Raw genomic sequence first — 230,686 nt, 5'->3', positions numbered from 1 at the left:
GTTACACCCGCTTCCACATCAACCATAAAAATAATAGCATCTGCCTCTTCAATGGCAAGTTCTACCTGCTTATCTATTTCGGCTTCAAAAACGTCATCACTTCCCACAACATATCCACCGGTATCAATGACAGAAAAATTTCTTCCATTCCAGTCCGTTTTACCGTAATGACGGTCCCGGGTTACCCCGCTTACAGAATCCACAATGGCTTCCCTTCGCTGAATCAACCTGTTAAAAAATGTTGATTTCCCTACATTTGGCCTTCCTACAATGGCAACAATGCTACTCATATTCCTTTACTTAAATTACGGCGCAAAATTAGGCTTTTTTAATTTAAGATATAAGGCTTGAGATGTGAGACTTAAAATGATTTTATTTATGCTGAAATCGGTCGTGGATAATCCTCGTAATAGAGATCCAAAAATGGCATTTTCTATCCTATTTTCGGAATCTTCTTCTCTAAGCCTTGCGGTCGTTATAGCCAAACCTTCTTAACTGTCGCGAATCACTGCGCCAGTTCTTGTTGACTTTTACATACAGTTCCAGGTGCACCTGTTTTCCGAAGAATTTTTCAAGATCGCCACGGGCTTCCACTCCCACTCTTTTTAAAGCGGCACCTTTGTGCCCAATAATGATCCCCTTCTGGGTTTCCCGCTCTACCATGATCACACTTCGCATCCTTATGATCTCTTCTTCCTCAAAAAATTCTTCAGTTTCGATTTCTACACTGTAAGGAATTTCCTTCTTGTAGTGCATCAGGATCTTTTCGCGAATGATCTCGTTCACAAAGAAACGTTCGGGCTTATCGGTCAGCGTGTCCTTGGGATAAAAAGCAGGAGATTCTGGCAAAAGTTCTACAATACGGCTAAAAACTTCGGAAACATTAAAACCTTCCAAAGCAGAAACCGGATAAATTTCGGCATTGGGAACTTTATCCTTCCACAGCTGCACCTGCTCTTCAAGCTGTTCCTGATGAGATTTGTCGATCTTGTTCAGCAGTAAAAGAACCGGTATTTCAGAATGTATGATCTTATTAAAAAACGCCTCGTCTTTTAAGGCTTTTTCACCAATTTCTACCATATAGACCAGCACATCTGCATCTTCAAAAGCAGATTTTACGAAGTCCATCATCGATTCCTGCAGCTGGTAGGCCGGTTTGATGATTCCCGGCGTATCACTTAAGATCACCTGGAAATCGTCCCCGTTCACAATTCCTAAAATTCTATGACGGGTAGTTTGTGCTTTGGAAGTGATAATGGAAAGTTTCTCTCCCACAAAAGCATTCATAAGGGTGGATTTCCCCACATTGGGATTCCCAATAATGTTTACAAAACCGGCTTTATGCGACATAATCTCATTTTTTACAAAGATATTCCATTTAAAAAGGCTCTCCTAAACCTTTTCGAAATTAATATTGTTTTTAATCTTTTTGAAATACCCACTGATACATTACCTTCAATTTCCTAATTTGAACCAAATTTTACGCATGATAGAAAGCTGCCCCCTATGCAACGGATTGGCTCAACATTTCTTTTCTACGAAAAACCGGGAATTCCTGGAATGTGAAATCTGCAAAGGCATTTTTGTACCTACAGCATTTTTGCCCCCTCCCAAAAAGGAACTGGCGAGATATAAACTTCATCATAATGATGTAAATGATAAAAGTTACCAAAGATTTGTCTCCCCTCTTGTAAATGCTGTTGCAAAAGATTTTAAGGGCAAAAAACCTTCAGGGCTTGATTATGGTGCCGGTCCCGGCCCAGTAATCACAAAAATGTTACGAGAGAGAAATTTTAATATTTCACCGTATGATCCCTTTTTTAAGAATGATGAAAATCTTCTTGAGCAGCAGTATGATTTTATAGTTTGTTGCGAGGTGATTGAACATTTTCACCATCCTCGGCAGGAATTTGAGAAGTTGAAAGACCTGCTTCTACCCAACGGAAAGATTTATTGCATGACAAATCTCTATTCCCCCGAACTTGACTTCGCAAAATGGAATTACAAAAATGATCTCACGCACGTTTTTTTCTACAAAGTGGAAACCCTGGAATACATTGTTCGAAAAATGGGTTTTTCAGGTATGTTTCTAAAAAACAGGCTTATCGTACTATCTTCAGAAGAAAAAAACTGAGCGCAAAAATAGATTATTGAAGTTTCTATTTGAGCTGAAAAATATTAAATAAGATCAGCTTTATTCTGAAAAGGAATCCACAGGTTTTAAAAATATTTTTATACTTTTGCCCGCTCTTATGAAGCACGGAAGCAATATATTATCATCTTTGATTACTCCGCCCTGAAAGTCCGGCTGCTTCCCTTACCCAAATTTCCCAATAACCGTTTAATATCAACTGAAGACAGGTCACCTCTGTTCTCACACATTTTATAATAACTCAAAAAGATGAAAAAGTATTTAAACCTTTTCGATTTCTCTCAAAAAGTAGATTACAAGCTGGAAATCATGGCCGGGCTTACCGTGGCACTCGCTTTAATTCCCGAAGCTGTCGCTTTTGCAATGATCGCAGGTCTTTCTCCACTTACAGGCCTATATGCTGCTTTTGTAATGGGGCTTGTAACCTCTATTTTAGGAGGACGGCCGGGAATGATCTCGGGCGCAACAGGAGCCGTTGCTGTCGTCATTGTTGGCTTATCAATTTCACATGGCCCTGAGTATATTTTCGCCACCGTCATCCTGGCTGGGTTAATCCAGTTACTGGCCGGCGTACTGCGGCTGGGAAAATTAATACGGCTGGTACCACATTCGGTGATCTTTGGATTTGTAAATGGTTTGGCTATCATCATTTTTATGTCTCAGCTCGATCAGTTTAAGACCACCAATGCTGCCGGCGAACTGGTATGGATGACGGGAGAACCGCTTTACATTCTACTTGGGTTAGTAGCGATCACCATTGTTATTATTGTTGGGCTTCCTAGATTAACCAAAGCAGTTCCCGCAAATTTAGTTGCCATACTTACAGTATTCGCACTGGTAGCTTTTTTAGGAATAGATACCAAATCTGTAGGCGATATGGCCTCTATAAAGGGAGGCTTTCCTCCATTCCACATTCCCATGGTTCCAGTAAGCTGGGAAACGCTGGCACTCATTTTTCCCTATGCAGCCATTATGGCCGGAGTTGGATTGATAGAAAGTTTGCTTACGCTTAATATTGTTGATGAAATCACTGAATCTCGCGGGCGAGGCAATAAAGAATGTGTCGCTCAGGGAACTGCAAATGTGCTTTCGGGCTTCTTTTCGGGAATGGGTGGTTGCGCCATGCTGGGACAAAGTTTGATCAATGTTTCTTCGGGAGCACGGGCAAGACTTTCGGGCATTGTAGCGGCCGTTATGCTCCTGGTATTTATCATGTTTGCTGCAGATGTTATTGAACTTTTACCAATGGCCGCACTTACCGGTGTTATGATCATGGTTGCCGTAGGAACCTTTGAGTGGGCGAGTCTAAAAACCTTCCGAAGAATGCCAAAGTCCGATGTACTGGTAATGGTACTCGTGACCCTGGTAACGATCTTCCTTCACAATCTTGCATTGGCAGTATTGGTTGGGGTGATCATTTCGGCGCTGGTATTCGCCTGGGACAATGCAAAAAGAATTCGTGCGCGTAAAAACTTAGATGCAGACGGAATAAAACATTATGAAATGTACGGGCCGCTCTTCTTCGGAAGTGTACAGGCCTTCAATGACAAATTTGATGTCCTTAACGATCCAGATGAAGTAATCATCGATTTTTCTGAAAGCCGTATCGTAGACATGTCTGGCATTGAAGCGGTAAACAAATTGACAGAACGCTACGCCAAACAAGGTAAAAAACTACATTTAAGACACTTAAGTGAAGATTGCCGAAGATTGTTAAGCAAAGCCGACGCTATTATTGAAGTAAACATTTTAGAGGATCCAAGCTACAAAGTCGCGGTAGATAAGCTGTAAGTTTTTAACTTTACATTTCTAACAACAAACCCCTTTTATGCCTAGAAACTTACATGGAGACCAGGATTTTGACACCACTCCTTCCATTAAAAATAAAGCACTTCGAATAAACCTTAATGAAAGTATTTACGGCACCTTTGCCGAGATAGGCGCAGGACAGGAAACGGTTCGGAATTTTTTTCGTGCCGGAGGAGCTTCAGGCACCATTGCTAAAACTCTGAGCGCTTACGACAAGGACTTCAGTGACGCGATTTACGGCCTGGAACCACAGGGAAGATACGTTACCGAAGCACGATTGCTTAGCATGCTTTCTACTGAAACCCGCCTGATAGAAGAAAGGCTAAAACGAGATAAACATCCCGATAAATTATTTTTTAGCTATGCCAATACTGTAGCCACCATAGATTTCGCCAAGAAGTACAAAGGTCACGGCTGGCTGGGCATAAGATTCCAGGTACACCCAGAACAGGAATACAGTGAAATCCTGCTCCATATTCAGTTTCATGAAAATTCGGCTGCCCAGCAGCAGGACACACTGGGAAAACTGGGAGTAAACCTCATTTATGAGGCCTTTTACAATTACGATAACCCAAAGCAGCTGCTAAGGAATCTTTACGACCACATCAATCATGATGATCTTGAAATAGATACCATCAACTTTACCGGTCCTCTTTTCGAAAAGGTAGACAACAGGCTCATGAGCCTGCAACTAGTGAAAAATGGCATGACCGAAGCTGTAATGTTCGCACCAGATGGCAATAACGTACTGCCGGCCAGTGTACTTTACAAGAAAAATATACTCACTCTACGCGGAAGCTTTCGGCCGGTAACCAAGGTGAACATGAGCATGTATAAAAAGTCTCTGGAACTTTTCCTGAATGAAAGAAAAGTTGAAAAAGACAGAACAGTGGTGATTTTCGAGATTACGCTTTCAAATCTTAAAGCGGAAGGTGAAATTGATGAAAAAGATTTCCTTGACCGCGCAGATCTTTTAGGTTCTTTGGGGCAAACTGTCATGATCTCCAACTTCCAGGAATATTATAAGGTAGTTGAATATTTCTCGCAGCACACCAAGGAGCGAATGGGACTCACCATGGGAGTGAACACTTTTATTGACATTTTTGATGAAAAATACTACCGACACCTGAGCGGCGGAATTTTGGAAGCTTTTGGGAAACTGTTCTTCAAGAGTCTTAAAATTTATCTGTACCCGCTCAAAAACCCTGACACAGGAGAAATAACCACCAGCGATAATCTTAAAGTTCATCCAAGGATGAAAGAACTCTTTCAGTATTTTAAAGATAACGGGCGCGTGGTAGACATTACAGATTTTGATCCCGAGATCCTGGACATCTATTCAAGAGAGGTCCATCAAATGATCGTGGAAGGAAAATCGGGCTGGGAAAATATGCTTCCGGAGACCACCACGGCCATGATCAAGGAAAAGCAACTTTTTCGGAATTAAAAAAATATTTACAAAAAAAAGGGAGCCAAAAATGACATTTTTGGCTCCCTTCTTATTTTCACTTTCTGATTTTTTTAATCCTGATACTGGGAATTTGGCCAGGAATCATTAGAGAAATTTACATCGGGAAGGATTTTTTCAGGATCCATCTCTACGCTTTGCACCTGCTTATCGGTTCTTAGTAAATGATGCCAGGTATCTCCACGCTGCCATATCTCTACCGGAAGTCTTAACGTTTCCTGAGAGCCATCGTCATAAGTAACTTCCAGCACCACCGGCATAGGCATATCTCCATTATTCGTGACGCTTATCACATAATTGCCCTGGTACGGCTGCACGTTATCTACAGAAATGTCAATATTTCCTGTTCCGTAGAACCAGCCCTGCCAGAACCATGACAGGTTTTCTCCTCCCACATTTTCCATGTGATTGAAGAAATCTTTTGGTTGCGGGTGTTTAAAAGCCCATGTGGCAATATAACTTCGGAAAGCATTATCAAATCGCTCCTCCCCAAGAATATATTCGCGCAGTAAGAACAAACCTACAGCAGGCTTATAATACGCTACCATTCCTAAATTGCGAAGGTTGGTAACATCGGGATATGTATTTATCCCTTCACGGCTTGGATTTTCATACCAGGTATTCATCCTTCTGGTCTCGTTCAAACGGGAAGGATATTCTCCATTATTGAAATCTAAGGTACTGTAATGATTAATAAAGGTATTAAAACCTTCATCCATCCAGGCGTAGCGACGCTCATTGCTGCCCACGATCATTGGAAACCAGTTGTGCCCAAATTCATGATCTGTCACGCCCCATAGGCCTTCACCTGTACTTTTCCAGGAGCAAAAGTTGAGCCCCGGGTATTCCATTCCACCTATTTCCGCAGCGACATTCACCGCAGAAGGCCAGGGATATTCAAACCATTTTTCTGAATAATATTCTATAGATGCCTTTGAATACTCTGTAGACCTGCCCCAGGCGCTATCACCATCACTTTCCTTTGGATAAGCAGATTGCGCTATGGCTTTTTTACCGCTGGGAAGGTCAATCTTTGCAGCATCCCAGATAAATGCACTGGAAGAACCGAAAGCAACGTCTCTTGAATTTTCTATTTTATAATGCCAGGTAAGGGTTCCCTCCTGTTTCGCCCGAATGGAAGGATCATTTACCTCTTCTGGCTTAATAAGATAAACTGTAGTATCGCTTTTTGAAGCCATTTCCATTCGCTCACGGACTTTACTGGAAAGCACCTGCCGAGGATTCTGCAACTCTCCAGATCCTACCACGATATGATCCCATGGCGCAGTGACTTTATAATCAAACGTTCCATAGTCATAGTAAAACTCGCCGGCTCCCAGGTAAGGCTCCACATTCCAGCCTTCCACGTCATCAAAAACAGCTACCTGCGGAAACCATTGTGCCATGGCATAAATAGTTCCATCTTCCACCTCCAGGCGGCCCATGCGATCCATTCCTTCTACCGGAATTTTATAGGTAAAATCCATAGAAACGCTTGCTTTTCCTCCCTTTGCAGGAATAGGTCTGTCAAAAAAGACCTGCATGCGCGTATCGCTTATTAAATATTTTGAAGAAGTACTGCGCTTTACCTTGGCCTGTAAATTCGAGATTTCATATCCGCCATCAATATCACCATTGTAACGGTTTCCTCCAATAGGTGTGGTGAGCGTTCCGCGGGAAGTTTCGGTAAAGCGGTTTTGCTCGAGATACATCCAGATGAATTCAAGTTCTTGGGGAGAATTGTTGGTGTATTCCACCGTGATGCTACCGGTAATGGTGTGCGCCTCATCATCCAGAGTCACCTCAATATCATAATCGGCTTCGTTTTGCCAGTATGCGGGACCTGGTTTTCCAGATGCAGCCCTGTACATGTTTCCGCTGCGATCCATGAATTCGGAAAAATCCTGTTGATTGTTTTGTGTTACCTCCTGTGCGTTTACTTTGGGAGAAATTATTCCCACAAGCAATAATGCAAAGAGTACTTTTGAAATTTGAGTCATAGGTTGTCGTTTTAGGATCGCTAATTTAAATAATCTGTTTAAAATTTCCTGAAGCGACTCAATTACTTTAATTCCGTGTCTATTTTTATCAAAAAGATATAGTTCATCCTGGTTTTTGGATCTTTAGATTTAAATGAATTCGAAAGTTTTGCGCACAAAAAAAGGTGACATAAAGCCACCTTTTTTAAAATCTTATATCAGGATCTTTCTTATCCCTGGAAAATTGCTTTTAGTCTTTCCTGAAGTTCGGGGTCATTTTGTAGTCCCATAGCAATTTGCTCATATCTTTGAAGCGTTAAATCCTGCTCTTCGATCACCTCCTGCATTTGCTCCTGGTATCCCATTTGCATATCTTCAAGCTCTGCAGCTATTTCTTTATGTTTTGCTTTTTCTTCAGAAGTCGCCTCCACTGTTGTTTCCGGATTCATGGAAGCCTGCTGAATTTTGTTGAATTTTTCCACATTCATCCCACTTTTCTGCACAACTGTCATCATTTCCTGTTGCGCTTGTTGCGTGATCATTCTAATTCCCTGAAAAGCATTTGCAAACTTCTCTAATTCACCGTCGCTTACTTCAACCTTTTGTTGCTGCTGTGGCTGTGGCTGCGAGATTTGCGCCGAAGCTGCAACAGTTCCTAAAATGGTGAAAAATAGTAGAAAACTTGCGAATTTTTTCATCTTAAGCATAATAGTCTTTTTATTGTTAGTCTATACCCGGACAAACACCTTGCCACAAATCTCGAATCAGAAAAAGCATGGAAAATGTCCTTTTTCGACAGGCAGCGGGAAAATTTCAAGCCCAAATTCGATTTTATAATAACTAAGAAATTAAGATTTACCGATAAACCGGTATTTTAGGAGTGCAATATTTCCAGAAAGATCAAATAAGTAACTCTTGAAGTCATTTTTCGAACTTCTGAAGAGAGAAAACCTGGGAAATTATGTATTCTAGGTTTTATTCTTTAGAAAGTCGTGCTAAAATGTCATTTTTGAATACTTACTTCAGAAATACTTTCAGAAGAACCTGAAAAAGCAGTTAAAAACTCATTTCTGAAATCTCTACCACAGCACTTCCTTCTACCATCACATTTATAATCAAATGGCTTTGTGCAGGAAGGATCTCATCAATTCTGAAAGTGTTTAAGTGCCCCGAAAGAAGAACCGCATCTGCCACTTGTAACCGGTTAGCCAGTTTATTATTTACCTGTTCCAGCTGCTTGCTAATAAGTGGGTCAAAATCAAAATTCATCTTTTTCTTTAGCTTTTCGTATAAAAAAGTATTCGCTAAAGCCTGCAGTGATTTGTTGATAAACCAGTTTTTACCGGTGCCTTCCAGTTTATAATCTATTATCTCAATTGCCTGCTCTTTTCTATCAAAACCAATAATGAGATAGACCAGGAAACTGCTTTTTTTATTCTTAAAGAGCGAAGTGAGGGTTTTAAATTCTACGTTGAGAACCAAATCATAATTTTCATCCTGAGATCTTCCCAAGGAAGCTCCTAAAATCTCGGCATAATTGGTAACATCGCCAGCTTTATCCGCGGTCTTGATCTTTTCGCCAACAAGCTTCTCCTGAAGGTATTTTTGAAGCACTTCATACCTAATTCTTACAGGAACTTTTAGCAACACATTGTTCTGTGGTGATTTTTTCCCTTTTTCCATAACCGGCTGTTTTGTTCTTTAAAGTAAGAAAAAATTGGGAACCTTTACTCATAATCTAATTCCGATCAACTTACTTTCACATTCAGGCTCTCTATAATTTTGTAGTATATTGTTTCCTGGAGCCCTCAACCCCTCCTGGTAAGATCAACCTTTTTCATTTGGAAGGGAAACAGTGAAAGTGGTTCCTTTCCCCACTTCACTTTCCACATGCACAGAACCGTTCATGGCTTCTATTTGATTTTTACTTATAAATAGTCCTATTCCCCGAGAATCTTTATGTTTATGGAAGGTTTTATACATTTGAAATAATCCTTTCCCATGACGCTGCAAATCGATTCCCAATCCATTATCCTCAAATTTGAGGATGGTCAACTTCCCTTTTCTGGCCCCGGTTATTTTTACAAAGCTTGTACTGTGCGGGGAGCGATATTTTATGCCGTTCGTAACGAAATTAAGAATAATACTTTCCAGATAAGATCGCACTCCCATGATTTTTAGATCTGGCTCAAGATCAATTTTAACAGAGGTCTCATTGGCCCCCGCGAGGGCGTAAACACTTTCAATGGTATTTTCTACAACCGGCCCTACTTCTATCTCACGTAACTGGACGCTTTCTGATAAATTAACTTCAACAACTTCATTTAAATCGTCAATTGTAGCATTTAGATTTTGCGTGGCATTTTGCAGGTGTTTAAAAGTTTCATTGTCTTGAAGAGAGGCATTTTCCTCTTCTAAAAAGTTTACCAGCATCCCAATCGCACCGGAATGGGACCTGAGGTTGTGAGAAACGATATGAGCAAAATTCTTCAGGCGTTCATTTTGCCCATTGGTTACACTTAAAAGTTCTTCAATTCGTTTAAGTCTCTTAGTTTTAATTTGTTCATCCTTTTTTCGTTCAGAAATATCTTCTATAAAGCTCCATATCTTTTTATTTCCGTCTATATCTTTTACTAATATTCCGCTGAGAACCACAGGATATCTTTCCCCGTTCTTTTTCACATATTCCTTCTCATAAGGTCCATATGAGCCAGTTTCATTAAGTGATTCAATTTGTTCCGCTTCTTCTACCTCATAATCTTTTGGAGTGACATCCCAGTAACTAAGGCTTAAAAATTCCTCCCTGGTATAACCTGTAGGTTCCAACAGCTTTTCATTTACCTCAAGGAAAGCTCCTGTTTCAAAATCATTGAGCGAAATTCCTATTGGGGATAGTTCATAAAGAGCATCCAGAAGCTTTTTTCTATACAAAATTTCATACTCCTTCTTTTTAGTATCGGTTATTTCCTGAAGGATTCCATACATACGCGTAGATTTTTGATTCTCCTCGGGTAAGGAAAACCTTCCTCTAACATTGATCCATATATAGTGGCCTTTAAAATGTCTTAGCCGAAATTGAAATTTAAATCGTTTTCTGTTTTCAAAATTCTGCGCCAGACTTTTGTACAGTTTCTCAAGATCCTCTTTGTGCACCCGTTTTTTCCAGAATTGGATGTCTTCCTCCTCCTCGCCGTTTCCTGAATATCCGGTGATATTCCACCATTCCTTGTTAAAACTGATAGAATTACTGAGCGTGTCCCATTCAAAAATTCCGGTTTCTGTTCCTGCAGTCACATATTGGAACCTGTTATTAATACGATTAAGGCTTTTGTTGGTATCCTCCAAAGATTTAGTTTTCCGGCGCAGCTCAAGCAGCTTTATCACCTGCCTGGCCAGCAGTTGAAGTTTATTTTCCTGCTCCTTATTTAATTGTTTAGGCTTGCTGTCTATGGCACAAATAGTACCCAGGGCATATCCATTACTGTTAACTAAAGGAACTCCCGAATAAAATATAACGGGATCTTCAGCCGTGACAAAAGGATTATGTTTAAAACGTTCATCATTCCTGGCATCCGGAACTACTGTAACTTCCTGCGGATTATTTATGGTGTGGGCACAAAAGGTGAATTCCCTCGGGAACTCCCGCACCTCTAATTTCATTCCATAAGAAGATTTAATCCATTGTTTTTCTTTAGCAATGAGAGTAATTAATGCACTGTTGGTATTGCAGATTTCTGCCGCCATGGCACTCAAAAAATCAAGATCTGATTCTTCTAAGGTGTTATCAGAATCATATTTATAGACTTCATGAATACGCTCCAGATCGTTTTCAGGAATAGGTGGTTTTTTCATGGTAATGAGGGGGTTTGAATGCAAAGTACTATCAAATTTTAGCTTTGACAAGTTTTGGTAATTCAAATAAGAAGAGGCTCTGAAAAATATAGCATTTGCGCCACAGCCATCATAAAATAAAAAAGGCTTCACATTTCTGTGAAGCCTTGTCTTTGCTAGTAGCGGGTACTTTTATGATATCGAACCAATTCTTAGAGGATATAAATACGATAGCTAATCTTACAAGTGAGATATAAAGGACTGATATACAACGAATAAATATCCTGATGGATAGATTTACAAAAAAAACACTAATTTTTTTTAGTGGGTAATATATTGTTACTCAGGTATTTATGCTTAAAAAAACTCATTTTTTCATTGTCTGTTATAAGAAGATGTAACATATTTGAATAAATAAAATTATAAAATATGTTTAATTTAAAGATAGGAATATGGTGGATTGAGGACGGGTTAATCCGCTGCGTAAAAGATAAAAATGTTGACCGTTACATTAATGGCACTGATGTGAATGAGAAGAGGACTATAAGTAATACTACCTTCTGGGCATTACCCATTCATCTTGCTTTGAAAGAATGGACCACCTTAGATGAAATGAAGGATTTATTACAGATTATGGCAATTATGAGATGTAACCTTAATCTTCCACAGAACCACACCATGGATTTACAAACTTGGACTATTGTTCAGGCTATTATCCTAAACAAAGAGAAAGGGCTTGTTTAAATCTAAGGATACTTACAATCTATACAGTAAGGTCAGCAGATGCTGGCTTTGCTGTATATCTTAAAAATTTACTTGGAAATGTATTCTCTTTTCTCCAATACTTTCTTCACCTTGGCTATGGTGGCTGTACTTTTCCCCGTAATACCTGATATTTCCCTATAGGAAAGACCCTTTTTTAATTTCTGAACAATTATAGGATGCCGTTCAAGGAGGCGTTTTTCACTTTGTTGTGACCCTGGTTTTCTTCCCTTGAACTTACCCTTAGCTTTAGCTATTTCAATCCCTTCTTTTGTACGTTCTTTAATCCTATTTCTCTCCATCTCCGCAATAGAACCCATTACACTTACTACCACCTTCGCAATAGGATTCTCTTTACCACCAATAAGAGTTTGAAAGCCTTCCTTTAGAGATTGAATGTTGATATTGTTCTCAGTGAACCTCTCAATTGTATGGAGTACATCGATTAAATTCCTTCCCAGCCTATCGATACTATCAATAACGACCGTAATTTCTTCCTCACCTTGGCGGGTCGTTACCAAGTCAAATAGCTTTTGGGCCTCAGGTCTCTCCAGAAATGGAACGTTCCCCTGCACCTTATCAATATATACCGCTCCAGAATCATATCCTGGAACCTTTTTAAAATTATTTAACTGCCTATTAGCACTTTGGGTCACTGATGAAATGCGGGAATAAAAAAATAGTTTCATTGTCTTTAAGAGTTATAAGACAAATATAATGTTTTATTTTTAGGGTCTTGTTTATTTTAAAACATTACCACGGAAAATGGGGGCTTTGGGGACCTCATATACGATTTAATAATTAAGTATACCCTAAAAGTAAAACATGATTACATGTTTTAGAGGATGGGAAATGTTTCATCAATTTATGCTGCGGATAGTAATCTGAGATTCTCCTCAGTATTTCGCTCGGTCCACAAAATATATTCGGCATCTCTTGAAGTCAGTGCATCCAAAAACTCCTTTTTAACTTCCTTTGCAACATCATTTATAAAGGCAATGGCCTTTACCTCTTTTTTCGTAACCTTTTCTCTAACGGGTTTTATGTCATCCCAAGAGAAAAGAAAGTTGGGTAAATTGGACTTGTTAATTGTATTAAATGATTTAATCACAACCTCTTTATTCCTTTGAGCGATTTGAAAGTCAAAAGTAAACTCCAAACCTGTAGTACCCTTGGAGATAAAATCAGGAGTGTAAATCAATCCATTTTTATCAAGGAAGGCACGAACATCTTCTTTAAAGATTCCCGCAACGTTATGCTGCGATAAAACGTACAAATCATTGATTTCAATAATGGCATTTAGGAAGTTATGTTTCGACTGGGAGAAGTTATCGAAATGGGTTTCCAACAGTAATTCATCCTCGACTAATTTAACACCATGGTTAACCAAAATAGAATCCAAAATACTTCTTCTTTTTTTGGAGCCTTGGAAATGAAGGCCTTGAAGCTCTAAATTATTAAGAGTTTCCCCATTATCGCTCAAAGTAATGTATGCACCGTTTTTTTTAGCGTAAATCTCTATCGTATCATTGAAAGCACCAAGGAAAGGGGTATCAATTAGAACCCATTCAGAATAATCACCCTCCTGAATTACGGTTTTCTGACGTAACCAGCGATAGTACTCATCGACATATGTATTTACCCAGTTCACAGTATTGCTTGTTGTATAAACAGCTCAGAAGTTAAATTTATTTCTTTAGCGAAATTACGTATTAAATCACATATGTCAGACATTTCTTTGATTTCCTGAATCCCAAAATTAGTTTCACTAAGAGGAACCGCCCAGGCCAAGTCGGAATAATCTTCAACGAATACGTGCATATGAGGTTCATCAATATCAAACCATTTGCCTCTAAAACGTTTCAACTTTTCAGGTAAAGTATCGAGTACTTCTTCTGGGTTTTTATGCCTACCACGAAAGTCAATCCGCATAAGCCCCAAATAGGAATTGGTTTCAAAATGATGAATAGTAGCCTTCAGTACTATTTTTGGATTAGTAGTGATGTCCATTCTGAATTTATGGTCCCTATCTTGTATGGAAATTAGTTCCAAACGATTCCTTTTCTGGCTTAAATCAACAAGTATATTCGGGTCCTCTAATACTTTATTCAGTTTTAAAAAATAGTGTACTTCTTCACTTGATAACATAAGGCCAATGAGATTACTATGGAATTAAATAATTGTTCTCTTCTTAAAATTCTCTGCCTGTTCAAAGATTTCCTGGTACACCTCATCACGGTCCACAGGCGGGTAATCATGTTCTGCCAATAGCATTATCAAATCTACTTTTAGCTCTGCTTTGATGTCGGCTCTTTTACTCCAATCTGTATACTTGGTAAGGTCATCAACCACGTCCTTGACGGCTTTAGATAAGGTAATTAATCTATCTTCAGGATATTTGAAGTCATACTTATTTGCAAGGGACTTTAGGATATCGTAGAAGGCTTTTTCCTCGAAATCTATACCCAAACCTTTAAATGATTGTTGCTCCTCTCTTAGGGCGTTATATAGCGCTAAAATTTCATCAGTAAATTCGTCCAACACTTCGCTTCTCAACACATCATCTTCCTTACGTTCGTTGTATCTATCCACCAACGATTTGAACTTATTTGAGAAATCTACTCCCTGGGCTTTGTTCACTTTACCAAAATCGTCAATGGCTTTCTTGAGTAACTTCTGAAGTAGTTTTATCCTGGTATTTGGGAGTTTAATCTTCTCCACCTTTGCCAGATAATCCTCATCAAAAATATTCACCTGGTCTTTCTCACCCATAGCGTAGATTTCCTCTACTCCATCACTATCAAGAGCCTCCTGAATCATCTCACGAACCTTGGCATTCATTTGTGCAGTATCGGGTGCATCGCCTTTGGTAAGCTTATGAACAATGGATTTAACAGCCAGATAAAAATGAATCTCATCCCGTTCCTTGGTGCCGAATTCATCGCTTGCACAACATATATCATAGGCTGCTTTAAGACGTTTCACAATATTCATAAACCGTCTTTCCAGGTCTTGGGTAATCTGAACGAATTCCACAGCCTGGTTAAGACACTCCAGCTGCTCAGCAGAAGTACCTATAAAATACTTGGTAGAATCAAACTTGTAGAAGATTTTAGATAGCAAGTTTAGATTATCTTTAACCACAGTGATGCTTTGGTCAATATCTTCAAACTTGTCACGGTCTATAGCAGAATACTGCTTTAAAGCAAGGTTCATCTGCTTCTTTATCCCGATATAATCAACCACTAAACCTTTATCCTTACCCTTAAAGTTTCGGTTAACTCTTGAAATAGTTTGGATTAAATTATGCTTTTGAAGTGGCTTATCTATATATATTGAATCAAGAAACGGCACATCAAAACCAGTAAGCCACATATCCACCACAATGGCTATTTTAAAATTAGATTTCTCATTCTTGAACTGCCTGTCGAGTTCCTTACGGTCTTCTTTTGTTCCTAAGGCATTATACATTTCTTCATGGTCATCCTTCCCACGGGTCATTACCATCTCAATCATTTTGGTAGGCTTTAATTCCCGCTTATCCTTATCTGAAAGTTTGGCTCCTGGTTCGTGTTTTCTTTCTTCAGCCCAATGGGGTCTTATATCTGTAATATTCGTATAAAGTTGAAACGCTATCGGTCTACTTGAAGCAACAAACATGGCTTTTCCCTTCACTGTAGCCCCTTCAGTGACTCTTTTCTCATAGTGATAAACGAAGTCTTCAGCAATTGCCTTAATGCGATGAGGGTCTCCTAAAATGGCATTCATGTTAGCCATTTGTTTCTTACTTTCCTCTACCTGGTATTCATTAGCACCTTCATCTGCAACCCTCGAATAATATTCTTCAATTTCTTCCAGCTTTCGGTTATCGAGTATTACTTTTGCTGCTCTACCTTCATAAACTATCTTCTTTGTAATACCATCCTTCTCACTTTCAGTCATGGTGTATGAGTCTACCACATCACCAAAAACATCCAAAGTGGCATCTACAGGCGTTCCTGTGAATCCAACATAAGTTGCATTAGGTAAAGAATCATGGAGGTATTTAGCAAAACCATAGGTTTTCTTCACACCATCCTTAGTAATTTTTATTTTCTGGTCCAGGTTTATCTGGGAACGGTGAGCTTCATCACTAATACAAATTACATTTGTACGGTTGGTGAGTAAATCTGTATCTTCAGTGAACTTATGGATAGTGGTTAAAAATACACCTCCACTATTTCTGTTTTTAAGCAATTCTTTAAGTTGCTCCCTGCTCTCTACACTTTTAATCTCATTATCCCCCACATACTGCTTCGCGTTGGTAAACTGCTCCGATAACTGGTCATCTAAATCGGTACGGTCGGTAATTAAAATAATGGTGGGACTGGAGAAATGAACCGATTTCATCAACAGCCTTGTGAGAAATAACATTGTGAAGCTCTTACCACAACCTGTCGCTCCAAAATAGGTTCCACCCTTACCATCTCCATTGGGTTTTTGATGTTCTTTGATATTATCAAACAACTTACGGGTAGCATAGTATTGTGGGTACCTACAAACAATCTTTTCATCTTTCTTGGATGAATCTGGTAAATAAATGAAATTGTGCACCACATCACGAAGACGTTTACGGTTAAGCATGCCTTTTACCATAGTGTATAAAGAACTTATACCATCTACTTCTCGTTTATCCTCTGGTCCTACTTTACGCCAGGAATAATAATATTCGTATCCAGCAAAAAAAGAACCTGCACGGGTGTTCACTCCATCACTGATGATACAGAATGCATTATACTTGAATAACTCTGGGATATCTCGATTATATCGGACAGTTAATTGGGTGAACGCATTATGAACTGTTGTGTTCTCCTGAATAGCAGTTTTAAATTCCAACACCACCAGGGGAATCCCATTAACGTAAATAATTCCATCGGGTATACGTTTTTGATATCCAACAATCTCCAATTGGTTTACTACTTTGTAAATGTTGCTATCAATGGGAGAATAATCTATGAGTTGAATATATAGGTCTTTCTCGTTACGGTCTTCTCGTTTAAGTAAAAATCCATCACTGATTAACCTGGAAATAGCTTTATTGGATTCATATAAATCTGAAGCTGGATACATCTCAAGTTTACGAATAACTGACTCCACTTCGTTTCGGGTAATATCATTACCCTCGTATTGACTAAAAAGAAAAGCTTTGAGGTCATCCTTTAATAACACCTGAGATTCTTCTCGTTGTATATCTTTTCCAGAAACATACGTGTACCTCTCTTCCTTAAGATGAGTTATAAAAGCCTGTTCCAAGTTTTCTTCAGTGAATTTCATTAGCCATGATAGATTTGGATACGGTAGACATCTTACCTAAGATAACCTCTCGAAGTTGAACCAGACATTTTATTTCATCTGAATATGATTTTATACTATCAAATAGTGGTGCTACTAAGTTTTCGAATTTACTCATTTCACCTCCTTCCACTTTGCTCACTTTGAAGGACTTGAGATAGTCTGTATGAACTCTCTGACGACCAGAGGTACCTGTCATACTACTAATCGCATAATCTCTAAAGTTTATATTGCGAGCTAAACAATATACCCAAAATTTACTTGTTCCAATTTTGGGTCTCATAACAATAAATTCCGTTGAACCAAAAGCTATCTCATCCCTGGGTAAAATTTGGACGAAGCCAGTCTTACCATTCTCTAAGCAAGGAGTAATTCGTGCAAACAAAGTATCCCCATTCTGAAATTTAGTACCAGATTTATAGGGACGATATCTATATGAATCAATGGACATATGAGTTTCGTTGAGAACGCTCATTTCGATATACGGAGCTTTTCGACCTTTAGGGATAGTTTCTTTTGGATTGAATTGGATATATTTACTGAGGTCAACTGGAATCGAAGAATTTTCCTCACCAACACCAAACCACCTGGAAAATAATGTATGGGCAGTTTCTTCAAGTTTTAGATTAAGTTCTTCATTAAGTTTGATTCGGTTTACCACCGTGTTATATTCATTAACTATTTCACGTTGTTTTGCTGGGGATGGGATAGGGAGTACTACCTCACATAACTCATCCCAGCCAAATCCTCCACGAATAGCACTATCGCATTTAAAATCAGCATACCTATCAAACTCTGACCTCCTAAACCACATCATTAAATATTCAGGTATCAGTTCATTCTCATCAATCACTTCAAATACAGTATAGGCTGGAGAAACTATTACAGCATTTTCTTCGGTGTTTAATACAACTGGTAACTTATGGACTCGAATAACTGACATAAAATCACAGGCAAACTTTCCTGGTTCAACAATCTTATAACGTGACATATCAGTTCCTACAATATTCGAGGTGGATTTACGGAACTCTTTAGTCATACTAAGTCCCCTCAAGTCATCAACCTGCAAGTTCCTATTTCGTATATCAACCTTCTGAATATAAGAACCAAGCGTTTTAGAATTTGACCTCATATCCCAGCTCCTTAAATACGTTCAACAAAGCGGCTTTAGATTTTTCTTCTTTTTTAAGTAAGTCAGAAAATTCAGTTTTCAACTCGGTCATTTTCTCATCAAAATCTATAGATTCATCTCTGTTAATGAATTCGATATATTTACTGGGAACCAAAGAATAGTCTTTTTTTCTTACCTCCTGAATATCTGCTGAATAACAGAATTCAGCCACATCTTGATAATCGGTTTCATGTCGTGCTTCCTGCCAGGCATGGTAAGTATCAGTGATATTTTTTATATCATCTTCAGAGAACTGGATATACTTTTTTTCAAATGGAATACCACGCTGGCGGAGGTCCATAAACAGTATTTCATCCCTACGATTTCGGTAATATCTTTGCGTATCACCTTTGTCAACTGTTCGTTCGGTTTTATTATTATTTAAAATCCATAAGGTAACACTAATATCAGTGGTATAGAACATATTACGAGGGAGAATAATAATAGCTTCAACTAATCTGTTCTCAATTAGTTTCTTTCTAATCTTGTACTCTTCACCACCGCCAGATATAGCACCATTGGCAAGAATAAACCCAGCTACACCATTATGCGATAACTTGGATACCATATTTAGAATCCAGGCATAATTAGCATTACTTACTGGTGGCACTTCGTAACCAGCCCAGCGTGGGTCATCTATTAATTCGTTCTCCGCACGCCATTTAGATTGGTTAAATGGTGGGTTGGCCATAATAAAATCAGCTTTTAGGTCTGGGTGTTGGTCACGGGCAAAGGTATCGGCTGGAACATCACCAAGATTAGCAGATATACCTCGTATAGCCAGATTCATCTTTGCAAGCTTATAAGTGGTCGAGGTATATTCCTGACCATAGATACTCACCTCTTTTTTGTCTCCATGGTGAGATTCAATGAATTTAACGGATTGTACGAACATACCACCAGAACCACATGCAGGGTCATATATCTTTCCCTGGTAAGGTTCTATCATTTCGGTAATAAGATTAACTATACTTTTTGGGGTATAATACTCACCCTTACCCTTTCCTTCCTTTAAAGCGAATTTAGACAAGAAATACTCATAAACTCGTCCAACAATGTCTTCAGACTTGTCCTTTTGTGTGTCAATGTTGTTGATGGTATCAATAAGAGAACTAAGCTTACTCACATCCATATTAAGACGGGAGAAATAATTATCTGGTAACGCACCTTTGAGAGATGGGTTATTCTTCTCAATAGTAAACAAAGCAGTATCAATCTTAATAGCGATATCATCCTGCTTACTATTGTCTTTGATATAACTCCAACGAGAATCTGGAGGAAGATAAAATACGTTCTTCATGGTGTAGAACTCCGTCATATCCACAAATTTCTCCTTACCCTCACTGATAAGCTCCTGCTTTCGATTTTCGAATTTATCGCTTGCGAACTTCAGGAAGATTAATCCAAGTACTACGTGTTTGTATTCTGAAGACTCTACAGTTCCCCTTAAACTGTTGGCTGAATCCCATAAGGATTCCTCCATGCTCTTTTCTTTTTTGGCCTTAGCTTTTTTAGCCATAAATATATGGTTGGTTCGATAATTAATAATAAGTTGTTAAATATAAAAAACTTTACTGACTACAAACTACGGTTAACCTTATCAAAAGTGATTATATTTCATGTACTATTTCCTCTTACTATGACAAGTAAAAGGGTATATATTTTTAAGGTTTTAATTTTGACTAAAGAGTTGAAAACACCCATGAATGCTGGTTTAGACACCCTTTATTAACTATCCTCAATATCCATATTAAGGCCTTCAGGTTACTTCCCATTCAAAGTCAATAACATTAGGACACTCTATTTCTTTTACAAGCACACCCCTCTCCCCCCTGGGGTATCATCAAACCAATAACGACCCACCCTACATTGCATGAAAAATTTTTAATCAAAATATCTGGTGGGGGCATGTAAGTGCCTCAAAAATGACACAATATTTTTTTTTACCTGAATGAGGCTAAAACTATTCACTTTGCTCAAAAGTGAAGTATATATAAAGTAGTTAGAGGGTTATTCGCCCTTTAAATCCTTTATGTATGTATAAGATATATAGGATTCAAATAACAATGAAAAGAGAATTAGTATGGATGAAGTATTACACAATGAATGAATTTATAGTTAAAGTAAAATCAAGTAGAAGCACAATTCAGCGATTTTATAAAAAACACAAAACAATTGGAAAAGAGCGTAAACAGGAAGGCCGAAATAAAGTAATACCTGAATCCCACATTAAGTATTTCTCATTAGAATCTATGATAGAGAACGAGATTAGGCTTCAGCGGAAATTGGAACAGATGAGTAAGCTATTAGAGTGCATAAGGAAGGGAGATGATATGCAGAACTTTCTTTGGGGAATGGAATGGGATATCTTTGGAACAGTTTCTTATCGAAGCATAATGGGTGCAATTACCTGTTTTGATAAGATGACAAAACTATATGACACCCTTAAGGCTTTGACTGGTGATGCTGAAATCAAGTTTTATTTCACTACGGAATCCTATGATGTAAGGGATGGGCACCATAACCATTTTGTGTGTTTTTGTAGTGATAAAAGCTTACTCCCACAGATACGGCTGTTTATTAAGAAATTTTTCAAATCTGACCAATTAGACTTACAGGAATATGACCCAACTGATACGGGTGTGTTCTACATTAGCAAGCAAGGAATCCAAGGAACAGACTGGGATTTACTTCTGTAAATCCAATATCCCTTATTGTGTTTTAACCTCTACGATAATAGAGGTTTTTTTTTATATAAAAACTTCAGCTGCAAGTATTCTTCATTTGAGAAAAGTCCATCCCCCTATTGTCGATTACCAATAAATGTAACATATTTGAAAGAGTCGAAGGTAGCCACCAATTGAAATTTGCTCCATCGATTGGTCTTACCGAAGGCAGACCTTAAAGAAATAACCCCCACCGAGGGGACGATTTCTCTCTCCGCCAAGGAAAAAATAAATAGAGAAGATAATAGCGGAGAAGATTTTAATGCCGAATTCCAAATTTGAAGACAATCATCCCTACAGATTGTCATTAGAGGAACTAAGAAAATTACCATCATACAACTCCGTTAATGATGAAGAAGGCGAAGCCATTATAGATGATGCTCTTGCCTTGGCCAGAATGATTCTGGAAATAATAGATTAACCACCAAACACAAGAAGGAAATGAATTTAAATAAGTTTAATAAATATAAGAAAGCTGGAAAGACTCAAGAGATTATTAAGAAAAGTAAAGAGCTATGGATGTATACCAGGGTAAGCAGTAAAGAACAAACCAAAAAAAAGTATAGCATCGATGGCCAAATAAGCAGTATAAAATCCTACGCTAAAGAACATGGCTATACCATAACTAAAGAGCATGGGGGAACCTATGAAAGTGCTAAAGGAGATTTAACCAGAAAAGAATTCTTGAAGCTTCTGGAAAGCGTTAAAAAGGCAAAACGCAAACCTTATGCTATAGCAATAAAGTTCATAAGCCGATTCTCTCGCTCTGGTGGAGGTGCCATTGGGCTTGTTGAAGAGCTGGTCAATAATGTGGGTGTGCATCTTATTGAAACCAGCACTGGATTGTCAACCGAAGATGAAAAGGACCGCCTGGAAATATATGACAAGTTACTTGATTCCAGACGTGAAAATATGGTTCGTTTAGAACGGACTTTACCTGCATTAAAAGAATTCTTAGACGAAGGAAATTGGCTGGGCCGTCCACCCAAAGGGTATACCATGTATGGGGAAAGGGTTTCTAATTTCGGCAATCGAATAGAAGGTCAAAAAATAGTAATTAACAAAGAAGGAAAATTACTTCGTAAAGCATGGCACTGGAAAGCAGAAGGCATGACCGATGCCGATATAAGATACAAGCTATTGGACAAATACCATTATAAAATAAGCAAACAGAATTTATCCGCTATGTGGAGGAGGCCATTTTATGTAGGCGTTAATACGAACGCAATGCTTGATGCTCCAGTAAAGGGTAACTGGCCACCCCTTATAAGTGAAAAGATATGGGATGCGGTCCAAATGAGATTGGATAAGGCTACACGCAAATCAGGTTATGACATTGCTCCTGTAAGCGAACATAGACCTCTGACAGGTTTCATTTATTGCTCCCAATGTGGTTCAGCCATCACAAGTTACATAGCCAAGAAAAAGCAGGTTCACTACTACAAATGTCAGCATGGAAAAGGAGGAAATATGAATGCTTATACTACTCCTCGAAGTTTAAAGCCTGGGGTGAATGATTCATTCATTAAGTTCCTTTCCAAGTTTGAATTAAATGACTGCAATAGAAGGCTTATCCAGTTACAAATTGAACAGCTGACACAAGAACACCATGAGGAGAAAAAAAGGAGCAGAGACACTCTTAAAAAGGAGAAGAGAAAGCTTCAAAAACAATTGGAGAAGGTAAATGAAAAGTTCTTATTGAATGACAGTGTGGATGAAACCAGCTACAACAATGTTAAAGGTAAGCTTGAAGAGGAAATAAGACAAATCGAAGACCAAGTGAGAAGTACTCCTGAAAAATTATCGAACCAAGAAAATTTGTTGGAAAGAGCTTTATCTTTTTGTCAGAACATGAGTAACCACTGGGCTTCTGGAGACATCCATCAAAAACTTAAGATTCAAAAAACCCTTTTTCCTGATGGTTTAGTAATAAATCCAGAAACAAGAGAATATCGAACCAAAAAAATGAATTCATTATTGACTGCAATTGCAGATATATCAAGGGATTCGAAAGAGAAAAGCAATAAAAAAAGCCACCGAAATGGTGGCTTGTCTTCTTTAGTAGCGGGAACAGGACTCGAACCTGTGACCTTCGGGTTATGAGCTTGACACTTAACATCATCAAACTTGACCAAAAGCCATTATAATCAACTGTTTTCAAGGTCATTAATATTTTTGGAAATCAAATAATATCATCTAAAATAAAATTATTCTGTACTTATTCTGTACTAGTTTTTATTATCTTTATACTCTCCTAATAAGATGGTTATGGCAAGTATCAAAATTGTATTGCGCAAAAATATGATGAAAAAGGACGGCACTATTCCTTTGGCTCTTAGAATTAGCGAAAATTATAAGACAAATTACAAGTGGCTGGGTCAATATATTTCCGAAAAGGACTGGGATAAAGTTGCAGGAAAAGCCAAGAGAACCTATCCTAATCATAAAAAGCTGAACAACTTTTTGATGAAGAAGTTGACAGAGGCAAATGATCTTTACTTTGATTCTAAAGATGAAAACATGACACCAAAACAGGCTAAACAAAAATTGAAAGGACCAGGTGGCTCTAAGTCATTCTTTGCAGTTGCAGCAGAACGAATTAAGAGTAAACATGATCGTGGAACTTTTTCGGTTGCTAAATCAGAGCTTTCCATTTTATATAATATTGAAGAGTTTCTTACTCTTAAATCCTCGTCCTCCAAAAATGATGTAATTAAAGCTATAAAACAAAGAAGAAAGGATAGGGTGAGTAAAGCACGGAAATCTCAATACTCTTTTATGGATGGCATAGATCATTTTAAGAAAAATAAGACTTTGAAGTTCCGGGATATCGATCAAGCATTTATAGAGAGATATAAAACTTTCTGTTCTACCTACTTGAATCAGAAAACACGTACTATATCAAATCAACTAATTTTCATTAGAACGCTTTTTAATATTGCTATTAAAGATGGAACTGTAGCTTCGAAATTTTATCCATTTGCGGGAGAAAAGGAAAAGATACGAATCGGTTCGGGTAACAAAATTGGCCTTACAACTAAGGAAGTTGAAAAAATAGAATCCCTACAATTTGAGCCTCAATCATCAATCTGGCATACGCACAACGTATGGTTGATTGCCTTTTACTTTGCTGGCATACGTATTTCAGATGTGGTCAAATTAAAATGGGCTAATTTTAAGGATAACCGACTTTATTATGTTATGAATAAAAACGAAAAACCCTTAAGTCTTAAAATTCCTGATAAAGCTAATGTCATATTGAATTTTTACAGAAAAAATCAAAAAGAAAATAATGGGTATGTATTTCCCTTTCTAAAGGATTCAAAGAGTGACAACGCAGAGGATATTTTTATAAAAACTAGAAATTCAACAAAACTGTTTAATAAATATTTGAAACGAATTGCCAGCCAATGTGAAATTGATAAGAATTTATCAAATCATATTGCACGTCATAGTTTCGGGAATATAGCTGGGGATAAAATACATCCTTTAATGCTTCAGAAATTATATCGACATAGTGACTTAAAAACAACTTTGAACTATCAGGCAAATTTTATTCATAAAGATGCCGATGATGCTTTAGACAAAGTTATTAATTTCTCCGTTAACGGGTAAATACAAAGCGAGCGCCGTTTCTGCAATAGGGATACTTTGGTCGTTTTGAAGTACGGAAATAGAAAAATTTTTGGATTTCATCTGTTGCTGCCATGGTTTTTCAACGGCTATGGTTGAAAATATCTACATCTTCGGTTACAACGATTAATTTTATTAATGAAGATAGGTTCATAATCCGGAGGTCGGGGGATCGTGCCCCCTCTCGCTACCAATAAAAATAAGGCCTTCGAGAAATCGAAAGCCTTTTTTCTTTTATCAAGTACAGAATAAGTACAGAACTTTGATATTTTCAGGGTTGGCATTTGAATTGTTACTTTTTGATCTTTATTGTAGGTAAATTTTATTTTTTCCGGGAAAAACGAGCACATATAATATCTAACCAATTTTGAAAAATTGTACGTTTTGAATTTTTCGTAATAATTCACCGAAACCACATGGCCTGCCGCCTTTTGCTTTTGTATAGCCAAGCAATTCAGAAATTGGGCGACTAAGAATTCTATGAACGCTGAATGCTACTCTCAATAACCTAAACATAAACGCTCTTCACCTTAAACATTTATAGCAGAACGTGCATGCAGGTTGTGTATTAAACAGAAAGTTAAAATATGCTAAAAATGTGATAAACCCATAATAACTAAGGTTTTATATTTAAAATCAAAAGGTCTTTTACATCGTTAAACTGTAATTTCGAAATAAACTTAAAAAATATAACGATGAGAAATGAAGAATTAGTTAAAGGCATGTCAAACTGCGTAAATCACTGCAACTGGTGTGCGGACGCTTGTTTAAATGAAGAAAACCTAAAGGATATGGTTGAGTGCATAAGACTGGACAAAGCTTGTGCAGCAGTATGCAGGGCATTAAACGACATTCTTGTTACAGAATACAAGGATGTTCAAAATTTGGTGGATTACTGTATTGAAATGTGTGAAAAATGTGCGGAAGAGTGTGAGAAATTTGATTCCAAGCATTGTAAAGACTGCGCAGAAGCCTGTAGGGAATGTGCTAAAAATCTCAGAAATTTTAGAGCTTAATCCTTGTAAACTTAAACTATTTAAAGGCTGCTAAAAAAAAGCAGCCTTTCTTTTTCTACCCGTTATATCTGATACAGAAACTTTTTCGCGCCCCCGGTAATTTCAATAATTTGAAATCTACGTTTGATCCCAATAAACAGCTACAATTCGAATTCAGAACGCTCCGTTCCGGTCTTAGGATTCAAAAATTTAGCTTTCACCGCTTTTTTGTGTAGCGCAATATTTCCTTCCTTCCGACAACTATTCCCGAAACTCCAATTCATGTGGTGGTGGTGGGCAGAAGCTACCTAAGCTGCAATACAATTTTATGACTCAGGGGCTGTAGACCTGGAACAGATTATTTAGATTATGATTGTCACAGGAACAAAACCGGCCTACAGTACATAAATGATTTACCAGGACCCACTACAACAATTGTATGGGAAACTGCTCCCCAATAGTTAAAATTAAAAAGATGAAGGTAAAATATAGAATTATAATTCTCTTTGCTATTCTGATGGGATTCCAAAGTTGTTATCGTATAATGCCTTCCAAAGGCGGCGGCCAGCTGGATGATGTTCCTGAAAAGCGAAATGTAGTAAATTAATTACCACCTCAAAGACCTGTTTTATTTCTATCTCTTCCGCATTAACACAAAAGCACTCTATTGGCTTACAGACACGGGTCCGCTTGATTATTCAGCTTATTATACTTGTCCTAAAAAGAAAAGCAAAAAAGAACGCGGCGTACTCATATAAAATGAAGTTTGCCCTATTTTGAAAAAGCTTATTGAGCCGGGAGGTCAGGCCTATTTCACTCTTGGAAAACTATTAATTCAAGGGCTACAGCTCTTTAAAGTTTACCGTAAAGAAATCATCCTGAAAATCACTTCCAAAGACAAAAATTACATTTAACACAATTTTTATGTAATTAAATTTTCAAGCTATTTAATTTGTAAAAGCGTTTAATACTCAATCAAATTAAGCTTAAATCAGAAATAACTTCTAACCAAATAATCTAAAAATGGAAAATAATCAAAACAACAAAAAGCCTTACATAAAGTTTTTTTTAATGATAGCAACTTCAATGATTGCCATGTTCTTTCTGATGTATGTACATTCTTACCAAATTATAGATCATTTTTGGTATAGTGAAACCAGATTGTTTATGACAATGATCATGGGAGGGGCAATGATCATTATTATGTTATTGTATATGCTCAACATGTACAAAAACAAAAAAGCTAATATGCTCACTCTTGCTTTCGGAGTTTTACTAATAGGTGGTTCGATATGGCTGGTACGAAGCCAGGTAACTGTTTCAGATACAGATTACATGGAAGGCATGATACCTCACCATTCAATCGCAATTTTAACCAGCGAACGTTCTCAAATAGAAGATGTTAGGGTAAGAGAGCTTGCAGATAAAATCATTAAGGCGCAGCGTAGGGAGATCATGGAAATGCAATGGCTAATAAATGACATAAGAGAAAACGGCATAGTAGAAACAGAGGAAGAAAAAAAGGAACGTCCGGTTCCAGATTTTGAAGGTACGGTCGAGAAAGAGACCATAGATCTATATGAATAACTAAATTCTTGCTAAATCGGCTAATCTTCTTAAATCACGTTTATAACTTTAAATGAGAACCTCCAGCACCTTGTGGGGCGAAGCTGACTAATGTTCAAAACCAACTTTTCGTGAAAATAGCCAATGGATTTTTTGCAGTAATTTTTCTTGTTTCTGCCGCTATACAACACAACGACCCGGATCCACTTTTATGGATGTCAATATATGGCTACGGTGCACTGATCTGTACCCTGGCGATTTTCCGGAAGGATAGTAGGATTTTACATTATGCAGGCCTGGCCGTTTTCGTTTCTTACGCTGTGTATTTGTTTTTTATTCATAACGGCGTCTACACCTGGTTCAGCTTGCATTCTGCAGAAAATATCACCGGATCAATGTCAGATGAAAAACCATGGATTGAAGCCACCCGGGAATTTTTCGGGCTTCTTATTCTCAGTTTTGCCCTTTTATTAAACCTGATCTTTCGAAAACAGAGAAAAGGCTCTACCTCTTCCTATAGCTGAAATTAAGATAAATACAACAGAGGATGAAGATTAGATTTCTTATATTAAAAAGGCATTGGCACATCGAACTGCAACCAAAAATTTAATCACAATGAAACAGCCACAAAAACTACTGCTAGATTGGATCGCTGAGGTTTGTTCTTCAGAAGAAGTAAAATGGCTTGAGGAGGAAGAAAAAAAGTTCAGATCTCAAGGAAATGAGAGGGATCTGGTATTAGCTTTTTCTAAGGTTCCTCGAAAAATTACCCGAAAAGATCTGAATATTGGGCCTGAAGAAACCTTTAAGGCGCAAACGCTGAAAAAGAATTGGCATCCGGAGAATCTTGATTCAGAGCAGGCGGCAAGAATTCTGCTTCTGCTTTCTTTTGCGTCAGAGAAGCCGGAAGAATTTTCAGGTACAGTTGAAAAATTGTTGGAAACTGCAGATCTAAATGAACAAATCACTATTTATTCAGCTCTACCATTGTTTCCTAATCCTGAAAGATTTCTCCAAATAGCTTACAGCGGTACCCGTTCTAATGCTACCTCTGTCTTTGACACCATTACATTGGAAAATCCTTATCCTTATGAACATTTTTCAGAAGAAGCTTATAATCGGCTGGTACTTAAAGCCGCTTTTATGGAGAGGCCTTTTTGGAAAATTGTCGGCATCCCCGAACGTGCCAATCCGGTACTTGCTGAGTTACTGCTGGATTTGGTCTCAGAAAGATGGTCTGCCGGCAGGGAGTTTAATCCACTCGTCTGGCGATTAATTACTCCTGCCTTAACTGAAAATCGCTTTCGGGAATTTAAAACAAGGGCAAAACAAATGGATCCCATAAATGAAGAAGCTGTTGTTCTTGCTTATGAGCAACATAAAAATTCTTCAACTCCGGATTCCCGAAAGTGGGAAGAATTACTTGAAAAATGGGAAACTCAAAAACACACCTAAATATTGACATATGAAATTTATAGATCCACACATTCACATGACATCCCGAACTACAGATGACTACAGCCGTATGCGCGAGGCAGGAATTGTAGCTATAATTGAACCTTCTTTTTGGCTTGGCCAGTTACGAACAAATGTTGGCACATTTAAAGACTATTACAGTAGCCTTATAGGCTGGGAAAGGTTCAGGGCGAGTCAGTTCGGGATCAAACACTATTGCACCATCGGCCTTAATTCAAAGGAAGCCAATAATGAAGAACTGGCAGAACAAGTGATGGATCTGCTGCCCCGGTTTGCTCTCAAGGAAGGTGTTGTGGGAATAGGGGAAATAGGATTTGACGAACAAACAAAAGCAGAAGAAAAATACTTCAGAAAACAGCTGGACCTGGCAAAAGAGCTGGAACTACCGGTGCAGATCCATACACCGCACAGGGACAAGAAAAAAGGTACCTCTTTAAGCATGGATATATGCCTGGAGCATGGACTTGACCCGGAATGGGTAGTAATAGACCACAACAACGAAGAGACAGTCAAAGAAGTTCTGGACAGAGGTTTTTGGGCAGGGTTTACTATATATCCCAACACCAAAATGGGAAATGAACGTATGGTGGAGGTTGTGAAGCAATACGGTTCAAAGAATATATTCATAAACAGTGCCGCCGACTGGGGGATTAGTGATCCTCTCGCAGTCCCAAAAACAGCTGCCCTAATGCAAAGAAGAGGTATTGATCAAAAGGATATTGAAAAGGTAACCTACGGCAATGCACTGGTTGCATTTGGACGCAGCGGACAAATGAAAGAAGAGGACTGGGAAACGGAAAAAGAAATTGATCTCAATGCCAAATTCTCGGGGAATTCGGTTCTACGTGGGGAACAAATTCCGACTTCTCAATCAAACGAAGAGGACATCCTAATAAAGTAGAATAAATGTTGCCATACCTGAAGCTAATGAGGCCTGCAAATATCATAACCGCCTTTGCAGATATACTTGCGGGATCATCAATTGTTGCCGGGGGTTTAGTCGTATTTTATAGTGCAGATCTCTACCTGTTATTGTTGGCGACAGCAGGCTTGTATGGTGGCGGGGTAGTCCTGAACGATTATTTTGATGCCGAAATAGATCAACAGGAACGACCGGAACGGCCTATTCCAAGTGGACAGGTGACCAAAAAGGAGGCTTTGAGCCTGGGAGTGGTGCTTTTTCTGATTGGAATAGCAGCTTCTTTTGTGGTTAATGTAGTTTCAGGGTTTTTGGCAGTGGCTATTGCAGTTTTAGCCACCGCTTATGACGCCAAAGGGAAACATATTGACTGGATAGGCCCCATAAATATGGGGCTTTGCAGGGGTTTAAATCTCCTCCTGGGAATGTCAATACTTCCTGCTATCACTGGGGAAAACTGGTACCTGCTATTCATTCCGGTAATTTACATTGCAGCCATAACCTCCATTAGCAAAGGTGAGGTAACAGGTTCTACCCGGAAACCCTTATATGTGGCAGCTTTTTTTTATCTTTTGGTCATTACAGCTATTGCATATTTGGGATATGAATCAGAAGCCAGCGACTTCTTTTCTACTGTTCTGTTTGTAATCCTGTTTGCAGCTCTTATCCTGCCTCCCCTTGTTCGGGCTATTAAAGAACCTTCAGCTAAGAAAATACGCCTGGCTGTAAAAGTGGGGATCATCTCCCTGATTGTTATGAACGCAGCCATTGCGGCTTCCTCAGCAGGTCTTGTTTTTGGGCTTGTGGTGTTGACTCTTTTACCCTTTTCTTTCCTGACCGGAAAATTGTTCCCGGTCACTTAAAACCTTGTTATGAATTCCAAAATAAGTGCTCAAAAAACAAACATCCGGCAAAGCTTCACTCTACCTGTAGCGTATGACGTGTATTTTACCGAAGATCTTTTTGCCCCTGCAAATCCCACTTTTAAGCAGGTATTCAGTCGAAAGACAGAAAAAAAATTAAAGCTCTTATTTGTGGTTGACAGTGGTTTACTTGAAAAAACACCGGGCCTTCAGGAAAAAATCAGGACTTACTGCGAAGATATTTTACAACTCGAGGATTTTCCCGATCCCATCATTCTACCGGGTGGCGAAGAGAGCAAGAACTATTTAGATCACGTTACTTCTGTTCTGGATCAAATTAATAAATATGGCATTTCCAGGCATTCGTTCGTAGTAGCTATTGGAGGAGGCGCCGTGCTCGATGCCGCAGGATTTGCAGCAGGCATTGCGCATCGCGGAGTAAGACTGATAAGAGTTCCCACCACTGTTTTATCCCAGAATGATTCGGGCGTGGGCGTCAAAAATGGAATAAACTGGTACAACAAAAAGAATTTCCTGGGAACCTTCACCCCTCCCTTCGCTGTCATCAATGATCAGCAGTTTTTACGAACTTTAGAAGAAAGAGACTGGCGAGGCGGCATTTCTGAAGCCGTGAAAGTGGCCCTTATTAAAGACAGGAATTTTTTTGACTGGATTAAGAATGACACCGAAAGACTGGTCAACCGGGATAATGAAAGTATGCAGTACCTCATTTACAGATGTGCAGAGCTTCATTTAGAACATATCTCTTCGGGAGATGCATTTGAAACAGGCTCCTCCCGGCCTCTTGATTTTGGCCACTGGGCAGCTCATAAACTGGAACAGTTCACCAATTACTCCTTAAGACACGGGGAAGCTGTTGCTATAGGAATCTCTCTGGATTGCGTCTATTCATGGAAGACCGGCTTGATAAAAAAATCTACTTGTGACAAGGTGCTTCAACTACTTTGGAATCTGGGTTTCAGATTATATACGCCGGAATTACTTCGATTGGAAGAAAAAGAATTTGAGGTGCTCGAAGGCCTTCAGGAATTTCGGGAACATTTAGGCGGGGACCTCACTATTATGCTACTTGAAGAAATTGGCAAGGGGAAAGAGGTACATCAAATAGATCAGGATAAAATGAAGGAATCCATCCTTTTTCTTGAGAAGGAAGATCAAAAAATTGGTGCATCTTGAAATACAAAAACTATCATCTTACCTACTGTACCAATGTGCATCCCGGGGAAGACTGGGCAACCACTTTCACTCAGCTTAAGAAGTATATCCTGCCTTTAAAGGAAAAATTGGCACCTGAGACACCCTTTGGCATCGGCTTGAGATTGTCGGCAAAAGCTGCAGCCGGTCTCCTGGAAAATAACGGGCTGGACAAATTTCAAAAATGGCTTGAACAAAACGACCTGTACGTATTCACCATGAATGGCTTCCCTTACGGCACTTTTCACGCCACGCATGTTAAAGAAAAGGTACATGACCCCGACTGGAGCACTAAGGAAAGACTAAAATACACCGGGGACCTTATTGAAATTTTGGGCAAGCTTATACCGGCGGAAATTAGTTCAGGCAGCATTTCAACATCTCCCGTATCTTATAGGTTTACTCAGAAAAATATTAAAAATGATAAGGAGACTGAACAGAAGATCACTGAAAATTTCGCTGCTGTTGTGGAGCTGCTTTTTCAGCTGAAGGAAAGTACAGGTACAGAGATTCATCTGGATATAGAACCCGAACCGGATGGAATGGTAGAAAGTTCAGCCGAGGCGGTAGCATTCTTTGAATATTTAGTACAGGATGTTGGGGTACTTCTACAAAAAAAGCTCAGGGTTCCGGCGGAAAAAGCACATGCCATCATTTTGGATCATCTTAGGATCTGCTATGATGTTTGCCATTCTGCCCTTCTTTATGAGGAACCATCTGAAGTCATGGCAAATTTTGAGAAAGCAGGAATAAAGATTGGAAAAATCCAAATAAGTTCAGCCTTGAAGATCGCTATTCCCCTGGAGCAACCTGAGCGGAAAAGAATTCAGGACCGTTTGACAGCTTTTGCAGATTCTGTTTATTTACATCAGGTAGTGGGTTTACTACCCGACGGTTCTTTTGAACGCTATAAAGATCTTCCGGCTGCCTTAGAAAGTTTGCCCGTGACCCATTCCACCGAATGGCGAATTCATTTCCACGTTCCCATTTTTGCTGCGGAATATGATGAGATCTGCTCTACCCGGCAACAAATAGAAAAGGTTTTTTCCCTACCAAACCTGAAGGAGATCACTTCTCATCTTGAGATAGAGACCTACACCTGGGATGTATTGCCCGAAAAGAATCAAAGCTCTTTAACCGAATCTATTGCCCATGAATATCGGTGGGTGCTAAGTAACCTTTAAAAAATGAAAAAAACAGTCGTTATTAATGTAGTTGGACTTTCAAAGAATTTAGTGGGAGACAAAACACCTTTCTTAAAAGGGTGGGCAGGAAAAAAACAGGTAAGAGCTATAGATCCGGTACTTCCCGCTGTTACGTGTAGCGCCCAGGCTACTTACCTTACAGGGAAATATCCTGAAGAGACAGGGATTGTAGGCAATGGCTGGTTTTTTAAAGAGGAAAGTGAAGTGAAATTCTGGAGGCAACCCAACCAGCTTGTACAAAGCGAAAAGATCTGGGAAACGCTGAAGAAAAGTAATCCGGATTTCACCTGTGCAAATTTTTTCTGGTGGTACAATATGTATTCCTCTGTGGACTATTCGATCACCCCTCGCCCAATGTATCCGGCAGACGGCAGGAAAATTCCTGATATCTATACCTTCCCCTCCCATTTAAGAGATGATCTGCAGAGGGAATTAGGACAATTTCCTCTGTTCAAATTCTGGGGCCCTGCCACTTCAATTGAGGCTTCAACATGGATTGCTCGGGCCTCGAAGATGGTCGATGCACAAAATGATCCCACTTTGACTCTCATTTATATTCCACACCTGGATTATAATTTTCAGCGCCTGGATTCACATCATCCCAATATTGACAAAGACCTGAAACAGGTGGACGAAATTTGTCAGGACCTTATCAACTACTATGAATCTAAAGGTGCTGAAGTAATTTTACTTTCTGAATATGGAATAACTGAAGTAGAACGTCCTGTTTATATCAACAAACTGCTAAGGGAAAAAAACTGTATCGCTGTCAGGGAGGAACTGGGTTATGATGTTTTTGATGCTGGCGCCAGTGAAGCTTTTGCTGTTTGTGATCACCAGCTCGCCCACATTTACGTCAGGGACAAAAGCAGGATTTCTGAAATAGGAAAACTGCTAGGGGAGCTACCCGGAATTGAAAAGTTAATTACAGGAGAAGAGAAAAAGGAGTATCACCTGGATCATGAACGTGCCGGAGATATTATTGCTATTGCCGACAAGGATTCCTGGTTTTGTTACTATTACTGGCTGGATGACAAAAAAGCTCCTGACTACGCCCGAACAGTCGACATTCACCGGAAGCCGGGATATGACCCTGCCGAGCTTTTTATCGATCCTGACATAAAATTCCCCAAGCTGAAAATAGGTCTGAAATTACTACGGAAAAAGCTGGGCTTCCGGACACTCATGGATGTAGTTCCGTTAAAGCCTGAGCTGGTAAAAGGTTCCCACGGCCGCCGTCCTGAATCAACCGGGGATTGGCCGATCTTCATTTCTTCTTCTAAGGGAAAAGAAGCAACCTTAAAACCTGTGGCTGTCTTTGACGAGATTAGATCCGCGGTACTTTCAGAATGAACTAGCTCATCACATAAAGCTAACTTTATTTAAGGAGCAACCATTTTAAAAACCTTGCCGGTAGTACCTATAGGGCCTTCTTCATCGGTTGTAAGAATAAACATTTCTCCTTCCTTGTTCTGACCGAAAGACAGTAAATAATGGCCGATTGAAGTAGAGTTGGTCTGAGCAATTTTCAGCTCTTGAAAATCCCACATGCCGGTCTCTTTTGGAGTTGAAACGAACACGGCTCCCGCAGGTTTTCCATGATGCTGCGTCCAGGTGCCAAAAATGTACTTTCCGTCCATATTTCTAAGGTCTTCACCCCTGTAAACATAACCTCCTATGACGACCAGGCCTTTGCCTCCATGGTCGGTCCCGCCTTGTTTAAATTCAATCACAGGACTTATTAAAGGGTTGCCCATCTTATCTTTTTCGGGACATTTCTCCTTCTCTTTATCGTTATTATAGGCATTGAAGCAGTGTGTTCCTTCCATCACGTTCCATCCATAATTGCCACCTTTTGTGATCACACTTACTTCTTCCCAAAGTACCTGTCCTGCATCTCCCGCAATGAGATCATTGGTTCCTTTCATGTCAAACGAGAACCTGTACGGATTTCTGAGCCCGTAGGCGTAGATCTCGTCCATTCCCTCCTTATCTACAAAAGGATTGTCATCAGGAATATTATAAGGAGCATCTCCATTTACGTCAATTCTCAGGATACTGCCCAGCAGGTTTTGCTCTACATCCTGCCCATTACCACCGGCATTTTCCCCATACCAATCAGGTACATGTCCCATGTCGATATCGTTTGCTCCTCCTCCATCACCAAGGGCAATGTAGAGGTAATTGTCGGGTCCGAAGGCCAAAGTCCCTGCATTGTGATTATCCTGTGGCTGATCGACCTTCAGAATGATCTTTTCTGAAGCTTTGTCAGCCATATTGGGGTTATCCGGAGAGACCCTAAATTCTGAAATATAGCTGGTATGATCCCAGTTCTCGGGACCATCTTGACTAAGGGGTGCGCTATAATAGACAAAGAACTTGCCGTTTTCCCTGTAATCGGGGTGAAAAGCAAGTCCTAACAAACCTCGTTCTTCATGGGCTTCTTTTAATTCAACTATCTTATTTTTCAGATTTAAAAATGGCTCTTCCAAAAGCCCTTTTTGGGGAGTATGAATTCGGATCACCCCTACCTGGTCAACGATGAAATACCTTCCAGATTCATCAGGAGATTCAACAAATGCCACAGGGGAAACTAGATTATCTGCTACAACCTCCAGTCCTACCGATTCCTGCGAAAAAGTTGCGAAGGATATAGTTAATAAGCAGATTAAAGAGAAAAAGGATTTGATTTTCATAATGGTCTATTTTTAGTGGAATTCCTTGTTATCAATCTGTTAGCAAGGTACACAAAACCATATACAGCAGTGGTTAACAGGCTGTTAAAGACTGACATATGACTGTTAAGTCTATAAATACTAAATCGACATTTAACCGCTCTATTTAACTATGATTTAAACTTATCCTCTTATTAACTTTAAAGAGAGTAAAGTATTAGTTCTTCAATAGTATTTCTATCATTTTATTTTAAAAAAAAGAAGAATATTTGAATGTAATTTTATCCATGGCTATCTATAGTAAAAATCGATTCCGCTAGGAGAGACATTTTATTTTTAAGTTTTTTATTCAGAATAGAGGATATAATTGTTAATTATGACATATTTTTTAGCTTTCTTGATCCTGTTCCACGACCTGGTGCCAGCTAAGGCCCTCGCTTCTAAGCAAGCTCCCCAAAATACGCCTACGCTCAACCAACTCTTGTGAGTTTCTTTGAGTCAAACTGCGCGGTAAATCTTCATTGCCTGGGGAAACTTCAGCTTTAGGCAAGCTGCGGGAGAAATTTTTATCTAGATTTCGAAGAAAATCTGACAGAGAAGAACGCAAAATTTTCAATTCCTCCCGAAAATTTTCTCCCTTGTTAGATTTAAGAAGAATTGATAAAGCCTCATCTAATCTTGTGATATTAATACTGAACGAGTCTTTCACTTGGGACCGACTGTAGTAATGAACAACAGGATAAGCCTGATGACTTACGGAATGTTCGTCTACCTTCTCCTGAAGGTCAAGGATCTGTAGGTAACTATAGGGGGAATCTAGTCTAAGTAACTTATTTGCTATGGCCTGGGGGCTATTACCCAAATTATGGATGCTTTTCGCCAGGGTTCTTTTCTTTACCACAGCAGATGAAACTGAAAGAAAATAAGTCATCGAGCTGGTGAAAAAAATGAATCCAAAGAAGGAAAAGCAGCTCGTAACCAGTTCAAAAAAAGGCGATATAGGTTTAAAATTTCCCATCCCCAGAGTAGAAAGTATATATCCAGTAAAATAGAGACGTTCCCAGAAATTTGCTACTCTGCCGCTACTGTTAGTAATATCCTCGGGGTTGGAAGAATAAACCAGGAAAAGTCCAAACCAAATCATAGAAAGCCATACTGCGAGGATCATGAGATTTATGAATAGCCCGTGATAGTTATAAAGCTTTCTCCCAAAAATCCCCACACAGAACTGTAGTATCCTATCTGATAAAATTGCCACATTTTCAGAAATAAAACCCGCCCCACTGGCGGAAAGAGTAGTGTAAAAGAAATCATGTATAGCTATTAATAGTATAATGAATCCAAGGATTAGCAATGTTTCTGACATTTTATTATTTATTTGTTTTTATCTATGTTATAATTTTTGAGAAGCCAATATAAATAGACCCTGAAATTCATCCTGAAATCCTACAAAAAAAAGAATCATTAGGTGAAATTTCTTTCTCTCCTTTAGAATCAACCTCTATTACAGGCTCACAGAAAACTTCTTCTGCTATCCACCATCCCAACTCTACAATTACTATTGAAGCGAAAATCAGACACCATAGCCGCTTATTCGCATCTCTCTCTCTTTTGAAATCCATAACGTAATTTGTATCAATTTTGAACAAATTGGTTATTATGGATTTCGCCCTGTTCTATTATTTTAGAAAATACATTCACTATCCCAGGATAATGGTAATTTAGATTGTAATGTCTTTGTCAAGGAACCATAGATTTTCATTATATGCTAAACCTTTGCAGCTCTAAGACGCCAAGCATTTGCTATTACCGCAACAGGGCTGCAATAGCCAAGGCAGCAATTATAGGTGAAAGAAGTATTACTAAAAATGACTACGGCAATCCTGCTGCAACTGGAATACCCAGGGTCTTGTTTTCAATAAGCTCGTTCAAAAAACATCCAGGTGGCATAAAAAACAACAGGAACAGATAGCCCTAAATGAACCCATTTCCGGTACTTTCAATCCATTAGCTCTAACAGTGGATTATCTGAAAACATTTCCTCAGACATCGCTGCTATTAAATTAGGAACGGTGAAGACAGTAGCAGTCAAGAACTTCTTCAGCAGTTTCTTAAGTCTTATCATCTCCATCCACACCTCCTTCCATAGGCACAAGATCCATCCCGCAAATTGGGCAGGAACCCATTTCATCCTCTACTGTTTTAGGATGCATGAGGGAGGTAAATCACTGAGGCATCTTTTGCGAAAACGGTACTTCCACAAGATTCACCCTACACACCGTGCAATCCCCGGGTTTGTTGTAGGTTTTTTCCTCCTCGCAGTACATTGGATAATAAAAGGTTCCAGATCCTCCCGTCGCTTTTTATGTATTTTCTTTAGACGGTTTTTTGGGTTTCTCTCCCGGCACAGTGATAGAATAAGTTCCTCCATCTTCCTCCAGCTTTTTCTGAAAGGTTTTAAGTGGAATATGTTTATCCATCTCTATCATCGCCTCTTCCTTTTCTAGGTCTACCGAAGCCTTTGTGACTCCTTCTACTTCATTTAAGGTTTTTTCGACACGGCTACGGCAGCCGTTGCAGGTCATCCCGTGAACAGCATAGGTATGCGTCATATTGTTTGAGAACTACCTTCATCCTCAAGTGGTAGAGCAATAGAATAGCTTCCTTTCGTTTCTTCCAGTGCCTGCTGTAGCTTTGCCACGGGCACATGCTGCTTCATCTCAATAACTGCCTGTTCATTCTGAAGGTTTACTTCAACATTAGATACTCCTTCAACTCCCTGCAAAGCTTTCTCCACCGTACTTCGGCAGCCGTTGCAGGTCATTCCTGATATTTTATATTTATGGGTCATTTAATTACGTTTTTAGTTAAAATAATTTACGCTACTATTCTGTAAAAGTAGAATTTGTATTTACTCATGGGAATGCATATCAGCTTCCCCTTCGTCAAACCTGTTTTTCAGAAAGAAAAATTCAGCAATAAAAATTAGAATAATAGAAGGAACCGCGACATAAATTATAAATATGTCAGTTTGAGATTTTACAATCAAGAAGGCAAGAAGAACAACAACATCAAGAATAATTGCTGTAATCAAAATAGCTGATTTTGCTTTTACTTCCTTTCTCAGATATCTCAAAACCCCCACATGAACGATTATATCCATGACCAGGTAGAAAATAGCACCCAAAGAAGCAATTCGGCTTAGGTCAAAGAATATGGTCAAGATAATTGCAATTACTACTATATATATCAGCATATGCCTTTGGATAGTTCCAGACATTCCAAGATGGCTATGGGGGATTAAATGCATATCTGTGAGCATTCCTGTCATCCGGGAAACTGCAAAAATACTGGCGATCACCCCGGAAACCGTTGCTATAATAGCAATTCCAACGGTAAAGATTAATCCAAAATCCCCGAACAGGGGCCGAGCAGCTTCCGCAAGCGAGTAATCTTTTGCTTCTATTATTTGAGTAATAGAAAGATTCGATCCTACAGCCAGAGCTACTAAAAAATAGATTACCACACAAGTTGATAAAGAAATTACTATGGCCCTACTAACATTTTTGTGAGGCTTTTCAATTTCACTCCCGCTATTGGTTATAGTAGTAAAACCTTTATATGCCAAAATAGATAAGGCAAGTGCAGCAACATAATCAACAATGCTGTTTTTGCGTTCTTCAGAAGGAACAGCCGCATCCAGATCCACCCCGGAAGCCCAAAGGGCTCCAGCTGCAAAAATAATTAAACCTCCAATTTTTAAAGCTGCCATATAAAGGGAGATTTTTCCAATTGCTTTATTTCCAAGAATATTTACAACAAAGGCTGTTATAAGCAATCCTACCCCTAAGGCTGGAACCCAGAAGCTTCTTTCCCCAGCATCAAATAGCTGCAAGGTGTAACTCCCAAATGTCCTGGCGACCAGGCTTTCATTAATAATCATAGAAAAGGCCATGAGCAAAGATGCGGCAGCTGTAATAGTTCCTTTGCCATACGCTTTTTGCAGGTACATAGCTATCCCTCCTGCTGAAGGATAAGCATTGGACATTTTAATATAAGAGTAGGCACTAAAACCGGAAATAATTCCTCCCAGGATAAAAGCATATGCAAAGTATTCCCCGGAGAGTTCGGCCACCTGCCCAAGGAGCGCAAAAATCCCTGCACCAATCATTACACCTGTTCCCATTGCCACCGCACCGGTAAGGGAAAGGCTGTTCTTTTTATATTCAGACATATAATTCTTTAAAAAAAATCAATCAACCTTCAATATAACTTCAAAAAAAGGAAATTCCGGGCTTTCATTTAATAAGCTGAATTCCTTTGACTATAAGTAGACCTGCATTTCCTCATTCTTCATCAGAACCGAAAAACGTCCTTTCATTGAAATCCTCCTGGTTGTAAAAATTCCCTTGCGTATAACTGATTTCCTCCTTTTGTTTTGCGGAAAAAATTAGCAGAGTCTTCTTTTCATCTTCAATAGCGAGACTTTTTAAGTTTTTATAGGTGGGCAATGTTTTTAGTTTCTCAGCACTTACTTGTTCCTGAACAACAATTTTTTGTTTCTCTTGATTTAGTTCTGCTCTTCCTATGGGAATTAAAACATCCTTATCCTCTTTTACATTTATCTCTAATCCCACAACGAGGTATCTTATTCTTTTCTGGGTTTTGTCGAACAAAAAATCCTTCAGCTTTCCCACTCTTGTTCCAGTAGCATCAACTATCTGCCTTCCATAAATCCTGGAAAAATGATCATCAATTTTGTAGTCGCTGTTCTTAAGCTCTTCCAAATGTTCAAGTGGTGCAGAAATCTCATTAGGATCTCTTGAGGTACTTCTTTTTATATCCTGACCAACCTCATCATATTTCCACTTCTGTATCATTATTCTGTGTCTCGTCATATCCTAATTTTAATCGGGTTTAATTATTTCAAAACATATCATTAAAAACTAAACATATTATTTTTCAAAGTAAAAATTGGACCCTTGATTTCCCTTTATAATTCTAATCAGTGAGAAAGAAATATTTTAGCCTTTGCAAGTGTCTCCATTGCACAATTTTTCATGAAAATTAAATGAAATTTTCCAAGAACTTTTTCTCCTATTTTCCAATCTTTTTCTTCAGTAACTGCGCATTAATTGCAACAATAACTGTACTCAAACTCATAAACACGGCCCCAACGGCAGGTCCTAACACAAAACCTGTGGAATAAAGTACTCCGGCAGCTAATGGAATGGCTACAACGTTATAACCCGTTGCCCATACCAGGTTCTGAATCATCTTATCATAAGTAGCTTTTCCAAAAAGGATTAGATTGGCAATATCCTGAGGATTACTGTTGACCAGGATGATATCGGCAGTTTCTGCAGCCACATCTGTTCCCGAACCTACTGCAATACCAACGTTCGCCTGAGCCAAAGCCGGCGCATCATTAACCCCGTCACCGGTCATGGCCACAAATTCTCCCTTACTTTCCAATTCTTTAACTATTTCCACTTTTTGATGGGGTAAGACTTCTGCATAATATCCATCCAGACCGAGTTTGTCACTAACTGCTTTAGCGGTCCTCTCATTATCCCCTGTTGCCATAAAAACTTTAATATTGTTCTCTTTAAATATCCTGATGGCGTCTGCAGACTCGGGTCTAATCTCATCGGCAAGCGCGATATACCCGGCTAATTCACCGTTGATCAATACAAAAACCACAGTTTCGGCTGCATCGCTATAGGCATCTTCGGGGATGTTGATATTTTCATCCCGCAAGTATCCAGGACTTACTACTTTCACCTCTTTTCCCTCTACAGTGGCCTCGACTCCTTTGCCGGTAATGGCATTAAAGTTTTCTGGTTTTGGAATAGGGACTTTATCATCTTTTACTTTTTTGATGATCCCAACAGCAATAGGGTGTTCAGAACTCTGTTCTAACGCGCTGGAAAGCCTTAGAATCTCTTCCTTGGAGAATTTATCATTCACAGATTCGATACGGGTGACGCCGAAGTCCCCTTTAGTAAGGGTTCCGGTTTTATCAAAAAGTAAGGCGGTAATTTTTCGGGATTCTTCAAAAGCCGTTCGGTTACGAATTAACAATCCATTTTGGGCAGATACTGCTGTAGAAATTGCGACTACAAGTGGAATTGCCAGTCCTAGCGCATGGGGGCAGGCAATGACCATAACCGTCACCATTCTCTCAAGTGCGTACACAAAAGGAAAGCCTAAGATCAACCAAACCGCAAGAGTGCCAAAACCAATACCCAATGCTATGTAGGTCAACCATTTTGCGGCCCTGTCGGAAAGGTTTTGCATTTTGGATTTGGATTTTTGCGCTTCCTCCACCATAGTGATCACCTTATTGAGATAACTATCCTTCCCGGTATGTTCGACTTTAGCCTTTAAGGATCCATTGCCGTTAATAGATCCACCAATTATTTTTTGATCTGTACTTTTCTTTACCGGTTTTGATTCCCCGGTAAGCATCGACTCATTCAGGTAGCTTTCACCCTCCACGATTATAGCATCTGCAGGCACTTTTTCACCAGGTTTAACAAGAATTATATCTCCTTTTTTTAGCGTATCCAGCTTTACATCTTCAATCTGATCTCCGTTTACCCGATGCGCTTCCGCAGGCATCATACTCACCAAAAGCTGTAAAGCTTTGGAAGCACCCAAAACAGATTTCATTTCAATCCAATGCCCTACCAGCATAATAGCAATAAGCGTAGCGAGTTCCCAGAAAAAGTCAACACCCTCGAGACCAAAGACCGTGGCAGAACTGTAGAGATAAGCCACTGTAATTGCCATAGAAATGAGGGTCATCATCCCTGGGGCAGCTTTTTTCACTTCAGACCAAAAGCCTTTCAAAAATGGCCAGCCTCCATAGAAGTAAACAACAGTCGAGAGGGCAAAAAGGATGTACTTATTTCCTGGTAGAAGATATTTGTACCCAAAGAAATCCTGGATCATTGGCGACAGAAAGAGGATTGGGATAGTTAAAACAAGAGTTACCCAAAAACGCTTCTTAAAATCTTCAATCATCATTTTATGGTGATCATGACCTGCATGGCCATGAGCGGGTTCATCATCGTCATGTTTCCCCCTGTCATGATCCATCATGTCCCGGTCCATCGCCTTATTGTGCCCATGTTTTGTTTTTTCAGCAAGGTCATCCTTTAAGTTAGCTTCTTCTTTTCTTGCTTCCCGCTTCGCTGAATTCTTTGACTCCTCCTTGTGTTCGTCGTGATGTTCCATAATTCCTGAATTTACTGGTTAATTTGTCTTAGTTTGGTTCGCATTGTTTCCGAAATATTTTCTGAATAGATACCGTATGCATCTACCAAAATCCCCCTGACCCCATAACGGGAAGAGATAGCAAATAATATACTGTTGTCATCTGTACTGCTCATTCCTTCAAATCTATATACTTCATTGACCAAAAAATCCTGTGGGTGTATCTCCAGCTTTAAAGAGGGGCACTCAAGACAGTGAGGCTTTAAATTAAAATCATATTTGTAACCTCTGGCCTGGAGGCCATTCACAGCTTCTGAAAGGGTGTCATAATTATTCATTTTCTTTTATTTATAAGTCATTGTAAAATAACTGTTGTCTTCTTCGATAAATTCTTGAAAGTTCAATAGACCTTGTCCATTTAATTTCTCGTTAACAGTATAATTTAGTTGCTTAATGCGAATCCCCCACGCATAGGTCTTAATATTGATCTTTGAATTAATAGTTTTTTTGTTGTCATTGAACTTTCGGTCATATATCTTTATAATACTTTTGGAACCAAAAAAATCGAGCAGTCCCGAATCAAAAGTCATTTCCAATTCTATATTTTCAAGGTTGTCCAAATCGTAAAGCCTTTTAAATTTTTCAGAGGTGGTATTAACCTTGGTCTGCCTTGATTTTGGGTTGGAAAACGGCAAAGCCATTATTATAATACTGGCTTCATCAGGCTTACAGAGATAGGTCGTGGTGTATTTATCGGTCAATTTTTTGTCTTTATCCAACAATTCTGTAACTACCTCAATTTCATAATATCCATTTTTCTTTATTGTTTCACCCGCTTCAAATATTTGTTTATTGAGAAAAGCACCTTTTTCATCAAAATTCTCACGAATGACCACTCTGCCTGAAATCTGCCCTATAAGCATTTCCGTTTGTCCAGTCATTGTGATGCTGAATAAGATAAATAGTACTATAAATCCTTGTTTTCTCATATATGGTGCATTAATTTCTTTACCTCTTTTGCAATAATATTGCTTAAATCTATGCCATTGGATGGATGCGGAATGGTATTGCAGGTAACTATCTTTTCTACTCCGGAATCCAATAAATCTTGATAGGCATTTCCTGAAAAAACGGCGTGAATGCCTACGCAGATAGGGGGTTTCATTCCTGCTTTTTTCAGATGTTGTACGGTTTCAATCATTGTTCGCGCGGTGGAAATAATATCATCTACCAAAATGGGTGTGGCATTCTTGTACTTATCCATATCAGGAACAGAGACTTCCACGTCACGGTCGCCGTGACGTACTTTCTGTAATACCGTAAAAGGTGCGCCAGCATTTTTAGCGACTTCGGAAACCCATTGTTCACTTTCCAAATCGGGCCCGATAAGTACCGGGTTTTTGATGTATTTCTTGATCCATTCTGAAATGGCATCAGCAGCGTGAATTACTTTATTTGGAATTTGATACACTTCTCCCAAAGAACTAATTCTATGCAAATGAGGGTCAACTGTGATAATGCTATCGGCAAAACCTGAAATCAATTTTCCAAAAAAACCGGAATTCACTCCTTCACCTTCATTAAATACTTTGTCCTGACGCATATACGCCAAATAGGGTGCTACCAAGCAGATGCACATTGCTCCCAAGGATTTGGCTGTGTGGCTTAAAAAATATAGAGGCAGCAGTTTCTCGTCCGGTTCGTGCAAGGTGCATACCAGTACCACACATTTATCTTTAACATCAGATAATATACGCGTGTATGACTCCCCGTCAGGGAATTTACGCACGTTGGCTTTCCCTATTTCAGCATCCATTTTTTTTGCTAAAAGCTCTGTAAGTTTTTCATTTCCGGGAAGGCTAAATAATATTGTTTTCATAGCACGTTTAAATTATGGTTATGATGTCGTTATGGTTATTTTTATATTCCAATGCATAGTTAAGTTCGCCTTTGGATTCAGCATATAAAGTATATAGCAATTGATTCTTTTCTATTTGTTCTCCCAAATGGATATTTAATAGAATTCCTGCCGAAATAGATTGAGGTGCTCCTGAAAGCTTTGCGAGCTTCGCTATTTTTCTGTTATCAATTCTTTTTAAAATTCCGGATCTTTCGGCTGTAATTTCCATCTTATGAGGTGCTAAAACAGGTTTTGAAAAGCGTCCTTGTGCTTTGCAAATGGCCACAAATTTTTCATAAGCTTTTCCAGATTTGAGAATTTGACGTGCTGTTTCCAGTCCCTTTCCTTTTTCTTCTTTTCCAGAAAGCTCAAATAGTTCAGCGGCTAAAAGCAATGCTCTTTCTGTTAGGTCTTTAGGTGCATCAGCTTCATTTTTCAAAACTTTTAATATATCAATAGCTTCTAAAGTGGGACCGATACCCCTTCCAACAGGCTGCGTTCCATCAGTAACCACAGCTTTTGCCTTCAACCCAACAGCAGTGCCAACGGTTTCCATATGATTTTTTAATTTTAGAGCCATTTCAGTACTGCGAACCTTGGCGGTTTCACCAATTGGAATATCAATGACAACGTGAGTAGAACCTGCCGCCGCTTTTTTAGAAAGTACAGAAGCGATGAGCTGACCTTCACTATCGATATCCAAAGCTTTTTCAACTTTAATGAGCACATCGTCGGCAGGACTTAATTGCGCTGTACCTCCCCAGACAAAACATCCTCCTTCTTTTTCGACTACAGCTTTTATTTCTTCGGAAGAGAGCGTTACATTGGTCAATACTTCCATCGTATCTGCTGTACCAGCTGGTGAAGTGATGGCACGTGACGAAGTTTTAGGCATTGTAAGTCCATAAGCGGCAACAATAGCTACTACCAATGGGGTTGTTCTATTGCCTGGTAAACCACCAATACAATGTTTATCGACCACAATATCTTTACTCCAGTCCAACTGTCTTCCTGAAGCTATCATTGCTTTAGTAAGGTCGCATATCTCATCAATATCCATTCGGTCGCCCGCACAGGCTGTAATAAATGCCGATAGGTGAATGTTAGAATAATTGCCTTCTACGATATCGTTGATGATGTTGTTATAGGCTTTAAAATCCAGTTTTTGATTATAGATTTTAGCTCTTACGTGGCTTAACGATTCAATAGGCTCCAAATGGGAAACATACAGCATTTCATTTTGGGAAACATTCAGTTTTTTTGCTGCAGCATCCGAAAGGCCTATTTCATTTGGTAAAAGAAGGCCGGAACTCAAAACGTTCAAGCTTGCGACGATTGAGGTGGTTGCATTTGATATCCTGATCCTTGTTAGTGCTACAAACCCTTCAGAACTACAGACGTGGCAATCCTCACGCATATACACTACATATTCGTTTTGGGTGTAAATCCCGAGATGTTTATATTTTAGTATGTTTGAGTGTGGGTCCATTATTTTATTGATTGCTGGGATTTATTCTATTTCTTCGATGGTGTATAATTGCGGAATTTCTGTATTCCATCCATAGGTTTCCTTGATACCTTTTTGTAATGCTTCTGCACTTTCTTTTTCACCGTGGACAATGAATATACGTTCGGGCTTATTTTTAATGTCGCCCATCCATTCTATAAGTTCTGCGTGGTCTGCGTGTGCCGAGAGACCTTCAATTTCAGCGACCTGCATATTGAAAGGCACCCATATTCCATAGACTTTTAGTTCTTTCTCACCTTCCAACAGCTTTCTACCACGTGTGCCTTCAGCTTGATAGCCTACAAAAAGCAAGGTGTTATTTGGATTTTGTGCCTGTGTTTCAAGATAGTTGAGCATTCTTCCGCCTGTGAGCATTCCACTCCCTGCAATTACAATTTTTGGTCTGTTATCAGTTCTTAATTCCATTGTTTCGCGATAACTGCTAACAAGTGTAAAATGTGAACACATTTCGTCACATTCGTTGTCTTCCAATCTGTGCCAATCCCGAGTTCTATGAAACAGTTCCAATACGTTGGCACCCATTGGGCTATCCATAATCATTTGAACTTTAGGGATTTTGTTCTCCTTGAGTAATTTCCAAAAGATAAGCATCATTAGTTGGGCACGCTCTACCGAAAAACTGGGAATAAATAAGCTGCCACCTCTATTGATGGTATCGTTGATTAATTTTTCGATTTTTGGAAGCGCTTCTACTTCATCAGGATGAAACCTTCCTCCGTAAGTGGATTCAACGAAAAGTATATCCGCTTTTTTTGGTTTAAGGGGTGGATAGAGCAATAAATCATTGGTTCTACCAATGTCTCCAGAGAAGACAAAGCGTTTTCCATAAATATCCAACTCAATATAAGTTGCACCCAGAATATGCCCGCTGTACTGGAACCGAGCCCTGATACCATCAAATAACGGAATCCATTGTGCTTGTGGAATGCCCTTAAAATGCGGAATGGTTTTTTCTACATCCTTTAAATCGTAAAGCGGTTCTGCGAGACTGTGTTTGGAATAGCCTTCTTTATTGGCACGTTCTGCTTCCTGTTCCTGAATTTTTGCACTATCGTTCAATATGATTTTTGCAATGTCCAAAGTAGGATTCGTACCATAGATGGAACCATTGAAGCCTTGTTTCACCAACCTCGGCAGATAACCTGTATGGTCCATATGGCCGTGGGTGAGCAAAACAGCATCAATATTTGCAACATTAACAGGTGGGTACTCCCAGTTTTTAAGGCGTAATTCCTTTAGCCCTTGAAAAAGTCTGCAGTCTATGAGTATCTTTTTATCTCCTGTATCCACTAAATATTTTGAGCCGGTTACTGTACCTGCTGCCCCCAAAAAGTGAATGTTTATTTGATTAGTTTTCATCGGTTGTTCTAGGATTAGATTTTGCATAGTTCAAGTGAATCTTCCAGAATTCTTTTGTGTCGGGAGTTGGGAATCCCTACTTTATCCAACAAGTTCGGACTTTCGTGGAGTTCTTTACAGAGAACAATGCCTTCATCCAATAATTTTGTTTTCTCAGCTTTCGTTAAACTTGTTAAGGCTGTTAAGGGGTGCAATCCCGCCTGGTCAATTCTATCTTTGAGTCCACTCTCCTTTGGATAATCCCAACTGGTCATTAGCAGGCCAACACAATTGCCATAGTTTATGGCATCAGATGTAAAACGTGTATTGGTATATAAACCTCCTTTGTGGATTTTGTTCTGGTGACCCTTTTTACGTCTCCACTGTTTTTCCACATCTAAAAAACGGGAATGGATGTACAAAGGAATTTTTACATTGCAAAACCTGCCTTGATCACTATGGTATTTACATTCAATCATATAATGTTTTTCACCTTTTTGCGCTATCACATCCACTTCATGCTGAACGCAATTGCCTTGTACAATCACACCAACCTTTGTTTCAAATCCTTCGTGTGCCAATAATTTGCCTACCAACTTTTCAAATGGGAAGCCAGAAGGGCCTAATTCCATCAATGCCTTTTTAAGCTTGTATTTAAAGGCACTTACTCTCGATTTTGCCTTAAGCATTTTAAACGCTGCCTCATAGATCCTTTTAGTGGTCATCCCTTCTTCAAGCTGTTCATACACCTTATGAGCTATATCCTTAACAATAACCTCATTTGCTCCCGCCCGCCTAAGGGAATTGATGAGTTTTTCAATTTGGAAATCCTCATACTCACCCGAAGACTTTTTAACCAGGACTGATCTTTTCATAGTCACATTTTAATTGTCATAACGGGCAATTCAGAATGGTTGGTTACCTTTTCAACGGTGCTACTGGAGAAGAGACTTAAAAATCCCGTGCGACCGTGCGTACACATGGCAATAAGATCCACATTTTTGTAGATCAAAAAATCATTTATTCCTTCCTCTACACCCGATTCGTTATAGACATTCATTGAGTAAGTTGTGAGCCCTGGGAAATTTTCAAGGAAATCTTTTATAGGTTGCAGACTCTTTTCAATACTATTATAATCTGTTGTAGTATTCACCTTTAATAAATGGATACGTGCATCACATTTTTCAGCAAGTGATTTTACGTGTTGAAATTCTTCTGTCACATCTTCTTTAAAATCTGAGACAAACAAAATGTCTTTAAAAGGAAAAGAAACATCCTTATCTTTAACTACGATGACAGGCACCTCGGCTTTTCTCACTATTTCTTCTACATTGCTTCCCAGTAATTCACGAATTCCTCCTTTTGTGCCACTACTACCGGTAACTATAAAATCATGTTCAAAATGACCGCAGTGGCTTAGGATGTTGCTTATTTCACCATTATATTCCAAAAAGGTTCTGCATTTAAGTCCAAGGCCCTCTGCTTTTTTTTCTAATTCTCTCAAATCTGCCTTCGCGCTGCCAATCTTTAATTTTGTTTCGGGGTATAGATCTTCCTTCTGTTTGTCCAGTCGAACCCAGTCAACCGGGGTTTTTACGTAATGGAAGAAATGGATTTCCGAATTGTAAAATTTAGCCATTTTGAGCCCCAGCTCCTCTGCTTTTTGACAATTTTCAGAAAAATTGGTAGGTACAAGTATATTGTTCATAATTTAAAATTATTAGTTATTTCACATTATCGTTTTTGGTATTTTTTATCTTAAATATATCCTGGACATCAGAAACATATATGAGACCATCACCACTTTTTCCTGTTTTGCCATTTTGACGAACGATGTCACAAATAGCCGCCACTTTACTGTCCTCACAGACGATTTCCAGTTTATAGATCTTGCTGTGGAGGAATGGTAGTTTGAGGGAAGGCCAATCTTCTCCAGGATCTGTGTAATCGCCGGTTCCTTCTCCCTCAAAGACTGTTAAACAGCAATGGCCCTCTCTCCTCAAGGAAGAAATCACCTCCTTAATTTTATTTGGCCGTATGAATGCTTTTATTTCTTTCATAACCTCTTATTTATTGTTATTGATAAATCATATTCCTAACGTGCGGTTGGTTTTAAGTATGGATACGTGCCCATCTTCTATGATACCTGTGAGTGCTCTTATCGCATCAATAGTTTCGGGGATTACAATAGCCTGGTTGTCTACCACATAGGCATAGAAGAGTTCGTCTCCCTGTACTTTCAACATATCCTCCCAAAGTGCAACTTCGTACATGTCCCCCCAGGGTCTTCCCATATCCAGGAACATTTCTTTTATAGTATTGTTTGAAACCAAACCCTGCTCGTACCGAATCATCTTAATTCTTGTCGACGTTTTAAAAGCATTTAAAACTTCATCTTTTGAGGCCTTTTTTGTCAGTCGCACATTCCAGTAGTGCATATGGCTCAGGGTTTCAGGTACTTTTACTGCAGCAGTAATAACATCCAGTTCGGGATCTACACTTTGAGCATCGGGACCCTGATGACTGGGAATATCTTTTTCAGGAACCATTGTATTCATGATTCCCCCCATATGGCTTTCCCAGGGATCTGTTGCTCTTCGTAAAAGAGTACCGCGGGCACTTTGTAACAGATTTGCCCTTTTTAGAGCCGTAAGAGTTCTTAAAATGGAGGTGGTGTTGCACGAAACCACCCGCGTAGCATCTATGTTTAGAGCGGTTTGGTAATTGTTTTCGGCACTGAAGGAATGGCCCGCAGTTTCATGCTTTTCACCTCCTTGTACAATAAATTTTTTACCTTGACTTTTGTATCGTTCTACGTTTTTTGCGGCAACTTTTTTAGGGGTGCAATCCACAACCAGGTCCACCTGATCTAAAAGCTCTGTCATTCCGCCTTTAACGGAGAATCCGGCGTTTTTCATTTCCTTTTCTGCTTCTTGTGTCGCGCTGTAAATATTGTAGTTTTTTCTTACCGCATTTTCTATGCGCCAGTCACTTATGATATCACAAATGCCGGTTAACTCCATATCATGTTGTTTGTCAATGGCATCGGCAACTCTTTTGCCGATGACTCCATAACCTACTACTGCTATTTTTTTCATGACTTCCAATTTTTTAATTTGATCTTGTTCCTTTGTTTCACATTACTTTCGTGTTTAAAGTAACCTGATTATGCTTTGGATGTACCAGGCGAGTGGCTTATCTCGATTAAAAGTGTATTTCAAGTAGATCCTTAATTACAAAAGCATTAAATGCAGCAGTATCCTTTAACCTTTTACTTGAGCATTATAAAATGCCGCTACACAAGCACCGATTAGCCAGCTTAAGATGAAAACCTGGATAATTCCAAAGAACACCTCCAGTACAGGCACATCCATTCTTATTATACTACTTGTGTCCAGTCCGTGTAAAAGACTGTTAAAGAACTTTACTGTTCCTTCCCGCCCCACTGTGGCCATCACCAGTACACACCCCACATAAAGGAGAGCTCCGGTAAGACCGAGTGCCAAACCAAATTTTTTTATGTTTAATCGATACATATTTTCAGATTTTAAAATTATTTATCCGATTCTAATAGCTTCTTTTGTTCTTCGAACTGTTCCTTCGAAATTTCGCCACGTGCAAATCGCTTTCTTAGGATGTCCAGTGGTTCTTCTCTTCTTGTTTTTTTTCCCCATTGTGTTGGTATCATGAAAACCCAGATAAGAAAAACTATCCAGATGAACCACCAGATGAGGTGCATTCCAAAAAATCCATCATAATTGTGCATGTCTTTATTTTTTTTGATGTTGGTTTGTTACTTGATCTTTGCTTTTTTTCTTTAAATTCTCATCGGTTAACCCGTGAGTATGATCTCCATGCCGCATAGGCATCATTAGATGTATGGCAAACATTATGATGATAAATGTGAAAAGCCAGACATCACCACCCAATCCAATTGATGGGGCCAAAAAGATGAGCAAAAGAGGTAAAACACATCCGATGATCATCCATAACCAGTGATTTTTCATTTTAATTTATTTTAATGATTAAACAATTTTTTTAGATAGTATATCAATAAGTTAACTTAAAGGTTATTTTTTAAATATGATAATGCTCACTCATGTTGAAAATTCAATATTTTTTTCTACCTGTGAAGTTTTTGTGTTTTCATCTGTTTACCTTTAGTTTTACTGATACTCAATTACTTTAGTTGATTTATCGGAAACTGTAATAGATTGTTTCTTAAATTGAATCTTGATGTCGGATTCAACTTCATCCAGAGGCTATTGTTCATCGATGAAATGCATCTCCCTCCTCAGGATTCCTGCAGAGATATCAAGTTCCTGAACATAATTCAAGACCTGTTTTTTTCTAACTGGAACCAGTCCTTATCTCCTTCCAGCCTGAAGCTTAAGTGCAGCCAGTTAGGCCAATTAACCAGATCTTCATTTTCAATGGTCTTTCCTGCTATTTGTGATTTAAGCCTGTTGTAACCACCTGCCAGGTAGGTGCCCGGGTAATGAGTGCCATCAGCTTCTGATTCTTCTGCTGCTCCCCTGGTGGCGAAATAGCCATTGCCAAGGGTACAAAGGGCTTCCCGGAGTCCCTCTTCTTCTTTTCTTAAACCGTGATATTCCAGTTTCGAGTTTTGCATGGCTACTATTTTTTTGATGATCTTCATGAAAATGTAGGACACATCTTTTTATTTTTTCTTAGCTGTCAACTTCTATTTTACAAAATGACCATCTGGTTACTACTACCATTTTAGGTCATGTTTATATTCTTTCTAAAGTTGAAATTCCAATTATGTCTTTAAAATATTTACTGTGTAACCTTTGTATGTTAATGACTTATTCCGACAATCATAGCTGCAGTCATTCCCAGCACCATTACAATCCCGCTTATGGGTGCCCAGCCCATGTGCATACCGTTTGTAGACCTTCTTTTCTGTTGAGTGTTCTGGAACTTTTCCGGATTTTTTCTGAATACTGTCAGGCATTGTTCGGAATCAAAATAATACGTGTTTTCCATATAATTGTAGTTTATAGCACTTTGCTCGCTAACGACTATCCCACATACAGGATCCACGTGTTGACCTTGAGCTAAATCTATACGGCTGCTGCTACAAGAGGTGAAGGTGAGCAGGGCGGTAATCCAAATCAAGAGTATGATTAGAAAATTTCTTTTTCTGAGGGTGCTCGCAAAAATCGATTTCATTTTTTTGATTTTTTTTTAATTTTTTTATTCAACCACTACAAGTACCAGTCTCTCAAAAATGCCATGGACAGAGCTAGAAGAAAGAGTATTACAAAAGCACATATTGCCAGAAATTTATCAATCTTTTTGGCCTTGGAACGATGCCGCTCTTTCTTTTTCGTTTTCTTACTTGATTTTCTCCTTTGTTCCCTGTAAGATCTCATGAAAGATTTTTACGGTACTTATGATTCTAGACAGTTTCTAGTTTTAAATATTCCACCGGAATTGAACTATAATAAAACTCCGGTAATTCACGCATCGTGCCTGCCAATGGGCCGGTAAATAATGTGGGGGAGGGGTACGGTTAATTTACCGGCCCATATATGCAGGGCTTAATCTCTTATCTAACTTTTAACTTTTCCTGCTTCCAAAGCTCTTTTGTACGTAGCTTCCGATTTGTAATAGGCTACTGTGCCATTTTTGTTTAGCAAGACGATAAAAGCTTCAGATTTGTCAACTGCCTCGCCGGTTATAGGATCAACAGCCATACGGGCGGTTTTTTTTTCGTTAAGGGTTTCAACGCACATATTACAACAGCCATAGTAGATCTTACCATTTACACCTATTGGAATTTGAGCTTTGGCCATGTAAGCATCGTTGACCATACATACCAGGTCATTGGGTACCTGATCTCCAATTCTATAATTATGCTCTGCTTTCACAGCACTTTCTGCTACTGAATTAACCTCTGTTTGCGTTGTTTGCACTTTTTCTTTCTCTCCCGTATTACAACCGGAAAGAAACCCTATACCTATTACCGCAATTGCGAAAAATTTTATTTTAGCTTTCATATTTGTTGTGCCTGCTTTATGGACCGGATAAGTCATGAGGGGGGAGTAGGGGAAACCACCGGTCCACTTACGCAGGTCTTTTTTATTTTATTGTTTCTTGTATACTACCACACTTCAGCATTTTTCCTCCAAAAAATGGATTTTGAATTGCCTCTTCGTGGCTTAGCCAAAAACCTCCTGAGTTATTATTAGCCATTGGACAGCGCGCAAAATACAATTGGTTTTCCGCAACTTTGCCCTTTAGAAAATCAGCAAATTCACTGGAAAAATCCGAAAATGCAGCCTTTTGCGATTCCAGATTACGATTAGCAGCCAACTTTGTTGCGACTTTCTGTAATCCATCGGTCCCTTCTAACTTTGCAATAGAGTTGAGAAGTTGCTCTGCTTCCTTCTTTGCCAGTTCTTGATCAGACTTGAGTATTGCGGCTTTAAGGGTTAAATAGTCTTCATAAGCTGTAGTTATTTTTTCGTTATTAAATTTTGGGATTTTACTGTCCATCATTTTCATCTCACCCGACTCCATATTTTCGTGATCGTGGTGCATCATTTTCTTCTCCTGGCTATAACCCAGACTAACGGCTAATAGCAGTACTACTGCAGTTTTTACTTTTAAAGTTTTCATAGTTTTTAATTTTAGATATTCATATTTGATTTTCATTTATTACTTAATTCTTAGTTTATTACGGATTTCACTTCACCGCAGGTAAGCATAGCTTCTCCAAAAAACGGGTTCCTAATTTCTTCGCTGTTACTTAGCCAGTAGGCACCTTTGTTGTTATTGGCCATAGGGCAAAAGTTCACATACAACTTCTGGTTAGCTCCAAAAGCCTCGACAATCTTTATTAGTGGCTGTGAAAGGAAAATAAAGTTTTCACGTTTCCCTTCTATTGTAGTAGCCTCCTTACACAACCTCGTGTGTTTGAATAAGAAAGCCTTTTTTTCTTCCCAGAAATTCTTGGCATGACCAGAAAGGGAATTGCCATCAAGTTTATCAAGAGCAGCCAATAGCTCAGTACTCGATTCCTGTGTCTCATCTATATTAGCCCTTACCAGCCCTTCTTTAAGTTCCAGATAGGCTTCGATTACTTCATTAAGTTGGTTTTTGAAAGCTTTGGGGACATCTTTGCTCATGTCCATCACATCTTCCTGAACAAATTTTGAAGTTTTTGTTTGCTCCGGCATGTCGTTACCCTCTTCCATTTCCATTCCACCATGATTGTGTCCTGTCATGGCAGGACCACCTTCCGGGCTCATCATGCTCCGTTTCCCTTGCAGTTGCGCGGCAGCATCTACCTTAAATACGCCATTGGCCACAACTTCATCACCTGCTTCCAAGCCTTTAGTGACCACATACAAGTCCCCTGCCTCGGGTCCTAGAACTACTTCCCTAAACTCGAAGGTGGGCTCTTCAAACTCGGGCCTCCTTAAGTAGACAATGGCTCTTTTACCGGTCCACAGGATGGAAGATTTTGGTATAACGAGAGCGTTTTCTAAATTATCCAACTCACTGTTAATTACTCCCTGAGCAAACATATCCGGTTTGAGTTTTCCTTTAGGATTATCTACTTCAGTTCGCACCAAAGCTACCCTCGTTTGGGGGTTAATAACAGGATCAATAAAAGTAACAGTACTGGAAAAGGATTGTCCAGGCATCGAGGGTACAGAAAAAGTAACTTTATCTCCTTCTTTGATCCATGCAAGATCGCTTTCATAGGCATCATAAAGGACCCATACTTTATTTAAATTAGCGATATCAAAAAGCGGCTGACCTTCGCCCACATAATCTCCTTCACTTACATTTCTACTGGTAACGGTTCCAGACTGTGTAGAATAAATATCAAAATTATATTGCACCTTTCCATTCTCCTTAATATTCTGGATTTGCGTATCTGTTAAATCCCACTGTTTTAATTTCCTTACCGCAGCTTCTAAAAAAGAAGGATTAGTCTCTTTAAACCGTACAGCCTCCAGGAGTTCCTTTTGTGCCTGTACTAACTCCGGGGAATAGATAGAGGCTAACCTTTCTCCTCTTCTTACTTCTTGTCCCGTGAAGTTCACAAATAACTTCTCAATACGTCCCGGAAAACGTGCAGTCACAGCCGAAACATTGCGCTCATCTGCGGTCACCCTCCCCGTAAGATATATCTCTTTAGTAGGTGACCCTGCCTTTACAGTCACGGTTTGAATATCGGCAATTCTGGCTGCGGCTTCACTCATTTGTATCTCAGAGTCATTGACAGCTGCAGACGCTTTCACGGGTATTAATTCCATACCGCATATAGGACAATTTCCCGGTTCCTCCTGTCTAATCTGTGGATGCATTGAACAAGTCCAGATTTCTGATTCTCCTTCCTCATGAGCATGTGCTTCCTCCAGCTGATTTTCGGTGGTGGCTGAACTTTCTGATGTTCCACCAAAAAAAAGCCACCCCAAGAGTAGGCCTGCTGCTAAAAAGCCCAGCCCAACGTATATCATTTTTTTATTTATTTTATTCATAACCTTCTCCTATTAAGTAGTTTATTCTATACACATTGTTATTTCGTTCTGTTTTGGCCCTTGCCAGTTCCAAACCGTAGTTTAAAAGTTGGCGTTCCATTCGAATTATTTCCAAAACATTGTTTCTACCTGTAGATAGTTCTGTCTGGTAAAGCTCCAGTGATTGTTTGGCAATTGTTGTCAACCGATTGTAGAGTTCAACGTTTCGTACTGCGTCCACGTAATCGCGATACAACTGCTCAAGCTTTGTCTCCAATTCATTCTCCAGGTTTTCCTTTTTCAACTGCACTGCCTCTTGCTGCAGAATAGCTTCCTGGCGCATGGCTTTATACTTATTTCTGTAAAGCGGCACCCGTATTCCTACTTGTGGAAAAATAAATGCGTCCTGACCATTGTCTGGCAGTGCCATAGCCGGGTCTAAATCTGTTCTTGAAGCAATATTGGTATAGGTCCCCCCAAGAGTAAAAGATGGTAAACCCATTTTTTTGGCTACAGTGAGCTGCTCTTCGAAACTCCTCGCCTGATGTTCGAGTTGTTCCAGGCGAGGGTTCTCAGCTAAGATCATTTCCAGAAGTATACTCTTTTCATTTAGAAGCTGTTCCTCCCAAAGACTGTCAGGGAACCCAAGAGGCTCTTGTAGTTCTTCATTTAGTAACTCCTCGAACTCTGTAAGCAGGGGAATCCTGCTGTCCTTTAAATATGCTAGTCTGCTTTCCAACTCTTCCTCTTCCAGTTCAACTTGTAGAACAGAAGAAAAACCCGTTTTCCCGCTTTCGAACTGCACCTCAGCGATGCTCTTAAAGGAACTAAGCAGCGCCAGGTTCTCTTCTGTTACTTGTATCGCCATTTCAAGGTAATACAACTCTGTATAGGTAATTTTCACATCCCTAAAAAGTTCCAGTTTCGCATCTTCAAAAAGCTGTAGCCGTGCCTGCGCTCTTTCAGCCGCGACCCGCTCCTGGGCATCAAGGGTCCCAAACCAGGGGAACATTTGGCTAAAGGAAGCTGTAGCCTGTTGAGCTCCAACACGGGTTTCTACTGGTTGGATGAAATAGCCAAAACTTATCTGTGGATCTGGTAATGTTCCTTCCTGGACTACTTTTTCAAGCGCAGCGAGATATTCCTTGTAAAGGGATCTTATCTGCGGATTGTTTTCAGCAGCCAGTACCAGGTATTTATCTAAATACCCGATTCTTATTTCTTCTTTCTGGGCGTGGGAGTTAGTCGTCCACAAAGCGAGAAAAAACATGATTAAAGCGCCTATATTTATGATATTTTTTTTCATTACTTGTCTAATTCATTTATTTGTTGCTCCTGTAATTTAGGATTTGACCATTTCTTCTCTTGCCACATACTATATAGGACGGGAACTACGAACATAGTTATTGTCTGGAACAACATTCCTCCAAATGTCGGGATGGCCATAGGGATCATAATATCAGACCCCTTCCCTGTGGATGTTAAAATTGGCATTAAAGCGATGAGAGTAGTTGCAGTGGTCATTACAGCGGGTCTTACCCTTTTGCTCCCTGCCATTACAACAGCTCTTCGAATGGAATTTTTGTCCGTCGTCTTTTCTTCAGCAAAAACCTGCTTTAGATAGGTTCCCATAAGTACACCGTCGTCTGTTGCCACCCCAAAAAGGGCAATAAAACCTACCCAGACAGCAACACTTAAGTTTATAGGCCCTATTTGAAAAACCTCCCGCATATTTTCTCCAAGAAGATTGAAATCCAGGAACCACGTCTGGTTATACAACCAGAGCAGGATAAACCCTCCCGACAATGCCACGAAGACACCTGAAAAGGCCATTAATGTGGTCTGAAAATTGCCAAACTGGAAGTAAAGCAGCAGAAAAATAGCTAACAAGCTGATAGGAATAACAATAGACAAAGTTTTTGCAGCCCTTAATTGATTTTCGTAGTTCCCTGCAAACTTGTAGCTCACTCCGGGAGGTACTACAAATTCTCCTGATTCAATTTTCTCATTGATCAGAGCTTGTGCATTTTCTACTACATCTACCTCTGCAACATCAGCCTCTTTATCAAAAATCACATAAGAGAGCAGGAAGGTATCCTCACTCTTTATGACCTGAGGGCCCTGTACATATTGTACTTCTACTAAATCTCCCAAGGGGATTTGTACTCCCGTGGGAGTAGGCACGAGTATTTCTCTAACGTCTTCTGGGTTATCCCTGAATTCCCTTGCATACCTAAGTCTAACGCCATATCTTTCACGACCTTCCACTGTGGTAGTCATTGACATCCCACCAACAGCAGCACTTATGATTCGCTGAACATCACCTATTGAAAGTCCGTATCGTGCAATGGCGCGCCTGTCGATTTCCAGCTCCATGTATGGTTTTCCCACAACTCTGTCGGCAAAAACAGATGGGGCTTTTACTCCAGGTACCTCCCGAAGAATATTCTCCATTTGTAACCCAACTTCTTCAATAGTCTCGAGATCTGGTCCAAAAATTTTCATCCCCATGGGGGCCCTCATTCCGGTAGATAGCATGATTAACCGAGTTGCAATTGGTTGCAGTTTAGGTGCAGAAGTCACTCCCGGCAAGCTGGTGGTTCCTACTATCTCATCCCAAATATCGTCAGGTGATTTAATATGGTCACGCCATTGTCGGAAGTATTCACCCCCGGGATCACCTATCAATTGAGAAACATCCAAATCCTCTCTTTCCATGGTTTCAGGATCAAAAACTTCCCCGTTCTTTAAAACGTATTGATCCTCATCGTTCACTTCAAATCGTTTACGACGTCCATTCTGATCCAGTACATATTCAGATTTATAATTTATAACATTCTCGAACATTGAAATTGGCGCAGGATCCAATGCTGTCGAAGCCCGACCCCATTTTCCCACCGTCATATCGACCTCGGGAATTGCAGTTACTCTCCTGTCAAGAATCCGAATGGTTTCAACATTTTCCTCTACACCGGAGTGAGGCATAGTTGTGGGCATCAATAAGAAAGATCCTTCTTCTAATGGGGGCATAAATTCTTCCCCCGCACCCGGGAAGGTCTCACTTATTCCCAGCCAAACCTCAGTTTGCCTTACGTTATATCCAAGTTTATCGAAACCTGTAGCAACAGGACTGAATATCTTATCAAAACCCTGCCAGGAAAAAAGCCCAAAGAGAATTATCATAATTGGCAGCGATAGAAATTTCCATTTATTTTCCAAAGCCCATCTTAGGATGGGTTGGTAATATTTTACCATCGCCATTAATAATCCCAGCACTATCAATATAATCCCTCCTACAAAAATTAAATTTGTAAATTCAGATTGATCTGCACCAAGTGGCAACCACTCTCTGTTTAAGAAATACAGGACCCCAACTAGTACAATTCCAATGTTGATATAGGTTGGGTATTTTCGCTTTTTCTCGGGCCATCGCGGCTCGAGAAGATTGTTCAGTCCCAGAGCTATAAACATGATTCCTACCCAGGCTACCTTAAACAACAGTAAAACTCCTAAAGCAATAAGGGCAAAATTCCAAATTCTCCGGGTTCTCTTTTTCCCAAAGTTCATGGAAAAGAGTCCATGCGCCAAGGCGGGGATCACAACGAGTCCCACAAACATCGCAGCAATTAGGGCAAAGGTTTTTGTGAAGGCAAGTGGTCCAAATAACTTTCCTTCCTGTCCTGTCATAGCAAAAACGGGAATAAAACTAATGACCGTTGTTGCCAGTGCAGTTAACACGGCTGAGGCAATTTCAACCGTTCCTTCGTAGATGACGGGCAATATAGGACGACCTTTATTATCAGGTAATTCAAGATGTCGCAGTATGTTCTCTGTGAAGATCACTCCAACGTCAAGCATGACTCCAATAGCAATGGCAATCCCGGAAAGGGCCACGATATTGGCATCTACTCCTGCATACTGCATGACTATAAATGTCATGAGTACCCCAATAGGAAGTAGACCTGAAATCATAATAGCTGCCCTTAAATTTAGAACGAGTACTATGACCACTATAATGCTAATCAAGATCTCCAGGATAAGTGCTTCCTCCAGAGTTCCTAAAGTCTCATAAATTAATCCGGAGCGATCGTAAAAAGGCACGATTGTAACTTTGGAGACAGTTCCGTCTGCCAGCGTCTTACTTGGCAATCCGGGAGCAATATTCTCTATTTCCTTTTTTACATTATCAATAACTGCGAGAGGGTTCGAGCCATATCTTGCGACAACCACCGCTCCTGTTGCCTCCGCGCCCCCTTTGTCCAGCCCGCCGCGCCTGGTAGCTGGCCCCATCTGTATCCTGGCCACATCTTTGAGGCGAATAGGAGTATTCTCATTGACAGCAACAACAGCTTCTTCGAGATCCTCCAGGCTTTCTATATAGCCCAATCCACGAACCAGATATTCTGCCCGGTTAAACTCAATGGTGCGTGCTCCTACATCCAGGTTACTTTCACGCACAGCCTCCATTATTTGTTTGACATTTACGCCGTAGCTTTTCATCGCGGTAGGATCAATTTCCACCTGATACTCCTTGACAAATCCTCCTATTGAAGCTACTTCAGATACACCTTCGGCAGCAGATAAAGAGTACTTGACATAAAAATCCTGAATAGTACGAAGCTCCTGAGGATCCCACCCCCCGGTTGGCTCACCGGTTTTTGGGTCTCTTCCCTCCAGAGTGTACCAAAACACCTGTCCCAATGCTGTAGCATCAGGACCCAGGGCGGGCTGGACGTCTGCTGGGAGTGTTCCGGCGGGCAGAGAATTTAACTTCTCAAGAATTCTCGAGCGGCTCCAGTAAAATTCCACATCCTCTTCAAAAATTATATAGATGCTTGAAAGACCAAAAAGGGAACTACTTCGAATAGTTTTTACGCCTGGCACTCCCAAGAGTGAAGTAGTAAGGGGATAGGTTATTTGGTCCTCGATGTCCTGAGGAGATTTCCCCATCCATTCGGTATAGACGATTTGTTGGTTTTCACCAATGTCTGGTATGGCATCCACTGGCACGGGATCCCTTGGCATCCAGTCTAAGTCCCAGTTAAACGGTGCTGTAGCTACTCCCCAGGCCATTAAGGCAACCGTAAGTAAAGCGGTCACCAATTTGTTCTCTAAAAAGAACTTTATAGTTTTATTAAGCATTTGGTTTTAATTCTGAATTAATACTCTTTTGAAGCTGCACGTTTGCAACATCAAAAAAACTCTGCTCCGGCGGTAAAGCACCAGAGCCTAAATATTAATTCAGAATCAAATTAAGAAGGTCTCGTTCAATATGTGGATTTCCTGAACGATTAAGGGAGGTATATACTTGACAAAAGGAATATCTTTCGCAGGCAGTTCTTCAAAAAGCCCGTTAAATGAATAAGCAAAACTTACAAGAAATACTTGCTGATCAAAGTTGAGATCATAAAAGGATATCTTCAAATCTTTCTGACCATCAATAGCTATAGAATCGTCAGAACAACCTTTCTCATCAGCTACTCCGGAATCATGTTCCATTCCGCAGGTATCAGCTTCAAAAAAGACTGATTGGTCCACAAGAAAATCACCGCAAAAGTGTTTATTCACAGTAAAGGACATTGTCGATAGGAACATTAAAAATGCCAGGACCAAAGATGATATTTTTAATAGGAAGGCTTTCATAACACTCTTCTAATTTCCTCTATTCATTAGCTAATTACCACTGAAATAAGGTTGAAATTATATTTGGAGCATTTTAATAATTCAATAACAAAAATAATTAATTGCTCTTTTTTCAAATATGATCAAAGTCATATTTTCCCTTTTCTCTCAGAATTCTAAACATAGGACGCATTTTCCTTATCCAGAATAAAGATAGCTCAAAAGGTTCAAAAGCACTTTTAATATAACAGAAAAAACATTCACTATTAAGGGTTTGTAATTATTTAACAGTAAAGACTACGAAAAATGGTCATGAAAAGATTATAAAATATAGAAGAATCATATGACGTTTAGAAAAGAGAATATTTACTTTACCTAAATTACCAGTATCTAAAAATTGAGACAATATAGGCGGCCAAACCTTCTATTTTCCCATGGCTTTCAACAAAAAACTTATTGTAATGTTTCTTTTCACAAAAGATCAATTCCTTACTATCTCAGAACCTATTGAGATCTGTTTTACGTTTTTCTTCTTTATTTTTATAATCCGAAGGAGTTACACCAGTAGCTTTTTTAAAGTGGGTTGATAGGTAGGTAGCACTGCTGTACCCGTTTCATGAGCAATCTCTAAAACAGTTAGCTCGTTATACTCCAATAACTCCTTTATTCTTTCTATCTTTACTTCACTATAAAACTTCTGAATATTTTTCCCTTCAAGTTTTGTAAAAATATGGGTAAGATGGCTATAGTCGTAGTGTAGACGGCTGGTCAACAGATCTGAAATCTTCTGTTTCCCAAAATCTTCCTCCTTGTAAACCCGCGCAATGATTATTGATTTTATCTGGTTCACCAGGCGTTCATTTTTTTCGAAAATGAGCTCAAATCCCACTTTACGTAACTCTTCCTGAAACAATGTGAACTCAAAATCTGAGAGACTCCTTTCCAACTCTGCCTCTCCCAAAGACACTCTTTTGAAAGGAATTTTTAATGTAGTCAGTATTTCTCTTACGCTCCTTTTGCATCGCTGGCAAACTACATTTTTAATCTGAATAACTCTATGATTTTCAATATTCATAGAATTCCTGTCAATTAAAATTTCCTTTTTCATGGTTGATGGTTGGTTAGTTCTTTAGGTTTTATACTTAGTCATTCATCCTTTGTTCATCTGCACTGACTTGAAAAGGAATACTAATTTTCTTTCTTTCCCAAGTGAGAGAAATTACTCCTTCATCATTTTCTATTTTTTGAACTTCATAAGTCAGTGCCTCCTGGACATTCTCCAGCGTCTCAGAATGAACTTCCAAAACAACTACATTTTCTTTTTCATCATATTCATCCTTTCCATGCTGATCCCAACGGGAATTGAACATGACTTTCCAATTTTCTTTACCGGGAACTGTAAAAAAAGCATACTTCCCGGCAGGCAATATTTCATCACCAATTACCAAATCCTTATTGGTTTCTATCCAGGTCGCTTTATGAGCTCCGGCCTGCCAAACTGTGTTGTAGCCTACCAGTCCGCCAAAAATTATCCTGTCACGCACGCGTGGTGAAGAATAATCTATATGAATATGAGCCCCATCAATTATGGCCATGGTACTGGTATGCGGACTTAACACCTCTTTGTTTTGTGTTGTCACCTTTTCGGCCTGGTGGTTTTCATGTTGCGCCTGCATCCCACTTGTGGAAAATAATACAAGCAGCACGTAAATAATATATTTTGTGGTTTTCATGGAAAATGTTGTGTTTAATTAATTGTTTTTATTAATGCTTACGCTAATATTTTCAGTTTGGATATCAGAGAAAAATTCCAGTTTTCCTGCTTCATATAGGGAGTCCAAATCACGTAACGGTGTGGAAAACTCTTTGGCTTTATAGTTTTGGTAATCTACGAACCTGATTCCTTCTACCACCCTGGGATTCAACGCTTTCCTGAACCTTATTCCCCCGTCATTGGTAAAAAACCTATAAGCTAAATAATCTACCGTGAAATTTTCCTTGTGGATCCAGTATAAGAACTCATCCTCAAAATCTGTCCCTCCACCTTCCTCACGAAAGGTAACTTTAACTTCGTAATAGGTCTCCCCTTCCACCTCATCTTCCCCCAACAGTTCTTTGTTGGCCGCAGGCGAATTGAGCACAAAAGGCACCTGGACAAAATAATGAACAGAATTTACCCCATCACTTATCCGGGTGACCATCGAATCTGGAACAGTAGCAGCTTTGCTGTTTACAAAACGTTTCAGACCCTCATTGCTTAGAACATCATGTGTGGTGTTACCGGCGGAATCCTTTACAATACGCTCCAACCGGAAGATGTCCCCATTGCGTTTACTCTTATATCTCCTGTTCCTAAAAGTGAAATCGATTTCAGCATTTACATAGTTTTCTCCACCGGAGGCCTCAATACTTTTCTCTATAATTTTCTCACCTTCTGATTTTTTTTCGGAAGTGCCACAAGACAGCGATAATACTGAAACCAGTATAGCAGTTAGAACTGTATTTTTGTGAAAGGTGTTCATTTTGATTTCTCCCATTTTAAAGTACTTAAATTCGATCCCTATGAAAAGTCCCAGATAACGATGGGCTTTCCTCAATTTTACCCCTGTTTTTCTTTTGACCAATAATTATAATTTTTATTTGTTGCTGAAAACTTTTTATAAAGACCCTGCACCTGAAGTGTTAACTAATTAAACAGACAATTTCCAGGCACAGGGCCGGGGGATTATTTTCTTTTACCTTACTTCCATGGCCAAAGAATCCATCCAAACTGTGAATTCTTCCTTCTCCTTGTCAGAAAGTTTCGCATCCCAATGCACCAGGGTATATGATTGCAAAGGCATTTCCCCATCTTTCACCTGGCTGCTTATAGAGCGCAACTTACTTCTTTGCCGCCGGGAGGAATATTCCCCAAATTCACTAAAATTCAAATCTGCCTTGCCTTTTTCAATATGGTCGTTCAAATACCAGGTAAACGGCTGGATCTTATTATACCATGGATAATTGGTATTATTGCTATGGCAGTCATAACAAGAGGTTTGCAGGATGGTATTGATGTTTTCGGGTACCTCGTAAATCTCCGTAAAATCTGATTTAGGAATATAATCACTATGATTGCGGTTTGTGGGGATAAACTGTATCCCCACAAAGGCAACCAATAAAATCAGACCGATGATCTTTAGGAACTTCATTCCTTAAATTTCCTTCTGGACTTCTCCACAGCTAAGCATATTTTGTCCAAAGTAAGGGTTCCTTATTTCCTCACTGGTGCTTAGCCAAATCGCGCCTTTCTTGTTGTTGTACATAGGGCAAAACTGCTGATAAAGCCTTTCGGGGGAACCGGTAATAGCCAGCATATCAACCATATCAATGCTCATTAGTTCAAAATGTTCCCTTTGGTGTGCCATATCGCTATAGGAAATATGATCGGCGTGTTCCTTGGCACTTTCAATAATTTCGGTCAGTTCCTGCCGTTCGGCAGCTTCATAACCGCTCATATTAAAGTTTTCAAAAGCTGCTACGAGGCTTTCACCGGCTTGCGCAGCCCCTTCGGAATTATCGGCTACCAGGGCATTTTTTAGTTCCATATAATCATTAACGATAATTCCCGTCTGTGAATCCTGGTTTTCACTGCCAGACATATTTTCGGAAGTTTGTTCCCCACCTTCCATCATTTCTGAACCTTCGCTCATATTTTCATGGTCCATTCCTGAACGGTCAACGTTTCCTTCTTCATTGTTGTTTTTACAGGATACTGCTGTTAAGCTCACAATTACTAGCATTGCAATTCCTAAGTTAACTTTTAGATTTTTCATTTTTGAATTGTTTAAACTGATATTAATTGATATTGATACTTCACTAAAATCTTATGCTAAGTCCACCCCCCGCACCAAACCGGTTGTCATAACTTCCCATTACAGAAAAATTCCTGGAAAGGAAGTATTCGGCACCCACATTGTACACTTGTTCTTTTTCAAAGTCAGTGCCTTGGGGCAATTCATTTACCCAGCCAAAATCGGCCTGGAATTCATATTCCCCGAATATGACGAACCTTGGAAATAACATAATTTCCCGGCTTAAACTTATTTGCGGTCTTAGCTTATGGTCCAACCGTACATCCAGGTTGAACATATATGGCGTAAAATAGCGTACTCCGGCAACGGCAGTAGTGCTCAGTTCATCCAGGTTACCTTTCATTTCATTTTCCACGTTCACCCCACCAAATACCCGAAACCAATCGTTCAGGTAATATTCATAAGAAACCTCAGCTTCTAAATTTTCGTTCCAGCCATATTCTGCAATTAAATTGAACTGGTTCCTTATATTGCTGGAAACCACATTCACTTCGGTCATGTGAGAGGCTACATCTGCTAAGCCCCAGGTAAAAAAGTGATTCCCTTCCTGAAAGAGAATTTCTCTGGGATGTTCTTTCATTAGTGGATTGCGCTCGGTCTGGTAGGTTACTGCCCTGGCCATGCCACCAACCATGTGATACAGCACATGGCAGTGTAAAAACCAATCACTGTCCTCATTGGCCTCAAATTCAATGATGGTCTTTTGCATAGGTGCTACATTTACTGTGTGCTTGAGCGGAGAATAGGCTCCATGCTTATTAAGAACACGGAAGAAATGGCCGTGAAAATGCATGGGATGGTGCATCATGGTGAGGTTGTTGAATATTATTCGCACTTTTTCACCTTTTTCAATTTTAATCATTTCGGCTTCGGCCAGAGGTACTCCATTCATACTCCAGATGTAGCGCCACATATTACCGGTAAGGTTCAGCAAAATCTCTCTTTCAGATTTTGTCTCATCAATGGTAGTAGGAACAGGAGCCTGTAGAAAATCATAATTATAATCTGCAAACATTCCCATTTTTGACGTATCAGCTCCCCCCTTCTGCTGTCCTTTTTCTGAAGTTTTGGTATTCTCTGAAGAAGAACGCTCTGCCTGAAGGCTGTCAGTCTTAGGTGCATGTACATCGTGATCCATATCTATATCCTCTTCCATTTTTTCATCAGGTTCCATGTCCATTCCCCATTCTTTCATAAGCTCGTAAGGCTCTACTTTACCTGGATTGAATTTCATGGCGGGAGCTCCCATTCTCATTTCCATTTCTGCCATCTGCATCATCATACCTATTTTATCCGGCCTTGGAAGTACCTCTGCCGATAGTACCTCTCCACTTCCGAAATAGGCATGTGTAGCCCCTGACCCATCTTGGGCCACGGCCCGCACTTCAATCTGTCTGTCTTCAGGAATAGTAATGATTAGGTCATAGGTTTCTGCGATGGAAATAAAAAGTTTTTCCTTGTTCACCGGAACCACATCCAGGCCATCGGCCGAAACTAAAAGAGGCGGAGTGCCTCCGAAGGTAAGCCAAAATTGCGTTGATGCGGCTGCATTTATAATGCGTAGCCTTACCTTATCCCCGGCTTCATATTTGGTGTAATGTTGTACTGTATCCCCGTTAGTCAAAAAAGCAGGATAATATATGTCCGCGATATCTGCACCTTCCATGCGCTGACGCCAGAAATCCAGCTGGGCACCCAAAGCGCCCCTGGCAATTACACGGTTCAAGGGAGTCGCAGTTCCTTTTTTAATGCTGTACCATTCGTTGCCGCGCTTTAGGTTCCGCAGGACATTCCGCGGTTTCTCAAAAGTCCAATCCGATAGAACCAGTACTTCGTCGTGATCATAATTATAAGCGGCCGATGGTATTTGTGGTTCTATGACAATTGAACCGTATACGCCACTTTGTTCCTGCAGCATGGTGTGAGAGTGATACCAGTAAGTCCCAGCCTGAATGAGGGGAAATTCATACTTCTGTATCTTACCGGGCTCTATGGGTGGTGTAGTGAGGTAAGGCACTCCGTCGTAAAAATTGGGTAGCAGGAGGCCGTGCCAATGAATTGAAGTTTCCTCTTCCATTTCATTCTTAACGTATATAACGGCATATTCCCCCTCTTTAAAGTTTAAAGTTGGACCGGGAATGCTGCCGTTAATCGTCATGCCCATGCTTTCCTCTCCTGCAATATGGACCATTTCTTCATCTAGGGTTAAATGGTACTCCCGTACAGGTAAATTATCCACATTCCCTTCTAATGAGGGGGTTTGTTGGGCATTAGTAAGATTTATTGATACAACTATTAATAATACTGCAAAAAGATGTTTTTCCATTTCCTATTAATTTAATTAATATTTGAACATGAAGTCATTTGTAGTGGCTATTTCAAATAAAGTATAATCTCAATGAATATTTAATTCACTCCTAAAACAGATATACCTTACCAGTAGTAAGTAACTGGTATTGACAAAAATATTAAATCAAATAAGAAACACCTGATCCCGAAGATAAATACTATGGATCAGCAAAGGAGGAGAATAAAATGTGTAAGCCGGCACCTGCCGAGGTATATAATTAAATAGAGACACATAGGAATTCGCAAAAGCACCTAAAAACACCTGTTGTTTAAAATCCAGCGATAAAAACGAATTTTTCAACTCGTCCTGACCTTCAACTAAAATTTTTTCATTACTACAACAATGATCCTTCTTCATGGAAGTGGCCATATTGTAATGATCATGAATTCCCATTACGCAACTTTTAGCTTCAGAAAAGACAGCCAGATCCATTAAAAGACCTCCACAGAAATGTTTTTCTACAGTAAAAGATAAAGTAGACAACAACACCACAAGTGCCATCAAAATAGAGACAATATTACGCAATGTACTTTTCATCGTCAATGGAGAAAACATTCCCATAATAGAATGATCTCCTAATTTTTTCGCTTAAAAAGCGAAATTAAATATAAAATAGCAGCTAGTGTTATACTATTATGGAAAAATGTTGTACTAATTGGCTAAGCGAAATAAGCTTTCTTAATTTCATTATATAAAACTCTTTTGAGCGGCATCTCGGCGAACCTCAATATACCGTCAAGACTACGACAATTCTTCTCCCTCTTAAGAACTATATTAATGCTCTGTAGCCGGGTTTTTTTGGGTAACAGCTAAAATCCCTGATGAATGAGGCATTGAAGAGTATTTTCAATTATACAGCTTGCTTTTAAAGCATTATAAATTCTGCTGATAATTAGCCTGTTGTAAAAAATATTTACGCTATAACCATCTGTTTATCAGATAATTAAAACCTAGTCTTACTTCCTCTCTCTTGCCGTTTTGCCTTTGGCGGAACGATCTTGATTTTTTACCGGAGACTATTAATTTTAAAAACATATCCCCGGGTGGAAATCAAATTATAAAAGGGAATTTAACAGCAACTTTTATTCTCCTGAATAGGAGGACAGGGAATACTTCCAAATGAACAGAACACACAACAATCACCCTCTTTGGGCCTTAAAACCTCTTTACATTGCTCACATTGATAAAAAAACTGGCAGGCATCTGTTGGCATTTCTTCTTGCTTGGAGTGGCCGCAATTAGAACACGTCAAAACAGATTTTAAAATAGTTTCCATAGGTATGTTTATAACATTGATGTGATATCCGAGCCCATTGTCGGATAGGCATAAATCATTTTCTTTAAGTCTCGTACTGGCACCTCTTTGTACATCGCAAGTGAGAAAAAGTTAATCGTTTCTTCTACCCCCGGACCAATGAGATGAGCTCCCACCAAAGTACTTTTATCAGTGTCTATTATGGTTTTATAAGCATATTCCTGAACGTTAAGACGTTTAGCATTGAACCACCCTGGAACTGCCTTACTGTTCACTTTGATATTTAACCCAGCTTTCTCCGCTTCCACTTCAGTCAGACCTACCGAAGCCATAGGTGGTAGGGTAAAGACAACTGACGGCATAGGTGGATATTCCGGTTTCTTATTTTTACCCTTTAATATGTTGGAAGCAATGATATTACCTTCATAAACAGCTACCGGGGTTAATGGAAGCCCATCAGTATCGGCAGCGTCACCAGCAGCATATATGGATGGATTGGAGGTACTTTGTAAGTACTTATTGACCTCAATTCCTTTCTTGTTATAATTTACAGAAGCCTTCTTCAAGTTCAAGTCATCAATATGGGGTACTCTTCCCGCACTGTTGAAAACAGCTTCAGCTGTAAACTCTGTTTCGGAACCATTTGTTTCACCAATTACCGTATAACCTTTTGCATCTTGCTTGATTCCCGTGACGTTTGTTTCGAGCATCAATCTTACTCCAAGTTTTCTGGTGGCCTCCGACAAATGGTGAACTATATCCTTATCAAAATTCTCCAAAGGCTGAGGTCCCCGATGTATGATGGTAACTTCTGCTCCACATCGCTTAGCTATATGTGCAAACTCAAAGGCAATGTATCCACCACCTATAAAGATTAATGAGTTAGGAAGTTCCTGAAGATTTAAAAAATCTGTACTTGTCAATGCAAGGTGACCACCGTCAAATTTCAACTGGCGTGGACGTGCTCCAGTTGCAATAACAATCTTGCTTCCCTTTAAAACTTCCGATGCAATTTCGACTGCATCACTGCCGATGAAGCGAGCGGCACCATGATAGGTGTCGATATCATTGTGTTTATATCCTTTTTCAATTTTAGGCGGCATAGCATCCACAAAATCCTGTTTAAATTTCATTGCTTCCTGCCAGTAGATAGCTGGTACTTCAGAAATTTGCTTCTCGTGTAGATTATCAGCCAAATGTTTTACTTCAGTAGGGCCGAGCATGATCTTTTTGGGATCACATCCACGAAGAGCGCAGGTACCACCATAGGGCAATTTATCTGTGATTCCCACCCTAAGCCCTTTAGAAGCACATTTATTGGCAATATTCATTCCTGCCATTCCGGAACCTATCACAAAAACATCATAATTTTTCATCTGGTTCTTTTTAAGTTACTTATCAACTACCTTATAACCGGTACTGCTTATAGCACTAATAATTGCAGCCTTATCTACTTTTGTTTTGTCATATTCGACTACCGTATTGGCATTTTCATAATTTGCCTTTACCGAAATAATGCCATCAAGTTTATTGACTTCATTTTCCACAGGGGCTTCACATCCTGCGCAGGTCATTCCTTCTACAACAAATACCTCCTTAACAATATTTGATTGTGAAACATAGACTATTTCCTTGGTAGGTTGGCTGTAAAATACTTCGGAGTAAGTGGGAAAAGCCAGCATGAGCCCTGCAAATAATGTTACAATCAGTAAAAACTTCTTTGACTGCAGAAATGTTGGTTTTTCATCTTCTGCACATCCGCAATCACTTTCAGCTTCTTTTTTAGATCTTAGTTTTTGATACCAGGCCAGGCCCAGAACTAAAACCGTGAGCGCAATTAAATACGGCCGGAAAGGTTCCATCCACGAAAAGGTAGTAGCCATTCCACTCGTGCCCACGACCAAAGCAAGAACTGGTGCAATACAACATAAAGATGCTGCTGTTGCCGCTACTACACCGCTTAAAGCAGCTTTATTGGATCTATTTTGAGATGCATCCATTTTAAGCGGATTTTCTTGATGATTTAATTGAACTCAAAATGTTATCCAGAACCTGGGTTTCAGAATTTACCAGCGAATAATATAAAGTTTGCCCCTCCCTTCTGGAGACAATAAAGCCGGCGTCTTTAATTTTTCGAATATGTTGCGAAATCGCCGGCATACTCATTTTTAAAATGTCTGCTATATCACAGGGACATAATTCCTTCTCCATGTTTAAAAGGAAGAGAATCTTTAAACGCACCTCATTACCGGCAATAGAAAGGAGTTTTGTCATCTGCTGGAAACCGTTGTCCAAACTTTCAATTGTTGCCTGACAATTCAATAGCTGTGTATGGTTAGCTTCAGCACGTGTACAGATTATTTCAAGTTTCATAAAAAATTTTAAAGCTGCTAAGATATAAATTATTTATTATTTAAGCAACTTATTAAATATGATAGAGAAATAGTGTATTATGTTGATATTCATCCCGCCAAATTTCTTCCAGGAATTACCTCAGTTTAATCCATTCTAAAAACTGGTTTAATATCTGATTTCTTCCGCTCAAATGGCCGCAGGCATCGGTTTTAAATTTTCATTTCAATTCGCTAAATATTAGAAGTTCTACTTTTGCACTTCTGTTGCATTTAAATTTTTTATCTTTGTAATGTGAAAATTCTAGCAACCACTTTTTTATCCGTCATTTTCTTGTTCCAATCTTCGGGACCAGTAACGGATTGGTGCTGTGAACTACTGAAAATACCAAATCTTGTTGAGCATTATAAAGAACAATCGGCAGATACCGGTATTACTTTTTTTGATTTCATAGATTATCATTATGGGGATCAGAAAAAATTTCCGGGCCACGAGAAGGATAATCATGATGGTGAACTTCCATTACAAGGCAACCACTCGTGTTATCATGGCATGGCCTATGTTGATTCGCCGAATCTTGAAACCTATTCCTTAGGAATTCCAGAAGCAAAAACTAATTCTTTATTCTACCAACCTCCATTTTCCTCGGCCAGTTTAGGTACTATCTTTCAACCACCCCAAGTTTAATTTAACTTTTGTGATAGGATAATTATATCCTGACGCCATTGACTTCTTTAATGGCCATCTCATCTATTTACGTTGAATTAAATTCTATTATTAATGATTAACAAAATTATAGCATTCTCTATAAACAACAAGTTTATAGTAGGACTGCTAACATTGGCACTTATAGGAGCCGGAATATGGTCGATGATGACCGTGAACCTGGGTTCAGTTCCTGATATTACAAATAACCAGGTACAGGTGATTACCCAATCTCCCAGCTTAGGTACTGAAGATATTGAACAGTTTGTCACTTATCCGGTCGAACTGGCAATGGGTAATCTCCCCGGGGTGACTGAATTACGATCTGTTTCCCGCTTTGGACTATCCGTGGTAACCATCGTCTTTGAAGATGACATGGGAACTTATTTGCCCCGGCAGCTGGTTCAGGAAAAATTGACAGAGCTGCAGGAAACCATTCCCGAAAACTTTGGTAGCCCAACTATGGGGCCTATTTCCACCGGGCTGGGACAGATTTATGAATATACCATCCAGCCACAACCAGATTATGAAGAGGAGTATACTCCTACGGAGCTCCGAAGTATTCAGGACTGGATTATTAAGAGACAGCTGACACTCCTTGAAGGTGTTGTAGAAGTGAATTCCTTTGGAGGATACATCAAACAGTACGAAGTAGCTATTAGTCCTGAGAAATTAAATGCGCTGGATGTAAGCATCTCCCAGGTTTACGAGGCCCTGGCCCGGAACAATGTAAATACCGGGGGAGCCTACATTGAAAGGAACAGAATGTCCAACTTCATTCGGGGAGAAGGCCTGATCCAGTCTTTAGATGACATCAGGAAAATAGTGGTTACCAATGAAAACGGGATTCCTGTTACAGTTGGAAATATTGCCGAAAAAGTGAGTTTCGGAAGTCAGGTGCGTTATGGTGCTTTTACTCAGGATGGAGAGGAAGCTGTGGGCGGTATTATTATGATGCTGAGGGGCTCAAACCCCAATGCGGTAATACAGAGGGTCCAGGAAAGGATGGCGGAGGTAGAAGAATCCTTGCCGGAAGGACTTGAAATAAGGCCCATCATTGACCAAAGCGCCCTTATTGGAAGAACAACCGATACCGTGACTAAAAACCTGTTGGAAGGTGCTTTAATCGTAATCTTTGCATTGGTATTCCTATTGGGGAGTTTGCGTGGGGGCCTCATTACAGCCACTACCATTCCGCTGTCCTTGCTCTTTGCCTTCATCCTGATGAAGCAGTTTGGGGTTTGGGCAAATTTAATGAGCCTGGGGGCCATTGACTTCGGGATAATTATTGATGGGGCGGTTATTATTATAGAAGGTGCCGTTTATGAAATCCATAAAAGGATCAAAGCCGGAAAAGTCAAATTTAATCAGGCGGTCATGGATGAGGTCGCTTACGATTCCGGAAGCACTATGATGGGGTCGGCATTTTTCGGCCAGGTTATCATCCTTATTGTGTTTACACCCATCTTGTTCCTAACAGGAGTGGAAGGCAAAATGTTCAAGCCAATGGCCTATACTTTTGGTTTTGCAATGATAGGTGCCATTATCTTGTGCCTTACCTACGTTCCTATGATGACGGCATTGTTTATGAAGCCGATTGAAAACAAGAAAAACTGGTATGGCAAGTTAGAACGCTGGCTGGAAAGAGTCAGTGATAAAATCATTGGTGGCATTCACCGTGCTTACCTTCCGCTCTTAAAAGCTTCCCTCCGCCTCAAAGCTGCGGTGATCATAGGATCTATTGTTTTATTGGGGGCTGCAGGCTATGTTTTTTCCGCGATGGGGGGAGAATTTATTCCGCAGCTGGATGAAGGGGACATTGCCATGCAAGCTTTAATCCGTCCAGGTAGTTCATTAAATGAATCTATTGAAGTCTCTAAAAAAATTGAGACCTTACTTTTGGACAACTTCCCGGAAATAGAGACAGCAACAGCCCGAATTGGGGTGGCCGATATTCCTACTGATCCCATGCCGATGGATATAGCAGATATGTACATCATACTCGAAAAAGACAGGGACAAATGGGTTTCTGCTGACACAAAAGAGGAACTCATTGAACAAATCCAGGACCTACTCAATAAAAACCTCACAGGTGTCAACCTTGTTTTTACCCAACCTATAGAGCTAAGGTTTAATGAGCTATTGGAAGGGGTAAGAGAAGATATTGCGGTAAAACTCTATGGCGAGGATTTGGAAGTTCTATCCACTAAGGTTCAGGAAATGGCAGAGATTATTCAAACTGTACCCGGAACAGGAGATGTAAATGCAGAGAGAACTTCTGGTCTCCCACAAATGACGGTACGCTACAATCGTGACAAGTTAGCACAGTACGGGCTGGAAATCGAAAAAATAAATGAATATATAAATACCGCTTTTGCAGGTGGAGTGGCAGGAGTGGTTTTTGAAGGAGAAAGACGTTTCGACCTGGTAGTGCGCTTTGATGAAGAGCACCGACAGAGTATTGAAGATATACGGACTTTATACATTGATCTGCCTAATGGTACCCAAGTCCCGATTAATGAAGTAGCTGATATCAGCTTTGTTCCCGGGCCAATGCAAATTTCCAGAGACGACACCTATCGCAGAACATACGTTGGGGTAAATGTGAGGGGCCGTGACGTAGAGTCGGTTGTGAATGATATTCAGGCAAAACTGGGTGCCGAACTGGATTTACCTCCAGGTTACTACATTTCTTATGGCGGTGAGTTTGAGAACCTTCAAAATGCCAAAGACCGCCTGATTATTGTGGTGCCTATCGCTCTCTTGCTGATATTCGTGCTGCTGTATTTTGCCCTGGGCTCATTCTCGCAGTCTATCATGATTTATATGGCCATTCCATTAGCGGCCATTGGGGGTGTTTTCGCCCTGTGGCTCCGGGACATGCCCTTTAGTATCTCTGCAGGTGTAGGCTTTATCGTGCTCTTTGGAGTGGCAGTACTTAACGGTCTGGTCCTGGTGAATCGCTTTAATTCATTAAAAGAAGAAGGCGTAACCAGTATCAAAGACCGGATTTTTATGGGTACGAAAGAACGAATCAGGCCGATCATGCTTACAGCGGTAACAGATATTTTAGGATTTATGCCAATGGCATTTTCTTCTTCGGCCGGTGCAGAGGTGCAGCGCCCTTTAGCAACCGTGGTTATTGGAGGTATGCTTACAGCTACCCTTCTCACCCTTGTGGTGTTGCCAGTCCTTTATACTTTAATAGAAAATATGAAAAACAGAAGAAATAGTAATAACAATAATGGCTTTGCACCAGCCCCTGCAATAGTGGTGGCATTGCTTTCTGTCGGAAGCCTCTTAGGATTTAGCACCCCTGCAGAGGCACAGGAAAACAGTTCTTCACAGAAAAATTCTCCGGCTCAGGCTGAAATAATTGTCCAACAGGATTCTTTGCCAGTCCTCTCGTTAGAAGAGGCCAAGGAACGGGCAATAGAGGCTTTTCCGAGAATAAGAGCTGCTGCCCTGGAGATAGAAAGTCAGCAGGCTTTAAAGAAAACGGCCTGGGACCTTGGTAATACCCAGATATTCACCGGCGCAGAAGAAATTAGCGGTGGTTCGAGTAATGCTGATCTTGGTGTCTATACACAAATTGGGGTTCAGCAACAGAATATCGACATCTTTGGTATTGCGCCACGCCTGAAGTTGCAGAAGGAAAGGGTGGCCCTGGCAGAAGAAGCCCTTGATCTTTCCATTCTTGAAGTAGAACTGGAGGTAAGTCAGGCCTGGGCGTCGGTATATGCTGCTAAAAATGAGTATGAGACCTTATACAGTCTGGATTCAGCCTTTACCGATATTGAGAGAGCTGCACAGATCAGGTTGGAAACAGAGACAATCTCGAGACTTGAATACCTGGCTACGGTAAACCAGGGCAATGAAGTTGAAATACAAAAAGAGCAGGCCTATAGGGATTATCTTGGAGCCTTGCAGCGATTCAACCTGTGGTTTGCCAGTGACACACTTTACACGGTACCTAATGTTCCTGCCGATCAGTTTGATGAGCCCATTAGCGGATTACTGCAACCCCTTGGGAACCATCCCCTGCTCAATGTGTATGAACAAAGGATAGAGGTGGCTGATGCAACCCTAAGGGAGAGGCGATCGCAGTTTCTTCCGAAATTTCAGGCGCAGTACGGCAGGCAGAAAATTGACGGCCAAACCGGCTTTTATCAATATCAGGTAGGGATCAGCATTCCTTTGTTCTTTGGACCTGAATTGGGCAGAACACAATCAGCAAAAATAAACCGCGAAATAGCTGAAGCTAATTTACAGCAGACGCAGTTTGAGCTAAAGACAGCTTATGCTGAGGCACGCGAAGAATACCTGAAGTGGCTTAATTCCTGGACATACTATCAGGAAGAAGCGCTACCCTTGGCCAGAGAACAGCGGGCAGGGGCCATCATCGCTTATCGGGAAGGAGCAATTGACTATGTGACTTTCCTGCAAAACATACGCGATGCCGTACGCATAGAAGTGAATGCCTGGCAGGCATTGGGCAGCTATCTTGATAGCCGCTCCCAACTCGAATATTATATAAATACTTCAGAATAAGATAATTAATTAATAGACAAAGATATAAAAATGAAAAAGCACATTATAAAACTGTTCACATTGCTCATTACGGTAAGCTTTCTTTCAGCCTGCAATGGCGGAGAAGGCAAAGGTACGGAAGAAGCGTCCCCTGAAGCTCAGGAAGAACATTCTGCAGAAGAAGAAGGAGGTCATGAAGAAGGAGAAGAAGGAGGAGGAATGGGTGAAGTGCATCTTTCCAGTCTCAAGTTCAACAGTTTGGAAATAAAAGTGGACACCCTGCCCACAAGGCCCATTTCCGATATAGTAGAAGCTACCGGACAACTGGAAGTCCCACCACAATATGAAGCTACAGTAACTGCTTTTATAGGAGCCAATATAACTTCTATTGAGGTCATTGAGGGGGATCAAGTAAGCAAAGGTAAGGTACTGGCATATCTATCCCATCCTAACCTCACCAGGTTACAAACCGATTATATGACAGCTTACAGCCGTTTGCAGAACCTGGAGCAAGAATTTAATCGTCAACAAAGGCTTTATGAACAAGAAGTAGGTTCAGGCAAACTTTTTCAACAGGCACAGGCCGATTATCGTGTTGTGCAGGCAGAGGTTCAAGGGTTTGAATCACAGCTCAGGCAGTTAAACCTTAATGTTGCTGGCATACGAGAAGGAAATATTGTCGAGAATGTTCCTGTAGTCAGTCCAATAAAAGGGAGCATTGAAGATGTAAGTGTGCAGGTAGGACAATATGTTGATCCCCAAACCGAGCTATTCGAAGTGATCAACGCCGAACATGTGCATGCAGATTTAATGGTCTTTGCCAAAGATGTATATAAAGTCAAGGAGGGACAAAAGGTCCTGTTACAAATGGAATCAGTGCCCGGCCAGACTTATACTGCTGAAATTTATTCTATCGGCAAGAAATTTGAACAGAATCCCAGGGCTGTCCACGTGCATGCAGAGATACAGGAAGATTCAGAAAACCTGGTACCGGGCATGTACATCAACGGCAGGATCGTTACGGGCACAGGAACAGAAGTAACAGCCTTACCGAAAGAAGCAATTATTGAGGAAGAAGACAAATCCTACATCTTTATTGCTGAAGAGCACGAGGAGGACGGGGAAACCGAGTGGTCTTTTAAGCCGGTGGAAGTGGTGACAGGAGAAGAAAATGAAGGATGGGTGGAAATTAAATTATTGCAACCTTTACCTGAAGGTGCAAAGGTGGCGTGGAACAATGCTTATTATTTGATAGCAGAAATGAAGAAGAGCCAGACTTCTCACGGTCATTAAATTAAAAACTTAAATGGATGGGCTCTCTGTATAATGTTTGTCTTAATTAGTTAACCCAGAGGGTTCATCCTTAATACAAACTATAGCGATGAAAGAAATAAAAGCATTTATAAAACCAAAAAGAGTACAAAAAGTAGTTGAAGCCCTTAGTGATAGTGGCTTTAATAGCATGACCCTTTCGCAAGGGGAAGGGACCGGTGCATTCAAAGCCAAAGGTGCCAGCCCCTCCCTTGATTTTCGCATTACAGATAGTCCCGTAGTGAAACTGGAACTGGTGTGCCAAAATGAAGAAGCACGAAAAGCAATAGACATCATAGTCGAAAATGGAAAGACAACGGATCCTGGCGACGGAATTATTTATGTTTCAGATATTGAAGATGCGTTTCAAATAAAGACGGGAAAATCCATAAAGAAATTTGATTGACGGGGAGCAACAACAATAAAATAAGTCCTGTAAAGGAAGTTCTAACTGTTTGTCTTACTAATGGGATTTCCTTTTCAGGCATAATTTTTTGTAGCTCGAAATTAAAAATACAGGAAGTAATAAAGGAGACATATAGATGCCATAAGGAAAGTTGTAACTTATAACTGAAAAGAAGAAATGATCTATGAATGATTTTTTGACTGTTCTATTGTTTGCAGCCATGCCTGCCTTAGGAAATTTTGGCGGAGGTATGTTGGCAGAATTTATAAATGTTTCGGGCAAAACCGTTAATCTATACCAGAACCGCCTTTTTTCTCAACCTGACCTTTACGGTAGTCGAATTGATTGGTGGTTTTCTTTCGGGCAGTATTGCCATAATGGCTGGTTCACTGCATGATTTTGCCGATTGCCTTTCTTTAGGGGAACCTGAAAAAAAGACAAGAAATTATGAGGAGGCGAAAAATTTTTATAGCGATTCTAACAGGTGTGGTCTTTGGAATATTGATCATGCAACCGCTGGTTCTTTCCCTACAAATGAATTATTTACAGGGAGATGAAAATTGGTGGAAGTACCTCCCTGAGAGTTACCAGGAAATATTCAATTTTAGTGATAAAAATCAAATCTTGATGAACCTTCTTTTTGCATTGCTGGGGATAGCTCTTGCTTTCATGGTCGCTGTAAGAAAAAGGATATTTAAACTTAAAAAACAAAGTAGAAGTTCAAGGAGGTGAAGGCGCATTAATTAAAAGATCATCGCCAATTTAAAGATTTCAGCGAGAGTTTACCGGACAAGAATCGAAAAACCGATAGAAAAAATGAAAAAAACGCAAGTAAAACTGCCAATACTCCTGCCGGAAGTTCCCGATGAGAACGATCAATGTGTGCAGAGGCTAATGGATCACCTGCAAAACAGGGAAGGTATTGAAAAGGTGCATATTGTTTCTGAAAAAGAGGATGATACCCCTCAGCTTTGTTTTCATTACGATCCCGACATTATTTCCATTGCCCATATTACAAAACTCGCAAAACAGGCAGGGGCATCATTGACCAATGAATTTGGACATACCCTGTTGGAGGTTGAGGGAATACGACATGCAAGGCATGCGAGGAAAATTCAAAATGCCCTGAGAGGATTGGAGGAGATAATGGAAGCCTCGGTATCCGAATCGGGAATCGTAAGGCTGGAATTCATAAAGGCTAAAACTGATGAAGAAGATTTTCGTCAAATCCTGAGGAACGAAGGCCTGAAAATCAAGACTGCCAAAAAGAATAAAAAAGTGCCTCCTGAAACGGCTGAAACCCATAAACATTCCAACAAAGAGGCAGAGCTTAAAGATGAAGGCCACGCTCATGACCACGGGGGTATTTTAGGAAAAAATACTGAGATGTACTTTTCCATTATTTGCGGGGTGTTATTGGGCACCGGTTTTGGCCTTTCCTACCTGGAAACTGTGCCCGAATGGGCAAGTTTGGCCTTGTACATAGGCGCCTATTTCTTTGGGGGCTATTACACGGCAAAAGAAGCCATTGAAACGGTTGCCAAAGGAGGTTTCGAAATTGATTTCCTTATGCTGGTCGCGGCCATCGGGGCAGCCATTCTGGGAGAATGGGCAGAAGGGGCTTTGCTCCTCTTCCTATTTAGCCTGGGCCATGCACTGGAAAATTACGCCATGAACAAGGCGCGAAAATCTATTGCAGCTTTAGCAGACCTTGCACCTAAAACTGCTCTGATAAAACGAGATGGAAAGACGCAGGAAGTAAAAATAGAAGAGCTTCAGATAGGTGATATTGTTGTAGTGAGATCCAACACCAAAATTTCTGCCGATGGTGTTGTTGTTAATGGCAATAGTAGTGTGAACCAGGCACCCATCACCGGTGAGAGCGTCCCTGTGGATAAGTCCCCCGTACCCGATCCTGACAGGGACTATTCAAAAGAAAGCGAAATAAAAGAAGAACATCGGGTTTTTGCGGGAACCATCAACGGCAATAGTACCCTGGAAGTAAAGGTGATAAAAACCTCTCAGGATTCTACACTGTCAAGACTGGTGACATTAGTGAATGAAGCCCAGACACAGAAATCACCTACCCAATTATTGACTGATAAGTTTGAAAAATATTTTGTGCCATCGGTTTTGGCCCTGGTGGTTTTGCTGAATTTCGCCTTTCTGGTCATTGATGAACCTTTTAGTGAGAGTTTCTACAGGGCTATGGCAGTTTTAGTGGCTGCCAGTCCCTGTGCCCTGGCCATTTCCACACCCAGTGCTGTACTTAGCGGAGTGGCTCGTGCAGCCAGGGGTGGTGTTCTGGTAAAGGGAGGGCGGCCCCTGGAAGACCTTGGCGTGCTCACCGCTATTGCTTTTGACAAAACCGGTACCCTTACTGAAGGCAAACCAAAGCTCACCAAAGTTATCACTTTAACGGACGTAAGTGAAGAGGAACTGCTAAAAACAGCTGTAGCTGTAGAGGCTTTAAGCAACCACCCCCTTGCAAAAGCAGTGGTACGGGACGGCAAAGAACGCCTGGGAAATGCACAATTTCCGGAAGCAAGTAATATGGAAGCTGTTTTAGGAAAAGGTATAAAAGCCAGCCTCGGGGAAGATAAGGTGTATATGGGGAATCTTGAGCTCTTTGAAGCCCTCGATGATCAAAAGCCTTCAGAAGAAATCGTTGAAAAAGTAAGGGAACAGGAAGCCGCAGGGAACACGACAATGTTGATACGCAGGAATGAGGAGTATATTGGAATTATTTCCCTTATGGACACTCCACGGGAAGAAGCTAAAGCCACCTTGGAGGAGCTTAAAAAAATCGGTATTAAACGTATGATCATGCTCACCGGGGATAACCAAAAAGTGGCTGATGCGGTGGCCAAAGAAATTGGCCTTACCGATGCCTGGGGAAGCCTGCTTCCCGAGGAAAAGGTAGATGCTATTAAAAAATTAAAGAAACAGGAGGACAAAGTAGCCATGGTGGGCGATGGAGTGAATGATGCTCCCGCTATGGCACATAGTACCGTGGGTATTGCAATGGGGGCAGCAGGATCTGATGTAGCTCTGGAAACCGCCGATATAGCCCTGATGGCCGATAAACTGGAAACGCTGCCCTTTGCAATAGGTTTGAGCCGGAAAGCCAAAAGCATCATCAAACAAAACCTTTGGGTAAGCCTGGGGATTGTAGCTTTATTAATTCCGGCCACTATCTTCGGGTTTGCCAACATTGGTATAGCAGTACTGGTTCACGAAGGTTCTACATTATTGGTAGTGGGCAATGCTTTGAGATTATTAGCTTATAACAATAAGAAAACTGCCTTTCCCGGAGGCCGTATAAAACAAATTCATGAATTAAAACAAGAAAATAATGTCAGAATTTAAAGTTAAACTAGAATGGAAATCCGATTCCGAGGATTTCTCCTATAAGAATTATACACGTACCCATCAATGGATCTTTGGAGGAGGCTCGCAAATTACTGCATCTGCAGCTCCAGAGTATTTGGGGAAAGCTGAATTTGTCAATCCTGAAGAAGCCTTCGCTGCTTCCCTCTCCAGCTGCCACTTATTGACTTTTCTGGCTATTGCCTCCTTTAAAAAGTATATTATAAAGAGTTACAAAGATGAAACCGTTGCTGTGGTTGAGAAAAACAAGGATGGTAAACAGGCTGTGACCAGGGTTTTTTTACGGCCCAAAGTAGAATTCTCGGGGGAACATATACCTGATGAAGAAGAAATGAAAAAAATGCACCATAAAGCACATGCTGAGTGTTTTATCTCTAACTCTGTAATAACAGAGATTGTGTTGGAACCTGTTTTATAATTTTCTTCAGGTAGATTTAGTGTGTAAGGGTTTTAGTTTGAATTTTGAACTAGCCGATAAAATATAGTTGATATGAAAAATCTCATGGTTGCCCCTTCCATTCTTTCGACAGATTTTGCCCACCTGGGCAAAACCCTCGAAACTATTAATAGAAGTGAAGCAGACTGGCTGCATGTGGATGTAATGGACGGTATGTTTGTTCCCAATATCTCCTTCGGAACCCCTGTTTTACAAGCTATTCATAAGCACAACAAGAAACCGGTCGAGTTGCACTTAATGATTGCTCAACCTGAAAGGTATTTGGAAGTTTTTTCTAAATATGGGGAGCAAATTACGGTGCACGCCGAGGCCTGCCTTCATTTGCACAGCGTGGTGCAACAAATAAAAAACCTAGGTTGTAAAGCAGGGGTAGCTTTAAATCCGCATACCTCTTTAGGAAGCCTGGAATACGTCATCAAAGATTTAGATACAGTTTGCCTAATGGCTGTAAATCCGGGTTTTGGCGGACAAGATTTTATTCCCGATACACTGGAAAAAATAAAGGAATTAAAGCAATTGATACAAAGAAAAGATGCAAAGGCCTTTATTGAAGTAGATGGAGGGGTTAACAGGAATAACGTGAAGGAAATTTTGAATTCAGGAGCTGATGCTGTTATAGCAGGAAGTAGTATTTTCAATTCCAATGATCCCCTTAGGGCAATTCAGGAGCTTAGAAACCCCCTAATAAGGTAACTAATGTTGTAAAAAGGAATAAATTAAATAATAATTAAAAGAGGAGTTATGCTACAAATATTGGGACAAACAGAAGGGAATTTAATAGCCACAAGGGCAACAGGAAATTTGACTGAAGCCGATTACGATAAGCTATTGCCCCTGCTGAACAACATAGTGGAGAAACATAAAAAAATTCGCTGGTATTTTGAAATGGAGGGTTTTGAAGGATGGAAACCAAAAGCCTTTTGGGAAGATTTGAAATTCGATGTCCAACATGCCAACAAATTTGAAAAAGTGGCCATGGTAGGGGATGAAAAATGGGAAGATTGGATGACGGATTTGATGAAACCTTTTACCTCTGCCGAAGTAAAATTTTTTGAAATAAACCATGCAAGCGAAGGACAAAAATGGATAGAGAAGTAAAAAAGGAATCTACCCCTATAAGCTACATGAAGGAAACTGGCCGAAAATTCCTTGACCGGGAAACCGCAGGCGGCCTTCTGCTCATTTTTGCTACTTTGGTCGCTTTGGTATTGGCCAATACCGGTGTGGCCGATATATACCACCATTACCTGACTGATGAAATTGTTATAGGGGCATCGGAGCACCTGGAAATTTCCCTTTCGGTGGAAGAATGGATCAACGACGGCCTGATGGTAATCTTCTTTCTGGTGGCCGGTCTCGAATTGAAAAGAGAAGTAATGGTAGGAGAGTTGTCTAATTTCAAAAAAGCTTCCATGCCTATATTTGCTGCCCTGGGTGGCATGCTCGTACCGGCTTTACTTTTTTTCCTATTCAACCTTAACATGCCTACAGCCAAAGGCTGGGGTATTCCCATGGCTACCGATATTGCCTATTCCCTTGGAATACTGGGTCTCTTAGGAAAGCGGGTGCCTGTGCAGTTAAAGATATTTCTGGTAGCTTTGGCCATTGCCGATGATATCGGTGCGATTCTGGTCATTGCCATTTTTTACAGCAGTCAAATAGCCTGGATGAACCTGCTGATTGCAGGAGGGGCTCTGCTAATACTGGCCATATTGAACAAGACAGGGATAAAACACCTGTCTTTGTATATTTTACTGGGAATTGTATTATGGCTGGCTTTCCTTGACTCCGGAATACATCCCACCCTGGCCGGGGTGCTGTTTTCCCTTACCATTCCCATTAAACCGAAATTAGAAAGTGGGGATTTTCAACAACGGACAAAGTCCCATGTGCAGGAGTTGGAAAAAATTGACCTGGTAAACACCCATCTGCTCACTGATAAGAAGCAACAGAATATTCTGGAAACAATTCGAAATGACACGAAGCACACCCACCCTCCCCTGCTGCGGCTGGAAAATGCGCTTACCGGTTTCAATGCCTTCTTTATCATTCCGGTCTTTGCGTTGGCCAATGCAGGAGTAGAACTCAGTCTTGGAATTTCAGAAGTACTATCAAGTCCTTTGGGTCTCGGAATTTTAACAGGATTGGTGCTGGGGAAAGTATGCGGCATTACCGCCTTCTCCTATTTAGGTGCTAAACTGGGCTTTGCCCGCCTGCCGGTAGGCCTCCGCTGGAAACATATTGTAGGAGTCGGGCTGATAGCCGGTATCGGGTTCACCATGTCCCTGTTTATCACGAACCTGGCATTTGCAGATGAAAACCTTGTTCAGGTAGCGAAAATAAGTATCCTGCTTGCTTCACTTGTAGCAGCCATAGCCGGTGTGCTTGTGCTTAGTCTGGGGAAGACCCGGAGCGCTAAGCAACAAGAGCTGGGAGAAGTTTTTTAAGGTTTTTTGTGAAAGCCAGAGCATTGTCAAAACAAAAACCGGAAGGAGTTGGTCATTTTAAGAACTTTAAAAGGAACTAAAATGCAACTAATATTAACATTGAGTCCTATGGGAACTGCTCTAGTTGGAGAGGCTAAGTATATGTCACAGTAATTTTGAAGATTTTACTGTGGTAGACAAATTAGAAGTATTTTTAAGTAAAATATTAAAAATTATGATAAACCTTTTAAATTCAGATAGAGACAACCTTATAGCCGTGGAAGTGAGCGGTAAGGTTTCAAAAGAGGAAGTGGAAAATTTGCATCCGCTTATCGATAAAATTATTGCTAAAAACAATAAAGTGGATTTTTATTTTGAACTGCACGATTTCTACGGTTACGATTTGGAAGGATTGTGGGCAGATCTAAAAATAGATGCTGCACATATTTCCGACTACGGAAATATGGCTATTGTTGGAGATAAAATATGGCAGGAAAAGACTACAAAGGTTTTAAATTTCTTTTCAGGCTCTCAAATAAAATACTTTGATTTAAACGAAAAGGATACGGCCAAAGCCTGGATTGGTTTAGTAAAGGCGTAGTCTTCAGCAAAAATCCTTCTTGAGATAGAAAACTGTCAACAAACAGGAAAAAATTGTTCAACAAAAATAACTCATTATGGAATGGCTATTTGAAGATTTTAAAACAGATTTGGAATCCCTGAACCCGCCAGTCAGGGAAAAAGCTCTTGAAATAGCTAACGAGCTTGTGAAAGAGGAAAAGTATACAAAAAAAGAAGCGATAACCGAAGCCATTAAACAGGCGGAAGAATGGTTTTATGATCTGGAAGGATGAAATCTAAGGCATAAGCCAATAACTTTCCTGTGAACCCTATCAGAAAGTATTGGTCAAAGTGGAATGTAATCGCTGTTTCCTAAAAAGTAGACCTAATCTTTGGGTTGTTGTGAACAATATTAAAACTTAAATTTCAAAAAATGGAAAAATTTGATGTAACTATTATAGGATCTGGCCCGGGCGGAAAATTTGAAAACGTGTTCAATTAAAATTTTCCGTGGGCTTTCCCCGGAGAATTTTGCCATTTGAAGAACAAACATTAGACAAACGATTCTGATAGGGAACAAAGAATGGCAGGGATGGTGAAAAACCTGACGGAGCCGCTTTTTACCCCTGGGATCTGCTTCTTTAAATCACCTATGAGAATAAAGTCCATAGGTGGCTCAGAAGCTAAGCTTACAGAATTTAAACATAAAATAAAATTATGGCAGACAAGGAAAGAAAAAAATATTTAAGAAAAGCAGAGACAGTTCAAAAGTACAATGTGTTTTATGATACCATTGAAGTAGGTGTGTCCTTAACGGCTGGATTTACGTCCGGTAGTGCAGCCTTGATTGGCTGGGGGCTCGACAGTGTTATTGAAGTTATTTCGGCAAGTACCCTCTGGTGGAGGTTACATGGTGAAATTCATGATATTAGTGATAAACGGGTAAAGAAAAGAGAAAAAATCACCCTCTACGTAATTGCTACTTCTTTTTTAATTGTTAGTACTTTTATTACCTACGACTCTATAACAAAGTTACTCAACAAAGAAACTCCTTCCTGGAGTACTTTGGGATTAATAATTTTATTGGTTTCACTCGTGGTTAACCCTATCCTGATTTGGTACAAATTCAGGTACGGTAAAAAGCTGGACAGCCAGGAATTAATAGCCGACTCCAAAGATACCTTTGTGTGTTTGTATCAAACCATTGCTGTATTGGGAGGTTTACTGGCGGTTCAGTATCTAGATTGGTGGTGGGCCGATCCGGTGGCTGCTCTTCTGATTGTTCCTTATGCCCTTAAAGAAGGATGGGAGGCTTTACAAAATGGAAGAAAGGTTGAATATTAAGGATTAAATAATGGATCTCCACTCTTTCATTAATTAATTATAATGCGGAAAAGTGCTCCACGATTATTTTTTTCTAATTTATAGGAGTGAAGCTTTCAGTAACTTTTGATAGCAAAAAAATAAAACAATGAAAGGAGCAGAACAATTTGAGGAATTTCACCAGCGGCTTAGTGTTCTTGATGAAGAAGTGCGGGAAGCAGTCTTAAACTATGCTGTCTCTTTCTACCAAGACAGAAATTGCACTAAAGAGGAAGCATTGGAAATGGGAATTGCAAAAGCTGAATTAGAGAAAAGGAATCTATAAAACGAGAAAACGTTGACGAATGTTCAAAATATTGGAAGAAGCCTTGTTCTTAAGGAGAGGAAGCCTTTGCGATAAAAGAAACGGGCATAAAAACATTTGTTTTTCCAGGCAATTTTCTTTACTAGCAAAAGTAACATCAAAAATGCCGTTGGTGTTTAGTTTTGACATTTTAAGTAAAATGCTATTGGAGGATTTAAATTAACCTTAAACATATCAGTGACATTTAAACAATCCTTGAGTGGGTAAAAAGCGTAAAACAGATAATATTTTACTGAAGTTTTTTTACCTCGACAGATTTTGATTTCCTGATTATTTAAAAGAATTAGCATTTAAATGAATTTAAAAAGTTAAAGTATGGCTGAACTAAAAAAATCATTAGGAACTTTAAGGCTCACCTTTTATGGTGTGGGCACGATTGTAGGCGCAGGAATTTATACTGTTATTGGTGCCGCAGCCGGGCAGGCGGGTTATGACCTTTGGCTCAGTTTTATTTTGGCCGCAGTTGCCGCAAGTTTCTCTGCGGTATCTTATGCGGAACTATCCTCAACTTTTCCCAATGCAGGTGCCGAATTCATCTTTTTAAAAAAGGCTTTTCCTAAGATCCACATCCCCTCGTTTCTTACCGGCTGGACCATTGCTTTTCATAGTTCTGCTACCATTGCAGCAGTATTACTGGCTTTTTCGGGATATCTTAATGTGTTCTTTCAATTTCCTTCATTGTTGATTAGCTACGGGGCTTTAATTTTACTTGCTTTAATCAGCATCACAGGAATAAAGAAATCCTCTACCGCCAATATTTTTATGGTGAGTATTCAATTACTCGGGCTGTTGATTCTAATAGTAGTAGGACTAACAAGCACAGGTGCACCGGAAAAAGAGTTTTTTCAAATTGAATCCTTTGAAAATACCCTGGCAGCAACCGCCACACTCTTTTTTATTTATACCGGTTTTGAGCATATGGCGGCTTTGGGCTCGGAAGTAAAAAATCCCGGAAAGACAATCCCCAGGGCTTTTTTATTGACAATGCTCATTACTACAATTATTTATTTGTTTATTTCTTTTACGGTTTTGAACATCAGCAATCCCTCTAAATTGGCCAATGAGGACTCCCCCCTTTCAGTTGCTGCATCGAATTTGAATTCCTGGCTCCCTGTTGTATTGGCGGTTGCTGCACTGTTTGCAACTGCCAATGCTGCCTTTAGTGGAATTATCTCTATAAGCAGGTTATTGTTTGGGATGGCAAAAACCGGCGAACTTCCGACATTTATAGAAAAAACCAACAAGCAAAAAGTGCCCTGGGCGGCAACATTGATTGTTCTTGTGGCAGTTGGCGCTTTCCTCCTCCTTGGAGACATAAAAACAGTGGCAGGAATGTCTTCTTTAGGAGCTTTACTAGTCTTTATAGCAGTCAATATTGCACTTATAGTTTTGAGGTATAAGGCCCCCGAGCAGGAAAGACCGTTTAAAGTACCATTATCCCTTGGTAAATTGCCTGTTTTGCCCATTTTGGCCATTTTAATAAGTGCAAGTCTGACAATCCAGTATCAATGGCAGGTATATGCTGCTTTTGGGGGGGCTATAGTAGTGGGTGTTGTACTACATTATTTTTTGGACAGGAAACCCAAAAAAGAATTAAAACCGGAGGAAGAGAAGGAGCTGTTCGGCCATTAAAACTTCTAAAGCGAATTACTATGGTGTGGACATTGGGAGATTTTCAAACTGAATTTGGAATCCAAAAATAAAGAAGAAGGCACTCGAAATTACCAGTCAACTAATAAAAAACGGAAATTTTTCAGAAAAGGTATACGGGTGAAGCTATAAAAGGAGCTGCAGAACGGTTTTATGATTTAGCAAAATGAAAACAAGAACACAAGAAGGTAACAAAATGACCCTTGATTAATAAAGAATGAAAGATCAAAAACAAAAAGATTATTTGAAAAACAGCGAGAAAAGTACAGAATATCAATGTTGTTTCCATTTCGGTAGAGACAGTAGTATCTTTAGGAGTGAGTTTTTGAAAATAATTTTGTGGTACTAAATAGAATTTAAATGAAAAGATCAAATTTTACCATTCAGAAAATGGATTGTCCTTCTGAAGAGCAAATGATCCGGATGAAATTAGAGGCTTACCCTCAAGTAAAATACCTCGATTTTGATATACCCAATAGAAAATTGCAAGTGTATCATTTGGATGGCATTGAGGATATACAAACATCAATAGCCAGTTTAAAGCTTGGGGATACACTTCAGGGAACCGAAGAAGCCGAGCCTCCCGTATGGGAAGACCAATCTAAACAAAAAAATATTCTTTGGTGGGTCCTGGGAATCAATTTTGGTTTTTTCATTATCGAAATGACCACGGGGTGGATTTCGTCTTCTATGGGTCTTATTGCAGATTCCCTGGATATGCTGGCAGACTCCATAGTGTACGCACTAAGTCTGTTCGCGGTTGGTGGTGCTATTTCAAGAAAGAAGAAAGTGGCAAAGTTTAGCGGGTACTTCCAAATGGCACTGGCGACATTTGGATTTATGGAAATTTTAAGAAGATTCTTTAGTGAAAGTGAAATACCAATGTTTCAATGGATGATCATTGTTTCCATTTTTGCCTTACTGGGCAATCTTATTTCGCTTTGGTTGATCAACCAAGCCAAAAGTAAGGAAGCGCATATGCAGGCGAGCGCGATTTTTACTTCTAACGATATTATTGTAAATGGCGGGGTAATCCTGGCCGGTGTGCTGGTATATTTTCTCGATAGTAAATGGCCCGATTTGGTGATTGGTGGAATCGTGTTCACTTTTGTAATGCGCGGTGCCCTTAGAATTTTAAAAATATCCAAGTGACGGGGCAAGATGTATTTGAGATTATAAGAAGAGACTTAAAATACTCTTTGAACATGTAAGATTATCTGCCAAACAATATACCGATATATTCACAGATAAAAACCCATGATAGAATAGGTATTTTCCAAAGAACGCATATTGTGAAGAAACTATGAATTAAAATTGAAGCAATTGCTCTGTTTTCCGAAGAAAATCATTTAAAAAAGCCAGTTTCAAGAAAAAAGAAAGCCAAATGACTGTAGATCCAAAAACCAGAAGGAAAATAAAAAAGATAAAGAATAAAAAATCCCCGAAAAGTAAAATTACCAGAAAGGACAGAATAAATGGAATTTTAATGCTTATAGGCTTATTTGTATTAGCATTTTTATTTTTTTGGTTTGTTTTGAAAGACTTACAAGGCTAATTTTTCTTGGAATTTGTTTTTAAGGTTTGGAAGAAGAGAAATAAAAAAGGTTCTAACAGAAGTTTAGGAGAAAGTTCCTTTATCTTTTTTTAAACTGGGATAATTCTCTATTCGGTTTTAATTAAGGCTAAGATAAGTCTGAGAAACTATTTCGCAAGAAAGGATGTTCATCAGCTAGAAAAACGAAATTTATTTTGAGAACTTAAAAAAATCTTTAAAAGCAGATATGAGTACATGGATCTGGGCATTGGTTTTGCTTGCTGCCGTATGGCTGGCAAATTGGGGCGCAGAACATTTAGCAACACCTTTAAAAAAACTAAGGAAGCAATGGGGCTTTTCTGTGGCTGCCGGAGGAGCCCTCGTAGGGATAGCTTCGGCAAGCCCTGAAATAGGAGTTAACATTGCCAGCGCTGTTACAGGTGTAGGCGATATAGGTTTAGGGACAATGCTGGGCTCCAATGTTATTGCCATTCCTCTAATGGTCATCACGGCTTATATAGCTACAAGGAATCTGAAGAAAAAGAAGGCTGAAAAAAACCATGGACAACATATCAAAGAGCAGCTGCTAAAAGTAGACCCAACCGCTGTCACCGTACAGGCTATCCCTTATTTGGTAATTGTGGCGGTAGTGGCGATACTCACCGTTCCTAAGCAGTGGCGGGGTTTACAGCCTGTGGATGGTTGGATCATGCTGGGTTTGTATGTAATTTTTCTTACCCAGGCCCTTTTAAGGGGAAGAAAAGAAAAGGAAAAAATAGAATGGAAAAAAAAAGAAATCTGGCTGGCAGTGGCAGGTGTAGCTGCTCTGGGGCTGGGGGCCTTTTTTACTGTTCGAGCTACGGAGAATTTAGTTGCCGCCTTTGGTATTTCTAAAGTGGTAGGTGGTTTATTTATAACAGCGCCTATGGCTGCGCTTCCTGAAATCTTTGCCACCTGGAGTGTAGCCAAAAGCGGGCAGATAACCTCTGCCGTCACTAGTGTAATAGGCGATCATGCGGCTACTTTAGCAGTAGCATTTTTGCCCCTTGCCCTGGTAACGGTACCGGTTGAAAATTTCCCTTTGTTCATTACCGTCCTAAGTTTTGTGGGCCTTGTAGCTATACTTTATGCTGCTTTTATTCACTGGGGAAGTAGTGAAGGAGAGCATGGCTTTAAACGCTGGCAGGTTTATACCTTGGGTGCTGTTTTATTTGTTTACGTGGCGGTTGTTCTCTTTTGGGTGCTGAACTATTTTTAGCAGTGGGCAAAGTAGTATTTAAGCCTATAGACCATTCTATTAACCGTTTGTTTTTTCAGAGATATGCTAAAGATTACAAGTTACCCACAAAAGAACTTAATCGAAACAGTTGCCATAGCAAAGTTGACTGAAGCCGATTGGGTACGGGTAAAAAAAGGGAAAGGATCACCCTGTAAAGAGTAAGTATCTTATCTTTAGTACGTAAAATCCCAAATCTTACAATTTTGATACATATACTTACCACAGGAGGCACCATCGAAGGCCTGGATTATAATCAAAAACAAAGCGCCAGAAAAATTTCATTAAGTAATTTTCTGGAATCAGCAAATGTTTCATTTCCTTTTACCTTGGAGGAAGTCTTCAAAAAAGACAGTCGTTTCATAACTCAGGAAGACCGGGAATTTTTAGCAGAGAGAATTAAAGCAACCGGTTCTTCTAAAATATTGATCACCCACGGCACTTTCACTATGGAAGATACTGCGGCGCATATAGGAAAACTTAACCTTGATAAAACAATTGTTCTCGTAGGTTCATTTATCTTAGGTTCATCAAAGAACACGGATGCACCTTTTAATTTAGGTTATGCGATATGCTCCTTGCAATTTTTAAAACCTGATGTATATGTTGCTATGAACGGCAGGATTTTTCATTGGAGCAATGTGACTAAAAATTTAAAGACAAATAAATTCGAGCCTAAAGATGAAAAACAATGATGTTTGGCACTTCAATCCATTGGACGACCTTTTTCTATCTTTTGATTGACACCATTATTGTACTTATTGCTGTCATTCAAAATGCAAAGCTAAAACGCCTGAGCCTAAGAAGGTATATAATTCTAGGGTTGCTGTATATTGCTTACAACTTAACCGGGGGATTCCTCCCAACAGAAAGTTTTCCTGATCCAATAATTGTTCAATACATCATTACTTATGGCGTAGCAATAGCACTATGTGTATACATAATTTATTATTTGTATAAGGACTATGATATTGAATTTTTAAAATTCGGTTCCACTATTCCCAATATTGCTATACTGGTAGGTTGTAGTTTTATTCTGTTATTCTTAATTCCCTACTTCCTTACAAATTCTTTAGATTCAGCAAGGCTTCTTTTCACGATCCCGGTTTCAATTATAGCATTTATTTTTCTCGGCTTATTTTACAGAAGGATTTCAAACATCGACAATCCAAATTCATTTGTTTCTAAAAAAAACAGATTAGCCATCATAAGTATCTCTTGCATAGCCCTTTTGCCCATACTAACAGTTATAGGTGATTATCAATGGTTAACATTCACTGTAATGAACCTGGCTTTCTATGCAATAACAGTTATTGAAGTAAATAGATACCTTCGTTTTCTGAAGAATAAGCCTGAAGCCTTCGAAGTCTTTGCTTTTCAAAAAGTAGAAGGAAATGAAGCCCTGAAAAACAAAATAATTTATGGAGATCTGACAAGAAGGGAAGTTGAAATTGCATTATCCATTTTACGAGGATTATCCTATAAAGAAATTGCCAAAGATTTTTTCATAGCAGAAAGCACTGTTTCTAAACATGCCTCAAATATTTTTAAAAAAACTGCGGTCAAGAATAGAGGTCAATTCATATCCCGCTTCAAGCCAAAGAATGAATAGCTTCAATACTATTTTGGGTTTCTAGCTCGTATTCCGTAGGAAAATACGGGCTTTTCCGTAATAAAATACGGCATCAATTACTGACAGTAAAGGTATTTGTGATTATCTTCAAGGAGGTTCTTTAGCTGTAAGGAAAGTACCTCCCAATTTCCTTTTTGATCATTCGTAGTCGATAGACTCGAATGGACTATCTAACCATTTATATAAAAAAGTGTATGATGCTTTACAGTAAAATTGTTACAGATGGATACAGAATTGCTCTCATACAAGCTATTGGAAGATCTGAAGGAAATCAAACTTCACAGTAAGAATATCCTTAAACAATCCTATCGCTCTATTGAAGTCTGTCGTAACCTACTCATTACACTCAAAAGAGAAGTCATAGCTAAAGGCTTTGACTCAATTGAAGCCGAAATTGAATTCTTTAAAACTATAAAACAGGCTCCCCTAGTTCAACTCATTTATTTCTCAGAAATCCATTCCTTTGAAATCCAGTTTCCAAAAGCGGATAAAAACTCCCAGCTTAAATTCATAAAAAAGAAAATTGGTAAGCTAAATCGTTTCTTTCTGTACAATATGGATTTCGGGCAGTATGTCAATTCCGGGGCCACCCATTTCGACAAAGAATATTACACCCGGGATTACCTGGATAGCTTTCATATAACCACTTCAAAATTCTATTTTCAGGACCCTGATTTTTGCACGCCCAGGGACATGCTCCTAGGTAAATTCAAAGCCTACAATACATTGGTTATTTATCTGGATGAACGAATGTCCAATGTTGAAAATAATCTTAATGGAAAAGAGGTAAAGCTCCATGCCACCGAAAAAATACATTGGCCATTTACGAATTCGGATTGGGTGGAATTGGTTTATGCCCTATGGTATAATGGACTTCGAAACCAAAATGGCCTTAGCATTATGAAGGTTTCACAAAAGCTTCAGGAAATCTTTGATTATACACCAAGGGACATCTACAAAACCAATCAGGACATCAAGGGCAGAAAAAATAGCAGGACGTTATTTCTTGACCAATTAGCGACCTCACTACTTTCCGAAATGGATAAGAGTGAAGACTAAAATTTTTGGATTTTTTGATCTTCCAGAATTGATAAAAAAAGACCGTACTACGGTTGACCTACCGAAATCGATATTTTTTTCAAACCTCCATTTAATTTAATGTTATTTGAAGATTTAAGTTTAAAATTTATAGGATAAAAACAGCCAAAGTTCATCAAATTTCAAAATGTTAAACTTTGACCGTACTACGGTCGTACTGGGGAATAAAATCCAGTAATCCCTCCCAATTTTGTAGAACGAAAGTCAAATTCAGTCAGGGGCTATCAATTTAAAAAGTTTAACCCTTTGGTAGTCCCTTTCTTCTAAAAAATTCTATTATGCCAACAAGTATAATTACCACAGACGATCTTCGGGAATTCAAAATGGAATTGCTCGATGAGATTAAAGACCTTCTTGCCAAACAAACTTCAGGAAGAATTAAAAAATACCTTAAATCTTCCGAAGTGATGGACCTGCTCCAGGTAAGTCCGGGAACCCTTCAAAATTTACGAATAAATGGTACGCTCCCATACACAAAAGTGGGCGGAATCATATATTACGATGCAGAGGAAATCCAGAACGTGATGGATACCAATCGTGTGCAGCATGGTTTAAATTCCTAAGCGATGAATTATATAAAGCTTCTTAATGCGGCTTTTGAAAAATTTTTTTTTGATGACCGCCTAAATCCAACGCACATCAGCCTGTATATGGCTTTGTTTCAGGAATGGAACAGTAGCCGGTTTGCCGATGAATTTTTCGTTAACCGCAGAGAGTTGATGCGTGTAGCCAAAATCGGCTCCAAATCCACATACCATAGGTGTGTCACGGATCTTGATACCTGGAGATACCTCTGCTATTTTCCGTCGAATAACCCTTACAAAGGCAGTAAGATCAAGATGTCCATTATCGGGACAAGTGATGAATCGGAGACGGGACAGTACAATCCCAGATTAGAACATCTTGCGGAACGCTACCATCCCAAAAATGAACCAGTGGTGTACCAGCACCGTCCCACCAATGGACAAGCTGTGGACTCGCACCGTCCCGTGAGTGGACAAGCATTGGTATCTTATATAAACAATACTAAACAAGTAAACATTAATAAACAGCCAAAGGACAGGCAGGCTGTTTTATTTTTTTTTGAGGAAAAAGATTTTTCTGCTGATGAAGGAAAAAAATTCTATGAACATTATCAGGCAGATGATTGGAAAACCAGTGACGGAAAAGCGATAAGGGATTGGCGTGCCCTGGCCAAAAACTGGATGGACCGAATAGAATTATTCGGAGAGGAAAACAAACAAAACAAAAAGCGAGCGTCCCAAAATCAGGACAACCTCAGAACCACTAAAGCAAAAGATTATGGACAACCCCTCTAAAATTATCGAAGGTGGTATGGAATATTCCCTGGGAAAGTTTGATGGGAAAACCGTTGTTTACGATTTTCCAAAAATGCTCATCTACCTAAATGCCAAAGGAAAACTTCTATTCGGACAAAAATTCCGGATCTATGAGGACGACCGTGATATTTTACTGAAGCTGTGCTCTTATTTTATAAAGGAAAAAGATAACTGCCAGAAATTTGGGATAGATCTTGAAAAAGGTATTTTGCTGTCCGGCCCGGTCGGATGCGGCAAAACAAGTTTGATGAAGTTATTACACCATCTGGTTCCTTTGCAGCGGCCTTACGAAATGATTCCCTGCCGGAATGTGACCTTCAGCTTCAACCATTTGGGCTATAAAACGATTGAAGAATACGGGAACACCAAATTCTTTTGTTTTGATGATCTGGGTGTTGAACCACCCGGTCGCTATTACGGCAAAGACTGTAACGTAATGGGCGAAGTCCTTTTATCGCGATATGAATTTTTTCTACAGACAAAGCAACACATAAAAACCCACGCAACGACCAACCTTAACGCTGAGGAGCTGGAAGAACGTTACGGAAACAGAGTCCGAAGCCGTATGCGGGAATTATTCAATCTTGTTGCTTTTGATGAAACCGTGGGGGATAAGCGGAAATAGAAATGGGCATCTATGATATAAATTTGAAGAGATAATAACAACTTATCATCAAGCCATGGTTCATTTTTTTAAGTCCGAAAGTTGCTTTAAAGTTTCTGAAACGAAAGCTTTTACAACATCCCCAATACTTTTAATAATTTCTAAAAATGCTTCTTTCATTATTTCGATTTTAAATGATTATTTATTCCTGATAAAATAGCCAATGCTATTGCTGTAATACCTGATGGTCTGGAAAAATACACTGCCTCAACCGGATTATTCAAAAAGCCTACTTCAATTAGAATAGCAGGATAAAACTTAATCATTTCCCTGAGTACTTGAAAATTGGCAAATTTCATCCCCCTGTTTTCAATGTTTAAATTAAGAGTAGACTCTTTTAGAATTTCATTTCCAAGAGCGATTGAAGTCCTGGTGTTATAGTCATTTTTTATGGATTCAGAATTAAATGTAAAAATTTCCATTCCCTTGGCATCGCTATAAAATGAATTGCAATGCAAGGAAATACATATATCTCCCCTTAATGATTTTGCTAAGTTGATCCTTTCTGAAAGGGTGAAAAAACTATCATCATATCTTGTAAGATAAATGTCGTACACATCTCCAAATATTGTTTTATTGAGCCTGATCATTTCTTTTGCTATGGCCAGGACAACATCTTTTTCCTGGATTCCGTTTATTCCGATCGCACCAGGGTCTTTTCCTCCATGACCAACATCGACAATAATTCTTTTTCGATGTTCTTTTCCCTGCCCAAAAATGAAACACATTTTCAGGAGCAAAACCAGAAAAATGACGTTTTTCAGCTTCATGAGCATTTAAAATTTTCAGGTTGTTACCAGTTCTCCTGGTGATTTCAATTCAGTTTGACATCATTTAATATCAAACTAAACTATTAAAAATCAAATATTATTTTTTATTTATTATGCTGATTTTCAACGTATTATATTGAAATATATGTATTTTTTCCATAACAAAAACAACACAAAATTTTAAACTGTGCTTTATGAAAAAACCAATCTATCCCACGCTCTTTTTGTCCCTGGTTTCTTTACCGCTTTTTGCACAAATCGGGGGAATTGAAAATTCGGTTAATGATATTGCCGATACGATCCGGACCATCTTCCCAATCCTCCTTGGAGTGATCTTTCTTGTCGGCTTCCTGTTTAACGCAGGCCACTTCTTTGGGGAAAATGCAGACCTTAAAAAGGGGATTACCCGGGTGCTCGTCTTTGTCCTTATTGCAGGAGCAGTAGTGGGCATCTTCACCTATTTGATTTCAATCGTGGTCTAATGAAACAGTTTGAAGTCTATAGAAACATTAGGAAAGGGGCTGTCATTTTTGGGCTGCCCATCTCCTCCTTTGCTTTAATGATGATTTGCGTAGTAGCTTCATTACTGGTCATCATTTTCTCTTTCAGCTTCTGGATCATCATTAGTGCTTTGATCCTCAATTGTATCCTTTATTTAGTACTAATCAGAATAACCAGAACATCACAGCTCTTTCAGGTTTCGGTAAAATTTCCAGAAATCATCAGCAACAGAAGAAATTCAAATTTTAATTATGAACAAGATTAATCTTTCGGACTTTACGCCCATAATCGATATTCAGGACAATATCATTTTTGCCAATAATGGTAACGTAGTTCTTTGCTATGAGGGGATGTTACCTGAAATCTACTCTTTATCTGAAAAGGACTTTAAAGATATTCATGGGGTTTGGTTCCAGGCCCTAAAATCTTTGCCCAATGGAAGTGTTGTACACAAACAGGACATTTATTTAAAAAAATCTTATTCTGCGGAGTTATTGCCAAATACTACCTTTTTAGAAAAGGCAACACACGAACATTTCAAAGGCAGGGAATATATGGAACATCGCTGCTATCTGTTTTTTATCCTCACCAAAAACAAAGCATTAAATAACCCGAAGTATGTCAATCCATTTCGAAAGGTCTCTAAAGGGATGTGCCAGGAACTGGATGATAATCTCAAAAGTTTTATCAGCTCTGTGAGCGATTCCGTTTCCTTTATCAATAATAGCCGTAGGATGTCTTTTCTACCTCTGGGCGCCGTGGAAATTCAGGCTTTAACCAATAGCTTTTTTAATGGTTTTTCTGAAGGTTTTGATACAGATATGCTGCTAAATAAATCCAATATTCAGGTTGGCGACAATTATTTTGATGCCCTGGCTATCAACAGCGAACGCTGTTTTGGAGAAACTGTTCAGAGCAGTAAGGTCAATGAAAGGTTTACTTCCGATGAGTTTATATTCCACCAGGGCTTTATTGACGGCCTCGGCTTGACCCTTAATGAAAATCATATGGTAAACCAGATTCTCTACCTGGATGACAAACAAAAATGGCGGAAGCTCCTTGATAACAAAATCGAAGAACTTCATAAAAGTTCAAATTTCGGATCTCAGAATAAGGTTGTGCTGGGTAAAATTCAGCATATCCTTGATCAGATAAATGCGGATGATACGTCCAGAATTATCCGTGGCCATTTCAATGTCATCTATTGGGCTAAGGAAGCCGGAGAGCTGGCCCAGATAGCTTCGAAGGTAAAGACTGAATTTAAGGAACTTGATATTACGCCGTACTACCCGCGGGGGGAAGAACGTAAAAATTATGTGCTGAATAGCTACTGTTGTTTCTCTTCCAATTTTTCCAATTCAGATCTATATGTGACCGATTTAAAACATGCGCTGTGCCTGCTGATTAATAATACCAATTATAAATCTGATCCCACAGGAATCATCTTCAATGACCGGGAACACAACATCCCGGTGCTAAAGGATGTATGGGACGAGGGAAAGAAGCGGATTAAAGCCCGGAACTTTGCCATTTTTGCCCCTACAGGGGAAGGAAAATCTTTTCTGGCCAATAATATTTTGCGCCAGTACTTTGAGAGCGGAGTGCGCCTGGTGATCATTGATCTTGGTGGCTCCTATACAAAATTCGCAAAATTATATCCTGAAAAGTATACTGTTCTGAGATATGAAAGCGGGAAAAATTTGGGTATTAATCCGTTTTACATCAGTAATTCAGAAGATGTCACGCCAGAACGGCTGGAGGATTTGTCAATGTTCCTGTTTGAACTCTTCGGCTCAGATTTAAAAGTCACCAAAGCACAATCAGTTTCGATCAGAAAAATATTGCTCCACTACTATTCGAATGTTCCTGAAAAGCATTCCCTGGATAATTTTTATCGGTTTGTAGAAACCAATCAGAAGGATCTCCTGCAAAAACTGAAGATCCATGCGGATTACTTCAACATAGTGAACTTCCTGCACGTGATGTCAGAATATGTTGGAGATGGCCTGTACAGTTTCCTTTTTGAGATTAGCGAGGACCAGACCTATAAAATTGAAGATAAAAGATTGATTGTTTTTGAGCTTGATGAAGTAAAGGATAACAAGGAAGTTCTTTCAGTAATGCTTAAGCTGATTAAATCCGCTATCCAACGAACCATTTGGAAAAATCGTGCCGAGAAAGGAATTATCCTTTTTGATGAATTTGCGAAGCAGTTGAAATTTGAGAACGTACTGGAAAGCGTGGAATTCTACTATCAGGCAATTCGGAAACAGAACGGGGCAATCGGTATCATCTTACAATCTATTAACCAGCTGCCGAACAATTCCATCTCGGCAAGTATCCTGGAGAACACTCAGGTCATTTACAGCCTGCATAATGAAAAGGGGTATAACGAGCTGGCCAAGCGGTTAAACCTTTCCAGCCACGATCTTAACCAGCTAAAATCCATCAGGAACAATCTTTCCGGGGAACGGAAGTACACTGAAATGTTTATCAAGATTGGAAAGGAAAGCAATGTCTTCCGTCTGGAAGTGCCAAGGGAAGTTTATGCAGCATATTTAACCGATGGATACGAGAATGAAGAAATAATGAAGCTTTATGAAAAGCATCAGGATATGGAGAAAGCAATTACAGAGTATTCATCCAAAAAAATAAAAATATGAGAACAAAAATTTTAATTCTTGGAATGGCTATCTTTTTTAGTCTAAACACCCGGGCCCAGGGAATGCCGGTTTACGATAATACGAACTTTATCAGCCTGGTGAAGTCGCTGGTCGAATCTGCCAAGCAAACCTCACAACTTTTAAAAACTGCTGAATTCCTGAAACAGCAGAAAGAAAATCTTGAGAAGGTGAATACGGTCGTGAAGCAACTGAAGGCAGTCCGCGAAATAGGCCGAAACAATCAACGTCTTATCGGGATAATGCAAAACGATCTAAGAGAAATCCTAAACTCGCCCTATATCAAACCGGAAGAAGTTACGCGGGTATTGGAATCTTTTAATGCCATTGTAGATAATTCTTTGGAAACAATGGATTTCATAGATGAAATCTTGTCCAGCGATTATCTAAAAATGAGTGACGGGGAGCGTACAGAAATGCTTCAGGAAAAGGAAATGCAGTCCAGGGAAATGGTTATGGAGATCAATATGAAAACCAAACGCTATCGGAATATCATTTCTTTCAGAAAGATGCAGGATAAGATCAACAATCGTGAAACAAATTTTTAGAGATGAGTGCTAACATCATTTTAGGAATTGGACTGGAATATGTCGATACGGTTTTCCAGACCATCCAGAACAGTGAATTTTCACAGTACACCTTAGTGGGAATGAAAACGCTCGCTGTGCTCTTTTTCCTTGTGAACATCCTTAAGAAATACAATGAAGGTATTGCCGATAAGGACGGTTATACATGGGGATTGAGTCCCGGGGAACTTGCAAAGAATTTTGCAGTAGTGCTACTGGTAATTTTCTCCACACAAATTTTAGGATTTTTTGATGGAATTCTAGTGGCCATTGAAGATCGTTATCGGGATACGGCTCCTGCTTTGCTTCCCTTGCAGATGCAGGACATCCCCATTGAAGAAGATGTAAGCATCGTGGATGCGGCAAGAAAAGCTATGGCATTACTTTACGAAGCATTAGTAACTCCACTTTATGGATTTAAATTCTTTGCATTTATAATTAGCTTGTTTCTCTGGTTATTGGACCTGTTCATTTACCCCTTATTTTTGGCTGAACGTTACTTTTTATTGGGATTGATGCAGGCTTTTTTTCCACTGGTCATAAGCCTGGCGGTGTTTGAGAAGTTTCGTTCCCTGGCATATAATTTCTTCAAGTTATATGCCGCAGTCTATATGCTTGTACCTGCATTTTTCCTGGTAAACGTTTTTATCAATGCAATTTACACAGAAATTAATACCAACTTATGGACAAACCTGTTCGGTACTGACGTGGGTAGTGGTTTTTTTGCCCCGGTAGTTGAACTGGGATCTATCGGGTTTATAGTTTTTCTCAAGTTTAAACTTTACAGGCGAGCAACTTCTTTCACCCTAAGACTGTTCACATCATGAAAACACCTTATCAAAATATATGTGCCGTGTTAAAGCTAAATAGGTTTGTAGTTATTGCTGTAGTTATTTGCGCATTCTCTTCGAGCATCTTTTCAGGATGGATAGCATTTTCAATTCATAAAAGAGCACTGAACAGTGCCTTTGCGGTTAATACAAACGGAGAGGTAATCCCGTTAAAACTGGTTTCCCAAAAAGAAAACTTCAGGGTGGAAGCACTGGCACATTTGGAGTTGTTTCATAATTACTTCTATAACATCGATGCCAGCAATTATGAAAAAAACCTGGAAAAAGCGCTTTGGCTGGGAAACAGCTCTGTCGACAACCTATACCGGCAGAAGAAAGCTGATGGTGTTTACAACAGGTTGATTCAATATTCCCTGGTGCAAAAGGTACTTAGTATAAATTCTGAGGTAGCCGAACAAGCAGGAACTTACAGCTTTAAAAGCACTACCATTTTTGAAATCAACCGCGGATCTGTAATCGATACTTATGAGCTGGTTTCCACAGGAAACTTGATCACTGTAGACCGGAACTTTCCCAACAACCCTCACGGGTTGCTTATCACTAATTACTTTGAAAACACTTTAAAGAAACTAAATAATGAAAATTGAAAAGAATAAAATAGTGTTTGGGGCTGTAATCGCAGTAATACTCCTATTTCTAATTTCCTATTCGCTAATGATTATGGGCGATGACGAAAGTGAGAGCCAAAATTTGAAACAAACTTTGGTTCCTGAACTGGAACAGGAATCAAAGGAATACGATTCCAAACTTGATGCTATAAATGATTTGAGGGAAGTACGGGAAACCAATGCTCCCAGTATTTACGATGAGAAGCTGATAGATTCCCTGGGTTTCTATGACAGAGAATTAACCGAAAAGGAAAAGGAAAGGATTGTTGACAGTATCTATGAATCTGGACGTATAAAATATTCAGAAGGAATAGACCAGGAATTCACGCCAGAACAAAAGCTTTCCACTCCCACTCCTCAATTAGAAATTGAGGAGATAAAGCAGGAACATAAAATTGAAGCTAAGGAAATGGGACTGGAGCATCAACTGTTCTTTGCCTCCTCCCCTACTTCAGACAATAGGCTTGTTGCAGCGGATAGCCATTCGGTTGTATATGCTGTGGTCGATGGGAACCAGGTCGTAAAGACCAATTCTCGCCTCCGAATGCGCCTGACATCGACAGCTAAGATCAATGATCAATGGATTCCTAAAAATACTATTGTCTATGGCTTTATCAATTTTAAACCTAACAGGACATTGGTCGAAGTTAAAAATATAGACCATCATCCGGTAAACCTGAAGGCTTTCGACCTCCAGGATGGCAGCGAAGGTATTTATGTGGTAAACAGTTTCCGGGCTGAGGCAACCAGTGAGGTTCTGGATGATATCATACAGGACATAAATATTCCAAGTGTGCCACAAATTAGTGGAATAACCAAGGTTCTTAGGCGCAATAACCGGAACGTCAAAGTAACCGTCCTTAATGATTACAAACTAATTTTAAAATCTGAACTATGAAAACTAATATTTTATTCCTCCTGTTTTTCACCTCTTTTGCATTTCGTCCTTGTTTGGCTCAAGAAAGAAAAATCCTCGACACCATTTTTGCAAATGACCAAAAAAATGTGGCCCTGTTCTTTCCGAAACCTATACGGCAGGGAATAACAGGTTCTGACAATTTTGTTTTTACTTATAACCGGGAAGCGGAACAACATTTCGGACTCTTACAGGCCACGCCTGGAAAAGAAAGTAATCTTCTGGTAGTCAGTTCAAATGGTTCGGTTTTTTCGTATATTGTAAAGTATAAGGAACAGCTTAATCAGCTGAATTATTTTGTTTTAACATCTGATACTATCGGCAATGAAAAGCCTGTGGTCATTGATGAATCGGAGGTAAATAAGGAAGAGCTTAAAGAAAGGGACAAGACCTACTATTATGACAAATTTTGTTCCTTTCTGGTTAATCGAACACAAAGAATAGGACGATTAAAAAAGCGAGATCAGAATATTGTGTTAAGCGTTGAAAATATAGTATTTGATAAAGAAGAGCTCTATTTCGTTATCCAGATCGAAAACAAATCATCCCTGGATTATGATGTGAATTTCCTGAATTTCGGAATTGAGACCAGGCAAAAAGGAAAAAGGAAATCCTCCCAGACCATTTATCAAGAACCTGTATTTAGATATGGTATGCCCGCTAGAATAAAAGAAGGTGAAACAGAAAAAATGGTCTATGTGCTACCTAAATTTTCTTTGGGAGATGACCGCAGGGTCATTCTTGAACTGAGCGAAAAAAACGGTGGGAGAAATATTAAATTAAAAGTACCACATAAATATATCAATAACCCTAATTAAAAATGTCATGAAAAAAGTTCTTCTATTTTCTGTCATTATAGCCCTGGTAGCGTGTAGTGATAAAGAAATGACCCATACCGAAACTGCAAAAATTGTTGCGGAAAGTTTTTACCACAACGACACTGCTACCCTGGAAAAACACACAACCACCGAAAGTTATGCTATTTTATCAAGCCTCCAGGGATTGTTTGCAGAAAATGAAAGCTCCGAAATCAATTTTGCAGTCATTGAGGATACCATTGATGGTGACGCAGCCTGGGTTCGCTATTCCACTTCGTTCGAAGAAAAACCGAGCGTATTCAAATTGGTTAAAGAAGATGGGCAGTGGAAGGTAACAGAGCAGAAACCACGGGAGGAAGTGCCTTTTTAATTTTAACCTTTGCTATCCGATTTTCGATTGCTATGATTTTAAATTACATTAGTGGACCTAAATATTAGAAACCCTCCACTTTATGGAATTAGAAATCCGACCTTATTAATCTGTTTAAATATTCTTCAAGCGATATACCCTGATAACCGATTGTAAATAAAACTGTACTTTCCTCAATAGCACGCGCTGACAAAGCTTTTTCAAAAAATTTCTCAGGAAGAATTTTTTCGGCTATTACACTCTTAGTGGCATAGTAAGGAAAATTGAGGTAAGTATGTTTTGTAATCACCTCTGTATTCATTTTACCGTAAAGTTCAAAAGTTTCATTGACAAGTTCTTGGTCGCTTGCTTTCAACTCCTTATAGTAATTCTTATTGATATTAAGAGTATAACTTTTTTCGGCTGTAACCAACCAGTTATGCTTAACCATTGCAACAAGATCCGCTTTTAAAGAATAAGAATAACAACCAAATCTATAAGGCATAAATTCGTAGTCGGGTTCTTTTTGCATTTGAGTCAACAAAAACATAAGTTTCTGAAGACGTGTACTTTCCAATCCTTCTTTGAACTTCTCCAACAACGCAAAAACTATTTTTCTTCTATAAAACATCTTGTAAAATTACCGAATATAAAAACCTTGTAATAATTTTTTCGCACTTATCCACAATACAATCATCAAATCTACTGTCTTCTCATTAAGCTAGATAATTTTGGGTTATTTTTTTAATCAAAAATAGATCTTGCTTCACCATAGATCCTGTCAAAGTTAGCTTCTAAATCAGCTTTGGCAAACATCTTTGTCTCTTGTGGAAGCTCCCTTTCAATTTCTGATAACTTAAACTGTACCTTTTTATCCTCCCCATCCGCATAGGTAATAAATTCCCCCTGCCTTAATCGGAAAAAGGCATCAGCCCGTATTTTTGGGATTTCCCGTTCCCCGGTGGTAATGCGAGTATCAAAATCAAGACTGTAACCACGGTTGATACTGGTTGTTTCCTTTTTGACGATCTCAAAAAAGCGTTCATAATATTTAGCGGTGTCCGGGTCATTGACCTTCCCAAAGAACTGATATGAAAGGTTACTTAAAATAGCTTTACTGGCCTTATCACCATACATCATATCATTCTGAATCTTGTCCTGCATTACATAAACAGTTGCTATATCATAACTTCTTAATGTCGCCGGAATGCGGTGCATATTTAACAACCGAATGGTTGGTGCTTCTTCCATTAAAAGAAAGGAAGAATTTGAGTTACGCACACTCATTTGCTTTATAATCGTGTGGATTATAGTGGCAATCACAGGTGAATAAGAGGTCTCAAATTTAGGATTGTTCACTACTGAAATCACAGCAGGATTTTCCGGATTATTAATATTTAATGGCACTTCATCTGCAGAAAGGGCCATAAAAATATTTTGTGTGCTTATGCGTTTCAGAGCATTGGCCAGGGTACTTTTCACTCCTGCGGTCTGTCTTTCGGAATCTTTGCCGCTAATGAAAGCATCTGCCATGGCTCTGGAGGTGGTATTGGTCTCTAAAAACTTTATGAGACTATCCGTATCCAAATATTGATAGATGGCGATTAGATGGGGTAAGGTGCAGAATTTAGGATAGGATGTTTTCAGTTTCCAAATCAATCCGCCTATCAAACCTTCAGCTGCATCGTTAAAAAATTTCGAGGTTCCCGTGGTTCCCGATTCCCGCTGTTCCAGAAGATTTTCAATAAGTACCCGGGAAATTTCATTTACACTTTCTTCGTTTTCGAGATACCGGGGTGCAATGGGGTTTACCCTATGAATAATTTTGTCAAAGGAGATTATACGAAAAGGAATATCCGAATTTTTAAATAACGGGTACGCCATTTCGGTAAGTTCAAAATCCTTATAATCGTGAATAACCCCACAGAAATCATGTTCCTGGAAATGTTTTAAAAATCCGTAAACGACGCTTTCGGTTTTTCCACTTCCGGCAGACCCAATAATGGATGCACCACGTTTGATGTTTTCAATTTTAAAACTTTTCTTGTCTGTTTTAAAAGTTACCCGATATTTTTCAGAGGTATTTTGCTTTAAATCCGGTTTATGCAGAAAAACGTAAAATACCGTATTGACCAACAATAAAGGACAACCTAAATAAAGTAGTGCTTTTATCGTATTATGCGGATAATACAAATAGGCTATCAGTCCCAAAAGCAGCACAGTATTTATGAAAAAGGCATATTTGGAAATCCGATATAGTCCATAAAATACTGAAGCTGTCAAAACGATAATTAAGAGTATATGTAGGGGATTGGTTAGTTGCATCATTGTTTTTCCTTTAGATACCTATTGAACTTGATTTAATAGCCACTTCCACACCACGGCGCAGGCGGTTGAATACTTTCATTGCCAGTTGTGCCTGTGTAACCGGAATACTTGGTAGCATTGGAACACCACTTTCCTTCATAATTTTAAAAGCAATCGCCCTTTCATTGGTGGGCAATTTCATCAGCGATGCAAAATATATTTTAGGATTTTTGATGAAATCCTTTCGGGCCTTATAGGTCTCGGCAAAGTTTCTTTGATAGACAAAAGTCCTGTCAAAGGTCTTTTCTGCCCGGTCAAAAAATTGATCACGGTCAAAGCCCCGTTTTACATTCTTACCATGCATCTGGACTTCCGAGGCCTTATGCTTGCTCCCAGGAGAAAGACTGAAAGTATTGGATGCATCCTTTCTGCTTACGATGATATGGATATGGCTTTGATTTCCTGCCTTTGGCATCCCCTGGACAATTCGCTTCCCGTCCTGTTGGTGCGGAGCTTCCTTTTCCAATCGGTCAATTTTATTCTGCAATAGTTTGATATTGCCTTCAGCTCGCCCCTCTTTAATGTTTCTGATTTCTGTTTTGAGCTGCAATATTTTGGTAGCAAAGGGTTGGTTTTCCCTAATCTGCCAGTCCGTTCCCTTAAAAGTTCGTTGGTGTTCTATTTTGGCGTAATATTTAATATCATCGATGCTAATCGGTCTTCCGTTGATTTCCCGATTGAAGGTAGCCACGTAGTCCTTCATCAGTTCTCGGGTGTATCTTTTTAGATCCTCGCTGTTGTTCTGTAACCGGTTCAGTTCGTATTTGGAAGGGCTGACCGTAATCGAATAGAATTTCGGTTCTGTCTTTTTGAGTTTGGCACCATTTCCATCAATTTCCTTTACAACTTCATCCGCTGATATTTCAACATCATATTGATTGAAAAAATGTTCCATACCTGCCTTGCCGGCAGGCAGGGCTCCCTGTTCCAGATCCTGGTTTTCCTTCTCCAGGTAGCCCACAAAATCCGCTGAACTTTGCGAGTAATTGTTCCCTAATTTTTGAGGTGTGATGGTAATGTACATAGCTCAAAAATTTACAGTTCATTCTTATTATTTTGCTTTTCCTGAAAACGTACCTCCTTCTTCTCTTCAATAATTTTCTTTTCCAAAATCAACGGTTTCTTTTTAGGTTCTTCGGTTTGAAAAAGGGATTCCAACATTGCGACGGTGGGTTTGGTCTGGCTCTTTTCCATATCCCTCATAATGGCAATCACCGCATTTATACGTTTCTTTAAAGAAGCTTCGATTGTCCTTCCCGTAGGCCCCAATTTTTCCTTTGGGGAAATTTCGTTGTAGAAGAAAAAATCGAGCATTGTTGCCATTGCCTCGGTGTGCGATTTGAAGTGTGTCCTTGAAAATTCCTGAAAACGTTTTGCCGTTTCCTTTTTGAACCTGATGCCGATAAATGAGTCCATAATTGGCCGATTTGTCGCAAATCCTCCCCTAAAAATGGGCGTTCACAGGGCATTTGTCGCAAATTGTGAAAGGTCGGGAATTTTTTATTTTTTCAAGTTGCTGAATATCAGCATTTTGAAAATGAAAAGGAGTGCTTAACATCGCATCGCGTGTTACCCTCTTGCTACTCCTTTTCGTTCGCCACAGGCGAACAAAAATTCCGTACAATTTGGTCAAAAGCCAATTGCCAGTTTCAGGGAAATAATTTCCTGTTATGTATTTTTTTGATGGGTACGGTTATCAGCGAAAGTCAAAAAATGGATAACCCTACGTAAAATTAAATGCTGGAATTCAGCATAATAAAGATAATGATTTTTATTGAACTGAAGACAATTGAACAGAAAAACACCTCCAAAAATTTGGAGGTGCTGGACTATAAAGTTTAGATAATCAGATGTTGAATATGAAAGTATAGGAATATAAATTTCGCAATGTTTCTTCCTCTACCATCGTCTCAAAGCAGGTATAATTTTCTCTTACGTACGTGCGGATATCATTCCCAAATTTTCGTTCCACATCCTTTTTGGAATTCTCCAAAAGTCGGTTTTGGGCTTCTTCGGTCAGGTCTGAAAAATTAAGATAAATCATAAGCTTTCCATTTAAAGGATTCCTTCATCTGCAAAACTGAAATAATTTCCATCAGGTATCAGGATCAAATGGTCCAATACCTTAATATCAAATAATTCCCCTGCCTTTTTAATTTTTTGGGTCAGCCGTTTATCGGGTTCACTCGGTGTCAAGGTTCCGCTCGGGTGATTGTGGACCAAAATAACTGCCGTTGTCAAGCTCTTTAACAGTACGGCAAATAAGATGCGGACATCCACTAAAGTTCCTGTTATTCCTCCGTTAGAGGTTTCATATATTCCTTTTACCTTATTGGCATTGTTGAGCAGCATTATTTTAAAAGTCTCGTGCAGTTCAATAGTATCTTTGTTCCATTGGCTGTAGGCTAAATCTGCAGCACTTTGGGAACAGGTTATCTTGGGAAGCAAATTTGCTTTTAAACTTCCACTATAACTTATCGCGATTTCATTAACTTTGGTTTCCATTATGATCTGATTTAAAAGGTGAATAATGAAAGAGGGCGAGACTTTCGACCGTACCGCCCTCTTTGTTTTTAATTTACTCAATTGAATTATTGCCGTTCTTTACGCCTAACAAAAGGATTTCGTTGGCTTCCACTTCGGTAACATAGCGCTTAATGCCATCGTTATCCTCGTAACTACGGGATTTCAATTTTCCGCTAACTCCAATTTCCTTACCCTTTCCTGCATACTTCTCAATGATTTCTGCAGTTTTTCCCCAGGCGACTACGGTATGCCATTCCGTATTTTGCACTTTTTCGCCCTTGTCGTTTTTGTAATACTCATTGGTGGCAAGTGAAAAACGGGCTACTTTTTTACCGTTTTCGAGGTTGGTAATGGTTGGTTCCTGACCAACGTTTCCAATTAGCTGTACGTGATTTTTGATAGTACTCATAATAAAAGAATTAAAGATTACTTAATAGACTACCTGAACCTTTCAGGCAGTTTCCGTTTATATTTTTTTGAAGCGATTTACTTATTGTATCCTGAGCGTTTTCCTTTTTTTGTTTTTTTGGCCCCGCTTCCTTTCTGATGTTCTTGTACGATTTCATAATGTTCATTTTAGATTTACTTCCCGTAGTGCCGTCGCTGTTACCTTTTTTTGTTGCTTATACATTTTCAATATTTGGAATTGATAAAGACTTATAAAAGGGAGGCACGACCGGTTATGCAGTCTGTTCAACTTCCAAATGTTGGTATTTTGCTTACAAAAAAAGGGAAGGGACAGTGACGGCGCGGAAGTGCGTCTAAAGTCTTTATGTGAAGTACAAAAACATTGGAAGCGGGGCCAAAAGCAAGGATGGAAATCCGATTAAGCGGACTCCATTCCCGATTTGGAATTGGAATGAAGTGCGCTTCCCAGCATAGCGGGAAGCGCTAACGAAATGGAAAGGAGAAATTGGGGATGGTGTCCAAGACTTTTATAGTGAAGCTCTTTCCCCGCAATGGAGCTTTTTCTGCGGAATGAAGTGGGAATGTGCTGAACGGGCTATGAAAAACCGAAATTCTATTCTTAGCAGGGTTTAAAGCGGACTTAATTTTAAAGATGGAGATTGGGAATGTAGCGTTCCTGCCTTTTCGGCAGGGGTAGCGAAATGGAAATCGGAAGCTTTGAAGTTGTGTCCAAGATTTTTTGAATGATCCCGTATTTCCCGTAATGGAGCTTTTTCTGCGGAATTTAGGGGAATGGGCTGAGTGGTTTATGAAAATGAATTATCCTCTTGTAGTAAGATTTATGTCAGATTTGACTCAGAAGAATTGAGAAATGAGAACGGAATACCATCCTAACGATTATATTTCAGAAGAAAACATGTAGGGCAATTGTTTGGTCCTCTAGCAAATCAATAGAATATAGCATCAAATGAATTCAGTTGATAGTAAAAGATATAAAGTTTTTAAAAAAGCCAAATTCTGTACTTATTCTGTACTATATGAAATAAAAAAAGGCTTCACATTTCTGTGAAGCCTTGTCTTTGCTAGTAGCGGGAACAGGACTCGAACCTGTGACCTTCGGGTTATGAGCCCGACGAGCTACCTACTGCTCTATCCCGCGATATTGGACTGCAAATATACAACGGATTTCCTCTCTACCAAAGAAAAAATGAAAAAAATTAATAGGAAATCCAGCTAAGTGCATCGAGTCTATTTTCACTATCGAATACTTTAATCTCCGCCGCGGTTATAAGATCCTTAAAATCAAATGCATTCTTAACCCAGCTTTGATCTGTCACCACCGCAACCTTATTAAATTCTCCTTCGTGATTCAGATTAAATTTTAAATTTCTCAGGAAAGCTCTAAAGGAAAGCTTGTTTCCTTCCTTAAGTTCGAAAAACAAGCTCACCTTACCATGCGCTTCCATTTTAACAGAAACAACAGAGATTAATTTTTTCATTAGGGCGTCGTCAACATCTGTATTAACTGTTACTCCAATGACATTATCTGCAAATTCAAAAGTTGATATCATTCTTTATGTAGATTTGGTTCTCTAATTTAGAGAAAATCTACCTGAGGAGCTACAGGAATATTTCCTAATTACAACTTTCCTTACTGCTCTATACTCTGTACTTGAAACTCCTGCAATTCGTAATTTTCAAATTGTACATAAACTTCTATGGGATTGCAACAAATTTCGCAATCCTCAACATAAGTCTGACGTCTCACTGAAGAATCCAGCAACATGGAAATTTCTTCCCAGCAATAAGGACATTGAAAAAAGTGTTCTATCATAAAGATTATGAAATACTTTCCAGTTCTTCCTGTAGTTTTTCCCAGGAAGACATTAAGTTATCAAGCTCTTTCCTTTTCCTTTGATAATTCTTCAGGTAGTTTGGATCTGACACTGCCTTTTCATAATCTGCAGCCATTTCCGCATCTTTGGTTTTTAATTCCTTTTCCAGCCTGCTAATTTGCGCTTCTGTATTACTAAGCTTGTTTTGAAGGGACTTTGCTTTTTTCTGATCATTATATGCCTGCTTACTGTCGGCATTTTTCGTCTCCACCTTTTGTACCTTATCTCTTTTTTCTATAGCGCGCATATCTTCCACATTGCGCTGCTCAAGATAGAAATCTATATCTCCAAGATATTCTTTGATCTTATGGTTTTTAAACTCATACACCTTGTTCGTAAGCCCCTGCAGAAAATCCCTGTCGTGAGAAACGAGAATGAGCGTACCTTCAAAACTTATCAAGGCGTCTTTGAGAACGTTCTTTGATTTTATATCCAGGTGGTTTGTGGGCTCATCCATTACCAGCACGTTGAAAGGCTGCAACATTAGTTTTGCTAGCGCGAGACGGTTACGTTCTCCTCCGGAAAGTACCCTTACATACTTATCAACTTCATCACCTCTAAATAAAAAGGATCCCAGGATATCGCGCACCTTACTTCTGTTCTTCTCATTTGCGGCATCTATCATTGTGTCGAGCACAGTCTTTGAACCGTCCAAATATTCGGCCTGGTTTTGCGCAAAATATCCTATTTGTACATTATGGCCTAATTTTAAACTTCCCTTATGACTCAAATCCCCCACTATAATTTTAGCCAGGGTAGATTTCCCCTGTCCATTCTGCCCCACAAATGCGGTTTTTGAATCTCTTTCTATGAGAAGATCAATGCCCTGTAGCACATTTTTATCTCCGTAGGATTTACTAATATTTTCTGCTTCCACAACTACCTTCCCGGGCACTACAGACACCGGAAATTTGAGGGTCATTACGCTATTATCATCTTCATCTACCTCAATTCTATCAATCTTATCCAGTTTTTTAATCAGAGACTGCGCCATACTGGCTTTAGAAGCCTTAGCACGAAACTTCTCAATAAGTTTTTCTGTCTGCTGAATCTGCTTTTCCTGATTTTTTTGAGAGGCTAATTGCTGTTCTCTCAATTCTTCCCGTAGAACCAGGTATTTTGAATAGGGTTTATTGTAGTCGTAGATTCTTCCCAGCGAGATTTCAATGGTGCGATTTGTAACATTATCCAGAAACATTTTGTCATGCGAAACAATGACCACCGCACCGGGATAGTTATTCAGAAAAGATTCAAGCCAAATAATAGATTCAATATCGAGGTGGTTCGTAGGCTCATCCAGTAACAGGATATCATTGGACTGAAGCAGGAGTTTGGCCAGCTCGATCCTCATGCGCCATCCTCCTGAAAAAGTATCTGTAAGTTTATCGAAATCTTCTCGGTTAAAACCTAAACCCTGCAATATCCTTTCTGTCTCTCCCTGGTAATTATAGCCGCCGTGAATCTCATATTGATGCTGCACATCATTTAGATCTACCATCAACTGGTGGTAACCATCACTTTCATAATCTGTTCTTTCTGCCAGTTGTGTATTTATCTCCTCCAGTTTCTTTTCCAGCTTTTTAATTTCTTCAAAAGCCTGGTAAGATTCTTCCAGCACAGTCCGGCCTTCAACAAAATCTATATCCTGCTTCAAAAATCCTATTTTGAGGTCTTTATCTGCCGCGATTTGGCCGGTATCGGGTTCCATTTCTTTGGAAAGGATCTTCAGCAAAGTTGATTTGCCCGCACCATTTTTACCAATTAAACCTACCCTGTCTCCTGCTCCCAATCTAAAGGTGATTTCTTCAAAAAGATACTCGCCCTGAAAGGAAACAGATAAGTTATGTATATTTAGCATTCTTCTTCTTTCTTTTTGCAAAGATGCTTAATTTTACTTCGGAAAAAAAGCCATCATGAAGATATTGAATATCCTGAAAGGCAATAAATTGCATAGCATTTTGACAGGCTCCTGCCCCGTTTGCCAGGAGGAAAATATGTATAAAGAAGCAAATCCTTATAAGATTTCCAGGATTTTCGATATGCATGAGCGATGCCCAAACTGCGGCACAAAATTTAAAATGGAACCTTCCTTTTTCTTTGGAGCGATGTATGTTAGCTATGCTGTAGGCGTTGCTTTTGCTGTTCCCGTCTTTATCATAGCCTATTATTTCCTTAACAGCTCCCTGCTAAATTCCTTCTTTGCCATTGTTGCCGCTCTATTCATTTTCATGCCGGTCATCATTAGGTTAAGCCGAAATATATGGGTGAATTTCTTCTTTTCTTACAATAAGAATTATAAACAAACTAAGCCTTAGGATAATGCTTTCTTGTAAAGCGGGCGAGGTCCATTTCCACGGAAATCTCCTTTCCTTCTTCAATCAAAGCCAGTAATTCTGCGGAAGCTGCCGGGGCTGTCAGTACTCCTCTGCTTCCAAAACCATTGCAGCAGTACATATTTTGATGCTCAGGATGCCGCCCTACAACAGGACGCCGATCAATGGTGGATGGTCTTATTCCCACCACCTGATCTACCACTCTAAAAGGCACTGTAATTAGTTTTTCCAGCTTGCTTACCAGTTCCTGTCTTGCTTCGGCAGTTGTCCCTACCGTTTTATCCTTGTTGTTGTACGTCGCGCCAATTTTATAACAATTGTTCCCTAATGGAGATATGAAGATCGAAGCTTTTACCGTCACGTCAAGATCAAGGCCGGGAGCTTCAATGATGATATATTCCCCTTTATTTCCGGGTATTGGAAGATAGTTGAAAAAGGGATTTTTCAGCACCCCAAAACCTTCGGCAAAAATGACATTTTTGGCCCTGATTCCTCTGTACTGAATGTAATCTTCAAAAACCTCTAGATCATTATATGCAAATCTGGACTTCCTGAGTTGCCCATTGCTTTCCAGGTATTCAGCGTAAGAATCCAGCATCTTACGAGTATCAACTCTCGCCGTTCCTACTACCTTTCCAAAGGAATAATCTGCCGGAAGTGCGTCTGCAACATGATTCCTTAGGTTAGTATCGAGAAAGGGGGCGAGACCGGGTTTATCGGCGGCATTAAACCAGTCGTTTTGTTCTTCTACTGAAAAGAATTTTCTGTAGAGTTCGATAGAACTTAAAAAGTTGGTTTTTAGATGAAATTCAAGTTTTCTGTAAAATTGCTTACTCTCCTTTAGTTGTTCATCTGCATTCCAGGCGAGGGTAAACCTTTTTAGAATCACCGGGTTCATCACTCCGCCGGCAACTTTTGAAGAGTTAACAGATGAATCTTCAAAAATGACAAATTTCCTGTTCATTTCTTCCAGCCTGAAAGCTGTACTTGCTCCTCCAAGGCCAAACCCTACAATTATATAATCCAGCATTCCACAAAATTAAAAAATAAAAAAACGCCCTTCCGAAGAAAGGCGTTTATTATTTATGAATGGGAATCTATTAATAATTCCACATATCCTGTTCAAAGTTCCTGATCTGCTCCTTGATTCGCTCTGATTCCAGAAGCTGCATAAACGCATTGTTGCTAATATATTCATTGACACTACGGTCTCCCTGCACATTATCTTCAGCATAAATGGTTCCATGAAACCTGCGGGCATTTAGCAGGTGATCAAAGGAAATGGACTGCGATGAGTTGTTTGGATTAAAAGCATAGGCTTCATTCAACACTTCCCGTGCATCGGGGAACCACACCCAAAATAACTCTACAGGTTGAGCATCGGGGCTGTCAATAAAATTAACATCTGGCGCGACCGGTGCAATACCAAGCAATCTATATTTCAATTCTGCCTGCCGTTTGTCAAAATACCAGTAACCGCGAATGTGATAAGCAACAAGATCTGCCGAAGAAATATCTCTTCTGCTAATAAACTGTTGATCGATCTCTTCTCCCGCGTTGTACTGCTCGATACCAAGATCTGTAGTATCCACTTTTGAAAGAGCGGCCTGTATATCTTTCAGAGTCCTTTTATCATTAAAGTAAGAATCTGCATAAATGTTCTCAATATTACCATTTTTGATATTGGTCACTAAAACATCATACAGCGATCTTCTGGAACCACCTATCTGGCTTGTATCAATTGGATAGTACAACGGAAAATTCACCCGTTCATCAAGGTCTACGACCTCCCATGTTGTTTTCGCCCATAAAACATCTCTTTCATCCACATATCCATACTCTAATGGATCATTCTTACCATACGTTTCCTCTGCCACGGTTGGTGCTCCAATATCTTCTGGCGATTTCGCATTTAAAATGTTTGTTTGACCAAAAGATGATACCGACACAAGCACTCCACACAATCCAATAAATAATCGGTTCCAGTTCATAATTTCATTTTTTAATTTGTTAACTCCACAACCACTGGAGAAACCTGCTTAAGCTTATAATTAGTACCACCGGCAAGCTGCGCTTCTACATCAAATATTTGTACCGTCTCACCGCGACCCGCTCTTCGTAAAGCAGCTTTAGCCGAAGCATCCAGTTGCTGACCTCTCACCTGTACGGTAGGTTGCCCTGGAACTCTAAATTTAAAGCCGGTTACCCTAAGGTCTACATCAAAGTCAAAATCTGGTAATGCAGCACCAATGGTTGCAATTTCCAAAGTGTTACGTTGCATTCTTACAGTTCCCGATTCACCTCTAACAGTTCCTACAGGTCTTGGAATATCTTTTACCCTAAAGGTTTTACTATCACTTACTGGCTCTCCTCCAGGCAATTGACCACTTACATTTATAGTAACCTCACGTGCCTGCAAAGTAGTTACATCCATCACATATTGCCCTGCTCCACCAACAGATCGAAGTCCGGGCGCGTTAGCAGACACATTCCCAACTCCAGGAATGGAAATAGTCATAGGGTTCGCTACCCCACGGTAAACTACATTCATTTTGTCTGCTGATATTACAGCTGAATTAGGCTTTGGAATTACCGCATAAGAACTGGTAACCGGAATCCTTACTATAGAATCTCCCTCCTGAAATTGCAGTTCCCCTGTGATTTTCTGTTCTCCAACATTTCCCGCAGGAAAATCAAGCTGCACCTGTCCTGCAGAAGTGGTTTCCACTTCTCTTCCGTTTATAATAACATTTTCAAACTGTAAACTTTCATCCACACGTCCCAACATTACTCTTCCGGTAAAATTCTCTCCACTGAAAAAAGCAGTTTTATCAGGGATCACAATTGCTGTATAATTCGTCAAAGACACTTCACTTTCTAATTGACCAGAAAGCAACCTGGATAGGATTTCACTTTCCACTGTCTTTACATCATTTTGAATTTGAGTAAATTTTGTCATGGACGCCACCATAGGATATCCTTCAAAATTATAACTCAGCCATGATTTGGTCACACCTTCACTATCCTCAACAGGTTCTGTGCTAAATTTGGTTCTCACCTGTGCGGCAATATCAGGAAATTGTTCCCCTATAAGGGCAATAATATTTTCTCTATATGTATCGATTTGATCCACAAATTCCTTTCCTGCAGCACTGGGGTCTCCACTTTGAAAGAAATATTCATCAAGAGCATCGGTTTTATCCATCGCCTCGTAATCTCTTGGATCATCCACGCTGTTTTCTAACCTCGTCTTAAGCTCTTGCAGATTACTGTTCAGATCATCTGACAATACATCAACCTGCTGAGCTCTTTCGAGTAAAGGTTGAAATTTTGCGGGTTGATCCTGTGCTTTGGTATTTAAACTGGCCAGCAAAGCCGCATTTCGCTCTGTGGTTCTTTCATTTGTTTCTGCAAGACTTTCATTTACCATTCCAAAAGCAGTAAGCACTTCTTTGGACATGTTCAATGCCATCATTGCGATGAAAACCAGGTACATTAGGTTAATCATCTTTTGTCTTGGGGTTTGTTTTCCAGACGCCATTCTTTAGTTTCGTTTAATTTTTAATAAATAGGTTTATTTAATCTTAAACCAACTAAGCTTTTACATGCATCGCAGATAACATTCCACCATATACTCCATTCAGGGAAGAAAGGTTATTTGTCAAAGATTCCATTTGCTCTTTTAATCTTCCGGCATTTTCGGCAACAGCTTCGTTAATTTCCGCCTGACGCGAAGCCGATTCTACCTGAACTTTATACAAGTTATTCAATGATTCCATTTGGTTTGCAGCCAAAGACATTTCTTCGCTGTACTTCTTTTGAGAGGCCATTGCATCTACTGTAGGAGATATGTTCTTAGCGGCACCTTCAAAGTTACGGATGCTTTCACCAAGACTGCTCATCAAACCTGCATCAATTTTTGCTTCTCTTAATAGATCATCAAGTTTTTTTGATAACATACCTTCAGATTGCGTGTCTTCAACAACAACTTCGCTTCTTTTCACAGAAGATTCCCCTCCGGCAAGCTCGGGGTAAACAAGAGACCAGTCTACCTCATCATCCACAGGTTCAAATGCTGAAACTGCAAATACAAGTGCTTCTACAACAAGTCCCAAAATAAGCATCTCGTTACCAAAAGGCCAGTGCATAATTTTGAAAAGTGCTCCAAGAATAACTACGGATGCACCCAAACCGTACACCATGTTCATTAATTTTTTACTTGACCTTGATTGTGCCATAATAATTTAGTTTAGTTCTTTTTGTAATAGGTTATTGATAAATAAATAGAATTGGAAAATTTACCTGGATTGATTTAGGGTTACATCTGTTCCTAAATAATCCTGCACAGTTCTAAAGCCAATGTAACTTCTGGCAGAATCTGCATACTCGTAATCACGGGAGCTCACCTGCAAAAAGTAAGCTACATCTTTCCAGGAACCTCCGCGAACAACTTTTTTCATGTTTGATTCGTCATTCACCGATGGGTTCATTGAAGAAGAATATTCATAAGAAGCCGGGTCGTAGGAAGAGAAAACCCATTCCGCAACATTTCCTGCCATATTATACAATCCATAGTCATTTGGATCGTATGATTTTGCCTCTACAGTATATAAAGCCTGGTCAGCTGCATAATCACCTCTTAAAGGTTTAAAGTTGGCCATGAAACATCCACGATCATTTTTCGTGTAAGGTCCACCCCAGGGATAAGTTGCAGATTCAAGACCGCCCCTGGCAGCATATTCCCATTCAGCCTCTGTTGGAAGCCTGTAAGAGTTCACATTGTGCGTCCCCCTTTTTTTCCTGTATGCATTATGATATAAGGTTCTCCATTGAGCAAAAGCTCTTGCCTGCTTCCAGGAAACGCCCACTACCGGATAATCGCTATAAGCATCATGCCAAAAATAATCGTTATGCATGGGTTCGTTATAGGAATAAGTAAAATCCTTGATCCATACTGTAGTATCTGGATAGATAAGAATTTCTTCCGTCTGAATATAATCTGCTCTTTTACCAGGTTCGTCTCTAGCAGCAGATGAAACATCCATCCAGGTGTATCTGAATTTCAAATGATTCACATCAATAGAGCGCTGTCCATTATATGCCTCCTCTGGGCTAATATACATGGTATCCATAATAGCTGCATAATACTCATCTGGATAATCACGGGTATCCCAAATAATTGGAACATCCTTGTTTATTTTTCGGTTTTCAAAACCTTCTCCCAGACTATAATAATTGTCGTACATGTATTTTTCATATACAGACATGCTTTCAGGATCTGTATCAGCAAATGCATATTCCCCAATGCCGCCGTCGGCTGCAGTCATACCTTGGAATTCGGCTTCCTCAGCCAATTTGATCCTTACAATAGAATCTTTCACCCAGTTTACGAATTGGCGGTATTCCGAATTGGTAATTTCTGTTTCATCCATATAAAAAGAACGTACAGTAACTGTTTTTGGCGGTGCATTTTTAAGGGCTGCGATATCATCATCAGACTTACCCATAATAAAAGAACCCCCAGGAACAAGGGTCATTCCTAAAGGTTTCTCTGGATGCCACTCTTTTCCTTCTGCACCCACCAACTGCCCCTGGTCTCCTCTACCACAACCAACTAGAAAAGTAACAACAGCAACAAGCGAAACAATTTTCCTCATAATTTCTCTCAAAGTTAGGACACTTTAGCTTTAAGGCAGTAAACCTATTTATTTATTTCCTAATAAACAATAATTCACTCTAAATACCTCCTGCTAATTCTGTGCAAATATATATTTAAATTTCGTTTTTCCTCTTCGTTTTGTACCAGCGTTCAGGTAAAATTTGATTGCAGGCATCTATATAATCCTCTTTTGTGCAAGGTAATAACGTATGTCTTTTCAATTTATTATTGAAATTTGAACTATACGGAATTTCAATCCACCACCTTCCGCTTAGCGGACTTTTGTAAAAAATCAATACCTCATCGTCTATGGGTACCTGGTACTTTATAAACTCCTGTTTAGCCGAAATAGTATTTTCATTTGTACGGTAATTCACCCCTTCCACAAAGTACCATAACGTTTGGGCTATGAGCATATTGCAGGAAGGATAATTACTTTTAGCCGAAATCTCATAGATACCGAAAGAAGAGACTTTATCACTTATTCCCGCATATCGTGCCAATGCACAAATCTCTTTTCCATCGAATCCATTTGGAGAATTGTGACGGTAATTTCCTACAGCCGCCGTACTTACCGAATTTATATCTATACCTACCAAATTCGCATCCCTCATCACTGGTTCAACCATACTTATATCTCCGGTAACTTCACCAAGACGATAAGCATCAAAAAACAGCTTTTCCATAAGCTCTATCTCATCTTGAGAATTAAAGTACGTCTGGTAACCTAAATTTGAGTAATTAAATAAATTGTAAGGCTTATTTATCACGATCTTCCCTACGTAAGACCTGTTGGAAATAGGTTTTTCTGCATCCCCAAGGTCAAATCGTGGGTCTACGTTGACCAAATTGACCATTTGATCCAGATTATCATAGGCCCTGTATTGCGCATAAATCAAATCCTGACTGCCTCCTAAAATCACCGGAATAATGTCATTTTTGACTAGTTCAGCCACAACAGATTGAACAGCAAAATAGGTGTCTTCTACTGTTTCCCCCTTTTGGATATCTCCAAGATCAGCCACAGAAACGCCCCAATTCCCGGGATATAGCTGATAAAAATTCTGTCTTACTCCATCAAAATTAAAGGGTTCTTCACTTCTCTCAACATCCAGCCTATCCTCCAAAACTCCGAAAAGTGCAACCCGAATTCCTTCAAGATTGGGAAAATTACCCGAAGTATGAATCCTCGTCTGTCCACCAATAGTGTGCAGAGATACTGTAAATTCATCGACTAAAACCTCATTTACCGGGGTAAAGAATTCAAAATCCATTAATTATTTCTTTTTAGTCGTCTTCTTTTTAGAAGTTTTTGCGGTGGTCTTCTTCTTTGTAGTTTTCTTGGCGGCCTTTTTCTTAGGCGCTTTTTTCTCAATAATATCTTTTACCTCTTCCAAACTAAGCTTTGCAGCATCTACAGTTTTCGGTAATTCAATTTTTGTTTTGCCCTTTATAATGTTTGACCTTCCCCATCGCGCTTTCTCAACACGAATTCCTTCATCTTCCCAGTTATGAATCACCTTTTCACGTTCTTTCCTCAACTTATCTTCAATAAGTGTCTCAATATCTTCCGCCGAAAGATCATCAAAATCATACTTTTTGTTCACATTAATGAACATATTATTCCATTTGAGGTATGGACCAAACCTTCCCACTCCTTTTTGAACAGGAAGATCTTTGTATTCATAAATTGGAGCATCGGCCTTTTCTTTTTCCTTAACAAGCTCCATAGCGCGATCGAAATCTACACTTAATGGATCTTCTCCCTTCGACAGGGAGACATATTTTTTACCAAATTTTACATAGGGTCCAAAACGACCGTTGTTCACCTCAACATCCTCTCCTTTATATTCTCCTAACTTCTTCGGAAGCTGAAAAAGATCCATTGCTTCTTCATAAGTTACAGAGTCTAAAGTTTGATCTGGACCCAGGCTGGCAAATTTTGGCTTTTCCTCATCCTCAACAGATCCTATCTGGACCATTGGCCCAAATTTTCCAAGCCTCACACTTACCGGTTTTCCTGTTTCAGGATCTTTTCCCAGTACCCGCTCGCCTACTTCCCTTTCGGCATTTTCAGCAACATCTTTGACATGCGGATGAAAGTCTTTATAAAAGTCTCTCATCATCTTTGTCCACTCCTCATTCCCTTCAGCAATATCATCAAAATCCTGCTCTACCTTAGCTGTAAAGTTATAATCCAGAATGTTTGAAAAATGATTTACAAGAAAATCATTCACCACCATCCCAACATCTGTAGGAACCAGTTTGCCCTTGTCACTCCCTACGGTTTCGGTTAATTTTTTCTCGTCGATCTTATTTTTACTAAGGCTAAGCTGCACATAGCTACGCTCTGTCCCATCTACAGAACCTTTCTCAATATAATTTCTATTCTGGATCGTGGAGATCGTTGGCGCATACGTAGATGGTCTACCAATTCCCAGTTCCTCCAGTTTTTTAACCAAAGAAGCTTCAGTATACCTGTATGGCGGCCGCGTAAATCTTTCTGTAGCAGTGATAAAATTATTTTCTAATTTCTCGTTCACTTTAAGAGCCGGCAGCATTCCATCTCTTTCCTCATCTTCCTCATCACTCCCTTCAAGATAAACTTTAAGAAATCCATCAAATTTCAAAACCTCTCCATTTGCAGTAAACTGCTTCTCATGTTTATCTGCCTCAATTTTCACATTGGTTCGTTCCAACTGTGCTTCGCTCATTTGAGAAGCAATGGCTCTTTTCCAGATCAATTCATACAAACGCTGCTCATCACGCTCTGCATTTACCGTATGGTTTTCAAAGTTTGTAGGACGAATAGCTTCGTGAGCCTCCTGCGCCCCCTTGGTTTTTCCTTTAAACTGCCTAGACTTGGCGTACTTCTCACCATAGGCCTTCAAAATCTCATTTTTAGCACCTTTTCTTGCATCATCAGATAAATTAACACTATCGGTTCTCATATAGGTAATATGCCCGGCCTCGTAAAGCCGCTGCGCCATTGTCATGGTCTTACTAACCGAAAAATAAAGTTTTCTTGCCGCTTCCTGTTGTAAAGTGGAAGTTGTAAATGGTGGTGCCGGTGATTTTTTCGCCGGTTTGGTAGTAAGGTCTGCTACCTTGAAATTTGCATCGAGATTTTGAGACAGGAATTGTTCTGCTTCGGCTTTGGTATCGAAATTTCTCGGAAGTTTTGCCTTAAATGACTTTCCTTCTTCCGTAGTAAATTCAGCGTCTATTCTAAAAGAGGCTTCTGCTTTAAAATTCTGGATCTCTCTTTCTCTCTCTACAATCAATCGCACCGAAACAGATTGCACTCTTCCTGCAGAAAGTCCGCCTTTTACTTTCCTCCATAAAACAGGAGAAAGTTCATATCCCACTAGGCGATCCAACACTCTTCTGGCCTGTTGCGCATTTACCAGATTATAATTGATCCCGCGAGGATTTTCTATTGCACGTAAGATTGCAGATTTCGTGATCTCATGAAAAACAATACGTTTAGTTTTGTCTTTATTTAGTTTCAGCTCCTCGGCAAGGTGCCATGCAATTGCTTCTCCTTCCCGGTCTTCATCACTTGCCAACCACACCATTTCTGCATCTTTCGCCAGTCCTTTCAGCTTGCGCACCACATCCATCTTGTCTTTCGAGACAATATATTTAGGCGTAAAATCTCCATCTGTATCAACCCCTAATTCTTTGGTTGGCAAATCGGCAATATGACCAAAACTGGAAGCGACCTTGTAGTCCTTTCCAAGAAATTTTTCAATAGTCTTTGCCTTTGCAGGAGACTCCACAATCACTAAATTCTTCGCCATAGGTGTTATTTTTGTATCTGCAAAAGTATAGGAATTTTTAAATATCCTGCTTTAATTTCTGAAAATGCACTTTTTACATCAGATTAAAACCTAATTTTTCACTGTCACTTTGTCATTGTCATAAGTTATAATGTATCTTTGCAGGTTCAATTACCTAATGGTATTTTTTTGATTATGGAGAAGATAATAGACGAACAACAACAGGGAGATTCTTTGGTAATGGAGCCAAAGTCTGGCAACGGGCGAAAGCTTATGATTGAGAGCTATGGCTGCCAAATGAATTTTAGCGATAGCGAAATAGTAGCTTCCATTCTTGCAAAGGAAGGATTCAATACCACCCAAAGCCTGGAAGAGGCAGACTTGGTACTCATCAACACTTGCTCAATTAGGGACAAAGCCGAACAAACCGTTCGAAAAAGGCTGGAAAAATATAATGCAGTAAAAAAGATCAACCCAAAAATGAAAGTGGGTGTTCTTGGCTGCATGGCCGAGCGGCTAAAAAGCCAATTTCTTGAAGAGGAAAAGATCGTGGACCTCGTAGTGGGACCAGATGCATATAAAGACCTGCCGGGCCTTATCGCCGAGGTGGAAGAAGGAAGAAATGCAGTGAATGTCATACTTTCCAAAGACGAAACGTATGGTGATATTTCACCTGTAAGACTTCAAAGCAATGGTGTTTCAGCTTTCGTTTCGATCACCCGTGGCTGTGATAACATGTGTACTTTTTGCGTGGTTCCTTTCACCCGCGGAAGAGAACGCAGTCGAGACCCGCAGAGTATTTTAGAGGAAGTGAACAACCTGGCCGCAAGAGGTTTTAAGGAGATCACTCTTTTAGGCCAAAATGTAGACAGCTATTTATGGTATGGTGGCGGACTCAAAAAAGATTTTAAAAATGCTTCTGAAATTCAGAAAGCAACAGCCACCAATTTCGCCGGACTTTTAAAACTTGTTGCTGAAGCTCATCCAAAAATGAGGATTAGGTTCTCTACTTCAAATCCGCAGGATATGACGCTTGATGTTATAGAAGTCATGGCGTCTTATAGAAATATTTGCAAATATATTCACCTGCCGGTACAAAGCGGAAGCGATCGCATCCTGCAAAAGATGAACAGGCTTCACACCCGCGAAGAATATTTTGAATTGATCGATAACATCAAAAAAATCATTCCAGATTGTGCCATTTCTCAGGATATGATCACCGGTTTCCCTACCGAAACTGAAGAAGATCACCAGGACACCCTCTCTTTAATGGAATATGTGAAATATGACTTTGGGTTTATGTTCGCTTATTCTGAAAGGCCGGGAACCATGGCGGCGAGAAAGTTTGAAGACGATGTTCCTGAAGAAGTAAAGAAACGAAGGTTGACAGAAATTGTGAATCTTCAGCAGAAACACAGCGGTTTTAGAACAAAACAATTTCTTGGTAAAACGGTGGAAGTTTTGATCGAAAAAGAATCTAAGAAGTCTGATGCCCACTGGAGCGGAAGAACCACGCAGAATACAGTCGCCGTTTTTCCGAAGAAAAATTACAAAGTAGGAGATTTCGTCAACGTAAAGATAGAAGATTGCACCACTGCTACTTTAATAGGAGAAGCGGTTGGGTACAGCGACAACAATTAGTGTCAGTGGTCATTTAACAAAAAAAACAAATTTTGAATCTTGTATTCTATGAACAAATCAGGATTATTTGAAAATATAAAATCTCCCTTCGGGGGCTAGGGGGCTATGGAATCAGTACAAGCAATTAAACAACGTTTCGGAATTCTGGGAAATGACCAGAAGTTAAACCGGGCAGTCGAAAAGGCTATCCAGGTAGCACCTACAGATATTTCGGTATTGGTAACGGGAGAAAGCGGGGTTGGTAAGGAAAGTATTCCAAAGATCATCCACGCGCTCTCACATAGAAAACATGGCAAATATATCGCAGTGAACTGCGGTGCGATCCCAGAGGGAACCATAGATTCTGAATTATTTGGGCACGAAAAAGGTGCTTTTACGGGCGCAACCCAAACCCGCAGCGGTTATTTCGAAGTGGCCGATGGCGGTACTATTTTCCTGGATGAAGTTGGAGAACTTCCACTCACCACGCAGGTGCGTTTACTTCGTGTACTCGAAAATGGGGAATTCATCAAAGTAGGTTCTTCTAAGGTTCAGAAAACAAATGTGCGCATTGTCGCAGCAACCAACCTCAACATGTTTAAGGCCATCAAAAAGGAAAAATTCAGGGAAGATCTTTATTACAGGTTAAGCACGGTAGAAATCCAGCTACCACCACTTCGGGAGCGAAAAGAAGATATTCATTTACTGTTCAGGAAATTTGCTTCAGATTTTGCGATGAAGTACAAAATGCCTACAATTCGACTCGAAGATGATGCCGTGAATCTACTTCAGAAGTACAGGTGGAACGGTAACGTGCGCCAGCTTCGGAATATTGCTGAACAAATTTCAGTCTTAGAGCAGGAACGCAGCATTAACGCCGAAAATCTTAAAAGCTACCTTCCGGGGATTGGTGACAATCTTCCTGCAGTCATTAATGACAAAAAGAAAGAAGGGGACTTTAGCAACGAGCGGGAAATTCTTTATAAAGTGCTTTTTGACATGAAGAGCGATCTTAATGACCTGAAAAAGCTCACGCTTAAATTGATGGAAGACGGCAACAGCAAGCAGGTACAGGAAGACAACGAAGGACTCATTCAGAAAATCTACGGCGAAAATGACGAAGAAGAGGTGGAACCTGAAGAAATTTCTGAAGAAAAGCTGGAACTCCTACAAATTCCGGAGAACAACCCTATTGACAAGCAGGATAAATATTATTTTGCCGAAGAAATCGAGGAAGAAGAAACCCTTTCCCTGCAAGATAAGGAGTTGGAACTTATCAAGAAATCTCTTGAGCGTCATAACGGTAAACGAAAGGCCGCGGCAGATGAGCTGGGTATAAGTGAACGCACCCTTTACAGAAAAATCAAGCAGTACGATTTGTAATTATGAAGAAAAGAAATCAACTTACATATGTCATTTTTGGATTGCTACTTTTAACGCTGCAATCCTGCAAAATTTATTCCTTCTCGGGTGCCGATACCGGTGCAGCCGAAACTTTCCAGGTGAACACTTTTCAGAATGCAGCCGATATTGTGGAGCCTGGAATTGCAAGAACCTTCACCCTCCAACTGGAAGATCTCATTCAAAGCCAGACAAATCTCAACCTCACAAATACCAATGGAGATCTTATTTATGAAGGTGAAATTATTGATTATTATGTGGCACCCATGTCTGCCACCGCACAAAGCACGGCAGCTCAAAACCGCCTTACTATAGTGATCCAGGTGAGATTCTTCAACACCCTCGAGCCCGAAAAAGATTTTGACAGGAGGTTTTCCTTCTACTATGATTACCCGGCAGCAGGCCAGCTCAACGGCGCACTACTGGCAACAGCCCTTGAAGAAATCTTTACAAGAATTACCCAGGATATTTTTAATGCTTCATTAGCAAACTGGTAATGAAAAAAAAGGAACTCACAGCACTTCTTCAGGAACCGTCTTCTATAAACACGGCACATACTCCCGCCTTAAAGGCTGTGATAGAGGAATATCCATATTTCCAGGCTGCCCGTGCAGTACGGTTAAAAGCATTGAAGAATGAGAACAGCCTGCATTATAATAAGGAGTTAAAGATTACGGCTGCCTACACAGTAGATCGCAGCGTCCTTTTTGATTTTATTACTTCTGAAGCATTTAATCAAAACGAAATCGCCAATCAAATTAGGCAACAGGAGCATTATCAAGAGAATATTCCTGTTTTTGACCCTGAAGAAGTAAGACCTGAAACAAATCTTTCCCTGGACCAGGCTTTAAAAATGAAAGTAAGGGAATCTGAACAGGTTTTCGATCCTGAGCTTTTCTCAAGACAGGAGAATGCAAAGGAAGGTGCTATTGATGAGGAAGCAAATGACAAAAAAGCTGAAGAAGATACGCTTCACCTTGGTTCCCCATTGTCATTTGACAGGAACGAAAACCATTCATTTACAGAATGGCTAAAGCTCACCACTGCCAAACCGGTGGCACGGGAGGAAGATGAAATTGAGGATGAAGACAAATCCAGAAAATTTGAACTTATTGATGAGTTCATCTCCAAGAATCCTAAGATCACTCCTTCAAAATCTGCTAAGAAAGCGAACCTTGCCCACGAAAATTTGGCAGCTCCCGAAGCCTTAATGACAGAGACTTTAGCAAGGGTTTACCTGGAACAGAAAAACTACAAAAAAGCCATCCAGGCCTATAAAATTTTAATTTTGAAAAATCCCGAAAAAAGTGGTTTCTTTGCAGACCAAATTCGGGCAATCGAGAAATTACAAGAACAATAACAGTTAGAAAATGAGCACGTTCACAATCTTTTTAGCACTCATCATCATCGTAGCATTTTTGCTAGTGGTAGTAATTATGGTACAGAATCCAAAAGGAGGAGGATTATCTTCTTCATTTGGCGGCGGCGGAGCCAACCAACTTGGTGGGGTTCAAAAAACGACCGATTTCCTGGATAAAAGCACCTGGACTTTGGCAACTTTATTACTTGCCCTTATTCTTCTTTCTAATGTTACTATTATGGACGGTAATGGAGTTGGAGAATCTAAGATCATTGACGGGGAAACAGAAGTTGAAACGAATGTTCCTGCTCCTGTAGAAACACCGGTTGAAAACCCTGCACAGAACAACTAGAAAAGATTTCTTTTATATATGAAATGCCAGCTTATGACAAGCTGGCATTTTTTTTTGCTAAATGGCAGCTTTTCTGAGCTGGCACAATTTTCGTCTTAATGCCTACTCAAAACAAAATTTAATTAACTAAAATACATTTGTAAAATGGCACTAAACATTAAACCTCTTTCAGACAGAGTACTTGTTGAGCCTGAAGCAGCAGAAACTCAAACTGCCTCAGGAATTTACATTCCGGAAACTGCAAAAGAAAAACCACAAAAAGGAAAAGTAGTTGCAGTTGGTGGCGGTAAAAAAGACCATGACATGACCGTAAAAGTTGGTGACACGGTTCTTTACGGAAAGTATTCGGGTACCGAACTTAAGCTGGAAGGTAAAGATTACCTTATGATGAGAGAGGATGACATTCTTGCTGTCGTATAAATTCATCGCGTCCTGCAACCGCAGGAGGATTTTGAAAAAATAATTAACTAACAAGCAGATTTCCGCTTTCGCGGAAATGATTAAAAATTTAAAAAATGGCAAAAGACATACGATTTGACATTGAAGCACGTGACGGTATTAAACGGGGTGTGGATGCATTGGCAAACGCAGTAAAAGTAACTTTAGGGCCTAAAGGCCGTAATGTCATCATCAGTAAATCTTTTGGTGCTCCTGTAGTGACAAAAGATGGTGTTACTGTTGCAAAAGAAATTGAACTTGAAGACGCTCTTGAGAACATGGGCGCACAGATGGTGAAGGAAGTTGCTTCCAAAACCAATGACCTTGCTGGTGACGGTACAACTACCGCTACAGTTTTAGCACAAGCGATCGTAAAAGAAGGACTTAAAAACGTTGCTGCGGGTGCAAACCCAATGGATCTTAAAAGAGGAATTGACAAAGCGGTAGAGGCTTTGGTAGCAAACCTAAAAGACCAGACTCAGCAAGTTGGAGATTCTTCAGAAAAAATAAAGCAGGTTGCTTCAATTTCTGCTAACAACGATGACCAAATTGGAGATCTTATCGCTCAGGCCTTCGGAAAAGTTGGAAAAGAAGGAGTAATTACTGTAGAAGAAGCTAAAGGAACTGAAACTTATGTAGATGTTGTGGAAGGAATGCAGTTTGACCGCGGTTACCTTTCTCCTTACTTCGTGACCAACAGTGAGAAAATGACTGCAGATCTTGAAGATCCTTACATCCTTATTTATGATAAGAAGATCTCTGCGATGAAAGACCTTTTACCGGTACTTGAGCCTGTTGCTCAATCTGGAAAGCCTCTTTTGATCATTGCTGAAGACGTTGACGGGGAAGCTCTTGCAACTTTGGTTGTAAATAAACTTAGAGGATCTCTTAAAATTGCTGCTGTGAAGGCACCAGGATTTGGTGACCGAAGAAAAGCAATGCTTGAAGATATCGCAATCTTGACAGGTGGTACAGTAATTTCTGAAGAAAGAGGATTTACTTTAGAAAACGCGACTATTGATCAATTAGGTACTGCAGAAAAGGTAGCTATTGACAAAGACAATACTACTGTTGTAAATGGCGCCGGTGACAATGAGCAAATTAAAGGCCGTGTAAACCAGATCAAAGCGCAGATTGAAACTACCACTTCAGATTATGATAAGGAAAAACTTCAGGAGCGATTGGCTAAACTAGCCGGTGGAGTTGCCGTACTTTATGTAGGTGCCGCTTCAGAAGTAGAAATGAAAGAGAAGAAAGACCGTGTAGATGATGCACTTCATGCAACACGAGCTGCAGTTGAAGAAGGAATTGTTGCCGGTGGTGGTGTAGCCCTTGTTCGCGCAAAAGCTGTACTTGCTAGCCTTGAGGCTACCAATGCCGATGAAGGCACAGGTATACAAATCGTGAATCGTGCAATCGAAGCTCCGCTTAGAACCATCGTTGAAAATGCCGGTGGTGAAGGTTCTGTTGTAATCAATAAAGTTCTGGAAGGTAAGGACAACTATGGTTATGACGCCAAAACAGATTCTTTTGTAGATATGTTGAAAGCAGGTATTATTGATCCTAAGAAAGTAACGAGAGTAGCATTGGAAAATGCAGCTTCAGTTTCAGGAATGATTCTTACTACCGAATGTGCTTTGACAGACATTAAAGAAGACAACGCTGGTGGCGGTGGAATGCCTCCAATGGGCGGCGGTGGAATGCCAGGAATGATGTAATCTATTCTGGTGGTACAACCTTTAAAAACCCGCTTCTGCATTGAAGCGGGTTTTTTTGTTCTTTCAGTTAGCCAGGCTTCTAAAATGGCATTTTTCAACCTCTTTTTCAAAAGCTTCTCACGGCAGAGCTTTCAGATCTTTTCAGAAAAATTATTTTACAATGCTTGCTCACAACATCATTTTTGGATGCTATACTTAATTTTCCCTCATAAAATCAAAGGCGCCTTTGCGAAGATTGACACCGTACTCGAGGTAAGCTTTTAGACAGGCGAGAAAGTTCGCCCAACCTTCAGTATTCTGACCCAGCCATTTTAATCCCGCTTCATCATCTTCCATTTTCCCTTCGGTGATCCTTAAAAGAGTAGATTCATTAGGCATTTCCAAAAAGGTCATTTCCACCAGCAGTTTCTTATTTTTAGCTCCTTCCCAAAGAAAAGAGACATACTCCTGCGGAATCAATTCCACCACTTTAATTTCAGCGGAATCTTCAAATTCAGGGAATTTCCATTCAAGGGTTCTCCCCTCCTCCATTCTGCCGCTGCTTTCAGAAATAAAATAGTTAGACATTTGCTTGGGGTCAACCACAGCTTCAAATACTTCTTGTGGTGACCGGGAGATTTGCAAGGCAGTTTTTATCTGTAATTCTCTCATAACAAAGATTTTCAGGAAAAATTATTTAATGAAGTTCTAAGATAGAAAATTTGAAATTCATTTTATGTTCTGAAAATCAGAAAGTTTATCTCAAGTTTTTAAGATAAAAGTCAATGTAACTCTTGATTTACCAGGACAAGAATGCCCTCCAAATCCCTCATTAATGGCATGTAATGGGCATTTTCTGTAGCATGACTTGTAATGATGAACATGAGAATGTTGTTCTCAAATTCTTTGGAAGATAAAAGATCAAGGTTGCCAACCTGGCCTTCCTGCTTTGGCAAGTTCATTTCATCAATTATCCCAGCATGCTCCAAAATTGTACTTAAACTGCTGTTATTGGAGCGAAACATGTCCAAAATCTTTTCTCTCTGAATTGCCAGTTCTCGTTCCTGTCTTGTAATATCTTCTAAAGTAGCGAACCAATTGGTTAATTCAATTCTCAACCGCGTGCTGGATATTTTTTGAAGATTCCCTGAATTTATCATCTCTCTTAAAAGAGAATTGTTCGGGTTAAATGCTACATCTGAAGAGAAGCTATGATACAACAATAAAGAAAACTCCTTTTCGGAAGGTAATTTTTCATTAGCAGTAATTTTGAGAATCTTCCTGGCTCCATTGTAGCTCTTTCTGTTCACAGAAATTAGTTCCTGTAGCTTCAATCGGCTTACCTCAAATTCTTCTCTTAAACCCGCTAAATAAGAACGCTCAGTTTCCCTGTTAATGCGGTTTTGATTCCAATTATTAATGGCAAGAGCAATCAAAATTCCAATTACTACCAGGAATATTTCCCCAAAGGCATACACCAGGTATTTCCTGAACCTGTTTTCGGCAAGTAAGTTTTGCCTTATTCTCCTGAAGAATTTTATCATTTGATGCAATTTTCAGTAAAATCAATAGCGTCTAAAATTGCGCACCCGAGAAGCCTGAAGAACTACAAAGCTCGAAACTCCAATAAAGACATATAAATTTTATGCTAAATTACTAATTTTCAGCGGCTCATGTTTTTTTTATTTTAGATATTTTATGAAGTCATTGTTCAATCTCCGACGATAATTTTTGGTTAATGGACGCGAGAAAAGTTCTTGAATCCATTGTTATGAATAAAGAAAGTTTAGTATAATCCTATTTTTCTTTGTTGAATTTAGAAGCAAAAAAAACCATCCGAAGCTTCGGATGGTTTTTAAATATTGCTCCAAAAATGTCATTTTTGAAGCTATTTCCTTTCAGTTTCTTTTAAGAAGCCGCACGCAGTTTCTTAATACCTGATTTGTCGAGTTTCTGCTCTGCATATTCCCTATCGACTTCCAGTTTGTTGTTGTTGCTCTCAGGCAGCTCAAACATGGCATCTGTAAGGATCGCTTCACACAGGGATCTTAATCCACGGGCACCTAGTTTATATTCTATTGCTTTCTCTACAATAAAATCTAAAGCTTCATCGGTAATAGTGAATTCAATATCATCCATTTCAAACAACTTTTGATATTGTTTAATAATGGCATTTTTAGGTTCTGTCAAAATAGATCGAAGTGTTTCTTTATCCAGCGGATTCATATGCGTCAATACCGGAAGACGACCAATAATTTCAGGGATCAATCCGAAATCTTTTAAATCTTTCGGAATAATGTATTTCAAGAGGTTATCGCGTTCTACCTTATCGTCACTCTTGGAAGCACTAAAGCCAACAGCCTGCATGTTTAGACGTTTACTGATGTTTCGCTCAATTCCATCAAAAGCCCCACCGGTCACAAAAAGGATGTTTTCGGTATCCACTTCAATGAACTTTTGATCTGGATGTTTTCTTCCTCCTTTTGGCGGCACATTCACCGTAGTACCCTCAAGCAACTTCAATAGTGCCTGCTGCACTCCTTCCCCGGAAACGTCTCTTGTAATAGAAGGATTGTCGCTCTTACGTGCGATCTTGTCTATCTCATCAATAAAAACGATCCCATGCTGTGCTTTTTCGAGATTATAATCTGCAGCCTGAAGAAGTCGGGTTAAAATGCTTTCCACATCTTCCCCCACGTAACCAGCTTCGGTCAAAACCGTTGCATCTACAATGGCCAGCGGCACATTAAGCATCTTTGCAATGGTTTTGGCCATGAGAGTCTTACCGGTTCCGGTTTCTCCCACCATAACGATATTACTTTTCTGGATCTCGATCTCATCATCTGATGCCGGTTGCAGCAATCTTTTATAATGATTGTAAACTGCTACAGAAAGCACCTTTTTCGTGTGCTCCTGACCAATTACGTAATTATCCAAAAAGGCCTTTATAGCCTGAGGTTTTCTCAGCTTCAGTTCTGAAGTAAGCTCACTGGTGTCTTCCTGCTTTGATTCTTCTAAAACAATACCGTGTGCCTGCTCAATACAGCGATCGCAAATATGTGCGTCCAATCCTGCAATAAGAAGGTTGGTTTCGGGTTTTTTCCTTCCGCAGAAAGAACATTCTAATTCATCTTTTGCCATAGCAATTCAATATATGTCCCAAAAATGGGATTCTTTTTCATCTTTTTTAGAGCACTAAAACTAGCTCCTTTTTAGAACCTCATCAATCATACCATATTCCAAAGCCTTATCAGCTTTCATCCAGTAATCTCTGTCACTATCTTCCTCAATCTTTTCGTAAGGCTGCCCTGAATGTTTGGCAATGATCTCATACAATTCCTTCTTAAGCGTAATAATCTCACGTGCTGTGATTTCAATATCACTCGCCTGTCCCTGCGCACCACCAAGAGGCTGGTGAATCATCACTCGGGAATGTGGTAATCCGCTGCGCTTTCCTTTCTCTCCTGCGCAAAGCAGAACTGCTCCCATAGAAGCTGCCATCCCGGTACAAATAGTTGCCACATCTGGCTTGATGAACTGCATGGTATCGTAGATTCCCAATCCTGCATAAACGCTTCCGCCGGGAGAATTTATATAGATTTGTATGTCTTTTGATGCATCTGTACTTTCCAGAAATAATAGCTGCGCCTGGATAATATTTGCTACCTGATCATTTATTCCTGTACCCAAAAAGATAATGCGGTCCATCATCAATCTGGAAAAAACATCAAAGATCGCAATGTTCATCTGGCGTTCTTCAATAATATTAGGGGTCATCCCCTGTGGCATCATGCTGCTTACTATCTGGTTATAATAATTACTATTGATGCCGTGGTGCTTGGTCGCGTATTTTTCAAATTCTTTACCGTAATCCATAAATTTTTCCATTTGATCTCCTTTCCCGATACATTGCCGGGCCAGGATTTCATTGTTATTATTTGCTAAAAAAGGCGTTAACCAGATTTGGTATAACGCCTTAAAGATAAGTATTTATTTACGAAAAGTTTATTGATAAACCTCTTTAACAAATTCTTCGTATGTTACTTCTTTTGGCTCCAGATTTACTTTCTCCTTGTACAGGTTAAGCAACTTCTGGTTCATCAACTGCTCTGACAAACGCTTTACCTCATCCTGGTTTGAAAGTACTCTTTTAGCGATATCTTCAAGTTCCTTATCTTCTGGGTTCATTTGGCCGAATTGTGCCATTTGCTCCTTAATGCGATCTTTTGCAAAAGTCATAAGATCTTCGAACTGCACCTGAAGGTCATTCTCCTTGATCAATTTTCCCTCTATCAATTGGAAACGTAGTCCTTTTTCACTCTTTTCATATTCTTCTTTGGCTTCTTCAGCATTCATTGGCTTCTCGCCTGCTGTTTGAATCCATTTTTGAAGAAATTCCTTTGGAAGGTCGAACTGTGTATTTTCGATCAACATTTCGGTCACATCGTTGAGTAATTGCTGATCGCTTTGCTGCTCAAACTGCTTTCCTGCGTCTTCTTTGATCTTTTCTTTAAGCTCAGTCACAGAAGTTACTTCTCCTTTTCCGAAGAGCTTGTCAAACAATTCCTGGTCAAGATCTGCAAGTTCCTGTTGGTTGATTTCAGAAATAGTAAATTCTACTTCAACCTCCAAACCGTGTACTTTATCGTGATCTACCTTAAGCACTTCCATAAGATCGTGCTCATCTTCAAAAAGGTCTTTGGTGTTAAGTGTTACAACGTCACCTACTTTTTTCCCAATGAACTTCTTTTGATCATCTTCGTTCTTTAGCTTGTCAAGAGACAAAGTAGTGCTATTATCGATTCCTTCAGCTTCATTTTTGAAGGTACCGGCAACCTGGTCTTCTTTTCTTTCCACTTCCTCTTTAGAAACCAGTTTTCCGTATTGCTTCTGAATAGTTTTTATTTGGTTGTCGATCATTTCCTCACCGGCCACGATCTTATAATGAGTGATGGCTTTTTCATTGTTGAGATCCACATCAAATTCCGGAGAAAGGCCAAGCTCAAACTCAAAAGAGTAGTTATCACTATCCCAATCAAAATTATCCTGCTCCTTTGGAAGCGGATTTCCAAGAACATCCAGCTTCTCTTCGGTAAGATATTTATTAAGGGCATCTTGAAGCATCTTATTCACCTCATCTACCAATACAGCTTTCCCGTACTGCTTCTTCACCATTCCCATTGGCACATGGCCTTTTCTAAAACCTGGAATGTTCGCATTTTTACGGTAATCTTTAAGTACTTTTTCAACTTTACCGCTGTAGTCTTCTCTGGCGATATCTACCTTTACAACAGCATTCAGCTCGTCAATGTTCTCTCTCGTTATATTCATTATAAACTCTTATAAAAATTGGTGTGCAAAAGTACAACTTTTTTAAGAGCATTACAAAGTTTCAAATTACTGAATTTCAGAAGTCTCTCAATCCTTTTCTATAAGAGAAAACACGACCGACTGAAAAAGAGATAGAAGTATGCTGAATAACAATGCAATCCAGAATCCCGAGACATCAAAACCACCTACAAAAGAATCTGCAAGCAGCACTATAATGGCGTTAATCACAAATAGAAATAAGCCAAGGGTAACAATTGTAACGGGAAGGGTAAAAAGAATAAGAATTGGCTTTACGATTAGATTTAGCAACGCGAGCACGAGGGCAACTATGATAGCGGTCCAGTAGCCATCTACCACCACTCCCGGAAGAAACTTAGACAGCAACACCACTAAAATACCGGTCAATAAAATTCTGAAGATAAATATCATTTTTGAATAGTTTTTAACCGAAGATAAGAAATATTTGTGATGCTGTTATGGAGTGATGCAGTGATTTAGGTTTATCCCGCTCCATAAAAAAAGCGCCGGGAGACGGCGCCTTTGTATATTCAAAAATGGTGTTTTATACCTAGTTTACATTATTACTAGGTGTAACTGTGGGATAATTTCCAATGTTCACTTTAGGTACCGTTGCATTGTAAGTTTCATTTACTTCCTCAATAATTTTATTGGCAACCAAAGCATATCCTCTTGGGGTCAAATGAACTCCATCAAGAGAAAAAGCGCCACCAGTAACATAAGTAGAAGTTACCATACCCGCATCAAAAGCGATCCCGCCACCGGCAACGTCGCTCAACATGGCAGCTGCATCAACAAAAACCAGATTATTAGCCTGGGCAAGATCCTGTATCGTTTGATTGTATGCGGAAGTAGCCACGGCCACCTTTGCCTGCTCATCCATTGTTAAAACATGCTGATCTTCCAAAGGATAGGAAACTCCATTCACAGAAAGCATTCCTGCAGTTTCCTGCGGCACTCCCATTGCCATTAAGGCCTGCATTCTGTCTTCATTTAAAACCCCAATAGCTCCTGAGCTGGTTAAAGGAATAAGATCTTCTGCAGTGGCCTGTCTTGCCTGCCCAAACTGCATTCCGTAAATAGTTGCAGTCGCCTGGTCAAGTCCGCCGCCCATAAGTACCCGAGTGATATCTTCAGAAAGGTTCTGCAAAGATTCATCTTTAACAACCACAGCACTGGCAGCAGTTTCAGAAAACACAATCGATCTCTCTGGCACACCTAAAACAGCAAACGCCTGATTTAAAGATCCAAAAGTGGCATTTAAGGTTGGGATTTGCGGACCGAAATCAGGATTGGTTGGATCAAGCGGCGCGTAAGGCACCGTTGTAAAGAATGGAACATCGGTCACGTCTGGAATATTAATTAAAACTCCTTCTGCTCCGCCTTCGGTAAGTGCAGTTACTAAACCTGAATAAGCAGAAGCAAAAACAATAGGGTTTGTAATATCATTGGATCCATACATCGTAGGACTCACTGTTGGATCCTCCTGATAAATTCCTACACCACCCGAAGTAGCATAACCCAGCACATCATTATTTCCAATCCAAAGGCTGAAAAAAGTTGGGTTTTGAGCTACCGCATCAGCTATGATCGAAGCATTTGGTGAGGAGGCAAAACGTGCAAAATATGGATTTGCCATTCCCGTTGCCACACCCTCTACATTACCATAACCTTCAAATCCAAGATGGTACACTTTTGCTCCCGGTGCACCAAGGTTATTAAATGGTCCTTCCAATGTATTGGTAATCTCTGTGGTAGCAGTTCCGGCGTATACGGCAGGCATAGGGTTACCTCGCGCATCAAAGGAAAGAACTCTCCTATTGGCCGTAATTTGCTGACCTCCCAAAAGCAATCCTCCGGCATTATCTGCCATGTAAGGAATCCGGAATTCATTGGTTGCCTGCACTTTCGCGAATTGCATCGCCAAGATGTTTGGATACGAATTTTCCTGTCCGGTGATATAAAGTGCATTATCTGCATAACCCGCCGTAAGGGAATTTCCCAAAGCCACGTAATTAGAGAAATCTGCTTCCCCACTGGTGTACGCATCCTGCTCATCTACAGGATTTTCAAATTCAGGCTCACAGGCCACCATTCCCAAAGCCAAAATTCCTAAATATTTTATATAGTTTCTCATGATATCGAGTTCTGTTTATTAAAGTTTGTAAGTAACACCAAGCCCAGGAATGAAAGCACTGGATTTATAAGATCCCCCAAAAGGCACAGAAACATCCTGCCCATTTACCTCTTCCGTATAATAATTATAAGAAGCATCTACTTCACTAAATCTAATGTAAGCGAAGGAAGCGTCTATAGCAAGATTTGAAGTTACGTTAAGCGAAAGTCCCGCAGTAAAGCCCATGGAATCGTTTCTAGGGGTTTCCGGAGCAAAATATCCTTCCTGCACAGGGGATTCATCATAATAGTATCCTGCACGCAGCACAAATTTATCGGTTGCTGCATATTCAGCGCCAAATCTCCAGATGTTTGAATCTTCATACTGTCTTGGGTTTTCAGAAACAACTCCATTTCCAAACTGGATATCAAGCGACTCATATACTCCCCAAAAGTTCCTGTTGAAATCAAAGGCAAAAAGCCATTTTTCATTCATTTGGTAAGAGGCTCCCACGGTAAGCTCTGCTGGTAATGGCAAAGACGCGTCAAAAGTAGTATCACTGAAAGGCGCTAATGGACTGTTAGGAATATTTTCAAAATCTGCATCCCCTCCTTCAGCATTCATGATGATTTCTGAACGATAGTTTATTCCCAGTCGGAAATCCTCCCATGGCGTATACATTGCTCCTACAGACCATCCCCATTCATTCACTCCTGAGGCATCTATGGTCACATTTGCACGATTTCCATCAATATCAGTTAACGTACGGTTAAGGTTACGATTAAAGTTAACTGCTCCCGTAACGAAGATGGGTCCACCTCCAATACTAAGTTGTTCAGAAATTTTAACCGAGGCTAACGGCTGGATGTATATAGCCTGTAACTCGATATTGTTCACAAGGTGAGATCCTGCCCAATCATCTTCCCACTTCACTGTACTTCCATAAGGGGTGTACACACTCAGTCCTACAGAAAGCCAGTCGGTAGCTTTGTAAGAAGCGTAAAAATAGAATGGTGTTCCCGCAGGATTATCTGTCCTTGCAATCTCTCCAAACTCTTCATTTTGCCACGCAACATCAGAGAACACAGCACTTACCCCGGCAGAAACCGTGAGCCTGTTTTCAAGATAAACAAGTCCTGCGGGATTAAAAAATCCCAACTCTGCACTGTTCACAACAGCAACGCCGGTGTGCCCCATCGCCAATGCTCTTTGCCCCTGCACGCTAACACGGTACCCTCCAGCATAAGTAACAGCACTTGCCAGGACAAATGCCATTAGAAATAAAATTTTTTTCATAATCTAAAAAGTAAAATTGTAGGTTATCTTTTAAAGAATCAATGCCTCAAAATTAGCATAAATTAGATATTGCGCAAGAAAAAAGCCACTTTTATTATGCATACATAATAAAAGCTACTGAAAATTACAAAAATCTCATAACAGCATCATAAAATGCCGTCTTATTTTCGGCATGAACCCAATGTCCTGCTTTAGGAATTACTAAAATTTCTGAAGATGGAAAGTGGCGCTTGATAAGAGCTTCATCTTCTTTCTGAATATATTTTGAACTTTCCCCTTTTATAAATAAAGTGGGTTTGTCGTATTTCTGATCCTGCGGCAATGCTTCACCAATCGCTTCAATATTGTTGACCAGGGCATCTAAATTAAGCCGTAGACCTAAATGTTCTTTTGTTTTCCAGTGAAGGTTTTTCAGAAGAAATAATCGTACCGCAGGTTCTTTAACATATTCCGCCAGTAATTCTTCGGCTTCTCCACGCGAAGATAGCTCAGCTTTATTCACCGCCTGCAGCCCTTCCAGGATTTGCTGATGATGCGGCGCATAATATTTTGGAGCAATATCAACGACGATTAATTCTTCGATTACATGCGGAAAAAGTGACGCAGCGAGCATGGCTGTTTTACCTCCCATGGAATGTCCCAATAAAATGCTATTTTTGAGACCTTGGGTGTCAATATATTCCTTTACATCTTTCGCCAAAAGCAAATAACTGAATTCTTCACTATGCGGACTTCTCCCGTGATTGCGCTGATCAATTAAATGAACCTGGTAACCAGCATCGGCAAATTTCCTCCCCAAAGTTTTCCAGTTATCACTCATTCCCAGGAAACCATGAAGAATTAATAGAGGCTTTCCTTCTCCTATTATATTTGCGTGTAATTTCATGTATTTAGAAGTTTAAGGTACTGTTCGATCACATTTTTGAATCCGGAATAAAGGGATTCGGCAATAAGAGCATGCCCTATGGAAACTTCCAGCAATCCCGGGATATTTTTTTTAAAAAACCTGATATTATCAAGAGAAAGGTCGTGCCCGGCATTAATCCCCAGTCCTAATTCATTCGCAAGTTTCGCACATTCCACGTAAGGTTTGATGGCATTCTTGTTTCCCAAAGCATATTGGGTGGCATATTCTTCGGTATATAATTCTATCCTGTCGGTTCCCGTTTTTAACGCACCTTCCACCATTTCTCGCACAGGGTCCACAAAAATAGACGTGCGAATACCATTTCTCTTAAATTCTGTGATCACCTCCTTTAGAAAATCCTTATTTTTTCTTGTATCCCAACCGGCATTTGAAGTAATGGCATCCTCGGCATCGGGCACTAATGTAACCTGTGCCGGTTTTGCTTCAAGTACCAGGTCTATGAATTTAGAGATAGGATTTCCCTCTATATTAAATTCTGTAGTAACAACAGGCTTAAGATCATAAACGTCCTGATATCTAATATGCCGCTCATCGGGACGCGGGTGGATCGTTATTCCTTCTCCTCCAAATTCCTGCACATCTTTTGCTACCTGCACCAGGTTTGGAACATCTCCTCCCCTGCTATTTCTAAGAGTTGCAATCTTATTTATATTAACACTTAATTTTGTCATTTTTTAGGCTTATTTATTGCAAAAATACAAAGTTGAAGATGCAAAAAAGTACATAAATTTGATTAATTTGCAGAAAATTGCTGTTGCTATGAGCATTCAAACCTACATCATCAACGACGTTAAAATACGCCCGATTTCGGAAAAGATTCAGAATATTCAGGATCTTTTTAGCCAATTTACCTATTCCCATATTCCGGTGGAAAAAGAAGATATTTACATTGGCTGTATTTCCGAAAATGACGCTCGTTGTTTTGACCCCGGTAAAACCCTCGAAGATTACCAATATTCCATGGAAGGCTTTTATGCTCGGGAAGAAGATAACTGGCTGGACGCACTGGATACTTTTGCTCAGAACCAGGCAAACATTCTCCCGGTGCTGGACGAAAATAACGTGTACCTGGGGTACGTAGAATTGCACGACATTATAAATATCTTTACCGAAAGCCCATTTTTGAATGGTCCTGGCGGAATTCTTATTGTAGAAAAGGGTTTCAAAGATTATTCCTTTAGCGAAATTAGCCAGATTGCAGAATCAAATGGTGCTCATATTTTAGGGGCTTTTGTTTCAAAACTGGAAAATGATGTCGCACAAATTACCGTAAAAATAGGGCAGACTGGCCTTAATACCATTTTGCAGGCTTTTAGAAGATACGGCTATAATGTGATAAGCAGTCACCAGGAAGACACCTTTAAATCAAACCTGCGCGACCGCTCCAGGTACCTTGACAAATATCTGAACGTTTAAGTTATGAAGATAGGCATCTATGGCCAGTTTTATCATCCCAACTCAAGTCAATATGTTGAAGAATTACTTGATGCGCTGGGTTATGAAGATATTGAAGTATGTATTGAAGAAGAATTCCTGAAACTCATCCAGGAAAATAAATCCATTCAAAAGAATTACAACGATTACAGCACTTTTACAGAAATAGATTCCTCTTATGATCTTTTCATTAGTGTGGGTGGTGATGGAACTATTCTAAAATCTGTAAACTATGTCAAAGATTTAAATATTCCTATTGCAGGGATCAATACGGGGAGACTGGGTTTCCTGGCCACGATCAATAAAGAGGAAATTAAAAGCACGATCACAAAATTACTTCAAAAGGAATATTCCATTTCAGAAAGATCGGTTTTATGCATTTACACCAATCCGGAAGATCCCAATATCTGCACCAATAATTTTGCATTAAACGAGATCGCCCTTAGCCGAAAAAATACCACCTCGATGATTACCATTGAGACCTGGTTAGATGATGAGTACCTTACGGCCTACTGGGCAGATGGTCTAATTGTTTCCACTCCCACAGGTTCTACCGGTTACTCCTTAAGCTGTGGCGGCCCGGTGATCACTCCGGCAACAAAGGCCATTGCAATTACACCAATTGCACCCCACAACCTGAATGCACGACCGCTCATCTTAAAAGACAACACCAAGATCACTCTTAAAGTTTCGGGGCGGGAGAATGAATTCCTGGTATCTATGGATTCCAGAATTGCGACACTTCAAAAGAATACAGTGGTCACTATCAAAAAAGCCCATTTTAAGATAAAAATGATAGAAATTAAAGGTGATTCTTTTCTTCAAACGCTTCGCAAAAAACTTTTATGGGGAGAAGATAAGCGCAATTAGGCAATATTTTCCTTCAAAAGCTGTTAATGAATAGTACAAATTTGCTTTGCTTATGGTGAAGCAAACATAATTGCTATATTTGCAAACTTTTGAAAACCTATGAGGTATATAGTTGTCATTTCCCTAATCTTGATTTGCAGTACTAAGGCATTCTCCCAAAGATTTGAAGTTGGTCCCTTTGTTGGAGGCGCTAATTATATTGGAGACGTTGGGAACACAACTTATATTAGGCCCCAAAACCCTGTTTTTGGAGGACTTTTCAAATGGAACCAGAGTACGAGGTATGCATACCGGTTCTCCATTCTTTTTGCTGAAATTGAGGCTGATGACGCAAGATCTAATGATACACGACGGCAACAAAGAGGGTATTCTTTTACTAATAATATTACCGAAGCTTCATTAGGATTGGAATTCAATTTCTGGGATTGGGATCTACATTCGCACACCTATCAATCTACACCATACCTGTATAGTGGTGTGAATTATTATTTTGCCAACCATTTCAGGTTACAGAATGGCGAATTGGAAAAAGCAGGCAACAACTGGGAATTTTCCATCCCTATGGTCATGGGTTATAAACAAACCCTTACTACCTGGATGACTGGAGGCGTTGAACTGGGAGCACGATATACTTTTACTGATAACCTTGACGGGAGCAGACCTTCAGAAGTGGACGGAAATTTTCGCGATGACGATTTTGGAAATCCAAATACGACAGACTGGTATGTTTTTACAGGTATTTACTTAACTTTCAACTTTGGAAGAAATCCCTGTTACACCCACTTTTAATATGAGTTTTAAAGAAAAAATAAATCCTGAAAAATTACCCCAGCACATTGCCATCATCATGGACGGGAATGGTAGATGGGCAAAAAAACAAGGATTTTTAAGAGCTGTTGGTCACGAAAAAGGCACGAAAGCAGTACGAGATGTTGTAGAAGGCTGTGCAGAAATAGGTGTCAAAAATCTAACATTATATGCATTTTCTACTGAAAATTGGAACAGACCTAAAGTAGAAGTCGACACTTTAATGAAACTCCTGGTTTCTTCTCTAAAGAAGGAAATCAAAACCCTGCAGGACAATGACATTAAACTGAATGCCATCGGCTTACTTTCCAGTTTACCTGAAAAAGCAAAAAAAGAACTCTCAGAAGTTATTGAAAAAACCAGTAATAATTCCCGAATGACCCTAACACTTGCTCTAAGTTATGGATCAAGAGAAGAATTACTCCATGCGGTGAAAAGTATTGCCGAAAAGGTCAAAAACGACGAGTTTTCTATAAAAGCTATTGATGAATCAGTTATAAATAAGCATCTTTACACCCAAAATCTGCCAGATGTGGATCTATTGATTAGAACCAGTGGCGAAAAACGCATAAGTAATTTCCTTTTGTGGCAAATCGCTTATGCGGAACTATTTTTTACAGAAATACTATGGCCCGATTACCGAAGAGAAAATCTTTTTGAGGCCATTTATAATTATCAAAACAGAGAAAGACGATTTGGAAAAACAAGTGAGCAACTTAGTTAGTGCATTTACAGCCAAAGGAATTTTAGCACTAGTGGCAATCTGCCTATTTTTTACTACTACTTCACAAGCCCAGGACCTGCCACTTGCCAATGGCAAAGAATATACAATTGGTGAAATAACTGTTAGCGGCACGACTTCCTATAACGATCAAACGGTTTTGGCCTACGCCGGACTGCGGCCAGGAGAAAGAATTTTTCTTCCAGGTGACAGAATAAGCAAAGTGCTTAAGAAACTTTGGGATTCCAACCTTTTTAGCGATATCAATATCTATGTAACAAGCATAGAAGGAGATACCGCCAACCTTGAACTGGAAATAGTTGAAGTTCCCGCTTTAGCCGAAGTAAGACTGCAGGGAGTAAAAAGAAAGGACAGAGAAGAAATCATCAAGGAGAGTAAGCTCACGCCGGGCACCAAAGTAACTGAAAACCTTGTCACCACTACCCGTAACTATATCAAGAACAGGTATCAGGAAAAAGGATATCTTAATTCTAAAGTCGCTATTAACACCATTCCTGTTGAAGATACTACGGGAACAAATTTGGTAAATATGGTCGTTAATATTGACAGAGGGGAAAGAGTAAAGGTAGAAGAAATTGTGTTTGAAGGTAATGAAAAATTCTCTGACGGGAAGCTGAGAAGAGCCATGAAAAACACCAAGGAACAAAACTTCTTAAGGTTCTGGAAAAGGTCAAAATATATTGAGGAAGATTATGAGGCCGATAAGGAACGAATTGTTAGCAAGTATAAAGAAAAAGGTTTTAGAGATGCGAGAATAGTTTCAGATACTTTGATAAGGAGAGACGAAGACGACGTGGCCCTAAAGCTTGAAGTAGAAGAAGGAAACCGTTATTACTTCGGAAATATAAATTTCCTTGGTAACAGCGTTTATACAGACGCTCAACTTCACCGAATTTTGGGAATCAGCAAAGGAGATATTTACAACGGGGTGCTACTTGAAAAGCAAATTGCAGATCCTACAAAACCAGATGCCAATGATCTTACAAACCTTTATCAAAACAACGGGTATTTGTTCTCTAACATCAGCCCTGTAGAGGTTAAAGTTTACAACGATACCATTGATTTTGAAATACGTATTAGAGAAGGTAAAATTGCTTATTTTGATGAAATAAGCGTAGTTGGAAATGACAGAACTAAAGACCATGTCATTTACCGGGAGTTGCGCACGAAACCCGGAAATAAGTACAGCAAACAGGATGTAGTAAGGACAATTAGAGAGCTGGGACAACTCGGTTTCTTTGACCCTGAACAATTAGAGCCACAATTTAAGGATGTTGACGGCAACGCCGGGACATTGGATCTTGAATACAATGTCGTGGAGAGCGGTGCCAGCCAAATTGAGCTACAAGGTGGTTATGGTGGAGGTGGTTTCGTAGGAACCCTTGGGCTTTCCTTCAACAACTTCTCTCTGCGAGGGATATTTGACAAAGAAGCTTATAAGCCACTACCCATGGGAGATGGACAAACGCTTTCATTAAGAGCCCAGGCAAGTACCTTCTACCAAACCTACAGCCTTTCATTTTCTGAACCCTGGTGGGGAGGAAGAAAACCGGTAAGACTCTCTACCTCCTTTCAGCACACAGAGCAATATTTCTATGATTATCGTTCAAGACGTGCAGACAGAGATCGAAAATTCTCTATTACAGGAGTAACTTTTGGGCTGGCAAAGCAACTTAGAGTGCCAGATGATTACTTTGTATTATCTCACGCTATAGGTTTCCAGCACTATAACCTAAGCAACTATAATACAGGTCTTTTCACCTTTGGAGATGGTTACTCTAATAACTTATCGTACACCATTGGATTGACCAGGAACAATACTTCTGTAAACCCGATTTTCCCTACAGGTGGTTCAAAATTTGAGGTTATCGCTAAACTCACCCCTCCCTACTCCCTTTTCAACGATGTTGATTATGGCAACTTAGGAGATGAGCGGGAATTCCAGCTAGAAAATGAGAACGGAACCCTCATCAACAGTGAAGGAAGACCTCTAAGACCGGGAGAAGATCCAATTGCCGATCAATCTAAGATTGACCAGGAAAAATACAAATGGCTGGAATTTTACAAGATCAAATTCAGCGGAACCTGGTATACAAACCTGTATGAAAAACTGGTAATGAAAACTCATGCCGAATACGGTTTTTTGGGTGCTTATAATAACGACCGCGGAATTCCACCTTTTGAAAGATTCTTCCTGGGTGGAGACGGAATGGGTACTTACAGCCTGGATGGTCGGGAAGCAGTTTCTCTTAGAGGTTATCCAAACCAATCTGTTGTGCCGGAAAGTAGAAATGCAGCAAACGCAGCCAGCAGCAATGATGGCGCCACAATTTACAACAAATATTCCCTGGAGCTAAGATATCCAATCACGCTGAAGCCTTCGGCCTCTATTTTCGCCCTGACCTTTCTTGAAGCAGGAGCTTCTTATGATAATTTCAGGAACTTCAATCCTTTTGAGTTGAAACGGGCAGCCGGTGCAGGATTACGAATCTTTATGCCTGCCTTTGGTCTTCTTGGAATTGACTTTGGGTATGGATTTGACTCCGTACCTGGCGAAGAACCTGGATGGCAAACACACTTTATCATTGGACAGCAATTTTAATTTGGCACGGTATTTTCAATAATCAGGTCATGACAAAAGTTTTCAACCTTCTTTACGTTGTAATTTTCCTTACGGGTGCAGCCACACAGGCGCAACAACCTTCGAGGGTGGCTTTTGTAGACATGGATTATATTCTTCAAAATATCCCTGAGTATCAACAGGCTTCCACACAGCTTGATGAAAAAGTAAAAAAATGGAAATCTGAAATTGATACTGAACTCAATAAGATCGAATCTATGAAAAGGAACCTCGAGAACGAACGTGCCCTCCTCACCGAAGAACTTATTGAAGAACGTGAAGAAGAAATCGCTTTTGAAGAAGAAAAACTGTACAATTATCAGCAAAGAAGATTTGGCCCCAATGGAGATTTGATGACTCAAAAATTACAGCTGGTAAAGCCAATCCAGGACCAGGTTTTTATAGCCGTTCAGGAAATTGCCAGTCAGCGTAAATATGATCTCATCTTTGATAAATCTGCCGATGTTGGCACCTTATACGTTTCCGAAGATCTTGACGTAAGCGAGCAAGTGTTAAGGATCATCACGAGAGCTTCTAACAGGCAACAAATAAATTCTGCCGAAGAAAAGCAGGAGCTTTTAAGAGAAGAATCATTAACAGCTGAACAAAGCGAGCAAATTGATGCCAGACAAACTGAAAAGGATCAACGCCAGCAGGAAAGAAGAGAATTACTCGAAGAACGTAAGCGTGTTAGGGATTCAATAAGAACGGCACGACAATTGGAGTACGAAAAAAGAAGGAACGAAATTCTGGAAGAACGTAAAAGAAAAAAAGATTCTATTGCCAAGGCAAGGGAAGAGAACAATAACTAAGGAAGTATACCCAGTAATAAATTCAGAAACTATAAATCAACAATTAATACTTTAAAAATGAAACAATTCAAGACCCTTTTAATAGCTGTAGCCTTAACTCTAGGAGCAACTACTTTTACAAATGCCCAATCAAAAGTAGCACATATCGCTTCCCAGGAGTTGATTGAACAAATGCCAGAATACACTTCTGCCATGAACCAGCTGGAAAAACTTCAGAAGACCTATGATACCGAAATTAAAGACATGGTAACTGAAGCTCAGGCTACAATGAAAAGGTATGAAGCTGAAGCTCAAACCAAGACTGATGAAGAAAATGCTAAAAGAGCAAATGAACTTCAGCAAACACAAAGAACTATTGGTGAATATCGTCAAAATGCCATGCAGGAGCTTCAAACTAAAGAAATGGAGCTGCTAAGACCTGTAATGGAAAAAGCACGTAATACCATCCAAAAAGTGGCTCGTGACAAAGGATATGATTATGTTCTTGATTCCACAACAGGAACAGGACTTATCATGGCAGATGGATATGATCTTATGCCCGATGTAAAGTCAGCATTAGGTATCTAAACCTACAGATCAAAAATAATTTTGGGAAACTGCGCATCATTGATGCGCAGTTTCTATTTTTACACCTATGAGCAAGAAACAACCCATCGGTATTTTTGACTCCGGCGTGGGAGGAACCTCCATCTGGAAAGAAATCCATCAACTCCTCCCCTATGAACACACCATCTATCTCGCCGATAGTATTAATGCACCCTACGGAGAGAAGCCCAAAGAGGAAATTGTGCGGCTAAGCTTTAAGAATACCAAAAAACTTCTTGAAATGGGCGCTAAAATTATTGTGGTCGCCTGTAATACGGCTACTACAAATGCTATCCAACAACTTCGCTCCAGTTTTACTGTTCCCATTATTGGAATAGAACCCGCCATAAAACCCGCCGCCACCAAAAGTAGGGCTAAGGTTATAGGAATTTTAGCTACCAAAGGAACACTTTCCAGCGAGCTTTTCGCAAGAACTTCAGATCTTTACAGTAAAAACACCAAAGTCATTGAAGTTATTGGAAATGGATTAGTACCGGCCATTGAAAACGGACAAAAAGATTCAGAGAAAATGGACCGTTTACTCCGCGATTTACTGCAGCCTATGCTTCAAGAAGGTATAGATTACCTGGTTCTGGGGTGCAGCCACTACCCATATCTTATTCCAAATTTAAAGAGGTTATTACCAGATTCTGTCACCATAATAGATTCAGGAGAAGCTGTTGCAAGACAGACTCAGGCAGTATTAGGAAGTCAGGATTTGCTTTGCGACCAGCCCAATAAAGCCCCGGAATTTTTCACCAATGGAAATCCGCAAGTGCTAAAAAATCTCATCAATGCCTCAGAACAGACTTTTAATGTCACCTACTTAGACTTTTAGATTTCATAGTTGCTCTGAAAAGAAGCTGGTTATAATTAAATGCTCTTGATATGTTTTTGTAATTTTGCAGAAATTTTACCCCATGGAAGAAATCATAATCAATATACAGCCCACAACAAAACCGACGATCGTAAAGTTTGAAGCAAACAAGTTCTTGACAAAACATGAGAATTTTGAATTTCACAACATCGAGGAAGCCAAACGTTCTCCTTTAGCACAGCAGCTATTCCACCTTCCGTTTGTAAAGACCGTTTATATCGCACAAAACTTTGTGGCCATTGAAAAATACAACATTGTTCACTGGAAAGATATTCAGGAGGAAATTGCAGACCAACTTCGGAATTACCTCAATAGCGGGGCAGATGTCATCACCCCGAGTGATGAAGACAACAACAAAAAAATTCCGGTTACAGTTTATGCCGAAAGTACACCAAACCCCGGTGTGATGAAATTCGTCTCCAACCGCAAATTAGTTCTTGATATTGTCGAATTCAAGAACATTGATGAAGCAAAAAATGCACCTATTGCCCAAGCTTTGTTTCATTTTCCTTTCGTAAAGGAGGTTTTTATGGATGAAAATTATATCTCCATTAGCAAATATGATATCGCAGAATGGGAAGAGATCACGCTTGAACTTCGGGAATTCATAAGAAATTATCTGGAAGAAGGAAAAGATATCATCAACGGTGAAACGACCAAAGCAAAGCAGGATGCAGCTGTTGAAGAAGCTCCTGTAAAGCGGGTAAAACTTGATGATACTTCCGAAGAGATTATCGCTATTCTGGACGAATATGTGAAACCGGCGGTAGCAAGTGACGGCGGAAACATCCTTTTTGAATCATATGACGCTAATGAAAAGGTGGTAAAGGTTATTTTACAAGGGGCCTGCAGCGGATGTCCTTCAAGTACATTTACACTCAAAAACGGTATTGAAAATATGCTTAAGGAAATGATGCACGGTAAAGTGAATCGTGTAGAAGCCATCAACGGCTAAAAATAACAGTAGGACAAAATTCAAATGCCGCAAAATCCATCCAAAAATGGCTTTTTGCGGCATTTTTTTATAAGACCTTCGGGTAAATCTACAGGAGTTTTTTCATTTGCACATGAAATTCTTCAAACAGTTGCAGGAGACCCATGGTCGATGAAATAAGATCTTTTGTTTCAAGAAGCAATCCAAAATAAAGCTGTGCATTCTTAGGGCTGGTTTCCGAAGTACGAATGCGCTCAATTTGATTTTCAATAAGAATGGAGACGTCTTCCATCAACTGTTGCTTTTCATCTACTATCTTACTAATCTCTTCAAATGCCTGATTTTCAAATAAATCTTGAATATCATCAAATAATACCTGCAGTTTCTCGTCAATCTTCTTCAGATCTTTGACCTGATTAAATTTGAGGTTCTTGTGATTATTATTGACATGGTTGTAACTGTTTCGGGTTATAAAACCAATGGACTGCACCATATCCTGAAGGTAATCAAGATTGAGAATATAAAATTTACTGCTGTCCAGGTTACTATCATCCACAGATTTGATAAAGTAGAAAACATTGGATTTTAATTCATCAATCTCCTTTTCCAGCTTTTTTATTGCTTTCTTATTCTTCTTCAGTTTACCCCTGTCGTGATAACCAAGATTATCTACTGTTTTGGAGTACATATTATTTACTCCCTTGATGATGCTGGAAATATTTTTTGAAGTCTCCTGAACAATCCCTTGAATGCTCACAATTTCTGTAGGGTCAAAAGGTACTTTTTCAGCCTTTTCCTTTTCCTTCCTTTTATGTATGAAGGCACTGCGTGTAATTAGAACAATAGCGAGACCAATTAAAATGCTTATGGCTACAACTCCGCCAAAGTATATTACGGCCGCAAAGGATGCAGCTGCTACAAAAGCGACTATTGCTGTCACAAACCAGCCACCTATTACATTCACCACTCCAGCGACTCGATAAACTGCACTTTCCCGGTCCCAGGCTCTGTCTGCGAGTGAAGTCCCCATAGCTACCATAAAAGTAACATAGGTTGTTGAAAGTGGCAGCTTATAATTTGTTCCAATAGAAATAAGAATACTTGCTACCACAAGATTAACCGCTGCCCTAACCATGTCAAAGGCAGGCATGTCCTTTCTCCTGCTTTTAAGGAGATATTCGGGTTTTTTAAATTTATCTTCCACGTAATTACGCACTCTTCCCGGCGTGACTGCAGACACCATATTTCCAAAAAATATGGAGTACCGCACGATACTCCTGGAGACAATATTAGGTTCAAATCTTTCGGCGCCGTCACCCTGCCGTGAAAGATTTACGCCGGTTTCCACCACAGAACGTGCTTTTGCCGAAAACCAGATCGTAGCCACCATTACACCACCAGCCAATACTAAAAGAAGCGTTGGCGATGGCACCTCCCCTGCAAGCCCTGTCATCAAAAACTCTGAAGGCATTGCACCCGTGGCAGCATGTGCACTCTGCCACAATTCAAAAGATTGCCAGGCGGCAATAGGCACGCCTATAAAATTTACAAGGTCATTTCCGGCAAAAGCAAGCGCCAAAGCAAAAGTTCCCACAACTATAATCGCCTTTAATATATTCACCTTAAAAACGCTCATTAATAATTGAGACAATAAGGTGAAGAATACAAGAGCAATTGCAATGATCAAGAGCGTATTACCATTGACAAATGCAACAAATTCATCTGAAATAAATGAAACAGATTTTAGTCCTTTTATTAAAATAAAGTAGAGGATTGAAGTGAGTGATAAACCTCCAAAAATGGCACCTATATACTTAATTTTTTCTTCGTACTGAAAGGAAAATACAAGCCTGGAGCAATATTGAACTATGGCTCCTACTATAAAGGCTATGACCACCGCCATGAGAATACCCACCACGATCTCAGTCGCTTTTTCTGTATTGATATAGTTATAGAGCATTGAAAGATCGCCGGTCTCTCCATATGTCTTTATAACAGCTATACTCACTGCAGCTCCTAAAAGTTCAAAAACAATGGAAACCGTCGTAGAAGTAGGGAGTCCCATCGAATTGAAGAAATCCAGAAGCAGGACATCTGTGATCATCACAGCCATAAAGATGATCATGATTTCCTCAAAATAAAATTCGCCAGGGACAAATATGCCTTTACGTGCAACCTCCATTAATCCACTGGAGAAAACAGCTCCCACACCCACTCCAATACTCGCAACAATTAAAATATTGCGCATGGAAATAGCCTTTGAACCAATTGCCGAATTAAGGAAATTAATAGCATCGTTACTTACACCAACCACCAAATCTGTTACAGCGAGGGCAAATAATGCAACCAGCATTACTACATAAGCATCTTCCATTCGGGATTAAAACTTTAGGTTTTGTACAAAATACAGCATTTTTTCTTATTGGATGAAATGCCAATGTTATAATAATATTAAGACCTAGTTTAACAAACCTTTACCGGTCTGGAAATATACTTTTTGTAACTTAATATTCAGCATCTTAAATGTTTTATTAACCAAATAATATAAGTTATTATGGCAGTATTAAAAGTTATTGAAGTAATGTCTAATTCTGACAAAAGTTGGGAGGACGCCATCAGGAAATCGGTTAAGACAGCCGCGAAGTCTGTTGACAATATACGATCCGTTTACGTGAAGGAGCAGACCGCAAACGTGGAAGGTGATGAAATTACAGATTTTAGAGTGAATGTAAAAATCACTTTTGAGGTTAAAAGTTAGCTTTAGCTATTTGCAAGATAAGAGATGCTTCCATACCGGAAGCATTTTTTATTTATCCCTTCCGTTGGTGTGGCCTCTCAACTTTAACATGGCGTTAACAGAAACCCACAACTTGAACTCACAACTTTGCACCAAAACAATAGAATGGACAGAATAGAAGATTTCCAGGAATGGTCTGCAGAGTACATTGAAAGATTTATTTCCTATTTACCCACCCTTGTTGGAGCCATCGTTTTTTTCATTGTTGGCTGGTGGGCCATCAGGTTAGTTCTAGGATCCTTAAAACGCCTTTTTGCCAAACGAGAATACGACCCTGCACTTCAAAATTTTCTTCTAACTATTCTTGAATGGGGGTTAAAAATTCTTCTCATTATCACCGTCATTGGCCAATTGGGTATAACTACCACCTCTTTTGTAGCCATGATTGGTGCTGCAGGACTTGCAATAGGATTAGCTTTACAGGGTTCTCTCGCTAACTTCGCAGGAGGGGTATTGATTATACTTCTAAAACCTTTTAAAATTGGAGATTGGATTGAAGTTCAGGGCATTTCGGGAAGTGTGAAGGAAGTATCCCTTTTCTATACTAAGCTGGACACCTTTGGGAACCAACTAGCAATTATTCCTAACGGAGAACTTTCTAATGACAACATTGTTAATTATTCAGGAAATCCTACTCGTAGAGATGCCATTACCATAGGGGTTTCTTACGACAGTAATATAAAAAAGGCCAAAGAAGTACTTCTTGAACTTCTAAATGAGCAGGAAGGAATCCTGAAAGACCCTGCACCGGCAGTTGTTGTAACAGAACTAGCAGATAGTTCTGTCAATTTTTCTGTGCGCTTCTGGGCCCCAAACGAGGTATTCTGGGACTGCCACTGGTATACGATTGAAGAGGCAAAAACCAGGCTTGAAGCCGCAGGAATTAGCATTCCGTTTCCTCAAAGAGATATTCATTTCTTTGATCACAGTAAAAACCAGCCATCAGTTGAGCCACAACAGGATGTAAGCAAGTAGTAAAAACTAGAAAAGCCGCAGAAATGCGGCTTTTTAATGGTTTATTATATTCAGGACTGTTTTATCCGGCTATAAAATCTTTCAAATAGTATGGTTCAAAATAAGCTACATCCTCAAAATCTTTGTTTCGGAATTTTTCATCTGCCAAAGCCGTCATTTGAGCTGCTGAAGGCATTTCTTCTTCCAGAAACCGAGCATTTTCATGGCTGCATAGCTCTTTAAACTTCTTAACTCCGCTGCCAATAAAAGTTACCCTCCCATTTTTTAGATTTTCCTGAAATGAAGATGTATCAAGAATTTGGGAACGTGTCTCAAAAACCGCCTTTTTGGAACCTGTAAATCCTGCGGTATAAACCTCCATTCTACGGGCATCCAGCATGGGAATGATATAATCACCCTCACCATCATTTACCTGGTGCGCTAGAGATTCTAAAGTAGGCACAGAAATTAATGGCACATCAAGTGAGAAACACAAGCCTTTTGCTGCAGAAACCCCAATTCTAAGTCCCGTATATGATCCAGGACCCTTACTTACAGCTATAGCGTCAAGCTCTTCTGCAGAAAGCCTATTTTCCTTTAGAATTTCTTCAATAAACAAATGCAGGCGCTCCGCATGAGAATAACTATTGCTGTTATCTTCCTTTAGAGCCAGCAATTTACCATCGCGGGCTAAAGCCACAGAGCAGTTCGTTGTTGCTGTTTCAATACAAAGTATTATTGCCACTTCCTTAGATTTAGTTCCTGGTAGATGCTGCGAGTTCTTTCGTTTCTGTTACCTCTATCTTATCTCCAGATTTCAACGTTTTTGTCACGGTAGAATAAGGGCCGGTAATCACCATTTCTCCTTCTTCCAGTCCGCTGGTGATTTCGATGTTCTGATCATCCTGAATACCGGTTTCAACATATATAAGTTCTGCTTCTTCACCTTGTTTTACAAAAACTGCTTCCAGTCTCTCTGCTGATTCCGAAGCCGCGGAAGAAGTGTCATTTTTAATTACTATTGCACTAATAGGAACTCCAACTACATTATCCATTCGATTAGTAATAATATCTACGGTAGCGGTCATTCCCGGGCGAAAAGGGGAATAATTCTCTGCTTTTCCTTCGGTAAGATGACTGTAGGATTCCTCAAGGATTCTTACCTTCACCTTGAAATTAGTCACTTGATCTGCAGTTAAAGCAGAATTGGCCGAGTTTGAAATTTCTGTCACCAGTCCTTTGAATTCCTGCCCCAGGTAAGCGTCAACCTCAACAATTGTAGAATCTCCAATAGAAACTTTTACAATGTCATTTTCATTAACATCTACTTCTACTTCCATTTCTGAAAGATCTGCCACCCGAAGGATCTCGGTTCCTGCCATTTGCTGTGTTCCAACCACCCTTTCTCCCAATTCTGCAGAAAGAGAAGAAATCGTACCTGTCATGGGGGCATAGATATTGGTACGCCCCAGGTTTTCCCTTGCCTCGTTTACACTGGCAGCAGCACTTTGTACATTGTAATATGCCGACTGTTGATTTGCCTGTGCGACTTCATAGGCCGATACAATTCGATCCCATTCAGCTTTTGAAATGATCCCTTTTTCAAACAATTGATGATTTCTTTCGTAGTTTGATTTTGCTTCTCTAAGACTGGCTTCGGCCTGTGATAATCCTGCACGAACATTTTGAAGTCCGGCCTGCGATCGTGCCAGGTTGGATTCATAAATATCTGGATTAACACGAACCAGCAGATCGCCTTTTTGTACTTGCTGCCCTTCTTTAACAGGAAGTTCAATGATCTCGCCAGAAACCTCAGAAGAAAGCATTACTTCTACCTCGGGCTGAATTTTCCCGGTTGCAGATACAGTCTCTACGATATCGATAAGTGCAATCTCGGTGACTTCAACTTCTTTAAAATTACCAGTCTTCCCAAACCAGCCGGCTTTTTTTCCAACTATCAGGAGAACAATAACAACTAAAGCAATACCTATAATAATATATAAGGTCTTTTTATTCATGGTCTAAAATTTAAGTTCGGTGACGGGTACACCAAAATACAGTTCCAAAACTTTTAATTTAAAAATATAATCGAATTTTGCTCGAATTACTTCACTCCTTGCATTCGCCAGATTGAAGGTGGCCTGACTAAAATCGAAGGCATTAGTAAGCCCCACATTGTACCTTTCGGTAGCATAGTCGTAAGCCAATTCCTGAGCCTCTTGTGCAACTAATGCTGCTTCATATGCTTTTAATGCTCCTTCGGCATCAACATAGGCCTGGTACACATTGGCCTCAAGATCCAGCTTGGTTTGCTCAAGGCGATATTCTGCCATTTCTACTGCTATCTCATTTCTTTTCACATTATTTCTTGCAGAAAAGCCATTTAAAACAGGAATATTGAGCTGCACGCCATAACTTATACCATCGTTCAATTGAAGTTGCTCGAAAAATGGCAACGGATTTCCTATTTCTGTTACATTATTAGGCGCTACTACAATTTCTTCAGTTCCTTCTACAAAACCAATCTGCCTGTAAGGTTCATTAGGATCAAGACCTCCCGATCTTAGCCTTCCGGCACCAGATTCCCTGGTATTATAGTTGAAAAATGCCCCTAATGTGGGGTAATATGCACCGCGTGCAATCTCCACATCTTTTTCAGCAATTCCCAGATTTTGTTCTGCAACTTTCACCTCAAATCTTTCTTCTTCTGCACGATCTATAATTTGATCTACAGAATTCATAAGCACCTCATTGCCAATAACATCATAATCTCGGTCTACAACGTCAAAATTCTCGTAATCTTCAATGAGAAGTGTTTGTGCCAGGGCAATAAGAGATATTCTCACTGCATTTTGAGCGACAATGATGCTTTGTTCTTCGTTTGCAGCAGTGGCTTTTAATTCTAAAAGATCTCCTTCGGGGAGCGATCCCGCTTCAACAAGATCTTCAGTTCTCTCTAATTGCTCCATGGTTACTTCATGTTGTGCCAGCAACAATTTGACTGTTTCTTTATTAAAAAGCACTTCGAGGTACGAATTAGCTACAAATAATGCGATATCATCTTTCATCAATTCCAGGGAATACTGGCTTGCGAGGCGGGACATCTTTGCCCTTTGATACTGCTTGAAATTTCGCAGACCATCAAAAAGAGTCATACTGGCGATAACCCCTGCAGAAAAGTTCCTGGTAGTTTGGGTTTGAAGAACACCCGTAGTAATATTTGTTGTTAAACCTGTATTCCAGGAATTAGATGCTGAAGCATTAATGTTCGGAAGAAAGTTACCTATGGCATCAAGTTTCTCAACATCCGCCAATTGGGTTTCCAGTTCAGATTGTTTTATAGAAATGTTGTGCTCGAGGGCATATTCTATACATTCCCGGAGGGTCCATTCTTTATCTTGTGCATTTAAAACAATTCCGAAGGAAAGAAAAAATGCTGACAATATAATTTTTCTCATAATAGTGGTTGTGAAAGATATGTCTAACAAAGGTTGAAGTTGTTACAGATTAATTTTAGAACTAGTTCGAAAGTGCAACTGCAGGCTTGATCTGATTCCATACTTTTATTTTATCTTCTTTAGAAATGCCATTTTTAACCTCTACATAAATTCCATCACTTATTCCTAATTCAATATCCCGGCGTTCAAAATTCTGATCTCCGTTTTCTATTTCCACATAAGGTTGCTGGGTTTTAGGGTCAAATTGAATCAATGCCTCGCTAATAGCAAGTACTTCGTCTGCCCTTGCCAAAATTATTGAGGCGTTGGCACTAAGCCCTGCTCTAATAAAAGTAGTATCAGCCTTATCGAGAGTTCCTTTGATTTCAAACTGAATGGCGCCGTTTTCATCCACTCCTTTTGGAGCAATATAATCTAGTACCGCATTAAAGGTTTTGTTCTCAATAGCTCCTACAGTTACTTCCAATGGAAGGTTTTCTTTAATTTTCCCTACTTCGCTTTCATCTACTTTTCCTTCAAAAATCATTTCATTCACATCTGCCAGGGTGGCTAAAGTAGTACCATCATTAAAGTTATTACTTTCAATCACCTGGTTACCTTCCTTTACAGGCACGTCGAGCACCATTCCCTCGACGGTAGATCTAATAAGGGTATTGGCTGCACTTCCAATGCCGCTTGTTGTACCCGTTTGTACAATTTCGAAGTTTTGCTCCGCCGACCTGTGGTTTTGTTGAGCTCTTCTAAAAGCAGCTTCCGCATTGTCATAGTCATTTGCTGAAATCACTCCTTTATCATACAAAGACTTTTGTCTTTCAAAATTCTTCTGCTCATTATCCAGATTAATTTTAGCGGTAAGAACTGCGTCCTTTGCACTTTGAAGAGAAGAAACATTAGGAATAACCCTGATCTTTGCAATCAAATCACCGGCTTTCACCCTATTTCCTGCTTCAATATATATTTCGTCGATGATTCCTGAAATATTTGGTTTAATAAGAACTTCCTCCTTTGGAACAATGTTTCCTGTGGCTACCGTCTTCTTAACAATAGTATGTACTGCGGCCTGTTCGGTTTCATACACTGTAGGGTCCTCCTGATTTTTTTGATACAGGTAATAAAGTGCCCCTACAAAGGAAACTGCTATTAGCACTAGCACAATAATGGTTACAGCTTTTTTCATTTCTTGATGGTATTAATTTTTCGTTTTTTGATTTCTTAATTATTCTGTTCTAAGGGCATCTACAGGTTTAATCTTTATGGCATTTTGCGCCGGAATTAATCCTGCCAGCAATCCGGAGAAAACTAGAATTCCGAGAGCGGTTAGCACTACCCCAAGATCAACACTTGGATTAGCAAACATCATTTCTGAAGTGTCCATGCCGCTCATTGCATAATTGATAAGATAAATAACTCCCGTGGCCAGGACGATGCCTGCCATTCCCGAAATAATCGTAAGGAAAATGGATTCCATAAGGATCTGCCCCCTAATTGACCACGGACTTGCCCCAAGGGCTCTTCTCACACCAATTTCATTAGTTCTTTCCTTTACAACAATAAGCATGATATTACTAATTCCAATAATACCGGAAAGTAATACCAATACGCCTACAAAATAAGCCACCGCCTTTAATGCTATAAAAAGGCCATTCACTTTGTTGAACTCTTCATAAAGATCAAAATTTCCTACTGCCCTGTCATCCTCAGGGTGAATTGAGTGACGGGATTTCATTAGATCAAGAATTTTCCCTTTAAGGCTGGTAATGGAAGAGCCATCTTGTGCAGTAATTGCCATCCAGCCCACATTATTTCCGCGGTTGAAAGCCTGGGAAAAAGAGGTAAAGGGTACATAAATTTCCTTTTGAGCTTCCTCTGCGTTTCCACCATTGTTACCCACTTTTTTATAAGTACCAATTACCATGAAGTTCACTCCATTGATCTTGATATAGGTTCCAAGAACTTCTTCCCCTTTATCATACATGGTGCTGCGAACACCCTCTCCTATGACCGCTACTTTCCTCTTATCCTTAATGTCTGAGTAATTTACAAACCTCCCGGAAGTAATGTCCATTGGTTCCTGCTGAATAATTTCAGGATAATCTCCGTAGACATTAAATGCACCGGTATACAATCCTCTTACCACATTATTTGTCCCTCCAAAACCACCTAACTGGTTGCGGGGAGAAACGAAGCGCAAATTCGGAACAGCTTCTTTAATCGCCGTTACATCATCTGTCTTAAAATTATAGCGTCTTCCTTTAGGTAAACCTTTGTAAGGTTTTGATGCGGTTTGACTCCACATAAACATGGTATTTGTTGCAATCCCTCCAAATCCCTGTTTCACACCGTTTTCCAGACCTTTTCCTGCAGCAAGCAGAATAACAAGAATAAAGATACCCCAAAGCACACCAAAAGCAGTGAGCAGAGTCCTGAACCAGTTTGAGCTCAGCGCTTCAATTATTTCACTCCATTTATCTCTGCTAAACATATTACTCGTCTCTAAGTGCTACAATAGGTTTAATACGGGCCGCTCTCCAGGCAGGAAAAAAGCCTGCAAGCGCACCTGCTATAATCAGGATAAAAACAGTGGTGACCGCAACCCTAAAATCAATGGAAGGGTTGGCGATATATTGGGTTTCAATTAGCGGACCTACAAATTCCAACAGGGCAAGGCTAAAAATAAGTCCGGCAAAACCGGCGATTGCTGTTACAAAAATTGATTCATGCAACACCATTCCCACGATAGAAAGAGGTTCTGCCCCCAGGGCTTTTCGAACCCCTATTTCTCGCGTACGTTCCTTCACGATGATCAACATAATATTACTCACGCCAACGATTCCCGCGATGATCGTACAAATACCTACCCCCCAGAAAAAGAATTTAATCATATCCATCAGGTCATAAAACCTTTTGGCATTTTCAAGAGAATTGTTCACCGTTACCGCACTATTATCATCTGGTGCAATGGTGTGACGCTCTTTTAAATATTGCTCAAGTTCTGCGGAAAATTTTTCCGAAGCAGCAAGTGCGGCCTCAAAATTATCTTCCTTTTGGAGGGTAAAAGCAAGGTTCCCTATATTATTAGCGCCGCTAAAGACGCGTTGAGCAGCAGACAGCGGAAGGTACACACGCGTCTCTTCTCTTTCTCCTCCCGGATCTGTAAAAACCCCTACGACCTTGAAGTTAATGTCTGAAACCTGAATATATTCACCAATAGGATTATTATCTTTAAAAAGGTCGGTTTTCACCTTATTTCCTATAACCACCACCTTTTCAAAATTCTCCTGATCTTTATAATTGATAAACCTTCCCGCCACCATATTGCTATTCTCCAGGAACTGGTAATCTGGAAGCACTCCTTCTACACGATAAGAACCGGTTTCTTTTTTATAAGTGACTATACCATTCCAAATTCTGAATACCGAAGATTTATATTCCAGCTCATCCTGGTGTTTTTCGGTAGCGAAATTAAAATCCTCATTTTTCATCTGGATTCTTCGCCCGGGATTAAGCCCTTTAAATTCTTTAGATGTAACCCCAGTCCATACATAAAGAATATTCGCAGCATCTCCTTCAAATTCTGAAGAAATGCCATTTTTCATACCCTCTCCTATCCCCAGTAATACAACCAGAATAAAAATACCGGAGGCCACCGAAAGACCGGTTAAAAAAGTACGCAACTTGTTCTTACCAATGGTATCAAAAATTTCCTGCCAACGTTCAAGATCAAACATTCTCCAGCGCTCTTACCTGATTAACTTTAGAATCATCTATAATTAAACCATCCTTCAGGTTCACAATACGTTTGGTCATTTGGGCGATGTCATGCTCGTGTGTTACCACCAAAATGGTTCGTCCTTCATCATTTATTCCCTGGATAAGGTCCATTACTTCATAAGAAGTTTTGGTGTCCAAAGCTCCCGTAGGTTCATCGGCCAAAAGGACTTTGGGGTCGCTGGCCAGTGCTCTTGCAATGGCCACCCGTTGTTTTTGCCCTCCTGAAAGTTCGTTCGGCAAATGGCCGGCCCAATCTGCAAGACCCACTTTTTCAAGATAGTTCATGGCCTTGTCAATTCGTTCGTTTCGTTTTGTTCCCTGGTAATAAAGTGGCAAAGCCACATTGTCTAAAGCACTTTTATAAGAAATAAGATTGAACGACTGAAAGATGAAGCCCAGAAACTTATTCCTGTACCGTGCCGCTATTTTCTCATTGAGGTTTTTAATCGGAACCCCATCTAAAATATAAGAACCTTCATCGGCTTCATCCAGCATTCCCAAAATGTTGAGCAGGGTCGATTTCCCAGATCCTGAAGAACCCATAATAGAAACAAGCTCTCCCTCGGCCACACTAAAGTTGATCCCTTTTAGTACATGGAGCGAATTAGCTCCCATCTTGTAAGATTTATGCAAGTCTTTGATTTCTATCATAGTGTGAGAATATGAAAGTTTCCAAACCCAACTGCGGGCCTATTCATAAGACTAGGAAATCAAATAAATGTTACACCAAAAAGCAGGTAATTTGAAATTACCTTTAAATTTAAAATGAAATAATACGGAAGATACATCCCAAAAATTCAAAAATTTAGCTTTACTAATCTATTTTTAAGAACTTTGAGGGTTTTTACCCTTATTTTGAAAGGATCGCCATACGAAATAAGCAACACCACCCATCAATAAATACGGAAAGACCATTAGGTACATGATTCCATCGTTGATTCCTTTCGCTGCATTTTGGGAGGTTTCAGTTTCCAGGACGGCACGACACATAGAACATTGGGCTTCTGAAGCTATTGGAAGCAGCATAATTATCAGCAACAAAAAGATAAATTTCTTTTTCATTATTTCCAGTAGTCTAACCAACTTCTACCCATCTTCAGAAAAGTGGTGCAAAAACCCCATTTTTAAATCCTAATAGTAGGGAGCCATAAGGACATATACCAATACTCCTGTAATTGCTACATAAAGCCATATGGGAAACGTCCAGCGGGCAATAGCCGCATGTTTTTTATTTTCCCCCGTAAGTCCGCGGTACATAGTGAAAAGCACTAAGGGAACAATAATAGCCGACAATGCAATATGAGAGATTAAAATAAAGAAATAGACTGGGCGTACCAGTCCTTCTCCACCAAAAGGCACAGGATCATTACTTATTTTGGATATCACATAACTTATAAGGAAAATTGACGATAGAACGAATGCTCCAATCATAGCATTACGATGCCATTTGTAGGCTTTTACCCTCATAAAGAAATATCCGGAAAGCAGTAAAAGAGCGGTCGAAAAATTTAATATTGCGTGAAAAAATGGAAATGTTCCCACTTGAGCTCCCACAAAATTATAGCGCTCGGGCAGGTACATAAGTACGAGTACCAGTAACGGCACAACCACAGAAAGGCCAATAATTGTTGGCACCATTACGCTATCTTTGGATTTCATTCTCATCTTATATTAATTTTTTTACATCTTCAATTAAGATGTCAGTTTGCGGTTCTTCTTCACCAGGCTCAACAACTGTTCCCTGCTCTATAGAACCTCTGTAATAAATAATGGGATTCCCAAATTTATCGACCCTAGATCTAACATAACCTTCCTGGTCAATCAATGCGAAATAACCGGAATGTGCAAAACCACCGGCCGCATCTGGATCTTCTCCTGCATAAATATTAAAACCCGAATTCGCTAAATCATAAATTTCCTTCCTGTCTCCTGTAAGCAGATTCCAGTTGGGGTGGTCAATGCCATGTACTTCAGCATACCTTGAAAGGACCTGCGGAGTATCATGTTGAGGATCTATAGTAAAGGAAACAATTCCAAAATTATCCTCATTTTTAAATTCATTTTGGACCTTTACCAAATTCTCATTCATAATAGGACAAATGGTGGGGCAGGTTGTAAAGAAAAATTCAGCTATATAAACTTTTCCTTCGTAATCTTTATTTGTAATGGTATCCCCTTCCTGATTTATAAATTTAAAGGGGGGTATTTTCTTCCTTTTCCCATTTACTTCTATATATGCCAGTGATTCCCCAGAAATTTTTTCCTTTACTTTTTCCTCGGCAGAATTGGATCTACTTGAGGAAACCACATCCCCTTCACTTACACGATCTATAATTCTTGGAATAAAAATAATACCGAAGATTAAAATGATAAGTGAAATGCCTATATATGAGTAGTTTTTCATTCTAAATTATTTATTGTATTTCTTCAATGCCAGCCGATATTCTGCGAGGATCACCTTCACATCATCCTCCATTTTATTATTAAGCTCGGCTACAGAACCGGTATCATAACCATATAATTTCCCTTCTTCTCCATCATCACTTCTACCTCTTAGATTTTCGTTTTTATCTATAATAAAAACATGAGGAGTCGATAGATCATCATGGAGTTTCATGTTGGTATTTAAACTCGAAAAGAGAGATTTTATTTCCTTAGGTTCCCCCACGACAAATTTCCAACTGCTAAGATCTGCCACCTCTCCAATTTCCATCTTCACTTTCCTTAGTTCTTCTGCTGCCTCTTCTGGTGCCACAACCACTAACTGAAAGTCATTAAATTCATAATAAGTATTATAAATTTTTTCTGCAAGATTGAACGCATTTCCCACGTATTGGGAAGGTTCGTTTCCATAAAACCCGAGAAGTGTGATTTTTTCCTGGAAAACCAGCTTTTCACCTTCCAGCGTTCTAAAATCCTCCAGATCCCCAATGTTTTCTTCAAGCACAGGAAGTTTTGCAAAGTTGTTGACCCCTGAAGCGAAGAAAAGATAAGCCACAATTGGTAGCGCAAAGAGGACGATAATAACAAAAAACTTCTTCATAACCTGAAGGTGAATTTAAGACGGCACAAAAATAAAAAAAGGCGGTTTTAAAACCGCCTTTTTCAAGTTATATTTTCTGTTTTAGAAATCCCAGGCTACATGCCCGCGATTCAAAACCTCGTAAACATAATCTCCTTCAGTAAGAAGAATAAACACAAGATATATGATAAGAAAAATTGAGGTCCAGACTACTGCTCTTCTTAAACCTTTTGTTTCTCCTTCCATGTGCATGAAAGCCCAGGTAATAAGATAAGCTTTATAAATAGTAAGAACAATAAAGATCCAGTTGATAAGCTTAAGACTTATGAAATAGGTATGCATCAAAAAATCTGGTTTGATGATCCCCAGGATAACTTCTACTAAAGTAACTACCGAAAGAATGATAAATACAGACCAGATTCTTTTAGCATTCGATTCGTGTGCGTGTGTATGTACTGAATTATTTGCCATTGCTGTTATTTCTCTTTGTTAAACCAGGTAAAAGAAGGTAAATACAAATACCCAAACCAAATCTACGAAGTGCCAGTATAATCCTACTTTTTCTACCATTTCATAACTTCCTCTTCGCTCATAAGTTCCTAGAAGAACATTGAAAAAGATAATGATATTGATCATTACCCCGGTAAAAACGTGAAATCCGTGGAAACCGGTAATAAAGAAGAAAAAGTCTCCAAAAAGAGGATTCCCATATTCATTATTATGAAGGTTTGCTCCTTCAATAATTCCAATTCCGTCGTTTTCAAGTTTTGCTAAAGAAGCCTGCCTTGTAAGCACCACTTTTTCACCAGTTTCAGTCAACTCCTGGGTTCTAACTAAAAGATCGGGATGTGCAAGAAATCCTCTCTGCACATCTTCCATAGTAAAACGGGGCAATGGTGGCTCATCTGTAAACCAAAGAGCATTATTTCTTTGCTGCTGCACACGTTCACGAGGCATCGCTTCCACAAACTCGTCTAGAGCAACACGCTCCCCATCTGTATTCACAAACTGAAGCACATTTCCACCATGTGTTTGTACCGCACCGTATGTACCGCTAATAAAATTCTTCCACTCCCAGGCTTGAGAACCAAGGAAAATAATACCACCAATGATGGTCAGCAACATATATAAAGTCACTTTAGACTTCTTCATTTGGTGCCCGGCATCTACCGCCAAGACCATCGTTACCGATGAAAAGATAAGAATAAAGGTCATTAAAGCCACGTAATACATAGGCGCATCTACGCCATGTAAAAACGGGAAGTGATTAAAAACCTCATCTGCAATAGGCCAGGTATCTGCCCACTTGTATCTTGCAAAACCATAAGCCGCTAAAAATCCGGAGAAAGTAAGTGCATCAGAAAGGATGAAAAACCACATCATCAATTTCCCGTAGCTCACTTTTAAAGGCTGATTGCCTCCGCCCCAGGTTTTTCCTTCGGTACCTGTTCTGGTAACAGTAGTTTCCATAGAAAGAATTGAAATTTAAGTATTGGGCAAAAATACGTTTTTTTTTATCTAATAGAAATATAAAAACAAAAACAGGTAGACCCACAGTGCGTCAACGAAGTGCCAGTATGTCGCACCAAGTTCTAATCCAAGTGTTTGCCCTGAATGATAGCGTTGTTTAAAATGGTTATAAATTAACACCAAAAGCACGATGATACCCCCCGCCAAATGAGCAAGATGCGCCAAAACGACTACATAAATAAAAGATGTTGTAATTGTGCTTTCACTGCCCGTAAAGAAATAACCCGCAGACATAATTTCTCCAAAACTTTTAAACTGAAGAAAAACAAATAGTCCTGCCAGGGCCAAAGTTGCAACTAAGAAGATCCCTCCCTTTTTCAGTTGATCTCTTGAAATGTAGCGGTGTGCCAGCCAAAGGCTCACACTGCTTAGCACTATCACTAAAGTACTCCAGTAAAATGAAACCGGAAGATCGAAATCCTGAATCCAGTCTGGCCTGCTTGAGCTTACTACATAAGCACTGGTCAGTCCACCAAACATCATTACCATACTCACAATACCAAACCAGAGCATCATCTTTTTGGCGCGCCCTTTCTTATATTGTTCGGTTCCGTAGGTTAAATCCATACACGAATAAATTTATCTAATACATATATTATTTGAAGCAGCGTGATATAAGTAACGCTTGCAAACATCAATTGCTTTGCAACCTTTGTCTCTCTTGTGCGATAAAGCTTTACAGCATACCGCAGCATAAAAAGACCTAAGATCAACACCAGCACTCCGGAAACTGGGGTTAAATATAATTTCCCGGTCACCCCAAACACTGGAATAAGAGACACCAGGATGGTCCAAACGGTATACACCACGATTTGCACCGCAGTTCCTTTATCCTTTTTTCCGGTAGGAAGCATAAAAAAACCTCCTTTTTTGTAGTCGTCATAAAGCCACCAGCCCAAAGCCCAAAAATGAGGAAATTGCCAGAAAAACTGGATCATAAATAAAGTTCCCGGCTCAATGCTGAAATCTCCTGTTGCCGCTACCCAGCCAAGCATAAAAGGTATTGCACCCGGGAATGCTCCCACGAAAACCGACAGCGGAGTCTTAGTCTTCAACGGCGTATAAACGCTCACATAAAGAAAGATACTTATCGCTCCAAACATAGAAGTCACAGGATTAATAAGATATAAAATCACCAACCCAAGCACCGTCAAAACACTCGCGACTAAAAAGGCAAAATTGACCGACATTCTTCCCGCAGGAACAGGCCTGTTGGCCGTTCTGCCCATGAGCGCATCAAGATCCTTCTCAATGATCTGGTTATAGGCATTAGAGGCTCCAACGAGGCAGTAACCGCCAATTCCCAGCATGATAACCGTCACAAAATCTAACGTATCGGCACCCAAAAAGTATCCCGCGACAGAAGAAAATACCACACTCACCGCAAGGCGAACTTTAGTTAATTCCTTTAAATCTGAGATTATTGAAACGGAAGAAGTATGTACCTGTGTCTTATCCAAAAAGCACAATTTTTAATTGGCGCAAAGATACTCCTTAATTGTTTTTTCACAAGGGGGCGCCAGTGTTAATTTTTTAAAGAACAGAAAATCGGGAGTTTGAAAATCAAGTGGTTAAAGATCAATAATCATAATACCAGTTGAAGATATCTGTCCTTATTCCAAAATTCAGCCAGAAAGTGTCATTTTGGAAGACTGTAGAAGTATTTACTTCAGGATTGAAACTTCGGAAAATAAAATTTCCGTAGAGCTTCAGGTTGGTTGCAGGGTTGATAATATAACCTGCTTCAGTTTCAGAAAAGAAAGAATTAGTCGTATTCCCCTGCCCTATTTCTACGCCGGTCTCATAAGCTCTTTCATATTCTGAAGTATAAATATCGCCGCCGTAAGCGAGATCATCACCAGCTGTGTTAAAATCAAAGCCGCGCTTTCCATAAATCAGTTTTGAGTGCCCATAGAACCGCCCATACCTGTAACGCGAAATTGCCACGATCTCACGAAAATTAGCACCCCACAAATGCGCCATAGATTGATTGTTGTGGCCGTAATTGAGCGTGATAGTATTATGGGAATACGTGTAAGGCCTCACCTGGTTATACTCCAGCTGAAAATAAAGATTTTCCACGTTGAAAGCATTGAAATATTTCATCCCAAATTGAAATCCGAGTTTATTCTTCCAGCTCCCTTCGCCACCAAAAATATCTCCGGAAGAAAATTCATCAATTAAGAACTGGGTATAGAGATTCAGGTGATCACTCCACTTGTACTTTCCACTGAGGCCAATAATGGCATTCCCCGCACGGGCACCGGTAGAAAATTCTATGGCCCGGTAAAAAATTACAGGATTCAGGTAATTAAGATCAAAGCCGCGGTTGTTATCATCTTCCCACATTACAGATTCAAAAAAGCCTAGATTCAGCCGCTTTGTGACATTATAACTCAGGTAATGATTGGCCATGTATTTTGTCCTGAAGGAGCCTTCGCCCGTAACTTTCTGCCGCACATCACGCAAAGACATCCAGGTGTTGGTGTATTTGAGCTTCCAAAAGGTGGTATTCAACTTGAAATATGGATAAGGAGTCGCGTTATCACTTAAGAGAAGCGAACGATAACCATCACCAATAAAATTCTTGCCATGCCCAAACTGAAGGTTGAAAAATTTGCCGGGGCTGTAAGAAAGATATCCTTCAGCTACAGGATAGTCATAGGCGTCGCCCATAAATTCCTTCGCAATTCCTCTACCAGGGATGGTCGCCGGCTCTCTGTTTTCGGGGCGTATAGATTCAGCAAAGCGATTATAATAATCTGCAAATCTTCCCTGGTTTTCATAAAGAACTGTGTAGAAGTTAAAATTCTTTCCAAGGCCGCCCTGGAAAATCGCGGCCCGCGTGTTGTTGTAAGTGACATCATGTTCGCCGCCAAAATCTTTTCCAAGCTGCAGGTCCAGCGCAAAATCGGCAGTGAACCAGTAATCCTCACCTTTAAAAGTGATCAAATGTTCATTCCACAACTTTCTGCCAAACCATGACTTAACAGGCTTTCTTAATTTTTCGGTTTCTGAAACAAAATCATAATACGGCTGCACCTGGCTGAATAAAAATGGCTTAGAAGAGGTATGAAAATTAGTTCCAATACGGTTCACCTCGTCATCAAACCGGTTATACCATTCGTGTGAAAGCGGAATATTCAATTCACTTTCCACCCGCTCATCATTATAACCCAATGATTCTATTTGATCATATTCTGTCAAAATGCCATCCTGTTCTTCCTCTACAGTGGGTTTAACCTGAACTAATTCAGCAGAATTTACGTTATTCTCAAAATCAGTTTTCATCGGAATTTCCACAGAAACCCTGAACTGCATATTCACAGGCCTGCCGTTATAGGTGGGCGGGGCTATTGCGGGTAACTCTGCAAAAACCCTCCTCATTTCCTTATCGATCTGCGGAAGCGGTGCATTTATATAATTGACCGTAAAAACACCATTTTTGGAAATTCCAAAGAGGATGATCACATTGCCGGCAAAATTTTCCTGCGCCAAAGATTCAGGCAAAATAAATTCTTCGGAAATGCGCTTTTTAAGAGTGGTTTTAAAGCAGTTTTCTTCCTGCTCCAATGTTACCGCATTACATTCCGGAAAGATGGGAAATCTTTCAGCATCAAGCTCGGGTGTTTGAGAAAATCCCGAAATAAAGGATAAAAAGATCAGAAGCCGGAAGTATTTCATCGAGGGTGTCCTGGATATATTTAAACTGGACGAAAGATACATTTTTTTGCAGAAGTGCTTAAATTTCTCTTCCAATCCCGCTTTTTCTATTGCCAAATCAGTCCTTGAAAAATTTTTGTTCTATAAAAAAAAGAAAAGGCCTTTAAAAAGGCCTTTTTTGACGATCCATACAAATGGATCCCTTAGAAAAAGTAGTATTTATTCATTCCATAAGAGATAACTGTATTAATTCTCTACTTTAAAAATTATAGGAAGAGAATATAAAACCCCCACAGCTTTACCCGCCTGTCTCCCCGGTTGCATTTCGGGAAGCGACTTAGCTACACGTATGGCTTCTTCTTCCAGGCGAGGGTGAGGACCACGCGCACCAATTACCGAAATACTTCCATCGGGTTCAATTTTAAATTGCACATAGGTTCGATGAATTCCGGTTAGACCTAACTCACTACCAATTTTTGTATCAAATTTCCGGTTCACAAACTGGTTGACTTTCCTACTCATGCATTCTTTCCGCTCTTCATTAGAATCAAGATTTTCACATCCCGGGTAAACCGGCACTTCTTCTACCGCCATGATGGAATAACTTTCGATGTCTTCCTCTTTTTCAACCTCCACAATATCATCTACATCAATAATTTCGTTGGGCAGGGTTTCCGTAGATTTAATAACTGTCTCCACCACATCCTTGTCATCATCTACGATGTTCGGTTCCTTCACAATGTCTTTAGGCGGTGGTGGCGGTGTTGGCTGTTTAAGTGCCGTAATGGGAATTTCTTCCTCGTCAAAATCATCCATTTCCAAAATCGAAGTATCCGAAGTTTCATTTCCATAGGTTTTCCATTCAATTGTCTGCCAGGTTAAGAACAGGACAAGAATGAGTGCAAGCTGAAAGAAAAGGGTACTTTTTCTCGATAGATCTACATTTTTGTTCTTTTTGTATTCCATAATTCCACATATTTAAAGGTTAATGATTCGAAATTTGAACCGGACCTTGGTTAGAAGTCCCGAATGTGGAAGGTTAGTTATAACTATATCTCAACTAATGTGCCGAAGCAGCATAAATCATCGAAAAAGACCTTTTTGAGTGATGTTTACGCATTTTTTTTATAATTTTCTACGGTTTTAAACATACAAAAGAAAAAATGTGAGGAATAAATATCACTTCTGAAACACCTGAAATTCGTATCCTCATTACTTTTAAAACAAAAAAATCCCGCACCTAAGTGCGGGATTTTCATTCTATAAAGATATAATTCTTAGTCCTGAACCCTAAAGGTAATTGGAAGAGAGTAAAGTACCCCAACTGCTTGCCCTCTCTGTTTTCCAGGTTGCATTTTTGGAAGTTGATTCACTACACGCTCAGCTTCCTGTTGTAGTCTTGGGTGCGGTGCACGTGCTCCAAGAACGGTAATTGAACCATTTTTTTCAATTCTGAACTGAACGTAAATCCTGTTAATTCCAGAAAGCCCAAGTTCACTACCAAGATCTGTATCAAACCTGCGGTTCACAAACTGCTGGATTTTTTCACTCATACAGTTTTTACGAGCCTCATTATTTCTTTCTCCTTCACATCCAGGAAAAATTGGCACATCTTCAATTACAGCAAAAGGAACGTCCCCAATCTCTTCTTCTTCTTCAACCTCTTGTACTTCTTCTACTTCAACAATCTCTTCCTGGTTTGTCTCTGTTGATTCAATAATGGTTTCTTCCACCTCTTCCTCATCTTCAACAACTTCAATTACTTCGGGAGCCGGTGGCGGTGGTGGCGGTGGTGGTGGTGTATTTTGAAGCTCGGTAATTGGTACATCTTCTTCTTCAAAATCATCCATGTTTACCATACCGGTATCAATGGCTTCCTTGTCATAAGTTTTCCACTCAATTGCCCTCCAGGTAATGAGCAGTATCAGGATCATTCCAACCTGGAAGAACAAGACACTCCTTCTTGACAAATCAGCTTTTGGGTTTTTCTTCGGTTCCATATTTCCGTTTTAGTTATAGGTTGGCTAAAATAATTAATTTTTTATTAAAAATAAATTTATCTTAGTTTTTAACCTGATTAGATATTCTTTTAATAGCCACACTAACATTCCCGCGAAGAAAACTCCAACACTATTTGCGATTACATCATAAAAATCAAGCTCGCGGTAATTTGTCAACGTACCTTGTAAAACCTCAATAAATATACCAAATCCTATGGTTAATCCGCAGATGACAAGGATCTTTATTAAAAGGTTTTTCGGATTATACCCAAAAAGAGCGAAAAGCAACCATAAGATCCCCATTACAAAATAGGCACCTGCATGAAGAATTTTATCACTCAACCCTAATCCGCTCACTGGTGTATTAGTAAGGTTAATAAGGGAAAGGTATGTTATTGCCAGCGTATATGCCAGGGCAGGTAATAGAAAGAGGAGCTTAGCCTTCAACTACTTTGGTATAATCCTCGGCACTTAAAAGATCATTTACCTCTGCCGCTTCAGTAAACCTGATCTTCACCATCCATCCATCTCCATAAGGATCGGTATTTACTTTTTCAGGTTCATCTTCCAGACTCTCATTGAATTCAATGATTTCTCCTGAAAGCGGTGAAAACAAGTCAGAAACTGTTTTTACTGCCTCAACAGTTCCAAAAACCTCTTCCCGGTCCAGGGTTTCATCTACAGTTTCAACTTCTACGTAAACGATGTCTCCCAGTTCTCCCTGGGCAAAATCTGTAATACCTACAGTGGCTACATCACCTTCAATTTTTACCCATTCGTGATCTTTGGTGTACTTTAAGTCTTGTGGAATCTTCATCAGTTAATTTTTAGATAATGGCAAAGTTAATTTTTTAATGCTTTCGGTCAAACCCGTTGTGATTAATTTCCGAAATTGTAACGAAGCGTAACTCCCGAACGAATTGTTGTTTGTGGAAAGGCTGTAGAAACGGCATATTCAGAAAAACTGTGATCGTAATAAACCATAGCTGTCAAATTTCTGGAAACAGCATAATCGGCTTTAAAACTAATCGCCCAAATATCCTGCCCCGCCGTCACCTGCGTATTTTCAATATCAAGATACCTAATAATGGTCTCGTTGTGACGATAAGAGACATCGGCCTTAAAATTAAGGTCGCTGCTTAGAACACGCGTTCTTCCGCCAAATTTCGTATCAATTTTAAGATCTTTGATCCTGTAGCCCAGCCCAACAGTGTATTGGTTTCCGTTTATTTCGGTAAGTAAATTGTTGTCGAAGCTCAGGGAAAGTGCCCGGTCTTTCTGAATTTCGGCCAGTACCTTTACTGAATTAACCATTTCCATGTCAACCTTGATCAAAGGACTGAACTGCTCTGTAAGATTGATATTCGAAAATAATATTTTATTCCTGAAATTTCCTCCCTGGTCTGTCTGCAGGGGCTCTTCAGGATTATAATTCAGGTTTGTCTGGAACTGGTTGATAGTATAACCTGCCTGGTACCCGTGTAGAACCGAAAATCGTCTGAATCTTTCTTTGAACCAGGCAAATCTCATTAATCCCGTGTATTTGATGTTCCAGTTAGGCAGCGGAAAATTCCTGAAAGCTCCCAGCGGCGCATCTTCTGCAGAACTGCCCGAATAGGCAGCCAAAAATGCTGGTAAAAGAACACTTTGATTCGTTTTTCCATAACCTACAGGAAAACCATCAGAATCTGTCACGTTTGGATCTCTTCCTGCCTTTAGTGCGAGCCTTCTTGCCACTTCGATCCTGTTCTCCCTGAACTGATCAAAAGTAGCCGATGACTCTGCCGTACTTTGATTAAAAGCCGTCTTAATGAGAACGGTAGAAATATTAAAATTCCCATAGGTAAGCGGCGTAAGCGGAATGTACTGCGAATTCTCTACCCGAAAATTCTCATTAAAGGTTTCAGAATACATTCTTCGGCCACTAAGGTCTATTGTAAGATCAGGAAACAGGGAAAGATTGGCCTGGTAATTAAGCTGCGTATTTTCAACTTCGGAATACTGCTGATTGAATTCCTGGTATAATGTAAGCCATCCTTTACGTGCGGCGTAGTAACGAACGTCGTCCTGACTTCCCAACGTAAACCCGGGAGTAGGATTCCAGGTTCCCAAAAAGCCGATATTATTGGTATACCCCGGAAGAAAAATACCATTGTTCTCCTGGTAATTAACCTGAATTTGCTTGATAGAGGTAAGTAAACCAACCGCTGTATTATATGTTTTTTCACCACGGCTTAATCTGTTTCCCGCTCCCGCAGCTGCAGGCTTTTGAGGTTGCGAAGTCCCATCTAATGTTGGAACTCCTTTGCTGCGTTCTTCGATGGTACTGCCGGCGCGTGCAGGCGTTCTTTTCGTTAAACCTACATAATCATACAGCGCCTGCATTCCCAGATTGGCATTGATTTGATGTGTGTTTGAATTCTGAACCGTATTTCCCAAATCGGGAATTCCTTCCAGCGTCTGAAACATTTGCGATCCTCGCTGCCATTCAAAATTCCCGGTATAAGAATAGGTGGTTTTAATGAAATTTAGCACCGGAATTTTGGAAAATGGTAAATCATAATTAACCTGCAGCGACTGGTAATGTTGATTTGGTTCTCCAACATTAAAAAAGCCATCCCAAATATCGGTAGTCGTATCGGGGCGGTTTTCCTCGTCAAGATAGTTTCGTACGATCCTGTTGGTGGAAGAATTGAAATTAAACCTCAGCGATTTTGTAAGATTATAATTAATGGTATATTGCCAGTCAAAAAGGAAGTTTCGTTGATACAAAGTTGGAATACCGTTTATAAAACCCGGTGGCAAATTGATCTCCCGGAATTTCTGCTCATTGTACTGCCTGAAAATATTTGAACTCGCTGAAATATTGGTCGGCAACGGATTAAAATTAAAATCCCTTAGAAGGGCAAAATAAGCACTACTATCTAGCGCCTTTACATTTCTTAAGGGTTCTATATTTACAGGCGCAAAATTATAATCGTACGTAGCTCCCAGCCGCACATTTTGATCAAAAGCCTCCTCAATTTCAAAATCCCTGTGATCCACCTGATTGTAACTTGTTGACACGGTAAAGTTCTCAATATCATAAGGCATGGGTTTATCATCCTCTCCTGTCCTCTCCTTTCGCAGGCCAATTACATTGACACTTTGCCTTTTCGTATAATTTTCGGCACGTTCCTGCAGGTCATCCTTAATTTCAGGAGTGGCGGCATTTTCTAGAACAGTGCTCAACTCGAGATCAAGAAATTCGGGATCGTACTTTGGAGTAATAAGCTCTTCCCCAATACTGTAACTCAAAGGTATTTTCACTCCCCATTTCCGCGGAAGAAGTTGCCCCATATTAAGGCTGCTCACCACGTCATATTGCTTCAAAGCTTCGCGGCTGCGCTCATTTGGGCCTTCTTCTAAAGAACCAAATCCTACAGTACTGCGCCTCCCAGTGGCAGAAACGTTTGCAAAATCGGCTACATTGGCATCCATGTTTACAATAGCCGCCCAGCCGCCTTCATTATCAAGATCGGCAAGTCTAAGTTCGTTGAACCACACCTCCCCGCACAGGTCCTGAGAACCTGTCTCTGAAATGCCATTTTTGACACCTAACATTAAAATTCGTATGTCTCCAAAACTTGGGTTTCCCTTTACACCTACGCGCGTTCTTCCTGCTTCGTAAGGAGTTCTTTCAGATACAGGGTTTCCATCTCCATCAAAGAAATTCAATTCTGTCGAGAGGTAATTTGGATTTCCTATTACTGCGGCTTTCACCTCCTGAAGAAGTTCCAGAGGTAAATTAAGGCGGTTTTCTTCAGGCCAGATTTCCGAAGCAGAAGTAGCTCCAAAGTCTGTCGGCTTCAGCGGAATTTCTATTTGGTAAAAGTTATTGGTGAAATCTGTTCCCATTCTTATAAATGCCACCAGTTCCCCATCCTGAAGTTTCCTGCGGTTCAGCAAGGATTCAGCATGTACAAAAAGTTCGAGGTTTTTGTACTGGCGCATATCCACCTGGAAATTTTTATAAACAGCGCGGGCGTCCTGTGGTTCAAGTTCACACACCCTTAAAGAAAGTGACTGCTCATTTTGCCGGACACGTGTATTGTTGTTGAGCAGTTCTTCGCGATACACTCCCGGCGGAAGCACGTATGGAATTGGCTGCCTGTTCTCATTTTCCTCGATACTAACCGCGGCAACTTCAAACAGGGTGTTGTCTGTAGAAGGATCTGACTTATCTGGATCCAGGGTTTGTGTATAGCGTCGATAGTCTCCTCTAACGAGTTCCAAGGTTCCAAAGCGCAGCAGGGTAGGATCTTCAAAACCGGTAAGGAACATTCTCATAAATCTAATAGACCTGAAATCGGCTATCCCTCCCTTAGCAGCAGTTGGTTCATAAATGGGCACTTTAAATTGCAACCATCTCACCGGCATTTCACGGCCGTTGGATAAAGTTGTATTAAATTGCTTTACATCTGTAATGTAATCACTGTTGTCAATATTCATCCCGGGGAACACAGGTACTTCATACTCAAAGTAACTGTTTACCGTATTCATGGTATTATCCCGGTTGAGATCTTCTACCGTGGGTAAAGTTGAATTCCCCCTGCTTTCATTGGTCACATTGGCCGGAGAGTTTCCCTGGGTTCCATTGTAGTCAATATAACGTTCTCTTATCCCTCCAGAAGACTCCAGGAAATATTGATAATTATCGGCCGAAGGATCTTCCAGACCTGCAAAAGCAGGAAATCGCACAGCTTCTTCAGCATCATTAAGTCCGTCAAAACCTACATCCTGGTTGGCTCTTTGCTCACCTTCGGTATTAAAGGCGTAGATGAGCGACTGGTTAGAGGGAACCTGCCCGTAAGCCGTAGAAGTTACATCAAGGTTTCCTCCGGAAGGCGGCAAACCGTTCTCGTATTGTTTTCTACCGTCTTTTAGAACATCTTCAGAAATGCTTCCCAGATTAAATTTCAGCAATCCTCCAGTGTTACTTTCGTTTTCAGAATAAATGAAAGGATCCATCATCCAGAATTCAATAAACTCCACGTTGCTTTGCTCAAAATTCGTTGCATTAAGCGCACGGGAAATACCACCAAAATTCTGCTCTGGGTTTGGCAGGGTATTACTTCCTGCTGCAAGCGGATTGTAATTATACGGCCCCCGAACAGAAGGATAATAAGCAAGATCCATCGTGTATAGCACCTGCGACTGTCCCTGGACAACATCTACATTGGGAAAAATTTCATCCAGAAATACCCTTCTGGTGGCATAACTTGAAAGATCTGAATCTGTTACTCCAGATGGCCGCTGACTTCCGTAAAAAATAGGATCAATGCTATACCAGGCGAGTTTTGCACGACGATATCCCGCCGCAAGATCACCATTCGCCCTGTCACCACCAAACTCAAGCGGCACGCTTGAAAGTTCCCAACCCAGAGGATTTAAAATTGAAATTGCTGTTTGAGCAGCTTCAAAATCATCAATATAAGTGGTGGTTTTACCATCAAAATCATTCCCCTGGGGAGAACCAGGATGCAAAAATGCTATTTCCCCCCGCACCGAAAGATTCGAGGGGACATCTGTATCAATATTTGGTAATTTATTTACCCAGCGTGTCAAAAAGGGCAGTTCGGTTGAATAATTTAGGTTAAGACCAAAAATGGAATTGTTGATGGGCTCATAACCGTAATTTGCTTTTTGGGTAATGGGTCGCTCATTTAGATTGAGATAGGTCCCTCCAACTAGGAAATTCTCATTGATTTGATGCTCCACGTTAATCCCCGTAAACCTTTTGGTTTGCTGCCCAAAAAGGGCATTATTTTCGGTAGAAACCTGGATAGGGATATTTGATGCCAGCAGCGCTTCATCCAGAATCTGCACCCGCCCAAATTGATAATTCACCACATAATCAACTCCTTCCTGCAGGACTCTTCCTCCCGCCGTCACCGTTACAGATCCCTGCGGAACATTAAAAGCACCAATTGGAATTCCTTCCATATTAGAAGATCTGTACCGTCCTCTTAACTGAAATTTATTCCGGTCGGCCTGTAGCTGTTCTGCCTGTGTCTTAGTAGTCTCGTAAAGTGCCCTGAAGACATATTTCTCCTGGTTTGCATTATAAGTAGAAGGAACATCATACAACTCATTCCCACTATTAGGATCTGGATCGAGTTTATTAAAAAGATATTCCCCAAAGGGTTCAACTGTAGTGAAAATAATGTTACCGGCTTCGGGATCTATGGTTAAGTTTGGTACAAAATCGAAAAATCCGTCTCCGCCAATAATAGGATCTCCATTGACATTCAGATTATCCAGGTTAAAGACCTTCAAAAGAGTGGTTTGCTCAACATCTTCTGGCAAGGCTGTTCCTTCAACGCCGGTGATATAATTCAACGGCTGCGGATCTGTATAAACAATATTCATCCTGAAATCATCTCTGTCTAACTGATATGCCCCCAGGTTATAGATATTCTTCATCATAAGATCCCAAACGGGCTCTTCCACGCTTATTAAGGAACTCTTAAGCAGCTTCACAACGAGATTTTGACTTACTGCAGTCTCACCTGCCGGTACGCTACTGGTACCATCCACGCCGTCATTTGCAAACTCCCCCACCTGGTACACCTCCCCATTGATGGTATATTGAAATGCCACTGCCAGTATCTCGTCATTGGCAAGCCGCTGGTTAAGGGAAATATATCCCAATTGGCTGTTTAACCTGTATTCATTGGGCTGCAACTGACGTGCATTTTCCAGTTTCACGTAATCTGTCCCTTCAGAAACCCTCAAAGATCCAAAGCCGCTCTCCACCGTAGCAATATCCCGAATTGCGGAATTCAGAATCGATTCTTCAGCGCCGGTAATTCCAAAAGGATTGAGATCATTGTTACCATTATCAGCATAAGAACCTGGCGGCCGATTAAAAAATCCTGCTGGAACATCTTCCAGTCCAATATTACCGGGAACCGCTGTTTCACCAAGATCCTGGATCGCCACGATGTTTCTGGCATTTGTAATGTTCCGTACATTGTTTGACCGATTCGTAACCCACACCTGCACTCTCGTAATCTGGATATTACTATTGATAAAAGGGTAATCTTTCAGCGCTTGGTTATAATGATCTCTAAAGTAGTGCGCCAGGAAAAAATGTTTATCCTCATCATATTCCAAAGCAAATTTGTCAAAATCCTGTACAGCAGCACCGCCTTCCACATTTACTGTACGCCTTTCTGATTTTTGTTCAGAAAAGACCCCGGTAATTGTTGTTTTGCCAAATTGCAGTTCGGTTTTTAGACCAAAAAGACTCTGAGCTCCCTGGATCAAAGCCGAATTAAGCGGCATACTAATATTCCCTACTTCAATTTTACGAACAATATCATCTTCGGTAGGAGTATATTCCAGCTTTAACTGGTTCTGAAAATCAAAAGTAGATTCGGTATCGTAGTTTGCCGTTACCTGCAGGCGTTCTCCCACATGGCCAAGCAAACTCAGCTGGATTCTTTGATCAAAATCAAAAGTGAACGTGCTTCGGTTGCGAGGAGAAAAAGCGGGGTTATCTCTCTTGGAGTACAATACTCCCAGATCTAAAGCTACCGATCCCTGCGGAATCAATTCAATTTCACCTCCTCCAAAAATATTCTCAAAAAAGCTGGAATTGACATAAAATCCTGGCAAAAGGTTTTTTTGATCTTCTTCACTGCCTTCCAACCTCCCTGAAAGTGCATTGGATTTTTGCCGAAAATAAAGCTGCATTTCCTCTTCCATTACCAGGCGCTCATATTCTTCAGGAGTGAGCATTAATGGTGTGGAAATATTAAAATCTCCAAGCTTTTTCGTGTAGATATACCTGTCGATTACAGGGTCGTACTCATAGGAATTCCTTATGCTGGCTGGTTCGGGAAGCTCGATCTTTCCCGTGAAGGGCCTTGTTTGTGTCGTATCCTGTGGCGTTTCTGTTTCCTGGGCAACACCTGAAACAGAAAGAACCAGTAAAAACAAAGTGCAAAGGGTTCCTGATAGTGAAAACCTAAAATTATGGTTCTGCCTCAAAGGTATTATAGATTTTTTAATGCAAGCTTAATCAAAGATTCCACCGTAGCATCTGGCTCGTTTTTAATGATCTTATTAATCACCTTTTCAGACTGTTTACGAGTGTAACCAAGGGTTTCTAAAGCAGATAACGCTTCTTCACGGTTTGTATTGCTTTGAGGGACTGAAACTTCATCCAAACCAAAGACCTTCATGATCTTGTCCTTCAAATCAAGAATAACCCTTTGGGCTGTTTTTGCACCAATCCCTTTTATACTCTGGATCGTTGCCACATCTCCTGAAGCAATTGCTTCCATGATCTGTCTTGGATCAAGCGATGAAAGCATTGTTCTCGCAGTGCTCGCACCAACCCCCGAAACAGAGATTAATAAGCGAAAGATCTCCCGTTCACTCTTTTCCCTAAACCCGAAGAGCGTATGAGAATCCTCTTTTACCTGTAAATGTGTGTACAACTCCACTGCTTCTGATGTAGGAAGAAGCGAAAAAGTATGCAGCGAGATATGAATGAAATATCCAACGCCGTTGCATTCTATCACAACATTTGTCGGATTTTTTTCTACCAGTTTTCCTTTGAGGTGGTGGATCATTTTAAAGAAATGTTAATCTCCTCAAAAGTAATAAAATAAACGGGATGCAGAAATAGCTATATCGCTATAAACATTCAGAAATTTAGAATTTGAACCACTAAAAAAGCCCCTTTAAAAAAGAGGCTTTCAAATAGCATTTTTGATGCATCTACGCTTCCTGCTTTGCCTTACGTTCTTTTTCCTGAGCATCCACGACGGCTACGGCAGCCATATTCACCATTTCTTCTACGCTGGCTCCAAGTTGAAGGATATGTACGGGTTTATTCATGCCCATCATTATGGGCCCTACAGATTCTGCTTTATTCAATTCCTTCAACAGCTTATAAGTACTGTTGCCGGAATCCAGATTTGGAAAAATAAGGGTATTCACCTTTTTTCCTGCAAGTTTTGAAAAAGGAAATTTCTTCTGAAGCATTTCCTTATTTAAAGCAAAATCCGTTTGCATTTCGCCATCCACCACAAGTTCCGGATAAAATTTATGTAAATAATCAACAGCCTCTTTCACTTTTTGCGCCTTTTCATTATTTGAAGAACCAAAATTGGCGTAAGAAATCATAGCCATTACAGGATCCATTCCAAAAAGTTTCACCGTTCTTGCGGTCATTTGCGCAATCTTCGCCAGCTCTTTGGCTGTAGGATCAATATTTACAGAAGTATCACTAATAAAAATAGGTCCTCTGGCCGTATTCATAAGGTTGGTTGCTGCCACCCTGGAAACACCTTTGGCCTTTCCAATCAATTCCAGCATGGGTTTTAAAACCGTAGGATAAGAACGTGAATAACCCGATAGCAATGCATCTGCATCTCCTTCATTCACCATCATAGCCGCAAAATAATTACGCTGGCGCATTAACAGCTGTGCATCATATAATGTTACACCTTTGCGATTTCTGGAATTCCAGAAGACTTCTGCATAACGATTACGTCGCTCTTTTTCTTCATTGGATTTTGAATCAATGATCATCACTTCATCCGTATGAAAATCGATTTCCCGCATCAACTCCTCAATCACTTCCCTGTTACCAAGCAACACCGGGATTGCGATCCCTTCGTCATGCACAATTTGGGCGGCTTTTAAAACATCCAGGTGATCTGCTTCTGCAAAGACCACCTTTTTAGGGTCCATCTTCGCACGGTTCATCAACAAACGGGTAATCTTATTGTCGTTCCCCATTCGCTCCAGCAGCTCATCCTCATATTTTGACCAGTCCAAAATAGGGTTTTTTGCCACCCCTGTTTCCATCGCTGCTCTCGCAACTGCCGGTGGTACTTCAGAAATTAACCTTGGATCAAACGGCTTCGGAATAATATAATCGCGACCAAAATTAAGCCGTGTTTACCCGTAAGCGATATTCACCTGCTCTGGCACCGGTTCCTTTGCCAGCCTTGCAAGCGCTTTAACCGCAGCCATTTTCATTTCTTCATTGATCTTCGTCGCCCTTACATCTAGCGCTCCCCGGAAGATGAACGGAAAGCCGAGCACATTATTCACCTGATTTGGATGGTCACTTCTACCGGTGGCCATGATAATGTCTTTTCGTGCAGAAACAGCGAGATCATAACCTATCTCAGGGTCGGGGTTTGCCATGGCAAAAACAATGGGATTTTTTGCCATTTTCTTTAGCATTTGTGGCGTCACAATATTTCCCACGGAAAGTCCGAGGAAAACATCAGCACCGTCCATGGCATCTGCCAAAGACTTGTATTCTTTTTTAACCGCAAAAATTCGTTGTAGATCAGAAAGGTCTTCTCGCTTTTCGTGCAGTACGCCATTCACGTCAAACATGACGATGTTCTTCCTCTTCACACCCAGCAAAACATAAAGATTGGCACAGGCAATAGCCGCCGAACCAGCGCCGGAAATCACCACACGCACTTTTTCGATCTTCTTTTTGGCCAGTTCCAGCGCATTCAACAAAGCTGCAGAGGAAATGATTGCCGTGCCGTGTTGATCATCGTGCATCACAGGAATATCAAGCTCCTCCTTTAACCTCTTCTCAATTTCAAAAGCTTCGGGAGCTGCAATATCTTCCAGGTTAATACCGCCAAAAGTGGGGGAAATTTTCTTGACTGTTTCCACAAAACCTTCGACATCTTTGGCATCTACTTCAATGTCAAAAACATCAATATCGGCAAAAATCTTAAAAAGTAAGCCTTTTCCTTCCATGACCGGTTTTGAAGCTTCGGGTCCTATATCGCCCAGTCCTAAGACCGCGGTTCCGTTGGAAATAACGGCTACCAGATTTCCTTTTGTAGTATATTTATAAGCGTTTTCCTTATCTTTTTTTATTTCCAGGCAGGGCTCAGCAACTCCCGGTGAATAAGCTAAGGAAAGATCTCTTTGTGTAGAATATTTTTTGGTTGGCACCACCTGTATTTTCCCTGGGTGCGGTTTTGCGTGGTAGACAAGCGCTTCACGTCTTTTTCTTTCGTTCCTCATATTTCCCGTATTTTTCAGGAGGGACAAAGATAATTAGTTTACGCCTGAAAGTAGTATGAATAAACCCTTTTTTGAAACCCTCAACAGCAGGCTTTGACTAAAAAATGTTTCAAAAATGGCATTTTAAAAGATCTTTTCAGGAGGGACAAGTTTATCCAGCTTTTCCCGATTTCCGGAGTTTAAAAGTTCCAGTCCATATTGGTAAGAAGCATTCATCCATCCAAAGCCTGAAGTGGTGATATAATCAAATTCTGTCCCCACATTACCATATTCTGCATATACCTTATGGGTCGCATCTACCACGTCATATTTCTCGGGAATTGTGCCGTTATAATCCACTGCATTTCGTGTGATCATCCACAACCAGCGATAGATCAATTCCTGCGCTTCCTCTTCATAGCCATAGTTCAAAAGGCCTTTCCAAAGCAGCATTTGGTGCGGCGCCCAGCCATTGGGATAATCCCACTGCCGCTGCACGTCATTCGTGGCTTCCATTTCAACAGATTCTTTTGCGCTGGAAAGAATTCCGCCGGTCGCTTTAAGATCAGCCATTAAATTTTCAACCATCTCCTCTGCCTGCTCTTCGGAAGCCATCTTTGACCACAGCGGATAAAAATTTGTGGCTGAAACATACCGGGTTTGTTCCCCTTTTTCGAAATTATAGTCAAAAAAGCTTCCTTTTTCTTCATTCCAAAGATATTCGTTCATAAGCTCTTTCCTTTTTTCAGCTTTTTCTTCAAAATATTCTGAAGTGTAGGTTTTTCCGGAGGAATGAACGAATTCATCCTCAAAATACTTTTCTATGAGGTATTCAAAATCCTTTTCATATTTGTACAACAGCGAATTAAGGTCTACTACATTAAGATCGGCAGTTCGGTTCTCCAGTCTCCAGGAGGTATCGTGGCCGCTTTCCCTCAGGCTGCGGTCGTGAAGAAAATACTCATCCAAAGATGCGTCCTGAATTTCCCCTTTTTGATACTTTTCCTCGAATTCCCTCACCGGCATGTTGTGTTTGGCTGCGTATTCCTTCAGAACTTCTTTAAAATGTCCTTCTTCAGTTTCGGGTGGGATTCCTATTCCGCTGGCGAAATAGCGGTTGAGACCGTTGCCTGTCAAACGCTTTCCTTCTTCCATCCATACCTGTTCATATTCTGTAATTGCCGCGGAAAGAGATTTTCTTAGCCATTCTCTGTCTTGTTCTTCCATGGCCTCATAGACTTCGCGAACAAAAGAAGACATGAACGGCGGTTGCGTGCGGGTGAGGTAATAACTGCGGTTGGCGTTAAGGATCTTTCCATAGTGGTTGATTTGGTACACGAAATTGTCAACCATAGCTTTTGCGAGATCTATTCGGCCGTCCACCAGCAATCCTATGCCCTCAAAATAACTGTCCCAGCCGTACATTTCATTAAACCTCCCGCCGGGAACCACAAATGGCACCCCTTTGCCATCCTCAAGCGCGAGCGCTAGAATCCCCGGTTCGTTATTAATAGATTTTACATATTCGGGAGTGACATTCGCAGGAAGCACCACCACTTCAAAATCCTGAAATTCCTGCTGAAGATCTTTATAATAAGCTATTCCCGCGGAATCGCCTGCCGGCACATATAGTCGTTGCACTCCACCCGAAGCCTTATCATCCTGAAGAATTTTACTGATCCCTTCCCTGTCGATGGTTCTTGTAAGGTCATCCCAGAAAATGTTTTCAATCCTGTCTGAAATTCTTTCAGAAGGAGCCTGCTTGATATCCGCTTCAGAAATGCGAAGGCTGTGTTTATTTTGTTTATCGGCCAGCGCCAGCTCCTGCAAAAGATTTGATAGGTAATAAATTTTCCGGAGTTTAAGAGTATCACCCGAGGTACTTACCATCCAAAAAGGTGCTTTTGGAGCGTCTTCTATGGTGATCTTCCGGTCGCCGTCGGTATCGGCTACAGAAACCAGTCTCTGAAAAGCAGGTTCGACTTCAACTTCAAAAATCCTCTCCTGAGCCACGCCGGACACTCCGCAAAACATGAAAAAGAATGTACCTAATAACTTAATTCTTCGCATAATTGTTATTTTAAAAAAAATATCTAATATGACTCCTTATCTTTTAATTGTTATCCTCTGCATCATTTCCACTTCCAAAATTACTGCCCAGGAAGCACTACCCATATTTGCCGTTGATAGCGCACCGGTTCTCACCGCCTGCGCTGAACCTAAAGATACTAAAGATTGCTTTAATGAAGGCATGAGCGATTTCGCAAAAAGAAATTTTGTCACCCGCAAGACAATGGAAGCCGGGGGAACTGCATATGTGCAATTCGTGGTTTCTAAAGAAGGAGAAGTTGGCAATATTCGGGTGCGTTCCAACAGCAAAGACCAAAAGAAAGACATCATTAGAATTTTATCTACTCTAAAATTCAATTCGCCGGCCCTTCTGGACGGAGAACCGGTGGCTATGAAACATTCTATGCCAATCGTGTTCACCACAACTATTATGGATAGTTATGAGGACTTTTTCAAAAGCAAGGCGAAAGATCTTCCTTTGGCTAGTGAACTCGCATTTCCTCCCCTGTACAAAGAGTGCACTTCACAAAAGAACCCGAGAAAATGTTTTGAGAGAACTACAGAAGAAAAGATCAAGGATGCGGCGGGTGATGCTAAACGAGGTTCCGTTTTCAATTATTTCTTTGAAATTGACGAAAACGGCAAAACTACAAATGTGATAGTGCTTAGCCACAATGCCGCTGAGGCAAGGAAGAAAGTTTTATCCTCTCTTGAAAAATTGAATTTCCAGGCCGCGGCAAAGAATCAAACCGGAGAGTTTGTAAAAAGTTATTTCTCAGGGAAATTAGTCCTTTAAGAATTTAATATTTCGGGTCAATCCGCTGTATTTGGTTCTCTTTACAGCCGATTTCTTAAAAACCTTCCGAAATGTTTCTTCCGTGATTTCTTCCCAGTCCTTTTTGGTCATGCTCAATAAATCTGGGTGCGGGTCAAAAAGTGGTTCGCTGTGAGGCTTTGAAAAACGGTTCCAGGGGCACACATCCTGGCAAATATCACAGCCAAAAGCCCAGTCGTGAAACTTGCCTTTCATTTCCTGCGGAAGCTCGTCTTTTAGCTCGATCGTGAAATAGGAAATGCACTTGCTGCCATCCACTTTATAAGGTTCTACGATTGCCTGCGTGGGGCAGGCGTCAATACAAGCGGTACAGCTTCCGCAGTGGTCGGTTGCGGGGGTGTCATAATCCAGTTCAAGATCCACAATTAATTCGGCAACAAAAAAGAAGGAGCCTTTTTGTTTTGACAACAACAGTGTGTGTTTTCCAACCCAGCCAAGACCTGCCTTAGCCGCCCAGGCTTTGTCCATGACCGGCGCCGAATCTACAAATGCCCTGCCTTCAACTTCACCAATCTCCGCCTGCATGAATTTTAGCAGACTCTTTAGTTTATCCTTGATCACAAAATGGTAATCCTGACCGTATGCATATTTACTGATCTTGTAAGAATCATCGCGCTGCTCTTCTTCGGGGTAATAATTAAGCAGCAAAGAAATGACACTTTTGGAACCTTCCACCAGTTTTGTGGGATCGAGCCGCTTGTCAAAATAGTTCTCCAGAAATGACATTTTACCATGTCTTTCTTTGGAAAGGTATTCCTCGAGCCGCGGCGCTTCTTCCTCCAGAAATTCAGCTTTTGAAATTCCACAGGAGAGAAACCCAAGACGTTTGGCTTCGGCTTTAATTTGGTTGGTATGTTTTGTTTGCTGCGACTGATTCACTTAAAAAGAAAGTTGCAATTTCCATACCCAAGATTCAGAAAGAACAGGTGTTAAAAATGGCATTTTAGAATACTTATTTATGTTCTGGATTCGAACTGTAAAACGGCATTTTTGGGTTTCAGGGTAATCAATGGCGTGATCTCGATTGGTGCTGTTTTTGGTTCAATTCGATACTTTTTCATCAGCTCGGCGATGGAGATGATCATTTCATACATGGCAAAATTATTTCCAATGCACTTTCTGGGTCCGGCGCCAAAAGGATAATATGCCGTTGCTTTCGTATCCTGGAATCTTGACGGGTTGAATTCTTCAGGATCGTTCCAATATTTATTATGACGGTGGATTTCATACATTGAAAAGAGCAATTCTGAACCCTTCGGAATAAACTTTCCTTCAAACTCATCATCTTCCTTATTCACCCGATCCATAAAATAAGCCGGCGGATACAATCGCATAGCCTCTTCAATAACATGCTGCGTGTAAGAACATTTTCGAAGAAATTCCATTAAATCATTACTTTCTGCCTCTGCTTTCTGAACTTCTGAAAAGATCTTTTCCTGCTCTTCCGGATTCCTTGCTAAAAGTTCAGAGGTAAAAGTGAGGGCATTAGAAGTGGTTTCATGGCCCGCTGTGAACAGGATCAATATTTCGTCAATAAGCTGCTTTTCATCCATGGCCGTACCGTCTTCGTAGCGTGCATCCAGCAACATATCGAGCAAATCATCTTCCCTTTTATGACTCTTTTTTCGTTCCTCGATGAGTCCTTTAAGGATTTCACGGGCTTCCTGCGTAAGCGCGAGGTGTTTTTTTATGGGGCCGCCCCACTTAAAATACCAGGAGAAATATGGTTGCCGAAGTTCCCGCACCAGCATCTTTTGAGCAGCTTCGGTAATGTACTGCAGGCGATTGATCTCGTCTTGCCCCACCGCACTGCTAAAAAGGGATTTCACCACGGTTTGAAAAGCCAGGTCGTTAAAAACCGGGAAAATATCATGTGGTTTATCAGTTTTGATCTTATTCAGTTCGGTAACAACCGCAGCTTTAATGCTGTCCAGCAGGTTCGCCAGTTGTTTTTTATGAAAAGCGGGCTGTACCAGCCGCCGCTGCTTTCGCCATAATTCTCCTTCGGAAGTAAGCAAACCTTTTCCGAGGTACTTTGCCATATCCTGAGTTTGGATAGGCGATTTGTGGTAATTCTTCTGGTTCTTCTGAAGTACATAATCGGCAAATGCAGCATCTCTTGAAAAGATGATTTTTCTTCCCAAACCTACATTCAGTTGAAAAGTGTCTCCCAACTTTTCAAAATTACGATGATGGAACGGCAACGGATTCTTTAAAATTCCCGCTGCGCTCGTGTAAAACTGAATTCGTGAAACTTTGGGTATGCCTTTTATCTCTTTCATGGTTGTCCAAATCGTTTTTAGACCTACCAGGTCTTAATGACCTGTTAGGTCTGGTCCTGCAGGAAATCTCCTAAATATTCAGTATTTAATCTTCTCTCATTATGCCAATGCTGAAAGCTTTCAGCGTTAATAAGAGATAGAACATAACCGGTTTTTATATTAGTTGGTTTGGTACCGGTATATGCCTGAAAAGAAGAAAACTTGTAATCATTATGATCTTCAATAAAACCGTGTTTTACAGGGTTTAAATGAATATAGGCAATTAATTGTATAAGATACTTTTCATCATTCACCCTTTTTCTTTTAAAATTCTCCTGAAATAGGCTACCGGTCCTATTATATTTTTTGTTTATTCCTTTTGTATAGGCATTAAAGAAATTGGAAAAAGGAAGATGAATCTTCCTGTGGTATGCAGAGAAAAGTTCTTCTCTTTCCTTGATCTTTAAAAGTAGGTGAAAATGATTCTTCAACAAACAATAAGCGTAGATATCACAAACAGGTAATAAATGTGTTCGGATTAATTTTAAGAAATAAAAATAGTTTTCCTCCTCCTTGAATATATCCTCTTTATTATTTCCCCGATTGAATATATGATAGGTTACTCCCGGTTCTAAAACATCCTGCTTCATAGTCTTATTTCAAAAACCTAACAGGTCTTGGAGACCTGGTAGGTTCATTATCTAAAACAAACCGCCCTGTATTCCGCCACGGTCTCTCCCGAGGTGTTTGTAAGCAGCATCGGTGACTTCACGGCCGCGTGGTGTACGTTGAATAAACCCCTGTTGAATGAGGAAAGGTTCATAAACCTCTTCTATGGTTTCGGCGCTTTCACTTACTGCGGTTGCAAGCGTAGTAATTCCCACCGGGCCACCTTTGAACTTGTCAATAATGGTGGTAAGGATCTTATTATCCATTTCATCCAAACCATGCGCATCAACATTTAATGCTTTAAGACTGAATTTCGCGATTTCAATATCGATCTTGCCGTTGCCTTTGATCTGAGCGAAATCTCGCACCCGTCTCAAAAGCGCGTTTGCAATCCTCGGAGTTCCGCGGCTGCGACCTGCAATCTCAATAGCAGCATCAAGCGAAATTGGTACTTTAAGGATCTCAGCGCTTCGTTGTACAATATCTGAAAGTAATTCGGTAGTATAATATTGGAGTCGGCTGGAAATTCCAAAACGCGCTCTCATAGGCGCAGTTAGTAAACCAGAACGCGTGGTAGCTCCTACCAACGTAAAAGGATTGAGATTGATTTGAACAGACCGCGCATTGGGACCTGTCTCGATCATGATATCGATCTTGTAATCTTCCATGGCCGAATAAAGATATTCTTCTACCACGGCGCTAAGGCGGTGTATCTCATCAATAAAAAGTACATCCCGCTCATCCAGATTGGTGAGAAGACCCGCAAGGTCACCGGGTTTGTCCAGCACAGGCCCGGAGGTAACTTTTATACCTACGTTAAGCTCATTGGCCAGAATATGCGCTAAAGTAGTTTTTCCCAGTCCTGGAGGACCGTGAAACAAGGTATGATCTAAAGCTTCACCTCGAAGATTGGCAGCCTCCACAAAAACCTTCAGGTTTTCCAACACCTGATCCTGCCCTGCGAAGTCATCAAATTCCAAAGGCCTTAATGCCCTTTCTATATCGAGTTCTTCAGAAGAAAAACTCTCTCCGCTTGGATCCAGGTGTTCGTTCATAGCCACTTTCTTGAGTTCAACAAAGATAAAAGAAAAAGCCTTTTCAATTCCGAATGAATCGGAAGAAAAGGCTTTAATCCTATTTTAGAAATCTATTAGTGATTCAACTCCTCTTCATCTTCCTGAAGCGGTACATTCTGAGGTGCAAAATCCTGTCCTTTGATCACATAGTCTCCATTCTCGTTGGTCTTACTATAATCGTAAGGCCAGCGATAAACCGTTGGAAGTTCTCCAGGCCAGTTTCCATGAATTGCCTCCACAGGAGTTGTCCATTCCAGGGTATTCGCCTTCCATGGGTTTTGCGTGGCTTTCTTTCCGAAGAAAATAGAGTGAAAAAAGTTGTAAAGGAACACCAGCTGTACTGCAGCAGTAATGATTGCAAAAACAGTGATCAGTACGTTGACATTTGCAAGGTCATCAAAGTACGGGAAAGCAGTGTTTGTATAATATCTTCTTGGTAAACCTGCCATTCCAATAAAGTGCATTGGGAAGAAAATACCGTACGCCCCAATAATGGTGATCCAAAAATGGATAAATCCAAGCTTTTTATTCATCATTCGTCCAAACATCTTCGGGAACCAGTGATAAATCCCGGCAAACATTCCGTAGAGTGCAGAGATACCCATTACCAGGTGGAAGTGAGCCACCACGAAGTATGTATCATGAACGTTAATATCTAAAGTACTATCTCCAAGAATGATTCCTGTTAATCCACCTGTAATAAAAGTGGATACAAATCCAATTGAAAACAACATGGAAGGGTTCATTTGCAGGTTCCCTTTCCAAATTGTAGTAATCCAGTTAAAGGCCTTTACTGCGGAAGGAATTGCAATAAGTAATGTTGTAAAGGTAAATACAGATCCAAGGAATGGGTTCATACCTGAAACGAACATATGGTGACCCCAAACGATGGTGGATAAGAAAGCAATTGCAAGAATGGAAGCTACCATTGCACGATATCCAAAAATAGGTTTTCGAGCATTGGTTGCCAGGATTTCTGAAGCAATACCCATGGCAGGAAGAATTACAATGTAAACCTCGGGATGACCAAGGAACCAGAACAGGTGCTCAAACAAAATTGGAGAACCTCCCTGGTAATGCAACACTTCCCCTTTTAAATAAATATCACTTAGGAAAAATGATGTTCCAAAACTCCTGTCCATGATAAGCATGAGCGCAGCAGAAAAAAGTACAGGGAAAGAAACCACCCCGATGATAGCTGTTACGAAAAGTGCCCAAATCGTTAAAGGCAGACGAGTCATAGACAAACCTCTTGTTCTAAGGTTAAGTACCGTCACAATATAGTTTAGGGAACCTAACAGGGAAGAAGCGATAAAGATAGCCATGGAAGTTAACCATAGTGTCATCCCTAGTCCAGATCCACCAATTGCCTGTGGCAGCGCACTAAGAGGAGGATAAATCGTCCACCCTGCAGATGCCGGTCCAGATTCAACAAATAAAGATCCTAACATGATGATACATGACAGGAAGAACAGCCAGTAAGAAAGCATATTCATAAATCCTGAGGCCATATCCCGAGCTCCAATTTGCAAAGGAATCAAAAGGTTACTGAAAGTACCACTAAGACCTTGTGTAAGCACAAAGAACACCATGATGGTACCATGTATTGTCACAAGGGCGAGATACATTTCCTGGCTCATTACTCCTCCCGGAGCCCACTTTCCAAGAAAGATCTCGAATATTTTGAAGGATTCTGCCGGCCAGGCCAGCTGCATCCTAAAGAAAATCGACATTGCGATACCAATAAATCCCATAAATAATGCCGTAAACAGGTACTGTTTAGCGATCATCTTATGGTCCATACTAAAAATATACTTAGTTATGAAAGTCTCTTTATGGTGATGACCGTGGTCATCATGAGCATCATTAACCGGTGCGTGTCCTACTGCTGACATATTTCTAATTCTTAACTTTTAATTTAATCTTCAACTTGTGCTAATTCCTCTCCTCCAGCTACTCCCTCTTGATCCCGAAGTTGTTTTACAGTTTCAATAAACTCCTGCTGTTCGCCTAACCATTCATTAAATTCTTCTTCAGTCTCTACAACTACTTTCATTTGCATGTTGTAATGAGCAACCCCACAAATTTTGTTACATAGGAGGTAATAATCAAACTCTTCATATTCTCCAAGAGTTTCCTCACCAGCGCCACGCAATCTCTCGTTCTCTACTCTCCTAATGTCTTTGATTCTTGCGATCTTGTCTCGCATATATTCTGTGTCCCTGATCTCTTCTGTAGTTTGAGTGGGAGTGAATCCAAACTGGGTGATCATCCCGGGGACAACGTTCATTTGTGCACGGAAATGTGGGAAATATGCAGAGTGAAGCACATCCTGAGACCTCATTTTGAACACTACAGGTCTATTTACCGGCAGGTGAATTTCCGCAGTTACTTTATCATCATAAGCATAGGAATCACTTATGTCTACACCCATGGTATTGGCCCCTTCAATGAAACGTACATTCGCTTTTCCAAGAACATTGTCCTCCCCGGCATAACGTGCATGCCAGCTAAACTGCTTCGCGTAAAGCTCGATAACGATAGGATCTTCTTCTTCTTCAATATCCATAATATCTGACCAGGTGAAAAGACCGTAGATAATCAAACCTGAAAGTACGATCACCGGAATGATAGTCCATACAAATTCCAGCTTATCATTATCTGCAAAGAACAATGCTTTCCTACCTTTCCTCCCCTGATACTTAAATGCAAAATAGTGCAGCAGTCCCTGAGTGATCACCTGAACCACCATGATAAGTGCTACAGATATGAGCAGCAGGTTATCATATTCCGCACCATGCTCCGAAGAGGCTGCAGGTAATGCCCTGTCACTAAAAGCCCAGAAGTTGTAAAGCATGAACAGGTAAAAGGCAATCCCGAATGCTAGCATCAGGTTTCCCTGAGTCTTATTGTCCTTATCACTGGCAACCTCAGAGGAATCTATAGAATTCGTATCTCTTGATAACTGATAAATCTTCGACAATTGCCAAACAGTTATCGCAAAAAGAGCTACTACTACGATGATTAGAAATACTGTCATTTTATAATTTCTTCTTTAAACAATCTTTTAATAATGATAATGCTCACTCTCCTTGTAGTAAGGATTCCTCTTGGCTAATAAAGGTGCCTTCGTAAGTGAGTTGAATACCACAAAAGTAAACAATCCACCAAAGAATAAAAGCGCACTTATTTCCGGAATTCCAATAAACCATGATTCTCCAACCGTTGCAGGCATAATCATCACATAAATATCTATGTAATGGCCCAACAAGATCACTATACCTGTCATTACCACGAACCAGTTAACCCTCTTGAATTCACTATTCATCAATAATAACAATGGGAACACAAAGTTAAGCACGATCATTCCGAAGAAAAGAAGTCCGTAATCTTCGATCCTTGTGACAAAATAAGTTACCTCTTCTGGGATATTTGAATACCAGATCAACATGAACTGTGAGAACCAAAGATAGGTCCAGAAAATACTTATCCCGAACATGAATTTCGCAAGATCATGAATGTGACTGTCATTCACGATTGTAAGATAGCCTCTTGATTTCAAGTAGATCGTTACTAATGCAATCACTGTAATTCCTGAAACAAACATACTGGCAAAAACATACCATCCAAAAAGGGTACTAAACCAGTGTGGATCTACACTCATTATCCAATCCCAAGACATCATGGACTCAGTAACTATGAAAAATACAAGGAATCCTGCAGCAAGCTTAAAATTCTTCTTGAACCAAACATTATCTGTAGCGTCATCCTGCCGGATTGAGTTTCTTCTTAAGAAGTATCTGAAAATATTCCAGCCCGCAATGTAAATGGCAGCCCTTATCAAAAAGAATGGAACGTTAAGATAGGATTGCTTGTTTTGTATGATTTCATCATGCGCCACTACTTCAGGATCCATCCATATAAAAAGATGATTCATATGAAAACCTGATAATAACAACAAAAGAAATACAATTAAACTACCGGGTAAAAGATATCCTGTAATACCTTCCATTACTCTGAAAAGTACAGGCGACCAACCTGCCTGCGCGGCATATTGAACAGCGTAAAAAGCCAGTACCCCCAGCGGGATCATAAAGAAAAAGAACGCAGCCACATATAAAGCCGCCCATGGTTTGTTTTGAAGCTGATGCAAAACATGTTCCAAGTGTTCAATTTCACCTTCCGCTGCAGCATCATTATCATATGCTAATTCGTCTGTACGTTCGGTTTCCAGTTCATGTTCAGAAGGAACATAATCATACCCACGTGCGTCATCTTCTAATTCTTCTCCTGCCTGCTCTGCCGCAGGTGGATGTACTTCATGTCCTTCCCCATGAGAAGCCATCATTTCTTTAACATCTTCAATAGTGTCCGGTGCAGCAATAAACCCGTAGACCAAGCCTAACAGACCTACTACCATAAGAATGATAGAAAATAACTTTAATTTACTTGATAGCGTGTACATATTAAATATATCTATTGCTGTTACTCTTCGTTTTGATTTTGTTGCCGTTGCTCGTCACTAATATCTGTTGCCGTACCTTCTCCAATTGGTCCTTCTGCGTTTACTGCAGGCGTAAGGGTTTCGATATTATCATATTCCCTTTCAGGATTTCCTAAAAGTTCTTCCCTAAGACTCATGACATAATGATCTATTTGCCATCTTTCTTCTATAGACGTTTGAGAGGCGTAAGATCCCATGGCATTTAACCCATAATACATTACGTGATAAGTACTACCTTCTGTAATATCGCGGGTATCATAGCTTGGAATACCAAGAATTTTTTCTCTTTGAGCCAATATCCCCTGGCCATCACCAGAGTCTCCATGACAAACCGCACAATAAATTGTATACAACTGTCTTCCAGCAGCCAGGTTTTCTTCAGTATAAGGAAGTGGGTTTTTTAGATTTGCCTTTGCTGCCGCATAGCCTTCATTTGAATCCTCATATTCATAAGGCATCCAACCCCTAGGTATTGTTCCTTCTACAGGCAACTTTGCTTCCTGCTCATTTGCAAATACATCGTACGCTCCATATGGTTCATAGCTTACCGTTTCATACATGTTTGGCATGTACTGGTAATTGGGTTTTGAGTTCTCCACACAGGATACTGCACTCAACCCTAAAATGAATAGCATGGATTTATTAAATAAACTTTTCATTGGGTTTATTTGTTATCAATTAATTTGATCTCAAGAGCACCGGTTTGGTACAAGAAATCAGTTAGGTCCTTAGTATCGTGGTTCGCCACATCTACTTCCATAAGAAAGTGATCATCTGTAGTTCTTACATCTGGGTTCTCTGCCTGCTTAAATGGCCAAAGTTTACTTCTAAGGAAGAAAGTGATCACCATAAGGTGTGCAGCAAAAAATACTGTCAATTCGAACATAATAGGCACAAATGAAGGCATATTTTGAAGAAAACTGAAACTAGGTTTTCCACCAATATCCATTGGCCAGTCTTCGATCATAATATAGTTCATCATGGCAACAGCCACAGAAAGTCCCACAATTCCGTAAAGAAAAGAAGTTATTGCCAGTCTGGTAGGTGCAAGCCCCATGGCTTTATCTAATCCATGAACGGGAAAAGGAGTATAAACTTCGGCTATATGATAGCGGGCCTCACGCACTTGCTTCACTGCCTGTAAAAGCAAATCGTCATCGGTGTAAATAGCGTGTATAACTTTAGATGCCATTATTATTTATTTTTAAGTTGATTTGCCTGAGCTGCCCAATCTTCACGCTGCTCCCTGAGTGGGAAGGTGTCAATGATCTCATCAAGCAATACATAATCTTCATTTGTCAACCTGCTTACCTGGTCATAAGTATAGACACCCAGCTGATGTAATTTTTGTTCCAATAAAGGACCAATTCCTTTTATCTTCTGAAGATCATCACTGTCCTGAGTTGCAGGGTCAAAAGTGCCAATTCTGGCAAGCATTTCATCTACCCTGTCTTTAGTAACTTCAGAATCAATTAGACCATCGGCATTTACAGTGGGTTCGTGTCGATCCACATTATCTGGTGCTGCAGGCTCGTCTTTTTCCACAAGTCCTTCTTCCGTATTCACAACCGGCTCTCTTACTACTGGATCGTAATGATTCACATGATCCCCATGCTCAGCTCTCAGTCTTTTATACTTATCTCCTGAAGCTTTCAAGATTGTCTTCACTTCCGCCTGTGCAATTACAGGGAATGATCTCGCATATAGAAGGAATAGTACAAAGAAGAAACCAATCGTTCCAATAAATATCCCTATATCTACAAATGTTGGTGAGAACATAGTCCATGAGGATGGCAGGTAATCGCGGTGCAGGGAGGTAACGATAATTACGAAACGCTCGAACCACATCCCGATGTTTACCACGATCGAAATGAAAAAGGAAAACATGATACTTGTACGTAATTTTTTAAACCACATGAACTGTGGAGAAAACACGTTACAGGTCATCATAGACCAGTATGCCCACCAGTAAGGACCTGTTGCCCTGTTAAGGAAAGCGTACTGCTCATACTCCACCCCAGAATACCAGGCGACAAAAAGTTCGGTAATATAAGCCACCCCCACGATAGAACCTGTAATCATGATTACAATGTTCATCAACTCAATGTGCTGAATAGTGATATAATTTTCAAGATTGGAAACCTTTCTCATAATAATAAGTAAGGTGTTTACCATTGCAAACCCAGAGAAAATAGCTCCTGCAACAAAGTAAGGAGGGAAAATAGTGGTATGCCACCCAGGAATTACAGAAGTTGCAAAGTCAAAAGATACAATGGTATGTACAGAAAGTACAAGAGGTGTTGCAAGTCCGGCAAGTACCAATGACACTTCTTCAAAACGCTGCCAGTCCTTTGCACGTCCAGACCAACCAAAACTTAATATTCCATAAATCCGTTTTTGAAAGGGTTTTATTGCCCTGTCACGAATCATCGCAAAGTCAGGAAGTAAACCTGTCCACCAGAATACCAGTGAAACAGAAAGGTATGTAGATATCGCGAAAACGTCCCAAAGCAAAGGAGAGTTAAAATTCACCCATAGGGAACCAAACTGGTTTGGAATTGGCACTACCCAATAAGCTAGCCAGGGCCGTCCCATGTGAATAATAGGGAATAAACCAGCTTGCATTACAGAGAAAATAGTCATGGCTTCCGCAGAACGGTTAATAGCCATTCTCCACTTTTGACGGAACAGTAAAAGTACTGCCGAAATTAAGGTTCCGGCGTGACCAATACCTACCCACCAGACAAAGTTGGTTATATCCCAGGCCCAACCTACGGTCCTGTTCAATCCCCAGACTCCAATTCCTGTAGAAACAGTATATATTATACAACCTAACCCCCAAAGAAAAGCTACAAGCGCGATAGAAAATACTATCCACCAGGTTTTATTTGCCCTTCCTTCAACCGGTGCAGCAACATCAACCGTAACATCATGATAGGTTTTATTGCCGGTTACTAAAGGCTTTCGTATAGGTGCTTCGTAATGAGACATATCCTTTTATAATTGATTCTAAGTTAAATTTTAAGCTTCTGACGTATTTCTCACCTTAGTTTGATACATCACATTTGGTTTTGTTCCAAGATATTCCAACGTGTGGAACATCCTGTCATCTTTCTGCTTACGATAGATAAGGCTTTCCTCGTCATTGACATCTCCAAAGATGATCGCTCCTTTATCACAGGCAAGAGAACAAGCTGTGTTAAATTCACCGTCCTCAATAGCTCTACCTTCGCGTTTGGCATCAAGAATGGTTTTTTGAGTCCTTTGAATACAGAAAGAACATTTTTCCATAACACCACGCGAACGTACTGTAACGTCAGGATTTAGAACCATACGACCAAGGTCGTTGTTCATATGATAATCAAACTCGTCATTTTTGTTATACAAGAACCAGTTGAACCTTCTCACCTTGTACGGACAGTTATTGGCACAGTAACGTGTTCCAACACACCTGTTGTAAACCATCTGGTTTTGTCCCTGACGTCCGTGCATGGTTGCCGCAACAGGACACACAGTCTCACATGGCGCATGGTTACAATGCTGGCACAACATTGGCTGGAATACCACCTGTGGGTTTTCTGCAGGATCTTCAAGATCTGCAAGCCCGGTAACCGCGCCACTAACACCTGTTGCAAGGTCTTTTGTTTCTATATCATCAGAGAAAGTATCTTCTGAAGAATAATAGCGGTCAATTCTAAGCCAGTGCATATCCCTGTACTTACGCACCTCTTCTTTTCCTACTACAGGAACATTATTTTCAGAATGACATGCTATCACACAAGCACCACATCCTGTACAGGCATTTAGGTCAATAGACATATTAAAATGGTGACCAATTGAACGGTCAAAACCATCCCAAAGATCAACATCTGGCGATGTTACAGGAGTTTCAATGTGATTTAAAGACACCTCAGGCATATGATTCCATTCATGTGCATCCTTAGTGTTGAAAATCTCAAGGGTTGTCTCCTTGATGATATCACCTCTTCCCATTAACGTATTGTGCAACTGAAGACATGCAAATTCATGCTCTCCTCCAATCTTCTCAATAGTCACATTCTGGAAAGATCTAAAATCCTTATATAAAGGGTAAGCATTTACACCTACCTGCATTTCCTTTTGTATTCCTTCCTTCTTACCATAACCCAAAGCAAGAGAAACAGATCCCTTTGCCTGGCCCGGCTGAATATAAACAGGCACCTTTTCTACAACGGTATCTCCAACGCGAACATTTACGTAGCTCCCATTGAGCGCACCGTTGGATACATGCCAGTTTTCAAGCCCCATAGCTTCAGCATCTGCCCTAGAAATTTTCAAATAATTATCCCAGGATGCCCGGGTAAGTGGATCTGGTAATTCATGTAACCATGGATTATTAGCCTGTTCTCCAGAACCCATAGCCACAGAAGTATATAATTCCAGTTCAAATTCTCCATTTTCAGAAGCTGAGGATAGATTTCTTGCAGCCACAGCATCGCTGTTCACCTGAGGAACTCCTGCGCTTCCATTGCCCACAGTAGAAATGTTTGCCGGCGCACTACCTTCAAAGACCCCGTCATGCAAAGCATCATTCCAGGCACTGGAACTAAGAACAGAACTCCAGGTTTCTCTGATATAATCATAATATCTTGTCGAATTTCCATTCCATCTTAACAACGTATCCTGAAACTGTCTTGTATCAAACAATGGCCTGATAGTTGGCTGCATCAGAGTAGCCTGGTTTGCAGTGAATTGAATGTCCCCCCAGCTTTCAAGATAATGAGGAGTTGCTGCAACATAGTTACACAACTTAGCAGTTTCATCTTCCTTCATGGAAAAAGCAACAGAAAGCTCAACCTGCTTTAATCCTTCTATAAATTCTTCAGCATTAGGTAAACTGTATGCAGGATTCACATCTGCAATTAAAACAGCTCCTACTCTTCCTGCATTCATGTCTCTCACAAGACCCTGAACATCAGCAATATTCCCCTGCCTAAGAAGTCTAGGATTATTCACATCCATCACCCGACTTCCCAAAGCCTCATTAATTGCTAATACAAGAGATTGCGCATCGCTGTCCGGTATTCCGGAAATTACAACTGCCCGACTTCCTGAGCGGCGCAACTGGCGTGCAGCTTTCACAACTACATCATCCAGACCCGCAGGAAGGTTGCTGGTTGAAGAACCACCGGCAATATATCCATACAAAGCAGCCAATACCGCTTTTTGCTGGGAAGGTTTAACCGGAACACGTTTATCTGCATTCGCTCCACTAAGAGAGAAGTTCGATTCAAACTGGATGTGTCGCGACATCTTCCCATTTTCAGGAATCCTTCCTTTCGCATAGGAAGCATCATGACCTCCACCTGCCCAGTCTCCTAAAAAGTCAGCTCCTACAGAAACAATAGTTTCCGCCTTTCCGAAGTCATAAGACGGTAATGCACGTCTACCATACCTCGCCTGAAAAGCATCTAAAGCATAATCTTCAGAAACAGTATCATATACAACATGCCTTACATTGGCATATTGTTGAGAAAATTCATTTATAAGTTTCGAAGTCGAGGGACTGGCATAAGTACGGGTAAGCAAAACAATATCACCTTCCACTTCGTTTAGCTTTCCGGTAACTTCTCTGTCAAACTGCTCCCAGGAAACCACTTCACCGTTAGCAACCGGTCGCTTTAATCTGTTCTTATCATAAAGAGACAACACTGAAGCCTGCACCCTTGCATTTGCTCCGGTATTAGCCATTGTATTGACTTCAACCTTAATAGGCCTCCCCTCACGGGTTTTCACAAGGATTCCGGCAAAATCAAATCCGTCAGCCATTGTAGTTGCATAATAATTTGCAACACCTGGCACGATTCGCTCAGGTTGCACCACATAAGGAATCGACTTCATTACCGGCCCTTCACAAGCTGCCAAAGAGGCAGCTGCCGTACTAAAACCAACATATTTCAAGAAATCCCTACGCGAAGTAGTAGAATCTTCAAGAGATTGTTTATCTCCCAAAAACTCATCTGTAGGTATTTCTTCTGCAAATTCTTTTTGCTGCAGCGTCTCAACAATAGGGCTGGGTTCTTTTTTCAGCTCTTCAACACTTTGCCAGTATTTCTTGTTTGATGACATATATTTGATATTACTTCTTTAAATTAATTAATAGTGGCATTTCATACACTCAATTCCACCCATTTGAGCCACGGTCAATTCTTCAACCTCATATTTTCTGGACAGCTCCTCATGAACCTTTTCATAGTACTCATTCCCGGCAGTCCTAACGTTTGTTTCACGATGACAGTTTACACACCACCCCATTGTTAGAGGTGCATTCTGATACATGATCTCCATTTCCTCTACAGGGCCATGACAAGTTTGACATGAAATACCACCAACCTCTACGTGCTGCGAGTGATTGAAGTAAGCAAAATCAGGGAGGTTGTGAATTCTCACCCATTTTACAGGCTCGGTTTCTCCACTGTAAGATTGCTCTGCAGGATTCCATCCCACCGCATCATATAATTTCGCAATTTCCCCGTCATAGAATTCTTTACTATACTCTTCTGTCGCAGTTTCTCCAGCAACCTCACCAATGGATTTATGACAGTTCATACAAACATTTAACGAAGGAATACCAGAAGTTTTAGAGACCCTTGCCGAAGAGTGACAGAATTTACATTCTATCTGATTGTCACCCGCATGAATTTTATGAGAAAAATGAATTGGCTGTATTGGCTGATATCCTTGATCAACTCCAACCTGCATTAAAAATCCATATACGAAATAGGCACCAACCAGTAGCAACACAACAGAAGAGGTAATTACTAAAAATTGATTTTCTACAAAGGATTTCCAGATAGGAGTTCTTTTTTGCCTCACCGGAAGCTCTACCCCACTAGCTGTCGCAAATCGACGAAGCGTTCTGTTCACCAGGAACAAAATAGCCAGCAGCATCACAAGAACAAATGCGAGAATCCCAAGAATAACATCTGTAGAAACACCTCCACCACCTGAAGTTGCAGCCCCAGCGTTATTACCGGCTTGCATTTCCTGCGGCACTTCTTTTGGCTGACTCACATAAGCAAGTACATTATCAATATCCTCATCGCTTAACTGCGGAAAAGGAGGCATTGCCGTTTGATTATACTCTTCATAAAGAGCAACTGCTGTCTCATCTCCCGAAGCAATCATCGCTGCACTATTCGAAATCCAGCTATGAAGCCATTCCGTATCTCTTCTTTCTGTTACTCCACGAAGCGGCGGGCCAATAGAATTGTTGTCCAGCTTATGACAGGCTGCACACAACGAATTGAATATCTGCTTCCCGGCAGCTGCGTCCCCTCCAGAAGGCTCTGCCTCTACCGAAGATTCTTCCACTCCCGCAACATCTCCCTGCCTTTCTGAAGTGCCCTGTTGCTCTCCCTCTGCAAGTGGCGATTCCTGAGAATTTACGAGCGTCGAAAATGATAGAAAAAACGAAAAACTTAAAACAAGTAATCGAGCAGCTGAATGGCGGTATTTCACCTTTTTCATATTATAAGTTGAATTAACGTCTTGTTTGGTACGATTTTTAGAGTATCAAAACGTGATTTTTATCATATTTTCGCACCGAAAAATTTACGGACAAAAGTAATACTTAAAGTCGATTTTAGGAATGGAGAGCAGTGTTAATGGGTAATTTATAATTATTCTAAATAGAACTCTAAAGACCTTTTAACATATATTGTTATACTTTTGTTTTTCAGAAATTTATAAAAATAAAAACGTTTTGACTAGAAAGAACATTTGGGCTGCAGCCTTATTAATGGCAACAGCAGCATATTCAGGGTTTGCACAGGAAGGACGGGTGCAGGTAAAGCAGGACAGTTTGATTCCTCACCTACTGGAGATAAAAACCGAGATGGGTAAGGAAAGTAGAATTGGTGACCGCTACAGGATTCAGATATTTTCCGGCGACAATAATAAAGCCAGTGAGGTGATCAAAGAATTCCGAAGCCTCTATACAGAATGGCCCTCTACAATAGTTTACGAAACTCCAAATTATAAAGTATGGGTAGGTAATTTCAGGAACAGCCTTGAAGCAGATCGCGCCCTTCTTAAGGTTAAGAAAAGCTTTCCGGCAGCGTTTAGATTTAAACCCGAAAGGAGTTAAATATTCCCCACTTTTAACGCATAAAAAAAGGACGCCAAAAGCGTCCTTTTTCAATATTTATAACTTAATTATTTCAGCTTCTTCTTAACGGCGACTTCCTGGAATGCCTCTACAACATCTCCTTCTTTAATATCATTGTAGTTCTTGATTTGAAGACCACAATCATATCCTTTAGAAACTTCTTTCACGTCGTCCTTGAAGCGCTTCAGAGAAGCTAGAAGTCCGGTATAAACAACCACACCGTCACGTATCAAGCGCACCTGAGAATTTCTGTAGATTTTTCCATCTGTAACCATACATCCGGCGATACTACCAACTTTAGAAACTTTAAATATTTCCCTTATTTCTGCATTTCCGGTAATTTCTTCCTTCATTAAAGGAGAAAGCATTCCTTCCATAGCGTCTTTAAGGTCATTGATCGCATCATAGATAATAGAATAAGTTCTAATGTCTATTTCCTCTTTTTCAGCAACCATACGAGCATTTCCGGCAGGTCTTACATTAAATCCAATTATAATCGCATCTGAAGCGGAAGCCAGAAGCACATCACTTTCTGTAATCGCACCAACTCCTTTATGGATAATGTTCACCTGAATTTCTTCTGTAGAAAGTTTCTGGAAACTATCTGTAAGTGCTTCCACAGAACCATCCACATCACCTTTAAGGATAATGTTTAGCTCCTTAAAGTCACCAAGCGCAATACGCCTACCAATTTCATCAAGGGTGATATGACGCTGTGTACGTACAGATTGCTCTCTTTGCAACTGTGTTCGTTTTGCAGCAATATCTTTCGCTTCACGCTCATCTGTCATCACCTTGAACTTATCACCCGCCTGTGGCGCGCCATCAAGCCCTAAGATAGAAACCGGTGTTGAAGGACCAGCCTCTTTGACCTCATTTCCACGTTCATCGTGCATTGCTTTGATCTTTCCACTGTTTTTCCCGGCCAATACGTAGTCTCCAATCCTAAGAGTACCTGTTTGCACCAGGATAGTGGAAATATAACCTCTTCCTTTGTCTAGGTACGCTTCTACAACAGTCCCGGTAGCAAGCTTTTTAGGGTTCGCCTGCAATTCCAGAATTTCAGCCTCTAAAAGCACTTTTTCAAGTAACTCTTTTACACCCATTCCTGTTTTCGCAGAAATGTCGTGTGACTGTATTTTTCCTCCCCAGTCTTCTACCAATAAATTCATTGCTGCCAGCTTCTCCTTGATCTTTTCAGGGTTGGCCGTAGGCAAATCAGATTTGTTGATAGCAAATATTATTGGCACACCCGCTGCCTGCGCGTGTGAAATAGCTTCTTTCGTTTGAGGCATCACGTCATCATCTGCCGCGATCACGATAATGGCAAGATCAGTTACCTGGGCACCCCTTGCACGCATCGCGGTAAAGGCTTCGTGACCCGGAGTATCCAAAAATGCGATTTTTTGTCCGCCTTCAAGCTCTACACCGTAGGCTCCAATGTGCTGTGTTATTCCACCACTTTCACCGGCGATTACATTCTCCTTACGAATATAATCCAATAAAGATGTCTTACCGTGGTCAACGTGCCCCATTACCGTAACAATTGGCGCTCTTTCTACAAGATCTTCCGGATTTTCAGGAACTTCTTCTTTGGTTTCTTCAAGATCGGCTGTTACAAACTCAACTTCATAATCAAATTCATCGGCAACAATAGAAAGCGTTTCAGCGTCCAGGCGCTGGTTCATTGTAACCATCATTCCAAGTGACATACAGGCAGAAATAATCTTCGTTACCGGAACGTCCATCATAGTTGCAACCTCACTCACGGTAACAAATTCTGTCACCTTTAATACCTTGTTGCTTTCCTCAAGCTGCGCTTCTTCCGTTCTTTGACGGTGGGTATCCCTCTTGTCTCTTCTGTATTTAGCACCCCGTCCTTTATTAGATTTACCCTGAAGTTTTTCAAGCGTTTCACGCACTTGTTTTTGCACTTCTTCTTCGCTAGGCTCCTCTTTAGTGACAGGTTTAGTTCTTTTTCCGCGCGATTTTCCACCGCCCTGGGCACCACCCGGCGCTCCTTTTACATCTTTGCTTATTCTACGGCGACGTTTCTTTCGCTTATCTTTTTCGGCATCTGCCTTTTTCTCATCTTTCTTCTTGACAGGTTTCTTGAATTGAGAAAGATCAATTTTTTCACCTGTGAAGTTAGGCCCACTAAGTTTTTGATACTTCGTAGTAACCGTAGAAGACTCTTCTTCTTTTGGTTCTTCCTTTTCCTTAACTTCCTCCTTAACCTCTTCAGGTTTAGATTCTTCTTTTTTAAACTCCTCTTTTTTAGGCTCTTCCTTCTTAGGTGTTTCTTTTACTGAAGGCTGCTCCACTTTTTCTTCAGGAGCTTTTTTAGGAGTTTCTTCCTTCTTTTCCTCCTTAGGAGTCGGCGTTTCTTCCTTTTGAACAGGTTCCGCTTTCTCTTTCTCTTTTGGAGTTTCTACCTGTGGCTGTTCAGGTTCTTTTTTCTCCTCTTTTTCAGGTGCTGCAGGCTCTTCTGTTTTTTCAGTGTTCTTATCGAGGTCTATTTTTCCTACCTGTTTTGGGCCTTCCAGGCTGGACTTGGCTCTAATAATATCCTGCTTCTCTTCTTGCTTGCGCTTCTCCTCCTGCTCTTTTTCCCTGGCAAGACGAAGCTCTTCCTTCTCCTTCCTTTTCTCTTCACCCACTTCTTTTGAAGCGACCTTCTTGCTCTTATCGGTTTCAAATTCATCAGAAAGCACCTGATAAATTTCTCCCGATATTTTCGTGGTAGGACGCGCTTCTATCTCGTGGCCCTGGGAATTCAAGAATTCCACAGCACGATCCAGCGAGATATTGAATTCGCGTAGTACCTTATTTAATCGCATTGTTTTTGCTTCAGCCATAAATTGCCCTCTAAATTAACCTCTTTTTATTTCTACTTATTTTCTTCTTCAAATTCTTCTCTAAGAACCTGCATTACATCCCTGATGGTCTCTTCCTCCAGGTCTGTTCTTCGAACAAGATCATCTACATCCTGTTCTAAAATACTTTTTGCCGTATCGAGGCCTATTTTGGAAAATTCTTCGATCACCCAGTCTTCGATCTCATCTGCAAACTCTCTTAATTCAACATCTTCCTCAACACCTTCTCTAAACACATCAATCTCATAACCAGTCAATTGGCCAGCAAGACGTATGTTATGACCTCCACGTCCAATTGCTTTGGAAACCTCTTCAGGCTTCAGCATCACCTCAGCTCTTTTATTCTCTTCATCAATTTTTAATGAAGTAATTTTTGCCGGACTTAAGGCGCGGGTAATCAACAACTGATTATTGGTCGTGAAGTTGATCACATCAATATTTTCGTTTCCAAGCTCCCTCACAATGCTGTGAATTCTAGACCCCTTCATCCCTACACAAGCTCCAACAGGATCTATCCTGTCATCATAAGAATCTACTGCTACCTTAGCTTTCTCCCCAGGAATACGAACCACTTTTTTAACAGTAATCAAACCATCAAAAACTTCCGGAATTTCCTGCTCAAAAAGTTTCTCCAAAAATAATGGAGAAGTTCTTGACATCAAAATCGCAGGCTTATTTCCTTTCAATTCAACACTCTCAATAATTCCCCGAACGTTTTCTCCTTTCCTGAAGAAATCTGAAGGGATTTGCCTGTCTTTTGGTAAGATTATTTCATTCCCCTCGTCATCAAGCAATATGATTGCCCTGTGACGAATGTGATGTACTTCTGCTGTGTATATCTCTCCCTCAAGTTCTTTAAAATGCTTAAAGATATTGGTGTTATCGTGTTCATGGATTTTAGAAATCAGGTTTTGGCGCAACGCTAAAATCGAGCGTCGACCAAGATCAATCAACTTCACCTCTTCAGATACATCTTCACCAACCTCAAAATCGGGTTCAATCTTACGTGCTTCTGTAAGAGAAATTTCCTGGTTTGGATCTTCCACTTCTCCATCAGCTACCACAACCCGGTTCCTCCAGATCTCCAAATCCCCTTTGTCTGGGTTCACAATAATGTCAAAATTGTCATCCTCGCCATACTTCTTCTTCAAAGCATTTCGAAACACATCCTCAAGGATCGCCATTAAGGTCACACGATCAATTAGCTTGTCATCTTTAAACTCCGAAAATGACTCTATTAACGCGATATTTTCCATATCTATATTCTGTTAAAATGTTATTATCACTTTTGCCTCGTTGATTTCTTCAACCGGCAACACAGCTTCCTTGGTTACAGTTACTTTCCCCTTCCCGACGGGCTTAGGCTCTCTCGCCTTCCATTTAAGGGTAATTTTTTCATCTTCCACCTTAACCAATTCTCCTTCTACTTTACCTTCCGCAGTAATTACAGAGAGTTTACGTCCAACATTCTTTTTATACTGCCTAAGCTGGGTTAATGGCTGGGAAACACCGGCAGAAGCAACGTCTAGTGAAAAATCTTCCTCTTCCCGGTCCAGGTTGTGTTCGATCTTTCTGCTTACAGCAATACAATCATTTACTGACACTCCCTCATCTCCATCTATCACTACCGAAATGTGATTTTTGCTGTCCACTTTTAACTCTATTAAAAATAAAGAATTATTTTCTTCAAAAGCTTCCTGCAGCAAATTTTCTACTCTTTCTCTTAACATCACCTATTCTGACTATAAAAAGAGGGGACTTTTCGTCCCCTCGCTATACTTTTTTTGCTTCAACGGTGCAAATATAATAATATTTCTCAAGAAAGAAAACAAGTTCCCAAATGAAAAAATATTTGTAAATTCATAATTCAATCAAACATACATAATTAGCAATTCTCCATGAAAAAAATCCTGGTGCCAACTGACTTTTCTGAATACGCTGAAAATGCCCTGAAAATTGCTGCAAAATTTGCAAAGAAATACGATGCCGAAATCTATCTCCTGCACATGCTGGAATTACCCATGGACATGGTTAATCCCGTAGGAGACACTCGAAGCAGTGATCTCCCGGAGGCTCTTTTCTTCATGAAACTAGCCAAAAAGAGGTTTTCCGAGATTCTTTCCAGGCCTTATTTAAACAATGTGACCGCGCATGAAACAGTACAATTTCACCAGGCCTTTGAAGGCATTATGGAGACCAGCAAAAAACACAACTGTGATTTCATCATAATGGGTTCTCAGGGCGCAACCGGTTTCAAGGAAATGTTTGTAGGCTCCAATACCGAAAAAGTTGTTCGCCGGTCTGATATTCCCGTACTGGTCATAAAAAAGGATCGCCCGGATTTTAAAACTGATAATTTTGTTTTTGCCACAAATTTAAACCCCGAAGGTAAAAAAGCTTTACAGCAAGTTGTTGAATTTGCAGCGCTTGTAAAAGCAAAACTTCATCTCGTCTTCGTTAATACAGCAAATGAATTCCGCACTTCAGAAGACACCGATAATTATCTTCAGGACTACATGAAAGATACGCCTTTTGACAATTACGAGTTCCACGTTTACAACGATTCTTCAGTAGAAGACGGCATCCTGAACTTCGCCAAGAAAATCAATGCCGATCTTGTAGGCATCGCAACGCATGGCCGAAAAGGACTGTCCCATTTCTTCAATGGCAGCATTAGTGAAGATCTTGTAAATCACGCCGGAGTGCCGGTGGTGACCTTTAAGATCTAATAAAACTGGTGACTAGAGGAATGAGGCAAGCGCTCCTTCCCTAATCATTAACCAGGCGTAGTTCCAGAACGATTTTTTCTTATCCCGTGTGACTTCAAGATCTTTGTTCACAACATCTTCGTCTACTGCATTATTAGATATAAAAAGGTTTGCAATACTAGACCAGAAGGAATTTTTCTCCTCACCATCATCCTTCAGGATCACCACCCTGAAATCGCGATATTGTATGCGCACATCCCCAAGGGCTTTGTCATCATTTCCGGAATAAGAGAAAGCAAGATAATCGATATTCCCTTCCACTTCCACATTCATTGCAGGTCTAACAAATTCATTGATCGCCCTCGCTGGGACGGTTCCAAAATTCCCTGAAATGCTAAACGATTCCCATTCATTGCCAATATCAAATTGCCAGTCAACTTCTAGCGGAGTCACATCCATAAAAAGAGCATTGGCATTTATCACTGTTTTTAATTTTGAACCCTGCAACCCCATATTAGAAATATTTGAAATCCCTGCTTCCACTTCATGAAAACTTACCTTTCCCGGCGGCCTGTCTTCCTTCACCTTTTCTTCATATACAATTTTACTGCGCTCTACATGAATGCTGTCAAAATCTATCTTAAATGGCATTTTCCGAATCTTTTCACTGTAGAGGGTTTTGGTTCTCGGGTCATCCTGCACCAGTTTATTTCGATAAACCTCCAGGTCGGCTCCCCGAATTGTCATAAGCGGATTTTCAATATGCAAACTATCACTTTTAAAGCGCCAGCTAAGGCTATCCAGCTGTACACTTTCCACAAGCAGCTCAAACCTGTCCTTTTCATAAGGAATATGCCGCTGAAATTCCACTTTGTCATACTTCGGAAGAATCCTGAACCGTTCCAGGTTGATCCTACCGTTTTCACTGGAAAGATGTCCTACCGAAAAATCATGTTGATCATCCAATGCCATATACACTGAATCGACTCGAAAGCTATAGGAATTATAATCAAACGGAATTTTTCGATCCAGGGTTTCGGGATTAACAACAATATCTGAAAGCCTAAAGCTGTCAAGTAGCGCAAACAAAGGAGTCTCTGAAGTGTCATTTTTGACTGTTCTTATTTCACCATTCTCAATGGAAAAGGAACCAACTTTTATATCCTGCTTGAATTTTTTCGCATCGCCTGAAGTACCGGCTGTATCTTTTGCTTCTGAAAAAGTCACCACAGGACTTGCCAGCTCAATATCATTAATCCTAATTTTCTTGTTCATTAAATATTGGTAGAGCCCAATCCCATTAATCGAAATTTCTTCTGCATTGATCGTATTTCCCGAAAAAATAATTTCCGGGTTTTCAAACTTGATCCTTCTGGAAATAAGGCTTACATCCACTTCTTCATATTGCAGGTTTTCTCCCATTTCCTCTTCAAGCGTTGATGTTATCTTATTTTTAGCATAGTTACTCAGGAGGAATAAAGCGAGAAAAATTCCGGCAACTACAGCCAGGATACTTATGCCAATCTTTTTAGCTTTTTTCAAAATATTATTGTTTATGGTGCATAAATTACAAATCACAGCAGACAGCAGCCACCTGTTTATAGAAGATTTAACCTAATACGAGAAGTCTTTAAAATGGAACACGTTAAATTTTCGTCAAATCATTTCTTACAGGCTTCAAATTATTGGTTTTCAGTGTACCTTTAACCACAAGAATTTTGGTATGTTTTTAAAAGTCAGTTTTCAAATAGCATTTTTAGCGATCGAGCTTATGCTCACTTTTTACAGCGACGTACTGCGTGATAGCCTGATGGTGAAATTTTTATTTTTTATCGTTACCGCGGTATTAATAGCCATGGGTGTAACCAAAATTACTAATAAAATACTCCCTGCAGATAAGGATTATATATCTGTTGAGGAGGAACAAAAAGCATAAATTTCATGTAGTTCAACCCGGAAAGATTGTGTGATAAGGAAATTATGAACAGGTTGATCTACCATGAGGAATCCGGTGAGGTAAAATCTCACCGGATTTTTTTTACCTAAAACTAAAATAGAAGTTTAGAAATTTTTTCCTCATTCTTAAAAAATCAAGACTAGCTTTGTAATTTAGCTGTACTAAGAACAGTTAATTCTCTGCCCATTTCATGTTTGAAAAAAACGAAAACCTTTTTAATGTCCTGTTCGATGCAGCTTCAGAAGGGATCATAGTAGTAAATGAATCTCAAACCATCGTAGAGAGCAATGCAGCTGCAGGGCGAATGTTTGGGTATGAACATGAAGAACTGCTGGGGCAACCTCTGGATATTCTCATCCCCCCGCGGTACAAATCTGCCCACCCAAAGCATTTCAAAGGCTTTATGGAAAACAGTGAAAAACGCCAAATGGGTCATGGTCGTGATTTGTACGGCATAAAAAAAGACGGAACTCAGTTTCCCGTGGAAGCCGGTCTCAATCCCTTCAAAATGGATGGCAAAACCTATGTAATGTCTCTTATCATTGACATTTCGGTAAGGAAAGAAACCCAGCGGCAAATTCATGAACTCAATAACGAGCTGGAGGGGAAGATCAAAGTCCGTACAAGTGAACTGGAGGAAAGTGTGAACAAACTGCAAAAGGTAAATCAAAGCCTGGAGCAGGAAATAAGAAGGCGAAAAGCTGCTGAAAACAAAATGAAGAATGCCCTTCAAAAGGAAATTGAACTAAATGAGCTAAAAACGAAGTTTCTTTCGCTCGTCTCCCACGAATTTAAAACCCCTCTTAGCGGAATCCTTACCTCGGTAGTTTTGGCAGGAAAATATAAGCGCGAGGAACATCAGGAAAAACGAGAGAAGCATTTTAATACCATTAAAAACAAGGTGCATTATCTCGATAATATTCTCAACGATTTCCTTTCGATAGAGCGCCTTGAAAGCGGAAAGGTAAACTACAAGTACACTTCATTTGATCTTAGCAAGCTGGTGAACGAAGTAGTATACAATGCCAACGTCACCTTGAAAAGCGGACAAGAAATTGAATATCCGCAAAACATTGATAACGTCACCCTGATACAGGATGAAAAGATCCTTGAACTTGTACTTTCCAACCTCCTGGGAAATGCCATTAAATATTCTCCCGAGAACACGATCATCAAATTTGAGATAAAAATAGAGGAGAAAAAGATCATTTTTAAAGTCACAGATCAAGGTATAGGAATTCCCGAAAAAGATCAAAAGCATATCTTTGAACGCTATTTTAGAGCAGAGAATGCATTGCTAAATCAGGGAACAGGAATAGGTCTTAACATTGCAAAAGTGCATCTCGAGAACCTTGGCGGATCCATAAGCTTTCAAAGCAAGGAGAATGAAGGCACAGTTTTCACCGTGGAATTACCGCTGATAAAAGAATAATTTACAAAGAATAAAAGACAAAGGAATCAACGTCGCTGCAGACCGGAAAATTCAGAAAGATGAAAAAAATATTATTTATAGAAGATGACACCGTAGTAAGAGAAAATACGGCAGAACTTTTAGAACTTTCAGATTATAAGGTGGTAACTGCCGCCAACGGTAGAGCTGGTGCCGAGCTGGCCAAGAAAGAATTGCCCGATATTGTGGTTTGCGACATCATGATGCCCGAAATGGATGGCTATGGTGTACTTCAAACCCTGTCTAAAGATCCTGAAACACAGAATATCCCATTCATTTTTCTTTCAGCAAAAACCGAGCATAAAGACATTCGCAAAGGAATGGATCTGGGCGCAGACGATTATCTCACCAAGCCTTTTGAGGAAGAAGAATTAATTAGCGCCATAGAAAGCAGGATGGCAAAAATGGCAATCCTCAACAAGCTAAGGGAAAAGAATCAGGCGCCGGCGCAAATAGAGGAAGAGCAGCAAATAACTTCTTTAAATGATCTGCGGGAGTTCGTGAAGAGCTACGAAGAGCAAAATTATAAATCTGGCGAAACCATTTATGAAGAAGGAAAACAAAGCAACCATTTCTTTTTTGTAGACAAAGGAGTAGTGAAAAGCCACCAGATGGACGAGTTCGGAAAGGAGCTTATCACCTCTTTATATAAGGAAGGAGATTTCTTCGGAAACCTTTCTTTCCAAAAAAGCAGTTCTTATAAAGAATATGCAACAGCTATGGAAGACACGCGTGTGTATGCCGTTTCCAAGGAAGAACTGAAGGATATACTTACAAAAAACAGCAAAATAACTTTTGATCTTATAGACGCCATTGGTGAAAATATCTCCGGAATTAAGGAACAGCTGCTGGAAATGGCTTATGGATCTGTTCGAAAGAAAACAGCCCGCACTATCCTGCTCTTTTCACAGAAAATTAGACGATTTCCCACCCAAAGCATCCGCATTTCCAGAAGTGATCTCGCCAGTGTGGCGGGTATGGCTTCAGAAACACTTATTAGAACCCTTTCAGGCTTTAAGAAGGAAGGCCTTATAGAAATAGAAGGGCGAAATATCAAAATCCTTGATGTTGAAGCCTTAAAACGAATAGGTTAAAATAACTCATTTCAGAAAACAACTAGAAAATGCCATTTTTCAAACTGCAGGATTTGCAGATTTCAGAAATAAAGGCTTTAATAGCTGTTTTTTCTTCAGAACTGATTTTCATCATTTTTTCAGCTTTGCTTCCACGCTATTTTTGCAGGGTAAATTAGATGTGACTGATGATGAATATCTTACTACCCACAGATTTTTCTGAAAATTCCAGGAATGCGGCTGTATATGCAATGCAGTTCTTTAAAGACGTTCCCTGCACATTGCACCTGTTGCATGTCGTTCCTGCATCTAGTGCAGAACATGGCAGTGGTTTGAAAGCCGGCTCTCGAGGGGTACAGGAAAAATTCACAAATTTTATTACTACGCTTAAGAGTTGCAAAACCAATCCTGAACACCAAATTACGACCACCTGCAAAGTCAATTTCTTGATTGAAGCAGTACGACAGCAGGTGCTCGAAAAAAGCATTGACCTTATTTTGATGGGCACCAAAGGCTCAGGAAACAAAGCCGGGGCTGTTATTGGAAAGAACACTGCAGATGTTATGACGAAGGTAAAATGCCCGGTGCTTGCCATTTCCGAAAATGCAGTTTACAAACAGCATAAGGAGATTCTTTTCCCTACAGATTATAAGATACAGTACAACACGAAGATGCTGGAAACACTTCTGAATTTAACCTCGCTTTCGAAAGCGCAGGTGAAGATCCTGGAATTGTTCAATACAGAAAAAGAGCCTTCTGAAGAACAACTGGCAAACCGAATTTTTCTTCAGAATTTCTTTTCACCAAAAGTTCCAATGCTGCAAACTTACTATTCGTCTAAAGTGCCCGACAAAACAAGGCTTTTTGCGAAAAACAAAAATGTAGACATGATCGTTATGGTGGCCAAGAACCTCAACATCTGCCAAAAACTGCTGAAAAATCAGCAGAACAATCAAATCCCGTTTATCAACCAGCTTCCACTACTGGTTCTTCACGGGTAGAATAGCCAAATTTTCCATTTCAAAAAGGGACTTTTTAAGCTACTTTTTTTACGGATGATTTTTATTATCTTGTAAAAAAACCGCTTCATAAATCTTATTCCGCTTTCTTAAAATGCGCTAAAGAAGGTTAATTCCTTTCTAAAAATGATTGTTTTATAAATCCGTTGACTGCAGAAAATCTTCCTTTTCTGTAAGTTAATTATATGAAACTATCAGCGACATTTTATATTGCAGTTACAACGATCTTACTCGTGGCAGTTGGAGCAATGGTCTTTTATGATTTTTCATACCCAACCGTTTTGTATACCGTAGTTGCCGGGCAGGCATGGTGGGTCTTCACGGTATATAAGGTTCTTACAGACGACTATACCACCGAGAAAACTTTTGACGACTGGTATGAAGATCGTCCTATCTCCCACTAGTAAAACGAGTACGAAACATTTCTGACTTCTCTTCGGAATTCCAAAGCTGGATTTCTGAATAATTCTCTATAGCATCTATTTTCCGGTTGCGGAGTCGAACAGACATCTCCTGAAGTGTCAAAAATGGCATTTCAGATGCATTTTCTAGAACGGATCTAGTTCTTTTTTTATCTCTATTGCCCTGTGTTGATTAATAAAAACTTCCCTTGTTTTGCGGCCAAGCTTGAGCTTAAGAAAGACATTCCCATAGCCAAAGAGCGGCTTTGTGATCTTCACACCCTGAACTTCATGTACTTCTATCTCATTTCTACCGGTTCGGAAGAAAATTTCTCTTGAAATCACCAGCCCCACTAAAAAAGCCATGATTCCTGCAACAATTAATTCGTAATGCTCCTTTGTTTCCTTATATCTCAGTATAAAAAAGAACGCCTGCATCCCAAAAATTACAACCGCCAGATAAAAAGCGACTTTTGCGGGCTTTTTGCGTTCCACGATTAGAATTCGGCCATTGTCTATGATTATTGAATTTTCAGTATTTGGCATGAATAGCTATATAACTATAATTTTTCCGGGAGCAGTAATAGAACAGTGAACCATCTATCACCTCGGATTATTCCATCCTGCTAAAGCACTTTCGAGTATAAAATCCAAAAAAAGAAGAATCACGATAACTGAGAATACAATTCCTAATATCCTCAAGATTTTCTTTTCATCTTTCATTGTTGGATTTTTAATGAGTGAAATAGTAAAAAGCTTTACCAGCGTAATAGCCTGCCATTCCGAAAAACACAGCAAAACTGATGACTACCAGTAGACCTCCAAAAATCATCTTTTTAAACTGCGGATCTTTAATGTCTAATGGAATCGTGAACTGAGATAAAATGTTTTTCATAACAATAACCGAAATATTAAATATTATTTATTAAACACCTGGAAGAGGTGCTACCTTTCTTTTGCAAAATAGCAAAATGATTTTTATTTCTGAATATAACCGGCATTTCATGAGCATTGTAAATCAGAAAATGCGGTTTTATTTCAGCCAACATTCTTAAGGACTTCAATAAAATTATTCATAAACTCTTCCAGCTTTTCTACAGGTAACAGGTCTATAGAAAGGAATGGATTCAGATCTTCCAGTTCGACCAGCAAGAGCGAATTATCTTTTAACCTGCAGGCATCCACCCGCGTAATTCCATGTTCCATGGCATTCCAGTGGATGAATTTTTCAGCAAACTTTAAGTCGGCTGCAGTGGGTTCATAGGTTTTTAATTCCCAGCGCTTTAGTTTATTTGGGGCATATAAGGCATACTGAAATTGATCATTTAAATAATAAAATGACACTTCATACTCAAAATCTAAAAACGGCTGAATCAGCTTTCCTTCCGGATTACTGCTGAATAATGCCTTTTTTGACAGAATTTCCATCCCAATGGAATCGGCGCCGTTTTTTATTTTAATAACATATTTTTCGGGATCATTCAGTTTGCCGAACTCATCTAAATGCGCTACTGTGGGAATTACAGGAAAACCTTCCTTCGTCAAATCGACCAGGTATTGTTTTCCTTTCATATCGGCTTTCCCGTCGAAAGAATTAAAAGTGAGTATATTTCGCTCTTTTACAGCAGCCGTGAACTCGTTGAAATATTCCTGGTAACCAATCACAGGACCAGTATTTCTAAACACAATGAGATCGGCCACATCAATATATGGCAACACCTGCTGCGGGTGACCAATCAACAGATTGAAGTGGTCTTTCAATCTTGAGGTAATGAACAGGTCTTCTTCATAATAATTTCTTCCGTTGGCTTTGTAATAAAAATCTGTGAGGTATAAAATTTTCTTCATTTGGATTTATTCAGCAGGCATTGATGTCATGGATATTCAAAAAGGGCAAAATGGAAGCACTTTCTTGTCGGCAGTAAAATTAAAGGTATTAGAATTTTTTTAGTAGGATGCGCCCTTCTTTTAACGAATATTAAGATTTTAAAAGCTTATTTTTACTAGGAACAGAACCCGCATTTCAGCATGAATAACAGCATAAAGTACAGTTTACTGGCGGCATTTCCTGTAGTAGCAGGAGCCCTCGCTTATAAAAATTACCCAAAACTCAATATTATTAGCGGCTTTGCTGCAAAAAACGTTTGTTCCTGCACCTTTGAAGCGGGAAGAGAACTACAATCTATCCTGAAAGGGGATAACAGCTTTCTTCCTGTAAATTATGCCGAAAGCAAGATCAATTTTCAGGAAAGATCGGTTACCTCGTCCTTTCTCGGCATGAAAGAGCGGAAAGCGATCTATATTGACGGCGTGGGTTCTGTCCTTTTACCTGAAAAATTAGGGAAATCTACTCCTTCTCTTAATAAACCCAACCGAAAAATAAAACTTGATAATGCAGCCTACCCCTACGGAAACGCGCAGCCTGAAATTTCTTCTTTTTCAAATGTTGATTACGAAAAACTTCAGGAAAACGTGGGAAAGGCTTTTGACGTTGACGGGAAAGAGTTACAGAGAACTAGAGCCGTGGTAGTTCTTCATAAAGACCACCTCATCGCCGAACAATATTCAGCAGGATTCTCTGCAGACACCAAACTGTTGGGATGGTCAATGACTAAAAGCCTTACGAATGCAGCCCTCGGAATTCTGGAAAAACAGGGAAAAGTAAAGCTTGAGCAAAACCACCTTTTTGAAGAGTGGGAAAATGATGAACGCAAAAATATTACGTTAAACAACCTCTTGCAAATGAACAGCGGATTGCAATGGGATGAGGATTACACCAACCTTTCTGATGTCAATAAAATGCTGTTCCTGGAAGAGGATATGCCGCAGGTACCGTTGAATAAACCACTGGCGGGAAAACCTAATGAGAGCTGGAATTATTCTTCGGGCACCACCAACTTACTCTCAAAATTCATTAGAATGCAGTTTGACACACACCAGGAATACCTGGATTTCTGGTATGAGGAATTGATCGACAAGATTGGGATGAACTCAATGACCGTGGAAACAGATCTTGCCGGGAATTACGTGACTTCTTCCTACGGCTGGGCCACTGCGCGGGATTGGGCAAAGTTCGGTTTACTTTACCGCAACAAAGGAAACTGGAAAGGCGAACAGATCTTTAATGAATCCTGGGCAGAATATACCGCCACGCCAACGAATGGCTCAAATGGGGAATATGGAGCACATTTCTGGTTAAATGCAAAAGGAAAATTCCCCAATGTCCCGAAAGATCTCTTTTCCTGCAACGGATTCCAGGGGCAGTTCATATTCGTCATTCCTTCCAAAGACCTGGTAGTGGTTCGATTTGGCCTTACCGAAGACCCGGAATTTAATGTAGACACCTTTCTAAAAGGAATTATAGAGGCGGTGGGATAAATAAAATTTTTTTTAGTTCATTTATTTAATCCTCCTCCCAATCAAATTCTATGGCAATTCCTACCTCACTTTGCGCCAAATCTCCCGCATCGTTCAGTCCGTCACCAACCATGATTACTTTGCGGCCCTCCTCCTGCAAAAATTTGATGTACCCTAGTTTGTCTTCCGGTTTCTGATTAAAAAGCATTTCAGTTTTTTGCGGAAGAAGCTTCTTCAAACGTTTTTTCTCTCCTTCATTGTCCCAGCTGAAAAATGAGGTTTTAAAAACTCTTTCAGAAGTAATCAGAAGGAGATTGATGGAAGAACATCCTTAAAATGGGGAAGAATAGCAATTCTGAAGTGCCAAAAATGGTAAAAAGTATTTTACTCCCTAATTACCTACTATTAAGAGTCTTAAAAATTTTTCTCTTCTGAAACTAGAAAAAAACATCATTTTTGAAGCTTCAGCTTTAGGAACTTTTGTCAACAATCGGAAGTAAATATCTGAATTTTAAATAAATTACCCCCAAACTTTCATAAATTATTTCATCAGCCTTAAAAATAGAGGGCCAGAGGAAAAAATTTTAAAACTCAAATTTTCAATAAGAAATGGATTCTTGAGGCTGTATAACACAATAAATATTATGAGAATAACAGTAAAAGCCCTACCTGTACACGATGTACTTAAAGATATTGCAAAGCAATGGAATGTTTCAATAAAGGAAGACAGCGGCGAACTTTCAATAGCACTGCCAAAAGATCTTGGAGAAGGGTATATTCGTTGTACTAATTTTGAATCGGGCATTGGGGTGATTGAATATAATTGTACGTTTTCAGAAGATTATCAATTCCTTTTTTCCATTAATGAAACCCATCCTTTAAAGTTCATTTTTTGTTCTGAAGGTACTGCCGATCATTGTTTTGAGGAAGAAGATACCCAGCACAAAATTGACACCTATCAAAATGTCATTGTTTCCAGCAGTGGGAATAACGGGCATCTCCTTTCTTTTACCGCAAATCAAAAAGCCCATATAACCAGTATAGAAATCGTAAGATCTACTTTTAGCCGGCGCAACAATCACCATTTTCATGGTCTCGAACCTACTTTAAAAGCACTTTTTGAAGATTCTGTAGCCGAAAAACTTTTTTTTTATCAGGGGAATTACAGCCTGAAGGCCGCCGATATTGTAGATGATATTTCTAATAAAAAGTATCATGGTTTTGTGAGATCAATTCATTTAGAAAGTAAGCTTCTGGATATGCTGGTTCTTCAAATCAATCAATACCACGATGACCAACGGGAGGACAATCAACCTCAAATTCTGCGACGTTTCGATGTAGACAAGGTAGAACGGGCGGCCAATCACATCAACGACAACCTGCAGGAGAATTATTCTGTAGAGGAGCTGGCCAAGGAAGTGGGCACTAACGTAAATAAACTACAGCAGGGATTTAGATATATGTATGACCTTACTGTAAACAAATACAACCAGCAAGTAAAGCTGGAAAAGGCACGTGACCTTTTGGAAACTTCAAATCATAACATTTCTGAAATTGTTAATATGATAGGATTCTCCAACCGCAGTTACTTCTCCAAAATCTTCAAAGAAAAGTATGGCGTGAGCCCAAAGTATTTCCTGCAGTCTTATAAAGAAGCTGGTGGAGAAGACGGAGAAAATTAATACTGCGCTATTTAGGACTCGGCAGAATAGTCATTTCCATTAAAAATAAGGAAAGGCTGCTCACATGTGGACAGCCTTTCCTCATAAAAAACTTAAAAATCACTCAAGTCAATCCATTACTTCCAGGTAAATGGTTCCCTGTCTTCATTATTGACTCCAGCCTCTACTTGCTGATGAACCAGCACACCGTCTTGACCCTTTAAATGGGAACAGCTTCCGAAGTAATTTCCATCATTTTCATCAAAGTCAAATTTCGTTTTGTCCAAACTCCACATTCTGCGGAACAAAGTCACTTCAGCAGGTTTTATACTATAAAATGAAGTTCAGGAAATAATTTCTCCTGGATAAAATTGCCAAAAATGGCATTTCAAGACCAAAAACTGACGAGGGTCATATTTAAAAACGATTCGGTTGAAATCTTGAGCTACGAGCTTCTTTTTTGGGCACTCCAAAAATTTCTAAAACTATCAAAACCTGACTGAGGTCATTCTTTCGGCCGCATTCCTGCCGCATCTTTGTACTGTATTTAAAAACAAACATTATGAGAACCTCAAAACAATTTTTGCTCGTATTAGGAAGCTTTTTGATGATGGTAATTTCAATCCAGACGGCATTTGCTCAAAATTTCAATATCAATAGAACTGCTTCAGAATTAAAGATAGAAGGAACATCAAATATTCACGATTGGGAAATAGAAGCAGAGGAATTTCAGGGAAACATTAATGTGGAAATCCAAGACGGGCAATTGGTAAAAGTGAACGAACTGAATTTTGCAGTGGTTGCCGAAAGCTTGAAAAGCGGTAAAAGAGGAATGGATAAGAACACTTACAAAGCTTTAAAGACAGATGATAACCAGAGGATCACTTTCCAGTTAAGTAAGATAAATGATATCGATTGTACCACAAATAACAAATGTAAAGTTTCCACCAGTGGTTACCTCACCATTGCAGGAACAAAGAAGCCGGTAGACATCATTTTTGACGCTACTGTAAACCAGGACAAAATCGTATTAAGCGGAAACAAAAACATCAATATGACCCATTTTAATGTAGAGCCCCCAACAGCAATGTTTGGAACTATCACTACAGGAGATGAGGTAAAAATCAATTTCAAAACAACATTTTCTAGGTAAAAAAACAATCAATCGTAAAAATTTAAAAATCAAAAAAATGAAAAATCTAATCAAATATTCAGGTGTTGCTTTAATATTGGCCATGGGCTTTCAGGCACAGGCACAAGATGTAGACGTTCTTATCGTCGAAGAGAATGAACAAACTACCCTTTGGGACAGATCTTTACCTAACTTCAGATATCCAGATCAACGCGGCGTTAACACTTTTGAACCAACCAAAGACATCGTATATGGGGAATTTGAAGGCGTACAGGTGAGACTTGGAGGTGCATTTGCGCTTCAATTCCAGGGACTCGATCAGGAAAACGCATCCAGCGCACCCGAGCTCTACGAACTGGGAAGTGATTTTAACCTTGCGACTGCCAACATGACTTTTGATGTTTTACTGGCAAAAGGTATTAGAGTTCACCTCAACACCTACCTTTCTTCACAACACCACCCAGAAGCTTATGTAAAAGGTGGATACCTTCAGGTAGATAATCTTGATTTCATTAGCAAAGGTTTGGCTTCAGGATTAATGGAGCATTTAAGGATCAAATTTGGTCACATGGAAAACAACTATGGTGATGCCCACTTTAGAAGATCTGATAACGCCATGGCCCTTTACAACCCATTTGTAGGTAACTACCTAATGGATAGCTTTACTACCGAAGTAGGCGGTGAATTGTACTACTTCAATAATGGATGGTTAGGTATGGTTGGATTCACCAACGGTAAATTAAATCAAACTACTGTAGGGGAAGGACACACCAGCCCATCATTGCTTGCAAAATTAGGATACGACAAGCAAATCTCTAATGATTTTAGATTTAGATTGACAGGATCTATGTTCCACAGTGCACACAACAATGGTAGAGGTATCTATCTTTACAGTGGAGACCGTGCCGGTTCAAGATATTACAACGTAATGAGCGGACCTGATGGTGGAGACAGCTTTAGAGCTGGTAGAATTAACCCGGGACTTGCAAACGAAATGACTGCTTTCATGATCAACCCTTTCATCAAAGTTGGCGGTCTTGAGTTCTTTGGAATCTATGAAAATGCTACAGGGAAAACCATCGCTGAAAGCGATGACAGAACCTGGAATCAATATGCAGGAGAACTTATCTACCGCTTTGGAAACACAGAAAACTTCTACCTAGGCGGGCGATATAACGCAGTAAATGGTGAACTTATTACAGGGGAAGATGTTTCTGTAAACCGTTTCAACCTTGGTGGAGGATGGTTTATGACTAAGAACATCCTTACAAAAGTGGAATATGTGAACCAGGATTACAACGATTACCCCACAGGAGATTACCACCAGGATGGAAACTTCAACGGCTTCAATATTGAAGCAGTGATAAGCTTCTAAGAAGAACTGTTTGAATTAGCCAGGAGAACGGGGGAATCAAACATTCTCCCGTTTTTCATTATCTATAGATATTTAAATTTGCCATAAATGAAAAATGTTCTGCTTCTTGTGTTATTGTTCTTTAGTGCATTCACAAATGCACAGAACAGCTTTCAAAATAAAACTATTGCCGTTCTCCCTTCCAGTAAGCTTACCATTAAAGGAGACACCAATATCAAAGCCTTTGATTGTGATTTTGACATGCAGTATCTTCAAAAGGAAAACAACATAAAGTATATTATCGATGAGCCCAGGCATGTACGCTTCAAAAATGCCATTCTAACCTTAAATACTAATGGTTTTGACTGCGGAAGCCGTGCGATCAACAAAGATTTTCACAAACTTATCCAGTCAGAAAAGTATCCACAAATCCTAATCGAGTTACTTGAAATACGTCAACAAAAAACCGGAACTGCCAATGCAGTTGTCATTATTACCATAGCAGGAACAAGGAAAGAGCATACTTTTCCCGTAAAATTCAGCAATGGAGACAATGGAGATATTTTGAACATTGAAGGAACCCTGCTGTTAGATATAAAAGACTTTAAGCTGGAACCACCCAGAAAATTATTTGGGATGATCGTAGTAAAAGATGAGATTGAAATTTTGTTCGATCTTCAAGTAAAAATCTAGAAAAGGAGGAAAAATGAAGTTCGTATCAGCCATAGAAGCCGTTTGAAATGTAATTTTTAGCAGGTGTATGGTCGCCGGAAATATTTGCGAGGTACAAATTCTCTAAATCACGCCTGAATTTCCCTAAATGTGCCTTGAACGTAGGATGACAACATTCATACAAGCTAAATTGATGCAGCCGTAGAAGTTCAGAACTCTAATTTCCATTGCTCATCCCAACCATAGGGAAGAACTCGAAAAAGCCGCTTTTGAAGGCTTTTATTGATCCTGAAAGAAAATAAAGTTTCCGCTGCTCCTTTCCACAGAAAATGAAGCCGGAGCTTTAGAAATCTTATGATAATCTGTAATTTTATAGGTGATCAAAAATTGTACACTATGAAAAGCAACTTTAATGAAATCATCAACGGAGATAAACCTGTTCTAATCGATTTTTTTGCCGACTGGTGCGGGCCGTGTAAAGCACTTGCGCCAATCCTTAAAGACGCAAAAGCTGAATTAGGGGAAGACGTGAAGATCGTGAAAATTGATGTTGATAAGAATCAACCCCTCGCCAACAAATACCAGGTGCGTGGTGTGCCAACCCTTATTCTTTTTAAGAACGGGCAACAACTTTGGAGACAATCTGGCGTGGTACAAAAATCTGAGCTCGTTCAACTGGTAAGATCCCATCAGTAAATACCCAATCTAACCGGAACACTGAATCTTGAGAATATTGGGTTTCTTAAAAAGCATGTGCATAAGTTAGAAGGAGGATATTCTTTTAAGGTGGAGATCTTACCCCGCCAGCAAATTGCCGATTTTATAGGGCTAAGGGTAGAAACCCTAATAAGGGCCACAAAGTCTCTCGAGAAAAAGGGAGAATTAAAGATCAAGCAACGCAAGGTCTACCGGTAGGACACATTTTACTGACCCTCAATAACATAAAACACAAAATCCTTCTCAAAAATGGCCTTTTTCATGACTTAGATCATATTTATTCCTTTGCTTTCCCTGTAATTTTACCCCTGAATTTAAAAAGCAAATGTCATGAAACTTTACAAGGTATTATATGAAGATTTTGAGAACTTATTTGTGGGATATGCCGCTTTAGCGATCATCCTCTCCAGTTGTGTGGGAGCTGCAGCAGCCATGTTAATTCTTATGAACGGTCACGACATGGTTCAAATGACGCAGCTGCTAATCGTGGTAGGAGTTTGTATGTGGTACATGGCATCTGTACTTGCGCAAATGAAACCTAAATTCGTCTTCAATTCACTTATAGTTAGCCTTGTGGTAAGCACAATTCTTATTTTTGTAAACGTAATGATGAGATACGTATAAAAAAGTACTGAATGAAACAGGATATACAGAACAGGGAGGATGTTTTCCTCCTTGTTTCTACTTTTTACGTCAGGGTGAAAAAGAACGAAGAGATTGGATATTTCTTCAATGAGATCATCGAAAACTGGGCAGAACACCTGGAGAAATTAACCGATTTCTGGGAGACGAACCTCTTTATGGTAAGTAAGTTTAGAGGAAATCTCATGCGCGCCCATAAAGACGTAGACAAAAAATTTAACCATACTGTTGAACAGAAACATTTTGGGGAATGGCTAAATCTCTGGTTTGCGACCATAGACGATTTGTTTGAAGGAGAAAGAGCAAATATTGCAAAAAACCGGGCCTGGAATATGGCCGGAAATCTTTTTATGAACATGTATCAAAGCCGTCCTCAATTTTAGCTCACAAAAATATTGCGGTACTGCAGCTTAAAAAATGATCCTCATCAGGTTGGATTGAAACTAATGATCCAAAAATGGCATTTTTGGGACCTATTCTAAAAGCACATTTTTTTCGGTGAGATATTTCCAGTATCTCTTCGGAAGATGTTGTACATGAAGCTTTGAATTTGCACGACTTTTAATATTTACACTTTCAAAATACTCTTTCCACAGCACCTGGAAATCATTTTCGGCCTCAGCAAAATATTCTGAAGAACCACCAGAGATATTAATGGAAGGATCGAGGTCAAGCGCAATAAAATCCACCTTTGATAGATCGTAAAACAGCCCAAACCTGCGTTTGAGATCATAGATAATCCAGCGTTGATCTGCATACCTATTTTTAAAATGGTTTTTAATGATTGGGAGCACGTTAAAATCGGGCTCAATAGCAGCGAAATAAATTTCATCTTTCGTAAGCCTGAATCTTACAAAAGCTTCCATACGGTGCTTTTCACGCCCCACTTTCTTGGCCGTCTGGGTCACTTTTATAACAGCGGGATGTGAATAATCAAGATCTACCGGGCCAGTTTCAGAAAAGATATACCTTATCATCAAAAAAAGGTCATTTTCAATCCCTTTTAATTCACTGAGAAAAGCCCATTTTAGACGCTTTAAAGTGATTGCAGAAGTTTTCTTTTGCAGCGATTTCCAAACCCGCTTAGCTTTTGAAGCCTCGGTGATGACTTCCTGCGGACTGTTAAACAGTCCGGCGGAAACATTTCCTTCCGCAGAAATATCGAGCAGCTCCAGTTTCTCTTCGTAAGCGGTAAAAACGCAACAGAGAAAGCCTTCAAAAGTTCCGTCATAGGTTAAAACTGCCTGTCTCATTCTAAAAAAGGCTTAGTTGAGGACTTAAGGTATTTCTGAACTTGGACACAGAATTTTTCAGAATAATCTGTTTAAGATTTTCGCTGGAATATTCTTTCAGTTCATTTTCCCCGGAATTGCATGTGAGGAAATATTTCGCCCGGTTGGAAGCAATTCCAATTCTCTTCAAATGATCCCAGGTTAACTTCCGGAATTTGCGCGCCTGCAGAATCTTGTTGACAGATTTCAAACCAATCCCCGGAACGCGCATCAGTAATTGTTTATCTACTGTGTTTACATCAACGGGAAATAAATGACGGCTTCTAAGTGCCCAGCTTAATTTGGGATCAATATCTAGCTCTAAATTAAGAAAGTCGTTGTTGAGAATTTCGCGCACATCAAAACCATAAAAACGCAGCAGCCAGTCAGTTTGATACAACCTGTTTTCCCGAAGCACCGGAACCGCACTGTCAAGAGAGGGAAGCCGTGGATCCCTGGCCACCGGCACATACCCGGAGTAATACACCCGCCTCATGTCATATTTTTTATAGAAAAAGTTGGCCGAATACATGATATCACGATCACTTTCCCCCGAAGCGCCTACTATCATTTGGGTGCTTTGCCCGGCGGGAGCGTATGTTGGCGTACTTTTAATAAGTCTGCTTTCCTGCTTATATTGAATGATCTCATTTTTTACCTTTTCCATAGGCTTTATGAAATCCTCATGGTTCTTATCTGGTGCCAGCATTTTCAATCCTGATTTTGTCGGAATTTCTATGTTGACACTTAACCTGTCGGCATAAAGTCCTGCTTCCCGCATCAATTCATCACTCGCACCGGGAATAGATTTTAAATGAATATAACCATTGAAGTTTTCCTCCAGCCGAAGTTTCTTCGCCACCTGAATTAATCGCTCCATAGTATAATCGGCATCCTTAAATATTCCAGAACTCAGGAAAAGTCCTTCAATGTAATTGCGGCGATAAAAGTTAATAGTAAGATCTACTACTTCCTGCACTTTAAAAGCAGCGCGTTTGATGTCATTGCTTTTACGGGTTACGCAGTAGGCACAATCAAAAATGCAGTGATTTGTAAGAAGGATCTTCAGCAGGGAAACACATCTTCCATCTTCGGTATATGAATGACAAATCCCCATACCCGAAGAATCACCCAAACCATTATTTGTGTTCTTTCTCTGGCTTCCACTAGAGGAACAGGAGACATCATATTTAGCGGCATCGGCAAGAATGCTGAGCTTCTCTTTGATACGATCAAAATTCATTTATGGATTTTTTCCCAAATTTAGGAATTTATCCTTTATAAAATACACTTATAAAAATTTAACAGGATTCAAAGAGAATGCTTTCTCATCTTTAATCATCTTCGATATGTTAATACAGGATAGAATAGAAACCAAAAAGAGGACGGTTTTATATTAAAGATTTCATAATCGATTAGAAGTCTTGTTAATTATTTACTAATCAATATCCCCTTAGATTTTTATTAACAACTCTTCCAGTAATTTAGCTTCAGAATCTTAAAAATAATAACCTATGACTACATTTCAACCCTCTGTAATTCTTGATGAAGTGAATACGCTTGTATCTAACAGTTGTAATGCTACAGGCATGGGTTCCTCCTTTCAATCTCTTCATAAGGGAATTGTAAAACTTTATTTCCAGGCCAAAGCAGTGGAAATAGATTATGAAAATCACATAATCACAGCTGAAATTCCGGTTTCATTAAACGAATATACCACAGTCTCCTTTGAATGTAAGGACCTGGAACAATTCTTAAAATCCTGTATAAAGAAAGATAAAAGAAGTCTCATGTTCTATCAGAACGTGCTCGCTTATTACAGTCTGCAGGAAGTAGCGTGATACTTTTTCGGTTCTGAAGAGTTCATCCTGAAAATCTCCATTTTTAAGTTCGAAAAGGAATTGACGGGAATAAAAAAAGCGGAAGACAAATCTTCCGCTTCATTTCGTTAATTAATGGGAATATTAGAATTTATAGCCTACTCCTACCATTAAAGTATTTATTCCACTGTCTAGATCTAAACCATATTGTTCTGCATAGTCTATTGATTCACTACTGTATCGGTTTGTAAGTTCTATTGCATATCTCGCTTCAAGAAAAAAGTTCTCTGTTATTTGATATCCTGCTCCAAAAGCAGCATCCAACCCAAAAGCTTTCGTAACCGGATTATCTTCTAAAACAATTGTTCCCTGAGGCCCAGCTTGAAAATAGAAACCAGAATTCTGAATATAATATTGTACAAGCACGGGAATAGATAAGAAGTTACTGTCTTCAGCATTAAAATAATTCACAGAAGGTTGAAGGTGCCAGTTTTCAGTAAATTTAAAATCAGTTAAAAATCCGACATAATAACCCGAGGCATTTTCAGAAAGTTGAGTTCCCTCTGCCGTAGCCTCAATTTCAACATTTGTATATCCCGCCTGAATACCAAAATCAACATTTTGAGCATATGAACTTGCTCCTATAAAAAAGGAAAAAATGAAAAAGAATTTTTTAAACATTTTAAGATGGTTTAGAAGTTATTTCCTGCAAATCTAATTTTTTATAAGAAGCAATTCACGCTCGAACAAAGATTTTCCTACATAAATCAAAGACACACAAAAAAATACTGTCCACAACATTTAGGAATGACCTAGAAAACACCATAAAACAAAAAATCCCAAACTTTCGTTCAGGATCTTTTCATTTCAGTTGGCCTACTAGGGCTCGAACCTAGACTCTTCTGGACCAAAACCAGACGTGTTGCCAGTTACACCATAGGCCATTGCTGTAATGCGGATGCAAATTTAAAACAAAGTTTCTCTTCTACAAATATTTTTTAAAAATAATTTTCAGAAGTTTCGATTTTTATGCTTGAGCCTCCTCTACACCCTTCAAAAACGGCATTTTTCACCATTAATTTTTTAACCAATTTGGAAGAAAAGAAAAGGAATAATGAATCAAGTTGTATTTAGGGGCCCTTTCAGAAACATTCTTTTAAAAAATATTTGCTTTTAAATTTCGTTATCCATTCAATCCTATAAATATTCTTAAATTCGCCACTGTTTTCAATATCAACTCTTATGACAGATTTTAACTTTGCCAAATGGAATAAAATTCTTGGTTGGCTGGTTTTTCTTATTGCTCTTATCACTTACTGGTTGACAGTAGAACCCACGGTAAGTTTTTGGGATGCCGGTGAATATATAGCAACATCTTCCAAGCTAGAAGTGGGCCACCCGCCGGGTGCACCGCTTTATCAAATGATGGGAGCTTTCTTTTCCACCTTTGCGAGTGATCCAAGCCAGGTTGCGCTCATGGTAAATTTAATGTCTGTCTTTGCCAGTGCCTTCACTATACTTTTTATGTTCTGGTCTATTGTGCTGCTGGTTCAAAAAATATCCGGTCCTGCAAAGGTGATTTCCAATGGGAAGAAAATGGCTGTTTTGGGAAGTGCTCTTGTAGGTTCACTTGCCTTCACTTTTACAGACAGTTTCTGGTTTAACGCCGTCGAAGCCGAAGTGTACGCCATGGCCACGCTACTCATGTCCACCCTTTTCTATCTCGCGCTGCTTTGGGAACGAGATATGTTCGAGCCGCGTGGAAATCGCTGGGTAATCCTGATTTCCTTCATTACAGGGCTTTCATTTGGGGTTCATTTTATGGGACTTCTCACCATCCCGGCAATAGGTTTCCTTTACTTTTTTAAAAATTATTCAAAAATTACTATTAAGAACTTTATCGTTGCCAACCTCGTGGTTGTCGCGGTGCTTATGTTCATATTTAAGCTATTGCTACCTTACACGCTTAGCTTCTTTTCTACGGCAGAACTTTTCTTCGTTAATTCCCTCGGAATGCCTTTTAACAGCGGAACCATCATCGCCGGACTTGCCGTAATCGCAGCGTTTTACTTCGGAATAAAGTACACCCGAAAGAAACATTACTACCAGCTTAACACCTTGTTGCTGTGCATTATGTTCATCCTTATAGGTTTCTCCAGCTGGATGATGCTACCCATTCGTGCGAATGCAAACACCGTGATCAATGAAAATAATCCTAACAATGCACGGGAACTTTTAGCATATTACAACCGGGAACAATACCCGGAGACCCATTTATTCTTTGGGCCTCAATTCACAGAAATCTATAGCGGACTTGATGAAGACAATCCTTACCTGGATGATAAACCCAAGTACGAAAAGGACGAAGAAGCAGGAAAATATGTCATTGTCAACAATTATAAAAATGCCAAGCAAAATACAGATGATGCGCATAAAGCCATACTGCCGCGCATGTGGAGTACTGAGCGTGCCGCAAACTATTTAGATTTTACGGGTCCGTTGGATTTCACCATAAAGCCCGAATACCAGCAGGAGGAACAGCTACTGCAAGCGGTAAATGAATTTAAAAGGAATTACAACAGCGGCAATATTGATAATCAGCAATACAACAATTTCCTGAAGCAGTTCCGCGAGTACATTATTGTTGAAAAGCCGTCTTTTGCCTCTAATTTAAATTACCTTTTTAAGTACCAGATGGGCTATATGTACTGGCGCTATTTTATGTGGAATTTCGCCGGAAGACAGGATGACATCCAGGGAAAATATACCGACCAAAATGGTAACTGGCTTAGTGGAATAGATTTTATAGACGAGGCAAGATTAGGCTCGCAAGACAATTTACCGACTGATATTGAAAATAATAAAGCGAGAAATACGTATTACTTCCTTCCGCTTATTTTAGGATTGATTGGATTAATTTTTCAGTTCAATCGAGACAAAAAGAACTTCTGGGTTTTACTGGTATTCTTCCTGTTCACAGGAATTGCACTCAAAATCTACCTCAACGAAAGACCCTTTGAACCTCGCGAGAGAGATTATGCCCTAGTCGGTTCGTTTTACGTGTTTGCCATTTGGATAGGTTTTGGTGCCTATGCGCTGTTTGACATGCTAAAAGATTACCTGAAGCCGAAAATCGCAGCACCCGTGGTGATCGCGGTAAGCCTTTTGGCTGTTCCTACGGTCTTAGCGACAGAAAATTGGGATGACCACGACCGCTCCGGCAAATATACCGCCCTTGCAATGGCAAAAATGTACCTGGATTCAGTAGATGAAAATGCCATTATTTTTACCATTGGGGATAATGATACCTTTGCCTTGTGGTATGCACAGCAAATTGAAGGTTACCGAACTGATGTAAGAGTGGTAAATACCAGCCTTTTCGCTACCGACTGGTACATTGACCAAATGAAGCGGAAAGCCTGGGAAAGCGATCCTATTCCAAGTCAGCTTGAGCACCACCAGTACAGCTACGGGACAAATGATGCGGTTTGGCACCAGCCTTTAACCAAAGATACTATGCAGTTGAAGAGCTGGATCAACTGGATTGCCAGCGATGATCCAAGGACACAGGCCGAACTAATGAGCGAACAAACTGTTAACACTTTCCCTACCAAAAACATCAGGATTCCTGTCAACAAGGAAAATGTGCTTGAATATGGGATTGTAAAACCAGAAAATTCAGATGAGATTGTAGATCATATCAACATTCAAATTGATGGTGAGATCATCTACAAGAATCGTTTACTAATGCTGGACATCATAGCAAACAACGACTGGAAACGACCTATATATTTTACCGGCGGAAGTTTTGGCGATGATGATTACCTGTGGATGAAAGATTACCTCCAGCTGGATGGCGTTGCGTTTAAACTGGTACCAATAAGAACACCCGTGGATGCTCGAAATCCTTTTGACATGGGTCGCATTGATTCTGAAAAAATGTATGATATTGTGATGAACTGGTACTGGGGAAATTCCGGTGATCCTGACATTTATCACGATACCGAAACACGCAAAAATGCCATTACCTACAGAAGCAATCTGGCGCGTCTTGCAAACCAGTTGATCGAAGAAGAAAAATTAGACAAAGCCGAGGATATTCTCGACCTCGCTATGGAAAAAATGCCAGTGGAATACTTTGGATATTACACACTACTTGAACCTTACATTGGAGGATACTATGAAGTTGGCGCCAATACAAAAGCATGGGAACTATGGGAGCAGGTGGTTCAAAAGTACCAGGAGAACCTGGCCTACTACAGTACACTTGATCTTGAAAGGCAGTACGCCCTGGGGAATGAGATCGTATCAGATATTGAGCGATATCGCAGCCTGGTAGATCTTTTAATTATTCATCAGGATGAAGAGATCGTTCAGGAGAAAGCAGATGAATTTAATGATTACCTCCTGTTGTTCAGGCATTTTTATGGAGACGAGCCTGCCGTGAATGAAGGAAGCATGGAGAATGGTCTGGAAAAGAAATTCATTCAGGAACAAACAATAGATACTGTTTTACAGGAATAAGTTTTAAACATTAGTAAAACAGCTCCGGAAATTCCGGAGCTGTTTTTTTTTAATATATTTCCTACTTTTAAGTATCCAAAAAATGGGCAAAATGAATAAAGCAACAAAAGCATTTCTCTATTACTTTTTAATCTTTTTTGCAGTATTTCAACTTCTGTGGTGGTCAATTTATTTGTTGTTCCCCAGCTTAGAAGGAATATATAGAGCAGTAATTTCAGGAGCACTGACTGCTGTGTTAGTTCCGCAGTTCAAAAAGACTGAAGCACGAAATGGTCAAAAAATAGAAGTAAACTGGTTGTTTCTGAAAAAGCCGTTCTTCATCAATTAATCTTCAGGTCCTGAATTTTCGGCATTCCCACTTCATTAAAAAGATCTCATGATCACCAGGATTCCCGGTTTTATCCGAATTCTTTTCCCCAGGAGGTTCTGGAAAGTTGCCACGAAAAAAAAAGTGCTTTATCTCACTTTTGATGATGGCCCTGTCCCCGAAATTACTCCGTGGGTGCTTGAACAGCTAAAAAAATACCAGGCGAAGGCTACGTTCTTCTGTATTGGTGACAACATCAGGAAGCATCCTAATATTTTTCAGCAAATAATTTCTGAAGATCATCGTATTG

218 protein-coding genes, 2 tRNA genes and 2 pseudogenes (2 of these 222 only partly in view) are annotated in these 230,686 nt (G+C 39.9%); 91 read left to right on the top strand and 131 right to left on the bottom strand.

Annotated elements, in window-relative coordinates; translation table 11 throughout:
* Positions 1 to 290: the 5' end (the start) of a ribosome biogenesis GTPase Der gene (der, locus tag ACOV1Q_RS04640; protein ID WP_424493195.1), read on the bottom strand. The gene continues 1,015 nt to the left of window position 1, outside the view; only the first 290 of its 1,305 coding nucleotides appear in the window; it begins with the start codon at positions 288 to 290; the stop codon falls past the left edge of the window.
* Positions 291 to 459: 169 nt separating this feature from the next.
* On the bottom strand, positions 460 to 1,350 hold the full coding sequence (gene era, locus ACOV1Q_RS04635) for a GTPase Era (protein WP_424493194.1): 891 nt from the start codon (positions 1,348 to 1,350) through the stop codon (positions 460 to 462).
* A gap of 136 nt (positions 1,351 to 1,486) precedes the next feature.
* On the opposite strand from era, the gene ACOV1Q_RS04630 reads away from it, so the two are divergent.
* The 3 genes from ACOV1Q_RS04630 to ACOV1Q_RS04620 all read left to right on the top strand — a co-directional run bounded on the left by ACOV1Q_RS04630 (position 1,487) and on the right by ACOV1Q_RS04620 (position 5,408).
* A complete protein-coding gene (locus ACOV1Q_RS04630; RefSeq protein WP_424493193.1) occupies positions 1,487 to 2,134 on the top strand; it encodes a class I SAM-dependent methyltransferase in 648 nt (215 codons plus the stop codon).
* A gap of 267 nt (positions 2,135 to 2,401) precedes the next feature.
* On the top strand, positions 2,402 to 3,943 hold the full coding sequence (locus tag ACOV1Q_RS04625; protein ID WP_424493192.1) for a SulP family inorganic anion transporter: 1,542 nt from the start codon (positions 2,402 to 2,404) through the stop codon (positions 3,941 to 3,943).
* 37 nt (positions 3,944 to 3,980) lie between these two features.
* A complete protein-coding gene (locus tag ACOV1Q_RS04620) occupies positions 3,981 to 5,408 on the top strand; it encodes a TonB-dependent receptor (RefSeq protein ID WP_424493191.1) in 1,428 nt (475 codons plus the stop codon).
* A gap of 74 nt (positions 5,409 to 5,482) precedes the next feature.
* Here the strand turns inward: ACOV1Q_RS04620 and ACOV1Q_RS04615 are convergent, their stop codons facing one another.
* The 4 genes from ACOV1Q_RS04615 to ACOV1Q_RS04600 form a co-directional block, all read right to left on the bottom strand.
* Positions 5,483 to 7,429 carry a M1 family metallopeptidase gene (locus ACOV1Q_RS04615; RefSeq protein WP_424493190.1) on the bottom strand — a complete coding sequence of 649 codons (1,947 nt, stop codon included), beginning with the start codon at positions 7,427 to 7,429 and terminating at the stop codon, positions 5,483 to 5,485.
* 209 nt (positions 7,430 to 7,638) lie between these two features.
* Entirely contained in the window at positions 7,639 to 8,115 is a 477-nt protein-coding gene (locus ACOV1Q_RS04610; RefSeq protein WP_424493189.1) for a DUF4168 domain-containing protein, read from the bottom strand.
* A 349-nt stretch (positions 8,116 to 8,464) separates the two neighbouring features.
* The gene (locus ACOV1Q_RS04605; protein WP_424493188.1) at positions 8,465 to 9,091 is read right to left on the bottom strand and encodes a DUF4403 family protein; all 627 of its coding nucleotides are present in this window, start codon (positions 9,089 to 9,091) and stop codon (positions 8,465 to 8,467) included.
* A gap of 144 nt (positions 9,092 to 9,235) precedes the next feature.
* On the bottom strand, positions 9,236 to 11,260 hold the full coding sequence (locus ACOV1Q_RS04600) for a GAF domain-containing sensor histidine kinase (protein WP_424493187.1): 2,025 nt from the start codon (positions 11,258 to 11,260) through the stop codon (positions 9,236 to 9,238).
* A 408-nt stretch (positions 11,261 to 11,668) separates the two neighbouring features.
* Between ACOV1Q_RS04600 and ACOV1Q_RS04595 the strand changes: the two genes are divergently transcribed.
* Positions 11,669 to 11,983: a hypothetical protein gene (locus tag ACOV1Q_RS04595; protein WP_424493186.1), complete on the top strand. Its 315-nt coding sequence runs from the start codon at positions 11,669 to 11,671 to the stop codon at positions 11,981 to 11,983.
* 68 nt (positions 11,984 to 12,051) lie between these two features.
* Here ACOV1Q_RS04595 and ACOV1Q_RS04590 read toward each other — a convergent pair whose 3' ends face one another.
* From ACOV1Q_RS04590 to ACOV1Q_RS04565, 6 genes are all read right to left on the bottom strand, one after another.
* Complete coding sequence (locus tag ACOV1Q_RS04590; protein ID WP_424493185.1) at positions 12,052 to 12,690, bottom strand: recombinase family protein; 639 nt, start codon at positions 12,688 to 12,690, stop codon at positions 12,052 to 12,054.
* Positions 12,691 to 12,866: 176 nt separating this feature from the next.
* Positions 12,867 to 13,652: a DUF1828 domain-containing protein gene (locus ACOV1Q_RS04585; RefSeq protein ID WP_424493184.1), complete on the bottom strand. Its 786-nt coding sequence runs from the start codon at positions 13,650 to 13,652 to the stop codon at positions 12,867 to 12,869.
* Positions 13,649 to 14,149, bottom strand: a complete 501-nt coding sequence (locus ACOV1Q_RS04580) for a DUF6978 family protein (RefSeq protein WP_424493183.1) — start codon at positions 14,147 to 14,149, stop codon at positions 13,649 to 13,651. Before ACOV1Q_RS04580 ends, ACOV1Q_RS04585 begins: the two co-directional genes overlap by 4 nt.
* A 24-nt stretch (positions 14,150 to 14,173) precedes the next feature.
* The gene (locus tag ACOV1Q_RS04575; protein WP_424493182.1) at positions 14,174 to 17,314 is read right to left on the bottom strand and encodes a type I restriction endonuclease subunit R; all 3,141 of its coding nucleotides are present in this window, start codon (positions 17,312 to 17,314) and stop codon (positions 14,174 to 14,176) included.
* A complete protein-coding gene (locus ACOV1Q_RS04570; protein ID WP_424493181.1) occupies positions 17,301 to 18,401 on the bottom strand; it encodes a restriction endonuclease subunit S in 1,101 nt (366 codons plus the stop codon). The genes ACOV1Q_RS04575 and ACOV1Q_RS04570 overlap by 14 nt, the downstream gene beginning before the upstream one ends.
* Before the next feature lie 46 nt (positions 18,402 to 18,447).
* Complete coding sequence (locus ACOV1Q_RS04565) at positions 18,448 to 20,022, bottom strand: type I restriction-modification system subunit M (RefSeq protein ID WP_424493180.1); 1,575 nt, start codon at positions 20,020 to 20,022, stop codon at positions 18,448 to 18,450.
* A gap of 547 nt (positions 20,023 to 20,569) precedes the next feature.
* Between ACOV1Q_RS04565 and ACOV1Q_RS04560 the strand changes: the two genes are divergently transcribed.
* The 14 genes from ACOV1Q_RS04560 (at position 20,570) to ACOV1Q_RS04495 (ending at position 34,454) form a co-directional block, all read left to right on the top strand.
* Positions 20,570 to 21,202, top strand: coding sequence for a hypothetical protein (locus ACOV1Q_RS04560; protein ID WP_424493179.1), 633 nt, complete (start codon positions 20,570 to 20,572; stop codon positions 21,200 to 21,202).
* A 289-nt stretch (positions 21,203 to 21,491) separates the two neighbouring features.
* Positions 21,492 to 21,650: a hypothetical protein gene (locus ACOV1Q_RS04555; protein WP_424493178.1), complete on the top strand. Its 159-nt coding sequence runs from the start codon at positions 21,492 to 21,494 to the stop codon at positions 21,648 to 21,650.
* A 20-nt stretch (positions 21,651 to 21,670) separates the two neighbouring features.
* Positions 21,671 to 23,332 carry a recombinase family protein gene (locus tag ACOV1Q_RS04550; RefSeq protein ID WP_424493177.1) on the top strand — a complete coding sequence of 554 codons (1,662 nt, stop codon included), beginning with the start codon at positions 21,671 to 21,673 and terminating at the stop codon, positions 23,330 to 23,332.
* 165 nt (positions 23,333 to 23,497) lie between these two features.
* Positions 23,498 to 24,844, top strand: coding sequence for a tyrosine-type recombinase/integrase (locus tag ACOV1Q_RS04545; protein ID WP_424493176.1), 1,347 nt, complete (start codon positions 23,498 to 23,500; stop codon positions 24,842 to 24,844).
* A 713-nt stretch (positions 24,845 to 25,557) separates the two neighbouring features.
* Entirely contained in the window at positions 25,558 to 25,878 is a 321-nt protein-coding gene (locus ACOV1Q_RS04540; RefSeq protein ID WP_311499731.1) for a four-helix bundle copper-binding protein, read from the top strand.
* Between the two features lie 454 nt (positions 25,879 to 26,332).
* Positions 26,333 to 26,464, top strand: coding sequence for a hypothetical protein (locus tag ACOV1Q_RS04535; protein ID WP_311499732.1), 132 nt, complete (start codon positions 26,333 to 26,335; stop codon positions 26,462 to 26,464).
* Positions 26,465 to 26,928: 464 nt separating this feature from the next.
* Entirely contained in the window at positions 26,929 to 27,444 is a 516-nt protein-coding gene (locus ACOV1Q_RS04530) for a DUF305 domain-containing protein (protein ID WP_345599340.1), read from the top strand.
* 110 nt (positions 27,445 to 27,554) lie between these two features.
* Positions 27,555 to 27,947, top strand: a complete 393-nt coding sequence (locus tag ACOV1Q_RS04525) for a transmembrane 220 family protein (RefSeq protein ID WP_265164179.1) — start codon at positions 27,555 to 27,557, stop codon at positions 27,945 to 27,947.
* A 91-nt stretch (positions 27,948 to 28,038) separates the two neighbouring features.
* On the top strand, positions 28,039 to 28,878 hold the full coding sequence (locus ACOV1Q_RS04520) for an EboA domain-containing protein (RefSeq protein ID WP_311499734.1): 840 nt from the start codon (positions 28,039 to 28,041) through the stop codon (positions 28,876 to 28,878).
* A 10-nt stretch (positions 28,879 to 28,888) separates the two neighbouring features.
* Positions 28,889 to 29,800 (top strand): TatD family hydrolase, encoded by a 912-nt coding sequence (locus ACOV1Q_RS04515; protein ID WP_265164181.1) that lies wholly within the window; start codon positions 28,889 to 28,891, stop codon positions 29,798 to 29,800.
* A gap of 5 nt (positions 29,801 to 29,805) precedes the next feature.
* Positions 29,806 to 30,681 (top strand): UbiA-like protein EboC, encoded by an 876-nt coding sequence (gene eboC / locus ACOV1Q_RS04510; RefSeq protein WP_311499735.1) that lies wholly within the window; start codon positions 29,806 to 29,808, stop codon positions 30,679 to 30,681.
* 9 nt (positions 30,682 to 30,690) lie between these two features.
* The gene (locus tag ACOV1Q_RS04505) at positions 30,691 to 31,878 is read left to right on the top strand and encodes a 3-dehydroquinate synthase (RefSeq protein ID WP_311499736.1); all 1,188 of its coding nucleotides are present in this window, start codon (positions 30,691 to 30,693) and stop codon (positions 31,876 to 31,878) included.
* On the top strand, positions 31,875 to 33,080 hold the full coding sequence (gene eboE / locus ACOV1Q_RS04500) for a metabolite traffic protein EboE (RefSeq protein ID WP_311499737.1): 1,206 nt from the start codon (positions 31,875 to 31,877) through the stop codon (positions 33,078 to 33,080). Before ACOV1Q_RS04505 ends, eboE begins: the two co-directional genes overlap by 4 nt.
* Positions 33,081 to 33,083: 3 nt before the next feature.
* Complete coding sequence (locus ACOV1Q_RS04495; RefSeq protein WP_311499739.1) at positions 33,084 to 34,454, top strand: alkaline phosphatase family protein; 1,371 nt, start codon at positions 33,084 to 33,086, stop codon at positions 34,452 to 34,454.
* A gap of 29 nt (positions 34,455 to 34,483) precedes the next feature.
* Here ACOV1Q_RS04495 and ACOV1Q_RS04490 read toward each other — a convergent pair whose 3' ends face one another.
* The 39 genes from ACOV1Q_RS04490 to ACOV1Q_RS04300 form a co-directional block, all read right to left on the bottom strand.
* Positions 34,484 to 35,797 (bottom strand): PQQ-dependent sugar dehydrogenase, encoded by a 1,314-nt coding sequence (locus ACOV1Q_RS04490; protein ID WP_424493175.1) that lies wholly within the window; start codon positions 35,795 to 35,797, stop codon positions 34,484 to 34,486.
* Positions 35,798 to 36,164: 367 nt separating this feature from the next.
* Positions 36,165 to 37,142: an ion channel gene (locus ACOV1Q_RS04485; RefSeq protein ID WP_189602888.1), complete on the bottom strand. Its 978-nt coding sequence runs from the start codon at positions 37,140 to 37,142 to the stop codon at positions 36,165 to 36,167.
* A gap of 745 nt (positions 37,143 to 37,887) precedes the next feature.
* Complete coding sequence (locus ACOV1Q_RS04480; RefSeq protein WP_265164187.1) at positions 37,888 to 37,989, bottom strand: heavy metal-binding domain-containing protein; 102 nt, start codon at positions 37,987 to 37,989, stop codon at positions 37,888 to 37,890.
* A gap of 150 nt (positions 37,990 to 38,139) precedes the next feature.
* Positions 38,140 to 38,388, bottom strand: a complete 249-nt coding sequence (locus tag ACOV1Q_RS04475) for a heavy-metal-associated domain-containing protein (protein ID WP_189602887.1) — start codon at positions 38,386 to 38,388, stop codon at positions 38,140 to 38,142.
* The gene (locus ACOV1Q_RS04470) at positions 38,385 to 38,627 is read right to left on the bottom strand and encodes a heavy-metal-associated domain-containing protein (RefSeq protein WP_189602886.1); all 243 of its coding nucleotides are present in this window, start codon (positions 38,625 to 38,627) and stop codon (positions 38,385 to 38,387) included. Before ACOV1Q_RS04470 ends, ACOV1Q_RS04475 begins: the two co-directional genes overlap by 4 nt.
* A gap of 60 nt (positions 38,628 to 38,687) precedes the next feature.
* Positions 38,688 to 40,010 carry an APC family permease gene (locus tag ACOV1Q_RS04465; RefSeq protein ID WP_189602885.1) on the bottom strand — a complete coding sequence of 441 codons (1,323 nt, stop codon included), beginning with the start codon at positions 40,008 to 40,010 and terminating at the stop codon, positions 38,688 to 38,690.
* Positions 40,011 to 40,122: 112 nt separating this feature from the next.
* On the bottom strand, positions 40,123 to 40,674 hold the full coding sequence (locus ACOV1Q_RS04460) for a PRC-barrel domain-containing protein (RefSeq protein WP_189602884.1): 552 nt from the start codon (positions 40,672 to 40,674) through the stop codon (positions 40,123 to 40,125).
* Between the two features lie 199 nt (positions 40,675 to 40,873).
* Complete coding sequence (locus ACOV1Q_RS04455; RefSeq protein ID WP_189602883.1) at positions 40,874 to 43,018, bottom strand: copper-translocating P-type ATPase; 2,145 nt, start codon at positions 43,016 to 43,018, stop codon at positions 40,874 to 40,876.
* 11 nt (positions 43,019 to 43,029) lie between these two features.
* Complete coding sequence (locus ACOV1Q_RS04450; RefSeq protein ID WP_189602882.1) at positions 43,030 to 43,335, bottom strand: phosphoribosylpyrophosphate synthetase; 306 nt, start codon at positions 43,333 to 43,335, stop codon at positions 43,030 to 43,032.
* 6 nt (positions 43,336 to 43,341) lie between these two features.
* The gene (locus ACOV1Q_RS04445) at positions 43,342 to 43,986 is read right to left on the bottom strand and encodes a hypothetical protein (RefSeq protein WP_189602881.1); all 645 of its coding nucleotides are present in this window, start codon (positions 43,984 to 43,986) and stop codon (positions 43,342 to 43,344) included.
* Positions 43,983 to 44,876, bottom strand: coding sequence for a ribose-phosphate pyrophosphokinase (locus tag ACOV1Q_RS04440; protein ID WP_424493174.1), 894 nt, complete (start codon positions 44,874 to 44,876; stop codon positions 43,983 to 43,985). Before ACOV1Q_RS04440 ends, ACOV1Q_RS04445 begins: the two co-directional genes overlap by 4 nt.
* 7 nt (positions 44,877 to 44,883) lie before the next feature.
* Positions 44,884 to 46,386, bottom strand: coding sequence for a thymidine phosphorylase family protein (locus ACOV1Q_RS04435; RefSeq protein ID WP_189602879.1), 1,503 nt, complete (start codon positions 46,384 to 46,386; stop codon positions 44,884 to 44,886).
* A gap of 21 nt (positions 46,387 to 46,407) precedes the next feature.
* On the bottom strand, positions 46,408 to 47,784 hold the full coding sequence (locus ACOV1Q_RS04430; protein ID WP_424493173.1) for an MBL fold metallo-hydrolase RNA specificity domain-containing protein: 1,377 nt from the start codon (positions 47,782 to 47,784) through the stop codon (positions 46,408 to 46,410).
* 14 nt (positions 47,785 to 47,798) lie between these two features.
* A complete protein-coding gene (locus ACOV1Q_RS04425; protein WP_189602877.1) occupies positions 47,799 to 48,638 on the bottom strand; it encodes an ATP cone domain-containing protein in 840 nt (279 codons plus the stop codon).
* Positions 48,639 to 48,640: 2 nt separating this feature from the next.
* On the bottom strand, positions 48,641 to 49,471 hold the full coding sequence (locus ACOV1Q_RS04420; RefSeq protein ID WP_189602876.1) for a universal stress protein: 831 nt from the start codon (positions 49,469 to 49,471) through the stop codon (positions 48,641 to 48,643).
* Positions 49,472 to 49,487: 16 nt separating this feature from the next.
* Positions 49,488 to 49,823 carry a P-II family nitrogen regulator gene (locus ACOV1Q_RS04415; RefSeq protein ID WP_189602875.1) on the bottom strand — a complete coding sequence of 112 codons (336 nt, stop codon included), beginning with the start codon at positions 49,821 to 49,823 and terminating at the stop codon, positions 49,488 to 49,490.
* 27 nt (positions 49,824 to 49,850) lie between these two features.
* The gene (locus ACOV1Q_RS04410) at positions 49,851 to 50,861 is read right to left on the bottom strand and encodes a type II glyceraldehyde-3-phosphate dehydrogenase (RefSeq protein WP_189602874.1); all 1,011 of its coding nucleotides are present in this window, start codon (positions 50,859 to 50,861) and stop codon (positions 49,851 to 49,853) included.
* Between the two features lie 165 nt (positions 50,862 to 51,026).
* Positions 51,027 to 51,299: a DUF5676 family membrane protein gene (locus tag ACOV1Q_RS04405; protein ID WP_189602873.1), complete on the bottom strand. Its 273-nt coding sequence runs from the start codon at positions 51,297 to 51,299 to the stop codon at positions 51,027 to 51,029.
* Between the two features lie 17 nt (positions 51,300 to 51,316).
* A complete protein-coding gene (locus tag ACOV1Q_RS04400) occupies positions 51,317 to 51,529 on the bottom strand; it encodes an SHOCT domain-containing protein (RefSeq protein ID WP_189602872.1) in 213 nt (70 codons plus the stop codon).
* 4 nt (positions 51,530 to 51,533) lie between these two features.
* Positions 51,534 to 51,770 (bottom strand): hypothetical protein, encoded by a 237-nt coding sequence (locus ACOV1Q_RS04395; protein WP_189602871.1) that lies wholly within the window; start codon positions 51,768 to 51,770, stop codon positions 51,534 to 51,536.
* Positions 51,771 to 52,096: 326 nt separating this feature from the next.
* Positions 52,097 to 52,438 (bottom strand): hypothetical protein, encoded by a 342-nt coding sequence (locus ACOV1Q_RS04390; RefSeq protein WP_345599346.1) that lies wholly within the window; start codon positions 52,436 to 52,438, stop codon positions 52,097 to 52,099.
* A 146-nt stretch (positions 52,439 to 52,584) separates the two neighbouring features.
* Positions 52,585 to 52,905 (bottom strand): YHS domain-containing protein, encoded by a 321-nt coding sequence (locus ACOV1Q_RS04385; protein ID WP_265164194.1) that lies wholly within the window; start codon positions 52,903 to 52,905, stop codon positions 52,585 to 52,587.
* Between the two features lie 437 nt (positions 52,906 to 53,342).
* Positions 53,343 to 53,789, bottom strand: a complete 447-nt coding sequence (locus ACOV1Q_RS04380; RefSeq protein ID WP_345599347.1) for a hypothetical protein — start codon at positions 53,787 to 53,789, stop codon at positions 53,343 to 53,345.
* An 82-nt stretch (positions 53,790 to 53,871) separates the two neighbouring features.
* Positions 53,872 to 54,411 (bottom strand): DUF3347 domain-containing protein, encoded by a 540-nt coding sequence (locus ACOV1Q_RS04375; protein ID WP_265164196.1) that lies wholly within the window; start codon positions 54,409 to 54,411, stop codon positions 53,872 to 53,874.
* 50 nt (positions 54,412 to 54,461) lie between these two features.
* Positions 54,462 to 56,264: an efflux RND transporter periplasmic adaptor subunit gene (locus ACOV1Q_RS04370; protein ID WP_424493172.1), complete on the bottom strand. Its 1,803-nt coding sequence runs from the start codon at positions 56,262 to 56,264 to the stop codon at positions 54,462 to 54,464.
* A 13-nt stretch (positions 56,265 to 56,277) separates the two neighbouring features.
* Complete coding sequence (locus ACOV1Q_RS04365; RefSeq protein WP_265164198.1) at positions 56,278 to 57,570, bottom strand: TolC family protein; 1,293 nt, start codon at positions 57,568 to 57,570, stop codon at positions 56,278 to 56,280.
* Positions 57,570 to 61,406 (bottom strand): efflux RND transporter permease subunit, encoded by a 3,837-nt coding sequence (locus tag ACOV1Q_RS04360; RefSeq protein WP_189602864.1) that lies wholly within the window; start codon positions 61,404 to 61,406, stop codon positions 57,570 to 57,572. The genes ACOV1Q_RS04365 and ACOV1Q_RS04360 overlap by 1 nt, the downstream gene beginning before the upstream one ends.
* 105 nt (positions 61,407 to 61,511) lie before the next feature.
* On the bottom strand, positions 61,512 to 61,907 hold the full coding sequence (locus ACOV1Q_RS04355) for an HYC_CC_PP family protein (RefSeq protein ID WP_189602863.1): 396 nt from the start codon (positions 61,905 to 61,907) through the stop codon (positions 61,512 to 61,514).
* A gap of 535 nt (positions 61,908 to 62,442) precedes the next feature.
* A complete protein-coding gene (locus ACOV1Q_RS04350) occupies positions 62,443 to 62,994 on the bottom strand; it encodes a helix-turn-helix domain-containing protein (protein ID WP_424493171.1) in 552 nt (183 codons plus the stop codon).
* 34 nt (positions 62,995 to 63,028) lie between these two features.
* On the bottom strand, positions 63,029 to 63,619 hold the full coding sequence (locus ACOV1Q_RS04345; RefSeq protein WP_189602862.1) for a DUF2911 domain-containing protein: 591 nt from the start codon (positions 63,617 to 63,619) through the stop codon (positions 63,029 to 63,031).
* 18 nt (positions 63,620 to 63,637) lie between these two features.
* Positions 63,638 to 64,510, bottom strand: a complete 873-nt coding sequence (locus ACOV1Q_RS04340; RefSeq protein ID WP_229793614.1) for a DUF6503 family protein — start codon at positions 64,508 to 64,510, stop codon at positions 63,638 to 63,640.
* 111 nt (positions 64,511 to 64,621) lie between these two features.
* Positions 64,622 to 65,077, bottom strand: coding sequence for a heme-binding domain-containing protein (locus ACOV1Q_RS04335; protein WP_189602861.1), 456 nt, complete (start codon positions 65,075 to 65,077; stop codon positions 64,622 to 64,624).
* 3 nt (positions 65,078 to 65,080) lie between these two features.
* The gene (locus tag ACOV1Q_RS04330) at positions 65,081 to 65,701 is read right to left on the bottom strand and encodes a DUF3347 domain-containing protein (RefSeq protein ID WP_265164202.1); all 621 of its coding nucleotides are present in this window, start codon (positions 65,699 to 65,701) and stop codon (positions 65,081 to 65,083) included.
* A 43-nt stretch (positions 65,702 to 65,744) separates the two neighbouring features.
* The gene (locus tag ACOV1Q_RS04325; RefSeq protein ID WP_424493170.1) at positions 65,745 to 68,066 is read right to left on the bottom strand and encodes a multicopper oxidase domain-containing protein; all 2,322 of its coding nucleotides are present in this window, start codon (positions 68,064 to 68,066) and stop codon (positions 65,745 to 65,747) included.
* Between the two features lie 147 nt (positions 68,067 to 68,213).
* A complete protein-coding gene (locus ACOV1Q_RS04320; protein ID WP_189602858.1) occupies positions 68,214 to 68,627 on the bottom strand; it encodes an HYC_CC_PP family protein in 414 nt (137 codons plus the stop codon).
* Between the two features lie 532 nt (positions 68,628 to 69,159).
* Positions 69,160 to 69,366, bottom strand: a complete 207-nt coding sequence (locus ACOV1Q_RS04315) for a GDCCVxC domain-containing (seleno)protein (RefSeq protein ID WP_229793613.1) — start codon at positions 69,364 to 69,366, stop codon at positions 69,160 to 69,162.
* 8 nt (positions 69,367 to 69,374) lie between these two features.
* Positions 69,375 to 70,721, bottom strand: a complete 1,347-nt coding sequence (locus tag ACOV1Q_RS04310) for a dihydrolipoyl dehydrogenase family protein (protein ID WP_424493169.1) — start codon at positions 70,719 to 70,721, stop codon at positions 69,375 to 69,377.
* A 15-nt stretch (positions 70,722 to 70,736) separates the two neighbouring features.
* Complete coding sequence (gene merTP, locus ACOV1Q_RS04305) at positions 70,737 to 71,345, bottom strand: mercuric transport protein MerTP (RefSeq protein WP_168025992.1); 609 nt, start codon at positions 71,343 to 71,345, stop codon at positions 70,737 to 70,739.
* Between the two features lies 1 nt (position 71,346).
* Positions 71,347 to 71,718, bottom strand: a complete 372-nt coding sequence (locus ACOV1Q_RS04300; RefSeq protein ID WP_168025991.1) for an ArsR/SmtB family transcription factor — start codon at positions 71,716 to 71,718, stop codon at positions 71,347 to 71,349.
* Positions 71,719 to 71,991: 273 nt separating this feature from the next.
* On the opposite strand from ACOV1Q_RS04300, the gene ACOV1Q_RS04295 reads away from it, so the two are divergent.
* From ACOV1Q_RS04295 to ACOV1Q_RS04175, 25 genes are all read left to right on the top strand, one after another.
* On the top strand, positions 71,992 to 72,384 hold the full coding sequence (locus ACOV1Q_RS04295) for a hypothetical protein (RefSeq protein ID WP_168025990.1): 393 nt from the start codon (positions 71,992 to 71,994) through the stop codon (positions 72,382 to 72,384).
* 93 nt (positions 72,385 to 72,477) lie between these two features.
* Positions 72,478 to 76,953: a CusA/CzcA family heavy metal efflux RND transporter gene (locus ACOV1Q_RS04290; protein WP_168025989.1), complete on the top strand. Its 4,476-nt coding sequence runs from the start codon at positions 72,478 to 72,480 to the stop codon at positions 76,951 to 76,953.
* A gap of 30 nt (positions 76,954 to 76,983) precedes the next feature.
* The gene (locus ACOV1Q_RS04285) at positions 76,984 to 78,225 is read left to right on the top strand and encodes an efflux RND transporter periplasmic adaptor subunit (protein WP_168025988.1); all 1,242 of its coding nucleotides are present in this window, start codon (positions 76,984 to 76,986) and stop codon (positions 78,223 to 78,225) included.
* 88 nt (positions 78,226 to 78,313) lie between these two features.
* Positions 78,314 to 78,649 (top strand): P-II family nitrogen regulator, encoded by a 336-nt coding sequence (locus tag ACOV1Q_RS04280; protein ID WP_168025987.1) that lies wholly within the window; start codon positions 78,314 to 78,316, stop codon positions 78,647 to 78,649.
* A gap of 184 nt (positions 78,650 to 78,833) precedes the next feature.
* Positions 78,834 to 79,046: a hypothetical protein gene (locus ACOV1Q_RS04275; protein ID WP_235955770.1), complete on the top strand. Its 213-nt coding sequence runs from the start codon at positions 78,834 to 78,836 to the stop codon at positions 79,044 to 79,046.
* Positions 78,970 to 79,206 (top strand): hypothetical protein, encoded by a 237-nt coding sequence (locus ACOV1Q_RS04270; RefSeq protein ID WP_424493396.1) that lies wholly within the window; start codon positions 78,970 to 78,972, stop codon positions 79,204 to 79,206. Before ACOV1Q_RS04275 ends, ACOV1Q_RS04270 begins: the two co-directional genes overlap by 77 nt.
* Entirely contained in the window at positions 79,097 to 79,381 is a 285-nt protein-coding gene (locus ACOV1Q_RS04265; RefSeq protein WP_424493401.1) for a hypothetical protein, read from the top strand. The genes ACOV1Q_RS04270 and ACOV1Q_RS04265 overlap by 110 nt, the downstream gene beginning before the upstream one ends.
* An 84-nt stretch (positions 79,382 to 79,465) precedes the next feature.
* Positions 79,466 to 82,018: a heavy metal translocating P-type ATPase gene (locus tag ACOV1Q_RS04260; protein ID WP_168025985.1), complete on the top strand. Its 2,553-nt coding sequence runs from the start codon at positions 79,466 to 79,468 to the stop codon at positions 82,016 to 82,018.
* Positions 82,005 to 82,457, top strand: a complete 453-nt coding sequence (locus ACOV1Q_RS04255) for an OsmC family protein (RefSeq protein WP_168025984.1) — start codon at positions 82,005 to 82,007, stop codon at positions 82,455 to 82,457. Before ACOV1Q_RS04260 ends, ACOV1Q_RS04255 begins: the two co-directional genes overlap by 14 nt.
* 72 nt (positions 82,458 to 82,529) lie before the next feature.
* A complete protein-coding gene (gene rpe, locus ACOV1Q_RS04250; protein ID WP_168025983.1) occupies positions 82,530 to 83,189 on the top strand; it encodes a ribulose-phosphate 3-epimerase in 660 nt (219 codons plus the stop codon).
* A gap of 48 nt (positions 83,190 to 83,237) precedes the next feature.
* Positions 83,238 to 83,594 carry a SpoIIAA family protein gene (locus ACOV1Q_RS04245; RefSeq protein WP_168025982.1) on the top strand — a complete coding sequence of 119 codons (357 nt, stop codon included), beginning with the start codon at positions 83,238 to 83,240 and terminating at the stop codon, positions 83,592 to 83,594.
* A complete protein-coding gene (gene nhaA / locus ACOV1Q_RS04240; protein WP_168025981.1) occupies positions 83,579 to 84,943 on the top strand; it encodes a Na+/H+ antiporter NhaA in 1,365 nt (454 codons plus the stop codon). The genes ACOV1Q_RS04245 and nhaA overlap by 16 nt, the downstream gene beginning before the upstream one ends.
* Positions 84,944 to 85,157: 214 nt before the next feature.
* The gene (locus ACOV1Q_RS04235) at positions 85,158 to 85,523 is read left to right on the top strand and encodes a SpoIIAA family protein (protein WP_168026017.1); all 366 of its coding nucleotides are present in this window, start codon (positions 85,158 to 85,160) and stop codon (positions 85,521 to 85,523) included.
* 76 nt (positions 85,524 to 85,599) lie between these two features.
* Positions 85,600 to 85,776, top strand: coding sequence for a hypothetical protein (locus tag ACOV1Q_RS04230; protein WP_168025980.1), 177 nt, complete (start codon positions 85,600 to 85,602; stop codon positions 85,774 to 85,776).
* Between the two features lie 424 nt (positions 85,777 to 86,200).
* Positions 86,201 to 86,827: a cation diffusion facilitator family transporter gene (locus ACOV1Q_RS04225; protein ID WP_168025979.1), complete on the top strand. Its 627-nt coding sequence runs from the start codon at positions 86,201 to 86,203 to the stop codon at positions 86,825 to 86,827.
* A 127-nt stretch (positions 86,828 to 86,954) separates the two neighbouring features.
* A complete protein-coding gene (locus tag ACOV1Q_RS04220) occupies positions 86,955 to 87,131 on the top strand; it encodes a hypothetical protein (protein ID WP_168025978.1) in 177 nt (58 codons plus the stop codon).
* Between the two features lie 354 nt (positions 87,132 to 87,485).
* Positions 87,486 to 88,802: an APC family permease gene (locus tag ACOV1Q_RS04215; RefSeq protein WP_168025977.1), complete on the top strand. Its 1,317-nt coding sequence runs from the start codon at positions 87,486 to 87,488 to the stop codon at positions 88,800 to 88,802.
* 378 nt (positions 88,803 to 89,180) lie between these two features.
* A complete protein-coding gene (locus ACOV1Q_RS04210) occupies positions 89,181 to 89,972 on the top strand; it encodes a cation efflux transmembrane domain-containing protein (RefSeq protein WP_209309364.1) in 792 nt (263 codons plus the stop codon).
* A 629-nt stretch (positions 89,973 to 90,601) separates the two neighbouring features.
* The gene (locus ACOV1Q_RS04205; protein ID WP_168025976.1) at positions 90,602 to 91,612 is read left to right on the top strand and encodes a sodium:calcium antiporter; all 1,011 of its coding nucleotides are present in this window, start codon (positions 90,602 to 90,604) and stop codon (positions 91,610 to 91,612) included.
* 224 nt (positions 91,613 to 91,836) lie between these two features.
* Positions 91,837 to 92,325 carry an asparaginase domain-containing protein gene (locus ACOV1Q_RS04200; RefSeq protein ID WP_168025975.1) on the top strand — a complete coding sequence of 163 codons (489 nt, stop codon included), beginning with the start codon at positions 91,837 to 91,839 and terminating at the stop codon, positions 92,323 to 92,325.
* A gap of 41 nt (positions 92,326 to 92,366) precedes the next feature.
* Positions 92,367 to 93,242 (top strand): helix-turn-helix domain-containing protein, encoded by an 876-nt coding sequence (locus ACOV1Q_RS04195; protein WP_235942521.1) that lies wholly within the window; start codon positions 92,367 to 92,369, stop codon positions 93,240 to 93,242.
* Between the two features lie 243 nt (positions 93,243 to 93,485).
* Entirely contained in the window at positions 93,486 to 94,322 is an 837-nt protein-coding gene (locus tag ACOV1Q_RS04190; RefSeq protein ID WP_168025974.1) for an RteC domain-containing protein, read from the top strand.
* Positions 94,323 to 94,639: 317 nt separating this feature from the next.
* On the top strand, positions 94,640 to 94,924 hold the full coding sequence (locus ACOV1Q_RS04185; RefSeq protein WP_168025973.1) for a helix-turn-helix domain-containing protein: 285 nt from the start codon (positions 94,640 to 94,642) through the stop codon (positions 94,922 to 94,924).
* A 3-nt stretch (positions 94,925 to 94,927) separates the two neighbouring features.
* The gene (locus tag ACOV1Q_RS04180; protein ID WP_168137305.1) at positions 94,928 to 95,680 is read left to right on the top strand and encodes a hypothetical protein; all 753 of its coding nucleotides are present in this window, start codon (positions 94,928 to 94,930) and stop codon (positions 95,678 to 95,680) included.
* The gene (locus ACOV1Q_RS04175; RefSeq protein ID WP_168025971.1) at positions 95,664 to 96,326 is read left to right on the top strand and encodes an ATPase; all 663 of its coding nucleotides are present in this window, start codon (positions 95,664 to 95,666) and stop codon (positions 96,324 to 96,326) included. The genes ACOV1Q_RS04180 and ACOV1Q_RS04175 overlap by 17 nt, the downstream gene beginning before the upstream one ends.
* Before the next feature lie 158 nt (positions 96,327 to 96,484).
* Here ACOV1Q_RS04175 and ACOV1Q_RS04170 read toward each other — a convergent pair whose 3' ends face one another.
* Entirely contained in the window at positions 96,485 to 97,135 is a 651-nt protein-coding gene (locus ACOV1Q_RS04170; protein WP_424493168.1) for an N-acetylmuramoyl-L-alanine amidase family protein, read from the bottom strand.
* 194 nt (positions 97,136 to 97,329) lie between these two features.
* Between ACOV1Q_RS04170 and ACOV1Q_RS04165 the strand changes: the two genes are divergently transcribed.
* A complete protein-coding gene (locus tag ACOV1Q_RS04165; RefSeq protein WP_168025969.1) occupies positions 97,330 to 97,617 on the top strand; it encodes a hypothetical protein in 288 nt (95 codons plus the stop codon).
* A gap of 16 nt (positions 97,618 to 97,633) precedes the next feature.
* Here ACOV1Q_RS04165 and ACOV1Q_RS04160 read toward each other — a convergent pair whose 3' ends face one another.
* Positions 97,634 to 97,777, bottom strand: coding sequence for a hypothetical protein (locus ACOV1Q_RS04160; protein ID WP_168025968.1), 144 nt, complete (start codon positions 97,775 to 97,777; stop codon positions 97,634 to 97,636).
* Between the two features lie 110 nt (positions 97,778 to 97,887).
* Between ACOV1Q_RS04160 and ACOV1Q_RS04155 the strand changes: the two genes are divergently transcribed.
* The 7 genes from ACOV1Q_RS04155 to ACOV1Q_RS04125 are packed head-to-tail and all read left to right on the top strand — an operon-like array spanning position 97,888 to position 104,446.
* Positions 97,888 to 100,299: a TraG family conjugative transposon ATPase gene (locus ACOV1Q_RS04155; protein ID WP_424493167.1), complete on the top strand. Its 2,412-nt coding sequence runs from the start codon at positions 97,888 to 97,890 to the stop codon at positions 100,297 to 100,299.
* Positions 100,296 to 100,865 carry a conjugal transfer protein gene (locus tag ACOV1Q_RS04150; protein WP_424493166.1) on the top strand — a complete coding sequence of 190 codons (570 nt, stop codon included), beginning with the start codon at positions 100,296 to 100,298 and terminating at the stop codon, positions 100,863 to 100,865. Before ACOV1Q_RS04155 ends, ACOV1Q_RS04150 begins: the two co-directional genes overlap by 4 nt.
* Before the next feature lie 2 nt (positions 100,866 to 100,867).
* A complete protein-coding gene (locus ACOV1Q_RS04145; protein ID WP_424493165.1) occupies positions 100,868 to 101,710 on the top strand; it encodes a hypothetical protein in 843 nt (280 codons plus the stop codon).
* A complete protein-coding gene (locus ACOV1Q_RS04140; RefSeq protein WP_424493164.1) occupies positions 101,707 to 102,321 on the top strand; it encodes a conjugal transfer protein TraK in 615 nt (204 codons plus the stop codon). The genes ACOV1Q_RS04145 and ACOV1Q_RS04140 overlap by 4 nt, the downstream gene beginning before the upstream one ends.
* Positions 102,311 to 103,240 (top strand): conjugative transposon protein TraM, encoded by a 930-nt coding sequence (gene traM / locus ACOV1Q_RS04135; RefSeq protein ID WP_424493163.1) that lies wholly within the window; start codon positions 102,311 to 102,313, stop codon positions 103,238 to 103,240. Before ACOV1Q_RS04140 ends, traM begins: the two co-directional genes overlap by 11 nt.
* Entirely contained in the window at positions 103,237 to 104,076 is an 840-nt protein-coding gene (locus ACOV1Q_RS04130) for a DUF4138 domain-containing protein (RefSeq protein ID WP_424493162.1), read from the top strand. Before traM ends, ACOV1Q_RS04130 begins: the two co-directional genes overlap by 4 nt.
* Before the next feature lie 7 nt (positions 104,077 to 104,083).
* Positions 104,084 to 104,446, top strand: a complete 363-nt coding sequence (locus tag ACOV1Q_RS04125) for a hypothetical protein (protein ID WP_424493161.1) — start codon at positions 104,084 to 104,086, stop codon at positions 104,444 to 104,446.
* A gap of 88 nt (positions 104,447 to 104,534) precedes the next feature.
* Here ACOV1Q_RS04125 and ACOV1Q_RS04120 read toward each other — a convergent pair whose 3' ends face one another.
* The 11 genes from ACOV1Q_RS04120 to ACOV1Q_RS04070 all read right to left on the bottom strand — a co-directional run bounded on the left by ACOV1Q_RS04120 (position 104,535) and on the right by ACOV1Q_RS04070 (position 113,479).
* A complete protein-coding gene (locus ACOV1Q_RS04120; protein WP_424493160.1) occupies positions 104,535 to 105,056 on the bottom strand; it encodes a hypothetical protein in 522 nt (173 codons plus the stop codon).
* Positions 105,057 to 105,169: 113 nt separating this feature from the next.
* Positions 105,170 to 106,750, bottom strand: a complete 1,581-nt coding sequence (locus tag ACOV1Q_RS04115; protein ID WP_189603395.1) for a type IV secretory system conjugative DNA transfer family protein — start codon at positions 106,748 to 106,750, stop codon at positions 105,170 to 105,172.
* Between the two features lie 13 nt (positions 106,751 to 106,763).
* Positions 106,764 to 107,816: a MobB family relaxase gene (gene mobB, locus ACOV1Q_RS04110; RefSeq protein ID WP_424493159.1), complete on the bottom strand. Its 1,053-nt coding sequence runs from the start codon at positions 107,814 to 107,816 to the stop codon at positions 106,764 to 106,766.
* Between the two features lie 11 nt (positions 107,817 to 107,827).
* Positions 107,828 to 108,208 (bottom strand): BfmA/BtgA family mobilization protein, encoded by a 381-nt coding sequence (locus ACOV1Q_RS04105; RefSeq protein ID WP_189602826.1) that lies wholly within the window; start codon positions 108,206 to 108,208, stop codon positions 107,828 to 107,830.
* 430 nt (positions 108,209 to 108,638) lie between these two features.
* Positions 108,639 to 108,836, bottom strand: a complete 198-nt coding sequence (locus ACOV1Q_RS04100; protein WP_424493158.1) for a hypothetical protein — start codon at positions 108,834 to 108,836, stop codon at positions 108,639 to 108,641.
* Positions 108,837 to 108,847: 11 nt separating this feature from the next.
* On the bottom strand, positions 108,848 to 109,297 hold the full coding sequence (locus tag ACOV1Q_RS04095; protein WP_168025956.1) for a JAB domain-containing protein: 450 nt from the start codon (positions 109,295 to 109,297) through the stop codon (positions 108,848 to 108,850).
* A 73-nt stretch (positions 109,298 to 109,370) separates the two neighbouring features.
* On the bottom strand, positions 109,371 to 109,727 hold the full coding sequence (locus ACOV1Q_RS04090) for a single-stranded DNA-binding protein (RefSeq protein WP_189602817.1): 357 nt from the start codon (positions 109,725 to 109,727) through the stop codon (positions 109,371 to 109,373).
* A gap of 1,085 nt (positions 109,728 to 110,812) precedes the next feature.
* Positions 110,813 to 110,885, bottom strand: a tRNA-Met gene (locus ACOV1Q_RS04085).
* A gap of 58 nt (positions 110,886 to 110,943) precedes the next feature.
* Positions 110,944 to 111,297, bottom strand: a complete 354-nt coding sequence (locus tag ACOV1Q_RS04080) for a SpoIIAA family protein (RefSeq protein WP_424493157.1) — start codon at positions 111,295 to 111,297, stop codon at positions 110,944 to 110,946.
* An 80-nt stretch (positions 111,298 to 111,377) separates the two neighbouring features.
* On the bottom strand, positions 111,378 to 111,560 hold the full coding sequence (locus tag ACOV1Q_RS04075; RefSeq protein WP_424493156.1) for a CPXCG motif-containing cysteine-rich protein: 183 nt from the start codon (positions 111,558 to 111,560) through the stop codon (positions 111,378 to 111,380).
* A 5-nt stretch (positions 111,561 to 111,565) separates the two neighbouring features.
* On the bottom strand, positions 111,566 to 113,479 hold the full coding sequence (locus tag ACOV1Q_RS04070) for an ABC-F family ATP-binding cassette domain-containing protein (RefSeq protein WP_424493395.1): 1,914 nt from the start codon (positions 113,477 to 113,479) through the stop codon (positions 111,566 to 111,568).
* 55 nt (positions 113,480 to 113,534) lie between these two features.
* Here ACOV1Q_RS04070 and ACOV1Q_RS04065 point away from each other — a divergent pair, with 55 nt between their 5' ends.
* Positions 113,535 to 113,936: a DUF983 domain-containing protein gene (locus ACOV1Q_RS04065; RefSeq protein WP_424493155.1), complete on the top strand. Its 402-nt coding sequence runs from the start codon at positions 113,535 to 113,537 to the stop codon at positions 113,934 to 113,936.
* Here ACOV1Q_RS04065 and ACOV1Q_RS04060 read toward each other — a convergent pair.
* The 7 genes from ACOV1Q_RS04060 to topA all read right to left on the bottom strand — a co-directional run bounded on the left by ACOV1Q_RS04060 (position 113,926) and on the right by topA (position 123,416).
* Entirely contained in the window at positions 113,926 to 114,984 is a 1,059-nt protein-coding gene (locus ACOV1Q_RS04060; RefSeq protein WP_424493154.1) for an NAD(P)/FAD-dependent oxidoreductase, read from the bottom strand. The genes ACOV1Q_RS04065 and ACOV1Q_RS04060 overlap by 11 nt on opposite strands.
* A 70-nt stretch (positions 114,985 to 115,054) precedes the next feature.
* Positions 115,055 to 115,945, bottom strand: a complete 891-nt coding sequence (porN, locus tag ACOV1Q_RS04055; protein WP_424493153.1) for a type IX secretion system ring subunit PorN/GldN — start codon at positions 115,943 to 115,945, stop codon at positions 115,055 to 115,057.
* An 11-nt stretch (positions 115,946 to 115,956) separates the two neighbouring features.
* Positions 115,957 to 117,495, bottom strand: coding sequence for a type IX secretion system motor protein PorM/GldM (gene porM, locus ACOV1Q_RS04050; RefSeq protein ID WP_424493152.1), 1,539 nt, complete (start codon positions 117,493 to 117,495; stop codon positions 115,957 to 115,959).
* A 52-nt stretch (positions 117,496 to 117,547) separates the two neighbouring features.
* Positions 117,548 to 118,192, bottom strand: coding sequence for a type IX secretion system motor protein PorL/GldL (gene porL, locus ACOV1Q_RS04045; RefSeq protein ID WP_424493151.1), 645 nt, complete (start codon positions 118,190 to 118,192; stop codon positions 117,548 to 117,550).
* A 60-nt stretch (positions 118,193 to 118,252) separates the two neighbouring features.
* Positions 118,253 to 119,611 carry a T9SS ring complex lipoprotein PorK/GldK gene (gene porK / locus ACOV1Q_RS04040; protein WP_424493150.1) on the bottom strand — a complete coding sequence of 453 codons (1,359 nt, stop codon included), beginning with the start codon at positions 119,609 to 119,611 and terminating at the stop codon, positions 118,253 to 118,255.
* 115 nt (positions 119,612 to 119,726) lie between these two features.
* Positions 119,727 to 120,887: a formimidoylglutamase gene (locus ACOV1Q_RS04035; RefSeq protein WP_424493149.1), complete on the bottom strand. Its 1,161-nt coding sequence runs from the start codon at positions 120,885 to 120,887 to the stop codon at positions 119,727 to 119,729.
* Positions 120,888 to 120,890: 3 nt separating this feature from the next.
* The gene (gene topA, locus ACOV1Q_RS04030; RefSeq protein WP_424493148.1) at positions 120,891 to 123,416 is read right to left on the bottom strand and encodes a type I DNA topoisomerase; all 2,526 of its coding nucleotides are present in this window, start codon (positions 123,414 to 123,416) and stop codon (positions 120,891 to 120,893) included.
* A 174-nt stretch (positions 123,417 to 123,590) separates the two neighbouring features.
* Here topA and miaB point away from each other — a divergent pair, with 174 nt between their 5' ends.
* The 7 genes from miaB to groL all read left to right on the top strand — a co-directional run bounded on the left by miaB (position 123,591) and on the right by groL (position 130,284).
* Positions 123,591 to 125,036 (top strand): tRNA (N6-isopentenyl adenosine(37)-C2)-methylthiotransferase MiaB, encoded by a 1,446-nt coding sequence (gene miaB, locus ACOV1Q_RS04025; RefSeq protein ID WP_424493147.1) that lies wholly within the window; start codon positions 123,591 to 123,593, stop codon positions 125,034 to 125,036.
* Between the two features lie 105 nt (positions 125,037 to 125,141).
* Positions 125,142 to 126,398, top strand: coding sequence for a sigma-54 interaction domain-containing protein (locus tag ACOV1Q_RS04020; RefSeq protein ID WP_424493146.1), 1,257 nt, complete (start codon positions 125,142 to 125,144; stop codon positions 126,396 to 126,398).
* Positions 126,399 to 126,400: 2 nt separating this feature from the next.
* Positions 126,401 to 126,913: an LPS assembly lipoprotein LptE gene (gene lptE, locus ACOV1Q_RS04015; RefSeq protein WP_424493145.1), complete on the top strand. Its 513-nt coding sequence runs from the start codon at positions 126,401 to 126,403 to the stop codon at positions 126,911 to 126,913.
* Complete coding sequence (locus ACOV1Q_RS04010) at positions 126,913 to 127,776, top strand: DUF8458 domain-containing protein (protein ID WP_424493144.1); 864 nt, start codon at positions 126,913 to 126,915, stop codon at positions 127,774 to 127,776. Before lptE ends, ACOV1Q_RS04010 begins: the two co-directional genes overlap by 1 nt.
* A 10-nt stretch (positions 127,777 to 127,786) precedes the next feature.
* Entirely contained in the window at positions 127,787 to 128,128 is a 342-nt protein-coding gene (gene secG, locus ACOV1Q_RS04005) for a preprotein translocase subunit SecG (RefSeq protein WP_424493143.1), read from the top strand.
* A 144-nt stretch (positions 128,129 to 128,272) separates the two neighbouring features.
* A complete protein-coding gene (locus tag ACOV1Q_RS04000; protein ID WP_424493142.1) occupies positions 128,273 to 128,548 on the top strand; it encodes a co-chaperone GroES in 276 nt (91 codons plus the stop codon).
* Between the two features lie 95 nt (positions 128,549 to 128,643).
* Positions 128,644 to 130,284 carry a chaperonin GroEL gene (gene groL, locus ACOV1Q_RS03995; protein ID WP_424493141.1) on the top strand — a complete coding sequence of 547 codons (1,641 nt, stop codon included), beginning with the start codon at positions 128,644 to 128,646 and terminating at the stop codon, positions 130,282 to 130,284.
* Positions 130,285 to 130,479: 195 nt separating this feature from the next.
* Here groL and ACOV1Q_RS03990 read toward each other — a convergent pair whose 3' ends face one another.
* The 10 genes from ACOV1Q_RS03990 to ACOV1Q_RS03945 all read right to left on the bottom strand — a co-directional run bounded on the left by ACOV1Q_RS03990 (position 130,480) and on the right by ACOV1Q_RS03945 (position 140,623).
* On the bottom strand, positions 130,480 to 130,935 hold the full coding sequence (locus tag ACOV1Q_RS03990; protein WP_424493140.1) for an SRPBCC domain-containing protein: 456 nt from the start codon (positions 130,933 to 130,935) through the stop codon (positions 130,480 to 130,482).
* A gap of 110 nt (positions 130,936 to 131,045) precedes the next feature.
* A complete protein-coding gene (locus tag ACOV1Q_RS03985) occupies positions 131,046 to 131,807 on the bottom strand; it encodes a DUF6090 family protein (RefSeq protein WP_424493139.1) in 762 nt (253 codons plus the stop codon).
* Positions 131,808 to 132,171: 364 nt separating this feature from the next.
* Positions 132,172 to 133,404, bottom strand: coding sequence for an ATP-dependent Clp protease ATP-binding subunit ClpX (gene clpX / locus ACOV1Q_RS03980; protein ID WP_424493138.1), 1,233 nt, complete (start codon positions 133,402 to 133,404; stop codon positions 132,172 to 132,174).
* 60 nt (positions 133,405 to 133,464) lie between these two features.
* Positions 133,465 to 134,139: an ATP-dependent Clp endopeptidase proteolytic subunit ClpP gene (gene clpP / locus ACOV1Q_RS03975; RefSeq protein WP_424493394.1), complete on the bottom strand. Its 675-nt coding sequence runs from the start codon at positions 134,137 to 134,139 to the stop codon at positions 133,465 to 133,467.
* A 129-nt stretch (positions 134,140 to 134,268) separates the two neighbouring features.
* Positions 134,269 to 135,594 carry a trigger factor gene (gene tig / locus ACOV1Q_RS03970; protein WP_424493137.1) on the bottom strand — a complete coding sequence of 442 codons (1,326 nt, stop codon included), beginning with the start codon at positions 135,592 to 135,594 and terminating at the stop codon, positions 134,269 to 134,271.
* An 87-nt stretch (positions 135,595 to 135,681) separates the two neighbouring features.
* A complete protein-coding gene (locus ACOV1Q_RS03965; protein WP_424493136.1) occupies positions 135,682 to 136,023 on the bottom strand; it encodes a phage holin family protein in 342 nt (113 codons plus the stop codon).
* A gap of 139 nt (positions 136,024 to 136,162) precedes the next feature.
* On the bottom strand, positions 136,163 to 137,749 hold the full coding sequence (locus ACOV1Q_RS03960; protein ID WP_424493135.1) for an SGNH/GDSL hydrolase family protein: 1,587 nt from the start codon (positions 137,747 to 137,749) through the stop codon (positions 136,163 to 136,165).
* A gap of 18 nt (positions 137,750 to 137,767) precedes the next feature.
* A complete protein-coding gene (locus tag ACOV1Q_RS03955) occupies positions 137,768 to 139,024 on the bottom strand; it encodes an OmpP1/FadL family transporter (RefSeq protein ID WP_424493134.1) in 1,257 nt (418 codons plus the stop codon).
* A 124-nt stretch (positions 139,025 to 139,148) separates the two neighbouring features.
* On the bottom strand, positions 139,149 to 139,910 hold the full coding sequence (locus ACOV1Q_RS03950) for an alpha/beta fold hydrolase (protein ID WP_424493133.1): 762 nt from the start codon (positions 139,908 to 139,910) through the stop codon (positions 139,149 to 139,151).
* Entirely contained in the window at positions 139,907 to 140,623 is a 717-nt protein-coding gene (locus tag ACOV1Q_RS03945) for a pyridoxine 5'-phosphate synthase (RefSeq protein ID WP_424493132.1), read from the bottom strand. The genes ACOV1Q_RS03950 and ACOV1Q_RS03945 overlap by 4 nt, the downstream gene beginning before the upstream one ends.
* A gap of 88 nt (positions 140,624 to 140,711) precedes the next feature.
* Between ACOV1Q_RS03945 and ACOV1Q_RS03940 the strand changes: the two genes are divergently transcribed.
* From ACOV1Q_RS03940 to ACOV1Q_RS03900, 9 genes are all read left to right on the top strand, one after another.
* Complete coding sequence (locus tag ACOV1Q_RS03940) at positions 140,712 to 141,368, top strand: CBS domain-containing protein (RefSeq protein WP_424493131.1); 657 nt, start codon at positions 140,712 to 140,714, stop codon at positions 141,366 to 141,368.
* Between the two features lie 3 nt (positions 141,369 to 141,371).
* The gene (locus ACOV1Q_RS03935; protein ID WP_424493130.1) at positions 141,372 to 142,256 is read left to right on the top strand and encodes an NAD kinase; all 885 of its coding nucleotides are present in this window, start codon (positions 141,372 to 141,374) and stop codon (positions 142,254 to 142,256) included.
* Between the two features lie 99 nt (positions 142,257 to 142,355).
* Positions 142,356 to 143,045 (top strand): type IX secretion system protein PorG, encoded by a 690-nt coding sequence (gene porG / locus ACOV1Q_RS03930; RefSeq protein ID WP_424493129.1) that lies wholly within the window; start codon positions 142,356 to 142,358, stop codon positions 143,043 to 143,045.
* Between the two features lies 1 nt (position 143,046).
* Positions 143,047 to 143,787: an undecaprenyl pyrophosphate synthase gene (uppS, locus tag ACOV1Q_RS03925; protein WP_424493393.1), complete on the top strand. Its 741-nt coding sequence runs from the start codon at positions 143,047 to 143,049 to the stop codon at positions 143,785 to 143,787.
* Positions 143,771 to 146,407, top strand: a complete 2,637-nt coding sequence (gene bamA, locus ACOV1Q_RS03920) for an outer membrane protein assembly factor BamA (RefSeq protein ID WP_424493128.1) — start codon at positions 143,771 to 143,773, stop codon at positions 146,405 to 146,407. Before uppS ends, bamA begins: the two co-directional genes overlap by 17 nt.
* Positions 146,408 to 146,436: 29 nt before the next feature.
* On the top strand, positions 146,437 to 147,237 hold the full coding sequence (locus ACOV1Q_RS03915) for an OmpH/Skp family outer membrane protein (RefSeq protein WP_424493127.1): 801 nt from the start codon (positions 146,437 to 146,439) through the stop codon (positions 147,235 to 147,237).
* A gap of 57 nt (positions 147,238 to 147,294) precedes the next feature.
* Positions 147,295 to 147,804 (top strand): OmpH/Skp family outer membrane protein, encoded by a 510-nt coding sequence (locus ACOV1Q_RS03910; protein WP_424493126.1) that lies wholly within the window; start codon positions 147,295 to 147,297, stop codon positions 147,802 to 147,804.
* Between the two features lie 67 nt (positions 147,805 to 147,871).
* A complete protein-coding gene (gene murI / locus ACOV1Q_RS03905; RefSeq protein ID WP_424493125.1) occupies positions 147,872 to 148,660 on the top strand; it encodes a glutamate racemase in 789 nt (262 codons plus the stop codon).
* Between the two features lie 82 nt (positions 148,661 to 148,742).
* Entirely contained in the window at positions 148,743 to 149,654 is a 912-nt protein-coding gene (locus ACOV1Q_RS03900) for a NifU family protein (RefSeq protein WP_424493124.1), read from the top strand.
* 88 nt (positions 149,655 to 149,742) lie between these two features.
* Here ACOV1Q_RS03900 and ACOV1Q_RS03895 read toward each other — a convergent pair whose 3' ends face one another.
* The gene (locus ACOV1Q_RS03895) at positions 149,743 to 152,007 is read right to left on the bottom strand and encodes an inorganic phosphate transporter (RefSeq protein WP_424493123.1); all 2,265 of its coding nucleotides are present in this window, start codon (positions 152,005 to 152,007) and stop codon (positions 149,743 to 149,745) included.
* Positions 152,008 to 152,187: 180 nt separating this feature from the next.
* On the opposite strand from ACOV1Q_RS03895, the gene ACOV1Q_RS03890 reads away from it, so the two are divergent.
* Together ACOV1Q_RS03890 and ACOV1Q_RS03885 are read left to right on the top strand one after the other, a co-directional pair.
* Complete coding sequence (locus tag ACOV1Q_RS03890; RefSeq protein WP_424493122.1) at positions 152,188 to 152,391, top strand: dodecin family protein; 204 nt, start codon at positions 152,188 to 152,190, stop codon at positions 152,389 to 152,391.
* 144 nt (positions 152,392 to 152,535) lie between these two features.
* Positions 152,536 to 153,405 carry a mechanosensitive ion channel family protein gene (locus tag ACOV1Q_RS03885; protein WP_424493121.1) on the top strand — a complete coding sequence of 290 codons (870 nt, stop codon included), beginning with the start codon at positions 152,536 to 152,538 and terminating at the stop codon, positions 153,403 to 153,405.
* 61 nt (positions 153,406 to 153,466) lie between these two features.
* Here the strand turns inward: ACOV1Q_RS03885 and tsaB are convergent, their stop codons facing one another.
* From tsaB to ACOV1Q_RS03765, 24 genes and pseudogenes are all read right to left on the bottom strand, one after another.
* Entirely contained in the window at positions 153,467 to 154,129 is a 663-nt protein-coding gene (tsaB, locus tag ACOV1Q_RS03880; protein WP_424493120.1) for a tRNA (adenosine(37)-N6)-threonylcarbamoyltransferase complex dimerization subunit type 1 TsaB, read from the bottom strand.
* A 10-nt stretch (positions 154,130 to 154,139) separates the two neighbouring features.
* Positions 154,140 to 155,402 (bottom strand): efflux RND transporter periplasmic adaptor subunit, encoded by a 1,263-nt coding sequence (locus ACOV1Q_RS03875; protein ID WP_424493119.1) that lies wholly within the window; start codon positions 155,400 to 155,402, stop codon positions 154,140 to 154,142.
* Positions 155,403 to 155,405: 3 nt separating this feature from the next.
* The gene (locus tag ACOV1Q_RS03870) at positions 155,406 to 156,842 is read right to left on the bottom strand and encodes a TolC family protein (RefSeq protein ID WP_424493118.1); all 1,437 of its coding nucleotides are present in this window, start codon (positions 156,840 to 156,842) and stop codon (positions 155,406 to 155,408) included.
* Between the two features lie 61 nt (positions 156,843 to 156,903).
* On the bottom strand, positions 156,904 to 158,019 hold the full coding sequence (locus ACOV1Q_RS03865; protein ID WP_424493117.1) for an efflux RND transporter periplasmic adaptor subunit: 1,116 nt from the start codon (positions 158,017 to 158,019) through the stop codon (positions 156,904 to 156,906).
* 39 nt (positions 158,020 to 158,058) lie between these two features.
* On the bottom strand, positions 158,059 to 159,324 hold the full coding sequence (locus ACOV1Q_RS03860) for an ABC transporter permease (RefSeq protein WP_424493116.1): 1,266 nt from the start codon (positions 159,322 to 159,324) through the stop codon (positions 158,059 to 158,061).
* Between the two features lies 1 nt (position 159,325).
* Positions 159,326 to 160,570: an ABC transporter permease gene (locus tag ACOV1Q_RS03855; RefSeq protein ID WP_424493115.1), complete on the bottom strand. Its 1,245-nt coding sequence runs from the start codon at positions 160,568 to 160,570 to the stop codon at positions 159,326 to 159,328.
* Positions 160,563 to 161,264 carry an ABC transporter ATP-binding protein gene (locus ACOV1Q_RS03850; RefSeq protein ID WP_424493114.1) on the bottom strand — a complete coding sequence of 234 codons (702 nt, stop codon included), beginning with the start codon at positions 161,262 to 161,264 and terminating at the stop codon, positions 160,563 to 160,565. The genes ACOV1Q_RS03855 and ACOV1Q_RS03850 overlap by 8 nt, the downstream gene beginning before the upstream one ends.
* Before the next feature lie 174 nt (positions 161,265 to 161,438).
* Positions 161,439 to 161,675 (bottom strand): hypothetical protein, encoded by a 237-nt coding sequence (locus ACOV1Q_RS03845; protein ID WP_424493113.1) that lies wholly within the window; start codon positions 161,673 to 161,675, stop codon positions 161,439 to 161,441.
* Between the two features lie 69 nt (positions 161,676 to 161,744).
* On the bottom strand, positions 161,745 to 162,272 hold the full coding sequence (locus ACOV1Q_RS03840) for a DUF420 domain-containing protein (RefSeq protein ID WP_424493112.1): 528 nt from the start codon (positions 162,270 to 162,272) through the stop codon (positions 161,745 to 161,747).
* Between the two features lie 7 nt (positions 162,273 to 162,279).
* On the bottom strand, positions 162,280 to 163,017 hold the full coding sequence (locus ACOV1Q_RS03835; protein ID WP_424493111.1) for an SCO family protein: 738 nt from the start codon (positions 163,015 to 163,017) through the stop codon (positions 162,280 to 162,282).
* A 6-nt stretch (positions 163,018 to 163,023) separates the two neighbouring features.
* The gene (locus tag ACOV1Q_RS03830) at positions 163,024 to 163,656 is read right to left on the bottom strand and encodes a hypothetical protein (RefSeq protein WP_424493110.1); all 633 of its coding nucleotides are present in this window, start codon (positions 163,654 to 163,656) and stop codon (positions 163,024 to 163,026) included.
* A gap of 81 nt (positions 163,657 to 163,737) precedes the next feature.
* Positions 163,738 to 164,106 carry a cytochrome C oxidase subunit IV family protein gene (locus ACOV1Q_RS03825; RefSeq protein WP_424493109.1) on the bottom strand — a complete coding sequence of 123 codons (369 nt, stop codon included), beginning with the start codon at positions 164,104 to 164,106 and terminating at the stop codon, positions 163,738 to 163,740.
* 18 nt (positions 164,107 to 164,124) lie between these two features.
* The gene (locus ACOV1Q_RS03820; RefSeq protein ID WP_424493108.1) at positions 164,125 to 165,105 is read right to left on the bottom strand and encodes a cytochrome c oxidase subunit 3; all 981 of its coding nucleotides are present in this window, start codon (positions 165,103 to 165,105) and stop codon (positions 164,125 to 164,127) included.
* Positions 165,106 to 165,153: 48 nt separating this feature from the next.
* Positions 165,154 to 165,732 carry a cytochrome c oxidase subunit 3 gene (locus ACOV1Q_RS03815; RefSeq protein ID WP_424493107.1) on the bottom strand — a complete coding sequence of 193 codons (579 nt, stop codon included), beginning with the start codon at positions 165,730 to 165,732 and terminating at the stop codon, positions 165,154 to 165,156.
* Complete coding sequence (cyoE, locus tag ACOV1Q_RS03810) at positions 165,723 to 166,625, bottom strand: heme o synthase (protein WP_424493106.1); 903 nt, start codon at positions 166,623 to 166,625, stop codon at positions 165,723 to 165,725. The genes ACOV1Q_RS03815 and cyoE overlap by 10 nt, the downstream gene beginning before the upstream one ends.
* 118 nt (positions 166,626 to 166,743) lie before the next feature.
* Complete coding sequence (locus ACOV1Q_RS03805) at positions 166,744 to 168,849, bottom strand: gliding motility protein RemB (protein WP_424493105.1); 2,106 nt, start codon at positions 168,847 to 168,849, stop codon at positions 166,744 to 166,746.
* 225 nt (positions 168,850 to 169,074) lie between these two features.
* Positions 169,075 to 169,794, bottom strand: a complete 720-nt coding sequence (locus ACOV1Q_RS03800; protein ID WP_424493104.1) for an energy transducer TonB — start codon at positions 169,792 to 169,794, stop codon at positions 169,075 to 169,077.
* Positions 169,795 to 170,105: 311 nt separating this feature from the next.
* A complete protein-coding gene (locus ACOV1Q_RS03795) occupies positions 170,106 to 170,828 on the bottom strand; it encodes an energy transducer TonB (protein WP_424493103.1) in 723 nt (240 codons plus the stop codon).
* A gap of 33 nt (positions 170,829 to 170,861) precedes the next feature.
* Entirely contained in the window at positions 170,862 to 171,275 is a 414-nt protein-coding gene (locus tag ACOV1Q_RS03790; RefSeq protein ID WP_424493102.1) for a VanZ family protein, read from the bottom strand.
* On the bottom strand, positions 171,265 to 171,645 hold the full coding sequence (gcvH, locus tag ACOV1Q_RS03785) for a glycine cleavage system protein GcvH (RefSeq protein WP_424493101.1): 381 nt from the start codon (positions 171,643 to 171,645) through the stop codon (positions 171,265 to 171,267). Before gcvH ends, ACOV1Q_RS03790 begins: the two co-directional genes overlap by 11 nt.
* 62 nt (positions 171,646 to 171,707) lie before the next feature.
* Complete coding sequence (sov, locus tag ACOV1Q_RS03780; RefSeq protein WP_489686609.1) at positions 171,708 to 178,865, bottom strand: T9SS outer membrane translocon Sov/SprA; 7,158 nt, start codon at positions 178,863 to 178,865, stop codon at positions 171,708 to 171,710.
* Between the two features lie 5 nt (positions 178,866 to 178,870).
* The gene (gene ruvA, locus ACOV1Q_RS03775) at positions 178,871 to 179,452 is read right to left on the bottom strand and encodes a Holliday junction branch migration protein RuvA (protein WP_424493099.1); all 582 of its coding nucleotides are present in this window, start codon (positions 179,450 to 179,452) and stop codon (positions 178,871 to 178,873) included.
* A gap of 148 nt (positions 179,453 to 179,600) precedes the next feature.
* Positions 179,601 to 181,892 (bottom strand): annotated as a pseudogene (locus ACOV1Q_RS03770) (NADP-dependent malic enzyme).
* Positions 181,893 to 182,015: 123 nt separating this feature from the next.
* Positions 182,016 to 183,941 (bottom strand): trehalase family glycosidase, encoded by a 1,926-nt coding sequence (locus tag ACOV1Q_RS03765; RefSeq protein ID WP_424493098.1) that lies wholly within the window; start codon positions 183,939 to 183,941, stop codon positions 182,016 to 182,018.
* A 28-nt stretch (positions 183,942 to 183,969) separates the two neighbouring features.
* On the opposite strand from ACOV1Q_RS03765, the gene ACOV1Q_RS03760 reads away from it, so the two are divergent.
* Positions 183,970 to 184,737, top strand: a complete 768-nt coding sequence (locus ACOV1Q_RS03760; RefSeq protein ID WP_424493097.1) for an energy transducer TonB — start codon at positions 183,970 to 183,972, stop codon at positions 184,735 to 184,737.
* Here the strand turns inward: ACOV1Q_RS03760 and queG are convergent.
* From queG to ACOV1Q_RS03700, 12 genes are all read right to left on the bottom strand, one after another.
* On the bottom strand, positions 184,726 to 185,655 hold the full coding sequence (queG, locus tag ACOV1Q_RS03755) for a tRNA epoxyqueuosine(34) reductase QueG (protein WP_424493096.1): 930 nt from the start codon (positions 185,653 to 185,655) through the stop codon (positions 184,726 to 184,728). The two genes, ACOV1Q_RS03760 and queG, sit on opposite strands and share 12 nt — an antisense overlap.
* A gap of 77 nt (positions 185,656 to 185,732) precedes the next feature.
* Positions 185,733 to 187,058: a cytochrome P450 gene (locus tag ACOV1Q_RS03750; RefSeq protein WP_424493095.1), complete on the bottom strand. Its 1,326-nt coding sequence runs from the start codon at positions 187,056 to 187,058 to the stop codon at positions 185,733 to 185,735.
* Between the two features lie 44 nt (positions 187,059 to 187,102).
* The gene (locus ACOV1Q_RS03745; protein ID WP_424493094.1) at positions 187,103 to 187,687 is read right to left on the bottom strand and encodes a transposase; all 585 of its coding nucleotides are present in this window, start codon (positions 187,685 to 187,687) and stop codon (positions 187,103 to 187,105) included.
* 51 nt (positions 187,688 to 187,738) lie between these two features.
* Positions 187,739 to 188,761, bottom strand: coding sequence for a Holliday junction branch migration DNA helicase RuvB (gene ruvB, locus ACOV1Q_RS03740; protein WP_424493093.1), 1,023 nt, complete (start codon positions 188,759 to 188,761; stop codon positions 187,739 to 187,741).
* 95 nt (positions 188,762 to 188,856) lie between these two features.
* Positions 188,857 to 190,677: a cytochrome c oxidase subunit I gene (locus ACOV1Q_RS03735; RefSeq protein WP_424493092.1), complete on the bottom strand. Its 1,821-nt coding sequence runs from the start codon at positions 190,675 to 190,677 to the stop codon at positions 188,857 to 188,859.
* Positions 190,678 to 190,700: 23 nt separating this feature from the next.
* On the bottom strand, positions 190,701 to 191,822 hold the full coding sequence (locus ACOV1Q_RS03730; RefSeq protein WP_424493091.1) for a cytochrome c oxidase subunit II: 1,122 nt from the start codon (positions 191,820 to 191,822) through the stop codon (positions 190,701 to 190,703).
* A 27-nt stretch (positions 191,823 to 191,849) separates the two neighbouring features.
* Positions 191,850 to 193,247, bottom strand: a complete 1,398-nt coding sequence (locus ACOV1Q_RS03725; protein WP_424493090.1) for a quinol:cytochrome C oxidoreductase — start codon at positions 193,245 to 193,247, stop codon at positions 191,850 to 191,852.
* 20 nt (positions 193,248 to 193,267) lie between these two features.
* On the bottom strand, positions 193,268 to 193,945 hold the full coding sequence (locus ACOV1Q_RS03720; protein WP_424493089.1) for a c-type cytochrome: 678 nt from the start codon (positions 193,943 to 193,945) through the stop codon (positions 193,268 to 193,270).
* 5 nt (positions 193,946 to 193,950) lie between these two features.
* Complete coding sequence (locus ACOV1Q_RS03715; RefSeq protein ID WP_424493088.1) at positions 193,951 to 194,478, bottom strand: DUF3341 domain-containing protein; 528 nt, start codon at positions 194,476 to 194,478, stop codon at positions 193,951 to 193,953.
* Positions 194,479 to 194,480: 2 nt separating this feature from the next.
* Complete coding sequence (gene nrfD, locus ACOV1Q_RS03710; protein WP_424493087.1) at positions 194,481 to 196,277, bottom strand: NrfD/PsrC family molybdoenzyme membrane anchor subunit; 1,797 nt, start codon at positions 196,275 to 196,277, stop codon at positions 194,481 to 194,483.
* Positions 196,278 to 196,307: 30 nt separating this feature from the next.
* Positions 196,308 to 199,394 (bottom strand): TAT-variant-translocated molybdopterin oxidoreductase, encoded by a 3,087-nt coding sequence (locus ACOV1Q_RS03705; protein ID WP_424493086.1) that lies wholly within the window; start codon positions 199,392 to 199,394, stop codon positions 196,308 to 196,310.
* A 27-nt stretch (positions 199,395 to 199,421) separates the two neighbouring features.
* Positions 199,422 to 200,795, bottom strand: a complete 1,374-nt coding sequence (locus ACOV1Q_RS03700; protein WP_424493085.1) for a c-type cytochrome — start codon at positions 200,793 to 200,795, stop codon at positions 199,422 to 199,424.
* 235 nt (positions 200,796 to 201,030) lie between these two features.
* On the opposite strand from ACOV1Q_RS03700, the gene ACOV1Q_RS03695 reads away from it, so the two are divergent.
* Complete coding sequence (locus ACOV1Q_RS03695; protein WP_424493084.1) at positions 201,031 to 201,414, top strand: SPOR domain-containing protein; 384 nt, start codon at positions 201,031 to 201,033, stop codon at positions 201,412 to 201,414.
* 68 nt (positions 201,415 to 201,482) lie between these two features.
* Here ACOV1Q_RS03695 and infB read toward each other — a convergent pair whose 3' ends face one another.
* Genes infB through rimP form a run of 3 tightly spaced genes read right to left on the bottom strand, consistent with a single transcriptional unit; the run spans position 201,483 to position 206,041 of the window.
* Positions 201,483 to 204,293: a translation initiation factor IF-2 gene (gene infB, locus ACOV1Q_RS03690; RefSeq protein ID WP_424493083.1), complete on the bottom strand. Its 2,811-nt coding sequence runs from the start codon at positions 204,291 to 204,293 to the stop codon at positions 201,483 to 201,485.
* A gap of 32 nt (positions 204,294 to 204,325) precedes the next feature.
* Positions 204,326 to 205,567, bottom strand: coding sequence for a transcription termination factor NusA (gene nusA / locus ACOV1Q_RS03685; protein WP_424493082.1), 1,242 nt, complete (start codon positions 205,565 to 205,567; stop codon positions 204,326 to 204,328).
* Positions 205,568 to 205,579: 12 nt separating this feature from the next.
* Positions 205,580 to 206,041: a ribosome assembly cofactor RimP gene (gene rimP, locus ACOV1Q_RS03680; RefSeq protein WP_424493392.1), complete on the bottom strand. Its 462-nt coding sequence runs from the start codon at positions 206,039 to 206,041 to the stop codon at positions 205,580 to 205,582.
* Between the two features lie 168 nt (positions 206,042 to 206,209).
* On the opposite strand from rimP, the gene ACOV1Q_RS03675 reads away from it, so the two are divergent.
* Complete coding sequence (locus ACOV1Q_RS03675) at positions 206,210 to 207,040, top strand: universal stress protein (RefSeq protein ID WP_424493081.1); 831 nt, start codon at positions 206,210 to 206,212, stop codon at positions 207,038 to 207,040.
* A gap of 12 nt (positions 207,041 to 207,052) precedes the next feature.
* On the opposite strand, the gene ACOV1Q_RS03670 is transcribed toward ACOV1Q_RS03675, so the two are convergent.
* Entirely contained in the window at positions 207,053 to 208,561 is a 1,509-nt protein-coding gene (locus ACOV1Q_RS03670; protein ID WP_424493080.1) for an AsmA family protein, read from the bottom strand.
* Positions 208,562 to 208,742: 181 nt separating this feature from the next.
* On the opposite strand from ACOV1Q_RS03670, the gene ACOV1Q_RS03665 reads away from it, so the two are divergent.
* The 5 genes from ACOV1Q_RS03665 to ACOV1Q_RS03645 all read left to right on the top strand — a co-directional run bounded on the left by ACOV1Q_RS03665 (position 208,743) and on the right by ACOV1Q_RS03645 (position 212,922).
* Positions 208,743 to 208,955, top strand: a complete 213-nt coding sequence (locus tag ACOV1Q_RS03665) for a hypothetical protein (RefSeq protein ID WP_424493079.1) — start codon at positions 208,743 to 208,745, stop codon at positions 208,953 to 208,955.
* 211 nt (positions 208,956 to 209,166) lie between these two features.
* Entirely contained in the window at positions 209,167 to 210,408 is a 1,242-nt protein-coding gene (locus ACOV1Q_RS03660; RefSeq protein ID WP_424493078.1) for a PAS domain-containing sensor histidine kinase, read from the top strand.
* A 59-nt stretch (positions 210,409 to 210,467) separates the two neighbouring features.
* Positions 210,468 to 211,520: a response regulator gene (locus ACOV1Q_RS03655; RefSeq protein WP_424493077.1), complete on the top strand. Its 1,053-nt coding sequence runs from the start codon at positions 210,468 to 210,470 to the stop codon at positions 211,518 to 211,520.
* 167 nt (positions 211,521 to 211,687) lie between these two features.
* Entirely contained in the window at positions 211,688 to 212,500 is an 813-nt protein-coding gene (locus ACOV1Q_RS03650; RefSeq protein WP_424493076.1) for a universal stress protein, read from the top strand.
* Positions 212,501 to 212,703: 203 nt separating this feature from the next.
* On the top strand, positions 212,704 to 212,922 hold the full coding sequence (locus ACOV1Q_RS03645; RefSeq protein WP_424493075.1) for a hypothetical protein: 219 nt from the start codon (positions 212,704 to 212,706) through the stop codon (positions 212,920 to 212,922).
* A gap of 144 nt (positions 212,923 to 213,066) precedes the next feature.
* Here the strand turns inward: ACOV1Q_RS03645 and ACOV1Q_RS03640 are convergent, their stop codons facing one another.
* The 3 genes from ACOV1Q_RS03640 to ACOV1Q_RS03630 all read right to left on the bottom strand — a co-directional run bounded on the left by ACOV1Q_RS03640 (position 213,067) and on the right by ACOV1Q_RS03630 (position 214,767).
* Entirely contained in the window at positions 213,067 to 213,465 is a 399-nt protein-coding gene (locus ACOV1Q_RS03640) for a hypothetical protein (protein ID WP_424493074.1), read from the bottom strand.
* 187 nt (positions 213,466 to 213,652) lie between these two features.
* On the bottom strand, positions 213,653 to 213,814 hold the full coding sequence (locus tag ACOV1Q_RS03635) for a hypothetical protein (RefSeq protein ID WP_424493073.1): 162 nt from the start codon (positions 213,812 to 213,814) through the stop codon (positions 213,653 to 213,655).
* A gap of 143 nt (positions 213,815 to 213,957) precedes the next feature.
* Entirely contained in the window at positions 213,958 to 214,767 is an 810-nt protein-coding gene (locus ACOV1Q_RS03630; protein WP_424493072.1) for a hypothetical protein, read from the bottom strand.
* 180 nt (positions 214,768 to 214,947) lie between these two features.
* Here ACOV1Q_RS03630 and ACOV1Q_RS03625 point away from each other — a divergent pair, with 180 nt between their 5' ends.
* Positions 214,948 to 216,297 carry a serine hydrolase domain-containing protein gene (locus ACOV1Q_RS03625; protein WP_424493071.1) on the top strand — a complete coding sequence of 450 codons (1,350 nt, stop codon included), beginning with the start codon at positions 214,948 to 214,950 and terminating at the stop codon, positions 216,295 to 216,297.
* 49 nt (positions 216,298 to 216,346) lie between these two features.
* Here ACOV1Q_RS03625 and ACOV1Q_RS03620 read toward each other — a convergent pair.
* Positions 216,347 to 216,544: pseudogene (locus tag ACOV1Q_RS03620) on the bottom strand (hypothetical protein); the annotation flags it as partial.
* Positions 216,545 to 216,920: 376 nt separating this feature from the next.
* Between ACOV1Q_RS03620 and ACOV1Q_RS03615 the strand changes: the two are divergent.
* Positions 216,921 to 217,958, top strand: a complete 1,038-nt coding sequence (locus ACOV1Q_RS03615; RefSeq protein ID WP_424493070.1) for a helix-turn-helix domain-containing protein — start codon at positions 216,921 to 216,923, stop codon at positions 217,956 to 217,958.
* Positions 217,959 to 218,074: 116 nt separating this feature from the next.
* Here ACOV1Q_RS03615 and ACOV1Q_RS03610 read toward each other — a convergent pair whose 3' ends face one another.
* Positions 218,075 to 218,224, bottom strand: a complete 150-nt coding sequence (locus ACOV1Q_RS03610; RefSeq protein ID WP_424493069.1) for a hypothetical protein — start codon at positions 218,222 to 218,224, stop codon at positions 218,075 to 218,077.
* A 275-nt stretch (positions 218,225 to 218,499) separates the two neighbouring features.
* Between ACOV1Q_RS03610 and ACOV1Q_RS03605 the strand changes: the two genes are divergently transcribed.
* From ACOV1Q_RS03605 to ACOV1Q_RS03575, 7 genes are all read left to right on the top strand, one after another.
* Complete coding sequence (locus tag ACOV1Q_RS03605; protein WP_424493068.1) at positions 218,500 to 219,090, top strand: YceI family protein; 591 nt, start codon at positions 218,500 to 218,502, stop codon at positions 219,088 to 219,090.
* Positions 219,091 to 219,127: 37 nt separating this feature from the next.
* Positions 219,128 to 220,444, top strand: coding sequence for a hypothetical protein (locus ACOV1Q_RS03600; RefSeq protein WP_424493067.1), 1,317 nt, complete (start codon positions 219,128 to 219,130; stop codon positions 220,442 to 220,444).
* A gap of 87 nt (positions 220,445 to 220,531) precedes the next feature.
* Positions 220,532 to 221,116: a YceI family protein gene (locus ACOV1Q_RS03595; RefSeq protein WP_424493066.1), complete on the top strand. Its 585-nt coding sequence runs from the start codon at positions 220,532 to 220,534 to the stop codon at positions 221,114 to 221,116.
* Between the two features lie 375 nt (positions 221,117 to 221,491).
* Entirely contained in the window at positions 221,492 to 221,791 is a 300-nt protein-coding gene (gene trxA, locus ACOV1Q_RS03590; RefSeq protein WP_424493065.1) for a thioredoxin, read from the top strand.
* 57 nt (positions 221,792 to 221,848) lie between these two features.
* A complete protein-coding gene (locus ACOV1Q_RS03585; RefSeq protein ID WP_424493064.1) occupies positions 221,849 to 222,010 on the top strand; it encodes a helix-turn-helix domain-containing protein in 162 nt (53 codons plus the stop codon).
* 132 nt (positions 222,011 to 222,142) lie between these two features.
* Entirely contained in the window at positions 222,143 to 222,436 is a 294-nt protein-coding gene (locus ACOV1Q_RS03580; RefSeq protein ID WP_424493063.1) for a hypothetical protein, read from the top strand.
* Between the two features lie 11 nt (positions 222,437 to 222,447).
* Entirely contained in the window at positions 222,448 to 222,837 is a 390-nt protein-coding gene (locus ACOV1Q_RS03575; RefSeq protein WP_424493062.1) for a group III truncated hemoglobin, read from the top strand.
* A gap of 90 nt (positions 222,838 to 222,927) precedes the next feature.
* On the opposite strand, the gene ACOV1Q_RS03570 is transcribed toward ACOV1Q_RS03575, so the two are convergent.
* Both ACOV1Q_RS03570 and ACOV1Q_RS03565 read right to left on the bottom strand, forming a co-directional pair.
* On the bottom strand, positions 222,928 to 223,707 hold the full coding sequence (locus ACOV1Q_RS03570; protein WP_424493061.1) for a TIGR03915 family putative DNA repair protein: 780 nt from the start codon (positions 223,705 to 223,707) through the stop codon (positions 222,928 to 222,930).
* A gap of 1 nt (position 223,708) precedes the next feature.
* On the bottom strand, positions 223,709 to 224,968 hold the full coding sequence (locus ACOV1Q_RS03565; protein ID WP_424493060.1) for a putative DNA modification/repair radical SAM protein: 1,260 nt from the start codon (positions 224,966 to 224,968) through the stop codon (positions 223,709 to 223,711).
* Between the two features lie 271 nt (positions 224,969 to 225,239).
* Between ACOV1Q_RS03565 and ACOV1Q_RS03560 the strand changes: the two genes are divergently transcribed.
* On the top strand, positions 225,240 to 225,566 hold the full coding sequence (locus ACOV1Q_RS03560; protein ID WP_424493059.1) for a hypothetical protein: 327 nt from the start codon (positions 225,240 to 225,242) through the stop codon (positions 225,564 to 225,566).
* 123 nt (positions 225,567 to 225,689) lie between these two features.
* Here ACOV1Q_RS03560 and ACOV1Q_RS03555 read toward each other — a convergent pair whose 3' ends face one another.
* Entirely contained in the window at positions 225,690 to 226,226 is a 537-nt protein-coding gene (locus ACOV1Q_RS03555) for an outer membrane beta-barrel protein (protein WP_424493058.1), read from the bottom strand.
* Positions 226,227 to 226,416: 190 nt separating this feature from the next.
* Positions 226,417 to 226,489, bottom strand: a tRNA-Gln gene (locus ACOV1Q_RS03550).
* A 298-nt stretch (positions 226,490 to 226,787) separates the two neighbouring features.
* Between ACOV1Q_RS03550 and ACOV1Q_RS03545 the strand changes: the two genes are divergently transcribed.
* From ACOV1Q_RS03545 to ACOV1Q_RS03535, 3 genes are all read left to right on the top strand, one after another.
* Positions 226,788 to 230,069 (top strand): glycosyltransferase family 117 protein, encoded by a 3,282-nt coding sequence (locus tag ACOV1Q_RS03545; protein WP_424493057.1) that lies wholly within the window; start codon positions 226,788 to 226,790, stop codon positions 230,067 to 230,069.
* Positions 230,070 to 230,160: 91 nt separating this feature from the next.
* Positions 230,161 to 230,397, top strand: a complete 237-nt coding sequence (locus ACOV1Q_RS03540) for a hypothetical protein (protein WP_424493056.1) — start codon at positions 230,161 to 230,163, stop codon at positions 230,395 to 230,397.
* A 48-nt stretch (positions 230,398 to 230,445) separates the two neighbouring features.
* Positions 230,446 to 230,686, top strand: partial view of a polysaccharide deacetylase family protein gene (locus ACOV1Q_RS03535; RefSeq protein WP_424493055.1) — the start only. 389 nt of this gene lie beyond the right edge of the window; 241 of the gene's 630 nt are visible here — the first part of the coding sequence; it begins with the start codon at positions 230,446 to 230,448; its stop codon lies beyond the right edge, outside the window.

This window comes from Salinimicrobium maris, assembly GCF_049680855.1.
Lineage (GTDB): Bacteria > Bacteroidota > Bacteroidia > Flavobacteriales > Flavobacteriaceae > Salinimicrobium.
This window is presented reverse-complemented; position numbering and strand designations above follow the sequence as displayed.

Bases quoted from the DNA above. Each gene is read 5' to 3' on its own strand.
- era (WP_424493194.1), bottom strand. From the start codon at position 1,350: ATGTCGCATAAAGCCGGTTTTGTAAACATTATTGGGAATCCCAATGTG.
- ACOV1Q_RS04630 (WP_424493193.1), top strand. From the start codon at position 1,487: ATGATAGAAAGCTGCCCCCTATGCAACGGATTGGCTCAACATTTCTTT.
- ACOV1Q_RS04625 (WP_424493192.1), top strand. From the start codon at position 2,402: ATGAAAAAGTATTTAAACCTTTTCGATTTCTCTCAAAAAGTAGATTAC.
- ACOV1Q_RS04620 (WP_424493191.1), top strand. From the start codon at position 3,981: ATGCCTAGAAACTTACATGGAGACCAGGATTTTGACACCACTCCTTCC.
- ACOV1Q_RS04615 (WP_424493190.1), bottom strand. From the start codon at position 7,429: ATGACTCAAATTTCAAAAGTACTCTTTGCATTATTGCTTGTGGGAATA.
- ACOV1Q_RS04610 (WP_424493189.1), bottom strand. From the start codon at position 8,115: ATGCTTAAGATGAAAAAATTCGCAAGTTTTCTACTATTTTTCACCATT.
- ACOV1Q_RS04605 (WP_424493188.1), bottom strand. From the start codon at position 9,091: ATGGAAAAAGGGAAAAAATCACCACAGAACAATGTGTTGCTAAAAGTT.
- ACOV1Q_RS04600 (WP_424493187.1), bottom strand. From the start codon at position 11,260: ATGAAAAAACCACCTATTCCTGAAAACGATCTGGAGCGTATTCATGAA.
- ACOV1Q_RS04595 (WP_424493186.1), top strand. From the start codon at position 11,669: ATGTTTAATTTAAAGATAGGAATATGGTGGATTGAGGACGGGTTAATC.
- ACOV1Q_RS04590 (WP_424493185.1), bottom strand. From the start codon at position 12,690: ATGAAACTATTTTTTTATTCCCGCATTTCATCAGTGACCCAAAGTGCT.
- ACOV1Q_RS04580 (WP_424493183.1), bottom strand. From the start codon at position 14,149: ATGTTATCAAGTGAAGAAGTACACTATTTTTTAAAACTGAATAAAGTA.
- ACOV1Q_RS04575 (WP_424493182.1), bottom strand. From the start codon at position 17,314: ATGAAATTCACTGAAGAAAACTTGGAACAGGCTTTTATAACTCATCTT.
- ACOV1Q_RS04565 (WP_424493180.1), bottom strand. From the start codon at position 20,022: ATGGCTAAAAAAGCTAAGGCCAAAAAAGAAAAGAGCATGGAGGAATCC.
- ACOV1Q_RS04560 (WP_424493179.1), top strand. From the start codon at position 20,570: ATGAAAAGAGAATTAGTATGGATGAAGTATTACACAATGAATGAATTT.
- ACOV1Q_RS04555 (WP_424493178.1), top strand. From the start codon at position 21,492: ATGCCGAATTCCAAATTTGAAGACAATCATCCCTACAGATTGTCATTA.
- ACOV1Q_RS04550 (WP_424493177.1), top strand. From the start codon at position 21,671: ATGAATTTAAATAAGTTTAATAAATATAAGAAAGCTGGAAAGACTCAA.
- ACOV1Q_RS04545 (WP_424493176.1), top strand. From the start codon at position 23,498: ATGGCAAGTATCAAAATTGTATTGCGCAAAAATATGATGAAAAAGGAC.
- ACOV1Q_RS04540 (WP_311499731.1), top strand. From the start codon at position 25,558: ATGAGAAATGAAGAATTAGTTAAAGGCATGTCAAACTGCGTAAATCAC.
- ACOV1Q_RS04535 (WP_311499732.1), top strand. From the start codon at position 26,333: ATGAAGGTAAAATATAGAATTATAATTCTCTTTGCTATTCTGATGGGA.
- ACOV1Q_RS04530 (WP_345599340.1), top strand. From the start codon at position 26,929: ATGATAGCAACTTCAATGATTGCCATGTTCTTTCTGATGTATGTACAT.
- ACOV1Q_RS04520 (WP_311499734.1), top strand. From the start codon at position 28,039: ATGAAACAGCCACAAAAACTACTGCTAGATTGGATCGCTGAGGTTTGT.
- ACOV1Q_RS04515 (WP_265164181.1), top strand. From the start codon at position 28,889: ATGAAATTTATAGATCCACACATTCACATGACATCCCGAACTACAGAT.
- eboC (WP_311499735.1), top strand. From the start codon at position 29,806: ATGTTGCCATACCTGAAGCTAATGAGGCCTGCAAATATCATAACCGCC.
- ACOV1Q_RS04505 (WP_311499736.1), top strand. From the start codon at position 30,691: ATGAATTCCAAAATAAGTGCTCAAAAAACAAACATCCGGCAAAGCTTC.
- ACOV1Q_RS04495 (WP_311499739.1), top strand. From the start codon at position 33,084: ATGAAAAAAACAGTCGTTATTAATGTAGTTGGACTTTCAAAGAATTTA.
- ACOV1Q_RS04490 (WP_424493175.1), bottom strand. From the start codon at position 35,797: ATGAAAATCAAATCCTTTTTCTCTTTAATCTGCTTATTAACTATATCC.
- ACOV1Q_RS04485 (WP_189602888.1), bottom strand. From the start codon at position 37,142: ATGTCAGAAACATTGCTAATCCTTGGATTCATTATACTATTAATAGCT.
- ACOV1Q_RS04480 (WP_265164187.1), bottom strand. From the start codon at position 37,989: ATGCATCCTAAAACAGTAGAGGATGAAATGGGTTCCTGCCCAATTTGC.
- ACOV1Q_RS04475 (WP_189602887.1), bottom strand. From the start codon at position 38,388: ATGACGCATACCTATGCTGTTCACGGGATGACCTGCAACGGCTGCCGT.
- ACOV1Q_RS04470 (WP_189602886.1), bottom strand. From the start codon at position 38,627: ATGACCCATAAATATAAAATATCAGGAATGACCTGCAACGGCTGCCGA.
- ACOV1Q_RS04465 (WP_189602885.1), bottom strand. From the start codon at position 40,010: ATGTCTGAATATAAAAAGAACAGCCTTTCCCTTACCGGTGCGGTGGCA.
- ACOV1Q_RS04460 (WP_189602884.1), bottom strand. From the start codon at position 40,674: ATGACGAGACACAGAATAATGATACAGAAGTGGAAATATGATGAGGTT.
- ACOV1Q_RS04455 (WP_189602883.1), bottom strand. From the start codon at position 43,018: ATGGAACATCACGACGAACACAAGGAGGAGTCAAAGAATTCAGCGAAG.
- ACOV1Q_RS04450 (WP_189602882.1), bottom strand. From the start codon at position 43,335: ATGAATAATTATGACACCCTTTCAGAAGCTGTGAATGGCCTCCAGGCC.
- ACOV1Q_RS04445 (WP_189602881.1), bottom strand. From the start codon at position 43,986: ATGAGAAAACAAGGATTTATAGTACTATTTATCTTATTCAGCATCACA.
- ACOV1Q_RS04440 (WP_424493174.1), bottom strand. From the start codon at position 44,876: ATGAAAACAATATTATTTAGCCTTCCCGGAAATGAAAAACTTACAGAG.
- ACOV1Q_RS04435 (WP_189602879.1), bottom strand. From the start codon at position 46,386: ATGGACCCACACTCAAACATACTAAAATATAAACATCTCGGGATTTAC.
- ACOV1Q_RS04430 (WP_424493173.1), bottom strand. From the start codon at position 47,784: ATGAAAACTAATCAAATAAACATTCACTTTTTGGGGGCAGCAGGTACA.
- ACOV1Q_RS04425 (WP_189602877.1), bottom strand. From the start codon at position 48,638: ATGAAAAGATCAGTCCTGGTTAAAAAGTCTTCGGGTGAGTATGAGGAT.
- ACOV1Q_RS04420 (WP_189602876.1), bottom strand. From the start codon at position 49,471: ATGAACAATATACTTGTACCTACCAATTTTTCTGAAAATTGTCAAAAA.
- ACOV1Q_RS04415 (WP_189602875.1), bottom strand. From the start codon at position 49,823: ATGAAAGAAATAAAAGCATTCATACGGCCAAATAAAATTAAGGAGGTG.
- ACOV1Q_RS04410 (WP_189602874.1), bottom strand. From the start codon at position 50,861: ATGAAAAAAATAGCAGTAGTAGGTTATGGAGTCATCGGCAAAAGAGTT.
- ACOV1Q_RS04405 (WP_189602873.1), bottom strand. From the start codon at position 51,299: ATGTATCGATTAAACATAAAAAAATTTGGTTTGGCACTCGGTCTTACC.
- ACOV1Q_RS04400 (WP_189602872.1), bottom strand. From the start codon at position 51,529: ATGCACAATTATGATGGATTTTTTGGAATGCACCTCATCTGGTGGTTC.
- ACOV1Q_RS04395 (WP_189602871.1), bottom strand. From the start codon at position 51,770: ATGAAAAATCACTGGTTATGGATGATCATCGGATGTGTTTTACCTCTT.
- ACOV1Q_RS04380 (WP_345599347.1), bottom strand. From the start codon at position 53,789: ATGAAAGCTAAAATAAAATTTTTCGCAATTGCGGTAATAGGTATAGGG.
- ACOV1Q_RS04375 (WP_265164196.1), bottom strand. From the start codon at position 54,411: ATGAAAACTTTAAAAGTAAAAACTGCAGTAGTACTGCTATTAGCCGTT.
- ACOV1Q_RS04370 (WP_424493172.1), bottom strand. From the start codon at position 56,264: ATGATATACGTTGGGCTGGGCTTTTTAGCAGCAGGCCTACTCTTGGGG.
- ACOV1Q_RS04365 (WP_265164198.1), bottom strand. From the start codon at position 57,570: ATGAAAAAAAATATCATAAATATAGGCGCTTTAATCATGTTTTTTCTC.
- ACOV1Q_RS04360 (WP_189602864.1), bottom strand. From the start codon at position 61,406: ATGCTTAATAAAACTATAAAGTTCTTTTTAGAGAACAAATTGGTGACC.
- ACOV1Q_RS04355 (WP_189602863.1), bottom strand. From the start codon at position 61,907: ATGAAAGCCTTCCTATTAAAAATATCATCTTTGGTCCTGGCATTTTTA.
- ACOV1Q_RS04350 (WP_424493171.1), bottom strand. From the start codon at position 62,994: ATGAAAAAGGAAATTTTAATTGACAGGAATTCTATGAATATTGAAAAT.
- ACOV1Q_RS04345 (WP_189602862.1), bottom strand. From the start codon at position 63,619: ATGAAAACCACAAAATATATTATTTACGTGCTGCTTGTATTATTTTCC.
- ACOV1Q_RS04335 (WP_189602861.1), bottom strand. From the start codon at position 65,077: ATGAAGTTCCTAAAGATCATCGGTCTGATTTTATTGGTTGCCTTTGTG.
- ACOV1Q_RS04330 (WP_265164202.1), bottom strand. From the start codon at position 65,701: ATGAAAAATCTAAAAGTTAACTTAGGAATTGCAATGCTAGTAATTGTG.
- ACOV1Q_RS04325 (WP_424493170.1), bottom strand. From the start codon at position 68,066: ATGGAAAAACATCTTTTTGCAGTATTATTAATAGTTGTATCAATAAAT.
- ACOV1Q_RS04320 (WP_189602858.1), bottom strand. From the start codon at position 68,627: ATGAAAAGTACATTGCGTAATATTGTCTCTATTTTGATGGCACTTGTG.
- ACOV1Q_RS04315 (WP_229793613.1), bottom strand. From the start codon at position 69,366: ATGGAAACTATTTTAAAATCTGTTTTGACGTGTTCTAATTGCGGCCAC.
- ACOV1Q_RS04310 (WP_424493169.1), bottom strand. From the start codon at position 70,721: ATGAAAAATTATGATGTTTTTGTGATAGGTTCCGGAATGGCAGGAATG.
- merTP (WP_168025992.1), bottom strand. From the start codon at position 71,345: ATGGATGCATCTCAAAATAGATCCAATAAAGCTGCTTTAAGCGGTGTA.
- ACOV1Q_RS04300 (WP_168025991.1), bottom strand. From the start codon at position 71,718: ATGAAACTTGAAATAATCTGTACACGTGCTGAAGCTAACCATACACAG.
- ACOV1Q_RS04290 (WP_168025989.1), top strand. From the start codon at position 72,478: ATGATTAACAAAATTATAGCATTCTCTATAAACAACAAGTTTATAGTA.
- ACOV1Q_RS04285 (WP_168025988.1), top strand. From the start codon at position 76,984: ATGAAAAAGCACATTATAAAACTGTTCACATTGCTCATTACGGTAAGC.
- ACOV1Q_RS04280 (WP_168025987.1), top strand. From the start codon at position 78,314: ATGAAAGAAATAAAAGCATTTATAAAACCAAAAAGAGTACAAAAAGTA.
- ACOV1Q_RS04275 (WP_235955770.1), top strand. From the start codon at position 78,834: ATGAATGATTTTTTGACTGTTCTATTGTTTGCAGCCATGCCTGCCTTA.
- ACOV1Q_RS04265 (WP_424493401.1), top strand. From the start codon at position 79,097: ATGAGGAGGCGAAAAATTTTTATAGCGATTCTAACAGGTGTGGTCTTT.
- ACOV1Q_RS04260 (WP_168025985.1), top strand. From the start codon at position 79,466: ATGAAAAAAACGCAAGTAAAACTGCCAATACTCCTGCCGGAAGTTCCC.
- ACOV1Q_RS04255 (WP_168025984.1), top strand. From the start codon at position 82,005: ATGTCAGAATTTAAAGTTAAACTAGAATGGAAATCCGATTCCGAGGAT.
- rpe (WP_168025983.1), top strand. From the start codon at position 82,530: ATGAAAAATCTCATGGTTGCCCCTTCCATTCTTTCGACAGATTTTGCC.
- ACOV1Q_RS04245 (WP_168025982.1), top strand. From the start codon at position 83,238: ATGCTACAAATATTGGGACAAACAGAAGGGAATTTAATAGCCACAAGG.
- nhaA (WP_168025981.1), top strand. From the start codon at position 83,579: ATGGATAGAGAAGTAAAAAAGGAATCTACCCCTATAAGCTACATGAAG.
- ACOV1Q_RS04235 (WP_168026017.1), top strand. From the start codon at position 85,158: ATGATAAACCTTTTAAATTCAGATAGAGACAACCTTATAGCCGTGGAA.
- ACOV1Q_RS04230 (WP_168025980.1), top strand. From the start codon at position 85,600: ATGGAATGGCTATTTGAAGATTTTAAAACAGATTTGGAATCCCTGAAC.
- ACOV1Q_RS04225 (WP_168025979.1), top strand. From the start codon at position 86,201: ATGGCAGACAAGGAAAGAAAAAAATATTTAAGAAAAGCAGAGACAGTT.
- ACOV1Q_RS04220 (WP_168025978.1), top strand. From the start codon at position 86,955: ATGAAAGGAGCAGAACAATTTGAGGAATTTCACCAGCGGCTTAGTGTT.
- ACOV1Q_RS04215 (WP_168025977.1), top strand. From the start codon at position 87,486: ATGGCTGAACTAAAAAAATCATTAGGAACTTTAAGGCTCACCTTTTAT.
- ACOV1Q_RS04210 (WP_209309364.1), top strand. From the start codon at position 89,181: ATGAAAAGATCAAATTTTACCATTCAGAAAATGGATTGTCCTTCTGAA.
- ACOV1Q_RS04205 (WP_168025976.1), top strand. From the start codon at position 90,602: ATGAGTACATGGATCTGGGCATTGGTTTTGCTTGCTGCCGTATGGCTG.
- ACOV1Q_RS04190 (WP_168025974.1), top strand. From the start codon at position 93,486: ATGGATACAGAATTGCTCTCATACAAGCTATTGGAAGATCTGAAGGAA.
- ACOV1Q_RS04185 (WP_168025973.1), top strand. From the start codon at position 94,640: ATGCCAACAAGTATAATTACCACAGACGATCTTCGGGAATTCAAAATG.
- ACOV1Q_RS04180 (WP_168137305.1), top strand. From the start codon at position 94,928: ATGAATTATATAAAGCTTCTTAATGCGGCTTTTGAAAAATTTTTTTTT.
- ACOV1Q_RS04175 (WP_168025971.1), top strand. From the start codon at position 95,664: ATGGACAACCCCTCTAAAATTATCGAAGGTGGTATGGAATATTCCCTG.
- ACOV1Q_RS04170 (WP_424493168.1), bottom strand. From the start codon at position 97,135: ATGAAGCTGAAAAACGTCATTTTTCTGGTTTTGCTCCTGAAAATGTGT.
- ACOV1Q_RS04165 (WP_168025969.1), top strand. From the start codon at position 97,330: ATGAAAAAACCAATCTATCCCACGCTCTTTTTGTCCCTGGTTTCTTTA.
- ACOV1Q_RS04155 (WP_424493167.1), top strand. From the start codon at position 97,888: ATGAACAAGATTAATCTTTCGGACTTTACGCCCATAATCGATATTCAG.
- ACOV1Q_RS04150 (WP_424493166.1), top strand. From the start codon at position 100,296: ATGAGAACAAAAATTTTAATTCTTGGAATGGCTATCTTTTTTAGTCTA.
- ACOV1Q_RS04145 (WP_424493165.1), top strand. From the start codon at position 100,868: ATGAGTGCTAACATCATTTTAGGAATTGGACTGGAATATGTCGATACG.
- ACOV1Q_RS04140 (WP_424493164.1), top strand. From the start codon at position 101,707: ATGAAAACACCTTATCAAAATATATGTGCCGTGTTAAAGCTAAATAGG.
- traM (WP_424493163.1), top strand. From the start codon at position 102,311: ATGAAAATTGAAAAGAATAAAATAGTGTTTGGGGCTGTAATCGCAGTA.
- ACOV1Q_RS04130 (WP_424493162.1), top strand. From the start codon at position 103,237: ATGAAAACTAATATTTTATTCCTCCTGTTTTTCACCTCTTTTGCATTT.
- ACOV1Q_RS04125 (WP_424493161.1), top strand. From the start codon at position 104,084: ATGAAAAAAGTTCTTCTATTTTCTGTCATTATAGCCCTGGTAGCGTGT.
- ACOV1Q_RS04120 (WP_424493160.1), bottom strand. From the start codon at position 105,056: ATGTTTTATAGAAGAAAAATAGTTTTTGCGTTGTTGGAGAAGTTCAAA.
- ACOV1Q_RS04115 (WP_189603395.1), bottom strand. From the start codon at position 106,750: ATGCAACTAACCAATCCCCTACATATACTCTTAATTATCGTTTTGACA.
- mobB (WP_424493159.1), bottom strand. From the start codon at position 107,816: ATGTACATTACCATCACACCTCAAAAATTAGGGAACAATTACTCGCAA.
- ACOV1Q_RS04105 (WP_189602826.1), bottom strand. From the start codon at position 108,208: ATGGACTCATTTATCGGCATCAGGTTCAAAAAGGAAACGGCAAAACGT.
- ACOV1Q_RS04100 (WP_424493158.1), bottom strand. From the start codon at position 108,836: ATGATTTATCTTAATTTTTCAGACCTGACCGAAGAAGCCCAAAACCGA.
- ACOV1Q_RS04095 (WP_168025956.1), bottom strand. From the start codon at position 109,297: ATGGAAACCAAAGTTAATGAAATCGCGATAAGTTATAGTGGAAGTTTA.
- ACOV1Q_RS04090 (WP_189602817.1), bottom strand. From the start codon at position 109,727: ATGAGTACTATCAAAAATCACGTACAGCTAATTGGAAACGTTGGTCAG.
- ACOV1Q_RS04080 (WP_424493157.1), bottom strand. From the start codon at position 111,297: ATGATATCAACTTTTGAATTTGCAGATAATGTCATTGGAGTAACAGTT.
- ACOV1Q_RS04075 (WP_424493156.1), bottom strand. From the start codon at position 111,560: ATGATAGAACACTTTTTTCAATGTCCTTATTGCTGGGAAGAAATTTCC.
- ACOV1Q_RS04070 (WP_424493395.1), bottom strand. From the start codon at position 113,479: ATGCTAAATATACATAACTTATCTGTTTCCTTTCAGGGCGAGTATCTT.
- ACOV1Q_RS04065 (WP_424493155.1), top strand. From the start codon at position 113,535: ATGAAGATATTGAATATCCTGAAAGGCAATAAATTGCATAGCATTTTG.
- ACOV1Q_RS04060 (WP_424493154.1), bottom strand. From the start codon at position 114,984: ATGCTGGATTATATAATTGTAGGGTTTGGCCTTGGAGGAGCAAGTACA.
- porN (WP_424493153.1), bottom strand. From the start codon at position 115,945: ATGAACTGGAACCGATTATTTATTGGATTGTGTGGAGTGCTTGTGTCG.
- porM (WP_424493152.1), bottom strand. From the start codon at position 117,495: ATGGCGTCTGGAAAACAAACCCCAAGACAAAAGATGATTAACCTAATG.
- porL (WP_424493151.1), bottom strand. From the start codon at position 118,192: ATGGCACAATCAAGGTCAAGTAAAAAATTAATGAACATGGTGTACGGT.
- porK (WP_424493150.1), bottom strand. From the start codon at position 119,611: ATGAGGAAAATTGTTTCGCTTGTTGCTGTTGTTACTTTTCTAGTTGGT.
- ACOV1Q_RS04035 (WP_424493149.1), bottom strand. From the start codon at position 120,887: ATGGATTTTGAATTCTTTACCCCGGTAAATGAGGTTTTAGTCGATGAA.
- topA (WP_424493148.1), bottom strand. From the start codon at position 123,416: ATGGCGAAGAATTTAGTGATTGTGGAGTCTCCTGCAAAGGCAAAGACT.
- miaB (WP_424493147.1), top strand. From the start codon at position 123,591: ATGGAGAAGATAATAGACGAACAACAACAGGGAGATTCTTTGGTAATG.
- ACOV1Q_RS04020 (WP_424493146.1), top strand. From the start codon at position 125,142: ATGGAATCAGTACAAGCAATTAAACAACGTTTCGGAATTCTGGGAAAT.
- lptE (WP_424493145.1), top strand. From the start codon at position 126,401: ATGAAGAAAAGAAATCAACTTACATATGTCATTTTTGGATTGCTACTT.
- ACOV1Q_RS04010 (WP_424493144.1), top strand. From the start codon at position 126,913: ATGAAAAAAAAGGAACTCACAGCACTTCTTCAGGAACCGTCTTCTATA.
- secG (WP_424493143.1), top strand. From the start codon at position 127,787: ATGAGCACGTTCACAATCTTTTTAGCACTCATCATCATCGTAGCATTT.
- ACOV1Q_RS04000 (WP_424493142.1), top strand. From the start codon at position 128,273: ATGGCACTAAACATTAAACCTCTTTCAGACAGAGTACTTGTTGAGCCT.
- groL (WP_424493141.1), top strand. From the start codon at position 128,644: ATGGCAAAAGACATACGATTTGACATTGAAGCACGTGACGGTATTAAA.
- ACOV1Q_RS03990 (WP_424493140.1), bottom strand. From the start codon at position 130,935: ATGAGAGAATTACAGATAAAAACTGCCTTGCAAATCTCCCGGTCACCA.
- ACOV1Q_RS03985 (WP_424493139.1), bottom strand. From the start codon at position 131,807: ATGATAAAATTCTTCAGGAGAATAAGGCAAAACTTACTTGCCGAAAAC.
- clpX (WP_424493138.1), bottom strand. From the start codon at position 133,404: ATGGCAAAAGATGAATTAGAATGTTCTTTCTGCGGAAGGAAAAAACCC.
- clpP (WP_424493394.1), bottom strand. From the start codon at position 134,139: ATGGATTACGGTAAAGAATTTGAAAAATACGCGACCAAGCACCACGGC.
- tig (WP_424493137.1), bottom strand. From the start codon at position 135,594: ATGAATATAACGAGAGAGAACATTGACGAGCTGAATGCTGTTGTAAAG.
- ACOV1Q_RS03965 (WP_424493136.1), bottom strand. From the start codon at position 136,023: ATGATATTTATCTTCAGAATTTTATTGACCGGTATTTTAGTGGTGTTG.
- ACOV1Q_RS03960 (WP_424493135.1), bottom strand. From the start codon at position 137,749: ATGAGAAACTATATAAAATATTTAGGAATTTTGGCTTTGGGAATGGTG.
- ACOV1Q_RS03955 (WP_424493134.1), bottom strand. From the start codon at position 139,024: ATGAAAAAAATTTTATTTCTAATGGCATTTGTCCTGGCAAGTGCTGTT.
- ACOV1Q_RS03950 (WP_424493133.1), bottom strand. From the start codon at position 139,910: ATGAAATTACACGCAAATATAATAGGAGAAGGAAAGCCTCTATTAATT.
- ACOV1Q_RS03945 (WP_424493132.1), bottom strand. From the start codon at position 140,623: ATGACAAAATTAAGTGTTAATATAAATAAGATTGCAACTCTTAGAAAT.
- ACOV1Q_RS03940 (WP_424493131.1), top strand. From the start codon at position 140,712: ATGAGCATTCAAACCTACATCATCAACGACGTTAAAATACGCCCGATT.
- ACOV1Q_RS03935 (WP_424493130.1), top strand. From the start codon at position 141,372: ATGAAGATAGGCATCTATGGCCAGTTTTATCATCCCAACTCAAGTCAA.
- porG (WP_424493129.1), top strand. From the start codon at position 142,356: ATGAGGTATATAGTTGTCATTTCCCTAATCTTGATTTGCAGTACTAAG.
- uppS (WP_424493393.1), top strand. From the start codon at position 143,047: ATGAGTTTTAAAGAAAAAATAAATCCTGAAAAATTACCCCAGCACATT.
- ACOV1Q_RS03915 (WP_424493127.1), top strand. From the start codon at position 146,437: ATGACAAAAGTTTTCAACCTTCTTTACGTTGTAATTTTCCTTACGGGT.
- ACOV1Q_RS03910 (WP_424493126.1), top strand. From the start codon at position 147,295: ATGAAACAATTCAAGACCCTTTTAATAGCTGTAGCCTTAACTCTAGGA.
- murI (WP_424493125.1), top strand. From the start codon at position 147,872: ATGAGCAAGAAACAACCCATCGGTATTTTTGACTCCGGCGTGGGAGGA.
- ACOV1Q_RS03900 (WP_424493124.1), top strand. From the start codon at position 148,743: ATGGAAGAAATCATAATCAATATACAGCCCACAACAAAACCGACGATC.
- ACOV1Q_RS03895 (WP_424493123.1), bottom strand. From the start codon at position 152,007: ATGGAAGATGCTTATGTAGTAATGCTGGTTGCATTATTTGCCCTCGCT.
- ACOV1Q_RS03890 (WP_424493122.1), top strand. From the start codon at position 152,188: ATGGCAGTATTAAAAGTTATTGAAGTAATGTCTAATTCTGACAAAAGT.
- ACOV1Q_RS03885 (WP_424493121.1), top strand. From the start codon at position 152,536: ATGGACAGAATAGAAGATTTCCAGGAATGGTCTGCAGAGTACATTGAA.
- ACOV1Q_RS03875 (WP_424493119.1), bottom strand. From the start codon at position 155,402: ATGAATAAAAAGACCTTATATATTATTATAGGTATTGCTTTAGTTGTT.
- ACOV1Q_RS03870 (WP_424493118.1), bottom strand. From the start codon at position 156,842: ATGAGAAAAATTATATTGTCAGCATTTTTTCTTTCCTTCGGAATTGTT.
- ACOV1Q_RS03865 (WP_424493117.1), bottom strand. From the start codon at position 158,019: ATGAAAAAAGCTGTAACCATTATTGTGCTAGTGCTAATAGCAGTTTCC.
- ACOV1Q_RS03860 (WP_424493116.1), bottom strand. From the start codon at position 159,324: ATGTTTAGCAGAGATAAATGGAGTGAAATAATTGAAGCGCTGAGCTCA.
- ACOV1Q_RS03855 (WP_424493115.1), bottom strand. From the start codon at position 160,570: ATGTTTGATCTTGAACGTTGGCAGGAAATTTTTGATACCATTGGTAAG.
- ACOV1Q_RS03850 (WP_424493114.1), bottom strand. From the start codon at position 161,264: ATGATAGAAATCAAAGACTTGCATAAATCTTACAAGATGGGAGCTAAT.
- ACOV1Q_RS03845 (WP_424493113.1), bottom strand. From the start codon at position 161,675: ATGAAAAAGAAATTTATCTTTTTGTTGCTGATAATTATGCTGCTTCCA.
- ACOV1Q_RS03840 (WP_424493112.1), bottom strand. From the start codon at position 162,272: ATGAAATCCAAAGATAGCGTAATGGTGCCAACAATTATTGGCCTTTCT.
- ACOV1Q_RS03835 (WP_424493111.1), bottom strand. From the start codon at position 163,017: ATGAAAAACTACTCATATATAGGCATTTCACTTATCATTTTAATCTTC.
- ACOV1Q_RS03830 (WP_424493110.1), bottom strand. From the start codon at position 163,656: ATGAAGAAGTTTTTTGTTATTATCGTCCTCTTTGCGCTACCAATTGTG.
- ACOV1Q_RS03825 (WP_424493109.1), bottom strand. From the start codon at position 164,106: ATGGCAAATAATTCAGTACATACACACGCACACGAATCGAATGCTAAA.
- ACOV1Q_RS03820 (WP_424493108.1), bottom strand. From the start codon at position 165,105: ATGGAAACTACTGTTACCAGAACAGGTACCGAAGGAAAAACCTGGGGC.
- ACOV1Q_RS03815 (WP_424493107.1), bottom strand. From the start codon at position 165,732: ATGGATTTAACCTACGGAACCGAACAATATAAGAAAGGGCGCGCCAAA.
- ACOV1Q_RS03805 (WP_424493105.1), bottom strand. From the start codon at position 168,849: ATGAAATACTTCCGGCTTCTGATCTTTTTATCCTTTATTTCGGGATTT.
- ACOV1Q_RS03800 (WP_424493104.1), bottom strand. From the start codon at position 169,794: ATGGAATACAAAAAGAACAAAAATGTAGATCTATCGAGAAAAAGTACC.
- ACOV1Q_RS03795 (WP_424493103.1), bottom strand. From the start codon at position 170,828: ATGGAACCGAAGAAAAACCCAAAAGCTGATTTGTCAAGAAGGAGTGTC.
- gcvH (WP_424493101.1), bottom strand. From the start codon at position 171,645: ATGAAGATTCCACAAGACTTAAAGTACACCAAAGATCACGAATGGGTA.
- ruvA (WP_424493099.1), bottom strand. From the start codon at position 179,452: ATGATCCACCACCTCAAAGGAAAACTGGTAGAAAAAAATCCGACAAAT.
- ACOV1Q_RS03765 (WP_424493098.1), bottom strand. From the start codon at position 183,941: ATGCGAAGAATTAAGTTATTAGGTACATTCTTTTTCATGTTTTGCGGA.
- ACOV1Q_RS03760 (WP_424493097.1), top strand. From the start codon at position 183,970: ATGACTCCTTATCTTTTAATTGTTATCCTCTGCATCATTTCCACTTCC.
- ACOV1Q_RS03750 (WP_424493095.1), bottom strand. From the start codon at position 187,058: ATGAAAGAGATAAAAGGCATACCCAAAGTTTCACGAATTCAGTTTTAC.
- ACOV1Q_RS03745 (WP_424493094.1), bottom strand. From the start codon at position 187,687: ATGAAGCAGGATGTTTTAGAACCGGGAGTAACCTATCATATATTCAAT.
- ruvB (WP_424493093.1), bottom strand. From the start codon at position 188,761: ATGAACGAACACCTGGATCCAAGCGGAGAGAGTTTTTCTTCTGAAGAA.
- ACOV1Q_RS03735 (WP_424493092.1), bottom strand. From the start codon at position 190,677: ATGTCAGCAGTAGGACACGCACCGGTTAATGATGCTCATGATGACCAC.
- ACOV1Q_RS03730 (WP_424493091.1), bottom strand. From the start codon at position 191,822: ATGACAGTATTTCTAATCATCGTAGTAGTAGCTCTTTTTGCGATAACT.
- ACOV1Q_RS03725 (WP_424493090.1), bottom strand. From the start codon at position 193,247: ATGTACACGCTATCAAGTAAATTAAAGTTATTTTCTATCATTCTTATG.
- ACOV1Q_RS03720 (WP_424493089.1), bottom strand. From the start codon at position 193,945: ATGAAAAGTTTATTTAATAAATCCATGCTATTCATTTTAGGGTTGAGT.
- ACOV1Q_RS03715 (WP_424493088.1), bottom strand. From the start codon at position 194,478: ATGGCATCTAAAGTTATACACGCTATTTACACCGATGACGATTTGCTT.
- nrfD (WP_424493087.1), bottom strand. From the start codon at position 196,277: ATGTCTCATTACGAAGCACCTATACGAAAGCCTTTAGTAACCGGCAAT.
- ACOV1Q_RS03705 (WP_424493086.1), bottom strand. From the start codon at position 199,394: ATGTCATCAAACAAGAAATACTGGCAAAGTGTTGAAGAGCTGAAAAAA.
- ACOV1Q_RS03700 (WP_424493085.1), bottom strand. From the start codon at position 200,795: ATGAAAAAGGTGAAATACCGCCATTCAGCTGCTCGATTACTTGTTTTA.
- infB (WP_424493083.1), bottom strand. From the start codon at position 204,293: ATGGCTGAAGCAAAAACAATGCGATTAAATAAGGTACTACGCGAATTC.
- nusA (WP_424493082.1), bottom strand. From the start codon at position 205,567: ATGGAAAATATCGCGTTAATAGAGTCATTTTCGGAGTTTAAAGATGAC.
- rimP (WP_424493392.1), bottom strand. From the start codon at position 206,041: ATGTTAAGAGAAAGAGTAGAAAATTTGCTGCAGGAAGCTTTTGAAGAA.
- ACOV1Q_RS03675 (WP_424493081.1), top strand. From the start codon at position 206,210: ATGAAAAAAATCCTGGTGCCAACTGACTTTTCTGAATACGCTGAAAAT.
- ACOV1Q_RS03665 (WP_424493079.1), top strand. From the start codon at position 208,743: ATGTTTTTAAAAGTCAGTTTTCAAATAGCATTTTTAGCGATCGAGCTT.
- ACOV1Q_RS03660 (WP_424493078.1), top strand. From the start codon at position 209,167: ATGTTTGAAAAAAACGAAAACCTTTTTAATGTCCTGTTCGATGCAGCT.
- ACOV1Q_RS03655 (WP_424493077.1), top strand. From the start codon at position 210,468: ATGAAAAAAATATTATTTATAGAAGATGACACCGTAGTAAGAGAAAAT.
- ACOV1Q_RS03650 (WP_424493076.1), top strand. From the start codon at position 211,688: ATGATGAATATCTTACTACCCACAGATTTTTCTGAAAATTCCAGGAAT.
- ACOV1Q_RS03645 (WP_424493075.1), top strand. From the start codon at position 212,704: ATGAAACTATCAGCGACATTTTATATTGCAGTTACAACGATCTTACTC.
- ACOV1Q_RS03640 (WP_424493074.1), bottom strand. From the start codon at position 213,465: ATGCCAAATACTGAAAATTCAATAATCATAGACAATGGCCGAATTCTA.
- ACOV1Q_RS03635 (WP_424493073.1), bottom strand. From the start codon at position 213,814: ATGAAAAACATTTTATCTCAGTTCACGATTCCATTAGACATTAAAGAT.
- ACOV1Q_RS03630 (WP_424493072.1), bottom strand. From the start codon at position 214,767: ATGAAGAAAATTTTATACCTCACAGATTTTTATTACAAAGCCAACGGA.
- ACOV1Q_RS03625 (WP_424493071.1), top strand. From the start codon at position 214,948: ATGAATAACAGCATAAAGTACAGTTTACTGGCGGCATTTCCTGTAGTA.
- ACOV1Q_RS03615 (WP_424493070.1), top strand. From the start codon at position 216,921: ATGAGAATAACAGTAAAAGCCCTACCTGTACACGATGTACTTAAAGAT.
- ACOV1Q_RS03605 (WP_424493068.1), top strand. From the start codon at position 218,500: ATGAGAACCTCAAAACAATTTTTGCTCGTATTAGGAAGCTTTTTGATG.
- ACOV1Q_RS03600 (WP_424493067.1), top strand. From the start codon at position 219,128: ATGAAAAATCTAATCAAATATTCAGGTGTTGCTTTAATATTGGCCATG.
- ACOV1Q_RS03595 (WP_424493066.1), top strand. From the start codon at position 220,532: ATGAAAAATGTTCTGCTTCTTGTGTTATTGTTCTTTAGTGCATTCACA.
- trxA (WP_424493065.1), top strand. From the start codon at position 221,492: ATGAAAAGCAACTTTAATGAAATCATCAACGGAGATAAACCTGTTCTA.
- ACOV1Q_RS03580 (WP_424493063.1), top strand. From the start codon at position 222,143: ATGAAACTTTACAAGGTATTATATGAAGATTTTGAGAACTTATTTGTG.
- ACOV1Q_RS03575 (WP_424493062.1), top strand. From the start codon at position 222,448: ATGAAACAGGATATACAGAACAGGGAGGATGTTTTCCTCCTTGTTTCT.
- ACOV1Q_RS03570 (WP_424493061.1), bottom strand. From the start codon at position 223,707: ATGAGACAGGCAGTTTTAACCTATGACGGAACTTTTGAAGGCTTTCTC.
- ACOV1Q_RS03565 (WP_424493060.1), bottom strand. From the start codon at position 224,968: ATGAATTTTGATCGTATCAAAGAGAAGCTCAGCATTCTTGCCGATGCC.
- ACOV1Q_RS03560 (WP_424493059.1), top strand. From the start codon at position 225,240: ATGACTACATTTCAACCCTCTGTAATTCTTGATGAAGTGAATACGCTT.
- ACOV1Q_RS03555 (WP_424493058.1), bottom strand. From the start codon at position 226,226: ATGTTTAAAAAATTCTTTTTCATTTTTTCCTTTTTTATAGGAGCAAGT.
- ACOV1Q_RS03545 (WP_424493057.1), top strand. From the start codon at position 226,788: ATGACAGATTTTAACTTTGCCAAATGGAATAAAATTCTTGGTTGGCTG.
- ACOV1Q_RS03540 (WP_424493056.1), top strand. From the start codon at position 230,161: ATGAATAAAGCAACAAAAGCATTTCTCTATTACTTTTTAATCTTTTTT.